The sequence below is a fragment of the Streptomyces sp. NPDC031064 genome (genome assembly GCF_055570965.1).
The window spans coordinates 1,316,290-1,546,975 of the sequence record NZ_JBVIGF010000001.1; the positions used below are offsets into that span (position 1 = coordinate 1,316,290).

At 71.5% G+C, this 230,686-nt stretch carries 166 protein-coding genes, 3 pseudogenes and 1 riboswitch; of the genes and pseudogenes, 69 read left to right on the forward strand and 100 right to left on the reverse strand.

The window, feature by feature from the left end; genetic code table 11:
- Nucleotides 1–209: 209 nt before the first annotated feature.
- Nucleotides 210–1,175 (forward strand): ACP S-malonyltransferase, encoded by a 966-nt coding sequence (gene fabD, locus ACZ46W_RS05595; RefSeq protein ID WP_468331733.1) that lies wholly within the window; start codon nucleotides 210–212, stop codon nucleotides 1,173–1,175.
- A gap of 130 nt (nucleotides 1,176–1,305) precedes the next feature.
- Nucleotides 1,306–1,497 (forward strand): hypothetical protein, encoded by a 192-nt coding sequence (locus ACZ46W_RS05600; RefSeq protein ID WP_468331736.1) that lies wholly within the window; start codon nucleotides 1,306–1,308, stop codon nucleotides 1,495–1,497.
- A gap of 217 nt (nucleotides 1,498–1,714) precedes the next feature.
- Here the strand turns inward: ACZ46W_RS05600 and ACZ46W_RS05605 are convergent, their stop codons facing one another.
- The 9 genes from ACZ46W_RS05605 to ACZ46W_RS05645 all read right to left on the reverse strand — a co-directional run bounded on the left by ACZ46W_RS05605 (nucleotide 1,715) and on the right by ACZ46W_RS05645 (nucleotide 11,500).
- Nucleotides 1,715–2,353, reverse strand: a complete 639-nt coding sequence (locus ACZ46W_RS05605; RefSeq protein WP_366129782.1) for an RNA polymerase sigma factor — start codon at nucleotides 2,351–2,353, stop codon at nucleotides 1,715–1,717.
- A gap of 280 nt (nucleotides 2,354–2,633) precedes the next feature.
- Nucleotides 2,634–4,136: a cytochrome P450 gene (locus ACZ46W_RS05610; RefSeq protein WP_468331741.1), complete on the reverse strand. Its 1,503-nt coding sequence runs from the start codon at nucleotides 4,134–4,136 to the stop codon at nucleotides 2,634–2,636.
- The gene (locus tag ACZ46W_RS05615) at nucleotides 4,136–5,530 is read right to left on the reverse strand and encodes a cytochrome P450 (RefSeq protein WP_468331744.1); all 1,395 of its coding nucleotides are present in this window, start codon (nucleotides 5,528–5,530) and stop codon (nucleotides 4,136–4,138) included. Before ACZ46W_RS05615 ends, ACZ46W_RS05610 begins: the two co-directional genes overlap by 1 nt.
- Nucleotides 5,531–5,561: 31 nt before the next feature.
- Nucleotides 5,562–6,110, reverse strand: coding sequence for an ester cyclase (locus ACZ46W_RS05620; protein WP_468331747.1), 549 nt, complete (start codon nucleotides 6,108–6,110; stop codon nucleotides 5,562–5,564).
- Nucleotides 6,111–6,156: 46 nt separating this feature from the next.
- A complete protein-coding gene (locus tag ACZ46W_RS05625) occupies nucleotides 6,157–7,854 on the reverse strand; it encodes a phytoene desaturase family protein (RefSeq protein WP_468331750.1) in 1,698 nt (565 codons plus the stop codon).
- Between the two features lie 82 nt (nucleotides 7,855–7,936).
- Nucleotides 7,937–8,467, reverse strand: a complete 531-nt coding sequence (locus tag ACZ46W_RS05630; RefSeq protein WP_468331753.1) for an ester cyclase — start codon at nucleotides 8,465–8,467, stop codon at nucleotides 7,937–7,939.
- Nucleotides 8,464–9,000 carry an ester cyclase gene (locus ACZ46W_RS05635; RefSeq protein ID WP_366129776.1) on the reverse strand — a complete coding sequence of 179 codons (537 nt, stop codon included), beginning with the start codon at nucleotides 8,998–9,000 and terminating at the stop codon, nucleotides 8,464–8,466. Before ACZ46W_RS05635 ends, ACZ46W_RS05630 begins: the two co-directional genes overlap by 4 nt.
- 38 nt (nucleotides 9,001–9,038) lie before the next feature.
- Nucleotides 9,039–10,613 carry an MFS transporter gene (locus ACZ46W_RS05640; RefSeq protein WP_468331757.1) on the reverse strand — a complete coding sequence of 525 codons (1,575 nt, stop codon included), beginning with the start codon at nucleotides 10,611–10,613 and terminating at the stop codon, nucleotides 9,039–9,041.
- Nucleotides 10,614–10,894: 281 nt separating this feature from the next.
- Complete coding sequence (locus ACZ46W_RS05645; protein WP_468331760.1) at nucleotides 10,895–11,500, reverse strand: hypothetical protein; 606 nt, start codon at nucleotides 11,498–11,500, stop codon at nucleotides 10,895–10,897.
- A gap of 192 nt (nucleotides 11,501–11,692) precedes the next feature.
- On the opposite strand from ACZ46W_RS05645, the gene ACZ46W_RS05650 reads away from it, so the two are divergent.
- Nucleotides 11,693–12,325, forward strand: coding sequence for a TetR/AcrR family transcriptional regulator (locus ACZ46W_RS05650; RefSeq protein WP_468331763.1), 633 nt, complete (start codon nucleotides 11,693–11,695; stop codon nucleotides 12,323–12,325).
- 88 nt (nucleotides 12,326–12,413) lie between these two features.
- Complete coding sequence (locus ACZ46W_RS05655; protein WP_468331766.1) at nucleotides 12,414–13,181, forward strand: TetR/AcrR family transcriptional regulator; 768 nt, start codon at nucleotides 12,414–12,416, stop codon at nucleotides 13,179–13,181.
- A gap of 16 nt (nucleotides 13,182–13,197) precedes the next feature.
- Here the strand turns inward: ACZ46W_RS05655 and ACZ46W_RS05660 are convergent, their stop codons facing one another.
- Both ACZ46W_RS05660 and ACZ46W_RS05665 read right to left on the reverse strand, forming a co-directional pair.
- Nucleotides 13,198–13,998 carry an aminotransferase class IV family protein gene (locus tag ACZ46W_RS05660; RefSeq protein ID WP_468331768.1) on the reverse strand — a complete coding sequence of 267 codons (801 nt, stop codon included), beginning with the start codon at nucleotides 13,996–13,998 and terminating at the stop codon, nucleotides 13,198–13,200.
- 33 nt (nucleotides 13,999–14,031) lie between these two features.
- Nucleotides 14,032–15,468, reverse strand: coding sequence for an aminotransferase-like domain-containing protein (locus ACZ46W_RS05665; RefSeq protein WP_468331771.1), 1,437 nt, complete (start codon nucleotides 15,466–15,468; stop codon nucleotides 14,032–14,034).
- Between ACZ46W_RS05665 and ACZ46W_RS05670 the strand changes: the two genes are divergently transcribed.
- Complete coding sequence (locus ACZ46W_RS05670) at nucleotides 15,467–16,369, forward strand: DMT family transporter (RefSeq protein ID WP_468331774.1); 903 nt, start codon at nucleotides 15,467–15,469, stop codon at nucleotides 16,367–16,369. The genes ACZ46W_RS05665 and ACZ46W_RS05670 overlap by 2 nt on opposite strands.
- A gap of 48 nt (nucleotides 16,370–16,417) precedes the next feature.
- Here ACZ46W_RS05670 and ACZ46W_RS05675 read toward each other — a convergent pair whose 3' ends face one another.
- Nucleotides 16,418–17,362: an EamA family transporter gene (locus ACZ46W_RS05675; RefSeq protein WP_468331777.1), complete on the reverse strand. Its 945-nt coding sequence runs from the start codon at nucleotides 17,360–17,362 to the stop codon at nucleotides 16,418–16,420.
- A 79-nt stretch (nucleotides 17,363–17,441) separates the two neighbouring features.
- Between ACZ46W_RS05675 and ACZ46W_RS05680 the strand changes: the two genes are divergently transcribed.
- On the forward strand, nucleotides 17,442–18,362 hold the full coding sequence (locus ACZ46W_RS05680; RefSeq protein WP_468332470.1) for a LysR family transcriptional regulator: 921 nt from the start codon (nucleotides 17,442–17,444) through the stop codon (nucleotides 18,360–18,362).
- A gap of 325 nt (nucleotides 18,363–18,687) precedes the next feature.
- Here ACZ46W_RS05680 and ACZ46W_RS05685 read toward each other — a convergent pair whose 3' ends face one another.
- Both ACZ46W_RS05685 and ACZ46W_RS05690 read right to left on the reverse strand, forming a co-directional pair.
- The gene (locus ACZ46W_RS05685) at nucleotides 18,688–19,116 is read right to left on the reverse strand and encodes a DUF6223 family protein (RefSeq protein WP_468331780.1); all 429 of its coding nucleotides are present in this window, start codon (nucleotides 19,114–19,116) and stop codon (nucleotides 18,688–18,690) included.
- A 65-nt stretch (nucleotides 19,117–19,181) separates the two neighbouring features.
- Nucleotides 19,182–19,586, reverse strand: coding sequence for a hypothetical protein (locus tag ACZ46W_RS05690; protein ID WP_468331783.1), 405 nt, complete (start codon nucleotides 19,584–19,586; stop codon nucleotides 19,182–19,184).
- Nucleotides 19,587–20,216: 630 nt separating this feature from the next.
- On the opposite strand from ACZ46W_RS05690, the gene ACZ46W_RS05695 reads away from it, so the two are divergent.
- The 21 genes from ACZ46W_RS05695 to ACZ46W_RS05795 all read left to right on the forward strand — a co-directional run bounded on the left by ACZ46W_RS05695 (nucleotide 20,217) and on the right by ACZ46W_RS05795 (nucleotide 47,834).
- Nucleotides 20,217–21,695: a sugar transferase gene (locus tag ACZ46W_RS05695; protein ID WP_468331786.1), complete on the forward strand. Its 1,479-nt coding sequence runs from the start codon at nucleotides 20,217–20,219 to the stop codon at nucleotides 21,693–21,695.
- A 73-nt stretch (nucleotides 21,696–21,768) separates the two neighbouring features.
- Nucleotides 21,769–23,094 carry a nucleotide sugar dehydrogenase gene (locus ACZ46W_RS05700; RefSeq protein ID WP_468331789.1) on the forward strand — a complete coding sequence of 442 codons (1,326 nt, stop codon included), beginning with the start codon at nucleotides 21,769–21,771 and terminating at the stop codon, nucleotides 23,092–23,094.
- Nucleotides 23,084–24,352, forward strand: a complete 1,269-nt coding sequence (locus ACZ46W_RS05705) for a glycosyltransferase family 4 protein (protein WP_468331792.1) — start codon at nucleotides 23,084–23,086, stop codon at nucleotides 24,350–24,352. The genes ACZ46W_RS05700 and ACZ46W_RS05705 overlap by 11 nt, the downstream gene beginning before the upstream one ends.
- Nucleotides 24,349–25,743, forward strand: coding sequence for a Wzz/FepE/Etk N-terminal domain-containing protein (locus ACZ46W_RS05710; RefSeq protein WP_468331795.1), 1,395 nt, complete (start codon nucleotides 24,349–24,351; stop codon nucleotides 25,741–25,743). Before ACZ46W_RS05705 ends, ACZ46W_RS05710 begins: the two co-directional genes overlap by 4 nt.
- Nucleotides 25,740–27,329 (forward strand): Wzz/FepE/Etk N-terminal domain-containing protein, encoded by a 1,590-nt coding sequence (locus ACZ46W_RS05715; protein WP_468331798.1) that lies wholly within the window; start codon nucleotides 25,740–25,742, stop codon nucleotides 27,327–27,329. Before ACZ46W_RS05710 ends, ACZ46W_RS05715 begins: the two co-directional genes overlap by 4 nt.
- A gap of 3 nt (nucleotides 27,330–27,332) precedes the next feature.
- Complete coding sequence (gene asnB / locus ACZ46W_RS05720) at nucleotides 27,333–29,267, forward strand: asparagine synthase (glutamine-hydrolyzing) (protein WP_468331800.1); 1,935 nt, start codon at nucleotides 27,333–27,335, stop codon at nucleotides 29,265–29,267.
- Between the two features lie 17 nt (nucleotides 29,268–29,284).
- Nucleotides 29,285–31,486 (forward strand): bi-domain-containing oxidoreductase, encoded by a 2,202-nt coding sequence (locus ACZ46W_RS05725; protein ID WP_468331803.1) that lies wholly within the window; start codon nucleotides 29,285–29,287, stop codon nucleotides 31,484–31,486.
- Complete coding sequence (locus ACZ46W_RS05730; protein ID WP_468331806.1) at nucleotides 31,483–33,435, forward strand: heparinase II/III family protein; 1,953 nt, start codon at nucleotides 31,483–31,485, stop codon at nucleotides 33,433–33,435. Before ACZ46W_RS05725 ends, ACZ46W_RS05730 begins: the two co-directional genes overlap by 4 nt.
- An 8-nt stretch (nucleotides 33,436–33,443) precedes the next feature.
- Nucleotides 33,444–34,964, forward strand: a complete 1,521-nt coding sequence (locus ACZ46W_RS05735) for a right-handed parallel beta-helix repeat-containing protein (RefSeq protein WP_468331809.1) — start codon at nucleotides 33,444–33,446, stop codon at nucleotides 34,962–34,964.
- Between the two features lies 1 nt (nucleotide 34,965).
- On the forward strand, nucleotides 34,966–36,222 hold the full coding sequence (locus ACZ46W_RS05740; RefSeq protein WP_468331812.1) for an O-antigen ligase domain-containing protein: 1,257 nt from the start codon (nucleotides 34,966–34,968) through the stop codon (nucleotides 36,220–36,222).
- Between the two features lie 2 nt (nucleotides 36,223–36,224).
- Nucleotides 36,225–37,448, forward strand: a complete 1,224-nt coding sequence (locus ACZ46W_RS05745; protein WP_468331815.1) for a glycosyltransferase — start codon at nucleotides 36,225–36,227, stop codon at nucleotides 37,446–37,448.
- Entirely contained in the window at nucleotides 37,449–38,729 is a 1,281-nt protein-coding gene (locus tag ACZ46W_RS05750) for a class I SAM-dependent methyltransferase (protein ID WP_468331818.1), read from the forward strand.
- Nucleotides 38,730–38,740: 11 nt separating this feature from the next.
- The gene (locus tag ACZ46W_RS05755; RefSeq protein WP_468331821.1) at nucleotides 38,741–39,535 is read left to right on the forward strand and encodes a glycosyltransferase family protein; all 795 of its coding nucleotides are present in this window, start codon (nucleotides 38,741–38,743) and stop codon (nucleotides 39,533–39,535) included.
- Nucleotides 39,532–40,182, forward strand: a complete 651-nt coding sequence (locus ACZ46W_RS05760) for a PIG-L deacetylase family protein (RefSeq protein ID WP_468331824.1) — start codon at nucleotides 39,532–39,534, stop codon at nucleotides 40,180–40,182. Before ACZ46W_RS05755 ends, ACZ46W_RS05760 begins: the two co-directional genes overlap by 4 nt.
- Before the next feature lie 3 nt (nucleotides 40,183–40,185).
- Nucleotides 40,186–41,211 carry an NAD-dependent epimerase/dehydratase family protein gene (locus tag ACZ46W_RS05765; protein ID WP_468331827.1) on the forward strand — a complete coding sequence of 342 codons (1,026 nt, stop codon included), beginning with the start codon at nucleotides 40,186–40,188 and terminating at the stop codon, nucleotides 41,209–41,211.
- A 20-nt stretch (nucleotides 41,212–41,231) separates the two neighbouring features.
- The gene (locus ACZ46W_RS05770) at nucleotides 41,232–42,506 is read left to right on the forward strand and encodes a DUF4910 domain-containing protein (RefSeq protein ID WP_468332473.1); all 1,275 of its coding nucleotides are present in this window, start codon (nucleotides 41,232–41,234) and stop codon (nucleotides 42,504–42,506) included.
- 5 nt (nucleotides 42,507–42,511) lie between these two features.
- The gene (locus ACZ46W_RS05775) at nucleotides 42,512–43,801 is read left to right on the forward strand and encodes a hypothetical protein (RefSeq protein WP_468331830.1); all 1,290 of its coding nucleotides are present in this window, start codon (nucleotides 42,512–42,514) and stop codon (nucleotides 43,799–43,801) included.
- Nucleotides 43,798–44,745 (forward strand): glycosyltransferase family 2 protein, encoded by a 948-nt coding sequence (locus ACZ46W_RS05780; protein WP_468331833.1) that lies wholly within the window; start codon nucleotides 43,798–43,800, stop codon nucleotides 44,743–44,745. The genes ACZ46W_RS05775 and ACZ46W_RS05780 overlap by 4 nt, the downstream gene beginning before the upstream one ends.
- A complete protein-coding gene (locus ACZ46W_RS05785; RefSeq protein WP_468331836.1) occupies nucleotides 44,742–45,947 on the forward strand; it encodes a polysaccharide pyruvyl transferase family protein in 1,206 nt (401 codons plus the stop codon). The genes ACZ46W_RS05780 and ACZ46W_RS05785 overlap by 4 nt, the downstream gene beginning before the upstream one ends.
- Nucleotides 45,944–46,495, forward strand: a complete 552-nt coding sequence (gene rfbC, locus ACZ46W_RS05790) for a dTDP-4-dehydrorhamnose 3,5-epimerase (protein ID WP_468331839.1) — start codon at nucleotides 45,944–45,946, stop codon at nucleotides 46,493–46,495. The genes ACZ46W_RS05785 and rfbC overlap by 4 nt, the downstream gene beginning before the upstream one ends.
- Before the next feature lie 7 nt (nucleotides 46,496–46,502).
- Nucleotides 46,503–47,834, forward strand: a complete 1,332-nt coding sequence (locus tag ACZ46W_RS05795) for a glutamate-1-semialdehyde 2,1-aminomutase (protein WP_468331842.1) — start codon at nucleotides 46,503–46,505, stop codon at nucleotides 47,832–47,834.
- Nucleotides 47,835–47,841: 7 nt separating this feature from the next.
- Here ACZ46W_RS05795 and ACZ46W_RS05800 read toward each other — a convergent pair whose 3' ends face one another.
- The 4 genes from ACZ46W_RS05800 to ACZ46W_RS05815 all read right to left on the reverse strand — a co-directional run bounded on the left by ACZ46W_RS05800 (nucleotide 47,842) and on the right by ACZ46W_RS05815 (nucleotide 50,862).
- Nucleotides 47,842–48,498: a phosphatase PAP2 family protein gene (locus ACZ46W_RS05800; RefSeq protein WP_468331845.1), complete on the reverse strand. Its 657-nt coding sequence runs from the start codon at nucleotides 48,496–48,498 to the stop codon at nucleotides 47,842–47,844.
- 359 nt (nucleotides 48,499–48,857) lie between these two features.
- Complete coding sequence (locus ACZ46W_RS05805) at nucleotides 48,858–49,022, reverse strand: hypothetical protein (protein ID WP_468331848.1); 165 nt, start codon at nucleotides 49,020–49,022, stop codon at nucleotides 48,858–48,860.
- A gap of 95 nt (nucleotides 49,023–49,117) precedes the next feature.
- Nucleotides 49,118–50,239, reverse strand: a complete 1,122-nt coding sequence (locus ACZ46W_RS05810) for a sensor histidine kinase (protein WP_468331851.1) — start codon at nucleotides 50,237–50,239, stop codon at nucleotides 49,118–49,120.
- Nucleotides 50,236–50,862 carry a response regulator gene (locus ACZ46W_RS05815; RefSeq protein WP_468332476.1) on the reverse strand — a complete coding sequence of 209 codons (627 nt, stop codon included), beginning with the start codon at nucleotides 50,860–50,862 and terminating at the stop codon, nucleotides 50,236–50,238. The genes ACZ46W_RS05810 and ACZ46W_RS05815 overlap by 4 nt, the downstream gene beginning before the upstream one ends.
- Before the next feature lie 376 nt (nucleotides 50,863–51,238).
- On the opposite strand from ACZ46W_RS05815, the gene ACZ46W_RS05820 reads away from it, so the two are divergent.
- The 3 genes and pseudogenes from ACZ46W_RS05820 (at nucleotide 51,239) to ACZ46W_RS05830 (ending at nucleotide 53,369) form a co-directional block, all read left to right on the forward strand.
- Nucleotides 51,239–51,766 (forward strand): hypothetical protein, encoded by a 528-nt coding sequence (locus tag ACZ46W_RS05820; protein WP_468331854.1) that lies wholly within the window; start codon nucleotides 51,239–51,241, stop codon nucleotides 51,764–51,766.
- Between the two features lie 139 nt (nucleotides 51,767–51,905).
- Nucleotides 51,906–52,001: pseudogene (locus ACZ46W_RS05825) on the forward strand (TerD family protein); the annotation flags it as partial.
- A gap of 111 nt (nucleotides 52,002–52,112) precedes the next feature.
- The gene (locus ACZ46W_RS05830; protein WP_468331857.1) at nucleotides 52,113–53,369 is read left to right on the forward strand and encodes a DUF418 domain-containing protein; all 1,257 of its coding nucleotides are present in this window, start codon (nucleotides 52,113–52,115) and stop codon (nucleotides 53,367–53,369) included.
- Nucleotides 53,370–54,078: 709 nt separating this feature from the next.
- Here the strand turns inward: ACZ46W_RS05830 and ACZ46W_RS05835 are convergent.
- From ACZ46W_RS05835 to ACZ46W_RS05860, 6 genes are all read right to left on the reverse strand, one after another.
- Nucleotides 54,079–55,866, reverse strand: a complete 1,788-nt coding sequence (locus ACZ46W_RS05835) for an ABC transporter ATP-binding protein (protein WP_468331860.1) — start codon at nucleotides 55,864–55,866, stop codon at nucleotides 54,079–54,081.
- A 492-nt stretch (nucleotides 55,867–56,358) separates the two neighbouring features.
- Nucleotides 56,359–58,983 carry an RICIN domain-containing protein gene (locus ACZ46W_RS05840; RefSeq protein ID WP_468331863.1) on the reverse strand — a complete coding sequence of 875 codons (2,625 nt, stop codon included), beginning with the start codon at nucleotides 58,981–58,983 and terminating at the stop codon, nucleotides 56,359–56,361.
- A 41-nt stretch (nucleotides 58,984–59,024) separates the two neighbouring features.
- On the reverse strand, nucleotides 59,025–61,388 hold the full coding sequence (locus ACZ46W_RS05845; protein WP_468331866.1) for a non-reducing end alpha-L-arabinofuranosidase family hydrolase: 2,364 nt from the start codon (nucleotides 61,386–61,388) through the stop codon (nucleotides 59,025–59,027).
- Nucleotides 61,389–61,924: 536 nt separating this feature from the next.
- A complete protein-coding gene (locus tag ACZ46W_RS05850) occupies nucleotides 61,925–63,490 on the reverse strand; it encodes a sigma-70 family RNA polymerase sigma factor (RefSeq protein WP_468331869.1) in 1,566 nt (521 codons plus the stop codon).
- A gap of 509 nt (nucleotides 63,491–63,999) precedes the next feature.
- Nucleotides 64,000–64,689 carry a DsbA family protein gene (locus tag ACZ46W_RS05855; RefSeq protein WP_468331872.1) on the reverse strand — a complete coding sequence of 230 codons (690 nt, stop codon included), beginning with the start codon at nucleotides 64,687–64,689 and terminating at the stop codon, nucleotides 64,000–64,002.
- A 197-nt stretch (nucleotides 64,690–64,886) separates the two neighbouring features.
- Nucleotides 64,887–69,344, reverse strand: a complete 4,458-nt coding sequence (locus ACZ46W_RS05860) for an FG-GAP-like repeat-containing protein (protein WP_468331875.1) — start codon at nucleotides 69,342–69,344, stop codon at nucleotides 64,887–64,889.
- 349 nt (nucleotides 69,345–69,693) lie between these two features.
- Between ACZ46W_RS05860 and ACZ46W_RS05865 the strand changes: the two genes are divergently transcribed.
- Together ACZ46W_RS05865 and ACZ46W_RS05870 are read left to right on the forward strand one after the other, a co-directional pair.
- The gene (locus ACZ46W_RS05865; RefSeq protein WP_468331878.1) at nucleotides 69,694–76,416 is read left to right on the forward strand and encodes a polymorphic toxin-type HINT domain-containing protein; all 6,723 of its coding nucleotides are present in this window, start codon (nucleotides 69,694–69,696) and stop codon (nucleotides 76,414–76,416) included.
- A complete protein-coding gene (locus ACZ46W_RS05870; RefSeq protein WP_468331881.1) occupies nucleotides 76,413–76,700 on the forward strand; it encodes a hypothetical protein in 288 nt (95 codons plus the stop codon). Before ACZ46W_RS05865 ends, ACZ46W_RS05870 begins: the two co-directional genes overlap by 4 nt.
- 206 nt (nucleotides 76,701–76,906) lie before the next feature.
- Here ACZ46W_RS05870 and ACZ46W_RS05875 read toward each other — a convergent pair.
- The 3 genes and pseudogenes from ACZ46W_RS05875 to ACZ46W_RS05885 form a co-directional block, all read right to left on the reverse strand.
- Nucleotides 76,907–77,510 (reverse strand): annotated as a pseudogene (locus ACZ46W_RS05875) (site-specific integrase); the annotation flags it as partial.
- A gap of 754 nt (nucleotides 77,511–78,264) precedes the next feature.
- Nucleotides 78,265–79,590 (reverse strand): class I SAM-dependent RNA methyltransferase, encoded by a 1,326-nt coding sequence (locus ACZ46W_RS05880; protein ID WP_468331884.1) that lies wholly within the window; start codon nucleotides 79,588–79,590, stop codon nucleotides 78,265–78,267.
- 80 nt (nucleotides 79,591–79,670) lie between these two features.
- Nucleotides 79,671–81,719, reverse strand: coding sequence for an APC family permease (locus tag ACZ46W_RS05885; RefSeq protein WP_468331887.1), 2,049 nt, complete (start codon nucleotides 81,717–81,719; stop codon nucleotides 79,671–79,673).
- Nucleotides 81,720–82,110: 391 nt separating this feature from the next.
- Between ACZ46W_RS05885 and ACZ46W_RS05890 the strand changes: the two genes are divergently transcribed.
- On the forward strand, nucleotides 82,111–82,779 hold the full coding sequence (locus ACZ46W_RS05890; protein ID WP_064071475.1) for a potassium channel family protein: 669 nt from the start codon (nucleotides 82,111–82,113) through the stop codon (nucleotides 82,777–82,779).
- Nucleotides 82,779–83,456 carry a potassium channel family protein gene (locus ACZ46W_RS05895; protein WP_468331891.1) on the forward strand — a complete coding sequence of 226 codons (678 nt, stop codon included), beginning with the start codon at nucleotides 82,779–82,781 and terminating at the stop codon, nucleotides 83,454–83,456. Before ACZ46W_RS05890 ends, ACZ46W_RS05895 begins: the two co-directional genes overlap by 1 nt.
- 200 nt (nucleotides 83,457–83,656) lie before the next feature.
- Here the strand turns inward: ACZ46W_RS05895 and ACZ46W_RS05900 are convergent, their stop codons facing one another.
- From ACZ46W_RS05900 to ACZ46W_RS05935, 8 genes are all read right to left on the reverse strand, one after another.
- On the reverse strand, nucleotides 83,657–84,433 hold the full coding sequence (locus ACZ46W_RS05900; protein ID WP_468331894.1) for a DUF3159 domain-containing protein: 777 nt from the start codon (nucleotides 84,431–84,433) through the stop codon (nucleotides 83,657–83,659).
- 3 nt (nucleotides 84,434–84,436) lie between these two features.
- A complete protein-coding gene (locus tag ACZ46W_RS05905) occupies nucleotides 84,437–84,835 on the reverse strand; it encodes an OB-fold nucleic acid binding domain-containing protein (protein WP_468331897.1) in 399 nt (132 codons plus the stop codon).
- Nucleotides 84,836–84,869: 34 nt separating this feature from the next.
- The gene (locus ACZ46W_RS05910; protein ID WP_468331900.1) at nucleotides 84,870–85,553 is read right to left on the reverse strand and encodes a response regulator; all 684 of its coding nucleotides are present in this window, start codon (nucleotides 85,551–85,553) and stop codon (nucleotides 84,870–84,872) included.
- Nucleotides 85,550–88,105 (reverse strand): DUF4118 domain-containing protein, encoded by a 2,556-nt coding sequence (locus ACZ46W_RS05915; protein ID WP_468331903.1) that lies wholly within the window; start codon nucleotides 88,103–88,105, stop codon nucleotides 85,550–85,552. Before ACZ46W_RS05915 ends, ACZ46W_RS05910 begins: the two co-directional genes overlap by 4 nt.
- 141 nt (nucleotides 88,106–88,246) lie before the next feature.
- Entirely contained in the window at nucleotides 88,247–88,975 is a 729-nt protein-coding gene (locus tag ACZ46W_RS05920; RefSeq protein ID WP_468331906.1) for an ABC transporter ATP-binding protein, read from the reverse strand.
- Between the two features lie 144 nt (nucleotides 88,976–89,119).
- Nucleotides 89,120–89,884, reverse strand: a complete 765-nt coding sequence (locus ACZ46W_RS05925) for a DUF3710 domain-containing protein (protein WP_468331909.1) — start codon at nucleotides 89,882–89,884, stop codon at nucleotides 89,120–89,122.
- Between the two features lies 1 nt (nucleotide 89,885).
- Entirely contained in the window at nucleotides 89,886–90,398 is a 513-nt protein-coding gene (gene dut / locus ACZ46W_RS05930; RefSeq protein WP_366129740.1) for a dUTP diphosphatase, read from the reverse strand.
- Nucleotides 90,398–90,973: a PaaI family thioesterase gene (locus ACZ46W_RS05935; RefSeq protein ID WP_366129739.1), complete on the reverse strand. Its 576-nt coding sequence runs from the start codon at nucleotides 90,971–90,973 to the stop codon at nucleotides 90,398–90,400. Before ACZ46W_RS05935 ends, dut begins: the two co-directional genes overlap by 1 nt.
- A 58-nt stretch (nucleotides 90,974–91,031) precedes the next feature.
- Between ACZ46W_RS05935 and ACZ46W_RS05940 the strand changes: the two genes are divergently transcribed.
- On the forward strand, nucleotides 91,032–91,538 hold the full coding sequence (locus tag ACZ46W_RS05940; protein ID WP_468331914.1) for a DUF3093 domain-containing protein: 507 nt from the start codon (nucleotides 91,032–91,034) through the stop codon (nucleotides 91,536–91,538).
- On the opposite strand, the gene ACZ46W_RS05945 is transcribed toward ACZ46W_RS05940, so the two are convergent.
- The 4 genes from ACZ46W_RS05945 to ACZ46W_RS05960 all read right to left on the reverse strand — a co-directional run bounded on the left by ACZ46W_RS05945 (nucleotide 91,535) and on the right by ACZ46W_RS05960 (nucleotide 95,061).
- Nucleotides 91,535–92,476, reverse strand: coding sequence for a hypothetical protein (locus ACZ46W_RS05945; protein ID WP_468331917.1), 942 nt, complete (start codon nucleotides 92,474–92,476; stop codon nucleotides 91,535–91,537). The genes ACZ46W_RS05940 and ACZ46W_RS05945 overlap by 4 nt on opposite strands.
- Before the next feature lie 12 nt (nucleotides 92,477–92,488).
- The gene (locus ACZ46W_RS05950; protein WP_003955561.1) at nucleotides 92,489–92,785 is read right to left on the reverse strand and encodes a DUF4193 domain-containing protein; all 297 of its coding nucleotides are present in this window, start codon (nucleotides 92,783–92,785) and stop codon (nucleotides 92,489–92,491) included.
- Between the two features lie 394 nt (nucleotides 92,786–93,179).
- Entirely contained in the window at nucleotides 93,180–94,403 is a 1,224-nt protein-coding gene (locus ACZ46W_RS05955; RefSeq protein ID WP_468331920.1) for a sensor histidine kinase, read from the reverse strand.
- Between the two features lie 4 nt (nucleotides 94,404–94,407).
- Nucleotides 94,408–95,061: a response regulator transcription factor gene (locus ACZ46W_RS05960; protein WP_073755389.1), complete on the reverse strand. Its 654-nt coding sequence runs from the start codon at nucleotides 95,059–95,061 to the stop codon at nucleotides 94,408–94,410.
- Nucleotides 95,062–95,387: 326 nt separating this feature from the next.
- Here ACZ46W_RS05960 and ACZ46W_RS05965 point away from each other — a divergent pair, with 326 nt between their 5' ends.
- Nucleotides 95,388–95,561, forward strand: a complete 174-nt coding sequence (locus tag ACZ46W_RS05965; protein WP_366129735.1) for a hypothetical protein — start codon at nucleotides 95,388–95,390, stop codon at nucleotides 95,559–95,561.
- A 135-nt stretch (nucleotides 95,562–95,696) separates the two neighbouring features.
- Here the strand turns inward: ACZ46W_RS05965 and ACZ46W_RS05970 are convergent, their stop codons facing one another.
- A complete protein-coding gene (locus tag ACZ46W_RS05970) occupies nucleotides 95,697–96,506 on the reverse strand; it encodes an inositol monophosphatase family protein (RefSeq protein WP_468331925.1) in 810 nt (269 codons plus the stop codon).
- A 63-nt stretch (nucleotides 96,507–96,569) separates the two neighbouring features.
- Nucleotides 96,570–97,697: a ferrochelatase gene (locus ACZ46W_RS05975; protein WP_468332479.1), complete on the reverse strand. Its 1,128-nt coding sequence runs from the start codon at nucleotides 97,695–97,697 to the stop codon at nucleotides 96,570–96,572.
- A gap of 161 nt (nucleotides 97,698–97,858) precedes the next feature.
- Between ACZ46W_RS05975 and ACZ46W_RS05980 the strand changes: the two genes are divergently transcribed.
- Entirely contained in the window at nucleotides 97,859–99,118 is a 1,260-nt protein-coding gene (locus ACZ46W_RS05980) for an MFS transporter (protein ID WP_468331928.1), read from the forward strand.
- Nucleotides 99,066–100,397 (forward strand): D-arabinono-1,4-lactone oxidase, encoded by a 1,332-nt coding sequence (locus tag ACZ46W_RS05985; protein WP_468331931.1) that lies wholly within the window; start codon nucleotides 99,066–99,068, stop codon nucleotides 100,395–100,397. The genes ACZ46W_RS05980 and ACZ46W_RS05985 overlap by 53 nt, the downstream gene beginning before the upstream one ends.
- Before the next feature lie 22 nt (nucleotides 100,398–100,419).
- Here the strand turns inward: ACZ46W_RS05985 and ACZ46W_RS05990 are convergent, their stop codons facing one another.
- Nucleotides 100,420–101,193 carry a hypothetical protein gene (locus ACZ46W_RS05990; protein WP_468331934.1) on the reverse strand — a complete coding sequence of 258 codons (774 nt, stop codon included), beginning with the start codon at nucleotides 101,191–101,193 and terminating at the stop codon, nucleotides 100,420–100,422.
- A gap of 466 nt (nucleotides 101,194–101,659) precedes the next feature.
- Here ACZ46W_RS05990 and sepH point away from each other — a divergent pair, with 466 nt between their 5' ends.
- Nucleotides 101,660–102,712, forward strand: a complete 1,053-nt coding sequence (gene sepH / locus ACZ46W_RS05995) for a septation protein SepH (RefSeq protein WP_468331937.1) — start codon at nucleotides 101,660–101,662, stop codon at nucleotides 102,710–102,712.
- 395 nt (nucleotides 102,713–103,107) lie between these two features.
- On the opposite strand, the gene ACZ46W_RS06000 is transcribed toward sepH, so the two are convergent.
- Nucleotides 103,108–103,935, reverse strand: a complete 828-nt coding sequence (locus ACZ46W_RS06000; protein ID WP_468331940.1) for a sulfurtransferase — start codon at nucleotides 103,933–103,935, stop codon at nucleotides 103,108–103,110.
- Nucleotides 103,936–104,204: 269 nt separating this feature from the next.
- On the opposite strand from ACZ46W_RS06000, the gene ACZ46W_RS06005 reads away from it, so the two are divergent.
- Nucleotides 104,205–104,981 carry a VOC family protein gene (locus ACZ46W_RS06005; protein ID WP_468331942.1) on the forward strand — a complete coding sequence of 259 codons (777 nt, stop codon included), beginning with the start codon at nucleotides 104,205–104,207 and terminating at the stop codon, nucleotides 104,979–104,981.
- Nucleotides 104,982–105,021: 40 nt separating this feature from the next.
- Here the strand turns inward: ACZ46W_RS06005 and ACZ46W_RS06010 are convergent, their stop codons facing one another.
- The 4 genes from ACZ46W_RS06010 to ACZ46W_RS06025 all read right to left on the reverse strand — a co-directional run bounded on the left by ACZ46W_RS06010 (nucleotide 105,022) and on the right by ACZ46W_RS06025 (nucleotide 110,529).
- Nucleotides 105,022–105,678 carry a thymidine kinase gene (locus ACZ46W_RS06010; RefSeq protein ID WP_468331945.1) on the reverse strand — a complete coding sequence of 219 codons (657 nt, stop codon included), beginning with the start codon at nucleotides 105,676–105,678 and terminating at the stop codon, nucleotides 105,022–105,024.
- Between the two features lie 76 nt (nucleotides 105,679–105,754).
- A complete protein-coding gene (locus ACZ46W_RS06015) occupies nucleotides 105,755–106,960 on the reverse strand; it encodes an alkaline phosphatase family protein (RefSeq protein WP_468331948.1) in 1,206 nt (401 codons plus the stop codon).
- Nucleotides 106,960–107,544: a DUF5998 family protein gene (locus ACZ46W_RS06020; RefSeq protein ID WP_468331951.1), complete on the reverse strand. Its 585-nt coding sequence runs from the start codon at nucleotides 107,542–107,544 to the stop codon at nucleotides 106,960–106,962. Before ACZ46W_RS06020 ends, ACZ46W_RS06015 begins: the two co-directional genes overlap by 1 nt.
- A 108-nt stretch (nucleotides 107,545–107,652) precedes the next feature.
- On the reverse strand, nucleotides 107,653–110,529 hold the full coding sequence (locus ACZ46W_RS06025) for a bifunctional acetate--CoA ligase family protein/GNAT family N-acetyltransferase (RefSeq protein ID WP_468331954.1): 2,877 nt from the start codon (nucleotides 110,527–110,529) through the stop codon (nucleotides 107,653–107,655).
- A 236-nt stretch (nucleotides 110,530–110,765) separates the two neighbouring features.
- Here ACZ46W_RS06025 and ACZ46W_RS06030 point away from each other — a divergent pair, with 236 nt between their 5' ends.
- Nucleotides 110,766–111,047: an HPr family phosphocarrier protein gene (locus tag ACZ46W_RS06030; protein ID WP_003993478.1), complete on the forward strand. Its 282-nt coding sequence runs from the start codon at nucleotides 110,766–110,768 to the stop codon at nucleotides 111,045–111,047.
- A 284-nt stretch (nucleotides 111,048–111,331) separates the two neighbouring features.
- Here the strand turns inward: ACZ46W_RS06030 and ACZ46W_RS06035 are convergent, their stop codons facing one another.
- The 4 genes from ACZ46W_RS06035 to ACZ46W_RS06050 all read right to left on the reverse strand — a co-directional run bounded on the left by ACZ46W_RS06035 (nucleotide 111,332) and on the right by ACZ46W_RS06050 (nucleotide 116,189).
- Nucleotides 111,332–112,030, reverse strand: coding sequence for a GntR family transcriptional regulator (locus ACZ46W_RS06035; RefSeq protein WP_468331958.1), 699 nt, complete (start codon nucleotides 112,028–112,030; stop codon nucleotides 111,332–111,334).
- 215 nt (nucleotides 112,031–112,245) lie between these two features.
- Nucleotides 112,246–113,034 carry a M23 family metallopeptidase gene (locus tag ACZ46W_RS06040; RefSeq protein ID WP_468331961.1) on the reverse strand — a complete coding sequence of 263 codons (789 nt, stop codon included), beginning with the start codon at nucleotides 113,032–113,034 and terminating at the stop codon, nucleotides 112,246–112,248.
- Between the two features lie 13 nt (nucleotides 113,035–113,047).
- Nucleotides 113,048–113,211, reverse strand: a riboswitch (cyclic di-AMP (ydaO/yuaA leader).
- Nucleotides 113,212–113,457: 246 nt separating this feature from the next.
- Nucleotides 113,458–114,825: a M16 family metallopeptidase gene (locus tag ACZ46W_RS06045; protein ID WP_468332482.1), complete on the reverse strand. Its 1,368-nt coding sequence runs from the start codon at nucleotides 114,823–114,825 to the stop codon at nucleotides 113,458–113,460.
- 26 nt (nucleotides 114,826–114,851) lie between these two features.
- A complete protein-coding gene (locus ACZ46W_RS06050) occupies nucleotides 114,852–116,189 on the reverse strand; it encodes a M16 family metallopeptidase (protein WP_468332485.1) in 1,338 nt (445 codons plus the stop codon).
- A gap of 260 nt (nucleotides 116,190–116,449) precedes the next feature.
- Here ACZ46W_RS06050 and ACZ46W_RS06055 point away from each other — a divergent pair, with 260 nt between their 5' ends.
- Complete coding sequence (locus ACZ46W_RS06055) at nucleotides 116,450–118,903, forward strand: DNA gyrase/topoisomerase IV subunit A (RefSeq protein WP_468331964.1); 2,454 nt, start codon at nucleotides 116,450–116,452, stop codon at nucleotides 118,901–118,903.
- A 297-nt stretch (nucleotides 118,904–119,200) separates the two neighbouring features.
- On the opposite strand, the gene ACZ46W_RS06060 is transcribed toward ACZ46W_RS06055, so the two are convergent.
- Nucleotides 119,201–120,265, reverse strand: coding sequence for a CobW family GTP-binding protein (locus tag ACZ46W_RS06060; protein WP_468331967.1), 1,065 nt, complete (start codon nucleotides 120,263–120,265; stop codon nucleotides 119,201–119,203).
- 239 nt (nucleotides 120,266–120,504) lie between these two features.
- Here ACZ46W_RS06060 and ACZ46W_RS06065 point away from each other — a divergent pair, with 239 nt between their 5' ends.
- Both ACZ46W_RS06065 and ACZ46W_RS06070 read left to right on the forward strand, forming a co-directional pair.
- Nucleotides 120,505–122,439, forward strand: a complete 1,935-nt coding sequence (locus tag ACZ46W_RS06065; protein WP_468331970.1) for a sensor histidine kinase — start codon at nucleotides 120,505–120,507, stop codon at nucleotides 122,437–122,439.
- Nucleotides 122,436–123,113 carry a response regulator gene (locus ACZ46W_RS06070; RefSeq protein WP_468331973.1) on the forward strand — a complete coding sequence of 226 codons (678 nt, stop codon included), beginning with the start codon at nucleotides 122,436–122,438 and terminating at the stop codon, nucleotides 123,111–123,113. Before ACZ46W_RS06065 ends, ACZ46W_RS06070 begins: the two co-directional genes overlap by 4 nt.
- Before the next feature lie 40 nt (nucleotides 123,114–123,153).
- Here ACZ46W_RS06070 and ACZ46W_RS06075 read toward each other — a convergent pair whose 3' ends face one another.
- The 3 genes from ACZ46W_RS06075 to ACZ46W_RS06085 all read right to left on the reverse strand — a co-directional run bounded on the left by ACZ46W_RS06075 (nucleotide 123,154) and on the right by ACZ46W_RS06085 (nucleotide 127,711).
- Nucleotides 123,154–124,929 carry a solute symporter family protein gene (locus ACZ46W_RS06075; RefSeq protein WP_468331976.1) on the reverse strand — a complete coding sequence of 592 codons (1,776 nt, stop codon included), beginning with the start codon at nucleotides 124,927–124,929 and terminating at the stop codon, nucleotides 123,154–123,156.
- Complete coding sequence (locus ACZ46W_RS06080) at nucleotides 124,926–125,426, reverse strand: DUF485 domain-containing protein (protein ID WP_468331979.1); 501 nt, start codon at nucleotides 125,424–125,426, stop codon at nucleotides 124,926–124,928. The genes ACZ46W_RS06075 and ACZ46W_RS06080 overlap by 4 nt, the downstream gene beginning before the upstream one ends.
- 167 nt (nucleotides 125,427–125,593) lie before the next feature.
- On the reverse strand, nucleotides 125,594–127,711 hold the full coding sequence (locus ACZ46W_RS06085) for a DNA gyrase/topoisomerase IV subunit B (RefSeq protein ID WP_468331982.1): 2,118 nt from the start codon (nucleotides 127,709–127,711) through the stop codon (nucleotides 125,594–125,596).
- 441 nt (nucleotides 127,712–128,152) lie between these two features.
- On the opposite strand from ACZ46W_RS06085, the gene ACZ46W_RS06090 reads away from it, so the two are divergent.
- On the forward strand, nucleotides 128,153–128,380 hold the full coding sequence (locus ACZ46W_RS06090) for a DUF7455 domain-containing protein (protein WP_073755413.1): 228 nt from the start codon (nucleotides 128,153–128,155) through the stop codon (nucleotides 128,378–128,380).
- Between the two features lie 363 nt (nucleotides 128,381–128,743).
- On the opposite strand, the gene ACZ46W_RS06095 is transcribed toward ACZ46W_RS06090, so the two are convergent.
- Entirely contained in the window at nucleotides 128,744–129,562 is an 819-nt protein-coding gene (locus ACZ46W_RS06095; RefSeq protein ID WP_468331987.1) for a serine protease, read from the reverse strand.
- Between the two features lie 752 nt (nucleotides 129,563–130,314).
- Here ACZ46W_RS06095 and ACZ46W_RS06100 point away from each other — a divergent pair.
- From ACZ46W_RS06100 to ACZ46W_RS06120, 5 genes are all read left to right on the forward strand, one after another.
- Complete coding sequence (locus tag ACZ46W_RS06100; RefSeq protein ID WP_468331990.1) at nucleotides 130,315–133,755, forward strand: helicase-related protein; 3,441 nt, start codon at nucleotides 130,315–130,317, stop codon at nucleotides 133,753–133,755.
- On the forward strand, nucleotides 133,752–136,535 hold the full coding sequence (locus ACZ46W_RS06105; protein ID WP_468331993.1) for a DUF1156 domain-containing protein: 2,784 nt from the start codon (nucleotides 133,752–133,754) through the stop codon (nucleotides 136,533–136,535). The genes ACZ46W_RS06100 and ACZ46W_RS06105 overlap by 4 nt, the downstream gene beginning before the upstream one ends.
- A 79-nt stretch (nucleotides 136,536–136,614) precedes the next feature.
- Nucleotides 136,615–139,965: a DUF499 domain-containing protein gene (locus tag ACZ46W_RS06110; RefSeq protein ID WP_468331996.1), complete on the forward strand. Its 3,351-nt coding sequence runs from the start codon at nucleotides 136,615–136,617 to the stop codon at nucleotides 139,963–139,965.
- A gap of 120 nt (nucleotides 139,966–140,085) precedes the next feature.
- Complete coding sequence (locus tag ACZ46W_RS06115) at nucleotides 140,086–141,057, forward strand: hypothetical protein (RefSeq protein ID WP_468331999.1); 972 nt, start codon at nucleotides 140,086–140,088, stop codon at nucleotides 141,055–141,057.
- 55 nt (nucleotides 141,058–141,112) lie between these two features.
- Nucleotides 141,113–141,646 (forward strand): hypothetical protein, encoded by a 534-nt coding sequence (locus tag ACZ46W_RS06120; protein ID WP_468332002.1) that lies wholly within the window; start codon nucleotides 141,113–141,115, stop codon nucleotides 141,644–141,646.
- Between the two features lie 52 nt (nucleotides 141,647–141,698).
- On the opposite strand, the pseudogene ACZ46W_RS06125 reads toward ACZ46W_RS06120, so the two are convergent.
- Together ACZ46W_RS06125 and ACZ46W_RS06130 are read right to left on the reverse strand one after the other, a co-directional pair.
- A pseudogene (locus ACZ46W_RS06125) lies at nucleotides 141,699–141,848 on the reverse strand (RNA polymerase subunit sigma-24); the annotation flags it as partial.
- Between the two features lie 796 nt (nucleotides 141,849–142,644).
- Nucleotides 142,645–144,192, reverse strand: coding sequence for an RNA polymerase sigma factor (locus tag ACZ46W_RS06130; protein ID WP_468332005.1), 1,548 nt, complete (start codon nucleotides 144,190–144,192; stop codon nucleotides 142,645–142,647).
- Here ACZ46W_RS06130 and ACZ46W_RS06135 point away from each other — a divergent pair.
- Nucleotides 144,125–144,292, forward strand: a complete 168-nt coding sequence (locus ACZ46W_RS06135; protein ID WP_179166852.1) for a hypothetical protein — start codon at nucleotides 144,125–144,127, stop codon at nucleotides 144,290–144,292. The two genes, ACZ46W_RS06130 and ACZ46W_RS06135, sit on opposite strands and share 68 nt — an antisense overlap.
- Before the next feature lie 429 nt (nucleotides 144,293–144,721).
- Here ACZ46W_RS06135 and ACZ46W_RS06140 read toward each other — a convergent pair whose 3' ends face one another.
- From ACZ46W_RS06140 to ACZ46W_RS06160, 5 genes are all read right to left on the reverse strand, one after another.
- Entirely contained in the window at nucleotides 144,722–145,609 is an 888-nt protein-coding gene (locus ACZ46W_RS06140) for a FadR/GntR family transcriptional regulator (protein WP_468332008.1), read from the reverse strand.
- Nucleotides 145,610–145,769: 160 nt separating this feature from the next.
- The gene (locus ACZ46W_RS06145) at nucleotides 145,770–147,629 is read right to left on the reverse strand and encodes an ATP-binding cassette domain-containing protein (RefSeq protein ID WP_468332011.1); all 1,860 of its coding nucleotides are present in this window, start codon (nucleotides 147,627–147,629) and stop codon (nucleotides 145,770–145,772) included.
- A 108-nt stretch (nucleotides 147,630–147,737) separates the two neighbouring features.
- A complete protein-coding gene (locus ACZ46W_RS06150; protein ID WP_366129708.1) occupies nucleotides 147,738–148,508 on the reverse strand; it encodes an NUDIX hydrolase in 771 nt (256 codons plus the stop codon).
- A 151-nt stretch (nucleotides 148,509–148,659) separates the two neighbouring features.
- Nucleotides 148,660–150,591, reverse strand: a complete 1,932-nt coding sequence (locus tag ACZ46W_RS06155) for a glycogen debranching N-terminal domain-containing protein (protein WP_468332015.1) — start codon at nucleotides 150,589–150,591, stop codon at nucleotides 148,660–148,662.
- Nucleotides 150,592–150,811: 220 nt separating this feature from the next.
- On the reverse strand, nucleotides 150,812–152,275 hold the full coding sequence (locus tag ACZ46W_RS06160; RefSeq protein WP_468332018.1) for a DUF4192 domain-containing protein: 1,464 nt from the start codon (nucleotides 152,273–152,275) through the stop codon (nucleotides 150,812–150,814).
- A 212-nt stretch (nucleotides 152,276–152,487) separates the two neighbouring features.
- Here ACZ46W_RS06160 and ACZ46W_RS06165 point away from each other — a divergent pair, with 212 nt between their 5' ends.
- Both ACZ46W_RS06165 and ACZ46W_RS06170 read left to right on the forward strand, forming a co-directional pair.
- The gene (locus tag ACZ46W_RS06165) at nucleotides 152,488–154,668 is read left to right on the forward strand and encodes a RecQ family ATP-dependent DNA helicase (RefSeq protein WP_468332021.1); all 2,181 of its coding nucleotides are present in this window, start codon (nucleotides 152,488–152,490) and stop codon (nucleotides 154,666–154,668) included.
- A gap of 217 nt (nucleotides 154,669–154,885) precedes the next feature.
- Nucleotides 154,886–155,515: a hypothetical protein gene (locus tag ACZ46W_RS06170; RefSeq protein ID WP_468332023.1), complete on the forward strand. Its 630-nt coding sequence runs from the start codon at nucleotides 154,886–154,888 to the stop codon at nucleotides 155,513–155,515.
- A 492-nt stretch (nucleotides 155,516–156,007) separates the two neighbouring features.
- Here ACZ46W_RS06170 and ACZ46W_RS06175 read toward each other — a convergent pair whose 3' ends face one another.
- The 3 genes from ACZ46W_RS06175 to ACZ46W_RS06185 all read right to left on the reverse strand — a co-directional run bounded on the left by ACZ46W_RS06175 (nucleotide 156,008) and on the right by ACZ46W_RS06185 (nucleotide 158,342).
- Nucleotides 156,008–156,655: a hypothetical protein gene (locus tag ACZ46W_RS06175; protein WP_468332026.1), complete on the reverse strand. Its 648-nt coding sequence runs from the start codon at nucleotides 156,653–156,655 to the stop codon at nucleotides 156,008–156,010.
- A gap of 128 nt (nucleotides 156,656–156,783) precedes the next feature.
- Complete coding sequence (locus tag ACZ46W_RS06180) at nucleotides 156,784–157,494, reverse strand: ribonuclease HII (RefSeq protein WP_366129702.1); 711 nt, start codon at nucleotides 157,492–157,494, stop codon at nucleotides 156,784–156,786.
- A 221-nt stretch (nucleotides 157,495–157,715) separates the two neighbouring features.
- Nucleotides 157,716–158,342: a TetR/AcrR family transcriptional regulator gene (locus ACZ46W_RS06185; RefSeq protein WP_468332030.1), complete on the reverse strand. Its 627-nt coding sequence runs from the start codon at nucleotides 158,340–158,342 to the stop codon at nucleotides 157,716–157,718.
- Between the two features lie 137 nt (nucleotides 158,343–158,479).
- On the opposite strand from ACZ46W_RS06185, the gene ACZ46W_RS06190 reads away from it, so the two are divergent.
- Nucleotides 158,480–160,054 carry an MFS transporter gene (locus ACZ46W_RS06190; RefSeq protein ID WP_468332033.1) on the forward strand — a complete coding sequence of 525 codons (1,575 nt, stop codon included), beginning with the start codon at nucleotides 158,480–158,482 and terminating at the stop codon, nucleotides 160,052–160,054.
- Between the two features lie 34 nt (nucleotides 160,055–160,088).
- Here the strand turns inward: ACZ46W_RS06190 and ACZ46W_RS06195 are convergent, their stop codons facing one another.
- From ACZ46W_RS06195 to ACZ46W_RS06210, 4 genes are all read right to left on the reverse strand, one after another.
- Nucleotides 160,089–161,708, reverse strand: coding sequence for a DUF4153 domain-containing protein (locus ACZ46W_RS06195; protein WP_468332036.1), 1,620 nt, complete (start codon nucleotides 161,706–161,708; stop codon nucleotides 160,089–160,091).
- Nucleotides 161,709–162,314: 606 nt separating this feature from the next.
- The gene (locus ACZ46W_RS06200) at nucleotides 162,315–163,229 is read right to left on the reverse strand and encodes an ADP-ribosylglycohydrolase family protein (protein ID WP_366129700.1); all 915 of its coding nucleotides are present in this window, start codon (nucleotides 163,227–163,229) and stop codon (nucleotides 162,315–162,317) included.
- A 12-nt stretch (nucleotides 163,230–163,241) separates the two neighbouring features.
- On the reverse strand, nucleotides 163,242–163,901 hold the full coding sequence (locus tag ACZ46W_RS06205) for a histidine phosphatase family protein (RefSeq protein ID WP_468332039.1): 660 nt from the start codon (nucleotides 163,899–163,901) through the stop codon (nucleotides 163,242–163,244).
- 138 nt (nucleotides 163,902–164,039) lie between these two features.
- On the reverse strand, nucleotides 164,040–164,645 hold the full coding sequence (locus tag ACZ46W_RS06210; RefSeq protein WP_468332042.1) for a YdbC family protein: 606 nt from the start codon (nucleotides 164,643–164,645) through the stop codon (nucleotides 164,040–164,042).
- Between the two features lie 119 nt (nucleotides 164,646–164,764).
- Between ACZ46W_RS06210 and ACZ46W_RS06215 the strand changes: the two genes are divergently transcribed.
- Nucleotides 164,765–165,724, forward strand: a complete 960-nt coding sequence (locus ACZ46W_RS06215; protein WP_468332045.1) for a DUF1152 domain-containing protein — start codon at nucleotides 164,765–164,767, stop codon at nucleotides 165,722–165,724.
- Nucleotides 165,725–165,795: 71 nt separating this feature from the next.
- Nucleotides 165,796–166,326 carry a TerD family protein gene (locus tag ACZ46W_RS06220; RefSeq protein ID WP_468332048.1) on the forward strand — a complete coding sequence of 177 codons (531 nt, stop codon included), beginning with the start codon at nucleotides 165,796–165,798 and terminating at the stop codon, nucleotides 166,324–166,326.
- Between the two features lie 69 nt (nucleotides 166,327–166,395).
- On the opposite strand, the gene ACZ46W_RS06225 is transcribed toward ACZ46W_RS06220, so the two are convergent.
- Complete coding sequence (locus ACZ46W_RS06225; protein WP_468332051.1) at nucleotides 166,396–169,287, reverse strand: vitamin B12-dependent ribonucleotide reductase; 2,892 nt, start codon at nucleotides 169,285–169,287, stop codon at nucleotides 166,396–166,398.
- A gap of 154 nt (nucleotides 169,288–169,441) precedes the next feature.
- On the reverse strand, nucleotides 169,442–169,954 hold the full coding sequence (gene nrdR, locus ACZ46W_RS06230) for a transcriptional regulator NrdR (protein ID WP_468332054.1): 513 nt from the start codon (nucleotides 169,952–169,954) through the stop codon (nucleotides 169,442–169,444).
- A 623-nt stretch (nucleotides 169,955–170,577) separates the two neighbouring features.
- Here nrdR and lexA point away from each other — a divergent pair.
- Complete coding sequence (lexA, locus tag ACZ46W_RS06235; RefSeq protein ID WP_433113354.1) at nucleotides 170,578–171,363, forward strand: transcriptional repressor LexA; 786 nt, start codon at nucleotides 170,578–170,580, stop codon at nucleotides 171,361–171,363.
- Nucleotides 171,364–171,934: 571 nt separating this feature from the next.
- Here lexA and ACZ46W_RS06240 read toward each other — a convergent pair.
- The 5 genes from ACZ46W_RS06240 to ACZ46W_RS06260 all read right to left on the reverse strand — a co-directional run bounded on the left by ACZ46W_RS06240 (nucleotide 171,935) and on the right by ACZ46W_RS06260 (nucleotide 180,339).
- Complete coding sequence (locus ACZ46W_RS06240) at nucleotides 171,935–173,914, reverse strand: ATP-dependent DNA helicase (protein WP_468332059.1); 1,980 nt, start codon at nucleotides 173,912–173,914, stop codon at nucleotides 171,935–171,937.
- A 46-nt stretch (nucleotides 173,915–173,960) separates the two neighbouring features.
- A complete protein-coding gene (locus tag ACZ46W_RS06245; protein ID WP_468332062.1) occupies nucleotides 173,961–175,988 on the reverse strand; it encodes an IucA/IucC family protein in 2,028 nt (675 codons plus the stop codon).
- Between the two features lie 74 nt (nucleotides 175,989–176,062).
- Nucleotides 176,063–176,863 (reverse strand): GNAT family N-acetyltransferase, encoded by an 801-nt coding sequence (locus tag ACZ46W_RS06250; RefSeq protein ID WP_468332065.1) that lies wholly within the window; start codon nucleotides 176,861–176,863, stop codon nucleotides 176,063–176,065.
- Between the two features lie 40 nt (nucleotides 176,864–176,903).
- Entirely contained in the window at nucleotides 176,904–178,865 is a 1,962-nt protein-coding gene (locus ACZ46W_RS06255; protein WP_468332068.1) for an IucA/IucC family protein, read from the reverse strand.
- 31 nt (nucleotides 178,866–178,896) lie between these two features.
- Complete coding sequence (locus tag ACZ46W_RS06260; protein ID WP_468332071.1) at nucleotides 178,897–180,339, reverse strand: diaminobutyrate--2-oxoglutarate transaminase family protein; 1,443 nt, start codon at nucleotides 180,337–180,339, stop codon at nucleotides 178,897–178,899.
- Between the two features lie 255 nt (nucleotides 180,340–180,594).
- Here ACZ46W_RS06260 and ACZ46W_RS06265 point away from each other — a divergent pair, with 255 nt between their 5' ends.
- Together ACZ46W_RS06265 and ACZ46W_RS06270 are read left to right on the forward strand one after the other, a co-directional pair.
- Nucleotides 180,595–181,770: a trypsin-like serine peptidase gene (locus tag ACZ46W_RS06265; protein WP_468332074.1), complete on the forward strand. Its 1,176-nt coding sequence runs from the start codon at nucleotides 180,595–180,597 to the stop codon at nucleotides 181,768–181,770.
- A 282-nt stretch (nucleotides 181,771–182,052) separates the two neighbouring features.
- A complete protein-coding gene (locus tag ACZ46W_RS06270; protein WP_468332077.1) occupies nucleotides 182,053–183,246 on the forward strand; it encodes a trypsin-like serine peptidase in 1,194 nt (397 codons plus the stop codon).
- Between the two features lie 118 nt (nucleotides 183,247–183,364).
- Here the strand turns inward: ACZ46W_RS06270 and hflX are convergent, their stop codons facing one another.
- The 6 genes from hflX to miaA all read right to left on the reverse strand — a co-directional run bounded on the left by hflX (nucleotide 183,365) and on the right by miaA (nucleotide 191,688).
- Nucleotides 183,365–184,870 (reverse strand): GTPase HflX, encoded by a 1,506-nt coding sequence (gene hflX / locus ACZ46W_RS06275; protein WP_468332080.1) that lies wholly within the window; start codon nucleotides 184,868–184,870, stop codon nucleotides 183,365–183,367.
- A 199-nt stretch (nucleotides 184,871–185,069) separates the two neighbouring features.
- On the reverse strand, nucleotides 185,070–186,584 hold the full coding sequence (locus ACZ46W_RS06280; RefSeq protein ID WP_468332083.1) for a M1 family metallopeptidase: 1,515 nt from the start codon (nucleotides 186,582–186,584) through the stop codon (nucleotides 185,070–185,072).
- 144 nt (nucleotides 186,585–186,728) lie between these two features.
- Entirely contained in the window at nucleotides 186,729–189,020 is a 2,292-nt protein-coding gene (locus tag ACZ46W_RS06285) for a RelA/SpoT family protein (RefSeq protein WP_468332489.1), read from the reverse strand.
- A gap of 198 nt (nucleotides 189,021–189,218) precedes the next feature.
- On the reverse strand, nucleotides 189,219–190,091 hold the full coding sequence (dapF, locus tag ACZ46W_RS06290; protein WP_468332492.1) for a diaminopimelate epimerase: 873 nt from the start codon (nucleotides 190,089–190,091) through the stop codon (nucleotides 189,219–189,221).
- A gap of 83 nt (nucleotides 190,092–190,174) precedes the next feature.
- Nucleotides 190,175–190,642: a hypothetical protein gene (locus tag ACZ46W_RS06295; protein ID WP_366129910.1), complete on the reverse strand. Its 468-nt coding sequence runs from the start codon at nucleotides 190,640–190,642 to the stop codon at nucleotides 190,175–190,177.
- A gap of 107 nt (nucleotides 190,643–190,749) precedes the next feature.
- Complete coding sequence (miaA, locus tag ACZ46W_RS06300) at nucleotides 190,750–191,688, reverse strand: tRNA (adenosine(37)-N6)-dimethylallyltransferase MiaA (RefSeq protein ID WP_468332086.1); 939 nt, start codon at nucleotides 191,686–191,688, stop codon at nucleotides 190,750–190,752.
- Between the two features lie 182 nt (nucleotides 191,689–191,870).
- Between miaA and ACZ46W_RS06305 the strand changes: the two genes are divergently transcribed.
- Both ACZ46W_RS06305 and ACZ46W_RS06310 read left to right on the forward strand, forming a co-directional pair.
- Nucleotides 191,871–192,116, forward strand: a complete 246-nt coding sequence (locus ACZ46W_RS06305; RefSeq protein WP_468332089.1) for a hypothetical protein — start codon at nucleotides 191,871–191,873, stop codon at nucleotides 192,114–192,116.
- Nucleotides 192,117–192,152: 36 nt separating this feature from the next.
- Complete coding sequence (locus tag ACZ46W_RS06310) at nucleotides 192,153–192,407, forward strand: antitoxin (protein ID WP_468332092.1); 255 nt, start codon at nucleotides 192,153–192,155, stop codon at nucleotides 192,405–192,407.
- Nucleotides 192,408–192,546: 139 nt separating this feature from the next.
- Here the strand turns inward: ACZ46W_RS06310 and ACZ46W_RS06315 are convergent, their stop codons facing one another.
- Nucleotides 192,547–193,257 (reverse strand): class III extradiol dioxygenase subunit B-like domain-containing protein, encoded by a 711-nt coding sequence (locus ACZ46W_RS06315; RefSeq protein ID WP_468332095.1) that lies wholly within the window; start codon nucleotides 193,255–193,257, stop codon nucleotides 192,547–192,549.
- A 216-nt stretch (nucleotides 193,258–193,473) separates the two neighbouring features.
- Entirely contained in the window at nucleotides 193,474–195,000 is a 1,527-nt protein-coding gene (gene miaB, locus ACZ46W_RS06320; RefSeq protein WP_468332098.1) for a tRNA (N6-isopentenyl adenosine(37)-C2)-methylthiotransferase MiaB, read from the reverse strand.
- 192 nt (nucleotides 195,001–195,192) lie between these two features.
- Between miaB and ACZ46W_RS06325 the strand changes: the two genes are divergently transcribed.
- Complete coding sequence (locus ACZ46W_RS06325) at nucleotides 195,193–196,770, forward strand: carbohydrate-binding protein (protein ID WP_468332101.1); 1,578 nt, start codon at nucleotides 195,193–195,195, stop codon at nucleotides 196,768–196,770.
- 73 nt (nucleotides 196,771–196,843) lie between these two features.
- Here the strand turns inward: ACZ46W_RS06325 and ACZ46W_RS06330 are convergent, their stop codons facing one another.
- Nucleotides 196,844–197,473, reverse strand: a complete 630-nt coding sequence (locus tag ACZ46W_RS06330) for a TetR/AcrR family transcriptional regulator (protein ID WP_468332104.1) — start codon at nucleotides 197,471–197,473, stop codon at nucleotides 196,844–196,846.
- Between the two features lie 128 nt (nucleotides 197,474–197,601).
- On the opposite strand from ACZ46W_RS06330, the gene ACZ46W_RS06335 reads away from it, so the two are divergent.
- Nucleotides 197,602–199,146 (forward strand): APC family permease, encoded by a 1,545-nt coding sequence (locus ACZ46W_RS06335; protein ID WP_468332107.1) that lies wholly within the window; start codon nucleotides 197,602–197,604, stop codon nucleotides 199,144–199,146.
- A gap of 51 nt (nucleotides 199,147–199,197) precedes the next feature.
- Nucleotides 199,198–200,328 carry an agmatine deiminase family protein gene (locus ACZ46W_RS06340; RefSeq protein ID WP_468332110.1) on the forward strand — a complete coding sequence of 377 codons (1,131 nt, stop codon included), beginning with the start codon at nucleotides 199,198–199,200 and terminating at the stop codon, nucleotides 200,326–200,328.
- Nucleotide 200,329: 1 nt separating this feature from the next.
- Here the strand turns inward: ACZ46W_RS06340 and ACZ46W_RS06345 are convergent, their stop codons facing one another.
- Complete coding sequence (locus ACZ46W_RS06345; protein WP_468332114.1) at nucleotides 200,330–201,691, reverse strand: cytochrome P450; 1,362 nt, start codon at nucleotides 201,689–201,691, stop codon at nucleotides 200,330–200,332.
- A 147-nt stretch (nucleotides 201,692–201,838) separates the two neighbouring features.
- Between ACZ46W_RS06345 and ACZ46W_RS06350 the strand changes: the two genes are divergently transcribed.
- Complete coding sequence (locus ACZ46W_RS06350) at nucleotides 201,839–202,564, forward strand: thioesterase II family protein (RefSeq protein ID WP_468332117.1); 726 nt, start codon at nucleotides 201,839–201,841, stop codon at nucleotides 202,562–202,564.
- On the opposite strand, the gene ACZ46W_RS06355 is transcribed toward ACZ46W_RS06350, so the two are convergent.
- Entirely contained in the window at nucleotides 202,536–203,906 is a 1,371-nt protein-coding gene (locus tag ACZ46W_RS06355; protein ID WP_468332120.1) for a class II 3-deoxy-7-phosphoheptulonate synthase, read from the reverse strand. The two genes, ACZ46W_RS06350 and ACZ46W_RS06355, sit on opposite strands and share 29 nt — an antisense overlap.
- A 191-nt stretch (nucleotides 203,907–204,097) precedes the next feature.
- Here ACZ46W_RS06355 and ACZ46W_RS06360 point away from each other — a divergent pair, with 191 nt between their 5' ends.
- Entirely contained in the window at nucleotides 204,098–205,648 is a 1,551-nt protein-coding gene (locus ACZ46W_RS06360; protein WP_468332123.1) for an anthranilate synthase component I family protein, read from the forward strand.
- Nucleotides 205,645–206,307, forward strand: a complete 663-nt coding sequence (locus tag ACZ46W_RS06365; RefSeq protein ID WP_468332126.1) for an anthranilate synthase component II — start codon at nucleotides 205,645–205,647, stop codon at nucleotides 206,305–206,307. Before ACZ46W_RS06360 ends, ACZ46W_RS06365 begins: the two co-directional genes overlap by 4 nt.
- Here the strand turns inward: ACZ46W_RS06365 and pdxR are convergent.
- Nucleotides 206,282–207,676 carry a MocR-like pyridoxine biosynthesis transcription factor PdxR gene (pdxR, locus tag ACZ46W_RS06370; protein WP_468332129.1) on the reverse strand — a complete coding sequence of 465 codons (1,395 nt, stop codon included), beginning with the start codon at nucleotides 207,674–207,676 and terminating at the stop codon, nucleotides 206,282–206,284. The two genes, ACZ46W_RS06365 and pdxR, sit on opposite strands and share 26 nt — an antisense overlap.
- A 120-nt stretch (nucleotides 207,677–207,796) precedes the next feature.
- Here pdxR and trpD point away from each other — a divergent pair, with 120 nt between their 5' ends.
- Nucleotides 207,797–208,870, forward strand: a complete 1,074-nt coding sequence (gene trpD, locus ACZ46W_RS06375; RefSeq protein ID WP_468332132.1) for an anthranilate phosphoribosyltransferase — start codon at nucleotides 207,797–207,799, stop codon at nucleotides 208,868–208,870.
- Nucleotides 208,871–208,970: 100 nt separating this feature from the next.
- On the opposite strand, the gene trpC is transcribed toward trpD, so the two are convergent.
- Nucleotides 208,971–209,774, reverse strand: a complete 804-nt coding sequence (gene trpC / locus ACZ46W_RS06380; RefSeq protein WP_468332135.1) for an indole-3-glycerol phosphate synthase TrpC — start codon at nucleotides 209,772–209,774, stop codon at nucleotides 208,971–208,973.
- A 179-nt stretch (nucleotides 209,775–209,953) separates the two neighbouring features.
- Here trpC and ACZ46W_RS06385 point away from each other — a divergent pair, with 179 nt between their 5' ends.
- Nucleotides 209,954–210,745: an FkbM family methyltransferase gene (locus tag ACZ46W_RS06385; protein WP_468332138.1), complete on the forward strand. Its 792-nt coding sequence runs from the start codon at nucleotides 209,954–209,956 to the stop codon at nucleotides 210,743–210,745.
- 51 nt (nucleotides 210,746–210,796) lie between these two features.
- Here the strand turns inward: ACZ46W_RS06385 and ACZ46W_RS06390 are convergent, their stop codons facing one another.
- From ACZ46W_RS06390 to ACZ46W_RS06435, 10 genes are all read right to left on the reverse strand, one after another.
- A complete protein-coding gene (locus ACZ46W_RS06390; RefSeq protein WP_468332141.1) occupies nucleotides 210,797–211,762 on the reverse strand; it encodes a TauD/TfdA family dioxygenase in 966 nt (321 codons plus the stop codon).
- Between the two features lies 1 nt (nucleotide 211,763).
- Nucleotides 211,764–213,059 (reverse strand): cytochrome P450, encoded by a 1,296-nt coding sequence (locus ACZ46W_RS06395; protein WP_468332144.1) that lies wholly within the window; start codon nucleotides 213,057–213,059, stop codon nucleotides 211,764–211,766.
- A gap of 26 nt (nucleotides 213,060–213,085) precedes the next feature.
- On the reverse strand, nucleotides 213,086–213,913 hold the full coding sequence (locus ACZ46W_RS06400; protein WP_468332147.1) for an ABC transporter permease: 828 nt from the start codon (nucleotides 213,911–213,913) through the stop codon (nucleotides 213,086–213,088).
- Nucleotides 213,910–225,234: an amino acid adenylation domain-containing protein gene (locus tag ACZ46W_RS06405; protein ID WP_468332150.1), complete on the reverse strand. Its 11,325-nt coding sequence runs from the start codon at nucleotides 225,232–225,234 to the stop codon at nucleotides 213,910–213,912. The genes ACZ46W_RS06400 and ACZ46W_RS06405 overlap by 4 nt, the downstream gene beginning before the upstream one ends.
- Nucleotides 225,235–225,337: 103 nt before the next feature.
- The gene (locus tag ACZ46W_RS06410) at nucleotides 225,338–226,045 is read right to left on the reverse strand and encodes a DsbA family protein (RefSeq protein WP_468332153.1); all 708 of its coding nucleotides are present in this window, start codon (nucleotides 226,043–226,045) and stop codon (nucleotides 225,338–225,340) included.
- Between the two features lie 35 nt (nucleotides 226,046–226,080).
- Entirely contained in the window at nucleotides 226,081–226,827 is a 747-nt protein-coding gene (gene fabG / locus ACZ46W_RS06415; protein WP_468332156.1) for a 3-oxoacyl-[acyl-carrier-protein] reductase, read from the reverse strand.
- Nucleotides 226,828–226,951: 124 nt separating this feature from the next.
- Nucleotides 226,952–228,037: a beta-ketoacyl synthase N-terminal-like domain-containing protein gene (locus ACZ46W_RS06420; protein ID WP_468332159.1), complete on the reverse strand. Its 1,086-nt coding sequence runs from the start codon at nucleotides 228,035–228,037 to the stop codon at nucleotides 226,952–226,954.
- Nucleotides 228,037–229,272 carry a beta-ketoacyl-[acyl-carrier-protein] synthase family protein gene (locus tag ACZ46W_RS06425; protein WP_468332162.1) on the reverse strand — a complete coding sequence of 412 codons (1,236 nt, stop codon included), beginning with the start codon at nucleotides 229,270–229,272 and terminating at the stop codon, nucleotides 228,037–228,039. The genes ACZ46W_RS06420 and ACZ46W_RS06425 overlap by 1 nt, the downstream gene beginning before the upstream one ends.
- Before the next feature lie 29 nt (nucleotides 229,273–229,301).
- The gene (locus tag ACZ46W_RS06430; RefSeq protein ID WP_366129657.1) at nucleotides 229,302–229,577 is read right to left on the reverse strand and encodes an acyl carrier protein; all 276 of its coding nucleotides are present in this window, start codon (nucleotides 229,575–229,577) and stop codon (nucleotides 229,302–229,304) included.
- A 55-nt stretch (nucleotides 229,578–229,632) separates the two neighbouring features.
- Entirely contained in the window at nucleotides 229,633–230,598 is a 966-nt protein-coding gene (locus ACZ46W_RS06435) for a LysR family transcriptional regulator (protein ID WP_468332166.1), read from the reverse strand.
- Nucleotides 230,599–230,686: the final 88 nt, after the last annotated feature.

Genomic DNA, 230,686 nt, shown 5'->3' on the forward strand with positions numbered 1-230,686 from the left:
AAATTCTCCCCTACCCACTGATCCTCGCAATTGCCGCCCCCTCCCCCCCCCCTCCCCCCCCCCTCCCCCCCCCCCCCCCCCCCCCCCCCCCCCCCCCCCCCCCCCCCCCCCCCCCCCCCCCCCCCCCCCCCCCCCCCCCCGCCGCCTCCGGAACCTGCCACCCGACGAGACCGCGGGACGAGACCGCGACGACATCCAGGGAAGTGACCATGAACGACATCGCCTTTCTCTTTCCCGGCCAAGGCTCCCAGCGGCCCGGCATGGGCCGGGACCTGGTGGCGCGCCACCCGGAACTGCTCGACAGGTACTACCGGCCCGCCGACGACCTGCTGGGCTTCGAGCTGTCGAAGCTCTGCTTCGAGGGCTCGGCCGAGGAGCTGCTGCCGACCGAGATCACCCAGCCCGCGGTGTTCCTCACCAGCCTCGCCGTCCTTGACGTGCTGCGCGGCCACGGCGTCACCCCGTCGGTCGCGGCGGGCCACAGCCTGGGCGAGTACACCGCGCTGGTCTGCGCCGGGGTGCTGGAGTGGACGGACGCCCTGCGGCTGGTACGCAGGCGGGGCGAGCTGATGGCGCGGGTCAACGAGCGTACGCCCGGTGCCATGGCCGCCGTGATCGGCCTGTCGGCCGCCCAGGTGGAGGACCTCTGCGCACGGACGCGGGAGCGCACCGGCGCCGTGGTGGAGATCGCCAACTACAACGATCCGGCGCAGCAGGTGGTCTCCGGGGAGCGGGACGCGGTACGCGAGGTCGCCTCGGCCGCCAAACCGCTCGGTGCCGAGCGGACCGTCACGCTGAACGTGGGGGCGCCCTTCCACTGCCGTCTGATGGCCGGGCTGGAGGAGGCGTTCACCGCCGAGCTGGACGCGGTCGACTTCCGGGACCCGAGGCTTCCGGTGGTGGCCAACGTGACGGCGTCCGCTGTGCGTACCGGCGCGGAGGCCCGGGACTGCCTGCGCCGTCAGCTCGCCGGGGCGGTCCGCTGGGAGGAGACGCTGCGCACCATCGCGGGCCTCGGTGTGACCACCTTCGTCGAGGCCGGCCCCGGGCGCGTACTGGGCGGCTTCTGCCGCAACACGCTTCCCGACGCGTCGTGTCACCCCGCCGGTGAGGCGCGGCGCATCGACCGGTTCCTCAATTCCCGGCGGGAGACGGTCGGTACGCCGGCCGAATGACAATCTCCGCAGTCGCAGAAGAAAGTCGCGTCCCGCGAACGGGCCTACTCATCGGTATTGCCGTTCGCGGGACTTTCACTTACGCTGCGTCTAGTTAAGCGGCGAACTATGTGATGGGGGTGCGGAAAAAGTGGAAGAGATCGACATGGAAGCCCTGACCAAGCTTGCCGATGCCGTCGGACAGCCTTCCCCCGCAGCGGTCGAGAAGGCCAAGGCACTCTTTCCGTTTATCGCCCAGGAATCCGAGCTGCGGGAAGCCGGGACGGACGACCGGGAACCGGTCGCGGTTTCGGAGTGCGGAAAGCCGGAATCACACGGCTGACCGGATGACACGCCGACCGGTCAACCGATCACATCGGCTGACCGGTTCGCACGGCTGCCCGGTCCCATGGACCGACCGGATCCCACGGACTGGCCGATTACACGGACTGCCCCATCACATGGACTGGCCGGATCCCACGGACCACCCGATGACACGGACTGCCCGACCCCACGGACTGCCCCATCACACGGACTGCCCGATTACACGGACTGGCCGATCACACGGCTGAGGAGCGCAGTCCGGCGCTGCTCTCCAGGGCGTAGGCCCGCAGTCCCATTTTCTTGATGGCCTCGAACAGCACCCTCGCCTGTTCCGAGCGGTCCGCCTCACGCTCCAGGGCCCGCTCCAGGTGCTTGAGGCAGCGGGCGCGGATCGGCCCGATGGAGCCGCGCGCCATTCCCAGCGTGGCGCTCACCTCGTCGTACGACATCGGCGGGTCGGCCACCAGCAGGCCCAGCAGCGCCTGGCACTTGGGCGACAGCGAGCAGAAGGCGTGCAGCACCTCGTCACGCCGCTCCTTCGCGAGCGCCGACTCCTCCGGCTGGTTCGCCGACGGCTCGGGCCGGTCGAACACCTCGGGGTCCTCGATCGGCGTGCTGCGGCCGCCCTTCTGGATGTGCTTGAGGCTCTCGCGGCGGGCCGCCACGGAGATCCAGTGGGCGAGCTTCTCCGGGTCCCGCAGTTGCCCCAGGTGCTGGATGACCCTGAGCCAGGTGACCTGGCTGACGTCCTCACAGTCCGCCGGGCCGAGCCGGTGGCCGCGCGCTATCGCCCATATCAGCGGGGTATAGCGGTCGACGATCCTGTTCCAGCTCTCCTGATTGCCGGCCAGGCACTCGTCGACAAGCCTATGCAAAGGTACAGCTTCCACGTACATCCCCCGATAGTTATGTGGAACGTGTGCTTCCTTGTTCTTCTCGCCTGCGGTGACTTCCCCGTTCTGTCACCTTTGATCGCAAGGCCCCCTGAGAAGCGCTTGACGGTGGCTCAATAACCACTGTCCTGACTGCTACAGGTGTTAACTATACGGTGCTGCTCCGGCGTTGTGTCAACGGCCGAAATGGCTCCTTACAACTACCTATGCCGGAAGCCCGGTTGCGCCGTCGCGCAACCGGGCCTCCGGCGGTTTCCCATTTCTAGAAGGCGGCCGCGCCTCCGGATTCCGCCGTGGCTCGGCTGTAGGGACACCCGGCGGCCGGTTCCGGTTCCACCGCGGGCACCGGGGGCGCCGGCGGTGGCGGAACCTCGCCACGGGCCGTCACCGGCCGCAGCGTCATCCTCATGCCGTACTTGGCCCGGAGGGAGATGTCCGGCTGCATCACCACCGGGTGACCGGGGACCATGTCGAGGTGGAAGCGCTGGAGGATCGACGCCACCACGATCGTCAGCTCCATGGTGGCGAAGGCCAGCCCCACGCAGTTGCGCGGCCCGGCGACGTACGGCACATAGGCGTACCGGGGCCGTCCGGCCGAGCGCTCGCGCGTGAACCGCTCCGGATCGAAGCCCTCCGGGTTGTCCCAGAAGGCCGGGTTGCGGTGGGTGATGTAGGTGCTCAGCAACAGGAAGGAGCCGGCCGGGATGTCGTAACCGCCGAGTACGTCGTCCTCCAGCGGCATGCGCGCCACCTGCCAGAGCGGCGGGTAGAGCCGCAGCGCCTCCTGGATGAACATCTTGAGGTACTTGAGCTGCGGCAGGTCCTCCTTGGCCGGTGGCCGGTCCCCCAGCACGGCGAGGACCTCCGCGCGGGCGCGTTCCGTCTCGGCGGGGTGGGTGGACAGCAGGTGGCAGATCCACGACAGGGTGGCCGCCACCGTCTCGTGCCCGGCGATGAACAGCGTCATCACCTGGTCGCGGAGCTGCTCGTCCGTCATCAGGTGACCGGTCTCCGGGTCCGGGGTACGCATCAGCGTGGACAGCAGGTCCTCGTCGTCCACCGCCTCCGCGCCCTCCGCCGGCCGCCGGCGGCGTTCGGCGATCAGCCGGTACACCGTGTCGTCCAGCAGCTCGCGCGCCTGCCGGAAGCGGCGGTTGCGCGGGGTCGGCACCCGTTCCGGGATGTCGGCGACGGCGATGAGCTTGCTGTTGAGGTGTTCGAGCTGGGCCCCCACCGCACGGCCCAGTTCGAGCGCGTCCCGGGACCAGTCGGCCCGGAACAGGCAGCGGGCCAGGATCTCCAGGGTGAGGCTCTGCATCTCGGTCCGGGCGTCGATCACCTCCCCGTACCGCGCGACCCGCTCCCACCGGTCCAGCATCCGCGCCGCGCTGTCCACCATGACGCCGGCGAACCGCTCCAGCGGCTCCTTGCGGAAGGTGGGCGCGACGGTGCGCCGCTGCGCCTGCCACACCTCGCCCTCCGTGGTGACCAGCCCCTGGCCGACCGAGACGCTCACCTTGCGGTTGAAGTCGTCGGGGTGGGGATAGTTGGCGAAGTTGTCCACCAGGATGTGCTTGAGGTGGTCGGGGTGGGTGACCAGGACCACCGGCACCGGGCCGCGGAACCGCACCAGGTCGCCGTGGTCCCGCCACGCCTCGACGAACGTCCGCAGCGGGTCGCGGCGGAAGTCGAGCGCCGAGCCCAGCAGGGGCAGCCCGCGCGGCCCCGGCGGCTGCCGCCTCGCGGCGGCGGGACGGCCCCGCATCACCGGGCTCCTTCCGCCGCGCCCCGGACGTGCTCCAGGCGCATCGGCATGCCCCCGCGCGGGTAGAGGAAGACGTTCGAGGTCGGCTCGCACACGTGCCCGCCGGCCAGCGTCAGCCGGTACGCCTGGAGGATCCTGGCGATCACCAGGGGGGCCTCCAGGACGGCCACCGAGGAGCCGGGGCACAGCCGGGGACCGCGCGAGAAGGGGACGTACGCGTAGAGCGGCGCGCCACCGGTGGCGCTCTTCTCGAACCGTTCGGGCCTGAAGCCCTCCGGGTTCTCCCAGAACTTCGGGTGACGGTGCATCAGGTAGGGGCTGATGAAGACCTGCGAGCCGGCCGGGATGTGGTAGCCGCCGATCTCGTCGTCCTCCAGCGGGCTGCGCGACATCGTCCACACGGACGGGTAGAGGCGCAGCACCTCGGAGTAGAAGGCCTTGAGGTAGCGCAGCTTGGGCAGGTCCGCCGCGGTCGGCTCCCGGTCCCCGCACACCTCGGCGATCTCCGCCCGGGCCCGGCGCTCGGACTCCGGGTGCCGGGACATCAGGGAGAACGCCCACACCAGGGACAGCGCGGTCGTCTCGTAGCCGCCGAGGAACATGGTGACGACCTCGTCCCGCAACTGCTTGTCGGACATCCGCTCGCCGGTCTGCTCGTCCTGGGCGTGCAGGAAGCGGGTCAGCAGGTCGTCGGGGGCGTCCTTGTCCCGGCGCCGCTCCTCGATGAGCCCGTACACGAAGGAGTCCAGGGTGTCCCGGGCCTTGAGGAAGCGGGTGCGGGCCCGGCTGGGCAGCGACTGCGGCAGCTCGACGAACCGCTGGAGGCGCACATTGGTGTACGCGTTGCAGATCCGCACGGCACGGGCCAGCTCACCCGCCCGGTCGCTCACGTCGGTGCTGAACAGCGTCCGCATCACGATGGTGAGCGCGAGCCGGAACATCTCGGGGGTGATGTCGAAGGTCTCCTCGCGGGTGGCCCTCGGGCGCCAGTCCCGTACGAGGTCGTTGGTCGCGTCGACCATCGCGGGTGCGAAGCCGGAGATCCGCGACCCCTTGAAGGCGGGCTGGGCGAGCCGGCGCTGGCGGAAGTGGAAGTCGCCGTTGCTGGTGAACAGACCCTGGCCGACCCAGGGTTCGAACTTGCCGACCGACAGCGGGTCCTTCGGGTAGTTGGACTGCCGGACGTCGAGGACGTGCTTGATGTGGTCGGGGTGGACGATCAGGAACAGGGTGCGCTTGCCGGGCAGGCGGAAGCGGACGATGTCGCCGTACTCGCGCCAGGCCCGGGTGAAGGTGCCGACCAGGTCGCGGACGAGGTCGGGGCCGCAGCCGACCACCGGATAGCCCTGTGGGCCCGGGGCCTGGCGGACGCGGCCGCTCATGGTGAGACTCATGGTGGTGCCTCGCTCTGCTGGTGGCCGGCCGTCAGCGGTTGCGGACTTTGTGCCTGGCGACGTGGAGGATGTTGCCGAAGGTGAGCTTGAGGATGGTGCCGGGCCCGCTGCCGGGCTCGGGCGCCATGCCGACCTGCTCGACCATGGAGGCGGTGCTCTCCTCGTGCCACAGCTCGGCGAACTTGCCGTCGCGTACGAGGTGGAAGTCCAGGCCCGTCATCGTCATCCGGCGGCCGGTGCCGGGAAAGCCGTACAGCTCCCCGCGGAAGGTGCCCGTGGCGGTCCACCGGTCGATCACCTTGTCTCCCATGACGACCACGTCGTCCAGGAAGAACCGCAGGTCGGGGAAGGCGTCGTGCATGAGCTGCACGGCGGCGCGGTGACCCGCCGGGCCCTGCGGGCAGCCCGGCAGCGGCATGTGGTCCACCCAGTCGGCGGCCAGCAGCTCGCGCTCGGTGGCGGCGTCGTTCTTGTCCCAGACGTCCTCGATGTAGCGGCGGGCCATCTCGTGGTACGTCTTGTCGAGCGAGCCGTCGACGTTGGCGTGTGCCCGGGTGTCGATGTGTGCGGGGCGCGACATCATCGGTCCTTTCGGTTGCGGTGTGGGTATCGGCGTGCGTGGTCGGTCACAGCTCCGGGCCCACGTCGGTGACCCCGGCGGCGCGCAGGATCTCCTGGGCGGTGTGGCTGCCGGAGACGATCACTCGGAGGGCGCTGGCCGCCTGCGCCCAGTGGCCGGACAGGTAGAGCCCCTCGATGGGGGTGCGGTAGGTCAGGCGCTTGCTGCCGGCCTGCGCGGGGGTGTTCTCCCAGCCGTACGCCGCGCCCCGGTGGTTGCCCGTGTAGCGCTCCAGCGTCAGGGGGGTCGCGCTGGAGACGAAGGTGAGCCCGTCCCTGAAGCCGGGGTAGAGCCGTTCGATCAGGTCGAGGTACTTCTCCTCCAGCTTGGGCTTCAGCTCCGCCCACGGCTCGGGCCCCTCGTAGGGAGCCAGTGCCGTGGAGGTGACCAGGTGCTCCCCGGGCGGGCCCAGGCTCGGGTCGAGGAGCGTCGGCACGACCACCACGGTGGCCGGGGCCTCGCCGCCGGAGAAGCCGGCGAAGGTCCGGTCGTGGTCGTGGCTGTCGTAGATGAAGGTCTCGTGCGCCCCGCCCGCCGCGGCGATGTCGAGGGTCGTCGCGGCGTACACCACGAACATCGACATGGAGCCCTTGAGCGAGCGGAGCCTGCGGTTGTACGCCTTCGGAAGGTGCTCCAGGCCCACCAGCTCCTGGAAGGTGTGCGTGGCGTCCGCGTTGGAGATGACGACCGGCGCCCGCAGTTCCTGGCCGCCGGCCAGCACCACGCCCTCGGTGCGGCCGTCGCGGACCAGGATGCGCTCCACCGGGGAGTTGGTGACGATCTTGCCGCCGTTGCGTTCGATCGCCGTGGTGAAGGCCGCGACCAGGTGCTGGAAGCCGCCCTTGCAGTGGTACAGCCCGTGCATCTGGGTGAACAGGAAGCGGGCGAACAGCTCGAAGGACAACTGCGAGGGCGGCAGCCCCATGTACGGCCACCCGGCGGTGCAGAACGCCTTGCAGCGCGGGTCCTTGATGTACCGGTCGAGCACCTCACCGAGGGTGGACATCCGGTGCCCGAACAGGGTGGGGAACCGTTCCACCGCTTCGCCGAGCTCCTTCGGCGAGAGCTGCACCGGCACCTGGTGGGCCTCGGCCAGGAACCGCTCGCACAGCCCGAAGAAGCCCCGGATGCCCTCCGCCTCGTGCGGGAAGAGCCGGACGTGCGACTCGATGAACGCCTCCGCGCCGAAGGGCGCGTCCAGGACGTCGTCGTCGATGACCACCCGGTACAGGGCGTCGGACTCGACGAAGTCGCACATCTCCCGGACGCCGAGGTAGCGCAGCAGGACGTCGATGGTGCCGCCCTCGGCCGCGCCCGGTACGACGTGGATGGCCGGGTCGTAGTAGCGGTCGCCGGCCCGGAAGGCGTGGGCGTACCCGCCGATCCCGGCGGCGCGCTCCGCGACGAGGACCCGCCGGCCGAACTTCGCCAGGTAGGCGGCCGCCGCCAGACCGCCGAGGCCGCTGCCGACGACGATGACGTCGAGGTCGGCGCCGGTGCCGGCGGGGACGTCGGTGGCGGTGTCGGCGGCGGTCGCGGTGCCGACGGCGGGGGCGTCGGTCGCGGTGTCGGCGGCGGTCGCGGTGCCGACGGCGGGGGCGTCGGTCGCGGTCGGGGTCGCGGTCGCGGTCGCCGGAGCTTCCGTCAGCGGTGCTTCCGTCGGCGCTTCCGTCGGCGGCTCTTCCGTCGGCTGGTGCGTCGGCATGGGCTCTCCAAGGGATCGAGGTGCGGTGGCTTCACTCTCAGAGATCCGCGGCCGGGGCTCCCGGATACAACTCGCCGCCGTTTCAGCGGAGTTGTTGCGCCTTCCGGTGGTTGCGGTCCAGCCAGGAGAGCCGGATCGCCGTCCGGATGGAGTGGGCGATCTGGCCGAGCGGTCCGGTGCCGGGCGGCGGCACGATGCCCATCTGCATGAGCATCCCGGCGTAGTCGCCCTCCTGCCGGTACTCGACCATCCGGCCCTGGTCGTCGTACGTCTCGACCATGATCTCCTCGATCCTCAGGTACCGCCCGGTGGGCGGGATGCCGAAGAGCGGGCCCACCTGATGTCCGTGGAAGGTCAGGCGGAGGACGGCACGGTTGCCCTCGATCAGGACGTCGTGCCATTCGACGTCGAGGTCGGGCTTGGCCGCCCGGACGAGGTTGATCGTGTCCATGAACGCCTGCCCGCCCTCGATGACCGGACGGCTGGGAAGGTGGGCCGTGAACCCCGGTGCGTACCACCGCAGGGCCCGGGAGTTGTCCTTGGACCAGGTCAGGTCGGCGACCATGCGGACGTGCTCTTCGGTCAGTTGGAACGTGGTTTCGTGGGTCGTCATCGGGCGTCCGCCTTCCTGCGCTGCTGGATCTTGGCCTTGGCCGCCAGTACGCCGAGCCGGCCGACGGTCTTGAAGGTGTGGGCCACCGAGCCGAGCGGCCCGGCGTCCTCGGGAGGGGCGATGCCCAACTGGCTGAACACGCCCAGGTAGTCCGCCTGCTGCCACAGCTCGGCGACCTTGTTCCCCTCGAACCGCAGGATGATCATTTCGGTGAGCCGGGTGGGGCGGCCGGTGGGCGGTATGCCCATCAGGTCGCCGAGGTGGGTGCCGGTGAGCTCGGCCCGCATGAACACCCGGTCGCCGTCCCGCACCTGGAGCAGGATGCGTTCCGCGAGGTCGGGCAGCGCCGTGCGGAGGCCGGCCGCCATCTCCTTGAAGTCGGCCGGGCCGTGCACGTCGGGCAGGCCGGGGAAGTGACCGACGAAGTGCGGTACGAAGTACTCGTCGATCGCGCCGAGGTCGGCCTGGTTCCAGACCCGGTCCGCGATGTGCGCGGCCAGGTCCTTCAGGTCGGTCGGGTCGTCGTGTGGCATGAGGTGGTTCCTCCACTGGATGGTTGGGTGGGGAGGGGTCAGTGCCCGCGGGCCGTCTCCACCGGACGCTTGTCACCGGCGGGGCCGGTCACCGCCGTACCGCCCGGGCCGGGCTGGGCCTTCGGGGTCCGCCGGGGCAGCACCAGGACCGCGGCGAGCGCGCCCAGCGCGGTGGCGCCGGCCGCGATGAGCATCGAGTCCGAGAGCCCCGCCATGAACGCGTCGTTGGCCGCGTCCAGCAGCCGTCGGCCGGGTTCGCCGCCGAGTCCGGCGGCCACGCCTCCGGCCGCGCCGACGGAGTCGCCCACGGCCGTCGCGGCCTCGGGGGGCAGGTGGCCCAGCGCGGGCAGCGCGTCGCGGTAGGAGTTGGCGAGGGCGCTGCCGATGACGGCGATGCCCAGCGCGCCGCCGACCTGCATGGCGGCGTCGGTCACCGAGGCGCCGGCACCGGCCTGTCCGGAGGGCGCGGCGGCGAGCATGGCGTCCGCGCTGGCCGGCATGGTCAGGCCCATGCCGATGCCGAACAGGGCGAGGCTCCATACGACCTGGGTGTCGGAGCCCGCGTCGGCACCGGCCGTGAGGGCGAGGGCGACGGTGAGCAGTACGAGCCCGGACGTCACGACGGCCTTCAGGCCCAGTCGTTCCACCAGTTTCGGGCTGAGCGGCGCGGCGATCATCATCGTGGCCGCGGCCAGCAGCCGTATGCCCGCGCTCAACGGTTCGTAGTCCAGGACGAACTGGAGGTACTGGGTGAGGACGAACAGCGATCCGAACATGCCGAAGGAGACGGCGGCGACGGCCATGGCGGAGCCGCTGAACCCGGCGTCGCCGAAGAGGGCCGGCGACAGCATGGGGTGCGGGGTGCGGCGCTCCCAGAGGACGAACCCGAGCATCAGCAGCGCGCCGACGCCGAGCGAGACGAGGGTGATCCGGTCGGTCCAGCCGTTGCGGGAGGCCTCGACCAGGCCGTAGACCAGCACGCCGAGGCCGGCGGCCGACAGCAGGGCGCCGAGCAGGTCCAGGCCCGGGTGGTTGCGGTTGCGCGACTCGGGGATCAGGAGGGCGGCGGCGACGAGGGCGACGACGACCACGGGGGCGTTGACCAGGAAGACCGATCCCCACCAGAAGTTGTCCAGCAGGAAGCCGCCGACGACCGGGCCGAGCGGCACGCCCAGCGCGGCGCTTCCGGCCCAGATGCCGATCGCCTTGGCCTGCTCCTCGGCCGGGAAGACGTCCTTGATGATGGCGAGCGTGGCGGGCATGATCATCGCCGCCCCGGCCCCCATCGCGGTGCGCATGGCGATGAGCATCGTGGAGTCGGTGGAGAAGGCGGCCGCCACCGAGAACACCAGGAACACCAGCATGCCCAGCACCAGCAGGAGCCGCCGTCCGAACCGGTCGGCCAGGCTGCCGCAGAGCAGGAGCAGACCGCCGAAGGTCAGGGTGTAGGAATCGACGATCCACTGCATCTGGGTGCCGGTCGACGCGAAGTCCTTCTGGATCATGGGCAGTGCCATGTTGAGGATCAGGTGGTCGAGACCGATCAAGAGCAGGCTCAGGCAGAGCGCGGCCAGGATCTGCCAGCGACGCGGATGGACGGTGTGTCGGTCCACGGTCTTCTCCTTGGGGTGGGTGGGGCACCGCTCCCGGAGGAGCGACAGGCCTGTCGTTCGTGCGGATCCGTCTGTCAGATCCGCGGGGAGGGGAGCTGGATACAGCGGCGCCTGTCCAGCGCGGCTCAGCGGCGCTTCCCGGCCGGCTGCCGGTCCGGCTCCGCTCAGCGGCGCTTCCCGGTCGGCCGCCTGTCCGGCGCGGTTCAGCGGCGCTTCCCGGCCGGCCGCCGGTCCGGCTCCGCTCAGCGGCGCTTCCCGGCCGGCTGCCGGTCCGGCTCCGCTCAGCGACGCTTCCCGGCCCGGCCGCCTGCCGGGGCCGCGCGTTCGGCGCGGCGGGCGACGGCGGCCAGCAGGTCGCGGCGCATCAGACTGCTGAAGGGTTCGATGACGCGCCAGTACGGCTTGAAGCGGCGCGCGGCGTACGGGTCGGTGGCGTACACCCGGGTCTCCGTGTGGAGCCGGCTGCCGGTGCCCTCGGGTTCGGCCCACACGGCGGAGACGCCCTTGACGTACCCGGGCCGGTCGAAGGCCAGGTACTCCTCGGGGCTCAGGCCCGGGATGACCGCCTTGACGAGGCTCAGCTTCCACGGCTGTCCGACGAAGCCCAGGACGAGTTCGCCGCCCGGCACGTTGTCCAGCACGATGAAGCCCAGCTTCGTCATGCCCCGGATCGTGTCGCTGTCCTTCTCGACGACCTCACGGCCGGTGTGGCCCAGCAGCAGGGACGGGAGGGTGCGCACCGCCATGAGCGGCCGCATCACCCAGGTGTCCCGGAACGTCACCTGCCGGGCGGCCGTGGCCACTTCGGCGACCGGTGCGGCCACCGCGCGCTGGTGATGGGTGCTCCAGTGGGCCTCCGGCAGCCAGTGGTCCAGCCGTGCCGTCATGAGCCGCCGCCCCTCGCGAGGCGCGCGGCGCGCGCCACCTGGTCCCTGTCCAGCATGGGTTTCCTCCTCCAACAGCGGGCTCATCGCTTACAGATCACTCGGCCGCCGGCCCGGATACAGCCGGGCCCACGGAAGGTCGTCCAGTTTTACGAGACTGGAGTTCCGGAACTACAGGCTCGTATACTGCCACCCATGCCGGACTCTGGACAACCACTGGGCCGCCCCAGGGACAGCCACATCGACCACGCGGTGCTCACCGCCGCCCGCGAGCTCCTCGCCGAGGTCGGGTACGCCCGTGTGACCATGGACGCGACCGCCGCCCGCGCGGGAGTGGGCAAGGCGGCCATCTACCGCCGGTTCGGCTCCAAGGCGGAGCTGCTGTTCGCCGCCGCGGTGCACGACATGGGCATCGAGCCGCCCCCGGACACCGGCTCCCTGCGCGGCGACCTGCACGCGCTGGCGCGCCTCATCCACGAGCGGCTGGGCAACCCCCTGGCGCGCCAGGTGACCCCGGCCCTGATGGCGGAAATGGTGCGCTCGCCCGAGCTGACCGCCCGGCTCCAGCAGACCTTCGTCGCCCAGCAGCGCGCCGACTTCGCGGCGCTCCTGGACCGGGCGGAGAAGCGGGGCGAGCTGCCCCGGCCCCTGGACCCCTCGCTGGCGCACCTGCTGCTGAGCGGCCCGGTGTTCATGGCGCTGTTCGCCTTCCACCACCCGGTGGACGACGTACTGCTGGACGACATCGCCTCGGTGATCGCGGCCGGGCTCATCGCCCGGGCCACCGCCCCGACGGGCGGTTCCGGTCCCCTCCCCCGCCCGATGTGACACCTGTTAAGTTCATCGGAGATACATAACGGAGCTGTGCGCACACCGTCCGGAACGGGACACGGAGCTACGAAGGACGCACCTAGGCATGGGCGAAAGGAAGGGAACCGCACCGGGGCTCTCACGGCGGGAGCAGCAGCGTCGCGCGACCATCGACGAGATCAAGCAGGTGGCGCGCGGACTGCTGGTCGACGAAGGCATCGGCAGCGTCACCATCCGCGCGATCTCGCGGCGGATGGGGATGACCGCTCCGGCGGTCTACCGCTACTTCACCAGCCACGAGGAACTGCTGCGCACGCTCAGGGCCGACATCTTCATCGAGGTGGCCGGGTACCTGGAGGCGTCCTGCGACACCCTGCCCGAGGACGACGCGCCGGGCCGCCTGATCGCCGCCGCACGGGCGCTTCGCCGCTGGGGCCTGGAGCACAAACGGGAGTTCGGGCTCCTCCTCGGCCCCAGCGCCCCGGGGGCCATCATGGGCGGGGAGTCGGACCTGGAGCAGGACGCCGGCTGGGTGTTCGGCGTGCTCTTCGCGGACCTGATGGCGAAGCTCTGGCGCTCCCGCCCCTTCCCCGTCTCGCCGCCCGGCTCCCTGCATCCCCGCCTGGCCGACCAGCTCGACCGCCTCCGCGCCCACCGGGACATGGACCTCCCGATCGAGGCCATCGCCGTGATGCTGCGGTGCTGGGTACGGCTGTACGGGCTGGTCTGCATGGAGGTGCTGGGCCACCTCGACTTCGCGCTGGACGACGGCGGCCCCTTCTTCGAACGCGAACTCGCCGACACGTGCGAGACGCTGGGCGTCGGCCACTACTACACGGCGGTGGCCGAGGGCCCCGCCCGGTGCGGGAAGTAGCCGACGGGGCCCGCCTTCACACGGTCTCGCCGGGCACGGACAGGTACGTCTCGCGCAGCGCGCCCAGCGCCGGGTGCTCGGCCGGCAGGTCCGTGTCGTCGATGGCGGCCAGGGCGCGGACGCCGATGCCGGTGTTCGTGGCGAAGGCGGCCGCCATGCCCTTCGCCTGGGCCAGGGTGACGGTCGCGGTCCGGTGCGCGGCGCCCGCGTGCTGCCGGCCGTGCTGTTGGAGCAGCGCCATCGTCACGCCGGGCAGCACGGGAGCCCGCGGCCACACCACGGTCCCGTCACCGTCGATGAAGCCCACGTTCCAGGTGGTGCCCTCGCTCACGAGACCGTCACGGCCGACGAACAACGCGTCGTCGAATCCGGCGAGCTGGGCTGTACGGCGGGCGTGCACGGCGCCGAAGAGGCCGACGTGCTTGACGTGGGGCAGATCGCGTTCGTACGGCACGCTCCGGGCGCGCAGCGGCGGCGGAGGCATCGCGCCGGCCTCCCGCACGGTGACCAGGACGCCGGGATGCCCGCCACCGGCAGGCCGGCCGAGCTCGAAGGCGGGGTCGTAGACCGTCACGCGGACGACGCATGGCCCGGCGCGCCCGTCCAGGGCCGCGCGGACGTGCTCGCGGACGCGGCCGGTGTCCAGCTCCGCGCCCCACACGATCGCGCAGTCCCGTACGAGGCGCTCCAGGTGCAGCGTGAGGCCGCGAACCGTGCCGTCCGCCTCGACGCGCATGGACGTGAAGTGCCCCAGGTTGGTCAGCGCCAAGGGGAGCAGGTCGTCGGCGGTCACGGGCCTCTTCTCGAACGTGGCCATGCCGCCCAGCATGTCAGGCGGGGGGCGGTTCCCTCAGGTTCCCACGACGAGCGGGGCGAGGCGGCGGACGGCGTCGTCGACGTCCGCCGCCGAGGGCGCCGCCACATAGCTGATCCGGATGTGCGGCGTACTGCTGTCACTGACGTAGTAGTTGCCACCCGGCGTGAGAGCGACCCCGTTCGCCAGTGCGGCGGCGGCGAGTTCCGCCTCCCCCAGGTGGTGCGGCAGCGATACCCAGAGGTGGTAGCCGCCGCGCGGCCGGACGGCCAGGGCGTGCGGGCCGAACGTCGCGGACACCGCGTCGATCGCGACCTTCCTGCGGTGCTCCAGGGCGGAGCCGAGGGCGGCGAGGGCACGCTTCCACCCCGGCGCGGTCAGCACCTCCAGCGCCGTGTGCTGCAACGGCGCGGGGACGAACATGGTGTCGATGAGGTGCGCCGAGCGCAGTCTCGCCATGACCGGACCGTGCGCCGCCAGTGCGCCGACCCGGAGGTTCGACGATGTCACCTTGGTGAGCGACCGGATGTGGATCACGGTGCCGTCCGGGTCGTCCGCGATCATCGGCGGCGGCGTAGGTCCGGCGTCCGCGTGCCCCATGTGCCGGGCGAAGTCGTCCTCGACGACGAAGGCCCCGTGCTGCCGGGCGATGGTGACGATCTCGTGCTGCCGGGCCGCCGAAAGGCTCGCTCCGGTGGGGTTCTGGAACAGCGGCTGCACGATGACGACGCGCGCGCCGGTGCGCGTGAGCGCCTCGTCCAGGTGGTCGGTGCGGAGGCCCTCGGCGTCGAGCGGTACCGGGATGGGCCGCAGCCCCGCGGCGTGAGCGGCCGCGATCGTCCCCGGGTACGTCGGCGACTCGACGACCACGGGGGCGCCCGGCTGGCCGAGGGCGCGCAGCACGGTCGCCAGGGCGCTCTGGCCCGCACCGCAGACGAGGATGTCGTCCCTGCTGAGGCCGCCCCCGATGTCGGCCGCGAACCAGTCGCGCAGCTCCGGCACTCCGCCGACCGGAGGACGGTCCCACGTCGCCGGGCGCCGGGCGGCGCGGGACAGGGCGGTCCCGAGCATGGTGAGGGGTTGCAGAGTGGGGTGGAGGTAGCCGCCGTTGAGGTCGACGACGTCCGGTCCCAGCGTCGAGAGCGTTCCGAGGAGCCCGGACGCCTTGAAGCCACGCTGAGCGCCGGGCGGCGATCCGATGCCGTTCGCCGGCTGGAGGGCAGCCTCCTGCCACGACGTGTCGCCGGAGCGGGGCACGGTGCGCGTCTCGGCGCGGTAGGTGCCGGAGCCGGGCCGGGAGGTGACCACTCCCCACTGGGTGAGGAGGGCCAGCGCCTGGGAGACGGTGGTGGCGCTCACGCCGAAGCGGCGCACGAGTTCGCGGTGCGTCGCCAGCCGCGTCCCGGCGGGCACGTGCTCCAGCTCACGTGCCAGTGTGCTGGCCACCTTGTGCGAACTGCTACTGTGGTTCATGAGTATAGATCGTAGCGCTATCGTCCCCGAGCGAGTATCGCCACTGCAGAACGGCACGGTGCTCGCCGCCCTCGGTGTCGTGTGTTTCTCCTTCAGCTTCCCGGGCACCGTATGGGCACTTGACGGCTTCGGCCCCTGGAGCGCCACGGGCGTCCGCGGCGTCCTGGCCGCCGTCATCGCGCTCTCCGCGCTCGTCTCGACCCGCGCACCGCTCCCGGCTCGTGCCGACTGGCCGGCCCTCGCGGTCGTCGCGGGCGGCTGCGGGCTCGGCTTCCCGCTGCTCAGCACCCTCGCGCTCCAGACGTCGTCCACGGCGCACTCGGCGGTCGTCATCGGCTTGTTGCCGGTGGCCACGGCGACGGTCTCCGCGCTCCTCACCCGCCGCCGCCCCTCGAAGGTGTTCTGGGCCGCGGCCGGGGCGGGCGCGGCCACCATCGTCGCGTTCACCCTCATGCAGAGCCACGGGCGGCCGACGGCCGGGGATCTCTACCTCTTCGCCGCGCTGCTGGTGTGCTCGGCCGGCTATGCCGTGGGCGGGCGGCTCTCGGCCCACATGCCGGGCTGGCGCGTCATCGCCTGGGGTGTCGTGCTCGCCGCTCCCGTGAACCTCGTGGTCTGCGCGATTGCGCTACCCCAGGAGCCGGTGCACCTGACGGTGAAGGCCGTCGTCGGCATGGCGTACATCGCCGGCGTCTCGCAGTTCGGCGGGTTCGTCGTCTGGTACCAGGGAATGAGCCTGATCGGTGTGCCGAAGGCAAGCCAACTCCAGCTCGCGCAGCCCCTTCTGACGCTGATGTGGGCGGTGCTCCTGCTCGGTGAGCACCTCACTGCCGCCGCTCCTGTCGCCGCCGTCATCGTGCTCGCGTGCATCGTCGTCACACAGCGGGCCAGGGCCTCGTGACCCGGACGCGCCACGCCCTCGGGCACCTCCCCGCACCACCGCCCGCCCTCACGGCCTCCCGCCGGGCGACCCTCCCGTCTTGCGGCGACCGGCCGATCCCGGGGCGTTGAACTGCGCGGCGAGCAGGGCGGCCAGGGCGAGGACGAACCCGAGGGTCTGCACCAGGCTCAGCGACTCGCCCAGCCCGATGCCGACGACGGTCGCGACCAGGGGGGACAGCAGCACCAGTGGTGCGGACGCGCCCACCGGCAGCCTTCCGATCCCCCGGAACCAGAGCGTGTACGCGATGAGCCCGCCCATGCTGCCGAGCCACAGGTAGCCGCCGACGGCCCCGGCGTCGATCCGCTGCGGTATCCCCTCGACCACGAGCGTGATCGGGAGCAGCAGCAGGCCGCCGACCGCCAGTTGCCAGCCGGCCAGGGTCAGCGGACCGACGCCCTCGGGACGCCCCCATCGCTTGGTGAGGACGACCCCGGTGGCCATGGCGGCCGTACCGCCGAGCCCGGCGAGCACGCCGACGAGGTCCAGCCGGGCCTCGGGCCCGAGCACGACGAGTCCGACACCGGCCACGCCGACCACGCTCCACACCCATCGCCAGGCCGTCGGCCGGTCGTTGACCACCGCGATCGCCAACCCCGCGACGAGCAGCGGCTGCGCGGCGCCGAGGGTGGCGGCGACCCCGCCGGGGAGCCGTTCGGCCGCCACGAACAACAGCGGGAAGAACGCTGCGATGTTCAGCACGCCGAGGAGCGCGGCCTTCCACCACCAGTCCCCGCGCGGAAGTACGCGGGTGATCGCCAGCGCGAGCAGCCCGGCGGGTAAGGCGCGCATCAGCCCGGCGAACAACGGATGCCCGGGCGGCAGGAGTTCCGTGGTCACGGCGTACGTGGTGCCCCAGGACGCGGGGGCGAGCGCGGTCAGTGCGACGGTGGCCGCCTGCCGCGCGTGCGGGGTGCGCAGCGGGCTCGGGGACGGTTCGGTCAGGGTCTGCATGGGAGGAAGTCTCGGCCGGGACCCACCATGTATCCAAAGCATGCTTGTCATCCCAGCCATGAACCAGAACGATGATGCTGTGGATCTCCAGCAGATGCGGTACGTCGTCGCCCTCGCCGAAACCCGCAACTTCACGCGCGCGGCGGAGCGCTGCTCCGTGGTGCAGTCCTCACTCAGCCACCGGATCGCCGGCCTGGAACGGGAGCTCGGGGTCAAGCTGTTCGCCCGTTCCAGCCGCCGGGTCGAACTGACCAGCGCGGGCGAGGCGTTCCTGGCCGGAGCCCGCGACTGCCTGGCCGCCGCCGACCGCGCGGCCGCCGACGCCGCCGCCGCGGCCGGCGTGGTGCGCGGCCGGCTCGCCGTCGGCGTGATCGTGACCACGGCGGCCGTCGACGTACCCGAACTGCTTCAGCGGTACCGCGCCCTGCACCCGGACGTCCGCGTCCTCCTCCGTGCCGCGGGCAGCGACGAACTGGCGGCCGCGATCCGCGACGGCGAACTGGACGTCGCCTTCCTCGGCCTCCCCGAGGGCGAACGCCCGTCCGGTGTGGAAACCCTCGTCCTCGATCGCGACGAGCACGTACTGGTCGTCCCCGCCGGCCACCGCCTCGCGGGCGCCTCCCGTGTCACGCTGGAGCAGGTCGCCGACGAGACGTTCGTCGACTTCGTGAGCGGCACCCCCGCCCGCGCCCAGTCCGACCGGGCGTTCACCGCCGCCGGCCTGACCCGCGACGTCGCCTACGAAGCCGGCGTCGCGGAGCTGATCACCCGTCTGATCGCCCGCGGACTCGGCATCGCCCTGCTGCCCTCGGCCTTCATCGTCCCGCTGGCCGGGAACCACCCGGAACTGTCCCTGGTCCCCGTGGCCAACGGACCGCGCCGCATCGAGTACCTGGCCTGGAGCCGCTTCAACCCGAGCCCGGCCGCCCGGGCACTGCTCACGGTCCTGGGGGTCAGGCCGCCGTCCGCCAACGGGAACCTCAGCGACCCGCCCATGTGACCTCGCGGGCCGGCCGACGCCGAGGCACCGCACCAGCCGCGTCATGGAGTGCGACATCTTCGAGGGCACCGAGTCCGGCTCCGGGATGGTGACCGGCCGCTGACGGCCGTTCTGGATCGCCGCTATCCGCCGGCCCGCCGGCGTACGGATGAGCAGGAGTGACGACTCCTGGTCGGCGGGTCCCCGGGCGCCGGAGGAAACCTGCCCGTCGCCGGCGCCCGCCTCGCGCGCACGGCCATGGCCTGCCCGCGAGGCTCCGTCGAGGCCTCGCGGGCGATGACCAGCCGGTCAGCGGCTTCGGTGGGCCCGGGAGCGGGCCGGCCGGTCAGTGGCTTCGGTGGGCCCGGGAGCGGGCCAGTCGGCCGAGGGTGAGGGCGATCAGGCCCAGGACCATGGCGAAGTAGGCGCCGCCGAGCCCGTTGCCGGTGCCCAGACCGCCGTCCGCGGTGGCCGCGACCGCCCCGCCGACGAGCACGGCGACCAGACCCGCCGCGAGAGCCGTGACGGCCCCGTTCCGCCGGGCCCAGGTGCCGATGCGCCCCTGACCGGTGGAGCGGGCCAGGGCCAGGCCGCCGGTCACCGCGCCGAGGAGACCGACCAGTGCCGACAGGGAGGCTCCGACCCGGCCGACGCTCACGGTGTAGACGCTCACGGCGGCCTGCTGGACCGAGGGGTCGGCGGCGGCCGGTGCGGCGAGCACGAGACCGCCGACGAGGACGGCTGCGGATACGGCGAGCACGGATCGAACGGACATGAGGTGTCCTGCCTTTCGGATGAGGGTCTGAACTGGTCGTGCCTGAGACCGGCGGCCGCGGGCGCCTACGACCCGGCAGCGGAGCGCGGCAGCAGGCGCGGGGACAGCGCCCGGACCAGGGCCAGGGTGCTGAGGGTGAACATCACCACGCCCAGGGGGACATGGAGCGAGGCCACATGGGCGACGCCCAGCGCGACCTGCGCCGAGGCGAGGAGCAGAAAGCCGGTGGCGTACAGGACGGGACGGGGAGAACCGCCACCCGGGCGCCAGGCCAGGACCGCGGCGACCAGATACAACATGGCGGCGGCGTACATCACCTTCGAGCCGACGTCGTGCAGCAGGTACCCCTGAGACGACGTCAGGAGCGCTCCGGCCGTGGCGGCCTGGAAGAACAGACTCAGGGTCTGCAGCGCTATCGCGACCTTGAGGAACGCGAGGGTGCGCGTGGTGTTCGTCGTCCGTCTGCTCATGGTGTGCTCTCCTCCGTCGTCCCAGCGGGTCGGCATCAAGACACCGGACCGCCGGCGGTTGTGACACTTCGTGACGCGCGTCACATCACGAGCAACCGGTGAACGACCGGGGACCGGATCGACCCAGGGCGCCGTCTTCCGTGACCGGCACGAGCAAGGCCCTCCTCGCCCTGGCCCCCGCCCCGCCCTCGACGGGATCGAGGGGCAGGACCTGGGGCGATGGCCGGAAAACATCCGTAGGCGATCACCGATCCGTGGATCCACCCTCAAAGCGTGAACACGAATTACACACATCCTCTCTACACACTGGCCCCGATGGTCTAGATTGACCGTGCTTCAGCTGATCGGACACGAGGCGACCAATAAATGATCTAGAAGTCCGGCGCTACGGAAAGCCAGCAGTCGCGTGCCCCGCGCCGGACGTGGGGGTGATCAATTCTTGGAGCCCGACAGGGTCCTTGGGTGCGGGGAGCACCCGATCACGTAGCGCTGAAATGGCCGAGGTGTCATGTGCGGGGGGCGGGGGCCTCCCGAGGGGGGAACGGCGCGGCGCGGGGGGCGGGGGGCGCCCCCCGGGGGAGTAACAGTGTCAGGCCAGTACGTCGAACCACTGGTGACCTGGGGGGTCCTGTGCAGCAGGGGGGATTAGTCGACCCGTTTCCGTCGGCGCGCGGGCGTCCGGCGAACGGGGCAATCAGCCGGCCCGCGATCGACTGGGAGCAGCGGTACCGCCGTACCGTGATCACCAGCGATACCGTGACCACCGCTTTCGTGGTGGCGTCCATCGGCAATTTCTTCGGGGCCCGGGACGCGGCCAACTGGCACGAGAAATGGGGAATTCTCGCATTCGGCACCGAGGTGCTGGTATTGGGAGCGCTGGCGGTGAGCCGGTCCTGGGCTCCGGCCGTGCTCGGCCAGGGCGCCGAGGAATTCCGCCGGCTCGGACGGTCGCTGTTCACGGCGACCGTCGTGCTGGCCCTCGGCGGGATCGCCCTCACCTCGCGCAACATCAAACTCTGGATCTTCGTCGCGATCCCCGCGATCGCACTCGTCACCATGACCGCGCGCTATCTGCTCCGCCTCTGGCTGCACAAACAGCGGAACGAAGGACGGTGCCTGAGACCGGTGCTCGCTGCCGGGAGCCCGGACACCGTGCGCGACCTGATCGCCCGTACCCGCAAGTTCCCGCACCTCGGCTGGCGGGTGGAGGCGGTGTGCACCACGGACGGTCGCGGCCTCGACGGTGACCACCTGGACGGCGTGCCGGTCGTCGGACAACTGACGGACGTCGCCAAGCACGTCCGCCACGACGGCTACCGTGTCGTCGCGGTCACACCGGACCCGCACTGGTCACCGGACCGGCTTCAGCGGCTGGCCTGGAACCTCGAAGGCAGCGACACCGAGATGGTCGTGGCCCCCGTGCTGATGGAGGTGGCCGGCCCGCGGCTGCACGTCGACGCGGTGCTCGGGATCCCGCTGCTGCGGGTCAGCATGCCGATCTTCACCGGGGGCCGCCGGGCGGTCAAAGGGGTCGTCGATCGCGTGGGCTCGGCGATCCTGCTGATGCTGTTCGCGCCGCTGATGGTGCTCGTCGCGCTGCTCGTGGTGGTGGACAGCCGGGGCGGGGCGTTCTACCGCCAGCGCAGGGTCGGCAAGGACGGCCGCGAGTTCACCATTCTGAAGTTCCGCACCATGGTCGCCGGGGCCCACGGGGCACGTGCGGAGCTGGCCGACCGCAACGAGGGCGCGGGTCTGCTGTTCAAGCTCCGCCGGGATCCGCGGGTGACCCGGGTGGGAGCGGTGCTGCGCCGGTACTCGATCGACGAGCTCCCGCAACTTTTCAACGTACTCACCGGATCGATGTCGCTCGTCGGACCGCGGCCTCCGTTACCGGAGGAGTCCGCCGCGTACGGCCCGGACATCCGGCGGCGGCTGCTGGTCAAGCCCGGGCTCACCGGCCTGTGGCAGATCAGCGGACGCAGCGACCTGCCGTGGGAGGAGGCGGTCCGCCTCGACCTGCGGTACGTGGAGGACTGGTCGCTCGCCCTGGATGCGGTGATCTTGTGGAAGACGCTGCGTGCGGTGCTCCACGGCCAGGGCGCCTACTGATGCGCGGGGGCCGTCGTCAGGCCGGTGCGCGAACCGCAGGCCACAAGGGCCTGCCTGGGGGGAGGGACGGGTCATGAGAGTCAGCGTTTTCGGGCTCGGCTACGTGGGCTGCGTGTCAGCCGCGTGCCTGGCCGACATGGGGCACGAGGTCATCGGGGTGGACGTGAACCAGGTGAAGGTCGACCTGGTGAACGACGGCAGGGCCCCGGTGGTCGAGGAGCGGATCGGCGAGCTGATCGCCGAGGTCGTGCGGACAGGAGCGTTACGCGCCACCGGCGACGTCCGCGAGGCGATCGCGGGCAGTGAGGTGTCGCTGGTCTGCGTGGGCACGCCGTCGGAGCCCAACGGCAGCCTGTGCACCACGTACTTGGAGCGGGTCACCGAGCAGATCGGTGCCGCGCTGGCCGAGGAGGCCGAGCAGGGGGGCCGGCACACCGTCGTGTTCCGCAGCACCATGCTCCCGGGCACCTGCCTGAACCTGCTGGTACCGATTCTGGAGAAGAACGTCGGCGGCACGGCCGGAGTGGACTTCGGAGTCGCGGTCAACCCGGAGTTCCTGCGCGAGGGCACGAGTGTGCGGGACTTCTTCGATCCGCCCAAGACGGTCATCGGCGAGCTCGACGCGGCAAGCGGCGACGCGGTGGCGGCGCTGTACGACGGCTTGTCCGGCGAGGTGTTCCGGGTGCCGGTTCCGACGGCCGAGGCGATCAAGTACGCGGACAACGCGTTCCACGGCCTCAAGATCGGCTTCGCGAACGAGCTGGGCGCGGTGTGCCAGGCCCTCGGGGTGGACTCGCACCAGGTGATGGACGTGTTCCTGGCCGACCGCAAGCTGAACATCAGCCCCGCCTACCTGCGGCCGGGCTTCGCCTTCGGTGGGTCCTGCCTCCCCAAGGACCTGCGCAGCCTGGTCCACGCGGCGCAGCGGGCCGACGTCTCCGTGCCCATCCTCGGCCACGTGCTCGCCTCCAACTCCGCACATCTGCAGCGCGCGGTGGAGCTGGTCGAGCGCACCGGCAAGCGCCGGGTGGGCCTGTTCGGACTGTCCTTCAAACCCGGCACCGACGACCTCCGCGAGAGCCCGCTCGTCGAGCTGGCGGAAAGGCTCCACGGCAAGGGCTACGACCTGCGGATCCACGACGCCAACGTGAGCCTGTCCCGGCTGATCGGCGCGAACCGCGAGTACATCGAGACCCGGCTGCCGCACCTCGCGCAGTTGCTCGCGGACTCCGTCGACGAGGTGCTCGACCACGCCGAGGTGTGCCTGGTCGGGACCAGCGACCCGGCCGTGCTGTCGGCGCTGCCCCATGGGGACGGCCCGGTGATCGTCGACCTCATCCGCCTTCCCGACGCCGAGGCGCGCCGGGCCGAACCGGGGTACATGGGCCTTGCTTGGTGACGCGACAACCAGCGGCGACGGGGCGAACCGGCGCGCGCTGATCCTGGTGGAGAACCTGTCGGTGCCGTTCGACCGGCGGGTGTGGCAGGAGTGCACGACACTGCGCGACGCGGGCTGGGAAGTGCACGTCATCTGTCCCCGCGGGGAGAAGCGGGACACCGAGCCGGAGGCGGTGATCGACGGGGTGCGGATCCACCGCTACCCGTTGCGCCCGGCCACCGGAGGACCGGCGGGTTACCTGCGGGAGTACGGATCGGCGCTGTGGCACACGGCCCGGCTGGCCCGCAAGGTCGGCCCGGTGGACGTGGTCCACGCCTGCAACCCGCCCGACCTGCTGTTCCTGCCCGCGCTGTGGCTGAAGCGGCGCGGCGCGCGGTTCGTCTTCGACCAGCACGACCTGGTACCCGAGCTGTACCTCTCCCGGTTCGACCGCGGCGAAGACCTGCTCTACCGCGCCGTGTGCGCGCTGGAACGGCGCACCTACCGGGCCGCGGACATCGTGCTCGCCACGAACGAGAGCTACCGGGACGTCGCGGTACGCCGTGGTGGCCGGCGCCCGGAGGACGTGTTCGTGGTGCGCAGCGCTCCCCAGGTCGACCGGTTCCAACCGGTGCCGCCCGAGCCGGAGTTGAAGCGCGGCAAGCCTCATCTGCTGTGCTACCTCGGCGTCATGGGCCCTCAGGACGGCGTCGACTACGCCTTGCGGGCCCTGGCGCGACTGCGCGACGAGTTCGGGCGGACCGACTGGCACGCGGTGTTCGTCGGCGCCGGCGACGCCTTCGACGCGATGGTGGCGCTGTCCCGGCGGCTGGGCCTCTCCGACCAGGTGCGGTTCACCGGACGCATACCGGACGCCGACCTGGTGCGCTACCTGTCCACCGCGGACGTGTGCCTCTCCCCCGACCCGCGCAATCCGCTCAACGACGTGTCGACCATGAACAAGGTTCTGGAGTACATGGCGATGGGCCGGCCGATCGTCTCGTTCGACCTGAAGGAGGCGCGCGTCTCCGCCGGTGACGCCGCCGTCTACGCGCCCGCCGACGACGAGACCGAATTCGCCGGGCTCATCGCGCTGTTGCTGGACGATCCGGAGAAGCGGGCCAGGATGGGCGAGATCGGCCAGGAGCGGATCAGCGGGCCGCTTTCCTGGCGGAACTCGCAAGCGTCGCTGCTCGCCGCCTACGCCGCTGCCTGCCGTGACCACGCTCCGGTGTCGGCGGGTGGCCCCGTCCGCACAGGGAAGAGGCCGCGGCGTTGAGCGATGACACGATCCGTCTGGTCACGGTCGGGCGGATTCTCCGTCGGCGGTGGCGGCTTCTCGCCATCGCCGCCGTGGTGGGCGCGCTGGTCGGCTACGGCGCCTCGGTGCTGTTTCCACCGCGGTACACGGCGTCGGCATCGGTACTGCTGCCGGGGCAGTGGGAGGAGCGCGAGCTGCTGACCCAGGTGGACATCGCGACCAGTTCGACGGTGGTCGACCGCGCGGCCGCCAGCCTCGGCTGGACCGACGTCAGCGGCGCCGAGCTGCGGGACCGAGTGACCGCCAAGGCCGCCGACGGGAACATCATCAGCATCTCGGGCACGGCCGACACCCCGGAGCGCGCGCAGCAGCTCTCGGACCGGGTGACCCAGCAATTCGTGAGCTTCGCCGCGCGGATCGCGGGCGGCGGCACCGACCCCACGGCCACCGGGCCCGAGGCGCTGCGGCAGAAGGTGGAGGAGACCAACCGCCGCATCACCGACCTGGCCAACGCGGCCGATCCGGGGCGGACCGTGGAGAGCGTGCAGGCCCGCACCACGCTGGAGAAGCTCCGCACCTCGCTGGAGGAGGCCATGACGAGGCTGGACCAGGCCGACCCGGCGGCCGACAAGGCCGGCATGGTCGTCATGGGCCCGGCGCACCGGCCGACCGGCGAGGCGCCGCCGACGAGGACGCAGCTCATCGCCGGCGGGGCGCTGCTGTTCTTCCTGCTCGCGGTCATCGGCCATCTCGTCGCCGCACGGGTGAACCGCCGGCCGCGCACCGAATCGGAGATCGCCGCGGCGCTGGGCGCGGCGCTCCTCGGCACCGTCGACGTGCCCGATGAAGGGCGCGCGCACCGGCCGGAGGACGGTGGCCCTCGGGCCTGGATCCGCCGACTCCTCGGCATCGACACCCGGTGGGACATGCCGGCCCCGCCGAGGTCCGGCGACGAGGCCGGCAGGCGGATCCGCTACCGGCGGGTGTGCGCTCGCCTCCGGAGCCGGACGCCGGCCCCCCGGCGGGTGCTGGTGGTCGTACCGGACGGCGACGAGATCGCCCGCCGGGCCGCCGGTCAGCTCGTCACCGAGGCCAACAGCGAACCCTCCGCGAGCTCTGCGGGCGCGGGACACACCATGCTGCGGGTGGTGGAGGTGTCGGTGGACCTGCCGACGGTGCCGGACCGCGACACCGAGTCGGGTGCCCTGGTCGTCCTCAGCCCGGGCATCTGGACCACGGAGGAGCTCGCCGGCATCGCCGGGGCGTGTGCGGACGGCGGGCACGAGGTCGTGGGCGTCGTCGTCGCCGGCACGGTCCGGCCCCGTCCGACGGGCCCTGCCGGCCATCCTCCGGACAACGCCACTCCGGCGCTCGCGGTCCGCGGCCACGCGACGGGAGGTTCGGCGTGACGACGAGCGCGACGTCGGACTCGTCGGCCGCCGCGCCGCTTTTCGACCTCCAGGCGCTGGTGGTGGCGGTGCGCAGGCGCCGCCGCGTCCGGTACGCCATGGCGCTGCTGGGACTGCTGGCCGGCGCGGCGGTGGCGGTCCTCATGCCGCCACCGCCGACGGCGGTGACCAAGGTGCTGGTCGCGCACAAGGAGGACCAGCCGAACGACACCGGAACGCTGATCCGCACCGACGTCGAACTGCTGGGGACCACACGGATCGCCGAACAGGCCCTGCGGTCCCTCAACTCCTCGGAGAGGCCCGAGGACCTCATGCGGGACTACCGGGGAACCGGCCTGACCAACAACCTGCTGCGGATCGAGGTGACCGGTGACACCGACGCGGAAGCGGTGGCCCGGGCCAGGGCACTGGCCGACGCGTTCGTCGCGGACCATGTGAGGCGGATGCGGGAAACCGCGAACGCCGAGGCCAAGGCCCTGCTCGACCAGCGTGACCGCATGCGGGAGGAGCTGGCCCAGGTCAACAAGGCGATCGGTGACCGATCGCCGGACAGCGACCCGAAGGCGTCGGCGAGCATCGAGTCGCTCTTCGCCCGCCGGGCCGAACTCACCTCGCGGATCGCCGATTACGACCAGCGCGCAGCGGAGGCGCGCACCGGCGCGCCCAAGGTCGTCGCCGGCACTCAGATCGTGGACGCCCCGCGCGCGGTGCGGCACTCCCTGCCCAGGGCCACGGTCACCAACGCCGCGATCGGGCTGGTCCTCGGGCTCGTCGTCGGGCTCGCGCTGGCCGCGGTCGGCACGGTGGTGGCGGACCGCCCCGTGCTGCGCCGGGACATCGCGGCGAACCTGGGCGCCTCGGTCATCGCGGAGCTGCGCGGCGCGTCCTTGCGGTCGGGCAGGTCGTGGCAGCGCCGACGGACCCGGGCGGCACGGACGAGGCTCATCACGACCCTGGCCCGCGCTGTGCGCGGCTCGGCGGAACCGGTGTCGCTGCTGGAACTGGGCTGTGCCCGCGGCACGAGCGTGATCGCCATGGACCTCGCCGCGGCACTGGCGCCGGAGGGGCCGGTGGTCGTCGTGGACGATCTGCCCGGCCCGCGGCTCACCGGCCGCCGCCCGAAGCCGGAAGACCCCACCGTGGTCAGCGGCGAGCGTGCCGCGGCTGTGCCTCCTGAAGGCCGCCGACTGGGCGTCGGCTCGGTGGCGCCCGGCACGGCGTGGACCGACCTCCAGTACCTCGGCACTCGGGCCGTGCTCGTCGTACGCGCCGGGCACGGCAGCGCCGCATGGCTGCACACCGTGGCGCGGCAACTCGCGGACCAGCGCATTCGGGTGATCGGTGTGGTGCTGATCGACCCCGATCCGCGTGACCGGACCGACGGCACGCTGTGGGACGGGCCGCACACCGCGCTGCGCGGCCGCGGCGATTGGCCGGCCCGGCAGAACGGTGGGGGTACTCCCCCAGCCACCGCTGGGGGCACCCCCGCCCACGCCGTTGAGGCAGCGGGGGAAGGCCGGCGGCGGACGCAGCATCAGCCGATGTGGGCCACACGGGTCCCGCACAACGAGCAGGAGGCGCGGTAGGACATGTGTGGCATCGCGGGCACGTACCGATGGCCGGACGGGAAGGTGGTGACCGACCGGCTCACCGATACCCTCGCCCATCGCGGTCCGGACGGGGCGGGCCGGTACGGCCACCCCATCGGTGACGGCGAAGTGCACCTCGGGCACCGCCGACTGGCCATCATCGACCCGTCCGAGACCGGCGCCCAGCCGATGGTCGCGGACGGCCTCGCCCTGACGTACAACGGCGAGCTGTACAACGCACCCGAGTTGCGTGCCGAGCTGGCAGCCGCCGGGGTGCGCTTCCGCGGTACCTCCGACACCGAGGTGCTGCTGGAGGCCTGGCGGCGCTGGGGCACGGACTGCCTGCCCCGGCTGCGCGGCATGTTCGCGTTCGGGATCTTCGACGAGCGAACCGGTGACCTGGTGCTCGCCCGCGACCAGCTCGGCATCAAGCCGCTGTTCCTGCTCCGGCGCGGCGAGGGTCTGGTCTTCGCCTCCGAACTCAAGGCGCTCGCCGCCGCGACCGGCGGGGCACTGCGGGTGGACCATACGGCGCTGGTGGCCTCACTGCTGTACTACTGGGTGCCGGACTCACGGTGCGCGTTCCGCGAGGCGGAGAAGCTGCCGCCGGGGAGCTGGCTGAGGTGCCGGCCCGACGGCCGGGTGGAGCGCGGCCGGTTCTGGCACCTGAAGGACGTCGCCGCCGAGGGCCGGGAGCGGGCCCGGGCCGGCGAGCGGCCGGACGTGGCCGCCATTGTCGAGGAGTCGACTCGGCGCCACCTCCTCTCCGACGTCCCCGTGGCGACCTTCCTCTCCGGCGGCCTCGACTCCAGCTACCTGACCGCGCTCGCGGCCCGCCACCGGCCCGGCATCTCCGCGTACACGATCGGATTCCGCGCCGAGGACGCCAAGTTCGAGGCGATGCCGGACGACCTGCGCTACGCCCGGCGGGTGGCCGAGCGGTTCGGCGTCGACCTGCATGAGATCGAGATCGCTCCGAATGTGCTCGACCTGCTGCCGCGGATGACGTACCACCTGGACGAGCCGATCGGCGATCCCGCCGCCATCAACACGTACCTGATCTGCTCGGCCGCCCGGGAGGCCGGGGTCAAGGTGATGCTCTCGGGGATGGGCGCCGACGAGTTGTTCGCCGGGTACCGCAAGCACCTGGCCAACCTGCTCGCGCTGCGCTACCAGCGAGTCCCGCGACCTTTGCGGCACGGCCTGTCCAGGGCCGTGGACAGGCTGCCGGTGGCCACCGCCCGCCGGGGGTACCGGTCGGTGCGCTTCGCGAAGCGGTTCCTCTCCTTCGCCGACCTGCCGGAGGAGACCGCGTTCCGGCGCAGCTACACCATGTACGACCGGGGCGAGCTGCTCGCCCTGATCGATCCGGACCTGGCCCAGGCGGTCGAGGACGTACTGACCGAACACGCGGACACCTACCAGGACAACGACCTCGACGACTTCGTCAACCGTATGTGCCTGGGCGACGCCCGGATGTTCCTGCCGGGTCTGAACCTGGCGTACACGGACCGCTCCAGCATGGCCGCGTCGACCGAGGTGCGGGTGCCGTACGTGGACGTCGAGGTGGTCAGGGCGGCGTTCGCCGTGCCCGGTGATCGCAAGATCGTCGGACGTCAGGGCAAGGCCGTCCTCAAGGAGGCGGCCGCCTCGGTCCTGCCCCGGGAGATCGTGTACCGGCCCAAGGGCCTGTTCAGCGCCCCGCTGCGGGCCTGGATGAGCCGGGATCTGGCACCGCTGGTGCGCGAGGTGGTCAACGACGGCGAGCTCGTGCGTTCCGGGTTCCTGCGCCGCGACGCGCTGGCGCGGATGGTCGCCGAGGACGCCGCCGGGCAGCGGGACTTCTCCAAGCATCTGTGGCACGTGCTGACCCTCGAGTACTGGTATCGCGACGCGTCCTCCGGGTCCGGCCAGAGCGCTCGGTCAATGGCGTAGGAATCAGAGGAGTTCGGGTGAAACAGGTTGTACAGAACTACAAGAGCGGTGAGCTGGCGGTGCTGGACGTGCCGGTGCCGGGGTGCAAGCCGGGCGGTGTGCTGGTCCGCAGCGCCTACTCGCTGATCTCCACCGGGACCGAGCTCATGAAGGTGTCCGAGGCCGGCATGTCGATGCTGGGCAAGGCCCGCTCCCGGCCGGACCAGGTGGCCAAGGTCATGCAGAGCGTGGCCACCAACGGGCTGCCCGCCACCTACCGCAAGGTGATGGGCCAACTGGACTCCTACACGCCGCTGGGCTACTCGCTGTGCGGGGTGGTCGAGCAGGTCGGCGCCGGGATCGACGATGTGAAGGTCGGCGACCTCGTGGCCTGCGCCGGTAATGAGCACGCGCTGCACGCCGAGCTGAACTGGGTGCCCAAGAACCTGTACGCCCGGGTCCCGGACGGCCTCGCGCCGCGGCACGCGGCCTTCGGCACCGTCGGGTCGATCGCGTTGCAGGGCGTCCGCCGGGGTGAGCCGCAGCTCGGCGACGTGGCGCTGGTCATCGGCCTCGGGCTGATCGGGCAGTTGGTGGTGCAGCTTCTCACCGCCTCCGGAGTGCGCGTCGTCGGGGCCGACCCCGACCCGGTGCGCTGCGAGCTGGCGGAGCGCCTGGGCGCCGCGGCCTGCGGTGACCCCGCGTCGGCGGCCGTGGAGGCTTCCGTCGCCGAACTCACGGGCGGCCTGGGCGTGGACCAGGTGTACCTGGCCGCAGGTGGCGGCAGCAACCAGCCCGTGGAGCTGGCCGCCCGGCTGAGCCGGGACCGTGGCCGGGTCGTCGACATCGGCAAGTGCCGCCTGGACCTGCCGTGGAACGCGTACTACGAGAAGGAGCTCGACGTCCGGTTCTCCCGCAGTTACGGCCCCGGGCGCTACGACCCGGAGTACGAGCTGGAGGGCCGCGATTACCCGATCGGCTACGTGCGCTGGACCGAGCGCCGCAACCTGGCGTGCTTCCTCGATCTCCTCGCCCGCGGCAGCGTCGACGTGGAGCCGCTGGTTTCCCACATCGCCGACTTCGATGACGCCGTCGAGACGTACCGGAGCCTGAAGGACGGCGACCTCAAGGCCGTCGCCGTGCTGTTCCGGTACGCCGAACAGGCGGGGGAGGCGGAGGAAGCGGCGGCCCCGGCGGTGGCCGTGCCCGCGGTGGCTGTGTCCACCAAAGGCATGAAGCGGGGTCCGGTCCGGGCCGCCACGGCGCCGGTGCGGCTCGCGTTCGTCGGCGCGGGAAACTACGCGACGTCGATGCTGCTGCCGCACCTGGCACAGCGCGACGGCGTCGAATTGTCGACCGTCGTCACCACGACGGCGCTGTCCGCGGCCAACGCCCAGCGGAAGTTCGGCTTCGACGGGGCGACCACCGACGTCGACGCCGTGCTCGGCGACAAGTCCATCGACGCGGTGTTCATCGTCACCCGGCACAGCTCGCACGCCGAGCTGACCCGAAGGGCGCTCCTCGCGGGCAAGACGGTATTCGTGGAGAAGCCCCTGGCCCTCACCGAGGACGAGCTGGCCGGCGTGCTCGCGGCGGTGGAGGAGTCCGGCAACGACCGGCTCCAGGTGGGCTTCAACCGCCGGTTCGCACCGCTGCTGCGGGAGGCCAGGCAGCGGTTCGGCGCCCGCACCGGCCCGGCGAGCCTCCGCTACCTGGTCAACGCGGGCCGATTGCAGCACGGAAGCTGGTACCTCCGACAAGGCACCGAGGGCTCGCGGTTCACCGGCGAGGGCGGGCACTTCATCGACACGGCGAGCTGGCTGCTCGGGGCCGACCCGGTCTCGGTGTACGCGGTCGCCGCGTCCGGCAACGAGGACGTACAGGCCGTGCTGCGCTACCCGGACGGGTCCACCGCCACCATCAGTTACGTCACCACCGGCGCGCCCGGCTTCCCCAAGGAGACGCTGGACCTGGTCGCGGACGGCAAGGTGCTGCGGCTCGACGACTTCGTCCGTGCCACTGTTCACGATGGCCGCCGCAAGCGGTGGGCCAGTTCGCGGCTGCCCAAGGCCCGGGACAAGGGCCAGAACGCCGAGCTGGCCGCGTTCATCAAGGCCGTGCGGACCGGCGGTCCGATGCCGGTGCCGCTGGAGTCGCTGGTCGCCACCACGGCGGCCACCCTCGCCGTGCAGGCCGGCCTGGCGGGCGGCGCGCCGGTGGCGTTGGCGAGGACGCGATGACGGTGAGCTCGGTAAGTCCGGGCTGGTACCTGCGGCGGCTGTCCCGGATGGGGCCGCGGGAGGTCGGCGGCCGGGTGGGCGACGCGGTGCGCAGGCGGTGGTGGCGGTCGGCGCCGCCGGACTGCCCGGGCGTGACCGGCGCCCGGTTCACCGCCGTACTGCCCGCCGGGACGATCGCCGCGGTGCCACCGGACGCCGCGAAGCGGCTCATCGCCGAGGCGGACCGGCTGATGTACGGGCACGCCGAGTATTTCGGCGTGGTCCGCGACGACCTGGCCGACCCGGACTGGTGGTACGACCCGAAGACCGGGCGCCGGGCCCCGTCGGGGTACGCCTTCGACCTGCCGTACCGGAACGAGGGCGCGGTCGGGGACATCAAGCAGATCTGGGAGCCGTCCCGGCACCAGTACCTCACCGTGCTCGCCGCCGCCTACGCGATCACCGGGAACGAGCGGTACGCGGAGCGCGTGGCCGAGCACCTGCGGTCGTGGTGGGCGGTCAACCCACCGCTGCGCGGGGTGCACTGGATCAGCGGCATCGAGCTGGGCATCCGGCTGCTGTCCTGGGTGTGGATCCGTCGGCTGCTCGACGGCTGGCCGGGCGCGGCCGGGCTGTTCGAGGGCAACCCGGTGGCGCTGAACCAGATCTGGCACCACCAGCGCTGGCTGGCCGCCTTCCCCAGCCGGGCGTCGTCGGCGAACAACCACGTCGTCGCCGAGGCCGCCGGGCAGTTCGCCGCTGCCTGCGCGTTCGGGTGGTTCCCCTCCTCGGGGCGTTGGCGGGCCGACGCACTGCGGTCGCTGGAGCGGCACTTACGCGGCAACACCTTCGCCTCCGGCCTCAACCGCGAGCTGGCCACCGAGTATCACGGCCTGGTGCTGGAGCTCGGTCTGGCCGCGGTGGCCGAGGCGGACGCCGCCGGCGTGCCGGTCCCCGCGTCGATCCGGCTGGTGCTGCTGCGGATGACCGACGCGCTCGCGGCCATCGTGGACGGCCACCTGCGGCCGCCGCGCCAGGGGGACGCGGACGACGGGCACGGTCTGGTCGTGGACGGCGCGGGCACCGACCGCTGGGCCTCGCTGCTGGCCACCGGAGACGCGGTGTTCGGCCGGCTCGCCTGGTGGCCGGCGGTGACCGCCACCGATGTGCGCACCCCGCTGCTGGCCGCGCTCATCAAGCCCACCGAACCGTCCGTGTCCCGCCCGGCGAGCCGCCCCGCTCATTTCGCCGACGCGGGGCTCACCATCCTGCGCGGCCCGGGAGGGATCTGGTGCCGCTGCGACGGAGGTCCGCACGGCTTCCTGTCCATCGCCGCGCACGCCCACGCGGACGCGCTGTCGGTGGAGGTCCGGCACGACGGGGTCGACGTGCTCGCCGACCCGGGGACGTACTGCTACCACGGGCAGGCCGAGTGGCGGCAGTACTTCCGGTCGACCCTCGGCCACAACACCCTGCAACTGGACGGCGGTGACCAGTCCGTCTCCGGCGGCCCGTTCCTGTGGACCCGGCACGCCCGCAGCCGCGTCCTGGCCGTGGACACGTCCGACGAGGGTGTGGCCCGCTGGTGTGCCGAGCACGACGGTTACCAGCCCTCCGTGCACCGCCGCCGGGTGGAGCTGACGGCCGCGAGCCGGGAGCTGAGGGTCGTCGACGAGGTGCGCGGCCCGCGCCGGGACGTGACGCTGGCCTTCCACCTCGGCCCGGCGATCGCCGCGGACCTGGTGGGGAGCCGGGCAGTGCTCACCTGGACCCGGGACGCTGAGGAGCGTTCCGCGGTGCTCGACCTGCCCGGGCGACTGTCCTGGCGGGCGCATCGCGGCGAGAGCGACCCGCCGCTGGGCTGGTACTCCGCGGGGTTCGGGCGCAAGGAGCCCACCACCACGCTGCTCGGCACCGGTTTCACCGACGGCGCGGAGGGCTTCACCACTGTGCTCAGGTTCGGCGGCTAGGGGGGCGCGTGGGGATCAAGAGGCGGCACTGGGCGTGGGCGGCGGCACCGCTGGCGCTGGCCCTGGCGGCGACCGGCTGCGAGAGCACGCCGGGCGCCCGGGCCAAGCCGACCGCCGCGCCGCCGTCCACGCCCGTGGCCCGGGTGTGCGCCAAGCCCGCGGCCGGGCCGGCGAAGGCGCCGGCGGGCGCGGTGACCGTCGACCCCGCGGTGGTCGGTGACCTGGCGGAGAAGACCAGGAGCAGCCCCGCGAACACCACGTTCTGGCTTCGTCCCGGCACGCACCGGCTCGACCCGGACCGCTACGCCCAGGTCATCCCCAAGGAGGGGAACCGCTACCTCGGTGCGCCGGGCGCGGTGCTCGACGGCGCGAAGAAGAACCAGTACGCGTTCGGCGGCAGTGCCCGCGACGTCGCCATCCGCCACCTCACCGTGCAGGGTTTCGTCGCGCCGCACGACGAGGGTGTGGTCAACCATGACTCGGCCGACGGGTGGCTGATCGAGCACACGACGATCCAGCACAACTCCGGCGCCGGGCTGATGGCCGGCGCCCGCCAGCGGGTCCGCGCCAACTGCCTGCGCGGCAACGGTCAGTACGGCATGAACGCGTACAAGGCCACCGGCCGTATCACCGGGCTGGTGGTCGAGGGCAACGAGATCGTGGGCAACAACACCGGTGACTGGGAGCGACGGCGGAAGGGCTGCGGCTGCACCGGAGGTGTGAAGTTCTGGGCCGTCGACGGCGCCGACGTACGCGGCAACTGGGTGCACGGCAACCACGGAACGGGGTTGTGGGCGGACACCAACAACAACGACTTCCGCATCGAGAACAACGTGCTCGAAGCCAACGACGGTGCCGCGCTGATCTACGAGACCAGCTACAACGCGGTCATCCGGGAGAACACCATCCGGCGGAACAACTGGGTCGAGGGCCGCAGGTACGCCGACCGCGGCGACAACTTCCCGTTCGCGACCGTCTACCTGTCCGAATCCGGTGGCGAACCACGGATCCGGGCCCGCACGGACAAGATCGAGATCTACCGGAACGTGCTGGAGGACAACTGGTCCGGGATCACCCTGTGGGAGAACGCCGACCGGTTCTGCAACAGCCCGGCCAACACCTCGTCCGGTGACTGCACCTTGCTGGTGCGGGACACCGACCGCTGCGCGAAGCCGGCGATCGCCAGGCCACCGCTCTACGCCGACTGCCGGTGGAAGACCCAGCGGGTGGACATCCACGACAACCGCTTCCTGCTGGACAAGTCCGTCGTGAGGTGCACGGTGAAGTGCGACCGCATGGCGGTGCTGGCCAACTACGGCACCTATCCGGACTGGTCGCCGTACCGGGGCGAGCGGGTGTCCGAGGCGATCACCCACGCGCAGGACAACCGCTGGCGCGACAACGTCTACCTGGGGCCGTGGAAGTTCGTCGCCCACGACCCGAGCCGGGTGATCGACTTCGGGCAGTGGCAGGGCAAGCGCTACCGGCAGGACGCGGGCAGCACCCTCGACCCACGGGCCGGTGGTTGAGATGGGCACGCGGCACGGCGCCGAGCCGCGCCCGGCCGGCACACCGAAGATCGTCGGGATCGTCTGGGGGTTGCTGGTCCTCAACACGCTCGGCTCCGCCGGGGCGAGGACCATCATCCCGCTGCCCCGCTCCCTCATCCAGATGGTCACCATGGGCGCCCTGGTCGCCGCGTTCGCGCTGGCGCTCGCCGTCAATCTCCGGCTGCGCGTCCGGGCCAGCGCCTACCTGCTCATGCTCACCCTCCTGCTGGTGCCGAGCGTGCTCTCCAGCGCGAACCTGGAGTCCGGGTTCGGCGCGCTGTTCCGCTGCGCCCGGCTGGCTCTCTTCGTCGGCACGCTGTGGCTGCTCAGTCGCTGGTGGGACGGCGGCCCGACGTTCGTCCGGCACCACATCCGGATGTACTTCGCGGTGCTCGGGTCGGTGGCCGCCGGCCTGGTCATCTCACCGGGCGCGGCCATGCCCGAGCTCTACGGCGGGCGCCTCGTCGGCGCGTTGTGGCCGCTCACCCCGCCGCAGATCGGACAGTACGCCGCGGTGATCACCGGGCTCACCGTGCTGCTCGTTCTGGGCCGCCGGACGGACAGGGCCGGCGCGGCGGTGGTCATCGTGCCGTCACTCGTCCTGCTCGCCTTGACCCATACCCGAACGGCCACGCTCGGCCTGTTCATCGGGCTGGCGCTGGCGATCGGCTCGCTCCTCCTGACCAGCGCCCCGGCCCGCCGGTTCTTCACCGGGGCGGTGCTGTGCGCCGTGGTGGCCGCCGTGGGGTTCGCCCCCGCGCTTCAGGCGTGGTTCTTACGTGGGCAGAGCAAGGAGAACTTCTCCAACCTCACCGGCCGGGCCAAGGTCTGGGACGCCCTGCTGGCAGCGCCCCGGACCACCGCGGAGAAGGTGTTCGGCATGGGCCTGGGCGACAAGTCGTTCGGCGGGCTGCCGATCGACAACAGTTGGCTGGCCGTCTACCACGAGCAGGGTCTGATCGGCGTCACCCTCATCGCGGCGGTCGTCATCGTGCTGGGCGGCGTCGCGTTGCTGCGACCACCGTCGCTGTCGAGGGCCTGCGCGATCTTCCTGATCAGCTACTGCGCGATCGCGTCGTACACCGAGGCCGGCCTTGGCGACGCCTCGCCGTACCTGCTGCATCTGGCCGTGGCCGCCTCGCTGCTGGCGGCACCTGCCGCGACCGCTCCCCTGCCGCCGCCCGCGGCCCCGCGACGACGTGTCCCGCGCTGGGCGCGGACTTCGGAGGTGACCTGACCATGCACGTCCTCGTGGTGCACAACCGCTACGCCTCGGCCCAGCCGAGCGGGGAGAACAAGGTCGTCGACCAGGAGGTGGCGCTGCTGCGCGGGGCCGGCCACCGGGTCGGGGTGTTCGAGCGGCGCAGCGACGACATCGCGACCCGGTCCCTGCTGGGCAAGGCCGCGGTGCCGCTCCTGGTGCCGTGGAACCCGGCGGTCCGCGCGGAGCTCGCCGCCCGGCTGCGCGCCGAACGGCCGGACGTGGTCCACGTCCACAACGTCTTCCCGCTCCTGTCGCCCGCGGTCCTCGCCGCCTGCGCCGACGCCGGCGTGCCCACCGTCGCCACGCTGCACAACTACACCCAGGTCTGCCCGCCCGGCACGCTGCAACGGGACGGCCGGCCGTGCACCGAGTGCGTCGGGTCGGCGGCCCCGCTGCCCGCCGTCCGGCACGGCTGCTACCGGAACTCCCGCCTTGCGACGGTGCCGCTCGCGGTCAGCCTGTCGGTCAACCGGCGGCGGTGGTGGTCCGGCGTGGAGCGGTTCCTGTGCATCTCCGCGGCGCAGCGCGACGTCCTGGTGCGGGCGGGCATGCCCGCCGGGCGGCTGGCGGTGAAGCACAACTTCGTGCCCGACCCGGACGACCGCCGGGCGGGCGCCGGCGAGCATGTGCTCTATCTCGGCCGGCTCGCGGAGGCCAAGGGCGTGCGGCTGCTCATGTCCGCGTGGGACGAGATCGCCGCGAGCGGCGGTGTGGGCGTGCCGCTCGTGATCGCCGGCGCGGGGCCACTGGAGCGGGAGGTGACCGCCTGGGCGGCGGGCCGGGGCGACGTGCGCCACGTCGGCCTGTACGACGCGGCGGAGTGCCGGAAGGCCATCGCGCGGTCGGTCGCCGTGGTGGCTCCCTCGACGTGGCTGGAGGCGTTCGGCCTGGTGGTCGTGGAGGCGATGGCGGCGGGGGTCCCGGCCGTCGCGGCCGGCCACGGCGCCTTCGTCGAACTGGTCGAGGACGGCGTGACCGGGCTGCTGCACCGGCCGGGCGAGCCGGCCTCGCTCGCGTCCTGCATACGCCGGATCGTGGCCGAGCCGGACCTGGGCAGGGCGATGGGCCAGGCGGCCCGGCGCCGTTACGAGAAGGGTTTCAGCCCGGCCGTCGGGCTGGAGCGCCTGCTGGAGGAGTACCGCACCGCGATCGCGGGACGGACGACATCAATGGGGGACCGAATCAATGGGGGGCAGTAGATGACACGATGCCGACTCTGCGGGTCGGAAGCGATGGCGAGCGTCGTCGACCTAGGGGCGACGCCACCGTGTGAGAGCTTCCTCGCCGCCGACCAACTGGATCAACCGGAGCCCGCGTACCCGCTGCACCTGCGGGTCTGCACCGACTGCTGGCTGGCGCAGATCCCACCGCTGATCACGCCGGAGGAGACGTTCAAGGAGTACGCGTACTTCTCCTCGTACTCGACCTCCTGGGTCGAGCATGCGCGGTCGTTCGTCGCCGACGCCGTGCAGCGGCTCGCTCTCGGCCCCGAGGGCCCCGAGGGCTCCGGAAGCTCCGAGGGCTCCGGGCGCTCCGGCGCCTTCGTGGTCGAGGTCGCGAGCAACGACGGGTACCTGCTGAGGCACGTGGTGGACCGCGGGATCCGCTGCCTCGGCATCGAGCCGTCGGTGAACGTCGGCGCCGCGGCGCGGGACGCGGGTGTGCCCACGCTCACGGAGTTCCTGGACCCGGCCACCGGCGCCGCCGTCCGCACCGAGCACGGCCCGGCGGACCTGGTCGTGGCCAACAACGTGTACGCGCACATCCCCGACGTGATCGGGTTCACCCGGGGGCTGCGCGCCCTGGTCGCCGACGACGGCTGGGTCTCCATCGAGGTGCAGCACCTGCTGACCCTGATCGAGGAGAACCAGTACGACACGATCTACCACGAGCACTTCCAGTACTACACGGTCGCGTCCGCGATCCGCGCCCTCGCGAGCGGCGGACTCGCGCTCGTGGACGTGGAGTTGCTGCCCACGCACGGCGGCTCCCTCCGGCTGTGGGCCCGGCCGGCCGAGGTGGCAGGTGAGCCGACCCGGCAGGTGGCCGACGTACTGGCCCGGGAGAAGGCCGCCGGACTCCAGGAGCTGTCCGGGTACACCGAGTTCTCCGCCCGGGTGGCCAAGGTGCGCCGGGACCTGCTGCGGTTCCTCATCGAGGCGGCCGAGCGCGGCGAGACGGTCGTCGGCTACGGCGCCCCGGGCAAGGGCAACACCCTGCTCAACCACTGCGGCATCCGGCCTGACCTGCTGCCGTACACGGTCGACCGCAACCCCTACAAGCACGGCAGGTTCACCCCGGGCACCCGCATCCCGATCCTGCCGCCCGAGCGGATAGCCGCCGACAGACCGGACTACGTCCTCGTCCTGCCGTGGAACCTGCGGGCCGAGCTGGTCGAGCAACTGTCCTTCGTGCACGACTGGGGCGGCCGGCTGGTCTTTCCCATCCCGGAACTGAGCGTTGTCGAGGCCGCGTCGTGAAAGGTCACAGCATGAAGGTCGTCCTGTTCTGCGGCGGTTACGGGATGCGGATGCGGAGCGGTGCCGCGGACGACGTGCCCAAGCCGATGGCGATGGTCGGCCCCAGGCCGCTGATCTGGCACGTGATGCGCTACTACGCGCACTTCGGGCACACGGAGTTCATCCTGTGTCTCGGGTACGGGGCTCACCACATCAAGGACTTCTTCCTCAACTACGAGGAGACGACGTCCAACGACTTCGTGCTGAGAGCCGGGCGGACCGAGCTGCTGTCGACCGACATCTCGGACTGGACGATCACGTTCGCGCAGACCGGCATCGAGTCACCGATCGGGGAGCGGCTGCGCCGGGTGCGGCACCACCTGGACGGCGACGAGATGTTCCTCGCCAACTACGCCGACGTGCTCACCGACGCCCCGCTGCCGGAGATGATCGACCGGTTCGCCCGGCGCGACGCCGGTGCGTCGATGATGGTGGTGCCGCCGCAGTCGTCGTTCCACTGCGTGGAGCTCGGCGAGGACGGCCTGGTGGGGGGCATCACCGCGGTGAGCGATCTGCCGCTGTGGGAGAACGGCGGCTACTTCGTGCTCCGCCAGGAGGTCTTCGACCACATCCCGGAGAACGGGGACCTCGTCGCCGACGGATGCGCCCAACTGGCCAAGCGCGGGCGGCTGGTGGCGCACCGGCACCGCGGCTTCTGGAAGCCCACCGACACCGTGAAGGAGCGGGCCGCGCTCGACGACGCCTACGCCCGGGGCGACCGCCCGTGGGCCGTGTGGGAACGGGACAGCGCGGGGGTGGGCGCGTGATCCGGCTCGCGGCCGGGCGCCGCCCGGACGGGATCGTCGCGGTGGGCGCGCACTGCGACGACATCGCCATCGGTGCCGGCGGCACGCTGCTGACGCTGTGCCTCGCGCGGCCCGGCGTCCGTGTCGACGCGCTGGTGCTCTCCGGCGGTGGCGGCGAGCGGGAGCAGGAGGAGCACGCCGCGCTCGCCGCCTTCTGCCCGGGCGCCGACCTGCGGCTGACCGTCCTCAAGCTGCCGGACGGCCGGCTGCCCGCGCACTGGGACGAGGCCAAGGCCGCGGTCGAGGAGTTGCGCGAGCGGACCGATCCGGATCTGGTCCTGGCCCCGCGCACCGACGACGCGCACCAGGATCACCGCGGCCTGGCGAAGCTGATACCCACCGCGTTCCGTGACCACCTGGTCCTCGGCTACGAGATCGTCAAGTGGGACGGCGATCTCGGCCGTCCGACCGCCTACCAGCCGCTCTCGCCGGAGATCGCCGAACGGAAGGTGCGGCTGCTGCAGGAGCACTACCCCTCGCAGCGGCACCGGCCCTGGTACGACCGGGAGGCCTTCCTCGGGCTGGCCCGGATCCGCGGCATCGAATGCCACGCGCGCTACGCCGAGGCGTTCGCCGTCACCAAACTCACGCTCAACCTGGGGGGTTGAACCTTGCGCGTACTGCTGACCGGACACCAGGGCTACCTGGGCACCGTCATGGCCCCGGTCCTGACGGCCGCCGGACACGAGGTCGTCGGCCTTGACGCCGGCCTGTTCGCCGACTGCGTCCTCGGCCCGCCGCCCGCGGACCCGCCGGGGCACCGGGTGGACCTGCGCGACGTCACGGCCGACCACGTGGCCGGGGTGGACGCCGTGATCCACCTGGCCGCGCTGTCCAACGACCCGCTCGGATCGCTGGCGCCGCAGCTCACCTACGACATCAACCACCACGCGTCCGTACGCCTTGCCCGGCTGGCCCGCGACGCCGGAGTGCGGCGCTTCCTGTACGCGTCGACCTGCTCGGTCTACGGCGCCGCCGGCGGCGACGACCTGGTGGGCGAGGACGCCCCGCTGCGCCCGGTGACGCCGTACGCGGAGTCCAAGGTGCGCGTGGAGGACGACCTGCACGCCCTGGCCGACGGCGACTTCACCCCGGTGTTCATGCGCAACGCCACCGCCTTCGGCCACTCGCCCCGGCTGCGCGCCGACATCGTGCTGAACAACCTGGTGAGCCACGCGCTGCTGTCCGGCGAGGTCCTGGTGCTCTCCGACGGCACCCCCTGGCGCCCGCTGGTGCACGCCGCCGACATCGCCCGGGCCTTCGCCGCCGCGCTGGTCGCGCCGCGCGAAACGGTGCACGACCGGGCGTTCAACATCGGCAGCGAGACCAACAACGTCACGGTCGCCGAGATCGCCGAGCAGGTCGCCGAGGCGGTGGACGGCGCGAAGGTGGTGATCACCGGGGAGACCGGGGCCGATCCGCGGTCGTACCGCGTGGACTTCTCCCGGTTCCGCGCCGCGGTGCCCGGCTTCGACTGCGAGTGGACGGTGAAGCAGGGCGCGCTCGAACTCGCCGACGCGTACCGGAACTTCGGCCTGACGCGCGAGGACTTCGAGCGGCGCTTCACGCGCCTTGCCGTGCTGCGCGCGGCCTCCGACGCCGGCACCGTGGACGACACCCTGCGGTGGCGCCGGTGACCGCGGCCGGCGACCAGCCCATGACGGCGGTCGGCGAGGAGATGTACGCGCTGGTGGAGCGGCTGTACCCGCTGTGCCGGAGCATCACCGGCGACGGTGTGCGCGCCACCCTGGACATCGTCGGGGAGTACGTCCCGCTCCAGGTGCACGAGGTGCCGACCGGGACTCACGTGCTCGACTGGACGGTGCCGCGGGAGTGGAACATCCGGGACGCGTACATCGCCGACGCCGCCGGCAACCGGGTCGTCGACTTCGCCGCGTCCAATCTGCACGTGCTCGGCTACAGCGTGCCGGTGTCGGCGACCATGCCCCTGTCGGAGCTGCGCGCACACCTGCACACCCTGCCGGACCACCCGTCCTGGGTGCCGTACCGCACCAGCTACTACAAGCCGGACTGGGGGTTCTGCCTGGCCCAGGAGACCCTGGACGCACTGCCGGACGGCGACTACGAGGTGCGCGTCGACTCCACACTCGCGGACGGCCACCTCACCTACGCCGAGCACGTGATCCCCGGGCAGGTCCCCGACGAGGTGATCGTCTCCTGCCACGTCTGCCACCCGTCGCTGGCCAACGACAACCTGGCCGGCATCGCGGTGGCGACGTTCCTGGCCCGGGCGCTGGCGGAGCGGACGCCGTACTACACCCACCGGTTCCTGTTCGCGCCCGGCACCATCGGGGCGATCACCTGGCTGGCCCGCAACGCGGAGCGAATCGATCGGGTCAAGCACGGGCTGGTGCTGGCGTGCGCGGGCGACCCAGGTCGGCTGACGTACAAGCAGAGCAGGCGCGGCGACGCGGAGATCGACCGGGTGATGCGGCACGTGCTGGCCGCCTCCGAACGCCCGCACGAGATCGAAGAGTTCACTCCGTACGGCTACGACGAGCGGCAGTTCTGCTCGCCGGGATTCGATCTCGGCGTGGGCTCGCTCACCCGCACCCCGTACGCGGGCTACCCCGAGTACCACACCTCGGCGGACAACCTGGACCTCGTCTCCCCTCAGGCGATGGCGGACACCCTTGCCGTCTGCCGCGAGGCGTTCGCCGTCCTCGACCGCAACCGGCGGTACCTCAACCTCAGCCCCTACGGCGAACCGCAGTTGGGCCGGCGCGGCCTGTACGACGCGCTCGGCGGCCGCAGCGACACCAAGCAGGCCCAGATGGCCATGCTCTGGGTGCTCAACCTCTCCGACGGCGAGCACAGTCTGCTGGACGTCGCCGAGCGGTCCGGGCTGCCGTTCGACACCGTCGCCGACGCGGCCGGCGCCCTGCACGACGCCGGGCTGATCAAGGCATGACACCGATGACCACCGAGGGGGAGAAGCCGAGGCCGAAGGCGGCGACCGCCAGGCGGGCCATCGTCGGCCGGCTGTCCTGGGGACTGGCCGACCAGGCGGCCTCCAGCATGACCAACTTCGCGGTGGGGATCTACGTGGCACGCTCGCTCGGGCTGACCGCCTTCGGCGTGTTCAGCCTGGCCTGGGTGACCTACGGCGTGGTGCTCAGCGTCTCCCGCGGGCTGGCCACCGACCCGCTGGTGGTGCGCTTCAGCGGTGTGCCGGACGCGTCCTGGCGCGGGGCGGCGGCCCGCTCGTCGGGTACCGCGCTCGGCGTCGGTGCCGCCGTCGGCGCGGTGTGTCTGGTGGTGGGACTGGGGCTCGGCGGCCGCGTGGGGCCCGCGTTCGCCTGCCTCGGCGTCATGCTGCCGGGGCTGCTGTTGCAGGACGCCTGGCGGTACGCGTTCTTCGCCGCCGGCACCGGGCGGAAGGCGTTCGTCAACGACCTCGTGTGGGGCGTCGCGCTCGTCCCGGCCATGGTGGTGGCGGCCCGGGTCGGCAGCGTGGCCGCGTATCTGCTCGCCTGGGGCGGGTCCGCCGCGGTGGCCGCCGTGTACGGCTGCGTCCAGTCCGGAGTCCGGCCCCGGTTGGCCGGAGCGCGCGAGTGGCTTCGCGAGCACCGCGACATCGGCTACCGCTACCTGGTCGAGAACACATCCGTCAGCGGCGCGAGCCAGGTACGGGCGTACGGGCTCGGCGTCATCGTCGGGGTCGGCGCGGTGGGTGTGGTCCGGGGCGCCGAGCTGCTGCTCGGCCCGTTCCTCGCCGTGCTGATGGGGTTGTCGCTGGTCACCGTCGCGGAGGCGGCACGGGTGCTGCGGCGCGCCCCGCACCGCCTCGGCTCGTTCTGCCTCCTGCTGGGCGGTGGGCAGGCCGCCGCCGCGCTGCTCTGGGGCGCCGCGCTGCTCCTGGTGCCGGACCGGGGCGGCGAGCTCGTGCTCGGCGGTGTCTGGCACGCCGCCTCCGAGCTCATCGTGCCGGCCACGCTCGGCGTCGCGGGCGCCGGCCTCGGCACCGGCGCGGCGGCCGGACTGCGCGCGCTCGGCGCGGCCCGGCGCAGCCTGCGCGCCCAACTGATCGCCTCCACCTGCTACGTCGGCGGCGGGCTCGGCGGGGCGGCCGTGGCCGGCACGGTCGGCTCGGCCTGGGGCGTCGCCGCCGCGACCGCCGGCGGCTCGGCCGTGTGGTGGCTGCACCTGCGGTCCGCCCTGCGCGAGCGCCACCACAACCCCATCCGCGAAGTGAGGACGTCATGACCGCCCTTCCCCGGCTGAGCATCGGCCTGCCCGTCTACAACGGCGAGGAGTACCTGGCCGAGTCGCTCGACGCCCTGCTCGGCCAGACCTACGAGGACTTCGAGCTGGTCATCTCCGACAACGCCTCGACCGACGGGACCGAGGACATCTGCCGCGAGTACGCGGCTCGGGACTCGCGCATCCGGTACCTCCGTCTGCCCCGGAACATCGGCGCCGCACCGAACCACAACCACGTCTTCACCCAGTGCCGCGGCGAGCTGTTCAAGTGGGCCTCGCACGACGACCTGTACGCCCGCGACCTGCTGCGGCGCTGCGTGGAGGCGCTGGACGAGCGGCCGGACGTGATCCTCGCGCATTCCGACCAGGCGGTCATCGACGGCGACGGCCGGGTGAAGGTCCCGTACGAGTACGGGCTCGCCACCGCCTCGCCGCACGCGCCGGAGCGCTTCCGCAGCCTGCTGTTCGAACCCGGTGGCGACGACTTCTACGGGGTGATGCGGGCCGACGTGCTGCGCCGGGTGAAGCCGCACGACAGCTACCACCACGCGGATCGCACGTTCGTCGCCGAGATCGCCCTGCACGGGCCCTTCCACCAGGTGCCGGAGCTGCTGTACTTCCGCCGCGACCATCCCACCCGCGCCGAGCGGGCGAACCCGTCCAAGCGCTCGCGCTGCGTCAACCTGGACCCGCGCCGGGCGGGCCCGCTGCACCCGACGCCCCGGCTGCTCGCCGAATACGTCTGGGGCTTCGTTTCGGCGATCCGGCGGGCACCGTTGTCCCCGGCCGACCGGCGCGCGTGCTACCGCCACCTGGCCGTGTGGATGACCAGCCGGGTCCGGCCGGGCGCCGGCGAGCGGGTCGAGGACCGCGCCCCGGTCGACCCGGCGCGGCTCACCGTCTCGGTCGACGCCCTCGTCGCCGGACGTGAGGGGCGGCGGGCATGAGGGCCGCGACACGCGTCGGGGTGTTCGGCCTGCTCGGCTCCGGCAACCTCGGCAACGACGGATCACTGGAAGCCTTACTGGGCTACCTCCGCGCCGACCACCCGGAGGCGGTCGTGGACGCGCTGTGCGGCGGACCCGACGTCGTCGCGGCCCGCTACGGGATCCCCGCGACGCGGCTGCACTGGTACCGCGGGGAGTACCGGACCGCGTCGCGTGCGGGCGCGATCGCGGCGAAGGGTCTGGGCAAACTCGTCGACGCCGTCCGCACCGCCGCCTGGGTGCGCCGGCACGACGTGGTGATCGTGCCCGGCATGGGCGTCCTGGAGGCCACGCTCCCGCTGCGGCCGTGGGGCTTCCCGTACGCGCTGTTCCTGCTCTGCGCGAGTGGCCGGCTGTTCGGCACCCGGGTCGCGCTGGTCGGCGTCGGCGCGGGTGAGATTCACAACCGCCCGACGCGGGCCCTGGTCCGCTGGTCGGCCAGGCTCGCCGCGTATCGCTCGTACCGCGACGACCTGTCCCGCGACGCGCTGCGCGCGATGGGCGTGAACACCGCGCGCGACAAGGTCTACCCCGACCTCGCCTTCGCGCTGCCGACACCCCGCGCGAGCGCGCCTTCGGGCTCGGTCTGCGTGGGCGTCATGGACTTCCACGGCAGCAACGACGACCGCGCCCGGGCCGAGGAGATCCACCGGCGCTACCTGGACGGGACGACACGGTTCATCCGCGCACTGGTCGAGGACGGCAGGCGGGTACAGCTGCTCACCGGCGATGCCTGCGACTCGCCGGTCGTGGCCGCGATCCTCGACGCGGTGGACTCCCCTCTGGTCACCGCACCCGAAGTCGCATCACTCGCCGACCTGATGACGGAGATGGCGGCCGCGGACACAGTGGTGGCGACCCGCTACCACAACCTGGTCTGCGCGCTGAAGGTCGGCGCCCCCACTCTCGCGCTCAGCTACGCGGCGAAGAGCGACGCGCTCATGGACCGGATGGGCCTCGCCGCCTACTGCCACCCGGCCCGCGAGGTCGATGCCGGCCGGCTGCTCGAACAGTTCCGGGAACTGGAGAAGCGATCGGCGGAGCTGCGACAGACCCTGACCGAACGAAACCTGTCCGCGAACCGCCAACTCGACGAGCAGTTCAGCGAGTTGACGGCAGCCCTGCTGCCCGGGAACAACCGACCCCGCCAGGAGGCCGCATGAAAGTGACCGAAGTCCCGGCGATAGCGGGCGCGTTCCTCTTCGAACCGACGCCGTACGCCGACGAGCGCGGCTTCTTCTGCCGCACTTTCGACGCCGACGTGGTCCGCTCGGTGGGCCTCGACCCGGGCGCCTTCGTCCAGGACAGCGTGTCCCGCTCGGCCCGGGGCGTGCTGCGCGGCCTCCACCTGCGCTCCGGTGCCGGCGAGGCCAAGCTCGTGCGCTGCTCGTACGGGAAGATCTTCGACGTCGTCGTGGACCTGCGGCCGGACTCGCCCACGTATCTGGGCCAGGCCTCCTTCGAGCTGTCCGGCGACACACAGACGACCCTGTACATCCCGGCGGGGTGCGCGCACGGCTTCCAGGCGCTCACCGACACCGCTGACACCTCGTACCGGATCGACCGCCCGCACGATCCGTCCGAGGACGTGACGATCGCCTTCGACGACCCGGAGCTCGCCATTCCCTGGCCGCTGCCGGTCACATCGTTGTCCCAGCGGGACCGGGAGGCGCCGAGCCTCGCCGAGGTCCTGAAGCAACAGGAAGGGTGAAGTCGGCATGGACGACTCAGGCGACGAGTTCCGCCTCCCCCGCTCGCGGACGGCGAACGAGCGGCTGCACGCCCTCATCCCCGGCGGCGCGCACACCTACGCCAAGGGCGACGACCAGTACCCCGAGCACCTGGCCCCGGTCATCAGCCACGGCCGCGGTGCCCATGTGTGGGACGTCGACGGCAACCGCTACATCGAGTACGGCTCCGGCCTGCGGTCGGTCAGCCTCGGCCACGCCCACCCGCGCGTGACCGAGGCGGTACGGCGCGAACTCGACCGCGGCAGCAACTTCGTGCGCCCGTCCATCGTGGAGGTCGAGGCCGCGGAACGCTTCCTGGCCACGGTGCCGACCGCCGAGATGGTGAAGTTCGCGAAGAACGGCTCCGACGCCACCACGGCCGCGGTGCGCCTCGCCCGCGCCGCCACCGGGCGTCCGCGGGTGGCCATCTGCGCCGACCATCCGTTCTTCTCCACCGACGACTGGTTCATCGGCACCACGCCGATGTCCGCGGGCATTCCGGCGGCGACCACCGACCTCACCGTGGCGTTCCCGTACGGGGACCTGGCGGCCACGGAGGAGCTGCTGAACCGGTACGAGGACAAGGTCGCCTGCCTGATCCTGGAACCCGCCACCCACACCGAGCCGCCGCCCGGATATCTCACCGGCCTGCGCGAGCTGGCCGACCGGCACGGCTGCGTACTGATCTTCGATGAGATGATCACCGGCTTCCGCTGGTCCGAGGCGGGCGCCCAGGGCCTGTACGGCGTCGTCCCCGACCTCTCCACGTTCGGCAAGGCGCTGGGCAACGGATTCGCCGTCTCCGCGCTGGCCGGGCGCCGCGACCTGATGGAGCGGGGCGGGCTGCGCGACTCCCGCGACCGGGTGTTCCTGCTGTCCACCACGCACGGTGCGGAAACGCACTCGCTGGCAGCCGCGATGGCCGTGCAGACCACCTACGCCGAGGAGGGCGTCACCGCCCGGCTGCACACCCTCGGCGAGCGGTTGGCCGCCGGTGTCCGCGACGCCGCGGCGAGCATGGGCGTCGGCGACCACGTCGTCGTCCGGGGCCGGGCCAGCAACCTGGTCTTCGCCACCCTCGACGACAACCGGCAACCGTCGCAGGAGTACCGCACCCTCTTCCTGCGCCGGCTCCTGGCGGGCGGGGTGCTGGCCCCGTCGTTCGTGGTGAGCAGCGCGCTCGACGACGCCGACATCGACCGGACCGTCGACGTGGTGGCCCAGGCATGCGCGGTGTACCGGAAGGCACTGGACGCCGCCGATCCCGCCCCCTGGCTGGGCGGGCGACCGGTGAAGCCCGTGTTCCGCTGCTTGGTTTGAGGCGACGTCAGTGGTGCCCGCGCCGACCGGCGTCGGCCACGCGGTCGACCAGCCACGCGGTCGCCGGTACCACCGCCAGCGCGGTGCACCAGCCGCCGATGACGTCGGTCGGGTAGTGCGCGCCCAGGGCGACCTGCGCCCAGCCCATGGCGGCGCCGGCGACCAGCGCCGCGGCGAGCACGACTGACGTGCCGGCCGTCCTGCCGAGTCCGAACCGACCGGTCGCGACGAGCGCCACCACGAGGGCGAACGCGGTGAGGAAGGCGGTGTGCCCGCTCGGGTAGGACAGGTGCCCGTCGTGGATGGTGCGGCCCACCAGGGGCTTGAGCAGCTTCGTCGCCCCCACGGTCAGGCCGGCGCCGGCAACGACGAGCACCGCCGCGCGAGGACGCCGAAGCAGCAGGCAGCCCATCACGGCGGCCCCGACCAGCGTCGCCGCTCCCACCGGCTCCCCCAGGAAGTCCGTGGCCAGAGCAACGCTCCGCCACGGCGGCCGCACCCCCTCCACCACCGACTGGACCCACCCGTCCACCCTGCCGGGCTCACCGTGGCCGGCGTGCAACACCCCGAGCACGACGACCACCAGCCCGGCAAGGCCCGCGATCACCCCGAGCCACACCCGCAGCGACAAAGGCAACACCGCAGGCGCCGACCGGCCGGTCACCCGCCCACCGCGTCGGGGGGTCGACCCGCGGTACTTCGCCGTGATCTCCCGCCAATCCGGCGTCTCACACCAAGGACCGCTCCGGCCGAGCAATCCAACCCACTGACGCCGGTCGACATGGCCTTCGACCTCTGCCGACGCCAACTCCGCACAACGGTCCCCCCCCCGTCGAGTCCGACTTGGCCCGCGCGGGAGCCATCACCCTGCGCATCACGCTGACCAACGGCATCGGAATCAGTCTCCGCCAGCCACCCTAACCACCATGCGGTCGCGGCAAACCGCCGTCGGAGTCCGCGTGTCAACACTATGCGTCAGACGACCGTTCCTAACGAGTGCGGGTCCGAGTGGAGCAAGCCAACTCAGCGGGTCCCCACCATGTGGCCGAACCACGACGGGTCGTCCACCCCGCCCTCGTCCTCCTGCCACTGCGGCGGCGCGGAGACGACGAAACCGGAGGACACATCGTCGGCGAGGGCGAAGACGTACCGACCTTCCTCCGACTCGATCCCGTGGTCGCGGGCCACCCTACGGCTCTCCTCTTCCGTGGCGCGCCTCACGGCTGGGCCCGTGTCCCCGTCCGGGCTTGAGGCTCGTTGCGAGAACTCGCGCCGGCTGATGTTCAATCGGACCGGACGGGGGCTCGTAGTTCGATCTTGTAACCGCCTTCTGGGGTCGGCTCGGTGGTGAGGGTGCCTTCGAGGAGTTCGGCGCGTTCTTTCAGGCCGATGAGGCCGTGGCGTGCGCTGGGGAGGGCGACGGTGGGGCGGGTGGGGGCGGTGTTGGTAACGGTGACGCCGAAGTGGTGTGCGTCGCGCCACAGGTGCACGTCGGCGCGGGCTCCGGGGGCGTGTTTGCGCACGTTGGTGAGGGCTTCCTGGACCGTGCGGTAGATGGTGCGCTGGGCGGTGGTGCTGATGCCGGGAGGAAGCTCTCCGGTCAGGGTGGTCTCGATGCCGCTGTTGGCGATGAGCTGCTGGAGGTCGGCGAGGGTGGGCTGGGGGGTGAGTTCGGTCGTCTTGCCGCCGGAGGCGCGGAGCAGGGTGACCATGTGGCGGAGTTCGTCGAGGGTGTCCGCACTGAGGGTGCGGATGGTGCGGGCGGCGTCGCGGGCGTCGGGGTCCTTGGCTGCGACCTGGAGGGCTCCGGCCTGGACGGCGATGAGGCTGACCTGGTGGGAGACCACGTCGTGCATCTCGCGTGCGAGTTGGGCGCGTTCGCGGGCGAGGACGGTCTGGGCGTACAGGGCGCGTTCGTGTTCCCGTGCCTCCTTGACCTCGACGAGCCGGCGGGCCACGTCGTGCCTGGCCTGGACGAGCTGGCCGAACAGGACGGGGGCGATGGCGGTGGCGAGCGTGTAGACGAACTGGACGAGCGTCCAGGTCCGGTCGCCGTCGAACGCGTCGGACAACGGCCACAGGAGGGTGGCCGCAGTGGCGTTCAGCAGGGCACAGCCGGCGAGCAGCGGGCGATTGCGGGTGGAGGCGGCGAGTGTGTACAGGGCGGCGATCGGCGCGACCGCCACGTCCATGAACAGGGCCATGGGCAGGGTCAGCAGGAAGACGGCCAGCGGGAAGCGCCTGCGCAGGAGCAGGCCGGTGGAGCCTGCGGCGGCGCAGGCCCACATCACAGGGGTGCCCTCGCCCAAGAGGTTGATCCAGGCGTCGAGCGCGGCCAGTACCACGAGCCCCGTGTCGACGGCCCAGGGCGGTACGCGCCGCCACAGTGCCCGGCCCGTGCTCATCGTCCGTTGTCCCGCGCCGTGTTGCCGTCGTTGTGAGTGAGCAGTCCGGCCCGCTCGGCGAGGAGGGCGGCCTGGACGCGGCTGGAGACCCGCAGCTTGGTCAGGATCGAGCTGACGTGGTCCTTGACGGTGCCCGCGCTCAGGTGGATGCGGGTGCCGATGTCGGCGTTGGAGAGTCCTTCGGCGACCAGGACGAGGACGTCGCGTTCCCGGTCGCTGAGGAGCCCGACGCGCGCGACGTCCGCGTCCTGGGGTGCTCCGGCCCCCGGGTGGCTGCGGAGCAGCGCGCGTGATGCCTTGGGCGACATCACGACACCGCCCGCGGCCAGGGTGCGGACCAGATGGGCGAGCTGTTCGGGCTCGGTGTCCTTGAGGAGGAAGCCGGAGGCTCCTGAGCGCAGGGCGGTGAGGATGTACTCGTCCGTGTCGAAGGTGGTCAGCATGGCCACGTGCGGTGGTTCGGGCAGCGTCTGGATCTGGCGCAGCACGGTCAGACCGTCCACGTCCGGCATGCGGATGTCGAGGAGCACGACGTCCGGCAACTCGCGCCGGACCACGTCGGCAGCCTGGGCGCCCTCGGCGGTCGCTACGACCTCGATGCCGTCGGACGCGTTCAGGATCATCCGGAAACCGGACCGCACCAGGGCCTCGTCGTCCACCACCACTACCCGGATCACCGGCGTCCCGCCTCACACTCTCGTCTGCGCTGTCCCGCTGCTCGGCAACCCGTGCCTCCGGGGTCCCGCGTGCTCGTACGGTGTCGCCTGACGTCGACCGTACGTCGGGCAGGGTACGTGGTGGCGTGATCACCCAAGGACTGTGGACACCCGGCGGGTCCGCTCCAGCCGCTCGGGGGGGGCGCTCCGGCCGGTCGGCAGGCCGGCGGGCGAGGCCCGGCGGATGGCGCCGGACGTGCTCATACCGTGGGATCGGTCCGTGGCCCCGCACCGAGTCCGAGGGCCGCAGCCGATGTCCGTACCGTTCGAGGACCGTCCCGCGATGCCCGGCTCATACCTGCGTCAGTCCGTCCGTGCCCTGCGCCGCCTTGCCGCGCGTCCCCATGTGCTGTTCGGGGGTGTGTACGGGGCGGTGCTGGCCAGTTCGATGGTGGCCGCCCTGTCGGAGCAGGGGGAGACGGCGGCGGCCGACCGGTTCACCAGCGCCCAGTGGCTCCTGGTCACGGCCGTCGCCTCGGCCCTGGCCCACGGCTACGCCCATCTGATCGCCCTGCGCGGCGACCGGACCCACCACGGCGTGCGCGCCGGGGTACGGCTGCTGCTGTCCGAGTGGCCGCTGGTGGCGGCGACGGTACCGACGCTGCTCCTGCTGCTCGGCGCGGCCCGGGGATGGTGGCCCTCGGAGGGCGTCGAGTACGTGGCCTTCGCCGTGAACGTGGTCCTGCTGTTCGCCTGGGGCCTGCTCGCGGCCCGGGCCGCCGGCCGCACCTGGGCCTCCGCCCTGCGGATCGGCATGGTGGACGCGCTGCTCGGACTCGTGGTCGTGGTGGCCAACGCCATCATCAAGTAGAGCCGGTCCGTCCCGCGCGGTCTCACCTTGCGTCGTGAAGTTGTGGCCGCCGCTGTCGACGATGATGGACGAGACGCGAGCGGGCGCCTTGACCTTCTCGATGAACTTCCGTGTGTCCTTGGGATTCTCCTGGCCCTCCCGCATCAACGGGGCGTGGCAACTGACCGCCATCGGCGAACCCGCCTCCGGGGCCACCTTCCAAGACCTCCTGCCCGCCATCGACCGCCACCTCTGAGCCCGTCCGCCCCGGCCCGCCGGTCGGCGGGGTGGTTCCGGCCGGTCGGCGGGGGTGCCACCGAAGCCTGCCGGATGGTCCGCCTCCCTACCCCACCGGGAGATTCTTCGTATGACACAGATACAGCCGCCGCAGGCGACGTCAGCTCCTCGGGAGAACGCACCTCCCGTGCCCGCAGCCTCGCCCGACTCCGCCGGGAATCCCTCGGGCGGCCCCTCGATGGGACGCCTGGTCGGCGTGGACCTGGCCCGCGCGCTGGCGGTGTTCGGCATGTACATCGTCCACATCGGCCCGGTGCTCTCGTCCACGCACGGCGTCGGCACCTGGGTCCGGTATCTGGCCGACGGGCACTCGTCGGTCCTCTTCGCCACCCTCGCCGGGTTCTCGCTGATGCTGATCGCCGGCCGCCGTGAGCCGAAGACCGGCCTGGCGGGCCGCCGGGCGAAGGCCCGAATCGCGATCCGTGCCGTGGTCCTGCTGGCCCTGGGCACGGTGCTGGCGATGGAGTACGGGGGAGTGATCATCCTCGGCTTCTACGGCGTGTACTTCCTCCTCGCCCTGCCCCTGCTGCGGCTGTCCGCCAAGGCACTGGCGATCACCGCCGCGGGGCTCGCGCTCGTCACACCGCAGATGGCGTTCGTCCTGAACTCGCGGCTCAGCGAGTCCGTCCAGCAGACCATCAACACCTACGACCCGCTCAAGAAGGTCAGCGAGGTCGGCGTCCTCGACCTGCTGCTCACCGGCTTCTACCCGACGATCACCTGGATGTCGTTCGTCGTCGCCGGCATGGCGCTGGCCCGCCTGGACCTGTCGGCCGTCTCCGTCCAGCGTCGCCTGGCCGCGCTCGGCGCCGCCCTGACCGCCGGCGCGTACGGCCTGTCCCTGCTGCTGGCGGGCCCGAACGCGCTGCGCAGCATGGCGGAGGACGGGAAGTCGTCCGCCGGGTTCGAGAAGGCGTCGTCGTTCGGCAGCGGATCCTTCGAGGCTCCCCAGCGGGCGGCCTCGGAACTGCTGTCCGCCGGGCCGCACAGCGGCACCACCTTCGACATCATCGGCAGCGTCGGCGTCGCCATCCTCGTGATCGTCGGTGCGACGGTGCTCATGGACCGACTGCCGCGCCTGCGCAGCCTCGCGAAACCCGTCATCGCCGTGGGCACCATGTCCCTGACGGCGTACGTCGGCCACTTCCTCGCCCAGTCCATGCTCGGCGTATCGGCCGGCGAAAGCACCCAGACGTCCTGGATCCCCGTGCTCACGTTCATCCTCGGGGCGATCGCGTTCGCCGCGGTCTGGTCCCGCTTCTTCCGTCGCGGACCGCTGGAGGCTCTGCTCAACGCCGCCACCAAGCCGGCGAAGTACGTCCGTTGACCCGGGGCCGGGGCGGGCGGCCTTTCATGGCCCGCCCCGGCTCCGGCGGCCCTCGCGGCCCGCTCGCCTCGACCCGTCCGGTCCGGCGCCCCGCCGAAGCTGTTTCGTCGACGCCACGGAACTGCCGGGTGGCCGACTGTTCGGCAATGATCCCGGCGCGGCCGTCCGCACCCTGCTGGTGGCGTACGTCCGGCAGGCCCCGGCCCGGCGCCACGAATCCCATGTCCCCGACGCCTCGGACTTCCGCCTCGTCGAGGACACCAGGTGGTTCTTCTTCGGCAACGCCACCGTGCTCCACGCTCCCCGACGGTCCCCCCGCGGACACCGCCTTGTGCGCCATGACCACCACCGTGCTCGGCAGCGTCCTGCTCCACGGCCTCGGCTCGACGCCCCTCGCCCGCCTGCTCACCGCCTCCGTCCCCGCCTCCCCGGTCAGCCCGGAGAAGGTCCGCTGAGCACGTGGGCCGAGCGGGTCACGCCCCGGCTGCCTTGAGGAGGTCGGCGAAGGTGGTGCACGCCACCGGCTCACCGAGGGCCGTCATGGTCCAGGCGCCGTCGGCGCGGGTCACCCGAACCGCCTGGTGACGCGGGGCTGACCTCAGCCTCACGCTTCGTATATCCGCCGGTATCCGACGGCTGTCCGGTGCCACTCCGCCACCCAGCAGCGCTGCCCCTCCATGCGGCGGGGGCAGCGCTTGGGCCACTCCTCTCACCCGGCGGGGCGCCCCGCCGGGGTCAGGAGCTGGGTCGTGGCGAGCTGTGCGTACAGCTCGTCCCGGTGCACCAGCTCCTCGTGGGTGCCGATCACGCGGACCCGGCCGGCGTCCATGACGACGATGCGGTCCGCGTCCGTCACCGTCGACAGGCGGTGCGCCACGACCAGGACGGTGGTCTCGCGTGCCGTCTCGGCGATGACGTCCCGCAGCGCCAGCTCGTTGACCGCGTCGAGCTGCGAGGTCGCCTCGTCCAGGAGCAGCAGCCGGGGCTTGCGCAGCAGGGCGCGGGCGATCGCGACGCGCTGGCGCTCACCGCCGGACAGCTTCGAGCCGCGGTGCCCGACCAGCGTGTCCAGGCCGTGCGGGAGACGCTCCACGAGCGTGTCGAGCCTGGTCCGGGCGAGGACGACGCGGATGTCGTCGTCCGTCGCGCCGGGCGCGCTGAAGACCAGGTTCTCCCGCAGCGTGCCGGCAAGCACCGGCGCGTCCTGCTCGACGTACCCGATGACGGACCGCAGCTCGGACAGCGACCACTGCCGTATGTCCCGGCCGTCGATGAGGATCCGGCCGCCGGTCGTCTCGTAGAACCGCTCGATGAGCGAGAAGACCGTCGACTTGCCCGCACCCGAAGGCCCGACGAAGGCCGTCATCCCGGCGCCCTGCACCTCGAAGTCCACCCGCTGGTGGATGTACGGCAGCCCGGGCCCGTAGCGGAAGGACACGTCCTCGAAACGGACCGACGCCGGACGCACCTCGGTACGCACCGGCTTGTACGCGGCCGGCGGCTCAGCCGCCAGGCGGTCCACCTCCTTGATCCGGGAGATCGCGGCCGCGCCCTCCTGGTACGCGGACGCGGCCTCCACCAGCTTGTACACCGGCTCCATCAGGTAGAACAGGTACAGCAGGAAGGCGATGAGCGTGGAAACAGGGATGTCCCCGGACGCCACCCGTGCCCCGCCGACCGCGAGCACCGCGAGGAACGCCAGCTCGACGGCGAGGTTGTCCGCCGTTCCCAGCACGGCCTCCCACTTCGCGCCGCGCACGCCGTGGCGCCATGCCCGCCGGGCCGACGCCTCGACGCGGGCGGTCTCCCGCTCCTCGGCACCGGACGCCTTCACGGTGCGGAACGCGCCGAAGACCCGCTCCAGGCCGGTGGACATCTCCCCGACCGCGGCCTGGGAACGCTCGGCGGCCTGCCCGATCCTCGGCATCACCAGGGCGGCGCCCGCGCCGACGACCGCGACCACACCGAGCGTGACGCCGAGCAGGACGACATCGAGGAAAGCCATCACCACGACCGCCGCGACCAGCGTCAGCGATCCTGTCGCGGCGTTGACCACCGCCTGGGTGCTGACGGCCCGCAGCAGCGTGGTGTCGGAGGTCACCCGCGACATCAGATCGCCCGGCTGCATCCGGTCCACATCTGTGAGCCGCAGTCGCAGCAGCCGGCCGATCAGACTGCGGCGGGCGGCCAGGACCACCGACTCGGCCGTCCGCTCCAGCACATAGGCGCCGAACGCCTCGGCCACCGTGCTCAGCAGCACCATCACGGTCAGGGCCAGCAGGATGGCGGTGAGCGTGCCGCCGGACGAGAGCCGGTCGACCAACGCCTTCGTGGCCAGCGGCTGGAGCAGCCCGCCGGCCGCCCCCACCAGCGCCAACAGCAGACCGAGTGCGACGGTCCACCGGTGCGGTCGGACGTACCCGTACAGCGCCTTGAGCGTCTCGCGGACGCGCAGGGACTCGGCACCCGTCGCCTCCGGGGCGGATGCGGTGTTCACAAAATTCCTTTCCTACGTGGTCTGCCCCGCACATGGTCAGTGGTGGGGCGGCATCGGCCCGCGGAAGGGCCTCGGCTCAGCGAGCCAGTTCGGGGGCCGTCGCGGCAAGCAGGCGCACGACGGCATCGCGGAGATCACGGCGTACGGCTACGAGAACGATGCGTCACTGTGTGGACCGGGGACCGAGGGGCGGTAGCGGGCACTTTCTCCTGCGTACGACGGGTCATGCCCCCAGCCTGGAAGCTCGGGCGCTCCGCCGGCCATCCGGCGATCGGCGGGTGGACCCCCGCCAAGTGGCTGGAGCCGCCCGCATGAGGGGACGGGACGGTGGAGCCGGAGCCAGGCCCTGCGGCTTCATTGCGATCAAGGACGGCACCACCGCCTGCGAACCCCGGCCGCTCTACAGCAGAAAGCCGCCCTCCAACCGAGATGTCGCACCGGTCAGGGGGCGGCTTTCTGTTTACTGATAGCGCGTCAGCTCATGCGTCGGAGTCAGGACGGGTCGCCGTACTGGAGGCCGCGTCCGTTGGTGCCGACGTACACGCGGCCGAAGGTGTCGGGGGCGCCGGTGATGACGCCGACGCCACCGATGCTGCCCCACTGGTGGGCGTCATCGTTGACGCGGAGCCAGGTGGCGCCCTTGTCCGTCGAGCGGAACACTCCGGTGACGTCCTTGACGGTGCCGATCAGGTACAGGGCCTGATAGGAGGCGCCGGGTGCGGCCTTGCCGAAGCCGAGGGCGGAGGCGGACTGCACCGTGGTGAGCGTGGTGAAGGTGCGGCCGCCGTCGGTGGAGTGCAGCAACCCCTTGGCGCTGCCGGCGATCCACAGGTCTCCGGCGACGCCGGGGACGGCCGTGAGCCGGCCGGTGGGCAGGTTGGTGGCGCGGGCGGTGAAGGTGGCGCCGCCGTCGGTGCTGGCGTGGAGCGTGCCGCCGGCCAGTGAGTAGAAGGTCTTGGCCGAGGAGCGGTCGGCAACGACCACGGCGTCGGTGCCCAGGCCGCTGACCTTCGACCAGCTCGCCCCCTTGTCGGTCGAGCGGTACGGGGCCTGACCGGCCTGGGTCCAGACGATCGTGGAGCCGTCCGCCGCGAGCGCGACACGGCCGTCCTGGGCGCCGGACACCGGCTCCGCCTTGAAGCCGTTCCAGTTGCTGCCACCGTCGGTGGAGTAGGCGCCGTCCTGCGCGCCGCCACGGCCGACACGGACCATCATCGAGGGGTTGGCCTGAGCGAAGTCGATGTCGGTGCTGTTGGTCATCATCGGGTTGTTCAGCCGTCCGGCGGGCACCTTGGTCAGGTCGTCGTGGCGGAAGCCGCCTTGGTCGCCCATGGCCGTGATGACGGTGGCACCGCCGGGCGGGGTGATCGCGTCCATCAGCGCGGTCTCCTCAAGGCCCCGCGCTCCGACGGTCCAGTGGCTGGTGCCGCCGCTGTCGGTGGCGTCGGCGTCCTTGCTGCGCCAGATGCCGTTGCCGGTGCCGTACAGCACGTGCCCGGAGTCGAAGGGGTCGATGGCCAGGGCGGTCATCCAGTGCCCGGTGTGGGTGCCGATGTACGGAGCGGCCGAGGCGTTCCGCACCGATTTCCCGGCCAGCGCCTTCCATGTCGTGCCGCCGTCGGTGCTGCGGTAGATCTCGTCCTCGGGCCACCAGCGGCCGAGAGTGGTGACCATGACCGTGGAGGGCTTGCGCGGGTCGACGGCCAGACCGGAGAACCCATAGCCGCCCCGGGACGGGGAGACGTCGCGCCACTTCCCGCCGGCCGGTGTGTACTTCCACACCGAGCCCGCCGTCACGCCGTTGGGTCCGAGGTTGTCGGTGTACGTCAGGTACAGCGAGCCGTCACCGGAGAGCACGCCGTGCTGCGGCATCTGGCCGGTGGGCTGCCCGGAGACGGTCTGCCAGGTCTCGCCACCGTCGGTGGAGCGGTACAGGGAGGCGGACCTGTCGGCGACGCCGACGTAGATCGTCTTGCTGCCGGCCGGGCCGTACGTCACGAAGGAGATGCCCGCGCCGCTGCTCGCCCCGTCCCTGACGGGGAACGAGGAGACCTGCCTCCATGTCGCGCCGTGGTCGGTGCTGCGCCACAGGCCGTTCTTGCGGGTACCCAGGAGCAAGGTGCCGTGGTCCGCGGGGTTGATCGCCAGCCGTTCGCCCGCCCCGCGGCCGTCCTCGTTGCCACCCAGCTTGAACGGCAGATCGGTGCGCTGGAAGGTGCGGCCCCGGTCGGTGGAGCGCAGCAGCGCGCCGTTGCCGGCCCACTCGTTGGTATAGGTACCCGTGGCGAGGTAGAGCCGGTTGGGGTCGACCGGGTCGGTGGCCAGCGCATCGATGCCCAGCAGGTTCCAGTCCTTCTCACCGAGCCAGTCGGTCAGCGGGATCCACTGCTCGGCCGCGGTGTCCCAGCGGTAGGCGCCGCCCATGTCGGTACGCGCGTACAGCAGACCCCTCTCCCGAGGGTTGAACACCAGCCCGGTGACGTAACCGCCGCCGACCACCTGGGCGTTCCGCCACGTGTACGGGCCGGCGGCAGCCGTCTGGGCGTCGGTCACCTTCACCAGCTTCCACTGCTGGTTGGTACTGCCCCTGCCGGGATACTGGATGATCGCCGCGCCCTGGGCTGTGGAGGCGCCGGAGACGTCCAGGACCTGGCCGCTCCTGCGGGAGGTGAAGGTGACGGCGTCGGAACCGCTCACGGCGTCGATCCGCCACTCCTGGGAGGCGGAGGAGCTGTCGGTCTGCTGCTCGGCGGCGGCCGACCGGGCCGTCGAGCCGCCCGCTATGCCCAGCACTTTGCCGCTGTTGCGGTTCACCAGCTCGTAGTAGCCGTTTCCGGTGGGCCTCAGCCTCCACTGCTGGTTGGCGGTGTTCTGGTCGGTCCACTGCTGGATGCGGGTGCCGTCGGCGGTGGAGAAGGCGTTGACGTCCAGCACCTTGCCGCTGCGTACGGAAACCAGCCGGTAGTAGGCACTGCCGTCGATCGTCGCGGCCTGGGAGTCCTCCTGGGTGAACAGGAGGTACGGCACAACGGCGGCGGGCACACCGAGCAGCAGGGCGGTGGCGCTCCAGCGACGGCGGTGACGTCCGCGGCGCCCGCCGTTCGTGGGGTTCTTCATAGGGGGGTGTTCTCCTTGCATATCACCGTGGATCGGGCAGCTCAGCGCTGCAGGGTGAGGACGCCCGGCCGGTACGGGAGTTGGTCGTAGGGGCCGCCCGTGCGAGGGGACTTGCCCTGGTAGAGGAACTGCAGGTTGCAGGGGTCGATGGTCATGGTCTGGTCAGGGTTGGTGCGGACCAGGTCGCCGTGGCTGATGTCGTCGGTCCAGGTGGCACCGCTGTTGGCCTTGCCCGCGAAGGGGTTGCTCTCAGTGGCGGCCTGCGGGGTCCACGCGCCGCTCAGGCTGGAGGCCGTGAACGAGCGGAAGTAGCGCCGCTCGTTCGCACCCCGAGCCTCGACGATCATGAGGTACTGGTTCTGGCCCTGGACCTTGTAGACCTGCGGCGCCTCGAAGAGGTTCTTCGCCGTGTCGCTCATGACGGTCGTGTACGCCGAGCCGAAGTTGCCCGGGAAGTTCCCGATCGGCATGCTCGCCCGGTAGATCTTGCCGTTGTCACCGGCGAAGAACAGGTACATGTTCTTCTTGTCGGCGATCAGGGTCTGGTCGATCGGGCCGGTGGGGGAGTCGGTGCGGGGGATGCTGCCGGTGAACAGCGGCTGCGGCGCGGACCAGCCGTTGGGGTTGGTGGGGTCGCTCGACGTGCGGTAGCTGAAGGGCGATGCCCCCCACTGGTACGCCAGCACCCAGATCTTCTTGGGCGCGAAGTAGAACAGCGTGGGCGCCACCGCGTTCTGGTTCATCCTGGTCTGGCCGGCCGACGCCATGTCCGACCAGTTCGTGAAGGGGCTGAACGCCATCGATCCGTACGAGGTTCCCGACGCGCTCGACGCGTAGACCAGGTGCTTGCCGCCCAGCACCACGTTGGTGAAGTCCTTCACCGCGGCCCACCCGTGCGAAGGCTGTGCGAGGGCACCCGTCGAACTCCACTTGTACGTCGACGGAAGAGCACACGTGCCGCCGCCCGTCCCGGACGAGGTGGTCCACTTCTGGTTGTTGACGGACGCGCAGGCGTGCAACTGGATCTTGGTGCCGTTCGCGGTGGCCGCGCCGACGGCGTCGAGGCACAGCCCGGACTGGACGCCGGTGATCGTGCCGTTGGTGTTGATGTTCCACTGCTGGTTGGCGCCGCCGTTGCAGTCCCAGATGACCACCGCGGTGCCGTTGGTGGTTCCCTTGCTCTTGGCGTCCAGGCACTTGTTGTCGTAGACCTTCAGTTGCTTGGCGGCGGTGTAGGTCCAGCGCTGGTTGGCCTGTCCGTTGCAGTCCCACAGTTGCGCCTGGGTGCCGTTGGCGGTGGTGGAGGCGGGGATGTCGATACAGCGGCCGGAGGCCACGCCCTTGATCTCCCCGGTACCGTCGGTCGGCTTGACCGGGGTGGTACCCGAGCCGGAATTGAGAGCGTTCATGACGGCGGTGTACGCGGGTTTGGGCTTGCCGTTGTTGTCGAACAGCAGGGGGCTTTCGCGGCTGCGCCAGGAGTCGCTGTCACGGACGCCCCACACCGTGATGCCGGTGCACCGAGCCACGGACAGGCAGGTCCTGACCGTGTTCGCGTAGTGGGTGGGTGATGCCTGGGCGATGTCCAGCTCGGTGATCTGGACATCGACGCCGAGGGCGGCGAAGGCGGCCAAGGTGGTCCTGAAGCTCGCCGGGGGGCCGCCCGCCCCGAAGTGGCTCTGGAACCCGACGCAATCGATGGGCACGCCGCGGGACCTGAAGTCCTTGACCATGCGGTAGACGCCCTGGGTCTTGGCGTCCGACCAGTTCTCGATGTTGTAGTCGTTGTAGCAGAGCTTGGCGGAGGAGTCGGCCGCACGGGCGGTGCGGAACGCTTCCTCGATGAAGCCGTTGCCGAGCACCTTCTGGAAGACCGAGTCGCGGAGCCGGCCGCTGCCGCCGTCGGCGAACGCCTCGTTGACGACGTCCCAGGCGTAGATCTTGCCTCTGTAGTGGGTCATCTGGGTGGTGATGTGGTGGTTCATCACACTGCGCAGTGTTTTCGCGTCGCGGATCGAGCTGACCCAGGAGGGGAGCTGCGAGTGCCAGACCGTGGTGTGGCCGCGCAGGCGCTGGCCGCGTGCCAGGGCACGGTCGACGATCCGGTCCGCGGGGCCGAAGTTGAAGTTGCCGCGGGACGGTTCGATGGCGTCCCACTTCATCTCGTTCTCCGGGGTGATCATGTTGAATTCCCGGTCCGCGATCGCGGTGTACGTCGGGTCGCCGAGCCTGCCGGCGGCTACAGCCGTGCCGAAGTACCTGCCCGAGGGGGCGGCCTGGGTACCCAGGCCGGCAGCACCGGCGGAGCTGGGCAGGAGCGTCACGACACCGGCCACCAGCGCCGTGGCCGACAGTCCTATCGTCAGTGTCCGGCGACGCCGGCGGAGTCGGTGCAGGCCTTTCATGATTCTCCTCGGGGGTCGCGGGTCATCCCATGTGCCGTGTTCGAGAGCGCATCGGCCGCCCCGGGCTCGTTGGTGTGTCGTCTCATGTGCGGCCTTTCTTCAGGGGACAGGTCAACGGGAGACGTCGGGAAACCCGTCGCGCCGGCACGTCGTGGCGAGCGGCAGGAAGGACACCCCCTGAAGGGGAGGCTTTCGAACTCGCAGTCCCGTAACGGAAAAGTCGCGCCGCCCGGACGATCGCTCGGTGATGCATCTCGCAGGCAGAAAGGGTTATGCCAAGCCCCGTGGTCCGGTCGTGGCCTTGAAAAGGGGCACGCGGCACCGATCGACGGAATCAGGAGTGGTGCTGGCGCGGCTGCGGTGAACCGCCTGCAGACCGGTCACGGCGAGGCAGCCGTCGATGCGTGCGGTTCGAAGCCGGATTCGGCGCAGCACTCGACTCACTGGCGGGCTGAGGAAGGTGTGGCGCAGGATCGTGGTGCGGGATCACCAGCCATTACTGCACGACTCGGTCCACAACGCTCAAGGAGCGGTTCTCAAGACCGGGCCTTGCGCACGATGAAGGAAGCCTGGCCGGCGAACGCCCGGGTGCCGTCGGAGCCGTCGAGCCAGATGCCACCGTCGCGGTGGCGGAGGACCGATCCGGGATAGTTGTGCGCGTGCAGGGTCACCGACCCGGCGACCGCCCCGGGGCGCGGACAGAAGGTGGCGTCTTCCCGGAAGAGTTGGCTGCCGTCGTTGGTGCTCAGCCGTAGCCGCAGGTAATGGTGGCGAAGATACCGGCCGTCCGCGGCGCGGAAGGTGACGCACCGTGTGTCGGCCAGCCCCCCGATCACCGTGAAGGTGACCCGTTGCCGTGTCTGCGCGCTGCTGGAAGCGGAGACTCGGCCGAGCGTCGCGAAGTCACCGGCATACGTGACGAACAGGCCGGGTTGGTTCACGGACTCCAGCGACTGTGCGCCCAGCGGAACAGCGCCGGTGACGGCGGACGGACTCACCGGGGACGGTTGGGCCGACGTGAGGGTGGGCGACGGGGTCGGCGTGGGGGTGCGCGACAGGGTCGGCGTGGGGGTGCCGGCCGTGGGAGCGGCGATGACGCCGGGCACCCGAGGCGCCGGTTCGGGCCAGGTGGCGTAGGTGGCGGTCCCGGCAATGAGCACCGCCCCGGTGGCGAGGCTCACCATCGGATGAGCTGTCACCGCGTGGAGTTTGCCGATCAGCGCGCTGTGCAGACTGCCTCCCCCCGTCGCCGTGCCGACGGCGACAGGTGCCGCGGCCAGCCCGGCGGCGCTCGCGGCCGCACCCGACAGCAGGCCCTTGGCGGCCAGCGCGGCGATGAGTGTGGCCGGAACGGCCAGTGGCGCGAGGTTGAGGAGCAGCAGTTCGGCCGGAACCCGTTCCGTCGTCGTCGCCGTGCAGTTTGTGCAGTCCCGGGTGTGCCGCGCGATCCGCTTGCGCCACACAGAGGTTTTGTCACCGTCCCAGCCGGCGACGGCGTCGCTCAGCTGCTGACAGCGCGGGTCCGCCTCCAGCGCGGCGACGATCGTCCGGCTCACTTCCAGTTGCTCGCGCATGCGTTGGACGCGTACTCCGACGTGGGCGACGCTGAGCCCCATCGCGTCGGCGATGTCGTGACGGTTCAGCCGGCCGGCGCATTCCTGCCACCACAGCGACAGCAGCACCCGATGGTCCGGGTCGAGCCAGCGGCCGGCTTCGACCGCCTGACGGCGCTCGTCCGACATGTGCAGACGCAGGATCGTCACGTCCTCGAGCGCGGCGCCGACGTCCGGTATCCGGAGTGCCTCGTCAATGACCGTGGTCCGGTCGGCGAGAGTGCGTTGCCGGTGCCAGTGGGTGTTGATCTGACGGAGCGTGATCGACACCAGCCAGGACCGGAAGCTTTCCGGGGCACGCAGGGCGGGCAGGTCTCGCACCACGCGCAGCAGGGTTTCCTGGACGACGTCGTCGACGTCGGCACGTCCGTTCAGCGCTCGCCCGACGATGTTGTAGAGCAACGGCAGGTACGCGGCGATCAGCTCCTCGCGAGCCCGATCGTCACCGGCCTGCGCCGCGACAACCAACTGCGCGTGGTCCGCGTCCATGAGCCCCATTCCCACCTTCTTCACGGGAGCGATCCGCCGAATACGGCGGCATACCTTGGCGTCGGCAAAGATATGCGGCCAAACACCGCGCCCTGGGGGCGGGCCGACCCATGCCGACTCCAAGGGCCCCGTACCGCAGGTGCGTTCGGGCGGCAGGCGGGTCAACTCGCGGACAGCCCGTGCAAGTTTAGACCCCACCCACTGAGCACCTGCTACGCCGGACGTCCGGCCCACCGAAGTACGTCGGCAGGGCGCGTGTCGCCGCAGTCAAGCGGCACCGGAACCCGGCCGAATTACCGTACACGGAAAACCGCAGGTCAGGAGCCCTTTGTGGCCGGCTCCAGAATCGCCACGCACTCCACACGGTGCGTCATCGGAAAAATGTGAGGGCAAGCCAGCACGACAGAACGTGCAGGTGAAAGGCACTTTTCCTGAGTGGATGGGGTGCGGTTGCGGGCGAGGAGCATCAAACGAGCGTCAGCAGCGTCCTCGCCGGCAACCACTGCGGCTCAGCCCACGTAGCTGCGCATGATGCCGGCGAAGTCGTCCTTGTCGTACATGGCATCGGCCATGGCGACAGGGAGCGGTTGACCGTTCACCAGGATGGTGGGTGTGGCAGGGGATCCCGCCCTGGTGTGAGCCTCGTCGGCACCGGTGACGAAGTCGTTGTCGCTCGCGTTTCTGACGGCCTGGTCGAAGGCGGCGCTGCGCAGCCCGGGAACCTTGCTCGCGATGCTCAGCAGCTTCTCGTCGGTGAACCCGTCCACGGCCTCCGACGGGGGCTGATTCGTGTACAGCAGTCCGTGGAGTTCGGTGAACTTCCCCGCATCCAGCGCCGCCCCAAGTGCGGCCACCGCCTTCTTGGAGCCCGTGCCACCCTGCTTGTCGTCGATGAAGGTCGCGAACCTGTACTCAATGGTGATCTTGCGTTGCTGCGCGAGCTCCACCAGATGAGCGCCGCTGCCCGAGGTCTCGAACTCGCGCGACATGGCGCAGCGCGGATCCTCGAACACCGTGACCGTCGTACGCGCGGACGGGTCGCCGACGACGACGGCCATCGTCTGCTTGTCCAGCCGTTCGGGCAGTTCCCCCATGAGTGGCTTCGGCTCGTCCTTCCACCACGGGCCGTACACCCCGATCCCCACCGCCACGGCGGCACAGGCCACGACGGCACACCCCAGATTACGCATCTCACCCATAAGGCTCCCTCCCCAGCCCTGCCAGACGCGACAGGATCGGGGAGCAGGGTACGCCCAGGCCCAACGGCCATTGCGAGAGGGCTAGGCATGGGCTCATTCCGGCCTTCCCGAATACGCGACATCGCCCTGGCCACCTACGATTCTGTGGGCAGGGCGACGTGATCACGCTCGCGTAAGGCTCGCTCTACATCTGCACGCTAGTTGTAGGGCTTGAAGAGCCGAGTCCATTCGTATTTCCATTGGTCCGATGTGTAAATCCAAGCACTCGGCTTTGCGCCGTTGAACTTGCCGTCCGGCTTCGCGGCCCATGTCCACATTTTCACCGCACCATCCGGCTGGTGGTACATGGTTCCGATGTCGTCGTACCCGTCGCTGTTGTAGTCGCCGATCACCATCTGACTCTTGTCTACTTGCCAGCTGGGATCAGCGACGAGCGAGACGTAGGCAGAGCCGAACTTGTTGTCCTCTTGGGACTCGGCGATGATCGTCGATACGTTGTCACTGGTGGCGGCTCTATCGTCCCAAAGGATGGCGTCATCGCGGCCATCACGGTTGAAGTCGCCGGCGTGGGGAATGACGAGGTCCCAGTCCAGGTAACTGCTGTACCACCATGAGGTGGGCTTGGCGAACCCTCCCGCTTCCGTGGCGAGGAAGGTGTGGTTGCGCACGGTGTCGTCTCCTTGACCGTAGAAGACGCCAAGGTCGTCGCGCCCGTCTCCGTTGAAGTCACCGGTGACAAACTTGCAACGTTCCCTGAGCCAGGTGCCCTCAGGTGCGGTCCAGGATTCGAAGGGCTTGTTGAATCCTCCCTTGATGCCGGCCGTGTAGGTGATCAACTTGCTGGTTCCATCAGGATATGCGTACCAGACGGCGATGTCGTCACGTCCATCTCCGTTGAAATCGCCAGCTTGCGGTGTCATGTAGCTGCCGTGCATGAAACCAGGCGGCACGCTCCACGACGAGAAGGGAGCGGCGAAGCCTCCATCCGCCTTTCCGAGCGACGTCCACAATTTCAGACTGGTGTCGCTGGACGGCTGAAGGGCTGCCATGTCGCCACGTCCGTCGCCGTTGAAGTCTCCGGTGACGAACTTCATGTACTTCGCTTCCCAGACACCCGCTGCGGCTGCGTATGACTTCGTCGGCAGATCGAAGGTGCCATCTGTTTTGGCCAGCAGCGTATACGTGGCATCCGTACCCGCATCGAAGTCGTACCAGAGCCCGATGTCGCTACGCGCGTCGCCGTTGTGGTCGTGGCGGGGACCGGCGCCATTAGTCCAGAGCGTTTGCCCCTTGGCGTTGTAGGAAACCAGGTTTCCGCGGTCCTGGAGAACGGCATAGCCTGCGCCCGGATTGGTCACGTCGGCAGTCCATAGCTTGGTGCTGCCATCACTACTGTAGACGGCCAGGTTCCCGTTCGCCTCCACTCGAGCGGTGGCACCCTTGTGGCCTCGAGTGTCCGTGGACCAGAGGACTTGAGACGGAGCCGTATTAGAGGTGACTACCAGGTCGCCCCCCGGATCCTGTTCGTTCACATAAGCGCGCATAGTGAGCGTGACCTTCTTACCGACCACTGACTGGCCTGACTTGAGCTCCGTTCCCCCTGCTATGAGAGCACCGCCAGTGGGACCGTCGATGGTGAAGTAGGCACCGATGCCGGTGTACTCACTTCCGGTCTTTCGGCCGGGCCAGCCCAGGAGTGTGTTGTCACTCTTTCGTGCCCACAAGTCGGGAATGCCATCGCCGTCGGAAACCCCGTCACCATTGCCGTCACCGTCCAGGTCTCCGGTTACGCCGAGGGCAGGGAAGAGGCTCTTGGGGTGTGTGCCACTCGTAAGTTTGACGCGGTTGGACGGGGTGCCCCACGTGGCCAGGTTCAGTGTGCCATCGACGTCAGGTTTGCCATAGGAGCGGTAGAGGTCTCCAGAGGCGTCCTCGCGAAGAAGCAGGTCAGGAAGCTTGTCGCCGTTGAGGTCACCCGCGACGATCACGGTGAACCGGTCCCAGTCGGTTGCGCCGACGAGGATGGCGTGCGGGCGCGTCACGTCAAGTCTGGCGTTGCGGCTGCCGTAGTAGGCCCACAGGTGCTTGCCCTGCTTCACCAGGAGATCAGCCATGCCGTCGGCGTTGATATCACCGCCTGTCGTGATCTGCTCGGCGTTGTACCAGTGGTCGTCTCCGTTCCAGGTTTCGGTTGCCATGCAGCGACCGGAGGGCCTGGCTACCGGGCAGCTGACCTTCAGCTCCAGCCTGCTGTCCGGGTTGATGTTTCCGTCGCCGTTGTTGCTGTAGAGAACGAGGTCCTTCTTCAGGTCGTTCTGGTTGTATTCGAGGGCGATGAGGTCGTTACGACCATCCTGGTGCCAGTCACCGCTGTACGTAACCTGCTGGTCGGGGAAGCTCGCGCCCGCATTGGTCGCGGAGGAGAAGTCCCGATTCCCTTGCCCCACGTAGGTCAGCAGAGTCCCGTTGGTGTCGGGGCTCCAGATGTCCATGAATCCGTCACCGGTGAGGTCGCCCGGCTTGTCCCGCGCCTGGGCCCGATTGGCGTAATACAGGTAGGTGGCTTGGTCGGATCGGTTGCCGGCCTTGTCGACGCTGTACGCGTGCACCAGGTGCGGACCGTAGGAGGGAGGTGTGACAAGAGCGGAGGCGACGCCCGCGGGGGTCATCTGCACTTCGGGGTTCGTGTCGGTCCACCAGTGGTAGGCGACGACGTCCTTGACTCCGTTGTTGGCGAAGAGGAACTTGCCCTCGCTCCGAGCCATGCCGGTCTGCGCAGGCCAGCCGTTTTCCCCGTTGGGGAATTTGCCGCCCTCGGATGTGATGAGCGGCGGCTGGCTGGGGCGAGTGCGGTCGAGGCTGAACTTGCACGTGGTGCTCCACGCGGACAGCGCACCGTCAGGGTCCTTTGCGCGCGCCTTCCACGTGTAGTCGCCGGAAGGGGTCTTGTCCGCGGGCAGGACCAGGGTGGTGACGCGTCCCTTCAGGGCCGGCAGGCTGGTGTCGACAACGGGGACAGTCGGGGTCGATGAGCCGGTCCTGAACAGCTGGAACTGTGCTGTGAGGTTGCCGCCGTCCGGGTCGTCGATCTTCGCGTACAGGCTGACCGCGTTGTTGCCGATGACTCCACCGGCCGTGCAACTGGTGCGCGGGTTCGTGCCCAGACCCGTGGGCGTCTTGGGCGGGTGGTTGTACTTGATTTCGAGGGTGGCGGTCTTCGGGTCGAACTTCTTCCAGCCGAAGGTGTCAGCCTCGTTGCTGGCGTACAGGCCGAGGGTGACGCTGGCGTCCTTGTTGGCGGCCGCCTTGCGCACGACAGGCGTGGCGTTGAACTCGAGGTTGCCTGCGGCGCAGTCCTTGCTCCAGCCCTTCGCATCGTCCACGGTCGAAAGAACCTCACCGACCTTGCCTGGCTGGTTCGCCCAGGTTGTCTTGCGGGAGATGTCGCCCGTCTCCCACAGCTCGATCGGCCGAGGTTGACAGGACCAGGACCAAGTGTTACGGATTCGGAAGGTAGCTTCCTTGACCTGAGCTCCCGCGACGTCGCTGGTGTCCAGCTGGAAGAACGAGCGCGAAACGCGGTCGCTGCCGCCGGTCTCGGCTTCGTATCCGACGCGTACGACTTCCTTGACGTCGTAGAAGGACGTATTGGGGTACGCCTTGTAGACACGGGCCCAGTGCTGCCACTCACCCCAGGCCCAGCTCGGGTCGATGTAGACGGGGTAGGTGGTCTCGGCTCCGGTCAGCAACTCCTGGTCCGGCGTGATGGTCAGCGAGTCACCGGTGACGGTGGTTCCCATCTGAGCTTCTTCAGCGCCGGCGCCGGGCTCGAAGGCATCCGCGGGCGCTTCGGCGGCCAAGGTCCGCATCGCAGGGCTCGTCGGCTGGCTGGAGTCCCACATCAGAGGCGTTGGGCTCGTGAACACCGTTTGCCCAGCCGGGTCCTGGGCTTCAAGGGCGCCCGTGTCCGCGTCCTTCGAGACCGTCAGACCCACGGTGCTCATCGGGAACTGAAGCTTGGCCAGTTCAGGGTTCTTGGCGGCTTCGGCAGTCTTGACGACGAGCAGTTGGGAGAAGCCCTCGGTCTCCGCCTTTAGCTGCAGGTCCACCCCGGCCAGCACCTCTGGGTACGTGGCCACGTTGCCGCTCAGTGTCGGCTTGGGCAGCGGCTTGGGCCAGGTCAGCGACAGGGAACGCCCGTCCTTGACTCCGGTCAGCATGGGCCCGCTGCCGCCACCGGAGAACCGCACCGAGACCGAGGACGCTCTGGGCGCGACGGAACCATCAGCCGTGAAGACGAGCGACGGATCTGCGGGAACCCAGGCGCCGTTGCGCCAGACGCGTACCGCTGTCCCGTGACGTTTGACCGAGAAAGAACCATCTGGTTGTGCCCAGGTGTCACTCGCCTCCGTCCGCGCGGACACCAACTCCACGGGTTTTCCGGAGGCTGCAGCGTCCTGCAGCGCCTTGCCCTCCTCGCTGAGCGAGCCAGCAGCCACCGGATCGTCGGCCGTCTGCGCCGGCGTCTGATCCGGCGGACTGGCGTAGGCCGCTTCGGACGACACCCCCGGAGCGAGCAGACTGCCTGCCAGCGCGAACGCCAGCAGGCCGGCCTGCCGCCTCCGGAAGCCCCCTCCCTTGTTGCGTATGGACACGCAGGTCTCCCCTTTTTCGTTGTGTCCGGATTTCGCGCCGAACTATATCTGCCCCCCTTGAAAAACATCCGGATTGAGCGATCCAGAGAAGAACACCACTCGTGATGAAACCGTGCACATCTGGTAAAGCTGGACAGTGTTGATATGGCCAAGTCCATCTTGACTCTGCTGGCTGAACCCACAGTTCGGCACTTCACCGAACCCTCACAAGAGGGGAGGATGAGGCCGGAATCAGACATCATTAAGAAACGTCCCTTTGCCCGCTCACTGGCCACAGCACCTATTTGCAGATGACCTCTGCGCTGTTATGGTCGGCTCAATTTTGTCAGTGTGCATGAGGGGTGGGGGCGTGAGCCGTTTCGGCGCGCGTAAATGGGTTGGGGTCCTCGCGGCCGCCGTCGTCGCGAGCTTGCTGCCTGCGCAGGCAACAGCGGTTGCCGCAGCAGCCGGGAGGGGTCCGGACCTTCCACAACTGAGACAGCCGCCCACGGTGCCGGTCACGAAGGTGTCCTTTGGAGGCACCAAGGCCCGAGGCACCAAAGCCGCCAAGTGGACCTCGCCCAAGGTTGTCTGGCCGACCGCCGGCTCCGAGACGGTTCTCCTGCAGGCGGTCACCGGGGCGGGGCGCACCCCGCGGCGGGCCGGCAACCTGCCTGTCTTCCTTGGCGCCGCTCAATCGAAGGCTCGTATCGGCGCTCAGGCCGTCGGCATGGTGAAGGTCACCGTCGCCTCGCAGGCCGCAGCGCGCAAGGCCGGCGTTGAAGGATTGGTGCTGTCGCTCGCCCGCGCGGACGCCACCACCGCGAGCAAGGTCGACGTCCGTGTTGACTATGCCTCCTTCAAGGGAGCCTACGGTGGCGACTGGGCAGCTCGCCTGCGCCTGGTCCAGCTTCCCGCCTGCGCGCTGACTACTCCGAACAAGCCGGCATGCCGTACGGGCAAACCTCTCCCGACTGCAAACGACACGAAGTCGAGCACGCTGTACGCGACCGCGCCGCTTCCTGGCACCGCCGCGCCGGGAGCGAGAGCCGCATCAGCGGGATCGGGGATGACGGTCCTCGCAGCCACGGCGGGTCCGTCCGGTCCCACCGGTGACTACAAGGCGACCTCCCTCACGGGCTCGGGCTCGTGGACCGCCGATGACGCCACGGGCGGCTTCAACTGGTCCTACCCGGTTGGCGTTCCCTCCGTGCCTGGTGGTCTTCAGCCCTCCATTTCTCTCAACTACAGCTCACAGTCCATTGACGGTCGTACGGCGGTCACCAACAACCAGGCAGACTGGATCGGCGACGGCTGGGGATGGCAGCCGGGCTACATCGAGCGCCGATACAAGGCGTGCAACGACGACAAGACCGGTGGTACGAACACCACCAGGGTCGGTGACCTGTGCTGGTACAACGACAACGCCACCCTCTCCCTGGGCGGCAAGAGCACCGAGCTCGTCTATGACAGTGTTAAGGGCTGGCACCCGGCATCGGACTCGGGTGAGAAGGTCGAGAAGCTGACCGGCGCCTCCAACCCGGACAAGGGCACGGCTGGTGTCGATGGCGCTGGAGAGCACTGGAAGGTCACTACGACCGACGGCACCCAGTACTTCTTCGGACTGAACAAGCTGCCCGGTTGGCGCGACAACGGCACGGCCGCTGACGACCCGGTGACCAACTCCACTTGGACTGCGCCTGTATTCGGCAACCAGTCCGGGGAGCCGTGCTACAACGCCTCCTTCGCCGCAGCGTGGTGCCAGCAAGCCTGGCGGTGGCAGCTCGACTACGTGGTCGATCCGCGCGGCAACGCGATGGCGTACTACTGGAAGACAGAGGCCAACAACTACGGCCGCAATGTCTCGGAGACCACCGGTGCCGCCACCGTCACCCCCTACATTCGCGGTGGCTGGCTCGACCACATCGACTATGGGCTGCGCTCCAACGCCGTGTACACCGGCAAGCCCATGGGCAAGGTGCTCTTCGGCGTCAGCGAGCGCTGCCTGGCCTCCTGTACGACCTTCGACGAGACCAACGCGAAGAACTGGCCTGACGTCCCCTTTGATCTCTACTGCAAGGACGGGTCGACGGAGTGCAAGGACAAGTACTCCCCCAGCTTCTGGTCCCGTAAGCGACTCACCTCCATCACCACCCAGGTGCTCACCGGCGGCGCCTACAAGGACGTCGACTTCTGGGCCCTGAAGCAGAACTTCCCGCCCTCCGGTGACGGCATCTCCACTCCCATGTGGCTGGAGTCCATCACCCGCACCGGCAGGGCGGGCGGCACTGCCGCGCTGCCTGCGGTGACCTTCACCGGCGTGCAGAAGCCGAACCGCGTGGACAAACTCGGTGATGGCCTTGCACCGTTCATCCGCTTGCGGATGGCTCAGATCACCACCGAGTCGGGCGGCACCATTGGCGTCGACTACCACGACCCGGATTGCACGGCTGCATCCCTGCCACCGACCGACGCCACGAACACCACCCGCTGCTATCCGGTCAAGTGGGCCTACGAGGGCGAGACGGCCAAGCAGGACTGGTTCAACTCCTACGCTGTCCAGCGGGTCACCGAAGGGGACAACCTCGTCGAATCCCCGGACGTCGTCACCGAGTACACGTACACCGGTGGTGCCGAGTGGGCCAAGAGCACCGACGAGTTCACCAAGCCCGTGGACCGGACATACTCCGTCGCCCGCGGCTACCACACCGTCCAAACACGCAAGGGTGCCGGTCTCGACCGCAAGACACTGACCGAGACACGCTACTTCCGCGGCATGGACGGCGCCGCGGTGAAGGATTCCGCCGGAGTGTCGGTCACGGACCGCGAGCAGTTCGCCGGCATGGTCAGGGAGAAGGCCACCTACGACGGTGACGGCGGTGCTCTTGTCTCCGCCACCTCCTACACTCCCTGGCGTTCCGCTGTGACCGCCACCAGGTCCCGCACCGCAGCCGATCTGCCCGCTCTCGAGGCCTACCAGACAGGCACGGAAGCGGAAGAGGCCCGCACCACCATCACCGGCGGCACCCGTACTACCAAGACCATCCGCACATTCGACGCCTACGGCATGGTCGCCACCCAGTCAGACCTCGGCGACATCGCCAAGTCGGGCGACGAGCAGTGCATCACCACCAGCTACGCCCGCAGCACCACGAGCCCGATACTCAACGCCGTGTCCCGTACCGACACCGTGGCTGCCGCGTGCGGGGCCACGGTGAGCCGGCCGGCAGACGTCATCGACGACGTACGGAACTACTACGACGACAGCGCCTTCGGGACCGCCCCCACCAAGGGCCTGGTGACCAAGACCGACCGTATAAACGGCGCGGGCACCGGATACGACGTCACCACCTCCACTCCCACCACTTGTGGAGCTGCCAAGGACCAGCTCTGCTTCGACCAGTACGGGCGGGCGCTGGCGACCACTGATGTGTATGGCAAGACGACGACCACTGCCTACACACCGGCGGCCGGGGAAGTACCGACGTCCACCGTGGTCACCAATCCGCTTGGCCACACGGTCACCACAGTGCTGGACCCGTTCCGCGGGCAGCCCACCAAGGTCACCGACCCCAACGGCAAGGTGACCTCGACCGCGTACGACTCCCTCGGGCGTGTCTCCAAGGTGTGGATCCCGACGCGACCTCAGGCCACGTACCCCAACGCGCCGAACCATACGTTCGACTACTTCGTACGCAATGACGGACCAGTCGTCGTCACCAGCAAGTCGCTCGACCACAACAGCCAGTACCAGACCAGCTACGCCTTCTTCGACGGGCTCCTGCGCGCCCGCCAGATTCAGGAGACCTCACCCGACCGTGCAGGTCGCCTGATAACCGAGTCGTTCTACAACACCCGTGGGGAAGCCTGGCTGTCGTCGGGGACCTACTTCGCCACGGGAGCCGCCGAGCCGGTACTCGTGACGGGCCAGGAGACCAACTACCCCTCCTCCACCGAAACCGTCTTCGACGGCTCCGGACGCCCGACCGCGGTCATTGCCAAGCGGTTCGGTGACGAGACCAAGCGCACTACCACCAGCTACACCGGAGACACCTCGACGGTCGTCCCGCCCAAGGGCGGCACGGCCACAACCACGGTCGTTGACGCCCTCGGCCGGACCGTCGAACTCAAGCAGTACACGAACGCCGACCGCACCGCGTCGCAGTCCACCCTCTACGTCTACAACAAGCATGGCCGTCTCGAACAGGTCACCGACGCCTCCGGTGCGAAGTGGACCTACGGTTACGACACTCGAGGCCGCCAGACCACGGTCAGCGACCCCGACAAGGGCGCCACGACCACCTTCTACGACAAGGGTGACCGCGTCACCGACGTCACCGACGCCCGCAGCATCACCCTGCACACCGATTACGACGTCCTCGGCCGCCGCACCGCGCTGAAGAAGGGCACCACCACCCTCGCTTCCTGGACGTACGACACCCTCGCCAAGGGCCAGCCCACTGCCGCCACCCGCTACAGCGCCGGCAACGCCTACGTCAGCGAAGTCACCGAGTACAACGACCTGTACCAGCCCGTCGGCACCAAGGTCACCATCCCTGCGGCAGAAGGCCAGCTGGCCGGTACGTACGAGTGGTTCAACTTCTACAACGACAACACTGGCCATCTTGAGGAGACCGAGCACCCGGGCACTGGTGGCCTGCCCGCCGAATCCGTCGTCACGAACTACAACACCGGTGGCTTGCTGGTCTCCGCCTACGCCGGCCAAGACCCTCTCATCTCCGACGCGAGCTATGACCACTACGGTCGGCCGCAGCGCCTGGAGTACGGCGAGTTCGGCCGCCATCTGTGGACCACCAACGAGTACGACGACCACACTGGTGCGCTGACCCGCTCCTACGCGGACCGCGAGGTGGCACCCCAGCGCATCGAGGACTCCCGCTACTCGTACGACCCGGCCGGGAATATCACCTCGATAGCCACCGCCTACGGTCAGGACACCACTCGCACCACCGACACCCAGTGCTTCGCCATGGACGCCCTGCGCCGGATCACCGAAGCCTGGACCAGCACCGGGGAACAGTGCGCCACCGCCCCTTCCGCCACCGCGGTGGGAGGACCCGATGCCTACTGGACCAGCTACACCTACGACGCCGTCGGCAACCGCAAGACCGAAACCCAGCACAAGACCCCAAGCGGCCCCGCCACCGACACCGTCCGCACCTACGCCGCCCCGGCCGCCGGCAACCACCGGCTACCTTCGGTGACCCAGACCGGCACCAACCCCCACAACACCACCTACACCTACGACGCGAGCGGCAACACCGAGACCCGCAAGTCCACCAACCCCGGTGCCCCTCTCGACCAGACCCTGGCCTGGGACGACGAAGGCCACCTGGCCAAGGTCACCGACGCCACCAAGACGTCCACGTACCTGTACGACACGGACGGCCAGCGCCTCATCGGCCGCGACTCGGCCGGCACCACCACGCTCTACCTGCCCAACGGCAACGAGCTGGAAATGGACAAGGTCGGCCTGGTCACCGGCACCCGCTACTACAGCGCCGGCGGCAAGACCGTCGCCATGCGCACCAACAACAAGCTCACCTACATCCTCACCGACCACCAGAACACCAGCACCACCCAGGTCACAAACGACGCAAGCCAAGCTGTAACTCGCCGCAAGTCCACCATCTTCGGCGCCCCCCGAGGCACCCAGCCGGCCAATTGGACCGGTAAGAAGGGCTTCGTCGGCGGCACCAACGACACCGACACCAGCCTCACCCACCTCGGAGCCCGCGAATACGACCCCACGATCGGCCGCTTCATCAGCGTCGACCCGATCATGGACCTGACCGACTCGCAGCAACTCCACGGCTACACCTACGCCAACAACAACCCGGTCACGTACTCCGACCCGACCGGGTTGATGCCGGACCACGGTGGTGGAACGAGTTCGTGCACGTACCCGTGCAAGTCCGAGGCCGCTGCTGCCGTGGCGGCCGGTCCGACGAGCCCGCCCAATCAGCCGAATCAGGGAGGCGGTAAGTCACACGACAACGGCAAGAAAGGCGTAATGAGCCAAGCCGACTCCGCATTCACGGATGCGGGCGGCAACACATGGACCTTCGCTGACAACAATCCCAAACTCCGCCGCGCTTACCTCGACCGTTACGAGTACAAGCTCAAGACCCTTGACTACCGGGACGCACAGCAGCGTGAAATGGCGCAACTCAGCGCTGCGCTCTCTGCCTGCCAGAGCGTCTACGGCGACGAACGATGCTGGTCCTACCTTGAGGCTTATCACGCCCCGATGCACGCGAGGGGCGAGCTCCTTGGATGGGACGCCCGCATCGGCGCACTACCAGCAGGGGCACGCTACGCCAAGGCCGTCAAGGGCAACCCGTGCACCAAGTGCTTTCTAGCCGGCACCGACGTCCTCCTAGCCGACGGCAGCACAAAGGATATTGAGGACATCAAAGCCGGGGACGCCGTTCTCGCCACCAATCCTCTAACCGGAGAAACAGAAGCACGTAAGGTCACCAAGCTGATCGTCACCGACGACGACAAGCGCTTCAACACACTCACGCTCCAAACCGGCACGGGCACTGAAAAGCTCACCGCAACGTATGAGCACCCCTTCTGGTCCCCATCCGAACGACGCTGGATCGAGGCCCAGCACCTCACCGCCGGCACGACCCTCCTCACGGACACCGGCGCCACCGTCACCGTGGAGGCGAACCACCTCTTCACCAGGAATGCCCGCACGTACAACCTCACGGTCGATGACCTACACACGTACTATGTGCTGGCGGGCGATACTCCGGTACTCGTTCACAACAGCAACTGCCCGACAACCCCGGTTGGCGGGAGGGGTACGAACTTCCGCAATCTTTCGCCAAATGAGCCGGCAACAATCGCAGGTCGCGATTACACCGGACATGCGATTGACCGGATGCAGGAGCGCGGCCTCATGCCGTCTGTGGTGGAAAACACGATTCGTGTCGGCGAAAAGATGCGAGGTAAGCAGGCCGGGACGACGGCGTACTATGAAGCGGAGAATAATGTGACGGTGATTACGGATGCCGCAACAGGGCGGGTTGTCACCGTTAGTTCCGGAAGGATCAAGCAGTGAGTGAGGGTTCTGATGCGCAGCAGTGGTTGCGCGAAGGCGCACGTCAGTCGATCCGGAAGTACCGCTCCGGAGATATCTCGCTCCGGAGTCTGATCGACGATCTCGACTCGGTTTCGTCAAATCTCGCGGCATCTCCATTGAGCGAGGAAATTCGCTCACAATGGTGGGTTCTTGAGGAGATCTATGCTGTTGCTCTTGATCGGGGTGATCTGCATGAATTGCCTCGCGAGGACGCGCTGGCTATCCAGGAAGCCCTCGATGTGTTGGAGCGACTGTTCGGGTAGACGTGCGGCCGCGATTGGAGGTATCACGACCGGCGCCTTCTCATGAGCCGGTCACACCTTCTGACTGCGACCCCTCTGATTCGCTTGAGCGAATCAGAGGGGTCGCCGGCTGTCCGGAATCTGGCATTACGCCTCCACCTGACGGCAGTAGTTGACGGCAACGGCGGCGAACACCACGGGTGTTCGCCGCCGTTGCCGCGTGGATGTCAGGGACGGTCGAGAGCGTTGCCGAGTGCGGTCATGGCTTCGCGTTGGAGGCGGAGGCGTACGTGGGCGTAGACGGTGACGATGACGCCGATGTGGGCGTGGCCGAGGAGTTCCTTGATCACGACGAGTTCGCCGCCCTGTTCCAGGAGCAGGGTCGCAGTCGAGTGCCTGAGGTCGTGGGGGAGGATGCGGCGGAGGCCGGCCTTGCCGAGGAGCGTGGTGAAGGCGCGGGTGAGGTTGGTCGGGTCGATCGATCCGCCTTGCGCAGTGGTGAAGACGTGCCCCTTGGGCTGCCACGGTGCCTGCTGCCTCGCGCTCACGCTGCTGCTGTTCGTGGTGGCGCTTCAACTACTGGATGCAGCGGGCGGGGAGAGCGATGCGGCGTTCGGAGGCCCGGGTCTTGGTGGGCAGCGTGGTGAGCCCGCCTCCGCTGGTGCGCTGGAGGGTGCGGCGGATGGAGGCGGTGCCCGAGCCGAGGTCGAGGTCTTCCCAGCGCAGGCCGAGGAGTTCGCCCTTGCGGAGTCCGGTGTGGAGAGCGAGTTCGAACAGCGCGTGCAGCCGATGCCCCTGGGCCGTGGTGAGGAGTCGGCGGGCTACGGGTGCAGAGGGCGGGTCGTCAGGGTCGACCGGCCTTGATTACGCAGATCGGCGGCCAGGGACCAGAACCGCGGATGTGTCCCCGTCGAAGACCTTGCGGATCGCGCATGAGAGCGATCAAGGGGTTCATCTGTCGTGGTGGCCACGAGTGGATGGCGTCGCGCCTACGGCCACACAGTTCCCGGCCGCCGGCCAAGACTGCCGACCTTCTCCCCGTCAGATGAATGGCGACGGGCCGCCGCCGTAGGGGCGGCCGGTGGATCGCGCCCCTGCACTGCAACGGGGAAGCTGGCCGGACGAGGGAGAAAGCTGGCTGACCGCGGGACAGAGGACGGATGCTCCTCGGTGACGTAGGTGGCGGTCTCACCGTGGCATCGGCGCTCGGCCCGCTGGCAATTGCTCGGCAGGCATCACCCTGGCTCCACGACTGCGGCAGGCCGAACCAGCGCCGACCGGCGCCGTATCGACCGGCCTCACCCTCGTAACCGTTGACGACGCTCTGATACGGCCCCTCGTCCCCACGCACCGCTGGACCAGCGTCACCCACCTGACGCTCCGTCGGAACCAGCGTCAAATGAGCGGGAGGCGGTTACCCATAAGCTGTCCGGACCGAGGAGAGTGCGTCGATCATCTCGCGAGACGCCCACGAAGCCCCAGGTCAAGCCCACTCCTCGGTACCAGGACACGTTCCACGTCGTGCATTTCGGGAAACACGTCGAGCGTACCAGGACGCGCCTGAGCGGCCTACGAAAACCTCAGGTCAGGAGCCCTTCGCAGCCGGCTCCAGAATCGCCACGCACTCCACGTGGTGCGTCATCGGGAACAGGTCGAACGCCCGCAGCGTGCGCACCCGGTAGCCGGCCTCCGCGAAGTAGGCCAGGTCGCGGGCGAGGGCGGCCGGGTCGCAGGCGACGTAGGCGATGCGGCGGGCGGCGAGGCCGGCGAGGTGGCGGACCGTTTGCTTGCCGGCGCCCGCGCGGGGCGGGTCGAGGACGATGAGGTCGACCTCGGTGATGCCGGTGCGCGGGAGGGCCTGCTCGACCTTGCCCTGCTCGATGCGGACCCGGTCGAAGTGCTGGAGGTTGTGGCGGGCGTCCTCCACCGCGCGCTTGCCCGACTCGATGCCGAGCACGGCGCCCTTGTCGCCCACGCGGTCGGCGAGGGCGCCGGCGAAGAGGCCGACGCCGCAGTAGAGGTCCAGGGCCGTGTCGCCCTTGCGGGGCAGGAGGCCCTGCATGACGGCGCGGACCAGGGTGTCGGCGGCCTTGGGGTGGACCTGCCAGAAGCCGCCGTTGCCCACGCGGTACGTGCGGTCGTCGGCGCGCTCGCGCACGAAGGGGCGCCCGTGGACGCGGTGCACTCCCCCGTCCTCGGCGACGCGGAGGACCGAGACCGGCTTGTCGAGTTCGACGATCGGGAGGCGGGCGCCCGGGCGGGGGGTGAGGACGACCTGGCGGTCCTGCGAGCCGGTGGCGGCGACGGCGTCGATCGAGGCCATCCCGGACCAGTTGCGCTTCTCGATGCCCAGCTCGGTGACGCCGGGCGCCGCGATCAGGCAGCGGTCGATCGGCTGGACCTCGTGCGAGCGGTGCTTGCGCAGCCCCGCGTGGCCCTCGGCGTCCACGGCGTACTGGACGCGCGTGCGCCAGGCCGGTACCTCCCCGGCCGGGACCTTGTCGCCCTCGGCCGGCATGACCGTGCCGTCCCAGCCGGCCTCCTCGGGCGTCAGGCCGGCGAGCCGCTTGAGCTGCTCGGCGATGACCTCGCCCTTCAGGCGGCGCTGGGCGCCGGGCTTGGCGTGCTGCCAGTCGCAGCCGCCGCACTTGCCGGGTCCGGCGTACGGGCAGGGCGCCTCGACCCGGTCCTTGGAGGCGTCCAGGACGCGGACGGCGTCGGCGCGCAGGAAGCGGGAGTCCGCGGACCCCTCCGTGACGCGGACGACGACCTTCTCGCCGGGCAGCGCGTGCCGGACGAACAGCACGCGGCCCTCGTCGGTCCGGGCGATGCAGTGGCCGCCATGCGCGACGGGGCCGACCTCGACCTCGTACTCCTCCCCGACGAGGGAGGACTCGGGTGCGTTTGGCATGACGGGGTGACTCCAGGGAGTGAGACGGGGGCTGCCAGGCGGCAGCCCACCAGTCTACGTGCCCACAAGCGTGCCGAAGGTCAGCTCTTGGCCGTCGGTTCCTTGGGGCGCTCGACGGCCGGGCCGCGGCGCACCGAACCGGGCGCGTTCCACTCCTGGCGCTTCTTCTCCCGCTTCTTCGCCACCTCGGAGGACTGGAGCTGGTACGGGACCGAGGTCACCATCACGCCCGGGGTGAACAGCAGCCGGCCCTTGAGGCGCAGCGCGCTCTGGTTGTGCAGCAGGTGCTCGTACCAGTGGCCCACCACGTACTCGGGGATGATCACGCTGACCACGTCGCGCGGGCTCTCGCGGCGGATGCCCTTGACGTACTCGACAACCGGCCGGGTGATCTCACGGTACGGCGAGTCGAGGATCTTCAGCGGCACGTTGATGCCGCGCCGCTCCCACTCCGCCTTGAGCGCCTTGGTCTCGGCCGGGTCGACGTTGATGCTGAGCGCCTCCAGCTTGTGGGAGCGCATGAGCTGGGCGTACGCGACGGCCCGCAGCGTCGGCCGGTGGACCTTGGAGACCAGGACGATGGAGTGGACGCGCGACGGCCGGACGGTGTCGTCGCTCGGCTCGTCGGGGGCGGAGATCTCGTCGGCGACCCGGTCGTAGTGCTTCCGGATCGCGGTCATCGTCCCGTAGAAGATGACCATGCCGAGCAGCGCGACCCAGGCGCCGTGCGTGAACTTGGTGGCCAGCACGACGACCAGGACCAGGCCGGTGAAGAAGGCGCCGAAGGTGTTGATCGCGCGGGAGCGGATCATGCGGCGGCGGACGGCGGGGTCGCGCTCGGTCTTCAGGTGGCGGTTCCAGTGCCGCACCATGCCGGTCTGGCTGAGCGTGAAGGAGACGAAGACGCCGACGATGTAGAGCTGGATCAGCTTGGTGGAGTCCGCCCCGTACATCCACACCAGCAGCATGGCGGCCCCGGCCAGGAGCACGATGCCGTTGGAGAACGCCAGCCGGTCGCCGCGCGTGTGCAACTGGCGCGGCAGGTAGCGGTCCTGGGCGAGGATCGAGCCGAGGAGCGGGAAGCCGTTGTACGCGGTGTTCGCGGCGAGGAACAGCACGAGCGCGGTGGCGGCGGCGAGCACGACGAAGAAGAAGGTGCCCTCGCCGAAGACGGCGGCCGCGACCTGGGAGATCACGGGGTTCTGGACGTAGCCCTCGCCGACCGGGACGCCGTTGCGCAGCAGGTCGTGGGCCGGCGTCTCGGCCATCTTCACGTCCGTGGCCATGGCCAGGCCGATGATGCCGCAGAACATGGTGACGGCGAAGGCACCCATGAGGGCGAGGGTGGTCGCGGCGTTCCTGCTCTTGGGCTTGCGGAAGGCCGGGACGCCGTTGCTGATCGCCTCGACGCCGGTGAGCGCGGCGCAGCCGGAGGAGAAGGCGCGCAGGAGCAGGAAGACCAGGGCCAGACCGGCGAGGCCCTCGTGCTCGGGCCGGATCTCGAAGTCGGCGGTCGGGGCCCTCATGGTCTCGTCGAGGACGAGTCCCTTGAACGCGCCCCACGCGATCATGCTGAAGACGCCGACGACGAACACATAGGTGGGAATCGCGAAGAGCTTCCCCGATTCCTTCACACCCCGGAGGTTCATGAGGGTGAGGAGCAGGATTATCGCTATGGCGGAGAAGACCTTGTGCTCGACGACGAACGGAATGGCCGAACCGAGGTTCTCCACTCCGGAGGAGATGGAGACGGCCACGGTGAGCACGTAGTCGACGAGGAGCGCGCTGGCGACGGTGAGGCCGGCTTTGGGACCGAGGTTGGTATTGGCGACCTCGTAGTCCCCGCCGCCGCTGGGGTAGGCGTGGACGTTCTGCCGGTAGGAGGCGACCACCGTGAACATCAGGACCACGACGGCGGCCGCGATCCAGGGGCTGAACTGGTAGGCCGACACACCCGCGATGGAGAGGACCAGCAGCACTTCTCCCGGCGCGTACGCCACCGAGGAAAGCGGGTCGGACGCGAAGACGGGGAGTGCGATGCGTTTGGGGAGAAGGGTCTCGCCAAGCCTGTCGCTGCGCAGCGCCCGGCCGATCAGAATCCGTTTGGGCACGTCGGTCAGTTTGGACACGCACAGGATCGTATGCGTTCGAAATTGGCCCCGCCCACCAACCACCCGCCGTTGCGCCGGAAACTTGCGTTCCCTTAACGCGGACGGCACGGGAAACCGTGAAAACTGTGACGTATGCCACCGACTCGCCGGTTTGTACGCTGGTTCGCTGCCGTCCGGGGCGGCCCGCCACGTGGCCGGTTCGCCGGAGCGCGGAGCCGCGGCCCGAGAGACGCGTCGGCGGAGCGCGGAGCCGCGGCCCGACGGACGCGTCGGCCGCCTCGGATGAGGGCAACACGGTGGTGGCGGCATAAGCTCGTCTCGGGCAACACCGCACGCAGGCTGAGAGAGAAGAGTGAGCAGGGTGTTTTCGCAGGTCAGCAAGATGACCAGGAGTGCGGGGTAAGCGGACGTGCACATCGTCATCATGGGCTGCGGGCGAGTGGGAGCCGCACTCGCGCAGACCCTGGAACAGCAGGGACACACGGTCGCCGTCGTCGACCAGGACCCGACGGCATTCCGGCGCCTGGGCTCCGGCTTCGGCGGACGTCGCGTCACGGGTGTCGGGTTCGACCAGGACACCCTGCGTGAGGCCGGGATCGAGGAAGCTGGGGCGTTCGCCGCGGTGAGCAGCGGCGACAACTCCAACATCATCGCGGCGCGGGTGGCCCGCGAGATGTTCGGCATCGAGAACGTCGCCGCCCGGATCTACGACCCGCGGCGCGCCGAGGTGTACCAGCGCCTGGGCATTCCGACGGTCGCCACCGTGCGCTGGACCGCCGACCAGATGCTGCGGCGGCTGCTGCCGTCCGGCGCCGAGCCGCTGTGGCGGGACCCGAGCGGCGGTGTCCAGCTCGCCGAGGTGCACACGTCCCCGTCGTGGATCGGGCACAAGGTCAGCCGGCTCCAGGAGGAGACGGGCGTACGCGTCGCCTTCCTCACCCGGCTGGGCGAGGCGGTTCTGCCGACATCGCAGACGGTGCTGCAGGAGGGCGACCTGGTGCACGTGATGATGCGTACGGACGAGATCGAGAAGGTCGAGGCGGCGTTCGCCGAGGGCCCTGAGGAGGGCGGTCACTGATGCGGGTCGCTATTGCGGGCGCCGGCGCGGTGGGCCGTTCCATCGCGGGTGAGCTGCTGGAGAACGGGCACGAGGTGCTCCTCATCGACAAGGCGCCGACCGCGATCTCGGTGGAGCGGGTGCCGCAGGCCGAGTGGCTGCTGGCGGACGCGTGCGAGATCACCTCACTGGACGAGGCCGCGCTTCAGCGCTGCAACGTGGTCATCGCGGCGACCGGCGACGACAAGGTGAACCTCGTCGTCTCGCTGCTCGCGAAGACCGAGTACGGGGTCCCCCGGGTGGTGGCCCGGGTGAACAACCCGAAGAACGAGTGGCTCTTCAACGAGGCCTGGGGCGTCGACGTCGCGGTTTCCACGCCGCGCCTGATGTCGGCGCTGGTGGAGGAGGCGGTGAGCGTCGGCGACCTGGTCCGGCTGCTGCGCTTCAGCCACGGCGACGCGAACCTCGTGGAGCTCACGCTCCCGCCGGAGTCGGCGGTGGCCGGTACGTCGGTGGGCGACGTGGCCTGGCCGCAGGACACCTCGCTGGTCACGATCATCCGCGGCTCGCGCGTCCTGACGCCGAGCGCGGAGGAGACCCTGGAGGCCGGCGACGAGCTGCTCTTCGTCGCGGCCCAGGCCCGCGAGGAGCAGTTGGAGGACCTCCTCTCGGTACGCCGCGAGGACGCCGCCGGCTGATCCGGTACGTGAACGATCGAGGGGCTCGGGACCACTGTCTGGTCCCGAGCCCCTCTTCGTACGCCGTGAGCCCTGAAGGGCTCACCGATTCCGCCGCCGGTTCGGTCGGTCCGGTCGGTTCCGTCGGGCCAGGACCCCTTGAGCGGTACGGGCACGGGGGCGCCGCTCCGGGCACGCCCCCGCCCGGGGCGGCGGGGGCGTCAGGCCTCGCCGCGGTGGGGCTGGGGCTGGGCCGCTTGCGCGGCGGCAGCGGCCTTGCGTTCCTTTTCGGCGCGCTCCTCCGCCTCCATCTCCGCGAAGACGTCGATCGGCGGCGGCGCCTTGGCCAGGAAGACCCACGTCAGGTAGACCGCGAGCAGGAAGGGCGGGATCTTCAGGGTCACCAGCACCCAGCCGAGCTGGGTGGTGTCCGCCCACCAGTACAGCGGGAAGAGGATCGCGCACTTGCCGAGCAGAATCAGGCCCCAGGCCCAGCTCGCCTTGGCGTACGCCTTCTTGCGGCCGGGGTTACGGGTGCGCCAGGAGAGGTTCTCCTTGAAGACCGGGCCGAGGATCAGGCCGATCAGCGGGACGCCCGCCAGCGTGGTGGCGATGTACGCGATGCCCAGGCCCAGCGTGTAGAGCATGCCCGGCAGGTAGAAGTCCTTGGCGTTGCCGGTCATCATCGCGAAGACCACGCCGAAGGCGACGCCGAAGACGCCGCTGAAGGCATGCTTCACGGTGTCGCGGCGGATCAGGCGGACCGCGACCAGCAGCAGGGACACGCCCAGCGCCGCGATGGCCGAGAGGTGCAGGTCCTTGTTGATCGTGTAGATCGTGACGAAGAGCAGGCCGGGGAGCACTGTCTCCACCAGGCCTCGTACTCCGCCGAAGGCTTCGAACAGGGCCGCTTCCGTCACGGCCTTCGAGTCGTGGGCGCCCTGGGGGCCGTCAGTGGCGTCCTGGTCGCTGGTGGTCGGCTTGTCGAGTGACGTCACCGGCTACTCCTGTCCGAGCGGTCGGAGCTCGTATTTGGGATTGAAGAGCACCCTGCGGCCGTGACTCATGCAGATGCGGCCGGAGGCGATGAGCTTGCGGCCCGGCTCTATGCCCACGATGGAGCGCCGGCCCAGCCACACCACGTCCAGCGGCGCGGTGCCGTCGAACAGCTCCGCCTCCAGTGCGGGAACGCCGGCCCGCGGGCGCAGGGTGACCGTCCGCAAGGTACCAGTCACCTTGACGATCTGCCGGTCGCCGCAGTCCGAGATACGGATGCACCCCGAAGCCTGCGTGTCCTCCCGCAGCTCCTCCGATTCCAGCTCGCCCTGGGAGCTGGACAGCCGGTCGAGCATCCGGCGGAAGCGGCCGGTCTGCTTCTCGGTACGTGGTGCAGCACTCATACAGAAAGCGTACCGGCCGCCACCGACAGGGGAATCAGCGCTCGAAGCGGTATCCCATGCCGGGCTCGGTGATGAAGTGCTCGGGGTGCGAGGGGTCCGCCTCCAGCTTCCGGCGCAGTTGGGCCATGTAGACCCGGAGGTAGTTGGTCTCCGTGCCGTACGACGGCCCCCACACCTCCTGGAGCAACTGCTTCTGGCTGACGAGCCGGCCGCCGTTGCGTACGAGCACCTCCAGCAGGTGCCACTCCGTGGGCGTCAGCCGGACGTCCCGCCCGTCGCGCTGGACCTTCTTCGCCGCGAGGTCCACCGTGAACCCCCGCGTCTCGACGACGATCGTGCCGTCGTCGCCGCCCACGGGCTCGGCCCGGCGCACGGCGGCGCGCAGCCGCGCGAGCAGCTCGTCCATGCCGAAGGGCTTGGTGACGTAGTCGTCGGCGCCGGCGTCCAGGGCCTCGACCTTCTCGTCGGAGGTCTGGCGCGCGGAGAGCACCAGGATGGGTACGCGGGTCCAGCCACGCAGCCCCTTGATCACCTCGACGCCGTCCATGTCGGGCAGACCGAGGTCGAGGATGACGACGTCGGGGTGGCGGCCGGCGGCCAGTTCGAGCGCCGTGGCGCCGTCGGTCGCCGCGTCGACCTCGTACTTCCGTGCCTTCAGGTTGATCACGAGGGCGCGTACGATCTGCGGCTCGTCGTCGACCACGAGCACCCGCGTCATGAGGGGCCTGCTTTCTCCAGGGAGGGGGCTTCGGGAACTTCGGAGGCGGCGGCCGGGGTGGCCGCCTTGAGGGTGAGGACCATCGTCAGGCCGCCGCCGGGTGTGTCCTCGGCCGTGATCGTGCCGCCCATCGCCTCCACGAACCCGCGCGCGACGGCGAGGCCGAGGCCCACACCGGCCCCGCGCGGGGCGTCGCCGTGGCGCTGGAAGGGGGCGAAGATGCGGTCCTTGGCCTCGTCGGGCACGCCGGTGCCCCGGTCCACCACGCGCAGCTCGACCCGGTCGGCCATGGCGCTGGCGGACACCAGGACCGGCGTGGCGTCGGGGCTGTACTTGACGGCGTTCTCGACGACGTTGGCCACGGCCCGCTCCAGCAGCCCCTTGTCGACCTCGACCATGGGCAGGCTCTCGGGGATGTCCAGCTCGGCGCTGCCGTCCGGTACGCCGCCGAGCGCCATGGGGACGACCTCGTCGAGGTCGATCGCCCGGATCAGCGGGGTGACCGTGCCGGTCTGGAGGCGGGACATGTCGAGGAGGTTGCCGACCAGGTGATCGAGGCGGTCGGCGCCCGCCTCGATGCCCTCCAGCAGCTCGGCGCGGTCCTCCTCGGACCATTCCACGTCGTCCGAGCGCAGGGAGCTGACGGCGGCCTTGATCCCGGCGAGCGGGGTACGGAGGTCATGGCTGACGGCCGCCAGCAGTGACGTGCGGATCTTGTTGCCCTCGGCGAGCTTGCGGGCCTCCTCGGCCTCGCCGACGAGCCGCTGCCGGTCCAGGACCACGGCGGCCTGGGCGGCGAAGGCGCCCAGCACCCGGCGGTCCTCGGCGGGCAGGACCCGGCCGGAGAGCGCGAGCGCCATGTGGTCGCCGACCGGCATGTCGACGTCCGCGTCCTCGGGGCGCGCCACGGGCCGGCGCCCGACGCTGCCCGCCCGGGTCCACGGCTCGATGTCGCTCTCGCGCTCCAGCAGCGCGACGGACTCCATGGAGAACGTCTCGCGGACCCGCTCCAGCAGGGCGTCCAGCGCGGTCTCCCCGCGCAGCACGCTGCCGGCCAGGAACGACAGCACCTCGGACTCGGCGCGCAGCCGGGCGGCCTGGTGGGTGCGGCGCGCGGCCAGGTCGACGACGGAGGCGACCGCGACGGCGACTCCGAAGAAGACGGCGATCGCGACGATGTTCCTCGGGTCGTGGATGGTGAACCGGTACAGGGGCGGGGCGAAGAACCAGTTCAGCAGGAGGGAGCCGAAGGCTGCGGAGGCCAGGGACGGGACCAGGCCGCCGAGCAGCGCGGACGTCACGGTCAGCGACAGGAACAACAGCATGTTGTTGGCGATGCCGAGGTCCGCGTCGACGTGGGTGAGCAGCAGGGTGAGCAGGGCGGGGCCGGCGACGCCGGTGAGCCAGCCCCAGATGATCCGGGAGCGGCCGAGGCGGGCGCCGCGCGCGACGGGCAGGCCCCGGCCCCGGGCGACCTCCTCGTGGGTGACGATGTGGACGTCCAGGTCGGGTCCGGACTCACGGGCGACGGTGGCGCCGACGCCCGGCCCGAACACGTACTGCCACGCCTTGCGGCGGCTGGAGCCGAGCACGATCTGGGTGGCGTTGACCCCGCGCGCGAACTCCAGCAGCGCGGACGGTATGTCGTCGCCTATGACGTGGTGGAAGGAGCCGCCGAGGTCCTCGACCAGGGTGCGCTGGACGGCCAGCTCCTTGGGGGACGCGGACGTCAGGCCGTCGCTGCGGGCGATGTAGACGGCGAGGATCTCGCTGCCGGAGCCCTTGGCGGCCATCCGGGCGGCGCGGCGGATGAGGGTGCGTCCCTCGGGGCCGCCGGTGAGGCCGACGACGATGCGCTCGCGGGCCTGCCAGGTGGTGCGGATGTTGTGCTCGCCCCGGTACTGCTGGAGGTATTCGTCGACCCGGTCGGCGGTCCACAGCAGGGCCAGCTCGCGCAGTGCGGTGAGGTTGCCGGGGCGGAAGTAGTTGGAGAGGGCCGCGTCGACCTTGTCGGGCTTGTAGATGTTGCCGTGCGCCATACGGCGGCGCAGCGCCTGCGGCGACATGTCGACGAGCTCGATCTGGTCGGCCCGGCGGACCACCTCGTCGGGGACCGTCTCCTGCTGCCGTACGCCGGTTATGGACTCGACGACGTCGCCGAGCGACTCCAGGTGCTGGATGTTGACGGTGGAGATGACGTCGATGCCGGCGGCGAGCAGCTCCTCCACGTCCTGCCAGCGCTTGGCGTTGCGCGAGCCCGGGACGTTGGTGTGGGCGAGCTCGTCGACGAGCGCCACGGCGGGCCGGCGCTCCAGGACGGCGTCGATGTCCATCTCGGTGAAGGTGGCGCCGCGGTAGGCCAGCTCCTTGAGCGGTATCTGTTCGAGGCCGTGCAGCATCACCTCCGTACGGGGGCGGTCGTAGTGCTCGACGAAGGCGATGGCGCAGTCGGTGCCGCGCTCGACGCGGCGGTGTGCCTCGGAGAGCATCGCGTACGTCTTGCCGACGCCCGGTGCCGCACCGAGGTAGATCCGAAGCTTGCCGCGTCCCATGGCCTCATTGTCGTGTTTGTTCGTTCGATTGCCTGTGCGTAGACCTTACGACCAGGGGCATGGGCAAACCGGACGCGGAGGTCGGTTCCCGGGCGTCTTGACGGGATTCTGATGCGCCCAGGGCCCGCCCGGGCCGGTGGTTCAGTGCTCGGTCAGCTCGCCGTCGCTCAGCTCCAGGACCCGGTCCGCGAGGCCCAGGAGCTGGGCGTCGTGCGTGGCCACGAGGGCGGTGACGCCCTCGCTGCGTACGACCGCGCGCAGCAGCTCCATCACCGCGAGGCCGGTCTCGGCGTCGAGCTGACCGGTCGGCTCGTCGGCTATCAGCAGCGCCGGCCTGTTGGCCAGGGCGCGGGCTATCGCGACGCGCTGCTGCTGGCCGCCGGACAGCTCGCCGGGGCGCTGTGCCGCGTGGTCGGCGAGGCCGACGAGGGCGAGCAGCAGCTCGACGCGCTCCTCGCGCTCGCGCGGATCGGCCTTGCGCAGCCGCAGCGGTACGCCGACGTTCTCGGCGGCCGTCAGGATCGGGATCAGCCCGAACGCCTGGAAGATGAACCCGATCCGGTCGCGGCGCAGCTCCAGCAGCCCGTTCTCACCGAGGCCGGCGAGGTCGGTGCCGTCGACGGTGATCCTCCCCCGGTCGGGCGTGTCCAGGCCGCCGACCAGGTTGAGCAGCGTGGTCTTGCCGGAGCCGGAGCGGCCCTTGAGGGCGACGAGCTCGCCGTGCGGTATCTCGAAGGAGACGCCCCGCAGCGCGTGGACGGCGGCGGCTCCCGTCCCGTACGACCGGTGCACGTTCTCCACGCGCACCATGGGCGCGCGGTCCTCGGCGACGGCCGTGGCGGCGCCTTCCCCGCTGTGCTGCTCGGACATCGGTTCTCCCCCCGTCACTGTGCGCGTTCAGTATGTGCGGGGCCGAATGCGACCCGCAACGCCTGTGGAAAACCGCCCGTGGAATGCGCGGTGGGCCGCACCCCGTCGTACGGGATACGGCCCACGAACTGCGAAAAGTCCGCGTCAGCGCACCTCGGTGATCTCCGGGCCCCGCTGGAGCTGGCCCATGCCGCCCGAGAAGCGCGACGTCTCCTGGTCCTCCTGCTGAACGCCCTCGGGCACCATCTGCGCGTCGTTCGGCAGCTTCAGGACGATCGGGTCGCGCGGCGCCATCGGCCCCTCGCCCCGTACGACGACGGTGTCCCGGAAGATCTGCTCCAGCAGGCCCGCGGCCTCCGGCTGCACCGCGCCCTGCCCGGAGATGACCCCGCGCAGGAACCAGCGGGGGCCGTCCACGCCGACGAACCGCACGAGCTGCACACCGCCGGTGCCGTCCGGCAGCTTGACCGGGACCTGGGCGCGCAGCTCCCAGCCGAGGGGGCCCTCGACCTCGTCGATGACACCGCCCTGCTGGGTGATGCCCGAGGCGATCTCCTCGCGGACCTCGCCCCAGATGCCCTCCTTCTTGGGGGCGGCGAAGGCCTGCAACTGGATGGCGCTGTCGCGCAGCACCACGGTCGCCGCGACGATCGCGTCGCCCGCGACCTCCACGCGCAGCTCCATGCCCTCGACCCCGGGCACGAACATGCCGCCCAGGTCGACCCGGCCCTCTTCCGGCCTGGAGACCTCCGAGATGTCCCAGGGGCCGTCGGGCCGGGGCGCCGGCGGAAGGTTCACCCGGCGCGGCTCGCTGTCCGCCGCGTCCTCAGTGCCGACCTCGTCGACGACCTGCTCGGCCTCGCCCGCTGCGTCCGCAGCGGCACCGCTCTTCTTGCGACGTCCGAACACGTCACTGTCCTTCCCGGTCGGATACGACCGAAGCGTATCGATTCCCACCCGTCCAGCCCTCCGTGGCGGCATGGCCGCCGGTGGACCCGAAGCCCCCCTCGGCCCGCGCCGAGCCGGGAAGCTCCGCCACCTCGTGGAAGCGGACCTTCTCGACTTGCTGAACGACCAGTTGGGCGATCCGGTCGAACCGTTCGAACCGCACGCTCTCGCGCGGGTCGAGGTTGACCACGATCACCTTGATCTCCCCACGGTACCCGGCATCCACCGTCCCTGGGGCATTCACGAGGGCTACTCCGCACCGGGCCGCCAGCCCCGAGCGGGGGTGCACGAAGGCCGCGTACCCGTCCGGCAAGGCGATCGACACCCCGGTGGGCAGGATCGCGCGCTCGCCGGGGGCCAGCACGGCGGCCTCGGTGGTGACGAGATCGGCGCCCGCGTCGCCCGGGTGCCCGTACGACGGGATCGGCACCTCCGGGTCCACGCGGCGGATCAGGACGTCGACAGGGTTACGCATCAGGGGTTCACCTCGAAGGCGCGTGCGCGCCGGACCTGGTCGGGGTCGGCCATCGCCGCCTGGATCTCCTCCGGGCGGCCGTTGTCGATGAAGTGATCGACCTTGACTTCGATGAAGAGGGCGTCGGCGCGGACCGCGACGGGCCCCTCGGGCCCGCCGATCCTGCCCGTCGCCGTGCAGTAGATCTTCCGGCCGTGTACGGCGGTGACCTCGGCCTGGAGGTGCAGCACCGTGCCGACCGGCACCGGGCGCACGAAGTCGGTCTCCAGCCGGCCGGTCACCGCGATGACCCGCAGCAGCCAGTTCAGCGAGCCGAGGGTCTCGTCGAGCGCGGTGGCGAGGATGCCGCCGTGGGCGAGGCCGGGGGCGCCCTGGTGGTCGGTCGTGACGGTGAACTCGGCCGTGACGCTCACGCCTTCGCCTGCCCTGGCCTCCACGTGCAGCCCGTGGGGCTGGCCGCCGCCGCAGCCGAAGCAGTGCTCGTAGTGGGCCCCCAGCAGCTCACCCGGGGCGGGCGCGTCGGGGTGCCGTACCGGCGGTATGGCCTCGGCGGGGGGCGTCAGTGCAGTGCTCACAGCGGGAGACCTTACCCGCGCGGCGGACCACCGGTCGCGCCGTGCCAAGCTTGGGTGTATGCAGCCTTCCGCATCTGCTTCCGTCCCGGCCTCCGCGCCCCGGTACGACGAACGTCTCACCGCTCCCCGCTCCTGGTGGCTGCTGGCCGCCCTGACGGCCGTATCGGGCGGGCTGATCATGCTGCCGCTGGGCACGCTGCCCATGCTGGGCGGGCTGATCCTCGCGGGTGCGCTGGCGTCGATGGCGGTCAGTTCGTACGGCTCGGCCCGCGTCCGGGTGGTGGCGGGCTCGCTGGTCGCCGGGGACGCCCGCATTCCGGTGTCGGCGCTGGGTGAGCCGGAGGTGCTGGACGCCGAGGAGGCGCGCGCCTGGCGGACGTACAAGGCGGACACGCGCGCGTACATGCTGATGCGGGGCTACATCCCGGGGGCGGTGCGGGTCGAGGTCACCGACCCGGCGGACCCGACGCCGTACGTGTACCTCTCCAGCCGCGACCCGGAGGCCCTGGCGGCGGCGCTGACCGACGTGCGGGCGGCGCGGCCCGAGGGCCCCGGAAAGGCCTAGAAGCCGATCTCCTTGGGGTTCTCCGGCTGGTCCAGCGGGGGCAACTGGGGAAGGGCGTCCCAGGGCACCTGGCGGCTGCGGAGGTCCTCGCGGATGCGTTCGGCGAGCTTCTTGGTGTCGCGCCGGTTCATGACGGCGCCCACGGCCGCTCCGACCATGAACGGCATGAGGTTCGGCAGGTTGCGCACCATGCGTTTCATGATCTGCTGGCGCAGTTCGCGCTTCATCCGGCCGCCGAGGGCGGCGTTGATGGTGGTGGGCTTGGTGACGTCGATGCCGCGCTCCTCCGTCCAGGAGGTCAGGTACGCGGTGGCGCGCTCTTTGAGGTTGCCCGGGGGCCGCTGGCCGTAGACCTCGTGGAGCTCGGCGATGAGCTTGAGCTCGATCGCCGCGACGCCCGTGATCTCGGCGGCCAGTTCGGCCGGCATCGCGGGTGGTACGGGGAGCATGGCGGCCGCGCCGACGCCGGCGCCCACGGTGGAGGTGGCGTTGGCCGCGCCCGCGATCAGCTTGTCCGCGAGCTGCTCGGGGGTGAGTCCCGGGAACTGCGCGCGCAGCGTGGCCAGGTCCCGGACGGGAACGCGTGGGGCGTTCTCGATGAGCCGGTCGGCGAGGTGGGCGATGCCCGCCCTGGCGCCCTCCCGGCCCTTGCGTACGCCACGCCTGACGGCGTCCAGGCGCCGTCCCTTGGGTGTGGGCGTATCGGCCTGTGTACCGGCTGTCCCGGCCTGCTCGGCCGGCGTCCCCGCCCTTGCGGCTGCCGCGAGCGAGGCCGAGGGGCCTCGCTCGTCGTCACGCGTGCCGGGGGAGGGCAGGAGGGCGGAGTGCTCGGCGGGCGCGTCGTGGGCGCCTGGTGCCGGGCCTGTGCCGCCCTGGTACGCCTCCGGCTTCCTGTGGAGCCGGAAGCGTCGCTTCCGAGACGGGGTGTCGCCTGCCACGGCCGACGGACCTCAGTCGCAGTCTCGGCAGATCGGCTGGCCGTTCTTCTCGCGGGCGAGCTGACTGCGGTGGTGGACCAGGAAGCAGCTCATGCAGGTGAACTCGTCCGCCTGCTTGGGCAGCACCCGGACGGCCAGCTCCTCGTTCGAGAGGTCCGCGCCGGGCAGCTCCAGGCCCTCGGCCGCCTCGAACTCGTCGACGTCGACGGTCGAGGTCGACTTGTCGTTGCGCCGGGCCTTCAGCTCTTCAAGGCTGTCCGAGTCGACGTCGTCGTCGGTCTTGCGTGGGGTGTCGTAATCCGTTGCCATGTCGCTCTCCCCCTCTGGGTGGTTGCGGTGTCTCCAGCGCACGTAACGCGTGAGAGGCCGGACTTGTGCCCGACCTGAGGCGGAGATTTTGCCTCACATCAAGGTCTGTTACTCAATCGACACCCAACCGGACCCCTCGAGAGTGATCGGGTTTGGATGGCGAACGGGACCGTACACGGTCCGGAAGCCGCGCCTCGAAGGCGCCACCCCGTGTACTTCCCGTGATCCGACCCCCTGGAAACCCGGACTTTTCCTGGTTTTCCGGGGGAATTCTTGATCACGGAGAGTAGATGGCCGGAAACGTTCCCTTGTGATCGATCACACACGGAACTCCCGGGAACAGGTCACGAAAATTCCGCGCAAAGCGAACACGATGACGGTCTCGACCGGCGTGTCACAACGGAAGTGTGACGCGCATGACGAGGCCGCCGCCCTCGCGGGGCTCCGCGATGATACGGCCCCCGTGGGCCCTCGCGACGGACCGGGCGATCGAAAGACCAAGTCCGACCCCCTTGTCACTGCCCGTGCGCTCCTGTCGCAGGCGCCTGAACGGCTCGAAGAGGTTGTCGATCTCGTAAGCGGGAACCACGGGTCCCGTGTTCGAAACCACCAGCACCGCCTGCCCCGCCTGCGTCTCGGTGGTGACCTCCACCCAGCCGTCGTCCACGTTGTAGCGGACGGCGTTCTGCACCAGGTTCAGGGCGATCCGCTCCAGCAGGACGCCATTGCCCTGGACGACGGCCGGGGCCCGCTCGCCACGGATCTCCACGCCCTTCGCCTCGGCCTCGGCCCGGGTCTGGTCGATGGCCCGCGAGGCGACCTCCGCGAGGTCCACGGGCTTGCGCTCGACGATCTCGTTGTCGCTGCGGGCCAGCAGCAGCAGGCCCTCCACGAGCTGCTCGCTGCGCTCGTTGGTGGCCAGCAGCGTCTTGCCGAGCTGCTGGAGCTCGACGGGCGCCCCGGGGTCGGAGAGGTGGACCTCCAGCAGGGTGCGGTTGATCGCCAGCGGCGTGCGCAGCTCGTGCGAGGCGTTGGCGACGAACCGCTGCTGCGCGGTGAACGCCCGCTCCAGCCGGTCCAGCATGTCGTCGAAGGTGTCCGCCAGCTCCTTGAGCTCGTCGTCCGGGCCGTCCAGCTCGATCCGGCGGGACAGGTCCGTGCCGGCCACGTTGCGGGCGGTACGGGTGATCCGGCCCAGCGGGGACAGGACGCGGCCCGCCATCGCGTACCCGAAGGCGAAGGCGATGACGCTCAGGCCCAGCAGGGCGAAGAGCGAACGGCGCAGCAGGTCGTCCAGGGCGTGCTGGCGCTGTTCGTTGACGCAGGCGTTCATCGCCCGGTTGAACTCGTCGGGTCCGGCCTCGACGGGGAAGTTGCAGACGTTGCTGGTCACCTGACCGTTTACGATCTTGAACGGCAGCTCGCTGCCGATGTGGAGGGCCTGGGCGGCCAGCAGGTAGATGATCGACAGCAGCAGGATGCCGGCGATCAGGAACATCCCGCCGTACAGCAGCGTGAGCCGTATCCGGATCGTCGGACGCAGCCAGGGGCGGACGGGCTCCCTGGGGTCCCAGGTGGGCTTCGGGGGCGCCTGCGGTGGCGCGGGGGTCGCGGCCACGGGGTCAGATCCGGTAGCCGGAACCCGGCACCGTGACGATCACCGGAGGCTCGCCGAGCTTGCGGCGGAGGGTCATCACGGTGACGCGCACGACGTTGGTGAACGGGTCGGTGTTCTCGTCCCAGGCCTTCTCCAGCAACTGCTCCGCCGAGACGACCGCGCCCTCGCTGCGCATCAGGACCTCCAGGACCGCGAACTCCTTCGGCGCCAACTGGATCTCCTTGCCGTCCCGGAACACTTCGCGCCGGTTGGGGTCGAGCTTGATCCCGGCCCGCTCCAGGACGGGCGGCAGCGGGACCGTCGTACGCCGGCCCAGTGCCCGTACGCGGGCGGTGAGCTCGCTGAACGCGAACGGCTTGGGAAGGTAGTCGTCGGCGCCGATCTCCAGGCCCTCCACGCGGTCGCTGACGTCACCCGAGGCGGTCAGCATCAGGACGCGGGTGGGCATGCCCAGATCGACGATCTTGCGGCAGACGTCGTCCCCGTGGACCAGGGGCAGGTCTCGGTCGAGGACGACCACGTCGTAGTCGTTGACGCCGATGCGTTCCAGGGCGGCCGCCCCGTCGTACACGACGTCGACGGCCATGGCCTCCCGGCGCAGACCGGTGGCCACCGCATCGGCGAGCAGTTGCTCGTCCTCGACGACGAGTACGCGCACGGCGTTGTTCCTTCCTCCGAGCCCGGTTCCGGGCGGGTCTGTCGCACTGACTGTGCGTATCCATCCTGCCCCTTACGCGCGTAAACCGGCTGTAAGGCGGCCTGCGGCCGCCCGGGGGCCCGGTGCGGTGCTCCGGGAATCAACGGAATTCACGGACGAGTTGAGGTTTCCGTGAGGAAGCCTCTGGGGAGGACGACTGCACACCCGAGATCACGCCCCGTATGTGGCGCGCCACAAACCGCTCTGTCCCCAGAGGTGCAGCGCGTGATCGACCGACAACCCTCGGCACACCCCCGTGCCACCGACCCATGACGAGGGGGCGCACGATGGACGCTTTCACCGCAGGACTGCTGCAGCGCATAAGGGCCACGGAGACCGACCTCACTCGGGCTCGCGAGACGGGAGACGACTTCCTGGCCGACGTCGAGCAGGCTGAGCTCGACGACCTGCACCGCCTGGCGGCGGAACACGGCGTGGAGATCACCACCGCGAACGCCTGACCTGAACGGGGCACGGGCCCCGGTGTCCCGCGGAACATCCGCCGCGGAACACCGGGGTCTTTCGTTTGCCGTACGGGATGTGCCGGTACGGGTGCCCAGCCCGCTGGCCCTGGCCCCGGAGGGCCTGGCCCGCGCCTAGTCGTGCCAGGCGCCGAAGTCCTCCAGGAGCACCTGGAGCGGCTCGAAGACCCCCGGCGTCGCCGCCACCGTCAGCTCGCCCGACGGCGGCGCGCCCGGCCGGCCGCCGGTCAGGGCGCCGGCCTCGCGGGCGATCAGGGCCCCGGCCGCCAGGTCCCAGGGGCTGAGCCCGCGCTCGTAGTACCCGTCCAGGCGGCCGGCGGCGACGTCGCAGAGGTCGATCGCGGCGGAGCCGCTGCGGCGGATGTCCCGCAGCAGGGGGATCAGGCGGTGGGCCACGTCGGCCTGGTGGGCGCGGACCGCGGCCACGTAGTTGAAGCCCGTCGAGACCAGGGCCTGGTCCAGCGGCGGAGCGGGCCGGCAGCGGACGGGGCGGTCGTTCAGGAACGCGCCGCCGCCCAGCACCGCGCGGAACGTCTCGCCGCGCATCGGGGCCTCGACGACCCCGACGAGGGTCTCGCCGTCCCGCTCGGCGGCGATGGACACGGCCCACGTCGGCAGGCCGTACAGGTAGTTCACCGTGCCGTCCAGCGGGTCCACGACCCAGCGGACGCCGCTGCTGCCCTCCGTGGCGGCGCCCTCCTCGCCGAGGAGCCCGTCGTCGGGGCGGTGCTCGGCGAGGAAGGCGGTGATCAGCTTCTCGGCGGCGATGTCCATCTCGGTGACCACGTCGATGGGGCTCGACTTGGTCGCCGCGACGCCCAGGTCGGCCGGGCGGCCGTCGCGCAGCAGCGCACCGGCCCGGCGCCCGGCCTCCAGGGCCAGTTCCAGCAGCTCGGTCAGGAGCGGGTCACGCGGGTCGGTCACTGGGTCTCCTCACGCGTACGGGTCACTGCTGTCTCCTCACGCGCACGGGTCACTGCTCGTCCCTCACGCGTACGGGCTGTCGGCGCCGGCCGCCGCGGGCCGCTCGGTGCGGGCCGGGCAGCAGCCGATCGGGCACAGGTCGTGCGACGCGCCCAGGGCACCCAGCGCGCACCGCTCCACCACCTTGCCCCGCTCGGCCGCCGCGCGCTCCAGGACCAGGTCCCGGACGGCGGCCGCGAACCGGGGGTCGTCGCCCACCGTCGCCGACCGGCGCACCGGGAGGCCCAGCTCGGCGGCCTTGGCGGTGGCCTCGGTGTCCAGGTCGTACAGGACCTCCATGTGGTCCGAGACGAACCCGATCGGGACCATGACGACCGCCGGTGCCCCGGCGCCGTGCAGCGCCTCCAGGTGGTCGCAGATGTCGGGCTCCAGCCACGGGATGTGCGGCGCCCCGCTGCGCGACTGGTAGACCAGCTCCCAGGGGTGCTCGACGCCCGTCTCGTCCCGTACCGCGTCGGCGATGAGCCGGGCGACATCCAGGTGCTGCCTGACGTACGCGCCGCCCTCGCCGTGCTCCTCGACCGGCCCGGAGGTGTCGGCGGCGGAGGTGGGGATCGAGTGCGTGGTGAACGCGAGGTGCGCGCCCGCGCGGATGGACTCGTCGAGCTCGGCGAGCGACTTCAGGACGCCGTCGACCATGGGCCGGACGAAGCCGGGGTGGTTGAAGTAGTGCCGCAGCTTGTCGACCCGGGGCAGCGGCATGCCCTCCGCTTCCAGCGTGGCCAGGGCGTCCGCCAGGTTCTCCCGGTACTGGCGGCAGCCGGAGTACGAGGCGTACGCGCTGGTGGCGAGGACGGCGATGTGGCGGCGGCCATCGGTCACCATTTCGCGCAGCGTGTCGGTGAGGTACGGCGCCCAGTTCCGGTTTCCCCAGTACACGGGCAGGTCGAGGCCCGCGTCCGCGAAGTCCTTGCGCAGTGCGGCGAGCAGCGCGCGGTTCTGGTCGTTGATCGGGCTGACCCCGCCGAAGAGGAAGTAGTGCCGGCCCACTTCCTTGAGGCGTTCCTTGGGGATGCCCCGGCCCCGCGTCACGTTCTCCAGGAACGGGACCACGTCGTCGGGACCCTCGGGCCCGCCGAAGGAGAGCAGGAGCAGGGCGTCGTACGGGGCTGGATCGCGCTGATCGGCCATGGCATCGGACATGGGATCGATCCTGCCACCAGGGTCTGACAGCCGGAAAACCGCCGTGCACAGTCACCCGTTCGGACGTAACCTGTGAAGACTGCCCGTACGCCTTACGCCACGCGCCCCAGCGTCATGCGCGCCTACGCCTCACCGGCCGGAGTACCCCCTTGCCCAGTCCCTACCGCGCGATCTTCTCCGCCCCCGGCACCGTGGGCTTCTCCGCGGCCGGCTTCCTCGGCCGGATGCCGCTCGCCATGATGGGCATCGGCATCGTCACGATGATCTCCCAGCTCACCGGCCGCTACGGGCTGGCCGGCGCGCTGTCCGCGACGCTCGCCGTCTCCGCCGCCGTGCTCGGCCCGCAGGTGTCCCGCCTCGTCGACCGCTACGGCCAGCGCCGGGTGCTGCGTCCGGCCACCCTGATCACGGTCACTGCCGTGGCGGGGCTGCTCATCTGCGCGCAGCAGGGGCTGCCCGAGTGGACGCTGTTCTTCTTCTCGGCGGCCGCCGGCTGCGTACCGAGCATCGGTGCGATGACCCGGGCCCGCTGGGCGACGATCTACCGGGGTTCGGCGCGCGAGCTGCACACCGCGTACTCCTTCGAGTCGATCATCGACGAGGTGTGCTTCATCTTCGGCCCGATCGTCTCCATTGGGCTGTCGACCGTCTGGTTCCCGGAGGCGGGACCGCTGCTGGCGGCGGTCTTCCTGGCGGTCGGTGTGTGGTGGCTGACCGCCCAGCGGGGCACCGAGCCGGTGCCCCACCCGGTCGAGCAGCACACCGGTGGCTCGGCACTGCGCTCCCCCGGCCTCCAGGTGCTGGTGGCCGCGTTCGTCGCCACGGGGACGATCTTCGGCGCGGTGGACGTGGTGACGGTGGCGTTCGCCGAGGAGGAGGGTCACAAGGCCGCGGCCAGCCTGGTGCTCGCGGTGTACGCGCTGGGCTCGTGCGTGGCGGGTGCCGTCTTCGGGCTGCTGCACCTGAAGGGCGAGCCGTCCCGCAGGTGGGTCGTGGGTGTCTGCGCGATGGCCGTGAGTATGATCCCCCTCCAACTGGCCGGGAACCTGCCTTTCCTGGCTGTGGCGCTCTTTGTCGCGGGCCTTGCCATCGCGCCGACGATGGTGACGACCATGGCCCTCGTCGAGGCCCACGTACCGCGCACCAAACTGACCGAGGGCATGTCCTGGACGAGTACGGGGCTCGCGGTCGGCGTGGCGCTCGGCTCCTCGGCCGCCGGCTGGGTGGTCGACGCGCACGGGGCGGCCGCGGGGTACGCGGTGCCCGGCATCGCGGGAGTGCTCGCGGCCGTGGTGGCGTTCCTGGGGTACCGCCGGCTGCGCAGGCCGGTGCCGACGCGGGAGGGGCAGGGGCAGCGTGAGCAGCGCGAGCAGGACCCGGAACAGCCGGAGCAGCAGCACGTGGCGTAACTGGGCGGGGAACGTGGCCGCCAGGCCCGTACGGGAGGCCCGTCCGGCTTCGGTGCGGGAGCTTGCGGACACGGTGCGGCGCGCCGCCGGGGAGGGCCTGCGGGTCAAGACGGTCGGCACGGGTCACTCGTTCACGTCCATCGCCGCCACCGACGGTGTGCTGATCCGCCCGGACCTGCTGACCGGCATCCGGCGGATCGACCGGCGCGAGATGACCGTGACGGTGGAGTCCGGCACGCCCCTGAAGCGGTTGAACGCGGCTCTCGCGCGTGAGGGCCTGTCGCTCACCAATATGGGCGACATCATGGAGCAGACGGTGGCGGGCGCCACCAGCACGGGTACGCACGGCACGGGCCGTGACTCGGCGTCGATCGCCGCGCAGATCAGGGAGCTGGAGCTGGTCACGGCGGACGGCCGGGTGCTGACCTGCTCCGAGAAGGAGAACCCGGACGTCTTCGCGGCCGCCCGGATCGGTCTCGGCGCGCTGGGCGTCGTCTCCGCCATCACCTTCGCCGTGGAGCCCATCTTCCTGCTCACCGCGCGCGAGGAGCCGATGACCTTCGACCGGGTCACCTCGGAGTTCGAGGCGCTGCACGCGGAGAACGAGCACTTCGAGTTCTACTGGTTCCCGCACACCGGTAACTGCAACACCAAGCGCAACAACCGCAGCGCGGGTCCGGCGGCTCCGCCCGGGCGGATCAGCGGCTGGATCGAGGACGAGTTCCTCTCCAACGGCCTGTTCCAGGTGGTCAACTCGATCGGCCGGGCGGTGCCGCCGGTCGTCCCCGCGATCGCCAAGGTCTCCAGCCGCGCGCTGTCGGCGCGTACGTACACGGACATTCCCTACAAGGTCTTCACAAGTCCGCGCCGAGTGCGGTTCGTGGAAATGGAGTACGCGCTTCCGAGAGAGGCCGCGGTCGGCGCGCTGCGCGAGCTGAAGGCGATGGTGGACCGCTCGCCGTTGCGCGTCAGCTTCCCCGTGGAGGTCCGGACGGCGCCCGCGGACGACATCACGCTCTCGACGGCGTCGGGCCGGGACAGCGCGTACATCGCGGTCCACATGTACAAGGGCACGCCGTACCGGTCGTACTTCACGGCGGCGGAACGGATCATGACGGCGCACGGGGGACGCCCGCACTGGGGCAAGCTCCACACCCGGGACGCCGCGTACTTCGCGGACGTGTACCCGCGGTTCGGCGAGTTCACCGCGCTGCGTGACCACCTGGACCCGGAGCGGGTGTTCGGCAACGACTACCTGCGGCGGGTTCTGGGCGACTGACCGCCTTGCCCCGCCGGTCGGTTCACTCGTCCGAACCGTCCGGGGACGGTGTCGGCGTCGGGGTGGGTGTGGGCGTCGGGGTGGGTGTCGGAGTGGGCGTGGGAGTCGGAGTGGGCGTCGGTTTCGGTTTCGGGGTTGGCGTGGGGGTCGGGGTGCCGGTGCCGTCCCGCCCGGTGTCCTGGCCGGGCGTCCGCTCCGGCCGCCGATGATCGTGCCGGTCCTGCTCCGGGGCGGACGGGGCGGGCGGCGTGGTGGACGGACCGGCCGGCGGGGAGTCACCGCCACCGCGCACGACACCACTGATGGTCGTCCCCTTGCCGCCACTGAAGTCCTGACCGGATATCAGCTCGTACGCGGTGATGCCCGCCATGGCCACGCCGAAGACGAGCGCCGCGGCGATCACCGAGCGTTTCCAGCCACGCACGCGCGTGCCGTACGTGGTGGCCGCGCCGAACTCCCCGTCGGCACCGGCTGGCCGGTGAACGGGGGCGCTCCGGCGGCTCTTTGGCCGGGCAGCCTGGAGCGTGACTCCGCGGACGCGCTCTCCGGTGCTCCTGAAGAGGTGCTGGAAAACCGAACCGCCGCAGGTGGCGATGACGCTGATCACGCCCGCGCCGAGCACCGTGCCGTACACGCCCATCTTGGAGGCCAGTTTGGCGGCCACCACGGCCGCGACCGCGCTGCCCGCGACCTGGGCGGCGTTCAGGTCGAGCCGCTTCCTCTTCTCCCTTACCCCTTCTGTCCAGTTATTCCGCGTGTACACCTTCTCGTCCACCTTCAGTCTCACTTCACCCATCTGTCCCAGCATGCAGGGAGAGGAGACCTTTGGGCGAAGCGAATAGTTCCATTTCTGCGGATTCTGTGAAGGACACCACGTGTGACAACCGGTCAGGGGGACCCAACTGCCGTACGCGGGGAGAACTTCGGCGGCGCGCCGGTCCACCCAGGTGGCCCGAATGGAGTACTGTGGCGAGCCCTGGGCCCCGATCCCTTTCGGGTGCCCGGGACCACGGGAGGGGGCCGAAAGCGGCACTCGTTCCGGCGGCGCCGCAGCACCGCACGGCCGCCTGCTGCACAGAGTGACCACACCGGTCACGCTGAGTGGCGAACAGGTAACCGTGCCATAACGGCGTTCCAGGGCCCATGCCCGACACGCCGGGCAACTCGGCAAGGTTGTGGCAGGCTGCACCCGGGCAGGCCACACTCGACTAGCGGAAGCAGCGACGCAGGTGACGTCGGCAGGCACCACCCGGGAGGTCCCCATGCCCGAACTGCGTGTCGTGGCCGTCTCCAACGACGGCACACGACTGGTGCTGAAGGCTGCTGACAACACGGAGTACACGCTTCCGATCGACGAGCGGCTGCGCGCCGCCGTGCGCAACGACCGTGCCCGCCTCGGCCAGATCGAGATCGAGGTCGAGAGCCACCTCCGGCCGCGCGACATCCAGGCGCGTATACGCGCCGGTGCCTCCGCCGAGGAGGTCGCCCAGCTCGCCGGCATCCCCGTGGAGCGCGTGCGCCGCTTCGAGGGCCCCGTCCTCGCGGAACGCGCCTTCATGGCCGAGCGGGCCCGCAAGACCCCCGTACGCCGGCCCGGCGAGAACACCGGCCCGCAGCTCGGCGAGGCGGTGCAGGAGCGGCTGCTGCTGCGCGGCGCCGACAAGGACACGGTGGTCTGGGACTCCTGGCGCCGCGACGACGGCACGTGGGAAGTGCTGCTGGTCTACCGCGTCGCTGGCGAGGTGCACTCGGCGAGCTGGACGTACGACCCGCCCCGCCGGCTGGTCCAGGCCGTGGACGACGAGGCCCGTGCGCTGATCGGCGAGACCGACGACGCGGTGGCCGTCCAGGAGCCGAGCTTCCCGTTCGTCCCGCGCATCGCGCGCCTCCCGCGCGACCGGCCGCTGGACCGCGCCCTGGACCGGCAGATCGAACGGCCCACCGCACCCGCTCCGGCGCCCGAGCCGGAGGAGGAGCCCGAGCGCGACTCGCTGACCAGCCTGCTGGAGGCGGTGCCGAGCTTCCGGGGCGACATGGTCGTACCCGAGCGCCCGGCGGCCGAACCCCCGGCGGCCGAGCCCGTCCAGGAACCGGACGCGGAAGAGCCCCCGGCCGCTGCCCCCGCCGCCTCGGCGGGCGCCGGCTCGGCCTACGCGGACGTACTGATGCCCCGCGCGGTGAGCGGTCACCGCGACCGCCTCACCGGCACGACCGACCGCCAGGCCGAAGCCGACGGCGTCCGCCCCGGCCGCCGGGCAGCGGTCCCGAGCTGGGACGAGATCGTCTTCGGCACGCGCCGCAAGAAGCAGGAGTAGCCGGCGGTCCGGCCCGGCGTGGCCCAGACCGGGCCGGTCCGGCCCGGGGCGGGTCCGGGGCGGGGTACGCCGGTACGCCGGGCCGGGGCGGCTCATGGCCGGGACGGGTTACGCGGGTACGCCGGGCCTGGGCGGTTACGCCGGGCCGGGGCGGGCCGGTTACGCCGGTCCATGTCCGGTCCGGGCCGGGGCGGATTACGCCGGTCCGGTCGGGAGCGGACAGAACCGGGCGCCGGTCCGGCGTCCGGCCGGGGGCGGCCGGTCCGTGTCCGGTCCGGCGCCTGGTCCGTGTCCAGTCCGGTGACCGGGCCATGTCCGATCCGTGCGGCTGGTCCGGGGCCGAGCTGCTCGGGCCCCCGGCCGGTCCGCGTCGCGGTGGGGGCCCGGTCCGGGGGTCAGCCGCGGGCGGCGCCCTTGGCGACGGGGCGGGAGGGGTCGGAGGACCAGTCGGACCACGAGCCCGCGTACAACGCCGCCTGGATGCCCGCGATTTCCAGCGCCAGGACCTCGTGGGCGCCCGACACGCCCGAGCCGCAGTAGACGCCGACCTCCGGGGCGTCGGTCGCGCCCAGGGCCTTGAAGCGGGCCGCCAGGGCCTCGGCGGGCAGGAAGCGGCCGCTCTCGTCGACGTTCTCCGTCGTCGGGGCCGAGGCGGCGCCCGGGATGTGCCCGCCGACGGGGTCGATGGGCTCCACCTCGCCCCGGTACCGCTCCCCCGCCCGCGCGTCCAGCAACAGGCCCGTCCGGGCCAGCGCCGCCGCCCCGTCCGCGTCCAGCAGCGGCAGGGCGCCCGGCTCGGGCGTGAAGTCCCCGGCCACGGGAGTGGGCGTCGCTGTCGACAACTCGCCCCGCCAGGCCGCCAGGCCGCCGTCCAGGACCCGTACGTCCGTGTGCCCCGCCCAGCGCAGCAGCCACCACGCCCGCGCGGCCGCCCAGCCCTGGCCGCCGTCGTAGGTCACGACCCGCGAGTCGGCGCGGACGCCCGCCCGGCGCATCGCCGCGCCGAAGTCCGCCACGTCCGGCAGGGGGTGCCGGCCCCCGGCGCCGGGCGGCCCGGCGAGCTCGGTGTCGAGGTCGACGTACACGGCGCCCGGGATGTGGCCCGCCTCGTAGGCCGGTCGCCCGGGCGGGCCGCCGAGCTGCCAGCGGACGTCCAGGAGGACCGGAGGGCGGGCGCCGGACAGCTCGTCGGCGAGTTCGGTTGCCGAGATGATGGGGTTCATGACGCCATCCTCGCGCAGACGGCGGCACGCGGGCGTGCCAGGACGGGCGGCGGGACGGCCGGGCCGAGGATGGGCAACGAAAATTCGGGCATCCTCCTGCGGGATCGCGCCAATTCACGGCGCGGCCGGGGCGCACCGCGCGGCCGGTGGTGCAAGCATCTGACGGGGCGTACAGCCGGGCCTACAGTCGGTGGCCGACACCGGAGCACGGCACGGCACTCGCCCGGTCCCCCGCACGGCCACGACGATGGTCCGAGGAGAGAGTGACGATGACCGAGGCGACTCGGCGCAAACCCGGTGCACCCTGTTGGGTGAGTTTGATGGTGCACCGCCTTGACGCGACGCAGGAGTTCTACGGGGCGCTGTTCGGCTGGCAGTTCCAGCCGGGCCCGCAACAGCTCGGGCCGTACGTGCGAGGGCTGATCGACGGCAAGGAAGTGGCGGGTATCGGCCAGTTGCCGGCCGACCGGGACTTGCCGATCGCCTGGACGACGTACCTGGCGTCCGACGACGCCGACGAGACCGCCGAATCGATCCGGTGCAGCGGCGGCACCGTCGCCGTCGGCCCGCTCGACGCCGCCGACGCGGGACGGCTGGTGATCTGCTCCGACCCGACGGGCGCCGTCTTCGGGGTCTGGCAGGCCGCCGCGCACCTCGGCACGGCGGTGGTCGGCGCGCCCGGCACCCCGGCCTGGAACGAACTGCTGACGCAGGAGACGGAGTCGGTCAGCAAGTTCTACAAGACGGTTTTCGGGTACGAGATCGATCCCGTCGCCCCGGCCGGCCCGGACCTGGTGACGCTGAAGGTCGACGACCGTCCCGTCGCCTCGCTGCGCGGGGTCGGGGGCGCGCTGCCGCGCGACCGGGGCGCCCACTGGATGACCTGGTTCGAGGTCGCGGACACGGATGCCGCCGCCGAGCGGGTGGCCGAGCTGGGTGGCCGGGTGCTCCAGGCCCCACGCGACGACCCGGCCGGGCGGCTGGCGACCGTCGCCGACCCCGAGGGCGCGGTCTTCACGATCGTACGGTCGGCCGGCCGGGCCTGAGCCACTGTGCTCGTCGTCGCCGGTGCCGGCCGGGCCTGAGCTACTCGGCCGGGACCGGCAGGACGTCCGGGGAGAGGGCGGCCGCGCGGGCGGTGGCGGCCGTCATACGGCGCCGGTGGTGGCGGCGGCAGAGCACCTCGTAACCGACCTCGCCGGCGTCGTCACCAGCGTTGACGTCGCCGACGACGACCTGGGCACCCTCGACGACCATCCGGCCGCCGACGGTGCGCGCGTTGTGGGTGGCGCGTGCGCCGCACCAGCACAGGGCCTCGACCTGGAGCACCTCGACCCGGTCGGCGAGTTCGACGAGGCGCTGGGAGCCGGGGAAGAGCTTGGAGCGGAAGTCGGTGGTGATGCCGAAGGCGAAGACGTCCAGTTCGAGGTCGTCGACGACACGGGCGAGCTGGTCGATCTGCTCGGGCGCGAGGAACTGCGCCTCGTCCGCGATCACGTAGTCGCAGCGCCCTCCCTTGGAGAGGTGGGCGACGAGGTAGGCGTAGAAGTCGAAGCCCTCGGCGGCCTCGACGGCGTCGGTGACGAGGCCGAGCCGGGAGGAGAGCTTGCCCTCGCCGGCCCGGTCGTCACGGGTGAAGATCATGCCCTGGAGGCCGCGTGCGGAGCGGTTGTGCTCGATCTGGAGAGCGAGGGTGCTCTTTCCGCAGTCCATGGTTCCGGAGAAGAACACGAGCTCGGGCATGGGGAGGTGACGACCTTTCGGGTCAGGGTCGGGGCGCTGGAGGCGGCTGCTGACGAACGTGCCTTGCAAACGTCTCTTACGAACGTACTTCGAGTAGCGGAACGAGCTGCTCCACGGGCGTCATCGACCCGTGGACGCCGACCATCGCCGATTCGTTCGGCTCGTTGACGGACGCCGTGATGACGACGTCGTCGTGGGCGGCGGCGACAACGTCGCCGATCCGGCCGTGGACGCGCTCGTCGATCACCGGGCCGAACCAGCCGGCCGCGATGGCCTCGTCGCGGCTCGCCACCCAGAACTGTTCACCGAGCACCTCGCGCCAGCACGCCAGTACGTCCGCCTCGGCGCCGGGCACCGCGTAGACGTGGCGGGCGCGGCCCTCGCCGCCGAGCAGGGCCACTCCGGCGCGCAGCTCCCAGTCCTCGTCGAAGTCGATGCGGGACTGCTCGTCGAACGGGATGTCGATCATGCCGTGGTCGGCCGTGACGTACAGCGCGGTGCGGGGCGGGAGCTGCTCGGCGAGGCGCTGGACGAGCCGGTCGACGCACATGAGCTGGCCGCGCCAGGCGTCGGAGTCCACGCCGAAGCGGTGGCCGCTGCCGTCGACCTCGCTGTAGTACGTGTAGACGAGGGAGCGGTCCCCGGCGGCCAGTTGCTCGGCGGCGAGGTCCATGCGCTCCTCGCCGGTGAGCCGCCCATGAAACGTTCCGCCACTGAGGGCGACCTTGGTGAGCGGGGTGTCCTTGAAGGTCGGCGAGGAGACCTGCGCGGTGTGGACGCCGGCCGCGTCGGCGAGCTGGAAGACGGTCGGGTACGGCTGCCAGACGTGCGGCGGCGTCCAGGGCTTCCAGCGGAGCTGGTTCATCAGCTCGCCGATCGCGGGGTCGCGCACGGTGTAGCCGGGCAGGCCGTGCTCGCCGGGCGGCCGTCCCGTACCGACCGAGGCGAGCGAGGTCGCGGTGGTGGCGGGGAACCCGGCGGTGATGGGCCGGCCCGTGCCGCCCCGGGAGCTGCCGAGGAGGGACGCGAGGTAGGGCGCCTCGTCCGGGTGGGCCTTGATCTGTTCCCAGCCGAGGCCGTCGATCAGGAACACGCAGTTCCGGTCGGCGGGGGTCAGCTCGGCGATACGGTGCTCGAACCCGGGCACGCCCAGGCCGGCGGCGAGCGTCGGCAGGAGGTCGGCGAGGGAGCCGGAGCCGTACTCGGGTACGGGCGCGGTGTCGAGGACGAGCGGCATCGGCTCGTCGGGCCAGGCGGACGCCATGTGTGCGGGCTGGGCCATCAGCGGGTGGCCGCGGTGGCTTCGGACAGCGCCTGGGCGAAGGCGAGGGCCTGGCGGACCGTCTCGGGTCCGTCGCCGGCCTCGCTGACGCGCAGGCTCAGGTCGTCGGCCGTGGAGTTGCCGGTGTAGCCGTGGTCCGCGTCGCAGTTCGGATCGCCGCAGGCGGCGGGCTCCAGGTCGATCCGGGAGACGGCGCCCCAGCCGATGGTGAGGACCACTTCACGCGGCAGGGTGCCGGGCGAGTACGACTCGGGGTTGGCGACGACGCGACTGAGGACGACGGAGGAGATCCGGCCGAGCTTGACCGACTCGGTGGAGGTGGTGGCGTACGGCGTCGGCGAGCTGGTGTCGGCGTTCTGCTCGTCGGTGTGGCTGACGATGAAGCGGTTGGCCGTCAGGACGAGGACCGTGACGTGGCGGCGCACCTCGTTGGCGTCGAAGGTGGTCTCCTGGTGGACCAGGTACGACGCGATCGGCTCCCCGCCGACGGCGGCCTCCACCGCCTCGGCCACAAGGGCCGGGTAGTAGCCGCTGCGCTCGATCGCCGCGCGCAGCCCCTGGGTGGTCGTACCGGTCTTCGCCATGGACTCCATCCTACGGGGGCGCGGTGACTGCACGGGACGCACGGGAACCGGGTCGTCGGCGGGTCGGTGGCGGCCTGGCCGGGGGCGGGGGGGCATGGGGCAGGGGCGTCAGTAGCTGGGGAGGCGGCGGGGGCCGAGGTCGGTGCGGGCGGGGGGCGGGGCGAGCCGGACGGTCGCGCCGAGGACGGAGAGTCCGTGCGTGGCGACGACCACCGGTTCCAGGCCGACGGCGACGATTTCCGGGTGGTCGTCGACCAGCCGTGACACCCGGAGCAACAGCTCTTCGAGGGCGGCGGTGTCGACGGGCGCGGAGCCGCGCCAGCCGAACAGGAGCGGGGCGGTGCGGATGGAGCGGATCTGCTCGGCGACGTCCCGGTCGGTGGCGGGGACCAGGCGGTGCGCGGTGTCGCCCAGCAGCTCCGAGGGGGCGCCCGCGAGCCCGAAGGACAGGACGGCGCCGACGGCGGGGTCGATGGCGGCGCGTACGACGGTGTCGACGCCGCGCGGGACCATGGCCTGGACGACCGGCTGGAGCTCCTCGGGCTTGCCCAGGGTCTCGGTCAACTCGGCGTAGGCGGCCCGCAACTGCTCCTCGGTGGCCAGGTCGAGGCGGACGCCGCCGAGGTCGGGGCGGTGGCGGAGGTGCGGGGCGGTGGTCTTGAGCGCCACGGGGTAGCCGAGGCCGGCGGCGGCGCGGACGGCGGCGTCGGCGGTGGGGGCGGGCAGCGCGGGGCGTACGGCGATGCCGTAGCGCCCGAGCAGCTCGCGGGCTGCGTCGGGGGCGAGGGTGACGCCCTGCTCGTCCACGTCGTCCCCGAGTGCCCGCTCGATCTGCGCGGCGGCTCCCGCCTCGTCGATGCCCTCGTACTCGGGGACGCGCCCCGGGTCGGTGATCTGGCGTCGCCACTGCCCGTACCTGACGGCCTCGGCCAGGGCCCGGACGGCCCGCTCGGCCGCGGGGTACGCGGGGATGCGGTACTCACCGGCGGGGGCGGGGGCCACCGGGGGTGCCGGGGGTGCCGGGGCAGGTGGAGCCGGCGGGGTGGCCGGGGCGGGCGTCTCCGGGCCGGGAGCCGTGCGCGGGGTCCCGGTCGGCGGGGGCGGGGCGGTCGGTGCCGTGCTGGTGGCGGCCGCCAGGGCGTCGGCGAGGGCGCCCATCTCCACGTGGACGACCAGCACCGGCTTCGCCGGTGCCTCGGCGGAGGCGGCCCGCAGCGCCTCGGCCAGGACCTCGCCGTCGCCGGACTCGGTCGCCCCGTTCTCCCCGACCCAGGGGATCGCGGTGACCACGACCGCGTCGCACGCGTCGTCCCGGAGGGCTTCGGACAGGGCGGTACGGAAGTCCTCCGGCGTGGCCGCCGTCGTCAGGTCGCGCGGCCGCTGGGGCCTGAGCCCCTCGGTCAGGCAGGCGTCGTACGTCAACAGCCCCAGCGACTCGGAGTTGCCGAGGATCGCCACGCGCGGGCCCGCCGGGAGCGGCTGCCCGGCGAGGAGCAGGCCGGCGTCGACCAGCTCGGTGACCGTGTCGACGCGGATCACGCCCGCCTGCCGGAGCAGGGCCGAGACCGTGGTGTGCGGGATGCGGGTGACCGGCACCGCGTGGCCTGGGGGCGCACTGCCGCTGTGCCGGCCGCCCTTGACGACGACGACCGGTTTCACCGCCGCCGTACGCCGGGCGAGCCGGGTGAACTTGCGCGGGTTGCCGATCGATTCGAGGTAGAGCAGCACGACGTCGGTGTCGGGGTCGTCGTACCAGTACTGAAGGATGTCGTTGCCCGACACGTCCGCGCGGTTGCCCGCCGAGACGAAGGACGACAGGCCGGCGCCGCGCCGGTGCAGTCCGGACAGCAGCGCGATGCCGATGGCGCCGGACTGGGTGAACAGCCCAATCCGTCCCGGCACCGGCGGGTGCGGGGCGAGCGAGGCGTTGAGCCGCACACCGGGTGCGGTGTTGATGATCCCGAACGCGTTGGGCCCGATGATGCGCATCCCGTACGAGCGTGCCTGCCGCACCAGTTCCCGCTGGCGCCCGCGACCCTCGGCGCCCTGTTCGGCGTAACCGGCGGTCAGGACCACCAGACCCTGCACGCCGTGTTCCCCGCAGTCGGCGACGACCTCGGGGACCCGCTCGGCCGGTACGGCGACGACGGCGAGGTCGACCGGCTCCCCGATGTCGGCGACGGAGCGGAAGGCGGGCACCCCCTCCAGGGACGTCGTCGTCTCGGGGAGGGCGCGATTGACCGCGTACGTACGGCCGGTGTACCCGGCGCCGAGGAGGTTGCGCAGGACGGTGCGGCCGACGCCGCCGGGGGCGCGGCCGGTGCCGATGACGGCGACGGAGCCGGGTGCCAGGAGCCGCTGGACGGACCGCGCCTCGGCGCGCTGTTCGCGGGCGCGCTGCACGGCGAGGGCCCGGTCGGTGGGCTCCAGGTCGAGGTGGAGGCGGACGGCTCCGTCCTCGAAGCTGCGCTTCTGCGTGTACCCGGCGTCCGTGAAGACCTTGATCATCTTGGTGTTGGCGGGCAGGACCTCGGCCGCGAACCGCCGGATTCCCCGCTCGCGCGCGACCGCCGCGATGTGTTCGAGCAGCGCGGATGCGACGCCCCGCCCCTGGTGGGCGTCCTGGACGAGGAAAGCGACCTCGGCCTCGTCGGCGGGGGCGCTCGCGGGCAGGCCCTGCGCGTTGATCCGGTCGTAACGGACGGTCGCGATGAACTCGCCGCCGACCGTGGCCGCGAGCCCCACGCGGTCCACGTAGTCGTGGTGGGTGAAGCGGTGCACGTCCTTGGCGGAGAGCCGGGGGTAGGGTGCGAAGAACCGGTAGTACTTCGACTCGTCCGAGACCTGCTCGTAGAAGCTGACCAGGCGCTCGGCGTCATCCGTGGTGATCGGCCTGATCCGCGCGGTGCCGCCGTCCCGCAGCACGACGTCGGCCTCCCAGTGGTCGGGGTACACGTGTTCCGGCTGATCCGACGGGGTCCGCATGGGCCCAGAGTACGGGGCGGACGGCCGGTCGCGGAGGTGCTGTGGACAACGCAGGGTGAGGGTGAACCGGTCGGCCGCCCGGCCCGTGGGAACCGGTGCGCCGACTGGGTCGTGGACCGGTCGGCGAAGGCGGGTCCTGAAGCCGGTCATGAGGCCGGTTCGAGCACCCTGCCGGACATGAGAGACTGGGTTCCACAACTGGTCTAGACAACCGCCGAGACTCGAAGGGCAACACCATGGCTGAGCGCCGCGTCAACGTCGGCTGGGCCGAGGGCCTGCACGCCCGCCCCGCCTCCATCTTCGTCCGTGCCGCCACGGCCGCCGGCGTCCCCGTGACGATCGCCAAGGCAGATGGCAACCCCGTCAACGCCGCGTCGATGCTCGCGGTGCTGGGCCTGGGCGCGCAGGGCGGCGAGGAGATCGTGCTCGCTTCGGACGCCGAGGGCGCGGACGCCGCCCTGGACCGCCTGGCGAAGCTGGTCTCCGAGGGCCTCGAGGAACTCCCCGAGACCGTCTGACCCGCCCCGTCGCATCACACGGAGCCGTACCCCCGGAAAACGGGTGGTACGGCTCCGCTTTTATGACCGTGAGGTTCGCCGGTACAGGTTTCTCCCTTGGCGTTTCGCCCACGGCGTTTCGCCCGCGGCGTTCGACCCCGTGACGTTTTCGCCCGCGCAGTCCCACCCCGCGCTTTCAGGAGCCCTCCCGGTTTTCGGCACGGGGCACCCTTTCACCGCGCGCGGCTTTTCGGGCATGCGAATTCAGGGGCGCAATTCCCCCGCCTTTGTATACGGTGCCGCTGTTAATTGCGGGCGCTCGCGGTGTTTACGGGGTGTTGCGAAGTCCTCACACGGCCGACGGGCCGCTCGGGCCGCTCGGGGCGGCGCAGCCGGTGGGAGGGCAGCGAGCGTTCGACGTGGAGGGCCGTGAGCGCGCGGGCGCGGTCGGCGTCGCCGCGCGCGACGGCGTCGACGATCGCGCCGTGCTCGGCCCACGCCTCCGCCGGCCGGGCCGGCTGGTCGACCGCGTACATCCAGGCGATCTTGTGCCGGAGCTGGGTGAGCAGCGCCGTCAGCGCCGGGCTGCCGGACGCCTGGGCGAGCGTCTCGTGGAACCAGCCGTCCAGCGAGCGCAGGTCCTCCCGCTGGCCCCGGCGCGCCCGCTCCTGGCCCAGCCTGACCAGCCCCCGCAGCACCTTCAGGTGCGCCTCCGTGCGGCGCTGGGCGGCCCGCGCGGCGCCCAGCGGCTCCAGCAGCGTACGCATCTCCAGCAGGTCGGCCGCCTCCTGCTCGGTGGGCTCGGCGACGCACGCGCCGACGTGGCGGCGAGTGGTCACGAAGCCCTCCGACTCCAGCGTCCGCAGCGCCTCACGGACCGGGACGCGCGAGACTCCGTAGCGTCGGGCGAGCTGCTCCTCGGTGAGCCGGCTGCCCCGCTCGAACACACCGGTGACGATGTCGTCGCGGATCGCCGTGCATACCGAGTGCGCTGGAATGCGCATACCGAACCCCCAACTTAATCCGCGCGAAACTCACCCGCTCGACGTCTGTTCCGTGACTCTATTGCAGGGGGCCGCAATTTCCGATAGCCACCCTGAATCCATGGAGTTCTTTTTGGCCAGGAGGCCCTGGCCAGGAGTACCCGGCCAGGGGCCCCGGGATGGCGAAGGCCCCGGTTCGCATCCGAACCGGGGCCTTGCCTGACGAACAGAGAGGGTCAGACGTTGACGCCGTGCGAGCGGAGGTAGGCGACCGGGTCGATGTCCGAGCCGTACTCGGCGCTCGTCCGGGCCTCGAAGTGGAGGTGCGGGCCGGAGGAGTTGCCGGTCGAGCCCGACAGGCCTATCTGCTGGCCCGGCATGACGGTCTGGCCGGCCGAGACGCTGATGGAGGACAGGTGGCCGTACTGGGTGTACGTACCGTCGTTCATCCGGATCACGACGTTGTTGCCGTACGCGCCGCCCCAGCCCGCCTCGACGACGGTGCCCGCGCCCACGGAGACCACGCGGGAGCCGGAGGCGGCGTGGAAGTCGATGCCGGTGTGGCTGCCGGAGGACCACATGGCGCCGCCGGTCTGGTAACCGGTGCTGACGTACGTGCCGGCGACCGGGAGCTGGAAGGCGTTGAGCCGCTTGCGCTCGGCCTCGCGGTCGGCGCGCTCCTTGGCCTCGCGGGCGGCCTGCACCCGGATCTCGGCCTTGCGCTTCGCCTCCGCCTCGGCCTTCGCCTGGGCGGCGGCCTTGGCGGCGGCCTCCTGGGCCTCCAGCTCCTGGGCCTCGGCCTGGGCGTCGACCTGCTCGGCGAGCGTGTCGGTGATGACGGCCTGGTTGAGGCCGGTGTCCTCGAGCGAGAGGGGCACAGCCTCCGGGTTCGCGGCGAGCGCCGGGGAAGCGAGGGATCCGATGACGCCGGTGGTGGCGAGGGCCGCGACTCCGGCGACGTGTGCGCTCTTACGGCTCAGGCGGCTCGGGGCACGGTGCTTCCCGGTGGCACGGGTGAACGCCATGAAGTGGCTGGTCCTTTCCTTCCTTCTCGCCTACCGGGTTAGCTGACGGGTTCGGAGCAGGAAGGTCTCCTACGGACCCCTCCGCACGGGTGCGAAGGCGTCCGATTCACCCCAGGGACTGCGTGGGTCCCCGGCTCCCCAGGCTCGCGCCTGATGGGGACTCGGCGATGGCTGTCCGGTGCCGCGGGTGCGGCGGGTACCGGTCGGACAGCGCATCAGACGCTAAGCGGCCGATCTTTCAATCACCAAACAGACACGGTTTTTTGTAGCGCACGCCACAGGGCAGACACCGAATCTCCGCAACAAAGCGGACATACGGGCGGACCCCGGCATCGGGCGATGCCGGGGTCCCGGTGAGCGGCCGCTCGCGAGGAGGACGCGAGGCGGAGCCGCGTCACCTCGGGTGAGCGGAAACCGCGTCAATCAGCCGCTTACGACGGTCACTTCACCGATTCCGAGTGCCTCTACGGGCTCCTTGATCTGTGCCGCGTCGCCGACGAGGACCGTGACCAGACGGTCCGTCGGGAACGCGCTGACGACCGCCGCGGTGGCCTCCACGGTGCCCGTCTCCGCCAGCCGGGCGTACATCTGGGCCTGGTAGTCGTCCGGGAGGTGCTGCTCGACCTGGTCGGCGAGGGTGCCCGCGACGGCGGCGGCCGTCTCGTACTTGAGCGGGGCGACGCCCACCAGGTTCTGCACGGCCGTCTCCCGCTCGGCGTCGGTCAGGCCCTCGGCGGCGAGGGTGCGCAGCACCTTCCACAGGTCGTCGAGCGCCGGGCCCGTGTGGGGCGTGTCGACGGAGCCGCTGATGGCGAGCATGGCCGCGCCGTTGCCCTCGGGCCCGGAGCGCAGCACCTGGCCGAAGGCCCGTACGCCGTAGGTGTAGCCCTTCTCCTCGCGCAGGACCCGGTCCAGGCGGGAGGTGAGGGTACCGCCCAGGCAGTAGGTGCCGAGCACCTGGGCCGGCCAGACCCGGTCGTGCCGGTCCGGGCCGATGCGGCCGATGAGGAGCTGCGTCTGTACGGCGCCGGGACGGTCGACGATGACGACGCGGCCCGTGTCGTCGGCCGTCACGGGCGGTACGGGACGGGGCTCGGCCATGTCGCCGGTCCAGGCGCCCAGGGTGTCGGCGAGCACCGCGTCGAGGTCCACGCCGGTGAGGTCACCGACCACGACCGCGGTGGCGGTGGCGGGGCGGACGTGCGCCTCGTAGAAGGCGCGTACGGCCGAGGCGTCGATCCGGGCGACGGTCTCCTCGGTGCCCTGGCGGGGGCGTGACATGCGGGAGGTGGCCGGGAACAGCTCCTTGGAGAGCTGCATGGCGGCGCGGCGCGAGGGGTTGGCGATCTCGTGCGGGATCTCGTCGAGCCGGTTGCGGACGAGGCGCTCGACCTCGCTGTCGGCGAACGCGGGCGCGCGCAGGGCCTCGGCGACCAGGCCGAGGGCCTTGGCGAGCCGGGAGACCGGGACTTCGAGGGAGATTCGTACGCCGGGGTGGTCGGCGTGCGCGTCGAGGGTGGCGCCGCAGCGCTCCAGCTCGGCGGCGAACTCCTCCGCCGAGTGCTTGTCGGTGCCCTCGGACAGGGCGCGCGCCATGATCGTGGCGACGCCGTCGAGGCCCTCCGGCTCGGCCTCCAGCGGGGCGACGAGGAAGATCTCGACGGCCACGACCTGCTGGCCGGGGCGGTGGCAGCGCAGCACGGTCAGGCCGTTGTCCAGCGCGCCCCGGTCGGGGGCGGGGAAGGCCCACGGCTTGGCGGTCCCGGGGCGGGGCTGCGGGTGGAACTCCATGGACGTCAAGGACGTGGCGGCGTCGCTCACTGGCCGGCCCCCTCTTCTTCCTGCTCGCTGTGGTCGGTGCTGACGGGTTCGTAGACCAGCACCGCCCTGTTGTCGGGGCGGAGGCGGGCCTTGGCGACCGCCTGGACCTCCTCGGCGGTGACGTCCAGGACGCGCTGGACGGCGGTCAGGGCGAGCTGCGGGTCGCCGAACAGCACGGCGTACCGGCACAGTTCGTCCGCGCGGCCCGCGACCGTGCCGAGCCGGTCCAGCCACTCGCGTTCGAGCTGGGCCTGGGCGCGCTCCATCTCCTCGGGCGTCGGGCCCTCGGCGGCGAACCGGGCCAGCTCGTCGTCGACGGCGGCCTCGATGTCGGGCACCTCCACCCCGCCGGACGTCTTGACGTCCAGCCAGCCGAGCGAGGGGGCCCCGGCCAGGCGCAGCAGGCCGAAGCCGGCCGCCACGGCCGTGCGGTCGCGGCGCACCAGGCGGTTGTGCAGCCGCGACGACTCGCCGCCGCCCAGGATGGTGAGGGCGATGTCGACGGCGTCGCACTCGCGCGTGCCGTCGTGCGGGAGCCGGTAGGCGGCCATCAGGGCGCGGGCCGGGACCTCCTCCTCGACGACCTCGCGCAACTGCTCGCCGATGATCTCGGGCAGCGTCCCGTCCCGGGGCGGCTGCTTGCCGTCGTGGGCGGGGATGGAGCCGAAGTACTTCTCGATCCAGGCGAGCGTCTGCGCCGGGTCGATGTCGCCGACGACCGACAGGACGGCGTTGTTCGGCGCGTAGTACGTACGGAAGAAGTTCCGCGCGTCCTCGAGGGTGGCGGCGTCCAGGTCGGCCATGGAGCCGATCGGGGTGTGGTGGTAGGGGTGGCCCTCCGGGTAGGCGAGCGCGGTGAGCTTCTCGAAGGCCGTGCCGTAGGGAACGTTGTCGTATCGCTGGCGGCGCTCGTTCTTGACGACGTCCCGCTGGTTCTCCATGGACTCCTCGTCGAGCGCGGCGAGGAGGGAGCCCATCCGGTCGGCTTCCAGCCAGAGGGCCAGCTCGAGCTGGTGGGCGGGCATGGTCTCGAAGTAGTTGGTGCGCTCGAAGCTGGTGGTGCCGTTGAGGGAGCCGCCGGCGCCCTGCACCAGCTCGAAGTGGCCATTGCCCTGGACCTGCTTCGAGCCCTGGAACATCAGGTGCTCGAAGAGGTGGGCGAGGCCGGTACGGCCCTTGACCTCGTGGCGCGAGCCGACGTCGTACCAGAGGCAGACCGCGGCGACCGGGGTCAGGTGGTCCTCGGAGAGCACCACGCGCAGGCCGTTGGCCAAGCGGTGCTCGGTCGCTGTCAGGCCGCCGGAGCCGGCCTGGGCTGTGGCCGTGTGACCCATGGGCATGTACGTCCCTTCGATCGCTGTGTGAAAAGTCCAGCCGCGGACCGCCGCGGTGGTCCTGCCACTGTATGCACCTGCTGCGACCTGCCGCGGACCGCTGTGAAAGTCCTGCCACTGTATGCAAGCGGACTGACACCCGGCGAAGTTCCCGGATCCCGCTTGCGTCCCTCTTCCGGGTCGCGGTCGGCGTTGTCAGTGGGACGGTCCACAATGGTCGGCGTCAGATCAACCTTGTTGGTGAAGGAGCCGCAGCCGCGATGGCCCGCCGCAGCACGAAGACCACGCAGCCCGACGACTTCGAGGAGAAGATCCTCGACATCGACGTCGTCGACGAAATGCAGGGCTCCTTCCTCGAGTACGCGTACTCGGTGATCTACTCCCGGGCCCTGCCGGACGCGCGCGACGGCATGAAGCCGGTGCACCGTCGCATCGTCTACCAGATGAACGAGATGGGCCTGCGGCCCGAGCGCGGCTTCGTGAAGTGCGCCCGGGTCGTCGGCGAGGTGATGGGCAAGCTCCACCCGCACGGTGACGCGTCGATCTACGACGCCCTGGTGCGCATGGCGCAGCCGTTCTCGATGCGCCTGCCGCTGGTGGACGGCCACGGGAACTTCGGCTCGCTGGGCAATGACGACCCGCCGGCCGCCATGCGGTACACCGAGTGCCGGATGGCCGACGCGACGTCCCTGATGACGGAGTCGATCGACGAGGACACCGTCGATTTCACGCCGAACTACGACGGGCAGGAGCAGGAGCCGGTCGCGCTGCCCGCCGCCTTCCCGAACCTGCTGGTCAACGGTGCGTCCGGGATCGCGGTCGGCATGGCGACCAACATGCCGCCGCACAATCTGGGCGAGGTCATCGCCGCGGCCCGGCACTTGATCAAGCACCCGGGCGCCGACCTGGAGACCCTGATGCGGTACGTGCCGGGTCCGGACCTGCCGACCGGTGGCCGGATCGTGGGCCTGTCGGGGATCAAGGACGCGTACGAATCGGGCCGCGGCTCCTTCAAGATCCGCGCGACGGCGACCGTGGAGAACGTGACGGCGCGCCGCAAGGGCCTGGTCGTCACCGAACTGCCCTTCGCGGTCGGCCCCGAGAAGGTGATCGCCAAGATCAAGGACCTGGTGGCGTCGAAGAAGCTCCAGGGCATCGCGGACGTCAAGGACCTCACGGACCGCGAGCACGGGCTGCGGCTGGTCATCGAGGTCAAGAACGGCTTCATCCCCGAGGCCGTCCTGGAGCAGCTCTACAAGCTGACGCCGATGGAGGAGTCCTTCGGCATCAACAATGTGGCGCTGGTCGACGGTCAGCCGCTGACGCTGGGCCTGAAGGAGCTGCTGGAGGTCTACCTGGACCACCGCTTCGAGGTGGTCCGGCGCCGCAGCGAGTTCCGGCGCGGCAAGAAGCGCGACCGGCTGCACCTGGTCGAGGGCCTGCTCGTGGCGCTGCTCGACATCGACGAGGTCATCCGTGTCATCCGGTCGAGCGACAACTCGGCGCAGGCCAAGGAGCGGCTGATCGAGCGCTTCTCGCTGAGCGAGATCCAGACGCAGTACATCCTCGACACGCCGCTGCGCCGGCTGACCAAGTTCGACCGGATCGAGCTGGAGGGCGAGCGCGACCGGCTGACCCAGGAGATCGAGGAGCTGACCCGGATCCTGGAGTCGGACGCCGAGCTGCGCAAGCTGGTCTCGTCGGAACTGGCGGCAGTGGCCAAGAAGTTCGGTACGGAGCGGCGCACCGTGCTGCTGGAGTCGGCGGGCGCGCCCGTCGCGGCCGCGTCCCTGGAGGTCGCGGACGACCCGTGCCGGGTGCTGCTGTCGTCGACGGGGCTGCTGGCGCGTACGGCGAGCGGGGAGCCGCTGCCGGACAGCGGCGGCAAGCGCACCAAGCACGACGTGATCGTCTCGGCGGTGCCGGCGACGCAGCGCGGCGAGGTCGGCGTGGTGACGTCCGCCGGGCGGCTGCTGCGGCTGTCGGTGATCGACCTGCCGCAGTTGCCGGACACGGCGTCCGCGCCGAACCTGTCGGGCGGGGCGCAGGTGTCGGAGTTCCTGACGCTGGAGAAGGACGAGTCGGTCATGTGCCTGACGACGCTCGACGAGTCGTCGCCCGGCCTGGCGATCGGCACGGTGCAGGGCGTGGTCAAGCGGGTGGTGCCGGACTATCCGGCGAACAAGGACGAGCTGGAGGTCATCTCCCTCAAGGAGGGTGACCGGATCGTCGGCGCGGCGGAACTGCGCACGGGCGAGGAGGACCTGGTCTTCATCACGTCGGACGCCCAGTTGCTGCGGTTCCAGGCCTCCCAGGTGCGGCCGCAGGGCCGGCCGGCGGGCGGTATGGCCGGCATCAAGCTGGCGGCGGGCGCCGAGGTGATCTCGTTCACGGCGGTCGACCCGGCGGACGACGCGGTGGTGTTCACAGCCGCCGGTTCGTCCGGTGCGCTGGACCCGACGGCGGCCACGTCGGCGAAGCTGACGCCGTTCGACCAGTACCCGCGCAAGGGCCGCGCGACGGGCGGTGTGCGCTGCCAGCGGTTCCTGAAGGGTGAGGACGTCCTGGTGCTCGCCTGGGCGGGCGCGGCTCCGGCCCGTGCGGCGCAGAAGACCGGCACCCCGGTGGACCTCCCCGAGATCGACCCCCGCCGGGACGGCTCGGGCACCCCGCTCGCCAAGCCGGTTGCGGTGCTGGCGGGTCCGGCGTCGTAACGGGCCCCCAGGCCCCCACACACGGCGCGCCCACCAAGGGGCGGGCGCGCCGGTGGCCGTCAGGGCCGGTCGCTGTCAGGCCCGGTGGCCGCCAGGGCCGGTGGCAGTCAGCGCCAGGGGATGTTGCGCAAGGGGCTGCCCTCGTCGCCGGTGGGCAGCCCCCGCCTCGTTACTGCCGCTCGACGTGCGCGGTCGGTATCCAGGTCATGCCCACGGCACGCCCGGGTCCCGGCACGCCCGGGTCCCGGCTCGCGCCGGTCTCGGTCGGCGGTGCCACATGCGTCGTCCCGGCTTGTCTTATGGACGTTCTTCGTCGGCGGGTTCGGCAGGCTCCGGTACGTAGCGAAGGACTCCCCACATGGTGTGCTCCTCCGGGGCGTCCTCCGGGCCGGTGACGCGGCAGTCGCCGAGCGCCTTGAGCAGGGCGTCGCCGTCCGTACCGGAGCCGATGAGGACGAGCTGGGTGAGGCGCTGTTCGCCGCGTGGCCAGGGCTCGGGGTAGAAGCGGAGGAAGCGGCCGACCGCGTGCACGGAGTAGCGGTTGGCCGGGTCGGCGGCGCCGAAGTCGATGAAGCCCTTGATCCGGTAGAGGCCCTCGGGGCGGGAGTCGAGGAAGTCCAGCAGCTTGCGGGGGTGCATCGGCTCACCGGCGGTGAAGGAGACCGTCTCGTACGAGGCGTGCGGGTGAGCGTCCTCGACGACGTACAGATCGTCCAGGTCCTCGAAGGTGAGCTGGCGTGAGCCGCCGTCGTCGGTGCGGGCGGCGCGGTCGAAGAGCAGTTCGGGGTCGACCCTGCCGTAGGCGGCGTCGATCACCGCGGCACGGTCGGCGAGTTCGGTGACCGCCGCGTGGACACGCCGTAGCTCGTCCGGGTTGACGCGGTCGGCCTTGTTGACGACGACGAGGTCGGCGATGGCGAGGTGGCGGTCGGTCTCCGGGTGCCGTTCGCGGGTGGCGTCGAACTCGGCCGCGTCGACGACCTCGACCAGGCCGCCGTACACCACGCGCTCGTTGTCGCTGGCGAGGATCATCCGCACCAGCTCCTGCGGCTCGGCGAGGCCGCTCGCCTCGATGACGATGACGTCGAGGCGGGAGGAGGGCCGGGTGAGGGTCTCCAGGTAGGTGTCCAGCTCGCTCGCGTCAACGGCACAGCACAGGCAGCCGTTGCCGAGGGAGACGGTGGAGCCGACCTGTCCGGCGACGGTCATGGCGTCGATCTCGATGGAGCCGAAGTCGTTGACCATGACCCCGATGCGGGTGCCTCTGGCGCTGCGGAGCAGATGGTTCAGCAGGGTCGTCTTGCCCGACCCCAGGAAACCCGCGAGGACGACGACGGGGATCTGCTGCGGCACGCTGCTCAAGGGGCACCCTTCTCGGTCGGCTCCGCGTTCGGCGGCTTGCGGCCCTCAGGATAGGCGGGGCCGGAGCCGGTCCGGGGCGGACCTTCCCGCACGGGCGTGGCTGGGGTGCCGCCTTTCCGCGTGGGCGGGGCTGGGGTGCCGCCTTCCCGCACGGGCGGGGCTGGGGTGCGGCCTTTCGCGTGGGCGGGCGTGACGCCGGACATTTCGTAAAGGGGGAGGCTGCCTTTACGGTTCCTGGCATGAGCCCCGCAACGACCTCGTCGCCCGCCACCGCCGCGCCGCCCGCGCGCCGGCCGGCGGTGCGACGCCGACGGTTCGGCTGGCCGCAGCGGGTGTTCTCGCAGGTCCTGCTGATGCAGTTGGCCATCGTGGTCGGCGTGACGGTGCTGGCCACCGGCCTGTTCCTGGCCCCGCTCAGCGCCCAGCTCGACGACCAGGCCATGCGCCGCGCCCTGGCGATCGCCGAGGCGACCGCGTCCAGCGACGTCGCCGATGAGCTGGTGCGTACGCCGCCGAGCGCCACCGGCCCCGTACAGGCGGAGGCCGAGCGGATCAGGCGGGCCACCGGCGCCGAGTACGTGGTGATCATGGACCGGCGCGGGGTGCGGTGGTCCCACACCGACCCGGCCAAGATCGGCGAGGTCGTCTCCACCGACCCCAGCGACGCGCTCGCGGGCAAGGACGTGATGGAGATCGACAGCGGCACGCTCGGCCGCTCGGCCCGCGGAAAGGTTCCGCTGAGGAACGGGGCGGGCGAGATCGTCGGCGCGGTGTCCGTCGGCATCGAGTACGACAGCGTGCGGGCCAGGCTGCTCGCGGCGATCCCGGGCCTGTTCGCGTACGCGGGCGGCGCCCTGGCGGTCGGGGCGCTGGCCGCCTATCTGATCTCGCGCCGCCTTCAGCGCCGTACGCACGACCTGGCCTTCTCCGACATCTCGGCGCTGCTCGCCGAACGCGAGGCGATGCTGCACGGCATCCGCGAGGGCGTCGTCGCGCTGGACGGGGCCGGGCGGATCCGGCTGGTGAACGACGAGGCGCAGCGACTGCTGGGCGTGGGCCCCGAGGCGACCGGCCGGCCGCTGGAGGAGGTGCTCGGCGAGGGCCGTACGACGGACGTGCTGGCCGGGCGGGTCACCGGCGAGGACCTGGTCACCGTACGCGGGCACCGGGTGCTGATCGCCAACCGGATGCCGACGGACGACGGGGGCGCCGTCGCCACGCTGCGCGACCGGACTGAGCTGGAGCGGCTCGGGCGCGAGCTGGACTCCACGCGCGGCCTGATCGACGCGCTGCGAGCCCAGGATCATGAGCACGCCAACCGGATGCACACAGTGCTGGGGCTGCTGGAGCTGGAGATGCACGAGGAGGCGGTGGAGTTCGTCACCGAGGTGGTGGGCGTCCACCGGGCGACGGCCGAGCAGGTCACCGAGAAGGTGCACGACCCGCTGCTCGCCGCGCTGCTCGTCGGCAAGGCCACGGTGGCGGCGGAGCGCGGCGTCTCGCTGCGCCTGACGCCCGGGACGCTGCTGCCCGACCGGCTGGTCGAGCCGCGGGAGCTCGTGACGGTCGTGGGCAACCTCGTGGACAACGCGGTCGACGCGGCGGCCGGGTCGGCGGAACCGCTCGTGGAGGTCGAGCTCCGCGCGGAGGGCCGTACGGCGGTCCTCAGGGTCACCGACAGCGGGCCCGGCGTCCCGCCCGAGCGGCGGGAGCTGGTCTTCACGGAGGGCTGGTCCACCAAGGACCGCCCCGCGCACGGCGGTCGCCGCGGGCTCGGCCTGGCCATGGTGCGCCGCCTGGCAGAACGCCAGGGCGGCCACGCCCGCGTGTCCGAGGCGGCCGGTGGCGGGGCCGAGTTCACCGTCGTCCTCCCGGAAGCCCTGACGGATGCGGAAGCAGGAGCGGGGCCTGGGCCGAGGCCGGGGGCGGGGCCGGAACTGGGGTTGAGGCCTGGACTGGGGTTGGGGCCGGAAGCGGAACCGGGACCGGGGCCCGCACCGGCAAGAGGCCCGCAGCGGGGCGAGGCGGACGCACTGGCGGGGCAGCCCGCCGAGGTCCCCCCGGCGGAGGCGGCCGAGGCGCCCCAGGGCGCCCAGGCGGCCTCCGGGGAGCCTCAGCCGCCGCGGTCGCGCCCCTCCGGGACGGAGACGGCCGCACCGGGAGGGTCGCGGTGATCGGCGTCCTGGTCGTGGACGACGACGTCCGGGTGGCGGAGATCAACGCCGCGTACGTGGCCAAGGTGCCCGGCTTCGAGGTCGTCGCGCTCGCTCACACGGCGGCGGAGGCACTCGCCCGGGTCGAGGAGGTGCCGGTCGACCTCATCCTGCTCGACCACTACCTGCCGGACGAGAACGGCCTCGCGGTCGTACGGGAGCTGCGCCGGCGCGGGCACCAGACCGACGTGATCATGGTGACGGCGGCCCGTGACGTGGCCACCGTGCAGGCGGCTCAGCGCCATGGCGCACTCCAGTACCTGGTGAAGCCGTTCAACTTCGCGGGCCTGCGGCCCAAGCTGGAGGCGTACGCGGCGCTACGGCGCACGCTCGACGGGGGCGGCGAGGCCGAGCAGGCGGAGGTGGACCGTATCTTCGGCGCCCTGTCGGTGAGTTCGGGCGCGCCCGACCTGCCCAAGGGCCACTCCCCCACCACGGCCGAGCTCGTGCGCCAGGTGCTGCTGGCCGCCGAGGGACCGCTGTCCGCGCAGGAGATCGCGGAACTGGCCGGGGTGAGCCGGCAGACGGCCCAGCGGTACCTGAAGCTCCTGGAGCGGGCGGGCCGGGTGCGCCTGTCGCTGAAGTACGGCGAGACGGGCCGCCCTGAGCACCGCTACACCTGGGCCACCTCGTAGGCCACCGGGCGGCCACGTAGGGCGCTTCCACCAGGGACTCCTACACCGCGCCCGCGCCCGTCAGCGCCCGTACCTCTGTCTCCGCGTGCCTGGCCTCGTCCGGGGCCTCCGCGGAGGTGACGGTGCCGAGCCAGCCGGCGAGGAAGCCCAGCGGGATGGAGACCAGGCCGGGGTTCTGGAGCGGGAAGACCTGGAAGTCCAGGCCGGGGAAGAGCGCGTCGGGGCTCCCGGAGACGACCGGCGAGAACGCCACCAGCAGCACGGCAGGGACGAGCCCTCCGTACACCGACCAGACCGCGCCGCGCGTGGTGAAGTTCCGCCAGAACAGCGAGTACAGCAGCACAGGCAGGTTCGCGGAGGCGGCGACCGCGAAGGCGAGGCCGACCAGGAAGGCGACGTTCAGGTCCCGGGCCAGCAGGCCCAGACCGATCGCGACCGCACCGATCCCGACGGCCGCCACGCGCGCCACCGCCACTTCGCCGTACCGCCGCTCGCCGTGCGGCCCCTCCCCGTGCGGCCCCTTCCCGTGCGGCCCCTCCCCGTGCGGCTGCTCCGCGTGCGGCTGGTCCGCCTGCGGCCGCGCGCCGTGAGACCGCTTCCCGTACCGCCCCTCCCCGGACCGTCGCCTCCCGTACCGCCCCTTCCCGTACCGCCGCTGCCCCTGTGGCCGCTCCCCGTGCCGACGCCTCAGGGAGGCGTACAGGTCGTGCGCGACCGACGCCGACGAGGCCAGGGTGATGCCCGCGACGACGGCCAGGATCGTCGCGAAGGCCACCGCCGCGACCACCGCGAACAGCACCGCTCCTCCGGTCGAACCCGCTCCCCCGCCCAGGTCGAGGGCGAGCAGCGGCACAGCCGTGTTGCCCGCGGCGTTCGACGCCCGCACCTCCTCGGTGCCGACGATCGCGGCGGCGCCGAAGCCCAGGACGATCGTCATCAGGTAGAAGCCGCCGATGAGGCCGATGGCCCAGACGACCGAGCGGCGGGCGGCCCGCGCGGTCGGCACGGTGTAGAAGCGGGACAGGATGTGCGGCAGCCCGGCGGTGCCCAGGACCAGCGCCAGGCCGAGGCTGATGAAGTCCAGCCGCGAGGTCCAGTCCCCGCCGTACTTGAGGCCGGGCGAGAGGAACTCCCGGCCGTGGCCGCTGCGTTCCGCCGCGGTGGTGAGCAGTTGGTTGACGTCGCCGTGGAAGCGCAGCAGGACGAGCACGGTGAGCGCGATCGCGCCCGCCATCAGCAGCACGGCCTTGACGATCTGGATCCAGGTGGTGGCTCGCATCCCTCCCAATGACACATAGATCACCATCAGTGCGCCCACGCCGATCACGGTCCACGAACGCGCGGCCTCGCTCGTACCGCCCAGCAGCAGCGCGACGAGGCTGCCCGCCCCCACCATCTGCGCCACCAGATAGAGAACGGACACGGTGACCGAGGAAGTTCCCGACGCGATACGGACCGGCCGCTCCCGCATGCGCGCCGCGATCACGTCGGCGAGTGTGAACCGGCCGCAGTTGCGGACGAGTTCGGCGACCAGGAGCAGCACGACGAGCCACGCCACCAGGAAGCCGACCGAGTACAGCATCCCGTCGTAGCCGAAGAGCGCGATCAGGCCGGAGATGCCCAGGAAGGACGCGGCGGACATGTAGTCACCGGCGATGGCGAAACCGTTCTCCATGGGGGAGAACAGCCGCCCTCCGGCGTAGAACTCCTCCGCCGAACCGCGCCGGTTGCGGCTCACCCAGGTCGTGATCGCGAGGGTACCCGCGACGAACGCGCTGAACAGCAGGAGGGCCAGTACCTGGTGGTCTCCGGTCAACGCTCGACCGCCCCTCGCGTCAGCTCCTGCTCCCTCTCCCGGTCGAAGACGGCCCACCGCAGGTCGAGCGCGGCACGGTCGCGGTGCAGCCGGGCATGGCGGACGTACGCCCAGGTCAGCAGGAAGGTGGTGAGGAACTGCCCGAGTCCCGCGACCATCGCCACGTTCACCGCCCCGGCCACCGGGCGCGACATCAGCCCGGGGGCCGTGGTCGCCGCCACGACGTAGACCAGGTACCAGGCGAGGAAGGCCAGGACGGCCGGCCCGACGAAGCGCCGGTAGCGGCCGCGCACCTCCTGGAAGGCGGCGCTGCGCTGCACCTCGAGGTAGATGTCGGCCGCACCGCGCCGCTGCTCCTGCCGTGCCCGGCCCGGGCCGGGCACGGCTGCGGCCGGCGCCCCCGTACCGTCCGCCTCGCCCCAGCCGGAGGCGAGCGCGTCGTACCACGGGTCATCGATCCGTGCCGTGGCGGGATCGAGCGCTTCCCTGTTCTCCACCGGTCAACTCTCCTTGTCGGCGAACCGTTTCAGCCGCGTGCACAAGGATGGGCAGACCGGGAAGATCCCGGACTCTTCTCTCCGCGCTCTTCACCCCATCAGGTGACCTTGACGACCGATGCCCCGGCTCCGCCCACCAGGGGGAGCCGGGGCATCGGGGAGGCGGATCAGGCGTCGATCCGGGACCGGTCGAGGGTCGCGGCGGAGCTGGTGATGAACTCCTTGCGCGGCGCCACGTCGTTGCCCATCAGCAGGTCGAAGACCTGCTCCGCCGACTCCAGGTCGCCGATGTTGATCCGGCGCAGGGTGCGGTGGCGCGGGTCCATCGTGGTCTCCGCGAGCTGGTCGGCGTCCATCTCACCGAGGCCCTTGTAGCGCTGGATGGAGTCCTTGTACCGGATGCCCTTGCGCTGGAACTCCAGCAGCGTCTGCCGCAGCTCGTTGTCCGAGTACGTGTACACGTACTTGTCCTGGCCCTTCTTGGGCTGGATCAGCTCGATGCGGTGCAGCGGCGGTACGGCGGCGAAGACGCGGCCCGCCTCGACCATCGGCCGCATGTAGCGCTGGAACAGCGTCAGCAGCAGGCAGCGGATGTGGGCGCCGTCGACATCGGCGTCCACGAGCAGGACGATCTTGCCGTACCGGGCGGCGTCGATGTCGAAGGTCCGGCCGGAACCCGCCCCTATGACCTGGATGATCGCGCCGCACTCGGCGTTCTTGAGCATGTCCGAGACGGACGACTTCTGGACGTTGAGGATCTTTCCACGGATCGGCAGCAGCGCCTGGAACTCGCTGTTCCGGGCGAGCTTGGCCGTGCCGAGCGCGGAGTCGCCCTCGACGATGAAGAGCTCGCTGCGCTCCACGTCGTCGCTGCGGCAGTCGGCCAGCTTGGCCGGCAGCGAGGAGGACTCCAGCGCGGTCTTGCGGCGCTGCGCCTCCTTGTGCTGACGGGCGGCGATCCGCGTACGGGCGGCGGCGACGGCCTTCTCCAGCACCGCGCGGGCCTGGGCCTTGGCGTCGCGCTTGGTGGAGGTCAGGAAGGCCTTCAGCTCCTTGGCGACCACATTGGCGACGATGCGGTTGGCCGCCGACGTACCGAGGACCTCCTTGGTCTGGCCCTCGAACTGCGGCTCGGCGAGCCGGACCGTCACCACGGCGGTGAGGCCCTCCAGGGCGTCGTCCTTGACGATGTCGTCCTCGGCCACGCGCAGCAGCTTCGTGGAGCGCAGGACCTCGTTCACCGTCTTGGTGACCGCGCGCTCGAAGCCGGTGACGTGGGTGCCGCCCTTGGGGGTGGCGATGATGTTCACGAACGACTTGATCGTGGCGTCGTACCCGGTCCCCCAGCGCAGTGCCACGTCCACACCGAGCTCACGGGTGACCTCGGTGGGCGTCATGTGCCCGCGCTCGTCGAGGACGGGCACGGTCTCCTTGAACGTGCCCTGGCCGGTCAGCCGCAGCACGTCGCAGACGGCCTTGTCCTGCGCCAGGTACTCGCAGAACTCGCTGATGCCCCCGTCGAACCGGAACGTCTCCTCGCTCTTGCCCACCCCCTCCAGGTCGCGCTCGTCCCGGACGACGATGGTCAGGCCGGGCACCAGGAAGGCGGTCTGGCGGGCGCGCTGGTGCAGGTTCTCCAGGGAGAGCTTGGCGTCCTTGAGGAAGATCTGGCGGTCCGCCCAGTACCGCACGCGGGTGCCGGTGCGGGTCTTCGGGACGCGCTTGATCTTGCGCAGCCCGTTGGCGGGGTCGAACGGGGCGTCGGGGCCCGACTCGGTGAAGATCCCGGGAACGCCGCGGCGGAAGCTGATCGCGTGCGTGGAGCTGTTGCGGTCGACCTCGACGTCGAGCCGGGCCGACAGCGCGTTCACCACGGAGGCGCCCACACCGTGCAGACCGCCGGAGGCGGCGTACGAGCCGCCGCCGAACTTGCCGCCGGCGTGCAGCTTGGTCATGACGACCTCGACACCGGAGAGGCCGGTCTTCGGCTCGACGTCGACGGGGATGCCGCGGCCGTTGTCGCGCACCTCCACCGAGCTGTCGTCGTGGAGGATGACCTCGATGTGGTCGCAGTAACCACCGAGGGCCTCGTCGACCGAGTTGTCGATGATCTCCCACAGGCAGTGCATCAGGCCCCGGCTGTCGGTGGAGCCGATGTACATGCCAGGTCGCTTACGAACCGCCTCGAGCCCCTCAAGGACGAGCAGGTGCCGCGCGGTGTAGTTGGAACCGTCACGGTCTGCGGTCAGCAGCGCACTGGACGGCACGGACGTCTCGGCGGTCACGCGGTTCGCTCCTCGCTGAATTTGGAAAGTGGCCTGTGGGGGTAAGGCCCGGCTTCTGTCACCGGGTCAGAGGGTACAGAGGCCTGGTAGAGCCGTTGTAACGCCACCCACGTGAAAACTCATGCTAGTCCAGAGTCGCAAGGGTGTTCGATCCCTCGATGGAGTGACGTGGACATCACGTTCCCTTCCAGGCATGAACCATTTAGGCTCCGGGCACGTCCTCATGAACAACCGGCAACCAGCCGGGAGGGCTGAACGAGACTGAACGAGACAAGCAACGCGAAACCCGTAGAGCACAGCAATACGGCTCATTCGCCGCCAACCGGCAGCAGACAGCCTCCTTGGAAAAACTTTCAGGGAAAAGCCACGAGCGGGAACGTTTTCGGCCTGGTTGGATGTTGACCCTGGTACGACAGCTCGTCGAGCTAGAGAAGAGGCGACGTGACTACTGTTCTGACCCCCGCGAGCCCGCTGACGGCCGCCGACCGCTGCGACCGCTGTGGCGCCCAGGCATATCTGCGCGTCGTGCTGACCAGCGGTGGTGAACTGCTCTTCTGTGCCCACCACGGGCGCAAGTTCGAGCCGGAACTCAAGAAGATCGCCGCGGAAATACAGGATGAGACGGACCGGCTCACCACCGTGCCGAACGCAGTCGAAGAGGACCGCTGACACTCGCATCCACGACGAGCCAGGGACCGGTCCAGGACCGGCCGACGGGCGACCGCCCCCCACCGAGGGGGCGGTCGCCCGTTCTCATGCCTTGCCCCGGGCCCGCGGCCTCAGCCTCGCCCCGGCCCGCAGCCCCTGCCTCGGCCCCGGCGGCCCTGGCACGGCCCCGGCCCGCAGGCCCGGCGCTCAGCCCCCGCCTTGACTCGGGCCCCGGCCCGCCTGCAGCCGGGCCCGGCCCGCGACCCAGGCCTCAGCCCATGCAGCCCCAGCGCTCAGCCGGCTCCGGCCCAGACCCCGGCCTCGGCGCACGCCCCGGCCCGCCAGGCCCGGCCCCGCTGGCCCGGCTTACAGCGGTGGTCGTCCCTACAGCGGAGGCAGGACGGCTGAGACGCGCGTGTAGACCCCCGGGCTGCCCGGCTCACCGCAGCCGCTGCCCCAGGACACCAGCCCGATGAGGCGCCCACGCGCCACCAGCGGTCCCCCGCTGTCGCCCTGGCACGCGTCGCGGCCCCCCTCCGGGTCCCCCGCGCACAGCATCGTGGCCGGCAGGTACCCCCCGCCGCCCTGGGCCGGGTACGCCCGCGCACACACCTCGTCCGGCAGCACGCGTACGTCCGCCGATCGCAGCGTGTACGCGTACGAGCCGCCGCCGGTCGTGTCGCCCCAGCCGTACACCGTGGCGGTCGTGCCCGGCCGGTAGGCCGGATCGCCACGCCGGGCGGCCTTGATGACGTACGTACGCGGCAGCGCGCTCGCCAGCGTGAGCACGGCGAGGTCGCCGGACTGCGTATCGGCGTCGTACGCGGGGCTGGTCCACACCTTGGTCACCGGAATCTCCCGCCCTCCGGCCTCCCGCAGCTCCGTGCGGCCCGCGATGACCTTGAGGTCGCTCAGCTCCCTCGCCTCCGTACCGAGCACCGTCGGCCCCAGGCAGTGCGCGGCGGTCACCACCTTGGTGGGCGCGACGACCACACCGCCGCAGAACTGCCCCGCGCGCGTACCCCCGAACCGGTCACGGCTGGAGAGGGCCACGGCCCAGGGACTGTCGGAGGCGCGTACCGGCTGTCCTCCGACGACGACGCTGTCGGCGGACGCGGGCGCGGGCGTACTGAGTGGCAGGACCGCCGTGGCCACGATGGCGGCAACGGCCGCGGTCCGCTTCCGGCTGATGGGACGACGCATGCGGTCTCCTGACTCTCCGGTGAACCAGCTTCACCCAGAGTCGGCCAGCGTGGCGCGGCCCGCACCCCAGCGGCGCGGACACGCCAGAGGGCCCGGCTCCCCTCGGGGAACCGGGCCCTCCGCGTCGTACGACCGCCTGACCTCAGTCGAGGTAGTTGCGCAGTATGGACGGGTGAGCGCTGTGCTTGGCCTGCATGGATGCAGGTGGGTGGGGAGCACAGTCCGTGAAATATCCCGGATTGAGATGACTCACCATGACCCTCCGCACGATCGCCCACCACCTTGGTCTACCCATCCGGCGCGACCCGCAGGATGTCGCAAAGATCGTCGACGGACTCCGCCCCACCCTGGACGAGCTTCCTGACGACCGGCGGAAACGGCTCGCCGCCGAGTGGACCAGGGTCCTCAGCGAACGTCACTGGCACCGGCCCTACCTTCGAGACTAAGCGCCTGCCACTGCGATGGCCGTTCTCGGGCTCATTGTTGTCGCCGCTGGAGCCTGGCTTCAGCGAGGTGGCGAACGAGGCGACCAAGGACCTCCGGGGTCGCCTCAGTCACCGAGGGAAGGCGAGTCATAGACGAGACATCTGTATCTCGGAACTCAGGAGCTCCCAGCTGAGGCATCATTGGACTTCACTATACGCATGACCACGGGGTTTCAGTCGGCAGGAGGCTGAGGATTGTCTGGACCAAGCCCCCTCCGGCTTGAAGATCTCACCTCTGGCCGGGTGGTGGCAGGCATCGCCCCCGGCGTGGACGTCGCAATCGTCGCGCTGCAGATGTTCGGAGCAGCCGCTGCCCAGGTGACGTACCGCCGCCCCGACGGCACCGTGGAGGAGACGATCCTCTACGAGGAGGACGCGTACCGGCTGGCCGAGGTGACCCCAGGAGCACAGGGCAGTGGCTTCGACGCGGATCCCGGACTGTTCCGGTTGGCGGCCGAGGCGCTACGGATCCGGATGGCGGCGCGCGGTGACGCCATGCTCGCCGTGTCCACCAGCCTCCTCGACCCACTGCCCCACCAGATCCAGGCTGTCTACAACGAGCTGCTGCCGCGCACCCCGCTGCGTTTTCTCCTCGCCGACGACCCCGGCGCAGGCAAGACGATCATGGCCGGGCTCTATATCAAGGAGCTGGCACTGCGCGGCGACCTGGAGCGCTGCCTGATCGTCGCGCCGGGCGGGTTGGTCGAGCAGTGGCAGGACGAGCTGCTGGAGAAGTTCGGCCTTGACTTCACCCTGCTCACCCGGCAGCTGATCGACACGACGATCGACGGCAACGTCTTCGACCGGCACCCGCGGCTCATCGCGCGTATGGACGGCCTGGCCCGCTCCGACGACCTGAAGCGGCTACTCGGGGAGAGCGGCTGGGACCTGGTCGTCGTCGACGAGGCGCACCGGATGAGCGCCAGCTACTTCGGTACGGAGCTGAAGACCACCAAGCGCTACGAGCTGGGCCGCCTCCTCGGCCGGCTCACCCGGCACCTACTGCTGATGACCGCCACCCCGCACGCGGGCAAGGAGGAGGACTTCCAGCTGTTCATGACTCTGCTGGACAGCGACCGCTTCAGCGGCCGGTACCGGGCGGGCATCCACCGGCATGACGTGTCCGGGCTGATGCGTCGCATGATCAAGGAAGACCTGCTCACCTTCGACGGCCGCAGGCTCTTCCCCGAGCGTCGCGCCTACACCGTGCCCTATGACCTCTCGCCCGCCGAGCAGGAACTGTACGAGCAGGTCACGGAGTACGTCCGCCGGGAGATGAACCGGGCAGAGCGGCTGGACGGGCGGCGCGGCAACCAGATCGGTTTCGCGCTCACCATCCTCCAGCGCCGCCTCGCCTCCAGTCCGGCGGCGATCCACCGTTCCCTGGAGCGCAGGCGGCAGCGGCTGGAGGCCAGGCGCCAGGAGATGCTGTCGGGTCAGCCCCTGGTCGCGCCTGTCCCGGCCCTCCCGTCCGTCCCGGCCGAGTACGAGCTGGACGACCTGACCGGCGGTGAGCTGGAGGAGTTGGAGGAGCAGGTCGTCGACGCCGCGACTGCCGCCCGCACCCTCCAGGAGCTGGAGCTGGAGATCGCCGCGTTGCGCGAGCTGGAGGGTCTTGCGGGGCGGGTCCTGGCTTCCGGCGACGACCGCAAGTGGCGGGAGCTGTCCGGGCTGATTGAGGACGAACCGCTGATGCGGGACGAGCAGGGCGTGCCGCGCAAGCTGATCGTCTTCACCGAGCACCGCGACACCCTGGACTACCTGTGCCGCCGTATCAGGAACCTGATAGGCCGCCCGGAGGCGGTGGTCGCCATCCACGGCGGTACCCCGCGTCCGCACCGCCGCGACATCCGTGACGCCTTCAACCAGGACCCCGACGTCCGCGTCCTCATCGCCACCGACGCCGCCGGCGAGGGCCTGAACCTCCAGCGTGCCCATCTCATGGTCAACTACGACCTGCCGTGGAACCCCAACCGCATCGAGCAGCGCTTCGGCCGCATCCACCGCATCGGCCAGACCGAGGTCTGTCACCTGTGGAACCTGGTCGCCGCCGACACCCGCGAGGGCCAGGTCTTCCAACGGCTCCTCGACAAGATCGAACAGCAGTCGAAGGCGTACGAGGGCAAGGTCTACAACGTCCTGGGGGAGCTTTTCGAGGGCGAACCGCTCCGCGGCCTCCTCCTCCAGGCCATCCGCTACGGCGACCAGCCCGAGACCAAGAGCAGGCTCGACCAGGTCATCGACGCTCGGGTCGGTGAGCGCGCCGTCGAGCTGATCAAGGGTCTGGCACTCGACGCCCATGTGATGGGCCTGGAGAACGTCCAAGCGGTACGGCTGCGGATGGAGGAGGCCCAAGCCAAGCGGCTGCACCCGCACTACGTACGGGCCTTCTTCCGTGACGCCTTCGACCGCCTCGGCGGCCACCTGAGGGCCCGGGAAAGCGGCCGCTACGAGATCACCCACATACCCGCCGTCCTGCGTGACACGGGGCGCTTCGGGCAGGGCCTCGGTGGGGTCGTGCAGCGGCGCTATGAGCGCGTCTGCTTCGACCGCGATCGCGTCACCGTGCCGGGCGCCGCCCGCGCCGACCTGATCGCCCCCGGCCATCCGCTCTTCGAGGCCGTATTGGAGGAGACGGTCCACCGCCACGGCGACCTGCTCACCCGGGGCACGGTCCTCGTCGATGCCTCCGACGCAGGCACCCGCCCTCGGCTGCTGACCGCGCTGGTCCAGGACATCGTCGACGGCCACCGCCGCTCGGTCGACCGCTCCTTCGCCTTCGTGGAACTCCACCCCGACGGCACTGCGCACGACGCCGGCCCTGCCCCCTACCTTGATTACCGTCCGCCCACGCCCAGAGAAGCCGAGGCGGCGGCGGTCCTGCTCAAGGAGGACTGGCTGCGCGACGGTGGCCCCGCCCGCGCGATGGACTGGGCTGTGCGAGAGGCGGTACCCCAGCACCTCGCCCGGTCCCGGGAACGCCTGCTGCCGGTCATCGACCGCACCCGCGCCCAGGTCGAGCAGCGCCTCCGCCAGGAGATCAGCTTCTGGTACGCCCAGGCCGGGAAACTCGAACTCGAACTCGCCGAGGGCAAGAAGGTCCGCCACCGCCCCGAGACCGCCCGCGCCTGGGCCGAGGACCTCGAACGGCGCCGCGAGCAGCGCCTCGCCACCCTCGACAAGGACCAGGCCCTCCAGGCCCGGCCGCCCGTCGTCGCCGGCTGCGCGCTCGTCGTCCCCGTCGGTTGGCTCGCCCGTCACCTCGGTCCCGCCGAGACCTCGGCGGAGAGGGCCGTATTGGACGCCCTGCGCGCCGCCGACGGCTACGAGACCGACCGCCGCGCGGTCGCCGCGGTGTTGGGTGCCGAGCGCGGCCTGGGCCGCGTCCCAGAGGAGATGGCCCACAACAATCCCGGCTACGACATCCGCTCCCTTACTCTTGACGGTCACCTCGTGCACATCGAGGTCAAGGGCCGCAGGGAGGGCGCGGAACACTTCTACGTCAGCCGCAACGAGGTCCTCGTCGCCAAGAACAGGGGCGAACACCACCGTCTCGCCTTGGTCTCCGTCAGCCCGCACGGTCCGGAACACGACGAGATTCGCTACCTCACCAACGCCTTCGCCGACACCGACTTCGGCGATCTGAAGACCGAGGGCCTCCTGCTGTCGTGGCAGGACGCCTGGAACAAGGGAGGAAACCCGCAGTGAGCGGTGCAACGGAAGAGACGGCCCCGGAGCGCCGCACGAAGCTCATCGAGGTCTCCCTCCCGCTGGAGGCGATCAACCGGGAGTCCGCGCGGGAGAAGTCCATCCGCCACGGACATCCATCCACGCTCCACCTGTGGTGGGCCCGGCGTCCCTTGGCCGCAGCCCGCGCGATGCTGTTCGCCCAGCTCGTCGACGACCCGTCCGCTCGGCCCGATCTGTACCCCGGTGAGGAGGAGCAGAAGGCCGCGCGGCAGGAGCTGTTCGACCTGATCGAGGAGATGGTCCCCTGGGAGGCCACCCGCGACGAGCGGATCATGCGCAAGGTTCGCGAGAAGATCGCCGAGTCCAACGGCGGCTCGGCCCCGCCTGTGCTCGATCCCTTCGCGGGCGGCGGCACGATTCCGTTGGAGGCGCATCGGCTCGGCCTTGAAGCGCACGCCAGTGACCTAAATCCCGTGCCGGTCGTCATCAACAAGGCGCTGATCGAGATTCCGCCGAGGTGGGCTGGGCGGCGGCCCGTCTCCCCAAACGCCGAGCTGCGTACCGACGACTGGCCTGGGGCGAGCGGGCTGGCCGAGGATGTACGTCAGTACGGGAGGTGGATGCGAGAGCAGGCGTACGCCCGCATCGGCACCCACTATCCGAAGGCCAAGCTGGAGGACGGCAGCGAGGCGGCGGTTATTGCGTGGTTGTGGGCGCGGACCGTGGCTTGCCCTAACCCAGCTTGTGGGGTGGAGATGCCGTTGGTGCGGTCGTTCTGGCTTAGCAAGAAGAAGGACCGGCCCGCGTACGTCGTCCCTGAGACAGAGGGCGGGACGGTGACCTTCATGATCGGCGGTCCCGAGGGTGAGCCGCGCGGTGGGACCGTGGACGGCAAGGGTGCCGAGTGCCTGGTGTGCGGTGACCGGGCCACGCTTAAGTACGTACGGGCCGAGGGCGTGGCCGGGCGCATGGGCGCGGTGATGATGGCCGTGGTCGCAGAGGGGAAGCGGCGTCGGGTGTATCTGCCGCCTACAGCGGAGCATGTGGGGGCGGCGAATGTGGGGCGGCCGGTTGACGTGCCCGAGTCCGAGTTGCCTGAGCAGGCGTTGGGGTTCAGGGTTCAGGGGTACGGGATGCGGAAGCATGCGGACCTGTTCACCAACCGGCAGCTGCTTGCGCTGACCACGTTCAGTGACCTCGTCGGCGAGGCCCGCGAGAGGGTTGAGCGGAACGCGCGGAATGCGGGTATGGGGGAGGCGGAGGCGGCAGAGTATGCGAAGGCGGTGGCGCTATATCTGGCGCTGGCGTTCAGTAGAACTGCAGACTTGAACAACTCCATCGTTACTTGGTCCAACAGTCGCGACCAGGCCCGGAATCTCTTCGCACGCCAAGCCATTCCCATGGCATGGGACTTCGTGGAAGTAAGCCCCTTCGCCGACGCTGCTGGTGACCTGCAGGTGTCCGTTGCAACTGCTGGACGAGTACTGGACACACTGCCAGCGATCGATGTTCCAGGACATGTCACTCAAGCCGACGCCACCACCCGCACCTACGACCACTACGTCGTCAACACCGACCCTCCCTACTACGACAACATCGGCTATGCCGACCTCGCCGACTTCTTCTACGTCTGGCTCCGCCGTTCCCTCGGCTCTGTCTATCCCGAGGTCATGAGCACGATCCTCACCCCGAAGGAGCCTGAGCTCATCGCCACCCCCTTCCGCCACAACGGAAACTGGGAGGCCGCTGAGCGGCACTTCGAGCGCGGGTTCGTCGAGACGTTCTCGCACATGCGCGCGGGGCATCACCCGGACTACCCGCTTGCCGTGTACTACGCGTTTAAGCAGTCGGAGACCGATGCCGTCGATGGCACCGCGTCCACCGGTTGGGAGACGCTGCTGAGCGGCCTCATTGAGGCCGGCTGGTCGGTCACCGGAACCTGGCCGGTCCGCACGGAGCGCACCGGCCGTTCCCGCGACATCGGTTCCAACGCCCTCGCTTCCTCCGTAGTCCTCGCCTGCCGCCCCCGCCATATCACCGCTGGCACCACCGACCGTCGCGGCTTCCTCCGCGCCCTGCGCGATGAACTTCCGGACAAGCTGAGGAAGTTGCAGGAGGGCAACCTGGCCCCCGTCGACCTTCCCCAGTCCGCGATCGGCCCCGGTATCGCCGTGTTCTCCCGGTATGCCAAGGTCACCGAACCCGACGGCTCTCCGATGCGCGTACGCACCGCGCTCGGGCTCATCAACGATGTGCTGGCCGACGTACTGAACGAGCAGGAGGGCGAGTTCGACCAGGACACCCGGTGGGCGATCCGCTGGTTCGAGCAGTTCCAGTGGGGGAAGGGCGCCTTCGGGGACGCGGAGACGTTGGCGAAGGCGTACAACGTGTCGGTGAAGGGGCTCCAGGACGCCCACATCACCAAGTCCGGGGACAGCAAGGTGTGGCTCGTCGCCCCGGCCGATCTGCCGGAGTCGTACGACCCAGAGACCGACACTCGGATCTCCGTATGGGAGGCGGCCATGCATCTGTCCCGGCTGCTCGAGGGCAAGGGCTCCGGGTCTGGCCTGGGGCCAGCCGGTGAGCTGCTCGCCGGGATCCGACGGCGCGGGGAGTTCGACGAGGACGCCATCCGCGACCTGGCCCACCTGCTGTACAGCATCTGCGATCGGCGCCGCTGGTCGGAGAGCGGGCAGCGATTCAACAACCTGGCCAGCGCGTGGTCCGATCTCCAGACGGAGGCGCGCGCAGCCGAGAAGCGCGGCCCGAGCAAGCCCACGCACCAGCCTCTCTTCTGAACGCCCGCACAAGATTCAACGGCCGGAAAGGCAGGACACCCGCACCATGGCGGTGAGCAACCGAGACCGCGTTCAGCGCATGATCGAAACTCTCGCGGAAGGACTTCTGCCCTTCATAGAATGGGAGATGGTCAAGCGGCAGGGCGACACCTGGTTCGAGGACGCGGAGAGCGAGGCCAGGAGCCAGGGCAGGCAGATCGGCAAGCAGGATCCGCAGTTCCTGCTGAATCTTCTTCAGCGGTACTGGAGCAGCTACTTCCGGCACCTGTTGCCGGGGAGCGCTCGCGGGTTCGCCAGCGAGCTGAACGACGTTCACAACCGGTGGGCGCACAGCGCGTCGTTCTCCGCCGACGACACGTTGCGGGCGCTGGACACGGGGGAACGGCTGCTGCAGGCCGTGCACGCGGACGCCAAGCTCGTCGACGAGATCCGGCAGTCTCGGCAGACGCTGCAACGTCAGGTGACCGAGGAGGAGACCAAGAAGGCGGCCCGCCGTGCGCGTGCCGTGCCGAGCGTGGCCGCCGAGGGGCTACGGCCCTGGCGCGATGTGCTCACCCCTCACCCGGACGTGGCACGCGGCGACTTCAACGCCTCCGAGTTCGCAGCTGACCTGTGGCGGGTAGCGCGTGGCGAGGGCGCCACCGAGTACACCGAACCCGAGGAGTTCTTCCAGCGGACGTATCTCACTGAAGGACTCGAAGAACTGCTCACCAAGTCGCTGCGCCGGATCAGCGGCGACTCGAACGCCGCGCCCGTCATCAACCTTCAGACGAACTTCGGCGGCGGCAAGACCCACTCGATGATGGCGCTGTACCACCTGTATGCGCCGGGCCTCAAGGTGAGCCGGCTGCCGCAGGACCTGCAGGAGCTGATCGCCGCCGCGCCCGGCGGCGGACTGCCCGGCGGGCCGGTGCACCGGGCAGTACTGGTCGGCACGGAACTGGGCCTCGCCCAGACCAAACCCAAGCCAGACGGCACCAGGGTCAACACCATGTGGGGCGAGCTCGCCTGGGGGCTCGGCGGGAGGCAGGCATACGACATCATTGCCGAGGCCGACCGCACGAGCACGAGCCCCGGCACCGCTCTGCTCCAGGATCTGATCGCCGCGTATGCGCCCTGTGTCATCCTCATCGATGAATGGGTGCAGTACGCGGGTCCCCTCCTCGGCAACGACAATCTGCCCGCCGGTTCCTTCGAGACGCACTTCGCCTTCGCGCAGTCCCTGACCGAGGCCGTGGCCTCCGTCGACGGGGCCCAGCTGCTGGTCTCCATCCCGGCCTCTGTGACCGGTGAGATCAGTGCCGCCGACCAGTACGACATCGGCGGCGAGAACAACCGCGTGGCGCTGGAGCGTCTGCAGAACGTCGTCCACCGCAAGGCTGAAGACTGGCGGCCGGCCAGCCCCGACGAGTCCTTCGAGATTGTGCGCCGTCGGCTCTTCCAGACCGCCACCAGCGAGGTCCAGGCCGAGATCAACAAGGTGGCGCGGCTCTACACGCAGTTTTACGGCACCGAGAAGCGCGAGTTCCCGGCCGGCTGCGACACCATGGACTACGAGCGGCGCATTAAGTCGACGTACCCGATCCACCCGGAGCTGTTCGCCCGGCTGTACGAGGACTGGTCAACGCTTCCCAAGTTCCAGCGCACCCGCGGCGTGCTTCGGCTGATGAGCACTGTCATCCACGCCCTGTGGCGGGACCAGAACCGGAGCCCCATGATCATGCCCGGTGACGTGCCCATACACGACACCCGCGTCAACCAGGAGCTGACGTACTACCTGGAGGACCGCTGGAAGCCGATCATCGACGCCGACGTCGACGGGCCCGATTCCACCCCTGCCGCCGTCGACGCCGAGAAGACGGTCCTCGGCCAGCGCGGCATGAGCCGCCGTGTCGCCCGTACCGTCTTCATGGGCTCCGCGCCCCGCGTGCACGCCGCACGCAAGGGCCTGTCCGAGGCACACATCCGGCTCGGCATGGCCATCCCGGGCGAGCCGCTGGGCAACTTCCGCACCGCTCTCAACGCCCTCGCCGACCGCTCCACCTACCTCTACGGCGACGGCGAACGCCACTGGTACGACACCCACGCCAACATCACCCGCACCGCCAAGGACGAGGCCGAGAAGCTCCTCGACGACCCCGACAAGGTGTGGGCGGACGTGGTGCGCCGGCTCAGCCCCCTGCAGAGCGTGCGGGGCAATTTCAACGGTGTCCACGTCGCCCCCCTGCCCGCCAGTGAGATCGCGGACAACGACACCGCCCGCCTGGTCCTGCTGCACCCCCGCTTCACCCACCGCAGCGCCAAGGGAGTACCCGACACCGACGCCCTGCATTTCGCGCAGGAGGCCCTCGACCAATACCGCTCGGGGACCCGCCAGCACCGCAACGCACTCGTCTTCCTCGCACCCGACCGCAAGGAGATCGAGGAGGTCGCCGAGGCCGTCCGCGAGTACCTGGGCTGGAAGGAGGTCCTCCAGCAGCACGTCCAGCTCGACCTGACGGACAGCCAGAAGACGCAGGCCAGGACCCGTATGGAGAGGGCCGACGAAACGGTGGGCCTCCGCCTCGCCAAGGCCTACCGGTGGGTCCTCATCCCCGAGCAGACACCCGGAGCCAAAATCGAGTGGGTTGACATCAAGGTCGACCTGTCCACCATCGACGATGCCGCCCCCCACGTCGGTGACCGCCTCAGGCGCGAGGGCATGCTCTACCTTCAACAGGCCCCCGCCGTACTCCACCAGCGCATCACGGACGCGCTGGCCCAGGACTGGAACCGCGACGGCCACATCTCCGTCGGCCGCCTGTGGGAACTGCACACCAAGTACCCCTACATGAACCGGCTGCGCGACCGCAGCGTCCTCGACCAGGGCATCGAGGACGTCTTGAACCACATCACCTGGGAGAACGACGGCTTCGCCCTCGCCACCGGCCACGACCCCGCCGCCGGCCGCTATCAGGGCCTCGTCCTGCCTTGCCGAGGCGTCTCCTTCGGCCAGATCACCGACGGCACCCTCCTGGTGCGGGCCGACCTTGCCCTTGCCCAGGAGACGGCCGACATCGCCGCGGCCGCCGCCCGGCGGCCGGAACCGGCCGATCCGCAGGAGACCGACGACGGCGGCAGCGGCAGCGGCAGCGGCACAGCGACTCAGACGCGCCCTGTGCCGGGTGCCCCGGCTACGGCACCGACCCCGCTGCCCCGGATTCCGACCCGCTTCTACGCCCATGCCCGTCTCGATACCGAGCAGTACAGCAAGCAGGCCACCAAGTACGCCTTCGAGATCCTCCAGCACCTCGAAGCCATCGGCGCCGACGTCGAGATCACGGTCGAGATCCATGCGACAGCGCCGGAGGGCTTCCCCGCAGACAAGGTGCGTACCCTCACCGAGAATGCCAACACCCTGAAATTGCAAGCCCACTTTGAGGAGGAGTAGGGCCGACAGGCCGGGCGAGGCGGTCCTCGCCCGGCCCGACCTAATCGATTCGGGACCCACGGGTGCTCTCGGTAGGCTGGTGGGCCAATGTCGTTCGAAACCGTACGGGGGAGTTCAGGCATGGCCGCGCGCAACCGAGACAGAATCGTCCACTTCTACGAGATTGCCGACGCCGACGCCCCGGCGCACTCCCGCCTCCCGCACCGCGACTGGGCTCAGCGGATCCGCGCGCTGTGCAGCCAGCCGCCCCCGCAGCGCACCGCACGCTCGGGGGACGACATCCTGATCGGCGCCGTGGACCCCCACCAGACCGCCCCGCACCTGCTCCTCGCCAAGGGTCGCCAGGACGTGCCGCAGCTCATCGACCACGTCGACGGCACGATCAGCCGTCTCCAACTCGCTGCCGACAAGGAGCTGGTGGACGTCACGACGGTGTACTTCCTGCCCTTCGGCAACGTCATCGCCACCATGGCCGGCGGAATCTCGGCACCCCGAGCCCAAGCCATCAGGCGTTGGCTCAACGATGTGCGTGTCGTCCCCGACGTGCGCAACATCGAGCTGCGACCGGTGGTCAACGCCCGCTCCCGGGAGAAGCTCCAGCACGCCGTGGCCATCGAGAGGCTCAACGTACGGATCGCTCCTGAGCCGTACGACAGTCCCACCGCCCTGCGCGCCAGCTCCGACCTCGGCACCGCCCTCAGCCGTCTACACGAGGACAACCCGGATATGGTGATCACCCTGACCCTGGAAGTGCCGAAGAAGTCCCGCGCCCTCACGCCTCGCCGCCGCGCCCGCGGGCACAACCGGCTCCTCGACTCCACCCGTGTGTTCGCCAACGACGTCGAGGACTGGCTGGACAACTCGGACATCGTCGACGCCGCCGCCGCCCGCGCCCGCATGGAGGCGTGGCACAGCGAGGCCGATGACGAGAAGATCGACTTCGTCAGCGAGCGCATCACCGCGAAATGTGTCGTGCCGTTCTCCTCCAGCGACGGCCACGCCATCGACCTCCAAGTGGCCCTGAACAAGCTGGAGCGGGTCTCCCATGAGCACGAAAGAGTACTGCGGGCCGCTGTCAGTGCCGACATCTAGCCTGGAAGACAGCTAGGGCGAAAGCCCTGTGGGGGCGGCACGGGGAGGGGCGGGAATGCCTAGTCTGGTGGAGACAACACGTGGAGTGCTGCACCGATGGCGATCACGGCCAGCAGCGGACTGGGGGCTCACCGCGCTCATCCTGGGTGCGCATGGTCTGCTGGTTGCACTGACCGGACGCGGCGACATCCTCGGCGCGCCCGACCGTGCACAGCGCCTGCAGATCTACACGACGGGCGCCACCGTCGTAGCCTTGGTCGGCAGCTTCGTCACAGCGGCAATTTCGCAGTACGCAGCTTCTACGGGGAGGCGTATGCGGACGCTGCGCACTGCCGCGCCATTGGCATCCCAATTCCGGCGGAACTGGGTCAGTATTCTCTCGGCGACCCTCTTGGTCTCGGGTGTCTGCCTATTGGCTACAGCGTTGGACACCACGGCGGCCGATCCCGGCGGCGTCCACTGGATGGTGGAGGCAGCGCTTCTGCTTGGGGTAACTCGGTCGTATCGGCTGCTCTGGCTTTTCAACGCGGTGATCAAGGCCACGGACCGGGATCTGGCAGATAGGCCGGAGCCTCAACAACGGACGTGACGCGCAGGAAGCAGCCGCACAGCCACTGATCGATGACCCGCCAGTGACGCCAGCGAGTGTTGAGCAGGGCGGCCTGGCTCGTCAGGTAATTACGCTTGGCGATGTTGAATGCCTTCCGGGCCGGCTCGGCGTAGAGCCGTGCCGCCGTCACGAAGACGCCGTCTCGCTCCTGGAGGTAGGCCGCCGCCGCGGCGTGACGGGGGTGGTGAGGTCGTCCAGCCCCGACGATGGGCAAAACTCTGTGGCGTCGCTGCTGGACGCAGTGCGATGGGCCTGGTCGGCTTCCTGGATGTGATCAGCCTGCACCATGTGGGAATTTCACATCGGGGAGAGAAACGGTCGACGGGTCGGGGGTCGACCGCTGGCCCGGAGATGCGTCGTGACCCCACCCCCCACCCTTGGGCAGTTCGTCGCTGCGTGTGCTGGCGGCGAAGAGGACCGGCAAGTGGTCGCTGCGGCTCTCTTTGCCTGGGGCCTCGTCGCGACGGTCACGGAAATCACACCCAGCGCATGCCTTGATCAGCAGCCGGCACTGGTCATCGTCGAGCTCCTCCACGACCCTGTGGTCAAGCTGCGGCGGCTTGAGACTCACGAGCTGATCGACAGCGATCTCGCCCTCCTCGGCGGGCCACACGGAGAGCGGCGCACGGCCAGCTGCCGCGACCGCGCCGTGGAAGCCTCTGCTCTTCCGTCCAGCAAGGCCGAGACGAAGGCGTTCACGGTCGGCCGGTCGAGGACCGGAGGGCGATCCGCCTCACCGCGCCATTGCAGGAACGCCCGGACTCCGTCGCCATAGGTCTTCCGCCCCTGCACGCTCTTCCGCTCGGCGGTGAGATGAAGCAGCCAAGAGTCAAGAAGCGACGCTATGTCCAGACTTGCACTTATGTCACTAGCATATGACTTCACGCGCGAAATATGGGGTAGGAGCGCTGCGCTCCGACGAAAAAGGCCCTGACCTGCGCATGAGTACAGGCCAGGGCCTTGATCGCGATCGACTTCTAGTCGAGGTAGTCGCGCAGCACCTGCGAGCGCGACGGGTGGCGCAGCTTCGACATGGTCTTGGACTCGATCTGACGGATCCGCTCACGGGTCACGCCGTAGACCTTGCCGATCTCGTCGAGCGTCTTCGGCTGGCCGTCGGTCAGGCCGAAGCGCATGGAGACCACGCCGGCCTCACGCTCGGAGAGCGTGTCGAGCACCGAGTGGAGCTGCTCCTGGAGGAGCGTGAAGCTGACCGCGTCGGCCGGAACGACCGCCTCGGAGTCCTCGATGAGGTCACCGAACTCGCTGTCGCCGTCCTCGCCCAGCGGGGTGTGCAGCGAGATGGGCTCGCGGCCGTACTTCTGGACCTCGATGACCTTCTCGGGGGTCATGTCGAGCTCCTTGGCCAGCTCCTCCGGGGTGGGCTCGCGGCCCAGGTCCTGGAGCATCTGGCGCTGCACGCGCGCGAGCTTGTTGATGACCTCGACCATGTGCACCGGGATACGGATGGTGCGGGCCTGGTCGGCCATGGCGCGGGTGATCGCCTGACGGATCCACCAGGTGGCGTACGTGGAGAACTTGTAGCCCTTGGTGTAGTCGAACTTCTCGACCGCGCGGATCAGACCCAGGTTGCCCTCCTGGATCAGGTCCAGGAAGAGCATGCCGCGGCCGGTGTAGCGCTTGGCCAGGGAGACCACGAGGCGGAGGTTGGCCTCCAGCAGGTGGTTCTTGGCGCGGCGGCCGTCCTCGGCGATGATCTCCAGCTCGCGCTTGAGCTTCGGGGCCAGCTTGTCGGAGTTCGCCAGCTTGTCCTCGGCGAACAGACCGGCCTCGATGCGCTTGGCGAGCTCGACCTCCTGCTCGGCGTTGAGGAGGGGGACCTTGCCGATCTGCTTCAGGTAGTCCTTGACCGGGTCGGCCGTGGCACCGGCGACGGCGACCTGCTGCGCGGGCGCGTCGTCCTCGTCCTCGTCCGAGAGCACGAAGCCCTTGTTCTCGCCCTCGGCCTCCTCGTCCTCACCCTTGCCGGGCGCGACGTCCTCAAGCAGCTCCTCGCCCTCGAGGACCTCGTCGGCGTCCTTCTTTGCCGTGGTCTTCTTGGCGGTGGTCTTCTTCGCGGCGGTCTTCTTCACCGCCGTCTTCTTGGCGGCGGTCTTCTTGGCTGCCGCCTTCTTGGCAGGGGTACCGGCCTCGTCGGCCGGCGCGTCCGCGCTCTGGGCCGCCGGAGCCGCGGCGGCCGCGACGGACTTCGTCACGGTCGTCTTGGCGGTGACGGTCTTGGTGGCGGTGCGCTTTGCCGGGCTCTTCGCTGCGACGCTCTTGCGGGTGCGCTTCGGCGACTCCGCTGCACTGACCATCAGCGTCACACCCTCTTCCTCGAGGATCTGATTGAGGCTGCGCAGAACATTCTTCCACTGGGTTGGCGGAATCTGGTCAGCCTCGAAGGCCCGACGCACGTCATCGCCGGCGATCTGCCCATCAGCCTTTCCCCGCTCGATGAGCGCCATCACAGACTCGGACTCGGCGATCTCCGGCGGGAGCGTACGGGATGTGCTGGCCGACACGAACAACCTCTCGGAACGATGGAAACGGCTTCCGGCCCCGCCCATGATCGGGCCGGAGCCGACGACCGTCGGCTGGGGATGTGCCGACGACGCGGGCTGAACCTCGGAGGTGCACAGCGCCATGAACGGCGGCTGTATTCCCTCCTCGGCTGTCACCTCTTAGGTCATCGCAGGGCGTCGAGGAGCGTTACGCCCAATCCGCGTGGCCCGAGTCACACCCCGTATGCATCCAAATACCCCCAGAACCGGAGGTCACCCCCTATCGTGCCGCCGAATCCCTCTCTTCCCTCGGGTGTACGGGCTCGGCCGTGCCGCGGTTCAGGCGCGCCGGGCCCCTCGGGTGGTCCCTGGGGCCCGGCGACACACGCCGCGTACGCGAAGGCGGACACACCGTGTGACCCACGGCGCCGGACGGCCTGCCGCTGTGGCCGGCTCAGTACTGGAGCGGCTCAGTGCTGGAGCAACTCAGCGTGCGAGCGGCTCAGCGTGCGAGCGGCTCAGTGCTCGGGCCGCTCAATGCTGGAGCGGCTCAGTGCTCGCGGGGGGCGGGGACGACCCGCTCCACCTCAGGGTGCACCGTCAGCAGTTGGCGCATGGCTGCCTCGGCGGCCGGGCCGTCACCCGTGGCCAGGGCGTCGACGATGCGCGCGTGGTGGGCGAGGCAGGGCTCGCTGGGGCGGTCACAGCTGATGGCGGGGGCGCCGGAGACCTGGAGGGCGGCGGAGACGATGCCGGAGAGGTGCTCCAGCATCCGGTTGCCGGCGAGCTGGATCAGCAGGCTGTGGAACTCCGCGTCCGCGCGCGAGAAGGTGATCGCGTCACCCTGGGCGAAGGCGTGGCCCATGATCTCGACCATGTCGCCGAGCCGCTGCTGGACGTCCTCGCGGCCGTGACCGGCGGCGAGGCGGGCCGCGAGGGGCTCGATCGTCCACCGCAGCTCGCTGAGCTCCCGGCGCTGGTCCTCACGCTGGGGGCCGAAGGCGCGCCACTCGATGATGTCCGGATCGAGGAGGTTCCAGTCGCTCACCGGACGGACGCGGGTGCCGACGTTGGGGCGGGCGCTGACCAGCCCCTTGGCCTCGAGGACGCGCAGCGACTCGCGCACGACGGTACGGGAGACCTCGAAGCGCTGGCCGATCTCCTCGGGTACGAGCGGCCGGTCGGCGCCCAGGTCGCCGGAGACGATCATCTGGCCGAGCTGCTGGACGAGTTGGCCGTGCAGTCCACGGCCGCGGCTGCCGGCCGTCCGCCGGCCCACCCGGCCCAACTCCGTGTCGGCGCCCTCCCAGGCGGGAGGCCCGACGCGGTCGGCGACGGGGGCCTCCGTGTAGGGGTAGCGGTCCAGTCCGCCCGGGGCCGTGAGGCCGGTCTCCACGGGGCGGGCGGCGGTCATCATGGTGTGCGCAAGGGTACTCACGCATCCTTTGTCGGCGCGGCTTCCACGACCCTTGAGGTCTTTGGTGAAAAGCACACGAAAGGGTGATCGGCGCTCGCTCTTCAATTGACGCCTTATCGGAAGGAACCGGGCAATTTCCAAGGGAGTTGTGACCGTTTGGAGCGCTTTGGTCACCGCTCGGTCACCAACGAGCTCTCCGCCGCAGCCCGGTGAACAGATAAGCGCACGCCAGAGCCGTGAGTGACAACACCAGTGCCGCGCCCACCGGTTGGGCGACCAGTCGCGCCGCCGCCAGCAGCAGGCGGTCGATCTCGTACGGCCACTGCGTCCAGGCCAGTTCGCGCAACCTGGCGGGGAGACCCGCGATCGAACGGACGGACGGGCCCACCAGCGTCTTCTGCACGAGCTGTACGAGCGGGGCGATGAGGACCGGCACGGCGAGCACGGCGGCGATTCCGGCGGCGGTCGCCCGGAAGAGCCCGGCCGCGAGCAGCCCGGCCCAGGCGCAGCCCACCGAGAGCCCGGCCCAACCGGCACAGAGCGCCGGCCAGTTTTCCGGTACGGGGATCACGTCGCCGCCGTACACGAGGCGCAGCGCCCCGAGGTCGGCGAAGGCGACGAGGAGGGCGAGCAGCAGGGCGGTGACGGCGGTGACGGTGAGCTTGGCGAGGAGCAGCCCGAGGCGGCGCGGGACGGTGCCACGGCCGGAGGAGAGGACGGGGTGGCGGTACTCGTCTCCGAAGGACAGCGCGCCCAGCAGACCGGCGCCCAGGGCGGCGGGCGGCAGCGGCAGGAGCCCCGGCCAGGCGGCCAGGGCGGTGGGGAGGGGGGTGCCGCCGGAACGGGCGAGGAATACGGCGAGGACGGTGGACGCGACGAGGACCGCGACGGCGGTCATGGGCGTGACGGGCACCCCGAGGAGTCGGCGCACCTCGTACCGGAACGGGCGGAGCGGGCTGCGTACGGGCTTGGGCGCGAGCGGGGGCGCCGGCTGGGGCGACGGGCCGCCGGTGTTCGGCCCGGGGCGGGGCGCCGGTTCGGGGGGTGCGTCGGCGTGGGCGGGGGCCGGGGTGGGGGGTGCGGTGGGTTCGGGGATTGCGACGGGTGCGGGGGCGGGGGCCGGGGTGGGGGCGGAGGGGTCTGCCGCCGGGGACGGGGCGGGGGCGGGGCCAGTGTCGCCGGTTTCGTCGGCGAGTTGGTGGAGGAGGACGCCGTGGCGGAAGGCGGTCTCGCCGATCTCGGCGCAGTCACTGCCGTACACGCACAGCCGGTTGCCTTCCTCGGCGACCACTTCGACGGAGCGCTGAGCGGCGCGCGCCTCGCGGCTGACGACGGCGGCGAGTCGGGCGGCGTGTGGCGTGCGGACGGCGACACGGGGGCGCAGCCGGGTGCGGGCGAAGGCGGCGGCGTCCTGGTCGGCGACCAGCCGCCCTTGGTGGATGGTGACGACGTGGTCGGCCGTGCGGGCGGCTTCCTTGGGGTCGGCGGTGGTGTAGAGCACGGTGCCGCCGTGGGCGGCGTGGGCGCGCAGCAGGCCGAACAGCCAACTGTGCTCGCGGGGTGACAGTCCGGCGGCGGGTTCGTCGAGCAGGAGGGTGTGCGGGTCGCCCAACAGGGCGGCGGCGAGGGCCAGTCGGCGTTCCATGCCGAGGGAGAGGGCACCGAGCCGCTGGTCGCGCAGACCGGCGAGGCCGACGATGTCGAGCATGTCGTCGGCCCGGGAGGCGGGCACCCCGGCGGCCGCGCAGAGCATCCGGAGTTGGCCTCGGCAGGTCCGCCCGGGGTGGCCGGGTACGTCGCCGAGGAGTACGCCGACCTCGCGGGCGGGGTGGGCGATGCGGTGCAGGGGGCGGCCACGGAAGTAGGTGACTCCTCGGCCCGCTTCGAGCTCGAGCATCATGCGCAGGGCGGTGGTCTTGCCCGCGCCGGTGGCGCCGAGCAGTGCGGTGACACCGCCGGGCCGGGCCTCGAAGGTCAGATCGTCCACGGCGGGCGGACGGTCTCGGCGGGGGGTGCTGGTCAGTCCGATTGCCTGGAGCATCGCTTCTCCCGCGGTAGAGGAAACCGCTCGGCGGCAGGGCGGGTACCGCAGCAAGATAACGCGATATTTCGGACTTTTTGCGCAGGGTTGAGGGTGGCGCCCGTGGTGTCAGACCTCGGGGCGCAGCATCGGGGGGTTGAGCAGGGTCGCGCCGCCGGCTCTGAAGAGCTGGGCGGGACGGCCGCCCTGACGGGTCGTCGTGCCGCCGGAGGGCACCAGGAATCCCGGCGTACCGGTCACTTTGCGGTGGAAGTTGCGCGGGTCGAGGGCGACTCCCCACACCGCCTCGTAGACCCGGCGCAGCTCACCGACCGTGAACTCGGGCGGGCAGAAGGCAGTGGCCAGCGACGAGTACTCGATCTTGGAACGGGCACGCTCCACTCCGTCGGCCAGGATCCGCGCGTGGTCGAAGGCGAGCGGCGCCGGCTGCTCGCCCTCCCTGCCGAAACCGCCCTCCTGGTCGAGCAGCTCGTCCACGGGCGCCCAGCGGGCGCTGTTGGCGTCGCCGCCCGCCCGTGGTGCGGGCAGGTCGGGCGCGAGTACCAGGTAGGCGACGCTGACGACGCGCATACGGGGGTCCCGCTTGGGATCTCCGTACGTGGCGAGCTGTTCGAGGTGGGCGCCATTGCCGGCTTCGGGGAGCGGGGTGCCCGGATCGTGCGCGCACAGGCCCGTCTCCTCGCCCAGCTCGCGTGCCGCGGCGGCGCCCAGGTCCTCGTCGGGCCGCACGAACCCGCCCGGCAGGGCCCAGCGTCCCTGGAACGGCGGCTCTCCGCGCCGTACCACCAGTGCGCACAGCGCATGGCGGCGAACCGTGAGCACCACCAGGTCGACAGTCACGGCGAAGGGCGGAAAGGCCGACGGGTCGTAGGGCGACATGCGGCGATCATAGTCGTCTTCCTGACGATAAACACGTCCCCCGGCGTCCCCGGCAGTCACTTCTTCCTCTCCCATGACGGCCCGTTCCTCCCCGATGACGGCCGGCGCGCCGCCCTGTCCGCCTTCGTGATCGAATCGGACGCGCACCGGGTCACACCCCGAGCTGAAGACCGGGGGCGGCCTCCTCGACCATGCCCAGCCCCAGCCTGCTGACCCGTACGGCGAACGGCTCACCCGCGACGCACAGCCCGGAAAGCCGGATCGCGCCCAGAGGGGCACCGCGCATGGGGTGCAGGGAGACCGTGCCCGCCGGTACGTCGGGGCGGATCCCGGCCACGGTGGTGAGCAGGTGGACGCCGGCGGCCGACGCGATGGCGGCGGGGCGGCACGCTGCGGGGTGCGGCACGGGGAGGCTGTCGGTGGTGCGCTGGTCGCCCGCGTACATCTCGGGGAGCCGGTACGCGAAGGCCTCGGCCGCGTCGAGCAGGCCGCGCAGCAGGGAGGTCGCCTCCTTGTCGTACCCCGCGGCGGCCAGCCCGGATACCGCGACGGCCGTCTCATGGACCCGGACCGCGCCGGAGCGGTGGCCGAAGGGGTTGTGCCCCGGCTCCTTGGCACCCAGGCCCCGCAGGCCCCAGCCGGTGTCCATGGCCGGGCTCCCGAGCAGCCGGGCCAACTGCTCGGTCTGCACCTTGTCGAGCAGGCCCTCGGCGAAGGCGCCGCCACCGAGGAGTCCGGTGTCGAGGAGGTGCGCGGCGCAGCCTCCCAGGTGCGGCAGCGGGCGGCCCCCGGGTGTGCGCGCGGCGGCGGGGCGGCCTCCCGTGCGGTCGTCGAGCCAGAACTCCTCCCGGAACCGGTGGCGCAGGGCATGGGCCCAGTCGCGCCAGTGGTCCGCGCCGGGACGGCCGCAGGCCTCCAGGAGGTCGGCCCCGAGGAGGGCGGCCCGGTGGGCGTGGGCCTGCGTCTCGGCGCGCTGGAGCCCGACGGGCCCCGGCTCGCACAGCAGGCCGCTCTCGTCGGCGGCGGTGCGCAGCCAGTGCAGGCACCGCTCGGCGGCCGGGAGCAGTTGTGCCAGGTCCTGCTCGGGCAGCCCCCAGCGCCGGGCCTCTGCCAGGACGACCGGGAAGGCGAGGGTCGCCTCGGTGCCGGTGCAGCTCGGCGGCAGGTGCGGGCCACTGTCGCGGAGCGGCCCGGGGATGCGTCCGGCACCGGGGCCGGTGAGCTGGGCGCGGGCGAGGGTGCGCAGCGTGGTGGCGGCGAGCTGGGTGCCGAGCGGCAGGGCCATGCGGGCGGCCCACAGCGCCTCCGCCGGGGCGGGGCCGCAGCGCCAGGGCACGCCCGCGGCGGGGTGGAGGTCGGCCGGGTGGGCCGGGTCGCGCACCAGGAGGGCCCGTAGATCGCCGAGGCCCGCCCGGAGCAGCTTCTCCACGCGCGGATCGTCACCCTCGGCGCGGGCGTCGGGAAGGCTGTGGCGTGCCGTCCGGCCGCCCCCGGGCCGTGCGGTGCGCGCGGATCCTGACCGCACGTCGATGGTGATGGTGCGAGCCGCGCCCGGCCCGAGCTCCAGCTCCCAGCGCAGCAGCCCGGCGGAGGCGAGGGTGTCCTTGGGTGGCGGGTCGACGGTGACGGTCGCACAGCCACCGTCGGGCGCCGACCAGCGCAGCCCCGAGCCGTGGACGGTCGGGCGCGGTTCGGGACAGGGCCGGCCGGAGGCGATGGCGCCCAGGTCCGCGAGGTCGGTGCCCAGGGCGATCTCGACGGGGAGCCGGAGGGGGCGGCCCACCGAGCTGCGGAAGGTGATTCGCTCGGTGCCGTCCGCCTCCCTGGACCGTTCCACCACGATGCCGGGATCGGGTCCGGGGTCCGCGGCGGTGCGCACCACCGCGACGAACCGGGCGCGGTCGGCGGAGAGCATCCGGCCCTGCACGGTGACCGGCTCCCGGCCGGCCACGCGGAGGTGGCAGCGGGAGAGGACCCGGCGGCCCGAGTGGTAGACGCCTTCGAGGCCCTGGCCGGTGAGCTGACCGTGCTGCGCCGAGACGGCGAAGGAGGGCAGGGCGACGCAGATGAGGGCATCGTGCACGGGCGGCAGCTCACCGGGCGGCCGCCCCGGACCCGGGAGTGCGAGTCCGGCGGACGGCTGTCGGGACGGCGGGCTGGGGTGCCGGGACGGAACAGTGAGGTCCATGGGTGGTGTGCTGAGCCTTCTGTGCGCTCCGGACAGTCGCTGGAGGTACGACGGAACGGGTCGGGCGACTCCGCCACAGAGGGGAACGGCGCCACCCCGGTCCCGGTCACGGCCGTCATCGCCCGCTCCTGCTCCCGCGCCCTCCGCTGCGACGCGCCACCCGGCCACGGGCACGGGCCGCGGCCCCGTGCGGCCCGTCCGCTTCGGGACGCGGACCGGAGCCGCCCTTCCCGGCGGCCGGCAGCCGCACCGGCCGCGGCCTCATACGCCGGCCGGCCGTACGCGCGCCCGACACCGCCCGGACACCGGACCGGGAGCCCGCGCCGGAACCGGCCCGGGCACCGGCTTCGGGCCGTCCACCGGATGCCGCCCGGGCACCGGACCCGGACTCTCCGCCGGACGCCGCCGGGGCACCGGCATCGGCCCGTGTGTCGGCGGCGGCGCGCGCGTCGCGCTCCTGGCGGAGGCACCGGCGCAGCGACTCGGGGTCGAGGCCTTCGTTGCAGGCCTGGTGCAGGAGCCTGGCGAAGACGTACTCGGGGTCGACCTCCAGCGCGAGCCCCAGCGCCACCCGGGCGGCGGGCTCGTCTCCGGTCGACCAGGCGACCCAGCCGGCGAGGGTCAGTGGCGCGGCGGAGTGCTCGACGTAGGCCCCCACGCAGCGGCGGGACAGTGCCCGCCAGAGCCGCAGGGCCGGGGCCGCCTCCTCCCCCTCCATCCACTCCGCCACCCTGTCCCTGGTCTCCCGGTCCTGGAGCCCGAGAATGACCGCGGCCGCCTCGTCATGACCGATCAGCGCGTCGTCCTGGGCGTCGGCCGCCGCCGAGTCCATGATCCGCGGGCCGTCCGCAAGGCGCTTCGCAAGCTGTTCCGCCAGCCGGACGGTCTCCTCGCGCACCGCGTCACGGCCGTCCTGGTCGAGGATTCTGGGCACCAGGGCGGCGCCGGTGGAGTCGAGCGCCTGAAGCTGCTCGGCGGCCGCCGCCTTCTCGTACCGCCACGGCCGCAGCCGCGCCTCCATGTCCCGCAGCGAACCGCGTACCTGGATGCCGGCGTAGGCCGCGGCGGCCGCCATCACCGACGTACCGGGCAGGGCCAGCGGATTGCCCTCGGGCGGGCAGCAGCGGGTGTCGGGGCAGCAGTAGGACCAGAAGCGGCCGTCGGAGATGCAGAGCGCCTCGTACACCGGGACGTCGAGGGTGCCGCAGGCGGTGCGCAGGCGCTGGGCGAGCGGACGCAGGCGCTCCATGACGCGGCGGCCGGTCTCGCCCTCGGCCGGGTCCTGGCACAGGAACACCACGATGCCGTCGGGCCGGGAGCCGCGCCGCTCGCATCCCTCGATGAGACATTCGGCGAGCTGCTCGGCGACGGGCGGCCACTCCCGGGGTGAGCGCGGGATGCCGAGCCTGAGTCGGCCGCCGAACCGGCCCCGGTCGCCGTGGAGCGCGACCATCACGATCGAGTCGGTGGGGTGATAGCCCATCATGTACGGCAGCGCGTCGGCCAGTTCGGCCGGGCCGCGCAGGGTGATCTGCTGCTGGTCGTCGGCGGGTCCGGTGGTGTCGTGATGCTTGTTCATGGTCACGACGGTCCCGCGATCGACGTCGGCCGTCGACCCCTGTGGATAACCGTGGGTCACTGAGCAACGCCGCTGTCCACAGGCCCGACGGTTCGCTCGCGCGGCGGGGTGCCGGGCTGGTATAGGCGCGCGGCGCGACGCGTCGTGCGCGGCTCGGCCGACGCTCGGCCGCTGGTTCGCCAGTTGTCAGACCCGTGCTGTTGCATGGGGGCATGGAGCACACGAGCAACGCAGGACCCAGCACTCTTCGCGCAGCCGCCGATGCCGTGCTCGCCCGGCTCGTCGGGGACGGCAGCGGTGCCGCACGGCTGCGGGAGGACCAGTGGCGTGCGATCGAGGCGCTGGTCGCCGACAAGCGGCGGGCGCTCGTGGTGCAGCGCACCGGCTGGGGCAAGTCGGCCGTGTACTTCGTCGCGACCTCACTGCTGCGGGAGCGGGGAAGCGGTCCGACCGTGATCGTCTCGCCGTTGCTGGCGCTCATGCGTAACCAGGTGGAGGCGGCGGCCCGGGCCGGTATCCACGCCCGGACGATCAATTCCTCCAACACCGAGGAATGGGAGACGATCCAGCAGGAGGTGGCCGCGGGCACGGTGGACGTGCTGCTCGTCAGCCCCGAACGGCTCAACAACCCCGACTTCCGGGATCAGGTCCTGCCACGGCTCGCCGCCGCCACCGGGCTGCTGGTGGTCGACGAGGCGCACTGCATCTCCGACTGGGGCCATGACTTCCGGCCCGACTACCGGCGGCTGCGCACCATGCTCGCCGAGCTGCCGCCCGGCGTTCCCGTCCTGGCCACGACCGCGACGGCCAACGCGCGGGTGACGGCGGACGTCGCGGAGCAGCTCGGCACCGGGGCGGGCACCGACGCGCTCGTCCTGCGCGGCCCGCTGGACCGGGAGAGCCTGAGCCTGGGGGTGCTCCAGTTGCCGGACGCGGCACACCGCCTGGCCTGGCTGGCCGACCACCTCGGGGAGCTGCCGGGCTCGGGGATCATCTACACGCTCACGGTCGCGGCGGCCGAGGAGGTGACCGCCCACCTCCGCCAGTGCGGCCACACCGTGGCCTCGTACACGGGCCGCACGGAGAACGCGGACCGCCAGCAGGCAGAGGAGGACCTGCTGGCCAACCGGGTCAAGGCGCTGGTGGCCACGTCGGCCCTCGGCATGGGGTTCGACAAGCCGGACCTGGGTTTCGTCGTGCATCTCGGTTCGCCCTCCTCCCCCATCGCGTACTACCAGCAGGTGGGCCGGGCCGGGCGCGGTGTGGACCACGCGGAGGTGCTGCTGCTGCCCGGCAAGGAGGACGAGGCGATCTGGCAGTACTTCGCCTCGGTCGCCTTCCCGCCGGAGGAGCAGGTGCGCCGGACGCTCGACGTGCTGGCGCACGCGGACCGGCCGCTGTCGCTGCCGGCCCTGGAGCCACTGGTCGAGCTGCGCCGCACCCGCCTGGAGACGATGCTCAAGGTGCTCGACGTCGACGGCGCGGTACGCCGGGTGAAGGGCGGCTGGACCGCCACGGGGCAGCCCTGGTCGTACGACTCCGAGCGGTACGCGTGGGTGGCGCGGCAGCGGGAGGCCGAGCAGCGGGCGATGCGTGACTACGCGTCGGCGACCGGCTGCCGGATGGAGTTCCTGCGGCGGCAGCTCGACGACGAGGAGGCCGCTCCGTGCGGGCGCTGCGACAACTGCGCGGGGCCCCGGTTCGACGCCAAGGTGTCGGCGGCGGCGCTGGACGCGGCGCGCGGCGAACTGGGGCGCCCCGGTGTGGAGGTCGAGCCGCGCAAGATGTGGCCGACCGGGCTGCCGGCGGCCGGGGTCGACCTCAAGGGCCGTATCCCCGCCGGTGAGCAGTCCTTCCCCGGGCGGGCGCTCGGGCGGCTCTCCGACATCGGCTGGGGCAACCGGCTGCGCCCGATGCTGGCGCCCTCGGCGGCCGACGGGCCCGTACCGGACGACGTGGTGAGCGCCGTGGTCCACGTCCTGGCCGACTGGGCGAAGGGCCCGGGCGGTTGGGCGTCCGGGGCGCCGGACGCCCCGCCCCGGCCGGTCGGGGTCGTCACGGTCGCCTCGCGCACCAGGCCGCTGCTGGTGGGCTCGCTGGGCCGGCGTATCGCCGAGGTGGGCAGGATGCCGCTGCTCGGCACCGTCGAGTACGTACCGGAGGCCGCGGACGCCCGGATCTCCCGGACCAACAGTGCCCAGCGGGTACTGGGGCTGCACCGGGCGCTGACCGTTCCGCCCGCGCTGGCCGAGGAGTTGGCCGCGGCCGGTGGCCCCGTGCTGCTGGTTGACGACCTGTCGGACAGCGGCTGGACACTCGCGGTGGCGGCGCGGCTGCTGCGCCGGGCAGGAGCAGAGGGGGTGTTTCCGCTGGTCCTCGCCGTTCAGGGCTGACGCCACGCGTCAGCCCGGGATTGACTGGGAAGGATATGAGTGCCATACCAGCCCATTCCAGGCAGCAGCCCCAATTGCTCGTTGCCGCTTGCCCGTTCCGCCAGCAAGAATTGGAATCCGCTCCCCGCACGGCCCGTTCGCGGTCCAGAAGGGCTGTGCCGGTGCGTCCCTCACTCGACCCTGCCCGCTCTGTGGGCGCGTATGCGAAGGGAGGACCGTGACCTTCGGATTCGCTTCGTCCGCAGCCACCTCGATCAGCACGCCCGCCGACTCCGCCAGCCGCCTGGCCCGGATGCTCGAACCCGCCGAGTGGGCTGCGGCCGGCATCCCGCTGCTGCGCAACCCGCGCGAGGTCGTCAGCGGCCTGCACGCCCGCCACCGGCCGACGCCCTCCACCGCTGTCGTCGCCGTCCTCGACCACGAGGAGCGGCTGACCGCCAGCGCCTCCTTCGCGCGCCGCGCCGTGCCCACTGACGGCTGGGAGTTCCGCAACGCCCTGCTCGCGCACCTCCGCAGGGTCATACCGCACGACCTGCGGCGCCGGACTCCGGTGCGCACCGCCGTCCTGCTCTACTGCCGTGACGGCGACGAGCGGTGGACGGAGGAGGACGGCGCCTGGATGTGGGGCCTGCGGGACGCCTGCACGCTGCACGGGCTGCGCTGCGGGGCGTACATCACGCTGACCCGTAGCGGCTGGCAGGTACTCGGCGAGGGCCGCGGCGGCCGTCGCCCGCACTCGGGCTCGACGCCCGGCGACCTGGCGGACGCCTCGGCGGACGAACCCCTGCCGGCGCCGCGTACCGCGAGCGGTGCGGCGGAGCCACTGCGTCGTACGGCGGCCCGCTGACGCGGACGCAGGCCGTCGCCGCACAGGCGACGTCCCACACTGAACGGCTGCTGTCGAGACCGACGGCCATGGACACGACCCGGTGCCACGGCAGGCCACAGCGGCTGCCGGGCCCCGTCGGCGGCCGGTCACCACGACCGGCGGTCCGCCAACCCAGCGCGCCACGGAACGCCCGCCCCGACCGCTCACGGGGCGCCTGTGGTCGGTCACCGCCTGGCCGGGCGCACCCGTGATCCATCACCGCCGGCCGGGCACCCGGACCGGCCCTCCATGGGCAGTCACCGCCGACAAGGCGCTGGGACCGGTCAGGCCACGGGACCGCGCCGGGTTCGTGGCCCGGCACCAGCCCGGCACGTCCCGGTGCACGGCACACCGCCGTGCCCAGCCGTCGGCGCGACCGAGCAGCCCGGCGTCCGCCCGGCCACGCGCCCGACCAGGCGGCGCCGGCGCTCGGGGCGCCGTGCCGGGCCTGGCTGGGTGGGGCGGGACGGATCAGACGCCCGCGCCGAGCACGGAGTTGATCCGCTGCGGGTCGCCGCAGACGATCAGCAGGGCGCTCGCCCGGGACATCGCCGCCGGGAGGGCGCGGGCAGCCGCGTCGTCGCCGCCGCCGTTGACCGCGACGACGACCACGGGGCGGGCCGAGGCGCGCTCGACGGCGGCCGCGTCCGCGAAGAACACGTCGTCGCGGGCGTCGTGCTGGGCCCAGTAGGCGGCGTCGCCGAAGGACAGCTCGTGGGTCGCCCACGGGTGCTGGTCACCGGTGGTCAGGACGAGGATGTCGCCCGGCGCTCGGCCGGTTTCGAGCAGCAGGTCGACCGCCTCTTCGGCGGCGTCGAGGGCGCCGTCCGTGGGAGCGGGGATCAACTGGATCTGCGGTTGGGTCTGCGACGGCGACCGCGGCGCGGAACGATTCTCCGGCCGGGACGTCGGCGACTGCGCCGCGCCGGTGTGCTGGCGGGGCGTCGCCGGAGGGGTCGGCCGGGCCGGGCCGGGGCCCGGGCGGCCGGGACGCGGCGAGGCCGCGGAACGCGGACCGGGTACGGGTCGGGGGGTCGACGCGGGGCGGCCGGCGGCCGGAGTGGCGCGGGGACCCTGGGCACTCTCGTGAATCTGAGGCTCCTCGGGGATGAGAGGCATAACTGGATGTCTATCAAACGCCGGTGCGAGTGGCACCGGCGGGTGGCGCATACATGCGACGTGTACCGGTGAGGCGTACACGCGCTGCTTACATGCGGCCTGCTGTTGGGCGGGGCGCTGCCAGGCGTTCAGAAATCGAAGCCGAGTTGGCCCCCGCTTTCCAGTTCGGCCGCCTCCGCGGAGACGCGGACCTTCTTGAGGTGCCGCCACTGGGGCAGCGCGTCGAGGTACGCCCAGCTCAGCCGGTGGTACGGCGTGGGGCCCCACTCCCGGAGCGCCGCCTTGTGCACCGGCGACGGATAACCGGCGTTGTCCCCGAACCCGAAGAGGGCGTACTGGGCGGACTCCGCCGCCAGCTCGGCCATCATCGCGTCCCGCCGCACCTTGGCGATCACCGAGGCGGCCGCGACCGCGATACAGGACTGGTCGCCCTTGATCACCGTACGGACCTGCCAGGGTTGCCCCAGGTAGTCGTGCTTGCCGTCCAGGATGATCGCGTCCGGGCGCACCGGGAGGGCGTCCAGGGCGCGGATGGCGGCCAGCCGCAGTGCCGCGGTCATCCCGAGCTCGTCGATCTCCTCCGGAGAGGCATGCCCGAGGGCGTGCGAGGTGACCCACTTCTCCAGTTCCTCGGCCAGTTCGGCACGGCGCTTGGGGCTGATGAGCTTGGAATCGGTCAGTCCGGCGGGTGGCCGGCGCAGTCCGGTGACGGCGGCACAGACCGTGACGGGACCGGCCCACGCTCCGCGTCCGACCTCATCGACTCCGGCGATGATCTTGGCGCCGGTGGTCGCTCTGATCGAGCGCTCGACGGTGTGGGTGGGTGGTTCGTACGGCATGGCGCCAGACAGGTTACGCCGCCCGCCCCCGCCCGCGATACCCGGATTGCGATCCGGCCCCTGGAGCCCCGCCGCGCCTCCGGCCGCGCCAACCACCGCCCCCTGACGGCGGCGGCCGTGGCACCGATGTGCCCCGCCACTCCCCCACCGCCGACCCACCGCCGACCCACCGCCGACCTACTGCCGCCCTACTGCCGCCGCACCGCGACCTCACCGCTCCTTCACCCGGCCGGAGGCCGGAGGAGCGGAATCATGACCCGATCGATCATCTCCGCCACATCGGCATCGGTCCATTCGCTGCCGCACATCTTGGACCGGTACATCATCAGGGCCGGCACCACGTCGACGACCATGTCGTCGGACGCGTCGGCCCGGACGTCGCCGCGCTGGATTCCACGGCGCACGGCGTCCCAGATGAGACGGGTGGAGGGGTCGATCACTCCGTCGCGGATCAACCCACGGAACCGCTCGGCCGTCACGCTGTCGCATTCGTGAATCACCGAGCGGAGGGCGGAGCCGGGCTTGGAGTACATCGCGTCACGCAACCGGAGGCAGAGCCGGTACAGGTCCTCGCGGACGCTGCCATGGTCGGCCGCCTCGTCGAACGTCGGCAGCCCGGCCTGGAGCGCGTCGGCGACCAGGTCCTCCTTCGAGGGCCAGCGACGGTAGACGGCGGCCTTGCCGGTCTGGGCCCTGGCCGCGACACCTTCCATGGTCAGCCCGTTCCAGCCGACCGTACTCAACTGCTCCAGGGCGGCGTCGAGGATCGCCCGCTCCAGTACGGCACCCCGGCGCCGCAAGGACACCGGTCGCGGCCGAGCGGCGGCCGACGAGTCCGTAGTAACCATCAGCAACTCTCCATAGGTGCAGCGCCATTGGGGACCGGCAGCGGACAGTGAACGGTTGCGTTCACTGACGGGGACTCACTACCGTTGACGAGACAGTGAACGGATACGTTCACTAACTCACTCATGGGGGATCCATAGTGACAACCTCTCCTTCCGAGACTTCGGAGGCTTCGGGGACACCGAGCAAGCCGGGCGCCGCCCGCCGGGCGGGGCGGCCCGGCATCGCACTCACCGTCATCGCCGCCTGTCAGTTGATGGTCGTGCTGGACGCGACGATCGTGAACATCGCGCTTCCCCACATCCAGGACGCGCTCTCCTTCTCGACCACCGACCTCTCCTGGGTGCTCAGCGCGTACACCCTCACGTTCGGTGGTCTACTGCTGCTCGGCGGCCGGGCGGGCGACATCCTGGGGCGCCGCCGGGTCTTCCTGACCGGCATCCTCGTCTTCACCTTCGCCTCCCTCCTGGGCGGATTCGCCCAGGAGCCGTGGCAGTTGCTCGCCGCACGCGCGCTTCAGGGTGTGGGCGGGGCGATAGCCTCGCCGACCTCGCTCGCCCTCATCACCACGACGTTCCCCGAAGGGCCCGAGCGGAACCGGGCGTTCGGGGTGTTCGCCGCCGTGTCGGCGGGAGGCGGCGCGATCGGGCTGCTGGCCGGCGGGATGCTCACCGAGTGGCTCGACTGGCGCTGGGTGCTCTTCGTCAACGTACCCATCGGTGTGCTGATCGCCGTCCTCACGCCCCTCTACATCAACGAGTCGGAACGCCACCCCGGCCGCTTCGACGTCGCGGGCGCGCTCACCTCGACGCTCGGCATGGCGTCCCTCGTGTACGGGTTCATCCGCGCGTCCGAGGAGGGCTGGCGCGACTCGCTCACCATCGGGGCCTTCGGCGCGGCCCTCGTACTGCTCGCGGCCTTCGGGGTCGTCGAGTCGAGGGCGCGCGAGCCCATCACGCCGCTCAGGATGTTCGCCGACCGGAACCGGTCGGGTACGTACCTGATCATGCTGAGCCTGGCGGCCGCCATGTTCGGCATGTTCTTCTTCATCGTGCTGTTCGTGCAGAACGTGCTCGGCTACACCCCGATCGAGTCCGGGCTCGCCTTCCTCCCCGTGACGGTGGCGATCATCACGGGAGCGGGGCTCTCGCAACGACTCCTTCCTGTGCTGGGGCCGAAGCCCTTCATGGTGACCGGTTCGGCGATCACCGGCGTGGGGCTCCTCTGGCAGACGTTCATCTCGCCGGACAGCTCGTACGTGGGCGGGGTCCTCGGTCCAATGCTGCTGTTCGGCTTCGGCATGGGGCTGAACTTCGTGACGTTGACGCTGACGGCCGTCTCCGGTGTCGCGCCGCACGAGGCGGGCGCGGCCTCCGGTCTGCTCAACGCGACACAGCAGGTCGGTGGTTCCCTCGGGCTGTCCATCCTGGTGACGGTTTTCGGCACGGCGAGCCGGGAAGAGGCCGAGAGGCAGGTCCCGGCCTTCCTCGCTCAGGCCACTCCCCAGCAGCGGGAACAGTTCGCCACAACACACGAACTGCCCCCGCCGTGGGGTCATGACGTGCTGACGGCAGGGATCTCGTCGGCCTTCACGGCCGCCGTGAGCATGGTCGTCGTATCCCTGCTGACCGCGTTGATCGTGATCCGGGTCCGCAAGAGCGACCTGGAGGCGCTCAACGGCACATCGGACGCGCCCGGACCGGTCGTCCACTGACCGGGCGTCCAGTAGTCGTACTCGACCAGCCCGCCTAGTAGTCGTAGCCGTCGTACTCGTCGAACTCGTCGAACTCGTCGCCGATGTCGTTGCGCTGCGGCGTGCACGTGTAGCCATCGACCGAGATACCGCGCTCGTCGAGAATGCCCCGGGCGCGGGTCTCGCCCCGGCTGACCGCGTACCAGGGCGTCTCGTCGTCCTCCAGGTTGCTCGCGATCTCCCTCAGCGCGCACGAACGCAGGGGCTCGGGCAGCCTGTCGAGCGCGGGCACGGCGTCCGCCGAGAGGCCGTCCAGATAACCGACGTCGATCTTGCCGGTCCTCTCGTAGCGCTGGACGTTCCGTTCCGCGATGAGCCCGTCCGGCGACACCAGCCCGAAGACCAGGACGCCGGCCGCCGCGCTCACCGCGATGGCGCGCGGCAGGCGCAGTCGGTGTGCGCCGACGATTCCGGCTGCCATGATCAGGACGAGTACGAGACCGAGCCAGAGTTCCATGGCGGCGACCGACACCCTCAGCCGGGTGAGGCCGTAGGCGTCGACGTACAGGTCCATCCGGCGCAGCGCGGAGGCCACTACCACCAGGGTGAGCAGGCAGAGCGTACCGAGGACGGACCGGACCAGGGTGCGGTCGCGGGCGCCGTCGCGGGGAGCCCAGCGAAGGGCCAGGCCGATGACGACGAGCGTGAGCAGGGTGGCCCAGAGGAGCTGCCAGAAGCCCTGGCGCGCGTACTCGGCGTAGGTGAGGCCCGTCTGGCTCAGCACCTTCTCGTACCCGCCGAAGAGCACGGTGAGCTGGACGGCGTTGAAGGCGGCGAAGAGCAGGTTGAGCACGATGAGCGGAAGCGCCCATTCCAGGCGGGCTCGCGGTCGGCCCGGGCGGACCTTGAGGCTGTCCCACCGCAGCGGCGCGGCGGCCGTGCGGGCGGCGGCGAGCGCACCCACCAGGCCCAGGGCGAACAGCACGAAGCGCCAGGGCCCGTCGGTGACCGACACGTCCGGCGCGAGCGAGCCGATCAGGTCGGCGAAGGCCGCGTCGGCGCCCGCGAACAGCGCGCCGAACACGATCAGCAGGCCCACGGCCACCGCGATCGTACGCAGCACCGGCGCCACCCGGCCCTGTGCGCCGCCCGCCCGATCACGCAGTCCGCGCCAGGCCCAGACCAGGCCCGGGCCGATCGAGTCGAACAGGCCGAAGGGGCCGAAGAGGATGCCGGGCCAGGTACGGCTGCCGTGCAGGGCGAGCGACGCGAGGCCCATGGCGGAGACGACGGCGAGGAAGGTGGGCCAGCCCGCGTCGCGCAGTGCGGGCACCGCCAGCAGGGCGAGGCCGCCCACACCCCAGACCACGGTCCAGGGCCGGATGCGGCGTCCGGCCGCCACGGCCGCGAAGTAGGCGGTGAGGGTGGCCGGTACGGCGACGATCAGGAGGTTCAGGCCGAGTCCGTCGCCGAGCAGGAGCGCGCTGAGGACGGCGGTGGCCAGGGCGGACCAGAGGGCGGCCGCCGGTATCGGGGCGGGCGGGCGCGGGCGTATCCGCGTCAGCCAGCTCTCGGCCGGCGGCAGCGGTCGCAGTCCGGGCTGTGCCATGGCCGGCGCCCAGGGCACCGCTCCCGCGCGGGCCCGGGCACCGGCGTCGATGGGGGCCTTGTGCATGGAGGGCGGGATCGGCGCGGGTGAGCCCGGGGGCGGTGAGTCCTGCGGGACCGGTGAGGCGGCCTGTGGGGCTTGCGCGGCCTGTGGGGCCTGGGCGACCTGCGGGGCCTCCACGGCCTGTGGGGCTTGCGCGGCCTGTGGGGCCTGGGCGACCTGCGGGGCCTCCACGGCCTGTGGGGCTTGCGCGGCCTGTGGGGCCTGGGCGGTCGGCGAGCCCTCCGAGCCGTGCGGCGACGAGGGTGACGACTGCGCTCCCGGCGACGGCTGCGGTGCCGCCGCCGACGGCGATGCCTCCGCTCCCGGCGACGGCTCCGAGGCCCGCGACGGGTGCGGCGACGCCTCCGATGCAGGCGACTGCGACCGCGCAGGTGACTGCGGCGACGGCTCCGGTGAGGCCGACGGTGATGGTGATGCGGACGGCGTGTCTGGCACGGGACCCCCTCCCGACCGGGGCCCGCCCACGTCGCGGCGGCAGTGGCGTACGGTCCCGGTGTCTGGTCAGCGCGCCTGTCATGATCAAGGCGGCGGCGTGGCCGAAAGGGTATGCCCGGAACCGGGCGTGATCCCGTTCGGCCCCCGCTCTGTGTCAGGACCGTGACACGTGCGTCAGCGGCCGGCCGGCCCGGCGGGCACCCAGTCGGGCAGCGCCTCGGTACGGTCCAGCCACTCGGCCGGCGGCGCCCCGGCGGCCGTGGCGGCCACCACTCCCCCGGCGATGGCGCACGTCGTGTCGACGTCCCCGCCGACCTGGGCGGTGGTCCAGAAGGCCCGCTCGAAGTCGCCCAGGGCGCGGGCGGCCGACCAGAGCGCGAACGGCACCGTGTCGTGCGCGCTCGTACGCCGGCCGCTGCCGAGCACCGCCGCGACCGTCGCCGCGTCGCCGTAGTCGAGCATGTCCCGGGCACGGCGCAGCCCCGCGCCCACCGCGCTGCGCGGCACGAGCGCGACGACCCCGTCGAGGAGCTCCTCCGGCTTGGGCGGCCCCGCCGGATCGGCGGCGAGGGCGGCGGCGGCCGCGACGGCCATGCAGCCCACGACGGCTTCCCGGTGCTGGTGGGTGGTGTACGAGGAGATCTCGGCCTGGTGCGTCGCCTGCTCGGGGTCGTCGGCGTACCAGGCGCCCAGCGGGGCGATGCGCATGGCGGCGCCGTTGCCCCAGGAGCCCTGGCCCTTGAAGAGTCCGGCGGCCAGTTCGCGCCAGTCGCCGCCCTCCCGGATCAGCCGGAGCATCCGGTTGACGGCCGGTCCGTAGCCCCGGTCGAAGTCGTGGTGCTCGGCGAAGGAGCGGGCGAGCGCGTCCTGGTCGATACGGCCGTGCTCGGCGAGGACGGCCAGCACGGAACAGGCCATCTCGGTGTCGTCGGTCCACTGCCAGGTGCCGGGCGGCAGCTCGCGCCGCTTGAGCAGTGGATAGTTGGCGGGTACGAAGAACTGGGAGCCCAGGGCGTCTCCCACGGACAGCCCGCGCAGGCTGGCCAGGGCGCGTTCGAAGCGCCGGTCGGAAGAGGAGTCAGCGGTCATCGCACTGCCACTCTATCCGGTGGTGCCGTACGACTCGGGGGTTCGCCAGCGCTCGAAAGGGCGGTCCAGTGTGTACCGCCCGTCCTCGCCGAGCAGCAGCATGCGGGTTTCGCCGTTGGGCGGGTTGGACAGCGACTCGAAGTCCGCGACGGTCCAGTGGAACCAGCGCATGCAGAACAGCCGCATGGTCAGGCCGTGGGTGACCAGCAGGACGTTCGGCGGGTGGTCGGGCGCCTCGAAGCTGCGGTGGAGGCTCTCCAGGAACGCCCCGACCCGGTCGTACACGTCGGCCCCGGACTCACCCTGCGCGAAGCGGTAGAAGAAGTGCCCGTACGCGTCCCGGTACGCCTTCTGGAGCCGGACGTCGTCCCTGTCCTGCCAGTTCCCCCAGTCCTGCTCGCGCAGCCGCGGCTCCTCCCTGACCCGTACCAGCGCGGGGTCCAGCCGGAAGGCCTGGAAGGTCTCGTGGGTGCGGCGGTACGGGGAGATGTAGACGCTCACCCGCTCGTCACCGAACAGTGCCCGCAGCCGCTCGCCCGTCTCCTCCGCCTGCCGCCGCCCCCGCTCGGTCAGCCCCAGCGCGTGGTCGGGCTCGCGTTCGTACACGGTGTCATCGGCGTTCCCCTCCGATTCGCCGTGCCGTACGAGAACGATGCGCTGCGGTCGTGCCATGCCACGACCCTAGATCGGGCGTTCCGGCGGGGCCCGGCCGGCCGGGAGCCCGGGCTCCATCCGGCGTACCCGCCGCCGCGAGCACGGCGCACGGGGCGCACGGGCCCGGGCACGCGTGCGTGCCCCCCGCCCGACAGCTCACACCGTCCAGGCCGACTCCAGGTCCACGACGTCACCCGCCAAGGCCGCGACGTCCGCCTCGATCTGCGCGCGCAGCGCGAGCCGCTCCACGCGTTCCGTGCGGTACTTGCCGTGCTCGGCCGCCGACTGCCACATGGACAGGACCAGGAACTCGTGGCCCGGGGCCTCCCCGAACATCCCCCGCAGCATCCCCGGCGAGCCGGCCATCGCCGGGTTCCAGACCTTCTCCTGCATCAGCGCGTAGTGCTCGACGCGCTCCGCGTGGATCCTGCTGTGCGCGACGCGGACGACATCGGCGTCGGTGAAGCGCGGCTCGAACCCGGTCTTCACGTCGAAGCGGTGATCGAACAGCTTGACCTGCATGTCCTTGTACGTGCCCGACTGCGCGGCCGCCAGTCGATCGTGCGAGCGGGCCATGAAGGAGTCGTAGAAGGGCCGGCTCTCCCAGAAGGCGAAAACGTGCGCGACACCGGGTCGGCTCCGGCTCCAACCGCCGCCCTGCCCACGGAATCCCGGCTCACCCAGCAGCCCCGCCCACTTCCGCTGCCCCCGCTCGAACCCCCGACGGTCGACCACGGTGCAGCGAATCCACTTGACCAGCACCGCGCCATCGTACGGCGCCCGACGTGGCGCCGGTCCCGGTCTCGCGCACTGCGCCCCCATCGGCTACCGGCCCTGGCACACACGTCCGGCCGCGATCGAACACCCCGCACAATGACCGGATGACCTCGCTGCACCTCAACCCGCTCTTCGCCCGCCTCGAATCTGCCGAACGCGTTCTCGTCGCGGGCGCCGGCGGCGGGTTCGACATCTACGCGGGACTGCCCCTGGCACTGTCGCTGCGCCACCAGGGCAAGGAGGTCCATCTCGCCAACCTGGCCTTCAGCGCCGTCGAGGGCCTGCCCCTCGACTCCTGGCTCGCTCCCGACGTCGCCGTCGTCACTCCTGAATCGGCGCCGCATCAGACGTACTTCCCCGAGCGCACCCTCGCCCAATGGCTCGCGCTGCACCACTACCCCAGCACCGTCCACGCCTTCGCCCGCGTCGGCGTCCAGCCGCTGCGCGCGGCGTACCAGGCGCTGATCGAGCACTACGGCATCGACGCGGTCGTGCTGGTCGACGGCGGGACCGACATCCTCATGCGGGGCGACGAGTCCGGGCTGGGCACCCCGGAGGAGGACCTGACCAGCGTCGCCGCCCTCGCCGGCCTGGACGTCCCCGAACGCCTCATCGCCTCGATCGGCTTCGGCGTCGACGCGTACCACGGCGTCAGCCATGGCCTGGTCCTGGAGAACATCGCCGCCCTGGAACGGGACGGGGCCTATCTGGGGGCGTTCTCCGTCTCGCGTGCGACACGCGAGGGTGCCCTTTTCGTGGACGCCGTCGCGCACGCGCAGAGCCGTACGCCGGACTTCCCCAGCATCGTGAACGGCTCCATAGCGGCTGCCGTCCAGGGCTCCTTCGGGGACGTCCGGTTCACCTCACGCACGCGTGGCAGTGAACTGTTCATCAACCCCCTGATGTCGGTCTACTTCGCCTTCGAGCTGGAGGGGGTGGCCCGCCGCTGCCTGTACCTGGACCGGATCGAGGACACGCACCTCATCCGTCAGGTCAGCAGCCGTATAGAGGCCTTCCGGGACGAGGTCCCCCGGCAGCGTCCGCCGCGCCGGATCCCGCACTGAGCGTGACACCATGGGCAAGGAGCTTCGGGTCGCGGGCAGTTGACCCTGCCCGTACGAGAGAGGGGAAACCCGTGAACAGTGTCAACAAGGGGGTCGGCAAGGTCGAGGTGACGCTCAAATGGGATCCGAGCCCCGCGGGCGCCCCCGACCATGATCTCGACATCATCGCGGCCGTCTACCGGACCGAGGACCCCCATGGTGCGCCCGCCTATCTGGTGCACTTCGGCAGCCGTTCGCCGGACGGGACCATCACCCTCCACCGGGACAGCCGCACCGGCCAGGGCTTCGGCTTCGACGAGGCGATGACCCTGGAACTGAACCGCCTGGCACCGGCCTACGCGCGCGTGGTGGTGGGCGTGGCCATACAGCAGGGTGGCGGCCGGACGACGTTCTCCGACATCACCAATGCCCAAGTCCTCATCAAGGAGGGCTACAAGGAGCTGGACAGCTACGACTTCGCCGGCCTCGGGGGCGCCACGGCCGTGACCGTCGTGGAGTTCCTCCGCGACGACACGGGCGGATGGGGCTGGCGCCGTGCCGTCCGTGGCTTCGACGCGGACCCGCAGTCCTTCACCGAGCTGATGGGCGCCGAACGGTCCTGAGGCGGCACAAACGCAGGGGGCGGGAGAACCGGAACATCCGGTTCTCCCGCCCCTGCTCAGTCAGTCGGCTCAGCTACAACCGCTGGTCGAGCCGCAGCCCTCGCAGATGTAGCAGGAACCGGCCCGCTGCATCTTCGTACCGCACGAGAAGCACAGCGGCGCGTCCGCGCTGATGCCGAGCTGCATCTCGACGAGCTCCGCCGAGGTGTGCGCCTGCTTCGGGGCCGGGACCTCGGCCTTCGCCGGGGCGGCGGCCACGGCCTTCGGGGCCTCCTGCTGGCGCGGGGCGGACTGGGCCAGGCCCTCGACGTCCACCTCGTCGTCGGCCGGCTCGTACGAACCGGTCTCCAGGTGGCGCTGGCGCTCCTCGGCCGAGTGGATGCCGAGCGCCGAGCGGGTCTCGAAGGGCAGGAAGTCCAGCGCCAGGCGGCGGAAGATGTAGTCGACGATCGACTGCGCCATCCGCACGTCCGGGTCGTCCGTCATACCGGCCGGCTCGAAGCGCATGTTGGTGAACTTCGAGACGTACGTCTCCAGCGGCACGCCGTACTGGAGGCCGACGGAGACCGCGATGGAGAAGGCGTCCATCATGCCCGCGAGCGTCGAACCCTGCTTCGACATCTTCAGGAAGACCTCGCCGAGACCGTCGTCCGGGTAGGAGTTGGCGGTCATGTAGCCCTCGGCGCCGCCCACCGTGAAGGAGGTGGTGATGCCGGGACGGCCCTTGGGGAGGCGCTTGCGGACGGGACGGTACTCGACGACCTTCTCGACCGCCGCGCGGATCGTCTCCTCGGCCTTCTCGGTGACCTCGGCCTTCTCCTGCTCCTTCTTCTTGGCGGAGAGGGGCTGGCCGACCTTGCAGTTGTCGCGGTAGATGGCGAGCGCCTTGACGCCCATCTTCCAGGCCTCGAAGTAGATCTCCTCGACCTCCTCGACGGTCGCCGTCTCCGGCATGTTGACCGTCTTGGACAGCGCGCCGGAGATCCACGGCTGGATCGCGGCCATCATGCGGACGTGGCCCATCGCGGAGATGGCACGCTCGCCCATGGCGCAGTCGAAGACCTCGTAGTGCTCCTGCTTGAGGCCGGGGGCGTCGATCACATTGCCGTGCTCGGCGATGTGGGCGACGATCGCCTCGATCTGCTCCGGCTGGTAGCCGAGGCGGCGAAGCGCCTGCGGGACGGTGCCGTTGACGATCTGCATCGAGCCGCCGCCGACCAGCTTCTTGAACTTGACCAGGGCGAGGTCGGGCTCCAGGCCGGTGGTGTCGCAGGACATCGCCAGACCGATGGTGCCGGTCGGGGCGATGACGGACGCCTGGGAGTTGCGGAAGCCGTTCTTCTCGCCGAGGCGGATCACGTCCTGCCAGGCCTCCGTGGCGGCGGCCCAGATCGGGGTGTCCAGGTCGTCCATGCGGACGGCCTTGGCGTTGGCGTCGGCGTGCTGCTTCATCACGCGCTTGTGCGGCTCGGCGTTGCGGGCGTAGCCGTCGTACGGGCCGACGACCGCGGCCAGCTCGGCGGAGCGCTTGTAGGAGGTGCCGGTCATCAGGGAGGTGATGGCACCGGCGAGGGCGCGGCCGCCGTCGGAGTCGTACGCGTGGCCCGTGGCCATCAGCAGGGCGCCGAGGTTGGCGTAACCGATGCCGAGCTGACGGAAGGCGCGGGTGTTCTCGCCGATCTTCTGGGTCGGGAAGTCCGCGAAGCAGATCGAGATGTCCATCGCGGTGATGACCAGCTCGACGACCTTGGCGAAGCGCTCGCAGTCGAACGACTGGTTGCCCTCGCCGTCGTCCTTGAGGAACTTCATCAGGTTCAGCGAGGCGAGGTTGCACGAGGTGTTGTCCAGGTGCATGTACTCGCTGCACGGGTTCGAGCCGTTGATGCGGCCGGACTCCGGGCACGTGTGCCAGTGGTTGATCGTGTCGTCGTACTGGATGCCCGGGTCGGCGCAGGCCCACGCGGCCTCGGCCATCTTGCGGAACAGCGCCTTGGCGTCGACCTCCTCGATGACCTCACCGGTCATCCGGGCGCGCAGGCCGAACTTCCCGCCGGACTCCACGGCCTTCATGAACTCGTCGTTCACGCGGACGGAGTTGTTGGCGTTCTGGTACTGGACGGACGTGATGTCGTCGCCGCCCAGGTCCATGTCGAAGCCCGCGTCGCGCAGGGCGCGGATCTTCTCCTCCTCCTTGACCTTGGTCTCGATGAAGTCCTCGATGTCGGGGTGGTCGACGTCCAGGATGACCATCTTGGCGGCACGGCGGGTGGCGCCACCGGACTTGATCGTTCCGGCGGAGGCGTCGGCGCCGCGCATGAAGGAGACGGGACCGGAGGCGTTGCCGCCGGAGGAGAGCAGCTCCTTGGAGGAGCGGATGCGGGAGAGATTCAGGCCGGCGCCGGAGCCGCCCTTGAAGATCATGCCCTCTTCCTTGTACCAGTCGAGGATCGACTCCATGGAGTCGTCGACGGACAGGATGAAGCAGGCGGAGACCTGCTGGGGCTGCGGCGTGCCGACGTTGAACCACACCGGCGAGTTGAAGCTGAAGATCTGGTGCAGGAGGGCGTAGGCCAGTTCGTGCTCGAAGATCTCGGCGTCGGCGGGCGAGGCGAAGTAGTTGTACTCCTCACCGGCCTTCCGGTACGTCTTCACGATCCGGTCGATCAACTGCTTCAGGCCGGTCTCGCGCTGCGGGGTGCCGACGGCCCCGCGGAAGTACTTGCTGGTGACGATGTTGACCGCGTTCACCGACCAGAAGTCGGGGAACTCGACGCCACGCTGCTCGAAGTTCACCGAGCCGTCGCGCCAGTTGGTCATGACGACGTCACGACGCTCCCACACGACCTCGTCGTACGGATGCACGCCGGGGGTGGTGTGGATGCGCTCGATACGCAGACCCTTGTTCACCTTGGACCCCTTGGTACGGGACCCACGTGCCGGGCCGCTCGCCGTCTCTGTCATGCCGCCTCCCATATACGGGCAAAAACACCCTGAAGTGCCCAGATCTTCCCAAGGCACGGTTTCTGTCTGTTGTCCCGGGCACCACGCACAGCACCCGTGACACGTCATGTGCCGCTCAGCGGCCGATCGCCGGTCGAACGCCGGACCGGAACGATCAGTCGGCGGCGCCCGCGGGAACCGGGACCTCTGGGGTCGCACCGGTCCCGCGGTCCTCCGCGGGGGGCCGGCCGTCGCGGAGCTCCGCGATGGCGGCCTCGAAGTCTTCGAGTGAGTCGAACGCCCGGTACACGGACGCGAAGCGCAGGTACGCGACGAGGTCGAGTTCCCGCAACGGGCCGAGTATGGCGAGTCCGACGTCGTGAGTGGTCAGCTCCGCGCTGCCGGTGGCGCGCACCGCCTCCTCGACCCGCTGGCCGAGCTGGGCGAGAGCGTCCTCGGTGACCGGCCGCCCCTGGCACGCCTTGCGCACTCCGGAGATGACCTTGGTGCGGCTGAAGGGCTCGGTGACCCCGCTGCGCTTGATCACCATGAGTGACGCGGTCTCCACCGTGGTGAAACGGCGGGAGCAGTCGGGGCACTGGCGGCGGCGGCGGATGGCCGTCCCGTCGTCGGTGGTGCGACTGTCGACGACACGGCTGTCGGGGTGCCTGCAGAAGGGGCAGTGCATCTCCCAACCCTCCTTCACAGCACGACTGAATAGCCTCGTCAAGGCCCGCCAGAGCCCCCCGAAGCAGCCACAAGCATAGGCGATCGCCACGCCCCCGTAAGACCCGGGACCACAACTTGTGGGTGGCCGGTGCAATCCAACCACTAGATCTGGGGTCCGGCCGTCTTTTCAGCCCTTGGCGCGTGTCGCGCGCCGCGGCATCGGAACGGGATCGGCGCAGCGTCGGCGACCGGCCCAGAGCCTACGCGAGGGGCGCGGCGCCACGGATCGCGGGGGCCGGGATGACAGACTGGAGACGTACCGGAGCGCGCCGGAGGCCGCCCGATCACATGACCCGCCGTGGCGGTCACGCTCCGGATTCGTCCGGGTGACCGGCCGGTCCGGTCGGCGACGCGCCGGCTGCCGCCCCCGCCTTACCCGGCTTCGGCGGCGGACGTTACGGTGATGGCCTGAAATCGCCACCGCGGCACGGGCCGGGAGCCGGCAAGCGATCGCACATACACCTAGTCACACGCACATGTAAGCCAATCTGCGATTTTTCACTCGAACGTGTGTTTGGCGCAACCTTTCGAAAGCAACTACCGTTGTCCAGCTAGGGAGACCATTCGAGAGGGGCCGACGACGTGACCACCACCGCAGACAGTGCCACCATCACTGCCCAGGACCGCTCCCAGAGCCGACTCGAGCCGGTGCATGCCATGAATGAAGCGACCACGAACGCGGAGGGGCCCAAGCCCACGCGCTCTCTGCCCGGGCGACCTCCAGGCATCCGGGCGGACAGCTCGGGGCTCACGGACCGGCAGCGGCGGGTCATCGAAGTCATCCGGGACTCGGTGCAGCGGCGCGGTTACCCGCCGTCGATGCGGGAAATCGGCCAGGCGGTGGGGCTGTCCAGCACCTCGTCGGTCGCCCACCAGTTGATGGCCCTGGAGCGCAAGGGGTTCCTGCGCAGGGACCCGCACCGGCCCCGCGCCTACGAGGTCCGCGGATCCGACCAGCCCAGCACCCAGCCCACCGACACCACGGGCAAGCCCGCCGCGTCGTACGTCCCGCTGGTCGGCCGTATCGCGGCCGGTGGCCCGATCCTCGCCGAGGAGTCGGTCGAGGACGTGTTCCCCCTCCCCCGCCAGTTGGTCGGTGACGGCGAGCTGTTCGTGCTGAAGGTCGTCGGCGATTCGATGATCGAGGCCGCCATCTGTGACGGCGACTGGGTGACCGTGCGCCGCCAGCCGGTCGCCGAGAACGGCGACATCGTCGCGGCCATGCTGGACGGCGAGGCCACCGTCAAGCGCTTCAAGCGCGAGGACGGCCATGTCTGGCTGCTCCCGCACAACGCGGCGTACCAGCCGATTCCGGGCGACGAGGCGACGATCCTCGGCAAGGTGGTCGCGGTACTGCGGCGGGTGTGACCCACCACGCCGGCTCCGACCGGGCCCCGGGACCCCTGCGCCGGTCCCGGGGCCCTGCGTATGCCTGAACCGGTGTGGGGTCCGGATGCCGCCGGTGGGCGTGCACGCGGGCGGGACGGGGCGACGCCGGGGGGTGCGCCCGTTCGGGCTGCGGCGTGCGGGCCGGGTGCCGGGCATGCCTGGGCGCTGCGTGCGCGCCCCACGCCGCCGGATGTGCGCCGGGGTGGGACTGTGCGGCGGTCGGCCGGGCCTGTGTATGCGCGGGTCCGGTCGCTGCGTCTGTGGCGGTCCCCAGGCGCGAGGCACGCGCCGGGGCCCGCGCGCAAGGCGTGCACGCACCGACGGGCCACCGCCCCGCGGTTCGCCGCTGCCGTGGCCCCTGCCGGGGCTGGGGTCGCGTGGCCCCTGCCGGGGCGGGGGGAACAGGCCGTGGCCGGGCCGGGGTCCGCCGCGGGCTCATGCCGTGGCCGGGGCGCGCCCTGGCCGGGCCGGGCGGAGCCATGGCCGGGGCCGGGGCCGCTCCCGTGTCCAGGCCGGGCGGGGCGCGGGGTGGAACCCCGGCCAGGGTCGGCTAGGCGGGGGCGGTTCTGGCGGCGGCGTCGATGGCGGCGAGTGAGCGGCGGACCTGGTTGCGGTCCGTGGTGTACCAGAAGTCGGGCAGCGAGGCGCGGAGGTAGCTGCCGTAACGGGCATTGGCCAGGCGCGGGTCCAGGACGGCCACGACCCCACGGTCGCCCGTGGCGCGGACCAGCCGGCCGGCGCCCTGGGCCATGAGCAGCGCGGCGTGCGTCGCCGCGACCGCCATGAAGCCGTTTCCGCCCGCTTCCTCCACGGCCTTCTGGCGGGCGCTCATCAGAGGGTCGTCCGGGCGGGGGAACGGGATGCGGTCCATGACGACGAGCTGGCAGTTCGGCCCCGGGACGTCGACGCCCTGCCACAGCGAGAGGGTGCCGAACAGGCAGGTCTCGGCGTCGTTCGCGAAGTTCTTGATCAGCTCGCCCAGGGTGTCCTCGCCCTGGAGCAGGATCGGCTTGTCGAGCCGGCCGCGGAGCTCCTCGGCCGCGGCCTGCGCGGCCCGCATGGAGGAGAAGAGGCCGAGGGTACGGCCGCCCGCGGCTTCGACCAGCTCGGCGAGCTCGTCCATCATGTCGCCGCGGCTGCCCTCCCTGCCCGGGGTGGCCAGGTGCCTGGCGACGTACAGGATTCCCTGCTTGGGGTAGTCGAAGGGCGAGCCGACGTCGATGCCCTTCCACACCGGCACGTCCTCGTCCTCCGTGCCGACGGTGCCCTCCGGGGGGAGGCCGAGGGAGGCGCCGACCCCGTTGAAGTCGCCGCCGAGCTTGAGCGTCGCGGAGGTGAGGACGACCGACCTCTCGGCGAAGAGCTTCTCGCGCAGCAGCCCGGAGACGGACAGCGGCGCCACCCGCAGGGACGCCCCGAAACGGTCGTGGCGCTCGTACCAGACGACGTCGTACTCGGAGCCCTGGGTGATGCGCTCCGCGACATCGTGGACGGTCTCCACGGAGGCCATGGCCTGCTTGCGCACCGCGTCCCCGTCCTGGACGGACTTGTCGCGCGTCGAGCCGAGCGAGGAGATGACCGCCCGCGCCGCGTCACGCAGGGCCATCAGCGCGTACGCCAGGTCCTCGGGGATCTCCTCCAGGCGGCCGGGGAGCGCCAGCTCCATCAGCCGCTCGAAGCCCTCGGCCGCCGTCTGGAGCTGGTCGGCGACCTTCTCGTCGACCAGCTTGGCCGCACGGCGGACCGCGCGGTTGACCTGCCCGGGCGTGAGCTCGCCGGTGGCGACGCCGGTGACGCGGGAGACCAGCTCATGGGCCTCGTCGACGATCAGGACCTCGTGCTGCGGGAGCACCGGGGCGCCCTCGATCGCGTCGATCGCGAGCAGGGCGTGGTTGGTGACCACGACGTCGGCCAGCTTGGCGCGCTCCCGCGCGGCCTCGGCAAAGCACTCCGCCCCGTAGGCGCACTTCGAGGCGCCCAGGCACTCGCGGGAGGTGACGGAGACCTGCGACCAGGCGCGGTCGGAGACGCCGGGCGTCAGGTCGTCCCGGTCGCCGGTCTCGGTCTCGTCCGACCAGTCGCGCAGGCGCAGCAGGTCCTGGCCGAGCTTGCTGGTGGGCGCGGCCGCCTCGAACGGGTCGAAGAGCCCCTCCTCCTCGTCCTGCGGGACGCCCTCGTGGAGCCGGTGCAGGCACAGGTAGTTCGACCGCCCCTTGAGCATCGCGAACTCCGGGCGGCGCCGGAGCTGCGGGTGGAGCGCGTCCACCGTGCGGGGCAGGTCGCGCTCGACGAGCTGCCGCTGGAGGGCCAGCGTCGCGGTCGCGACCACGACCCGGTCCCCGTGCGCCAGCGCGGGCACCAGGTACCCCAGGGACTTTCCGGTACCCGTGCCGGCCTGGACCAGGAGGTGGGAGCCGTCGTCGATGGCCTGTGCGACGGCCTCGGCCATGGTGACCTGGCCTGGCCGTTCCACGCCTCCGACGGCGGCGACGGCGGCGTGGAGGAGCTCGGGGAGGGATGGCTTCGTCATAGCCAGTCCACCCTACGGCGCGCCACTGACAATCGGATCACACGCGTCACGCGAGCGGATTGGGGACGGTGCCGTGAATGGCGGCGTGCGGCCGTTCGGCGCGGTCGCGGTAGCCGTCCAGGTGCAGCCGGTTGCGGTTCAGACACAGCCGCTCGATACGCGGCGTGAGCAGGTCGAACAGCTCGTAACGCTCCTTGAGGTCCGGGAAGCGTGCCTGGTGCCGCAGGATCTCTGCCCGGACGAGTGACCAGAACTCCCCCTCCGGTACTCCCAGTTGCTCCTCGCACAGCGGTGCCAGGTAGCGGAAGACTCCGACGAAGAGCCCGGAGTGGATGAACTGGGTCAGGAACCCGGGCTCCTCGGTCAGGAGCACGGCCCGCACCTCCGCGGGCATCGTGTCGTGCTCGGGCAGCGGACGGGCGCTGACGTTGATGTCGTCGACGAAGTCCTTGATCGCCAGCCGTACGGGGACGTCCTGGTCGTTGAAGACGACGATGGCGTTCTCGCCGTGCGGGGAGAAGACGGTGCCGTAGCGGTACAGGAAGTGCAGCAGGGGCGGCAGCAGGGCGGCGAAGAGGTGGCGGAGCCAGGTCTCGGGGCGGAGCCCCGACCTTGTCACCAGTTCGGCGGTGAAGGCGCGGCCCTGCGGGTCGGTGTGGAGGAGGGAGGCGAGGGTGCGGCCGCGTTCACCGGGCGGGAGGCGCAGCGGTTCGCGCCAGATCGCGCCGAGCAGCTCCTTGTACTGGTACGGGGCCTCGGGGAGGTGGTCGTACAGAGGGTGCTCGACCGTGACGGAGGCGACCTCGCCGAGCAGGATCACCCCGCATTCGTCGCGCAGAAACGCATCGCCGTCGCGCAGTGCGTGGACCCACGAGGTGACGGCGGGAGCGGCGAGGGTGCGTTCGGTGGGCAGTCCGCGCCAGACCAGGGTGTTGAGGACGGACAGCGGGAGCTTGACGCTGAACCGGTCGGGCCGGCTGGCGTTGAGGAACGTACGGATGGACTGCTGCGGCAGCCGGAGGTCGCCGTCGGTGGGGAGCGGCACGATCGCGCCCTCGGCGATGGCGGGCGCGTAGAGCGGCAGCAGGACCTCGTCCCACTGCCAGGGGTGCACCGGCAGGTAGAGGTATGTCGCGGGGTCGAGGCCCCGGGTCCGGAGCGCGGCGGCGAAGGTGTCGCGCACGGCCGGGGCCAGCTCACGGTCGTAGAGGTGCGCGGCGGTGTCGAGCGCGGGCACGCCCCGGTAGGCGGCGAGGGCGGTGCTGACCGCGATCCAGGGCAGCGGGGCGGCCCGGCGGGCTTCGGGTGCCCAGCGGCCGGCGTCGGCGGCGGAGAAGCCGATGCGGCCCTTGTTGAAGACGATCCACGGGTGGCCGGTCTGGTGGCCTTCGAGTTCGGCGTAACCGAGGTCGGCGAGGCGGGCGGCCGGGAGTGCGGTGTGGTCCAGCCGGGCGTCGGCGGCGAGCGTGATGGTCAGCTCGCGGAGGAGGTGGCCGAGCGTGGCGCCGTCCAGGCGGAGCAGGTGGCGGGCCCGGACCAGGAAGTCCAGTGGGTCGGCGAAGGGGCGGCCGTCACGGGTGATCGAGTCCGGGTCGACACGCCAACTGCCGTAGGCGGTCCGGCGCGCTGCGAAGGTGAGTACGGAGCCGTCGTCGAGCGTCAGTCCGTACGGATCGGTCGGCGGCCGGTCGTTCGAGTCGGCCGTCGGCGGGCTGTCCCGGTCTACCGGCGGCGGGTTGTACGGGTCGGCCGACGGGTCCGGGCTGCCGGGCCGGGCGGGCTGGGGGGCGGCCGGGTCGGCGGTGTGGCGGGCCTGGGAGGCGGTGGCGGCGGTGGAGGCGTCGGCCGGCGCGGCGGGCAGCGGGGTCGGCTCGATGAGCGCTTCGTAGGCGAATTCGCCCAGCATCTTCGCGAGCAGGTGCCGGGAGGCCCGGGCCCACGCCCGCGGGTTCAGCTCGGGCGGCGCGGTCGGGGTGGCCGGAGCGGCCGGAGCGGCTGGAGTCGGTTGTGGGGTGGCGGCTGTCGGCGGGGCGGGCGGCTCCGCGGAGTCATGGGTGGCAGGGGATTTCGGCACGGGGCCTCCTCCGGGTGGAACCGATGCGGGTCGAGCGGTGTATGCGCGGCAGGGGGCTGGTCACAGTGGGGGGCTCACAGCAGGTGTCGCAGGATGCGGTCGCGGACCATGAGGGCGGCTCGCTTGTCCGGAAGGTCGAGTTCGGCGGAGAAGCGGAAGCCGGCGCTCAGGAAGGCCGAGACGGAAGGGGTGTTGCGGATGTCCGGCTCGGCGATGACACGCGCGCACTGGGGGCGGTTGTCGAGGACGAGGTCGGAGACGGCTCTGAGCAGGGTGGTACCGACGCCCCGGCCACGGTGGGCGACGCCTCCGATCAGTAGGTGGACACCGGTGTCGTGGGGGCGGGCCGGGTAGTGGCGGGCCAGCGGGTCGAGGTCGGCGCGGTAGATCTCGAAATAGCTCATGGGCGTGCCATCGAGCACACCCAGGCACGGCACGCTGCGTCCGTCGCCGTCGAGTTGGGCGCGCAGGTGGGCCTCCGTGACGGATTCGGGCCCGCCCAGTTCCCAGAACGCGGCGACCGCGGGGTCGTTCATCCACCGGCTGATCAGCGTGAGGTCCCGCTCGACGCGTACGGGGACGAGCCGGAACCGGCCGAGTGCGGTGAGGGCGGGGCCCCAGCCGGCGACGGTGTCGAGCAGGTCATCGGCGAGGCCGGCCAGGTCCACCAGGCCGTTGGGCCCGTCGGCGCGGTGGGCGCGGTCGGCCGGCGCCTGGTGGCCGGTGGCCGCGTCGTCCGCGTCGTCCGCGTCGTCCGCGTCGAACAGCGTGATCAGCTCGTCCGGCAGCCGTAGCTCCAGGGTGTCCTCCGTGCCCACGCCGGCCGGCGCGTGGGAACGGGGACCGGTGTCGGAGCTCGCATCGGTGGGAGGCACGGGGCGCTGTCCTCTCGACGGTTCGGGTGGGGGTGTTCCGTCAGCGACGAAGGGGGTTGGCGATGGTGACGTAGACGGACTGGGTGTCGACGGGGCCGACGAGCTCGTCGAGGCCGTGGAGCCGCGTCAGGAGGTTGGCCTTGCAGCGCAGGGTCGGGCTCTCCAGGAGGCGGGCCGGCAGGGGGGAGCCGAGCCCGGCGGCGGTGGTGAGGAACTGGCGGAAGGCGGCCAGGAGGAGCCGTTCGTCGGCGAGGCGCTGCGCGCCGAAGGCGCCGATCAGGCCCAGGACGTTGTTGATGCCGAGGTAGTAGGCGAAGCGTTCGTCGGTGACGTCGTCGGAGACGAAGGTGTCGCTGTGGGTGCCGATGCCGGGGAGCCGGGCTTCCAGGGCGGCGCGGTGGGACTCACGGAAGTAGTAGCCCTGGTTGTCGCGGTAGCGGCCGCCACGGGGCCAGCCGTCGGGGTCGAGGATCACCAGGGTGTTCTGCTGGTGGGCCTCCAGGGCGACGCCGGCCGTGCCGTCGAGCCAGAGCACGGGACGGACGACCTGGTCGAGGTAGCGCAGGAACCACTCGGCGGCGACGGCTCCGGTGGGCCGGCCGGTGCGGGCGGCGAGCCCGGAGACGGTGACGGCCAGGCGCGACCGCATCCGGGTGCTGCCGGGCCAGGGCCGTGGCGCGGTGAGGCTCGCGATGCAGACGGCGTCGTCGCCGAGGCCGAAGGGGTTGTGCCGGAGCATGACGTCCAGCCCGGGGACGGGTTCGCCGGACGGGGTGTTGACGGCCAGCCACGCCGGGTCGCGCACGATGTCGAAGCCGGGGTGGGCGGCCTGCCACTCCTTGGCGAGGCCGGTGCGCAGCAGCCGGTGCACCTCGACGCCCCGGTGGAGTTCCTTGCGGAGGTTCTCGCGGCGGGAGTTGGTGATCCGTACGCCGAGGGACAGCTTGAGCATGGCCGGGGCGCCGGGCCGGTGGACGGTGCGGACGGAGGAGGTGGGGTGCCAGGGGTCGCCGTGCGGGCCGAGGTCGTGGAGCAGGCCGGCGGCGAGGAGCTCGGTGACGGCGGGGCGGTGGAGCAGGTCGCGGGCCTGCCAGGGGTGCAGGGGCAGGGCCGCGGTGTCGCCGGGGAGGGTGAGGCCGTCGGCGAGGCGGGCGGTGAGGTACTCGGCGGTGCGGGGGCGGCCCTGTTCGGTCCAGGCCGAGTCGGTGGCGAGTACGGACCGGTCGACGGCCATCCAGTGGAGGGGGAAGGAGCCGTGCAACTCGGGCGAGTAGAGCCTGGCTTCGGCGTCGGAGAGCCCTTCGCGGCTCTTGGCCGTGGGGTGGAGGGGGTGACCCAGCAGCAGGGACTGTTCGGCGGTGAGGAAGAGGTCCGCGTCGGCGGTGGGGCCGGGGTGGCCGCGCCGGTGGGCGATGAAGTCGGCGGTGCGGCGTACGGAGTCGGCGACGCGGCCGACCAGATCGGCGCCGTCCCGGTGCCCCTGCCGGCCCAGGTGGCCCTGCTGGTCCCGGTGGCCCCCTTGGCCCCGGTGGGCCCGGGCGTCACCGGCGGGCGCGGCCTCGCGGCCGATGAGGGCGGCGACGGTCACCGCGTCGGCGGGCGGGGCGGTGTGCGGGGCGCCTTCGAGGGTGGGCGGGCCGAAGCGGTGCCAGCCGGTGGGCGACCAGTAGTGGACGGGGATGAGGAGGGCGGTTCCGCTGGCGTCGAGGGGGATCCGCAGGGTGTGCCCGGCCGGCTGGGCCAGGTTCTTCTCCCGTACCCAGCAGCGGAGGAGGTTCTCGATGGTCGCGGCGTCGGCGGCGTGGTGCGGGTCCGGGTCGTCGAGGTGATCGGCCCGGTCGAGGTGATCGCGGGTGCCGGCCGCCGTGGGGCGGCCGGGCAGGTCTTCGTACCCTCCCGAGTGCTGTCGCGGCACTGTCGTCGACTCGCCCGGGCGGGGACCGCCGGGGGCGGGGGGAGGGCCGTCGGCGCCGGGCGCTTGGGGTACGGGAGTGGGGTTCACGGAGGGGTCTTTCTGGTGAGGAGGTTCGGGTTCAGCAGGACGGTCCTGGGTCGTTCGGAGGGGAGGACGACGTGCGCTCGACGGCGGCCTTCGGACAGGAGGACGACGTGCGCTCGGCGGCGGCCTTCGGACCGGAGGACGACGTGCGCTCGGCGGCGGCCAGGGCGTCGGCGAAGCGGTCGAGGACGGCCACCGCCTGTTCGTCGGTGAGCGTCAGCGGGGGCAGGAGGCGTACGACGGCGTTGTGCCGGCCGCCGAGTTCGACGATGAGGCCGCGCCGGAGGCACGCGCGCTGGACGGCCGCCGCGAGTCCGGCGTCCGGGGGCGGGACGTCGGCGGTGGTGTCGGGATCGATGAGTTCGACGCCGATCATGAGGCCCCGGCCCCGTACGTCGCCGATGCGGGGGTCGGCGGCGGCCAGGCCCTGGAGCTGTCCCAGCATGCGCCCGCCGAGGGTCGCCGCGCGCTCGGCGAGACGGTTCTCGCGTACGTAGGCGAGGGTGGCCGCCCCGGCCGCCATGGCGAGCTGGTTGCCCCGGAAGGTGCCCGCGTGGGCGCCGGGCTGCCAGACGTCGAGCCCCGAGCGGTAGACGATGACGGCCAGCGGGAGGGAGCCGCCGATCGCCTTGGACATGACCATCACGTCGGGGACGACGCCGCTGTGCTCGACCGCCCAGAACGCTCCGGTGCGGCCGACGCCGGTCTGCACCTCGTCGGCGATGAGCGGGATGGAGCGGTCGGCGGTGATCCGGCGCATCCGGCGCAGCCAGGTGTCGGGGGCCGGGATCACACCGCCCTCGCCCTGCACGGGTTCGAGGATCATCCCGGCCGGGGTGGGCACACCGGACTTGGGGTCGTCGAGCAGGCTCTCGGTCCAGCGGGCGGCGATGTCGGCGCCGCGTTCACCTCCGACGCCGAAGGGGCAGCGGTAGTCCTGTGGGAAGGGCAGGCGGGTGACCCGTACGTCGGTGGCGCCGCCGGAGGCGGCCAGGGCGCCGGCCGTCATGCCGTGGTACGCGCCGGTGAAGGCGAGCAGGCCGCGGCGGCCGGTTGCGTTGTGCACGAGCTTGAGCGCCGCCTCGACCGCGTCCGTGCCGGCCGGGCCGCAGAACTGGATCCGTGCGTCGTCGGCGAGTTGGCGGGGCAGGGTGGCGAACAGCTCGGTGGTGAAGGCGTCCTTGACCGGTGTGGCCAGGTCGAGGACGTGCAGCGGGGCGCCGGAGTCGATGACCTTCTTGATGGCCTCCAGGACGACCGGGTGGTTGTGTCCCAGGGCCAGTGTCCCGGCGCCGGAGAGGCAGTCGAGGTAGCGCCGCCCGTCGGCCCCTTCGATCGTCAGCCCGCGGGCCCGCACGGGGACGATGGGCAGCGAGCGCGCGTAGGTGCGGGCGGCCGATTCGCGCAGCGACTGGCGCCGGAGGATTCCCTCCTGCGCGGACGTCGGTGCCACCGGGGCTGATCGGGTCACGGCCACGGTTTCGGGTCCTCCCGGTAACAGTTGTGTCGCTCATCGGTATGTAGCTCGTCCGCCGCGGGGCGGCGTCGGGCGCCGACCTTGTGTCCCCCGTACGTACCAACGACGACATGTGTTCCGGATCACGGTCACCGCGAAGATCCTTGTGGCGGGGGAACCGTGGCCCTGCCGCACGCCGTCCCCATCGGCACCGGCATAGTGGGGGCCGCACTCCGGTGCCTTGAAGTTCAGCCAAGTTCCCAGGGGGATCACGACATGCGACCCATTCGTCCGCTGCTCGCCGCAGCCTCCGTCGCCGCGGCGCTGGCGCTGACGGCCACCGCCTGTGGCCCGAGCGAGGACAACGCGGGCGGTGAGCCGACCGCCTCCGCGAGCCAGACGTCCGACGGCAAGATCACGATTCCGGACGACTTGAAGGACCGGCTCAAGGAGCACGGGATCGACCTGGACAAGTGGCGGAACGGCGAGTGGAAGAACTGGGACAAGGACAAGTGGCTGCGTGAGGCCAAGGACTACGTCAACCCGATCATCGAGGACCTGTGGGACCCGGACCGCATGCGGGACGCGGAGGAGCCCGAACGGCCGGTCGAGGACGGGGACATCGGCGGTGACGAGGGCGTGACGGACCCGACGCCCGAGCCGGTGGAGGCGCAGGCCGTGAAGGCGCCGTACCACTCCAGCGTCCCGGAGGCCGGGAAGGTCCTCTTCGACGGGCCCGAGGGCTCGATGGTCTGCTCGGCGACCGTGGTGAAGGACCCCGCGAACCCGGGCAAGTCCAACCTCGTGTGGACCGCGGGCCACTGCGTGCACGCGGGCAAGGAGGGCGGCTGGTACCGCAACATCGCCTTCGTCCCCTCGTACAACGACAGCGGCCGGACGGGGGCCGCGCTGGAGAACGCGACCCGCGAGGACATGGCTCCCTACGGCGTGTGGTGGGCCGACTGGGCGCAGACCTCCGAGCAGTGGATCTCCCAGGGTGCCGCCACGGGCGGCCAGGGCGCTCCGTACGACTACGCGGTCATCCACGTGACGCCGGAGAAGGGCGGTAACGGCAAGTCGCTGGAGGAGACGGTCGGTTCGGCGCTTCCGGTCGAGTTCGGCGCCCCGGCCGCGCCGGAGATCGCGAGGATGGAGGCGACCGGTTACCCGGCGGCGCCGCCGTTCGACGGCCAGCAGATGTTCCAGTGCGCGGACAAGCCGGGCCGGCTGTCCCTCGACACGGCCCAGCCGACGATGTACCGCATCGGCTGCACGATGACGGGCGGTTCCTCCGGCGGCGGCTGGGTCGCGAAGGGCCGGGACGGCAAGCCCGCGCTGGTGTCCAACACCTCGATCGGCCCGGTCACGGCCGGCTGGCTCGCCGGCCCGCGCCTGGGTGACGAGGCGAAGGGCATCTACGAAGCGGTCAGCGAGAAGTTCGCGGGCCGGTAGGAACGGCAGCCGGCAGGAACGGCAGGGGCCGGTAGGAACGGCAGGGCCGGCAGGGCCGGTAAGTCCGGTGGGCCGGGCCGGCTCGCCGGTGGAGGGTGACCTCGTACGGTGGAGACTCCGTGCAGGTCACCCTGGCCGGCAACTGCCCCTGCCGGGACCGGCATAGAGTAGGGGCGCATTCTCACGCGGGCGGTCCCGGAGGACCGCCCGCTTGCATGACATCTTCATGACAGGTTCATGGCATTTCGCACGGCACATGCACTAACAGGGGGAATCGTTCTCATGCGATCCATACGTCCGCTCCTGGCCGTCACCGGCCTGGCCGCGGCGCTCACGCTGACGGCCACCGCCTGTGGCCCCACCGAGGACAAGGCGGCCGACAAGCCCGCCGCGGCGACGCCCGCCGACGGGCAGGGCGGCGGCCAGGGCGGCGGCCAGGGCGGCGCCGAGCTTCCCGCCGACCTCGCCGACAAGCTCAAGGAGCACGGCGTCGACCCGGAGAAGTGGAAGAACGGCGAGTGGAAGAACTGGGACAAGGACAAGTGGCTGCGTGAGGCCAAGGACTTCGTCAACCCGGTGATCGAGGGGCTGTGGAAGCCCGAGCGGATGCAGTCCGCCAAGTCCCCGCAGAAGACGATGGCCGCCGGTGCCGCCACGGGTGACCAGGGCGCCACCGACCCCGAGCCGCGGCCGGTCCAGGCCGTGGCGGAGGAGAAGCCGTACCACAAGAACGCCGCCCCGGTCGGCAAGGTGTTCTTCGACGCCCCCGAGGGCTCGATGGTCTGCTCCGCGACCGTCGTCAAGGACCCGAAGAACCCGGGCAAGTCCAACCTCGTCTGGACCGCGGGCCACTGCGTGCACGCCGGCAAGGCGGGCGGCTGGTTCCGCAACATCGCCTTCGTCCCCGCGTACAACGACCTCGGCAAGTCCCCGGCCGCGCTGGAGAAGGCCCCGCCGCAGGAGGTGGCCCCCTACGGCGTCTACTGGGCGGACTGGGTGGCGACCTCCGGCGAGTGGATCTCGGAGGGCGGTCCGACCGGTGGTGAGGGCGCCCCGTACGACTACGCCGTGATGCACGTGAAGCCCGAGAGCGGCACGAAGTCGCTGGAGGAGACGGTCGGCGTCGCGCTCGACATCGACTTCAGCGCCCCCGAGGCCGCGGGCATCCCCGCGATGGGCGCCTGGGGCTACCCGGCCGCCCCGCCGTACGACGGTGCGCTGATGCACAAGTGCGTCGACCGGCCCGGTCGCCTCACCCTGGCGCCCGGGACGCCGACCATGTGGCGCATCGGCTGCACCATGACCGGCGGTTCCTCCGGTGGCGGCTGGTTCATCGAGAAGCCGGGCGAGAAGCTGGCCCTGGTGTCCAACACCTCCATCGGCCCGGTCACGGCCGGCTGGCTGGCCGGCCCGCGCCTCGACCGGGGCGCGGAGCAGATCTACACGATGATGAGTGACAAGTTCGCCGGCCAGTAGGGCCGGACACGCCGAAGGCCCGCCCCCTCACCAGGAGGGGGTGGGCCTTCGGTCGTTCAGGCCGTCGTGGCCGACGCGGCCGTCGTGGCCGACGCGGCCGTCATGGCCGACGCGGCCGTCAGTGCGCCGCGGGCACGTACGGCGCCAGCGCGGCGGCCAGCTCCTCGTGCACCCGCGCCTTGAGGTGCGTGCCCTCCGGCGTGTGCTCCTCGGAGAGCACCTCGCCCTCGGCGTGCGCACGCGACACCAGCGCGCCCTGCGTGTACGGCAGGAGCACCTCGACCTCGACCTGCGGCCGCGGCAGCTCGGCGTCGATGAGCGCGAGCAGCTCGTCGATGCCCTCGCCGGTACGGGCCGACACCGCGATCGAGTGCCGCTCGATGCGCAGCAGCCGCTGGAGTACGAGCGGGTCGGCGGCGTCCGCCTTGTTGATCACCACGATCTCGGGCACGTCCACCGCGCCGACGTCGCGGATCACCTCACGCACGGCGGCGAGCTGCTCCTCCGGCGCCGGGTGCGCGCCGTCCACCACGTGCAGGATCAGGTCGGAGTCGCCGACCTCCTCCATGGTGGAGCGGAACGCCTCGACGAGGTGGTGCGGCAGGTGTCGTACGAAGCCGACGGTGTCCGCCAGCGTGTACAGCCGGCCGCTCGGCGTCTCGGCCCGGCGCACGGTCGGGTCGAGGGTGGCGAACAGCGCGTTCTCCACGAGGACGCCCGCGCCCGTCAACCGGTTCAGCAGGGACGACTTGCCGGCGTTGGTGTAGCCGGCGATCGCGACCGACGGCACCTTGTTGCGCCGCCGCTCCTGCCGCTTGATCTCGCGGCCGGTCTTCATCTCCGCGATCTCCCGGCGCATCTTCGCCATCTTCTCGCGGATCCGCCGACGGTCCGTCTCGATCTTGGTCTCACCGGGACCACGGGTGGCCATACCGCCGCCCGAGGAACCGGAGCCACCGCCACCCATCTGACGGGACAGGGACTGACCCCAGCCTCGCAGCCTCGGCAGCATGTACTGCATCTGGGCCAGCGAGACCTGCGCCTTGCCCTCTCGGGACTTGGCGTGCTGGGCGAAGATGTCGAGGATCAGGGCGGTCCGGTCGACCACCTTGACCTTGACGACGTCCTCCAGGTGGATCAACTGGCCGGGGCTGAGCTCACCGTCGCAGACGACGGTGTCGGCCCCGGTTTCGAGCACGATGTCGCGCAGCTCGTCCGCCTTGCCCGAGCCGATGTAGGTGGCCGGGTCGGGCTTGTCGCGGCGCTGGATCACTCCGTCGAGCACCAGCGCACCCGCCGTCTCGGCGAGCGCCGCCAGCTCCGCGAGGGAGTTCTCCGCGTCCTCGACGGTCCCCGAGGTCCATACGCCGACCAGCACCACACGCTCCAGGCGCAACTGCCGGTACTCGACCTCGGTGACGTCCTCGAGCTCGGTGGAGAGGCCCGCGACGCGGCGCAGCGCGGCGCGCTCGGAGCGGTCGAACTGGTCGCCGTCCCGCTCTCCGTCGATCTCGTAGCTCCAGGCGACGTCCTCTTCCATCAGGGCATCGGCCCGAAGGCTCTCGGTGCGGTTCGTGTCCGCGAAGCTCTGCGCGTCCTGGGAAGGGGAAGAAGAGGAGGTCATTTGATCCTTACGTAGTGGGATTGCCCGGCCGGCTCACGCCGGTCGAACGGCTCATCAGTCACAACGCGTGACTCCCCCGGATCATTCCCGGGGCGGGGCACCGTCATTCCAGGGGCCCGGCAGCGCCGCCGACCCGTTGATGGTCGCATGGTACGGCCGGGCCCGTCACCCCGGTTTTCCGGGGCCTGGGCGCCCCCGGTCAGCGCTTGGCGGCGGGGGCCGCCGGGGCCTTGGTGGCGCCCTTCGCCGGTGCCTTGCTGCGCCAGTCCGGGTGGCCCGGCATCTTCGGGGTGCGCTCGCCGTACAGCCAGCCCCGCATGAACTCGGTCAGGTCCCGTCCCGCCTCCGCCGAGGCGAGGCGTACGAAGTCGGCGGTGCTCGCCGTCCCGTGCGCGTACTCCGTCACCCAGCGCCGCTCCAGCCGCTCGAAGGCGTCCTCGCCGATCTCCTGCCGCAGCGCGTACAGGACCAGCGCGCTGCCGTCGTAGACGACCGGCCGGAACAGGCTGATCTTCTGCCCCGCCGCGGGCGGCCTGGGCGCGGCCGGCGGGCCGCCCGCGGCGCGCCAGCGGTCGGAGTCGAGGTACGCCTGGCGCATGCGCCGCTCCAGGGGCTGCTTGGCGGTCTCCTCCGCGTACAGCGCCTCGTACCAGGTGGCGTGTCCCTCGTTGAGCCACAGGTCCGCCCACCGGCGCGGCGAGACGCTGTTGCCGAACCAGTGGTGGGCCAGTTCGTGCACCATGATCGATTCGACGAACCACTTCGGCAGGGTGCTCCGGGTGAACAGCGAGCGCTCGAAGAGGGAGAGCGTCTGGGTCTCCAGCTCGAAGCCCGTGTCGGCGTCGGCGACGAGCACGCCGTAGGTCTCGAAGGGGTAGCGGCCGACCTTGCGCTCCATCCACTCCAGGTGGGCGGGGGTCTTCTTCAGCCAGGGTTCCATCCGGTCGACGTCGGCGGCCGGTACGACGTCGCGTACGGGCAGGCCGTTCGGGCCGGTGCGGTTGAGCACGGTGGAGCGGCCGATGGACACCTGGGCCAGCTCGGTGGCCATGGGCCGGTCTCCCCGGTACAGCCAGGTCTGGGTGTCGCCGGCGAGCGCCCGGGCGACCTTGCGGCCGTTGGCCACCACCGTCAGGCCCTTGGGGGCGGTGACGCGGAAGGTGAAGTACGCCTTGTCGGCGGGGTGGTCGTTGCCGGGGAAGACGCGGTGGGCGGCGTCGGCCTGGTTGGCCATCGCCAGGCCGTCGGCGGTACGGACCCAGCCGCCCGCGTTCCTGGGACCGCTGGGGTCGCTGGTGTGGGTGACGGCGATCTGTACCCGCTCACCGGCGCCGACCGCCTGCGACGGCTCGATGACCAGGTCCTCGCCGCTCATCGCGAACTCGGCGGGCCGGCCGTCGACCTCGACCGTGCGCACGGTGCCGTGCGTGAAGTCCAGGTTGATGCGGTCGAGCCGATCGGTGGCCCGCGCGTCGATCTTGGTGACGGCGTCCAGCGGCTTGCTGTTGTCGCCCCCGTAGGTGAAGGCGATGTCGTACGCGAGGACGTCGTACCCGGGATTGCCGAGCTGCGGGAAGAGCGGGTCGCCGATGCCGAGGGGCTGGGGCGAGGGCAGCGCCGCGCCGAGGAGGCCGGCCGAGGCCGCCGCGACCAGGGCCACGCGGAGGCGTCGCGCGGTGCGGGCTGTGCGGGGTGCACGCGATGTGAGGGGCATGGAGCAACCGCTACCAGCGCGCCGCGCCGGGACCGCGACGGCGCGCGCCCGGCGCACCCGAACGTACTCGGACGGACTCCGCCGGACTCCGGACTCGGGCCCGCGCCCTGGCCGGGCCGGGGCGGGGCGGGGCGGGGAGGTGGCTCAGCCGGTGGTGGTGGCCGGCTGCTGGGCGCGGCTCACGTCGTACACCCCCGGTACGTCGCGCATGGCGCGCATCAGGCCGGGCAGCTCGGCGGCGTCGGCGAGCTGGAGCGTGTAGGTGTGCCGGACGCGCTGCTCGCTGGGCGGTTCGACGGTGGCCGAGACGATCGCCGCGCCCGCCGTGGCGATGGCCTCCGTGAGGTCGGCGAGCAGCCGGGGCCGTCCGAAGGATTCGGCGACCAGGGTGACCCGGCACTCGGCCGTACCGCCCCACCGCACTTCCACCGGCACCCGCCCGGCCGCCTCCATGCGCCGCACGGCGGGGCAGCCGACGCGGTGGACGGTGACGTTGCCGCCGCGTACCGGGAAGCCGGTGACCGCGTCGGGCGGGACGGGCGTGCAGCAGCGGGCCAGCCGCACGTGGGCGTCCGGCAGGTCGGTCACGACGGCGTTCGCCGCGTTTCCGGTGTCCCGGGCCGGGGGGTCGGCACTCAGGGGGCTGGAGGGCGGGCGGGGGGCGGCCGCCGGGACCTTCGCGCCCTCGGGGTGCGCGGCGAGCCAGCCGGTGATGGCGATCCGTGCGGCCGGGGTACGGGCGTGCTTCAGCCAGTCGGGCGAGGGCCCGGCGGCGGGGTCGTCGGCGGCCGGTCCGCCGGGGGCGTGGTCGTCGCGGGCACGGTCGTCGGCGGCGGGGTCGTCGGCGGTCCGGGCGGGGCCGGGGGCGGAATGGGCGAGGTCTCCCGGGGTCCCGGCGGTGCGGCCCGCCGGGCGGCCCTGCGCGCGCCCCGCGGGAGCGGCCTCCGAAGGAGCGGCCCCCTCGCCCCGGGCGAGCAGGAGCTGCACGGTGTCACCGTCGTTCAGAACGGTCCCCAGCGCCGCCAGACGGCCGTTGACGCGGGCGCCGACGCAGGTGTGCGCGGCCTCGCCGTACTGCGCGTACGCGGCGTCCACGCATGTCGCTCCGGCCGGCAGCGCGAGGGTGCCGCCGTCCGGGCGGAAGACGGTGATCTCGCCGTCCTGGGCCAGGTCGGCGCGGAGCGAGGTCCAGAAGGTGTCGGGGTCGGGCGTGGCCTGCTGCCAGGCGAGCAGCCGGGACAGCCAGCCGGGCCGGGTGGGGTCGGTGCGCTCACCGTCCTCCGCGTGGTCGGCGCCTTCCGCCGGAGTGGCGTACGGGTTGCCGAGGGCGACGACGCCCGCTTCGGCGACCTTGTGCATCTGGTGCGTACGGATGAGCACTTCGGCGACGGCTCCGTCGGGCGCGGCGACGGCCGTGTGCAGCGACTGGTACAGGTTGAACTTGGGGGCGGCGATGAAGTCCTTGAACTCGGAGATCACCGGCGTGAAGCAGGTGTGCAGCTCGCCGAGCACGCCGTAGCAGTCGGCGTCCTCCCCCACCAGGACCAGCAGCCGCCCGAAGTCGGTCCCGCGCAGTTCGCCGCGCTTGAGCCGGACGCGGTGCACGGAGACGAAGTGGCGTGGCCGCACCAGCACTTCGGCCGGGATGCGGGCCTCCCTCAGCACCGTCCTGACGTCGTCGGCGATGGCGGCGAGCGCGTCCCCGGCGGTGGCGTTGTCGGCGATGAGCGCGCGGGTGTTCTCGTACTCGGCGGGGTGGAGGATGGCGAAGACCAGGTCTTCCAGCTCCGTCTTGAGGGCCTGTACGCCGAGCCGTTCGGCGAGCGGGATGAGGACGTCGCGGGTGACCTTGGCGATCCGGGCCTGTTTCTCGGGGCGCATCACGCCGAGGGTGCGCATGTTGTGCAGCCGGTCGGCGAGTTTGATGGACATGACGCGGACGTCGTTGCCGGTGGCGACGAGCATCTTGCGGAAGGTCTCGGGCTCGGCGGCGGCCCCGTAGTCGACCTTCTCCAGTTTGGTGACGCCGTCGACGAGGTAGCAGACCTCCTCGCCGAACTCCTCCCTGACCTGATCGAGGGTCAGGTCCGTGTCCTCGACGGTGTCGTGGAGGAGGGAGGCGGTCAAGGTGGTGGTCTCGGCGCCCAGTTCGGCGAGGATCAGGGTGACGGCGAGCGGGTGGGTGATGTACGGCTCGCCGCTCTTGCGGAACTGGCCCCGGTGCGAGGACTCGGCGAGCAGGTACGCCCGGTGCAGGACGGTCAGGTCGGCGTCCGGGTGGTGGGCGCGGTGGGCCTCGGCGACGTGGCTGATGGCGTCGGGCAGCTTGTCGCGGGTGCCGGGGCCGAGCAGGGCGGCGCGGCCGAGCCTCCGGAGGTCGATCCTCGGGCGGCCGCGCCGACGACTGGGCGCGGGGTTCGTGGCCTCGGCACTCAGGTTGGTGGCCTCTGCGCTCATGGGCACCTCCGACGGCGTCGACCGGCGGTGGGGCGGGCAAGGCATGCCCGCCGGGCCGGTGCTTGATGCTACCGAGCCCACCACGTAGCGCTGACCCGCTCTCGCTCAGCGTGAACGGGATCACCCATTCGAGCGAAGGGTGCGCAAAGGTTCAGCAGGGCCCTCAGACGAGCGCCTTCAGGCGTCCACGGAGGCGAACCAGGCCGGGTCGATGTGGCCTTCGGCGACGATGACGGCGGGCCCGGTCATCTCGATCCGGCCGTCGGGGTGCTCGGTGATCACGAGCGTGCCGCCGAGGACGTCCACGGTGTACGTCACCGGGGTGCCCGTCCCGGCCGGGTCGGCGCCGTCCCGGCGGGCCGTCGCCACGGCGACCGCGCACGCGCCCGTGCCGCACGAGCGGGTCTCGGCGGCGCCGCGCTCGTGGACGCGCATCGCCACGTGGCGGGGGCCCCGGTCGACGACGAACTCGATGTTGACGCCGTCGGGGTAGACCGCGGCCGGCTCGTACGGCGGCTCGGTGAACAGGTCACCGGCGTGGTCGAGGTCCTCGACGAAGGCCACCGCGTGCGGGTTGCCCATGTTCACGTTCCGAGCGGGCCAGCTCCGGCCGCCGACGGTGACGGTGACGCCGTCCTCGGGGAGCAGGGCGCGGCCCATGGAGACGGTGACGTCGCCGTTCTTGGCGAGGTGGACCGGCTTGACGCCGCCACGGGTGGCGATGGCGATGTCACCGGCGGTGACGTACCCGGCGTGCTGGAGGTACCGGGCGAAGACCCGGACGCCGTTGCCGCACATCTCGGCGACGGAGCCGTCGGCGTTGCGGTAGTCCATGAACCACTCGGCCTCCTCGGCCATGTCCCGCGCCTCGGGGTGGGCGGCGGACCGGACGACGTGCAGCAGTCCGTCGCCGCCGAGGCCCGCCCGGCGGTCGCAGACCCGGGCCACGACGCCGGCGGGCAGGTCGATGGCGTTGTCCGGGTCGGGCACGATCACGAAGTCGTTCTCGGTGCCGTGGCCCTTGAGGAAGGCGATGGGCTCGGTGGTCACGGGATCGGTGGTCACGGGGTCAATCGTACGGGTGGGGTCCGACACCCGGCCGGTCAGCCCGCCCGCCGGGCCGCCGGGGCTGCTCAGCGCAGCCGGGCCACGCGCCAGACGGCCAGGGCCACCGGGACGGCGACGCCGACGGCGTACAGGGCGATCACGCGCCAGTCGGGGCGCTCGCCGGAGCCCCGGGCGGGCAGACCGGGCCAGGTGTACCCGACGCGGCGGGCGGCCATCATGCCCCAGCCGGCGGCGCAGCCGCACAGCAGCAGGCCGAGCATGGCGAGGACGGCGCCGCCGTCGCCCGAGCCGAAGGCGAGGGGGAAGCCGAACATCAGCGAACCGATCACGGCGAGACCCACGATGGGGGCGAGCTGCCAGATGCGCAGCTTGCGCTGCGGGCGCAGCTCGACCTCGACCTCGTCGGGGGTGATCTCGGGTGTCCCGTCCTCGTTGAGGTCGGGACCGTCCGGGCTCAGGCCCGGTGCGTTGCTGGCCACCTGGGGTTCGTCCGGTGCTTCCTGGTGTTCTCTGTCGCGAGGGCCGGCCTCCATCGCCACGCGCCCTCCCAACTCGGGTTCCACTGGTCGATCGATGCTCGATGATGGCACGGCCCCGACCGTCGGAATGACGGGCAGGGCGTCCCGATGCCATCACGTGATCAGGCTGTAACCGCTCGTTCGACCAACGCCAGCGCCTGATCGGCAAGTTCCCCGCGATCGTCGGCGGCGCCGCCCAGCCAGTGGACGCGCGGGTCGCGGCGGAACCAGGAGTCCTGGCGGCGTGCGAAGCGCTTGGTGGCGCGTACCGTCTCGGCGCGCGCCTCCTCCTCGGTGCACTCCCCGGCGAGCGCGGCAAGTACCTGCTGGTAGCCGAGGGCGCGGGAGGCGGTGCGGCCCTCGCGCAGCCCGCGGGCCTCCAGGGCGCGGACCTCGTCGACGAGCCCCGCCTCCCACATCCGGTCCACGCGCGCGGTGATCCGGTCGTCGAGCTCCGGGCGTGCGACGTCGACGCCGATCTGGACGGTGTCGTACACCGAGTCGTGCCCCGGCAGGTTCGCCGTGAAGGGCCTGCCGGTGATCTCGATCACTTCCAGGGCGCGCACGATCCGGCGGCCGTTGCTGGGCAGGATGGCGCGCGCGGCCTCCGGGTCGGCGGCGGCGAGGCGGGCGTGCAGGACGCCCGAGCCGCGCTCCTCCAGCTCGGCTTCGAGGCGGGCGCGGACGGCGGGGTCGGTGCCGGGGAAGTCCAGGGCGTCGATGGCGCCGCGCACGTACAGCCCGGAGCCGCCGACGAGGACGGGGGTGCGGCCGGCGGCGAGCAGCCGGTCGATCTCCGCACGGGCCAGCCGCTGGTACTCGGCGACGCTGGCCGCCTCCGTGACGTCCCAGATGTCGAGGAGGTGGTGGGGGATGCCCCCGCGCTCCTCGGGCGTCAGTTTGGCGGTGCCGATGTCCATCCCCCGGTAGAGCTGCATGGAGTCGGCGTTGACGACTTCTCCGCCCAGCTCCTGGGCGAGGTGGACGCCCAGATCGGACTTTCCGGCTGCCGTGGGGCCGACGACGGCGATGACCCGCGGGGCGGGAGCTGCGCTTCTCACCGTCCCAGTCTCGCAAACCTTGCGACCCGTCCCCGAACGAGTTACGTGACGGCATGACATCGGCGTCGTTGCCTGTTGCGAGGTTCCGACCGCCGGTTTACGGACCGGCTGCACCGGGCGACGCAATGGGACGCTCCGGACGAGGCGGAATTTCGCCCACACGAGTACGCTTTGGAGTAGATATGGGCGTGTTTTCACGGTTTCGTAGGAGGAAGTCCGAGGCCTCTTCCGAGGAGGCGGCAGCGGCGACCGTCGTTGCGGAGGCCGAGTCGGAGGGCACGGAGCCGGAGGCGTCGGACATCGCCGAGGCGGCGGGGAAGCCGGACGAGGCCGCGGCCGAAGGTGCCTCCGAGAGCGTGGAGATTCCCAAGCAGCAGTCGGCCGAGGAGGCGGCGGACAACGAGGCCGGCGAGAGCGCCCGCAAGTAGGATCCTTACGACGGTTACTCCGAGGGAAGGTGCCCCATGGGCTTCCTGGATTCGTTGAAGGCCAAGCTCGCCCCTGCCAAGGAGAAGGTCTCCGACCTCGCGCAGCAGCACGAGAGCAAGATCGACCATGGGCTGGAAAAGGCCGCCAGGATGGTCGACCAGAAGACCAAGGGCAAGTACAGCGACAAGATCGAATCGGGGACGGGGAAGGCCAAGGACGCCTTGGGCCGGATCGCCCACAAGGACGAAGGCGGTACGCCGCCGACGCCGCCGGCCCCACCGGCCTCCTGACCTCGTTCAGCCGGCCACGGCACCACGACGGACGGCCGCGGAGCACACGCCGTGCTTCGCGGCCGTCCGTCGTCCGTCCGACCGTCCGTCTGCCCGTCCGTCTGCCCGTCGGGCTGTCCGTCCGGGGGCTGGGCGGACGCTATGACCAGGCGGCCACGAAGTAGCCGACGCCGTACGGGGCGTCCTCGTGGAGCAGCCGGCCCTCCAGGCCCGCGCCCTCGGCGGCGCCCGCGAGGACCTGCCAGGGCGCCCGGCCGGCCACCTTCAGCTCGTAGGACAGGCGCTCGTCCAGCGCCGCGAGGGCGCCGGTGTCGGCGGAGCCCAGCGCCCGGGCGGCCCGCTCGTCGAAGGCGGCGGCGCGGTCGTCGAGGTAGCCCGGCGCCTTGAGGCTGCGGCACGCGCTGCCGTCCCCCAGCACCAGGAGGGCGACCCGCCCGGACTGCGCGGCGATCTCCCGGCCCGCCTCGGCGCACCGCGCGGGCGCGAGCCGCTCGCTCACGGCGAGGCCCTCGACCGGGGCGTCGGCCCAGCGCACGCGCTCCAGCAGCCAGGCGCCCACGGCGAGCGGGGCCGGCAGCGGCCGGTCGCCGACGGGGGCGCCGGCACCGAGCCGTACCCGGACGTCGACCCCGAAGCCCCGGAAGTCCCCCACCGTCCCGGCCGGGTACCGCTCCAGCCCCTCCTCCGCGCCGGGCCCGACCACGACCAGCCGGTCCGGGCGCGACGCGGCGAGCACGGCGAGCGCGTCCGCACACGCCGTGCGCGCACCATCGAGCTCGGGCGCGGCCCCGGCGGCGAGGTCGGGCACGAGGAGCGGCGGGCAGGGGCAGACGGCGGCGGCGACAAGCATGATCCGCAGCGTAGCCGCTGCACCACGAGGTGGGCCGCCAGGCCGTACCCCACCCGCCAGGCCGTGCCCCACCCGCCAGGCCGTACCCCACCCGCCGGGCCGGTACGGCGCGACCCGTGGCGTCCCCGGCCGCCGCGGCCGAGGCCGGGGGCACGCCCCGGTCCCGTGACGGAGTCGCCGGGACCGGGCGACGCCAGGAGCGCGCCCAGCCGTGGGTCAGGTGAGGGCGCAGCCGCCCGTGACCGGCGGGAGCGGGGCCGGGGCGCCGATGGTGGGCAGGCCCAGCAGGACGCCCGCGGGCTTGGCCGCCTCCGCGGCGTTGCGCTTCTGCCAGGCGTCGCCCGCGCGGGTGCGGCGTACGTGGGCCGTGGGGCCCTCGGCGAGGAGGTGGTGCGGGGCCGCGTAGGTGATCTCGACGGTCACCACGTCGCCCGGGCGCACCTCCTGCTCCGGCTTGGTGAAGTGGACCAGGCGGTTGTCGGGCGCGCGGCCGGAGAGGCGGTGCGTGGCGCCGTCCTTGCGGCCCTCGCCTTCCGCGACCATGACCTCCAGGGTGCGGCCGACCTGCTTCTTGTTCTCCTCCCAGGAGATCTCCTCCTGGAGGGCGACCAGGCGCATGTAGCGGTCCTGGACGACCTCCTTGGGGATCTGCCCGTCCATGGTCGCCGCCGGGGTGCCGGGGCGCTTGGAGTACTGGAAGGTGAAGGCGTTCGCGAACCGCGCCTCGCGCACCACGTGCATGGTCTGCTGGAAGTCCTCCTCCGTCTCACCGGGGAAGCCCACGATGATGTCGGTGGAGATCGCGGCGTGCGGGATCGCGGCGCGGACCTTCTCGATGATGCCGAGGAAGCGCTCCTGCCGGTACGAGCGGCGCATCGCCTTCAGGATCGGGTCGGAGCCGGACTGGAGCGGCATGTGGAGCTGCGGCATCACGTTCGGGGTCTCGGCCATCGCCGCGATCACGTCGTCCGTGAAGTCGCGCGGGTGCGGGGAGGTGAAACGGACCCGCTCCAGGCCCTCGATCTCGCCGCAGGCGCGCAGCAGCTTGCTGAAGGCCTCGCGGTCGCCCAGGTCGGAGCCGTACGCGTTCACGTTCTGGCCGAGCAGGGTGATCTCGGAGACGCCCTCGGCGACCAGGGCCTCCACCTCGGCGAGGATGTCGCCGGGACGGCGGTCCTCCTCCTTGCCCCGCAGCGCCGGGACGATGCAGAAGGTGCAGGTGTTGTTGCAGCCGACGGAGATGGACACCCACGCGGCGTAGGCGGACTCCCGCCGGGTCGGCAGCGTGGAGGGGAAGGCCTCCAGCGACTCGGCGATCTCGACCTGCGCCTCCTCCTGGATGCGGGCGCGCTCCAGGAGCACCGGCAGTTTGCCGATGTTGTGCGTACCGAAGACGACGTCGACCCACGGCGCCTTCTTCACGATGGTGTCGCGGTCCTTCTGGGCGAGGCAGCCGCCGACGGCGATCTGCATGCCCGGCCGCTGGGTCTTCTTGGGGGCGAGCCGGCCGAGGTTGCCGTACAGCTTGTTGTCGGCGTTCTCGCGGACCGCGCAGGTGTTGAAGACGACGACGTCGGCGTCACCGTCGGAGCCCTCGGGAGCGCGGACGTACCCGGCCTCCTCCAACAGCCCGGAGAGCCGCTCGGAGTCGTGAACGTTCATCTGGCACCCGTAGGTGCGGATTTCGTAGCTCTTTGGTCCCTGAACGTCCACTGCGAGGCTCCGGTCGCTGCTGCTGGTCATTGTCCAAGGGTAAGCGGTCCCGGGAGGCTCCCCGCCGGCCCGGGCGCTCCGGCGGCTGTGTTCATCTGCATGAACAGAAAATGGATACGCGAATATTGACGCGTACGCGACGCCATTTTAGCGTCACAGAAAGCGCTTGCTCCGCTTTCGATCGTTCATGTCGTTGAACAATCCAGCCACTGGAGACGAACGATGCACCTGAGACCCCTCATCGCGTGCGCCGGACTGCTGGCCGGGACGCTCGTCGCACTGTCCGACGGCCCGGCCGAGGCCGTGTCCACCCGTTACGAGGCCGAGACCTCCCCGGCCGTCTGCACCGGCACCCTCGACTCCGACTGGGCCGGTTACACCGGCAGCGGCTTCTGCAACGGCACCAACGCGATCGGCGCCCACGCGCAGTTCACCGTGGACGCCCCCGCCGCCGGCACGGCGACGCTGACCGTCCGCTTCGCCAACGGGTCCACCACCGCACGGCCCGCGGACGTCGTGGTGAACGGTTCGACGGCCGCGTCCGCGTCGTTCCAGAGCACCGGCGCCTGGGGCGCGTGGGCCACGAAGACGCTCACGGTGCCGGTGAGATCGGGCAGCAACACCGTGCGGCTCACCCCCACCGCCCCGGCGGGCCTGCCCAACGTCGATCACCTCGACGTCGAGACGGGCGGCACCACGACCCCGCCGCCGACGGGTCCGGCGCTGTACGTGGCGCCGAACGGCACCGACGGCGCGGCCGGAACGGAGTCGGCCCCGACGACGCTCACCTCGGCGATCTCCCGCGTCACCCCCGGCGGGACGATCCTGCTGCGCGGCGGCACCTACCGCTTCGCGCAGACGGTCACCATCCCCGCGGGCAGGAACGGCACCTCCGCCGACCGTACGGAACTGGCCGCCTACCCGGGCGAGAGGCCGATCCTGAACTTCTCGGCCCAGACCGAGGACCCCGCCAACCGCGGCCTCGCCCTGAACGCGTCGTACTGGCACGTCAGGGGGCTCGTCGTCGAGCGGGCCGGGGACAACGGCATCTTCGTCGGCGGCAGCCACAACGTCATCGAGCGCACGGTCACGCGCTTCAACCGGGACACCGGGCTCCAGCTCTCGCGGATGGCCTCCAGCACGCCCCGCGACCAGTGGCCGTCGCACAACCTCATCCTGAGCGCGGAGTCGCACGACAACGCCGACTCCGACGGCGAGGACGCCGACGGCTTCGCCGCCAAGCTCACCTCCGGGCCCGGGAACGTCTTCCGTTACGCCGTCGCCCACAACAACATCGACGACGGCTGGGACCTGTACACCAAGCCCGACACGGGCCCCATCGGCCCGGTGACCATCGAGGACTCCCTCGCCTACGCCAACGGCACCCTCTCCGACGGCACCGTCAACTCCAACGGCGACCGCAACGGCTACAAGCTCGGCGGCGAGGACATCGCGGTCGACCACGTCGTCCGCCGCAGCATCGCCCACAACAACGGCAAGCACGGGTTCACCTACAACCGGAACCCCGGCAGGATGACGGTGTCGGACAACATCAGCGTCGACAACGCCCAGCGCAACTACTCGTTCGACGCCGGCACGTCGGTGTTCCGCAACAACGTCTCCTGCCGCGGCGGCAGCGGGTCCACCGACCGGATCGTCGGTGACGCCGACGGCTCGAACCAGTTCTGGTCCGGCACGAACGGCTCCCGGTGCTCCTCCTACAGCGGGGCCCTGGGCTGGTCCTTCACGGCTGACGGGCGCCTCGTCGTGACCTTCACGGGCGCCTCGGCGACGCGCTGACCGACCCCGCCACCCCACCGCGCCCACCGGGCCGGGGCGAGTACACGCCGTACTCGCCCCGGCCCGTCGCGCGTTACGCCACGGTGGCGGCGAGGCCGTCGAGGAGGAGTGCGAGGCCCGCCTCGAAGCCCCGCTCGTCGAGGCCGGCCAGGCCCGAGGCGTCGGCGGCGGCGCCGTCGAGGGCGTCGGCCAGGGACGGGTAGGCCGGGCGGTAGCCGTCCGGGGGGCGGGTGAAGCCCGCGGTGAAGGTCTCCAGCGCGGAGCCGAGGACCAGGTAGTCGAGGGCGGCGGCGACCTCGGCCGCCCTGGCGGGCGTGCAGCCGATCCGGACCAGGGCGGCGATGAGCGTGTCGTAACCCCGCAGGGCCTTGTCCGCCTCCACCCGCCGCCGGGCCACCAGGGCGATCATGTGCGGGTAGCGGAGGTACACGCGGCGGTAGCCGCGGGCGTACGCGGCGATGCCCTCGCGCCAGCGCGGGTCGTCGAGCGGGGCGAGGTCGATCTCCTCGTTGATCCGCTCCAGCGCGGCGTCCAGCAGGTCGTCCTTGGACGCCACGTGGTGGTAGAGCGACGCCCCGCTCACGCCCATGCGCTGGGCGAGGGCCCGCATCGTCAGGGCCTGGGGGCCCAGCTCCTCGAGCAGTTCGAGCGCGGTGCGCGCGATGCTCTCGCGGCTCAGCAGTGGCTGGCTCGGTCGGCCCATCGCGGTGCTCCCCCTCTTTTCCGCCGACAGGTTACCGGCCCGAAGGGGTTCACATTCAGCCAGTGGCGCGTTAAGTTCCCCGCACCCCGATACCTAACAACGTTAGATTTAGTCAGCACGAGGTGACCATGACGCCCACGCCCTCCCCGCCCCAGCCGCACGACAGCGACGCCGACGCCGCCCGCCTGGGCGACCTCGGCTACCGGCAGGAGCTGCGCCGCAGCCTCGGCATCCTGGGGAACATCTCCATGGGCTTCGCCGTGGTCTCCCCCGTGGTGGCCCTCTACGCGGTGGCCATGGTCGGCACCACCGTCGCGGGCCCCGCCTGGATCTGGGCGCTGCCGGTGGTGCTGATCGGCCAGTGCCTGGTGGTGAACGTCTACTCCGAGCTCGCGTCCCAGTGGCCGCTCGCGGGCGGCCCCTACCAGTGGAGCCGCCGCCTGCTCGGGCCGGCCTTCGGGTGGATGGGCGGCTGGGTGTGGCAGTTCGCCGTGATGTTCGGCAACACCACCGTGGCCTACCTCGCCGCGCCCTGGGTCTTCGCCCTCTTCGGGATCACGCCCACGCCGGGGGCGATGGTGGCGGTGGCCGTGGGCATCCTGCTCGGCTGCATGCTGATCAACGCGTACGGCATCAGGGTCCTGAGCTTCATCGTGTCGCTGGGCATCGGCGCCGAGGCGGTGGCCTCCGTCCTGGTCGGCTTCTCCCTGCTGCTGTTCTTCCGTGAGCACGACTTCGTCCTGTTCACCGACACCATGGGCGCCGAGGCCCTGTCCGGCGGCTCCACCGCGCTGGCCTTCCTCGCAGCCGTCGCCGTGGCCGGCTGGGCCTTCATCGGCTTCGACGCCTGCGTCTCCACCTCCGAGGAGACCAAGGACGCGGGCCGCCAGGTGCCGCGCGCCATGTGGTGGGCGCTGCTCAGCGTCGGCGCGGTCGTGATCCTCAACGCCATGGCCGTCGCCCTCTCCCACCCCGCGCCCGAGAAGGTCGTCCTGGGCGAGGACATCGACCCGGTGACCACGGCGGTGGTGCACTCCTTCGGCTCCTGGTCCGACAAGCCCTTCGTGGCCGTCGTCCTGGTCGGCTTCCTCGCCTGCGCCATGGCGTCGCAGGGCGGCGCGGCGCGCGGCCTGTACTCACTGGCCCGGGACGGCGTCTTCCCCTTCTCCCGGCAGGTGCGGAAGGTCAACAAGCGCCAGGCGCCGATCGGCGGCCTCGTCGCGTCCACCCTGGCCAGCGGTACGGCGCTGCTGCTCGGCCTCGACGCGACCGCCATCGGCAGCCTGATCGCGTTCGGTACGGCGGCGACGTTCCTGCCGTTCTTCCTCACCTCGCTGGCCGCCCTGGTCGCCCGCCTGCGCGGCACGTGGGTGCCGTCCGGGCACATCCGGCAGGGGCGCAAGGGCACGGTCCTGAACGTGCTGGCCGTGCTGTGGACCGGCTTCGAGGTGGTCAACGTCTGCTGGCCGCGCGCCATCCTCGCCCCGCCGGGCGCGCCCTGGTACCAGGTCTGGGCCGGGCTGCTGGGCACCGCCGTGATCATCCTCGCCGGGCTGGTCTACCTGGTGGTCCGCCGCCCTCAGGACAAGATCCGCGACGACCGGTCCCCGGCCGCCGCTCCCGCCGCGCCGGACGCCGACGAGTCCGCCGCGCTCGCGGCCGACGCCTCCTGACGCCACCCCTCGCACGTGCACATCCACCGTTTCCCTGCAAGGAGATACGCGATGAGTCTGCCCCGCATGCCGCACCTGAGCAGAAGGGTCTTCGGGGGCGCAGCCCTGACGGCCGCCGCGGCCGCCCTGATCGGCTCCGGCCGGGCCATGGGCGCGATGACCAAGGAGGTCACCACCGTGTTCCACGCCCCCGCCGAGTGGGAGGCGCACTCCGGCTGTGTGATGGCCTGGCCCTGGGACCCGGCCGTCGGCTGGGGCGGGCTGCTGCGCGACGTCCAGGACGAGATAGCGGGCATCGCCCGGCAGATCGCCCGCTTCGAGTCCGTCCTCATGGTCGCCGAGCCGGGCCACGGCGCCGCGGCCCGCGCCCGGTGCGGCAGCACGGTCACGGTGATCGAGCACCCGATCAACGACTGCTGGACGCGCGACACGGGCCCCGTCTTCGCCGTCGACGCGGGCAAGACGCAGAAGATCGGGCTCGACTTCCGGTTCAACGGCTGGGGCGAGAAGTACCCGTACGACAAGGACGACTTGCTACCGGTCGGCGTCTGCGGCCACCTGGGCGTGGAGCGGCGGCCCGTCGACATGGTGCTGGAGGGCGGGGCGGTCATCACGGACGGGCAGGGCACCCTCATCACCACCGAGGAGTGCCTGCTCCACCCCAACCGCAACCCGTCCATGAGCCGCGCCCAGATCGAGGCCACGCTGCTGCGGGCGTACGGGGCGAGCAAGGTCGTCTGGCTGCCGTACGGCCTGAACAACGACGACATCACCAACGGACACGTCGACCTCGTCGCCGCCTACCTCGGCCCGGCGAAGGTCCTCCTGCACACCCAGCCCGACCCCTCCAGCCCCAACCACGCCCGGATGGCGGCCAACCAGGCCGTGCTGCGCAACGCCACGGACGCGCGCGGGCGCCGGTTCGAGATCGTGGAGCTCCACCACCAGCCCCACTACCGCCTCAACGGGCTGCTCGTGGAGACGTTCAGCTACACCAACTACTACGAGACCAGCGGCAGCGTCGTCGTACCGCTGTCCGGCGAACCCGCGGACTCCCTGGCGCTCGCCCAGTTCCGCACCCTGTTCCCCACCCGGGAGGTCGTGGGCGCCCCGGCCCGCATCCTCGGCTGGGGCGGCGGCGGGGTCCACTGCGTCACCCAGCACATCCCGAAGACCCTGTAGGTCAGGGCCTGGCGCGGAGGGTGGCGACCAGGGGGGTGGCCGGCTGGAGCAGCAGGCCGACCCGGGGCGCCACCTCCGTGGCCGGCAGGTCCAGGTGGAAGCGCTGCGCGAGCGTGGCGAGCAGCAGGACGGCTTCCACCTGGGCGAACCGGGCCCCCAGGCAGGTGCGCTGGCCGCCGCCGAAGGGGTACCAGGTGTGGTCGGGCACGGCGTCCGGGCCGTCGGCGTCCCAGCGTTCGGGGCGGAAGGCCGCCGGGTGGGGGAACCAGCGCGGGTCGCGGTGGGTGGTCCACTGGCTGCACCAGACGATGGTCCGGGCCGGGACGCGGGTGCCGCCGAGGACGGCGCCGTCGCGGGCGACGGCCGCGAGGAGCCAGGCGGGCGGGTAGAGCCGCAGGCTCTCCTTGACGACCTGCTGGGTCCAAGTGAGCCGGTCGTAGTCGTCGATGGTGGGCGGGCGGCCGCCCAGTACGCGGTCGAGTTCGACTTCGAGCCGGTCCCGCACCGAGGGGTGCGCCGACAGCAGGTGCCACATCCAGGTCAGGGCGGTCGACGTCGTCTCGTGTCCGGCCGCCCACAGGGTGACCGCCTCGTCGCGCACCTCCCGGGGCGACAGGGGCCGGCCGTCCTCGTCGCGGGCGGCGAGCAGCCGGCCGAGCAGGTCGTCGCGGTCCTCCTCCGCGTCGGCGGTGCCCCGCAGCCGGGCCCGGATGAGCCGGTGCACCTCGCCGTCGATCGTGGCCACCGCCGCCCGCAGCCGCTGCCGCGCCGGGGTGGTGACCCAGCCGGGCATGAACAGGGTCATGCTCCGCAGCTCCGCGCCGATCACGTGCTCCGCCACGTTCATCGCCTCGGCCAGCGCCCGGGTCCCGTCACCGAGGTCGTTGCCGAACAGGCAGCGCAGCACGACCCGTTGAGTGATGAGCGCCATCTCGCGGTGGACGTCGACGCGTTCGCCGTCCCGCCACCGGTCGGCCGCCCAGCGGGCGCAGTCGACCATGGTGGTGGCGTAGGCCTTGACCTGGCGCGGCCGGACCGTCGGCTGCACGAGCGAGCGCTTGCGGCGCCAGTCGTCGCCCTTGCTCATGATCACGCTTTGGCCGACGACCCGCTTGAACGCCCAGCCGATCTCCAGGATGTCGTACATGTGCTCGCGGGCGGCCAGCAGCTCGTTGATGTGCTCGGGGTGGGACAGGAACAGGCTCTGCCGGGGCCCCAGCGACCAGCGCACGGCGTCCCCGAACTCGTCGCGCAGTTGCGTCAGGAACGCCAGCGGATCCCTGCCGAACTCCGGCAGGTTGCCCAGCAGGGGCAGGCCACGGGGCCCGGGTACGGGGTTCAGGGGAACGCTGCACGTGGTCACGGGGGCTCCAGCGGTCGGGCGCACGGCTCGGTGGTCGACACCCTTAACGCGGCGGGCCCGGCCGAGGTGGCGGCGTCAGCGGCGTGTCAGTCCCGGTCAGGATCGTGGAGGCGACACAGACAACGCGGGGGCCTTGGGGGCAGGAAGATGTGGACACAGTGCGTCGAGCCGCGGCCGTTCGCTGACCGGCGGCTGGTCTGTTTTCCCCACGCCGGCGGCTCGCCCTATTTCTTCCGGGGCTGGGGCAAGGCGCTCACGGGGTTCGAGGTGCACGCCGTGTGCTATCCGGGCCGGGCCGAACGCATCGCGGAGCCGCCCGCCACGGAGCTCGCCGCGATGGCGGGTGACATCGCCGCGGCGCTGCGGCCGTGGATGGACGGCCGGCCCACCGTGTTCTTCGGCCACAGCATGGGGGCGATCGTCGAGTACGAGGTGGTGGGGGCGCTGGAGGACGCGGGGGTCGAGGTGTCGCACTTCATCGCCTCGGGCGCCCGGGCGCCGCACCTGCTGCGGCCGGACCCCGACGTGGCCACCACCTGGGACGACGAGTCGATCGCGAGGACGCTCGTGGAACTGGGCGGCACGGACGCCGAACTGCTGCGCAACCCGGCCTTCGTGGAGCTGGTCATGCCCTACATCGGCGCCGACTTCCGGATGCTCGCCTCGTACGGCCCGGGCCGGAGCGCGCCGCTGCGGTGTCCCGTCACCGCGCTCGTCGGGGACCGTGATCCCCGGGTCCCGGCCGCCGACGCCGCCGCGTGGCGGGACCGGACGCGGAGCGCCTTCCGGTTCCGGACGCTCCCCGGCGACCACTTCTACCTCGCCGGGGAGCCGCCCTTCGCGGTCATCGACGGGGAGCCGGCCGGGAGCTGAGCGCACCGGGGCGGTCCCGGTACATCTCGGCGAGCAGGAAGGCGAGGTCCAGCGACTGGGTGTGGTTCAGGCGCGGGTCGCAGGCCGTCTCGTAGCGGTGGTGGAGGTTCTCGGCCAGCACCGCGTTGCCGCCTCCGACGCACTCGGTGACGTCGTCGCCGGTGAGCTCGACGTGCACGCCACCGGGGTGGGTGCCCAGCTCCCGGTGGACCTCCACGAAGCCGCGCACCTCGTCGAGGATCGTGTCGAAGCTGCGCGTCTTGTGGCCGCTGGGGGCCGTGATGGTGTTGCCGTGCATCGGGTCGCTGACCCAGCAGACCAGGGCGCCCTCGGCGGTGACCTTCTCGATCAGGTCGGGCAGCACGTCACGGACCCGGTCGGCGCCGGCGCGGACCACGAAGGTCAGCCGGCCGGGTTCGCGCCGGGGGTCGAGCCGGTCGATGAGACCGAGCACGGTGTCGGGGGTCGTGGTGGGGCCGAGCTTGACGGCGATGGAATTGTGCACCCGGGAGAAGTACTCGACGTGGGCGCCGTCGAGGTCGCGGGTCCGCTCGCCGATCCACAGCAGGTGGCCGCTGGTGGCGTAGGTGCGGTCGGTGTCCGGTTCGGCGCGGGTGAGGGCCGACTCGTAGTCGAGCAGCAGGCCCTCATGGCCGACGAAGAACTCGGCCGTGTCCAGTTCACCGGTGTCGACGCCGCACGCCTGCATGAAGGCGAGGCTGCGGTCGATCTCGTCCGCGAGCTGCTCGTAGCGCTCACCGGCCCGGGAGTCCGCGACGAAGCCCTGGTTCCAGGCGTGCACCTGGCGCAGGTCGGCGAAGCCGCCGGTGGTGAGGGCCCGTACGAGGTTGAGGGTCATGGCGGAGCTCTCGTACATGCGCCGCATGCGCCACGGGTCGGGGCGCCGCGCCTCGGGCGTGAACTCCAGACCGTTGACGGCGTCGCCCCGGTAGGAGGGCAGTTCGGTGCCGTCCCGTCTCTCGACCGGTGACGAGCGGGGCTTGGCGTACTGGCCGGCCATCCGGCCGATCTTGACGACGGGCAGGGCGGTGGCGTGGGTGAGCACCACGGCCATCTGGAGCAGGGTCTGGAGCTTGCCGCGTATCGCGTCGGCGGTGACCCGGTCGAAGGTCTCGGCGCAGTCGCCGCCCTGGAGGAGGACCGCCTCGCCACGGGCCACCGCGGCCATGCGGCGGCGCAGCAGGTCGCACTCGGCGGCGAAGACCAGCGGGGGCGCGGCGGACAGCCACCGGGTCACGGCGCCCAGTTCCGCCTGGTCCGGCCAGTGCGGCTGCTGGGCCGCGGGGAATTCCCGCCAGGATTCGGTGGGTGAATGCGTCATCCTCGGTTCCCTTCGCTGTTACCTGTGGCCGTCTCACCTGTGCCGAGTGGAAACACGGATCAGCTCAGTGCACCCGGCGTACGGGGTCAAGGGATTGGCCAAGTGGTCCGCATGAACGGCAATTGATTGGTCTGGCACGGCCGCCGCGCCCGCTGTTTTGCTGATCGCAGTGCTGTCGACGGGAGTTCACCATGCGAATAGCGGAACGGATCGCGGTGCGGGTCACCGCGACCGCATTGCCACACCACGATTCCCTTGATGTGTACGAGCGGCTGCTCGCCGTTCGCGGGGCGGAGGACGTCTTCCTCTTCGAGAGCGAGGACGGCGCCGAACCCGACCGCCGGTGGGCCGTCGTCGGGTTCGGGCGCCTGGCGGAGATCCGGGTGTTCGACGGGTACGTCGAGATCGACGGCGCCCCCGGGGTGGTGGGAGCCCTCGTGCCGGCCGCCGAGGAGGCGGGCCTGCGGCCGGAGCCGGCGGGGCCGGGAGGGTCGGCGCGCCGGTTGGGGCTGCCGGGTGACGGCGGCGGGGTGTGGGAGCTGCTGGCGCGGGCGCAGGGGTTGTTCGACGTCGACACGGACGTCCCCGCCACGTCGTACGCCTTCGGGTTCCTGACCTCGTTCGCGTACGAGTCGGTCTGGCACATGGAGACGCTGCCCGCGCGCACCAAGGCCCCGAACGGGCCCGACATCACGCTCACGCTGTTCCGGGACACCGTCTGGTACGACCTGACGACGGGCGAGGTGCGGCTGCTGCGCGCCGAGAGCGCCGCGTTCCCGGAGCGGACGGCCGGCGGCACGGACACGGCCGGCGGCACGGACACGGACACGGTCGTGGCGATGGCCCGCGAGGCCGCCCGGGAGCGGGCCGGCGGGCGTCCGGCGGCCGTTCCGGAGGCGCCCGTCCCGCTGTCGGTGAGCGACAGCGTCAGCCGTGACACGTTCCTGAAGTGGGCCGATGTCTGCCTGGAGCACATCAGGGTCGGTGACATCTACCAGATCCAGATCGGCCACCGCATCGACGTGACGACGACGCTGACGCCCGTCGACGTCTACCGGCGGCTGCGCGCCCGCAACCCCTCCCCGTACATGTACCTGATGCCCCGGGCGGGCAACACGCTGATCGGCGCGAGCCCTGAGCTGTTCTTCCGGATCGAGGGCGACGAGATCGTGATGCGCCCGATCGCGGGGACCGCGCGGCGCGGCGCGGACGAGGAGGAGAACCAGCGGCGGGTCAAGGAGATGCGCGAGAGCACCAAGGAGCAGGCCGAGCACATCATGCTGGTCGACCTGTGCCGCAACGACATCGGCCGGGTCAGCCGGCCCAGCACCCAGCCGGTGGACCGGCTGATGGCGGTGGAGAGCTACTCGCACGTCTTCCACCTGGTCTCGACGGTGTCGGGCCGGCTGGAGGAGGGCGTCGACACCTGGCAGGCGGTGCGCGCGACGTTCCCGGCGGGGACGATGACGGGCGCGCCGAAGGTACGGGCCATGGAGATCATCGACGGCCTGGAGCGGGAGCGGCGCGGCAGTTACGCGGGCGCGGTCGGGCTGGCCGACGTGCGCGGCTGGAGCGAGTTCGCGCTGTGCATCCGCACGGTCGAGTACGACGGGACGACGTACTCCACCCAGAGCTCGGCGGGCATGGTGGCCCAGTCGGAGCCGGAGGCGGAGTGGCGGGAGACGCTGGCGAAGATGGGGGCCGCCCACTGGGCGCTGACCGGTGAGGAGTTGCTGCCGTGAGCGAGCCGAGGGTTCTCGGACCGAGGGTTCTGCTGATCGACGCGTACGACAGTTTCGTGCACATCATCGACCAGTACCTGCGCACGCTGGGCGCCCGGACCGAGGTGGTGCGGTCACTGACCCGCTCCCCGGAGGAGCTGGCCGCCTCCCGGCCGGACGCGGTGGTGCTCGGACCGGGGCCCGGTCACCCCGCCGAGTCGGGCCACGTCGAGCTGGTGCACGCGTTCGCCGGGCGGGTGCCGCTGCTCGGGGTGTGCCTGGGCCACCAGGCGATCGCGCTGGCCCACGGCGGGCGGATCGAGGTGGCGGACCAGGTGATGCACGGGCGGACCAGCACGGTGCGGCACGACGGGGCGGGCGTGTTCGCGGGGCTCGGCCACACGCTGGAGGCCACCCGGTACCACTCGCTGGTGGTCGCCGAGCCGCTGCCGGACGACCTGGTGACCACGGCCGTCGCCGTCGACCACGGCTATGTGATGGGCCTGCGGCACCGCACGCTGCCCATCGAGGGCGTGCAGTTCCACCCCGAGAGCATCATGACGACCGGGGGGCTGACGATGATGGAGAACTTCCTGGCGACGGCCCGCGCCACGGAGGCGGGGACAGCCCGGGACACGGGCGCGGCGGCGGCCCTCACCGGAGGCGGCGTGCCTCGCTGATGGCCCGGACGGCCTCCGCCACGCCGGAGCGCGGCAGGTGCGCGTGCCCGACCACCAGGGCGGGCGCGTCCCACCGGGGGCGGACGTGGAAGGCGGCGCCGCCGCGCACCACCACCGAGCGGCGCAGCGCGGCGGCCACGAGCGCCGCCTCGTCGGTGTGGCGGGGCAGCGTGACGTAGGCGTGCAGGCCCGCCGCCCGGCCGATGACCGAGGCGCCCGGCAGGTAGCGGCGGACCGCCTCCTCAAGGGTGTCGCGGCGGTCGCGGCAGTGGGCGTTGAGGCGGCGCAGGTGGCGGTCGAACAGTCCGCTGCGCAGCAGTTCGGCGAAGGCGAGCTGGGTGAGGCTCTCGGTGCCGAGGTCGTGGCGGGCGCGGGCGCGCAGCAGTCGGGCCAGCAGGTCCGGGGGCGCGGCCAGCCAGCCGAGGCGGAGGCCGGGGGCGAGTGACTTGCTGGCCGTGCCCGCGTAGACGACGTGGTCGGGGGCCAGGCGCTGGAGGGCGAGGGGGCGCGGGCCGCGCTCGTACCAGAGGCCGCCGTCGTAGTCGTCCTCGATGACCAGCCCGTCGACGTCGCGCGCCCAGCGGACGAGGGCCTCGCGGCGGCGCGCCGAGAGGGCGGCGCCGGTGGGGAACTGGTGCGCGGGGGTGACAAGAACGGCGCTCACCCCGGTCGCGGCGAGCGCGTCGACGTCGATGCCCTCCTCGTCGACGGGCACGGGTACGGGGCGCAGTCCGGTCTCCTGGACGAACTGCCGCTGGCCGGGGTGGCCCGGGTCCTCGATGCCGATGGCGTCGACGCCGTCCTGGCGCAGCACGGTGCACAGCAGGCCCAGGGCCTGCGCGAACCCGGCGACGACCATGACCTGGTCGGCGGCCGCGCGCACGCCGCGTACCCGGCCCAGGTAGTGGGCGAGTTCGACGCGCAGGCCGGGCTCGCCGGCGAGCGGCGGGTAGTCGTGGTCGGCGGGGGCCGCCGACTGGAGGACGCGCTGGTAGCAGCCGAGCCACTCGCGGCGCGGGAAGGCGGGCAGGTTGCGGCCGCCGGTGCGCAGGTCCCAGCGGACGGCGGGCACGTGCCCCTCGTCCAGCAGGGTCGGTACGACGGGCGGCGCGGCGTCGATGTGGGCGACGACCCGGGTGCCGGCGCCCTGGGTGGCCTCCAGGTAGCCCTCGGCGACGAGTTGGCCGTACGCCTCCACGACGACGCTGCGGGAGACGTCCAGGTCGTGGGCGAGCCTGCGGCTGGACGGCAGGCGGGTGCCGGGGTGGAGAATTCCTTCGGAAATCTCTCTTTTGATGAAGCTCTGGATCTGGGCGGTCAGGGACGTCTCGGAATCCCTGACGACCTCGACGGCCATGTGCAGGGCCATGGGCCCTTCCCCCTTCGAATTGGTCCGTATATCTCAACGGGCAGTGGTCTGGTGGGCGCTCGTCGTCATTCGGAGACTGGACGCAGACATATCCCCAGGTGCCGTCCAAGGAGAATTCCCGTGACCACCGAACCGCAGGTTTCCCCGAGCTGGCCGGAATTGCTGAACGCGCTGCTGGAGCGCAGGAGTCTGTCCGCCGACGAGACGGACTGGGCGATGGACCAGGTGATGTCGGGCACCGCCGGGCCAGTGCGGCTGGCCGGGCTGATGGTGGCGCTGCGTGCCAAGGGCGAGACGGTGGAGGAGATCGAGGGCCTGGTACGGGCCATGGGACGGCATGCCGTGCCGCTGGACGTGCCCGGGCCGGCGGTCGACATCGTGGGGACCGGCGGGGACGGTTCGAACAGCGTCAACATCTCCACGATGTCGGCCGTCGTGGCGGCCGGGGCCGGGGCGCGGGTGGTGAAGCACGGCAACCGGTCGGCGTCGTCGGCGTGCGGATCGGCCGATGTGCTGGAGGAGCTGGGCGTGGCGCTGAGCCTGCCGCCGGCCGATGTCGCGGAGGTGGCGGAGGAGACGGGCATCACGTTCTGCTTCGCGCCGGAGTTCCACCCGGCGATGCGGCACGCGGCCGGGCCGCGCCGGGAGCTGGGCGTGCGCACGGTCTTCAACGCGCTGGGGCCGCTGGTCAACCCGGCGTCCCCGACCGCCCTCGCGCTGGGCGTGGCGGACGCGCGCCTGGCGCCCCTGCTGGCGGGCGTGCTGGCGCGGCGCGGGGTGTCGGCGCTGGTGTTCCGGGGCGACGACGGGATGGACGAGCTGACGGTCACCACTGCCTCCACGGTGTGGTCGGTGGGCGGTTCGGCGGTGCGTACGGAGGTGTTCGACCCGCGTGACCTGGGCATCGCGCTCGCACGTCCGGAGGCGTTGCGGGGCGGCGACCCGGCGCACAACGCCCGGATCGCGCGGGAGGTGCTGGCCGGGGCGCCCGGCCCGGCGCGGGACGCGGTCCTGCTGAACGCCGCGGCGGGGCTCGCGGCGCTGGAGCCGTCGGACGGGCGGGACTCGGTCACCGAGCGGCTGGCGGCCGGTGTCGAACGGGCCGCCGAATCCATCGACTCGGGCGCGGCGGCGGCGGTCCTGGAGCGCTGGGCCGCCGTCACGACGAAACGGTCGGAGGCGGTGAGGGTGTGAGGGTTGGAGGGTGAGGTGGGTGCGGGGTGGTGGGTGGGTGGCGCGGGGGCCGGTGCGTGAGCGGCGTGGCCCCTCCGGGCTCATCTCCTCGCCCGTGGTCTCACCCGGTCACCGGGGCACGGCGCGTGGCCGTGCGGAAGGAGGCGAGCGTGGCGCGGGGGTCGGGGCCGGTGACGAGGGCCTCGCCGACCAGGACCGCGTCGGCGCCGGCGGTCGCGTAGCCGGCGACGTCGACCGGGCCGCGTACCCCCGACTCGGCGACCTTGACCACGTCGTCCGGGAGGTACGGCGCCACCCGCGCGAACGTCCCGCGGTCGACGTCCAGGGTGCGCAGGTCGCGTGCGTTGACGCCGACCACCCAGGCCCCGGCGGCGACGGCCCGCTCCGCCTCCGTCTCGTCGTGCGCCTCCACCAGCGGCGTCAGACCGATCTCCGTGGCCAGCGCCACGAGGTCGGCCAGCCGGGGCTGGTCCAGCGCCGCGACGATCAGCAGCGCCAGGTCGGCACCGTGCGCCCGCGCCTCCCAGAGCTGGTAGGCGCCGACGATGAAGTCCTTGCGCAGCACCGGGACGGATACCCGCGCCCGTACCGCGTCCAGGTCGTCCAGGGAGCCGCCGAAGCGGCGCTGTTCCGTCAGGACGCTGATCGCGGCGGCGCCCCCGGCGGCGTACTCGGCCGCGAGGGCCGCCGGGTCGGCGATCTCGGCGAGCGGGCCCTTGGAGGGGCTGGCCCGCTTCACCTCGGCGATGACCGACGGCCCCTCCCCCGCGCGCAGCAGCGCGGCGCAGTCCACCGGGGGCCCGGCGGCGGCCGCCCGCTCGCGCAGTGCCGCCTCGGGCACCTTGTTGCGGCGTACCGCCAGATCGGCACGCACCCCTTCGACGATCTCGTCGAGAACGCTCATCGTGACTCTCCGACAGGTTGGTTGAAAATCGACACTAGGGAGGCGGACAGGTCTCAACCACCTTCTTAAGGGTCCGGCGAAAGTCCCTGGTGGCGGCGGCGACCGGGCATCAGCCCGCCGTCAGCGCGGTTCGGCACGCTGGCAATCGCCGTATGCCCGCGACCAGTCAGGAGAGCGCCATGGGGATCGATCCGAGCCGGATCGCCGGCGTCAACGCACACGAGACCGCGTTCCTCTACGAGGAGATCTTCGTCCGCCGCGCCTACCTCCCCGACGGGGTGACCCTGCCGCCGGACGCCGTGGTCTTCGACGTGGGGGCGAACATCGGGCTCTACTCCCTGTTCGTGCGCACGGTGTGCCCGGACGCCAGGATCCACGCCTTCGAGCCGCTGCCGCCGGTCTTCGAGAAGCTGGAGCGGAACATGACCGCGTACGGCGTGCCGGCGAAGCTCTTCCGGTGCGCGCTGTCCGACACCGACGGCGAGGTGGACTTCACCTTCTACCCCGGCTACACGACGATGTCGGCCCGCTCCTCGCACGCGGCGACCGAGGCGGACCGGGAGTTCATCAAGCGCCAGGTGCTGGACAAGCCGGCCGCCGCGGAACTGGGCGAGGACGTCGGCCTGCTGGACGAGATGCTCGCGTACCAGTTCCGGGAGGTGCCCTACGTGTGCCCGACCCGGCGGCTGTCGGACGTGATCGCGGAGGAGGGCGTGGACCGTGTCGACATGCTCAAGGTGGACGTCCAGCGGGCCGAGGCCGATGTGCTGCGCGGGGTGGACGAGGCGCACTGGCCGCTGATCCACCGGATCGCGCTGGAGGTGCACGACGAACCGGGCACCGCCACGGAGGGCCGGCTCGACGTGCTCTGCGCCGAGCTGCGCGGCCGGGGGTTCACGGTCGCCCCGCTCGGGGACGACGGTCTGGTGGAGTCGGGCCGTTACTCGGTCTTCGCGTCGCGTCCCGCGTGACTCGCACGGAGGCCCGGTCGCGGTGACCGGGCCTCCGTGCGCGAGGGGGTGTCAGGTCATCGAGACGACGACCTTGCGCGGTCCCGTGTACGCCTCCCGCCCGTGCAGCACCGACATATTGGCGACGATCATGATGTCGCCGCGCTGCCACGGCTCGACGAGCCTGTTGCGCCGCGCGGCCGCGCGGACCTCGGCGAGGTCCTCCTCCGGGATGGGCGTGCCGTCGCCGTAGGTCACCCAGTGCGGCAGGTCGTCGACGTCGTCGATCAGTGACAGCAGCGTCTCGCCCTCGTCGCCGGGCAGGTTCGACGGGTGCCACTGGTCGGCCTGGTTGAACCAGACGTCCCGGCCGGTGAGCGGGTTGGTGCGGACACCCGGGCGGTGCTGGCTGACGCGCAGGCCGCCCTCGGCGGTCCACCGGTACTCGGCCTCCGAGGCGTCCAGGAACTCCTCGACCACGCCGCGGTCGTCGGTCTCGAAGGTGTCCTGCCAGGACTTGCCCAGCCCCAGCCCGCCGTGCAGGTGCTGCCGGTAGACGACTCCCGACTCGAAGCGCTCCCGCACCCCCGGGTCGAGGTCCTCCAGCAGGGCGTGACCGTCGCAGACCGGGGTGGCCCCGCCGGTCTCCGGCGCCACCAGGCAGCAGAAGAACAGCCGGCTGGGCCAGCGGTGGGCGTACGACAGCTCGTTGTGCAGCGAGATGTCGAAGCGCGCCGGGTACTCGGTCGACGTGAACACCCCGTCGGAGACCGTCATGCGCGGGGTGTTCCCGCCCCGGTAGCTGTCGATCAGCGGGTCGCCGAAGGCGGTGACGGCCCGGTGGAACTCGTCGGCGTCGGCCACGCCGAGCCCGCGCAGCATCACCGCGCCGCACTCGGCGAGCAGCTCCTCCACCCGGTGGCGCACCTCGCCCAGTGTGCCGGTGTCCCACGACTCGACGCGCCCCTCGATGTGCAGGACGGCCAGGGTGGTACCGCCCGTCGTCCGCCTCTCCTCCCGCATGTCGGCGTCCCCCATGTCAGCCCGTCACCTTCCCCGCCGCGCCCGCCGCGGCCGGCGTCGCCGGTTCGGCGGTCAGGGCGACGGGCAGTCCGCTGTACCCGTGCACGAAGTTGGAGTAGAGGCGCTGCGGCGGGCCCTGGAGCCGGATGCCGGAGACCATGGTGCGCAGCGCGTCGACCATGGCGTTCACATGGACCCGGCCGAGGAAGGCCCCGAGGCAGAAGTGCGGTCCGTGTCCGAACGCCACGTGCTTGTTGGGCGTGCGGCCGATGTCGAAGCGGTACGGGTCGTCGAAGACGTCCTCGTCGAAGTTGGCCGAGCTGTTCCACAGGGTGACGACGTCCCCGGCGCGGATCACCTGGTCGCGGACGGGTACGTCGACGAGGGCGCGGCGCCCGAAGTGCATGGCGGGGGTGGTCCAGCGCAGCACCTCCTCGGTGGCGCTGTCGACGGAGACCTCGCCGTCCTTGAGCTTGCGCCACTCCTCGGGGTTCTCACAGAACGCGATGAGGCCGCCGATGGAGGACATGCGGCTGGACTCGTCACCGCCGAGGATCAGGCTGTAGCAGTTGAAGACGATCTCCTCCTCCGACAGCGGCTTGCCGTCGACGGTGGCGGTGGCGAGGGCGCTGATGACGTCGTCGCCGGGGTTGCGGCGGCGCTCGGCGGCCAGCTCGGAGAAGTAGAGCAGGATCTCGTTGCGGGCCATCACCTCGTCCAGCATGCTGTCCTCGGAGCTGTGCCGGGACAGGGTCTGGGTGTTCCACTCGACGAGCCGTTCCCGGTCGGCGGCGGGGACGTCCATGAGGTCGCCGATCGTGTTGATCGGGATGTGGTCGGCGACGTCGGTGACGAAGTCGAGTTCGCCGCGTTCCAGGGCCTGGGCGACGAGTTCGCGGGTGCGGCGGTGGACGCCGGCGACGACCGGTTCGAGGACGCGGGGCGAGAACGACTTGAGCATCAGGTTGCGGATCTCGCGGTGGCGCGGCCCGTCGGTGACGGCGAGCATCTTTCGGGAGGCGGAGTCGCCGCCCTGGAGCAGGGTCGCGAGGACATTGCCCTGTTCGGAGGTGAACTGCTTGTTGTCCCGGTAGATGGTGACGACGTCGGCGTACGTGGAGACGACCCAGAAGCCGGGGACCGGGGTGTCGGTCGCGTGCCAGTGGACGGGGCTCTCGGTGCGGAACCGGCGCCACAGGGCGTGCGGGTCGACGTCGAGGAACGTCTGCGGGTCGGTGAGGTCGTACGCGCCGAGCGGGGGTGGCGGCGTGGTTCCGGTCGGGCCCGCGGGCGCGGGCTGCTGCGTGGTCATGGCTGGTTTTCCTCCAGGCGGCGGGTTCAGGAGCCCGCGGTGCGGTAGCGGCGAAGGCTCACGGCGGAGCAGACGGCGAACAGCACGCCGAGCGTCACGGCGGCCACGGCCACCGGGTGTTCGGCGGGGAAGCTGCCCCCCGACGTCGCCGGGTTGCCCCACAGGTCGCGGCAGGCCGCGATGACGGCGCTGACCGGGTTCCACTCCGCGATGGGGCGGATCGGCGCGGGCATGGACTGCGGGGCGAGGAAGGCGTTGGACAGGAACGGCAGGACCACGACGATGAACGGGGTGACGACGCTGATGGTCTCCACGTTGCGCAGGGTCATCGCCAGCAGGACGCCGAGCCACAGCATCACGTACACGAAGAGCGCGATGAGCCCGAACGCGGCGAGCGTCGGCAGGACCCCGGTGCGCGTCCGCCAGCCGAGCAGCAGCCCGGCGCCGGTGACGACGGCCAGTCCGAGGAGCCCCACCAGCAGGTCCGCGAGGGTGTGCCCGAAGAGCACCGCGGACCGGCTGATGGGCAGCGACCGGAACCGGTCGACCAGGCCGCCCTTGAAGTCCATGGCGACCGAGATCGCGGTCGGCCCGACGCAGGCGAGGGCGACCTGGACGGCGCCGCCGGCGAAGACGTACTCGCCGTACTCGCCGCCCGCCGGGAGCCGGATGGCGTCCCGGAAGAGGTAGCCGAGCATCACCATCGACACGAGCGGGCTGAGCGCCACGCCGACCACGCGTCCCGGCGCGCGGCCCAGGTGGTGCAGCCGGCGGCCGGTGACCGCGAGGACCTCGGTGAGCAGGGCGCCCAGGGCGCCGGGGCGACCGGTTGTGCTGTACGTCGCCGTCGTCATGACCCGTCACGTCCGTCCCGCGCCTGGTGGAACCGGTCCAGCTCGGCGGCGACGACCGGGCCCAGTTCGGCGAGCGGGCCGGGGTTGAGGATGTCGTCGTGGGTGCAGGCGAGCCGGTGGACGCGCAGGTCGCCGCTGAAGTACGGCTTCCAGAGCCGGTCCTTGTCGGGTCCCTTCTCCACCTGGCCGGTGCCGGCCTCGCCCCATTCCGACCGCTCGGCGAGGAAGAGCTGCATCGTGCCGTCGAAGTCGCGGGGCCGGTAGCGGGTGTTGAGCGACTGGTGGTGGATCATCAGATCCACCATGCGGGTCATGCGCTGCTCCCCCATGCGTGCCATCGGGCTGTTGTCGCGCCGCAGCGCGTCGAGGACGTCCCCGGCGACGAGGTCGCGGTCGCCGAACTCGGACCGGTGGTGCCCGATGCCCTCCAGGAGCCAGGCGAGCAGGCTCTGTTCGTCCCGCTCGTCGGTGACGCCGGTGCGCGGGTAGGAGTCGAGGTTGGCGACCAGGCCGACCTCGTCCCCGGCCAGCCGGAGCTGGACGGCGATCTCGTAGGCGAGCAGGCCGCCGAGGGACCAGCCGAGCAGGTGGTACGGGCCCTCGGGCCGCACCTCCTTGATCATGCGGATGTAGTCGGCCGCGATCTCCTCGATGCTGCCGGGCAGCGGCGCGTCGGCGACGACGCAGGGGGCCTGGATGCCGTACAGCGGGTACTCCTCGCCGAGGTGGCGGGCGAGCGGCAGGTACGACAGGGCGAACCCGACGCCGCTGTGCAGGCAGAAGACGGGCGGGCGGCTGCCGGTCGGCTTGATGCACAGCACCGGGGCGAACGGATCGGCGTGCTCGAGGCGGTCGGTCTCGTCGATGGCGTCCGCCATGATGCGCGTGCTGTGGCGGGGGGTCGGCGCGGACGCGGTCGCCGGGGCGGGGGCGGGTTCGGGTGCCGGGTCCGCCGGCGGCTTCGCCGCGAGGGTGGCCGCGAGGGCACGGACCGTCTGGTGGACGAACACGTCCGCGATGCTGACCTCCAGCCCCGCCTTGCGCGCCAAACTCACCAGCCGCAGCGACTTCATGCTGTCCATGCTCGCCCCCGACGCCTCGAAGAAGTTCTCCTCGACACCGAACGACTCCACACCCAGCACGTCCGCCACGATCCCGCACAACACCTCCTCCGCCGGGCTCAGCCGCGTCCCGGCCGTCTCGGTGGCCGGGTCCGGCAGGGGCGCGGGCGCGGTGGACGCGTCGGGGGCCAGCAGGTTCCCCTCCGTGTCCCACTTCACGCGCACCCCGGTCCGGTGGAGCCGTGAGCCCGCCGGGCCGAACGGGTCGGCCACGAACCGCTCGGCGGTGGCGCCCGGGCGGTTCGCGTAGCCGCGGGCCAGACCCGAGCCGCCGACGTACAACTCGCCGGTCACGCCGGGCGGTACCGGGGTGAGCCACTCGTCCAGGACGTACACCCGGGTGTTCCAGGCGCCCCGGCCGGGCGCGAACGTCGGCGGCGTCGCCCAGTCCAGCGGCAGCGGCTCCCCGGCCGGTACGCCGGTGCCGGCGAGCAGCGGGGCGAACAGGCCGCTCGCCGTCGCCGCCCCGCCGTTCTCCAGGACCCAGGCGAGGTGGCCGGCGGCCGCCCGGTGCTCCACGACGGTGCCGCGGGGGCGGCCCGCCGCGTCCTCGGTGCGGATGAGGTAGGCGGCGTGCTCGGGGCGCAGCGGGCTCGTGCGGTCGGCGTCGGTGACCGGTTCGGCCGAGCCGGCGCGCACCTCGGGCCCGTCGAGGACCACGGTGGGCACGCCGGTGCTGCGGAGCCGGCCGGCGAGGCCCGCCGTGGTCAGGACGCACACCGGGCGGGTGTCGGCGAACAGGGCCTTGATCCGGCCGGCCGGCTCGTCCGCCGCCAGCGGCACGTACGCCGAACCCGCCTTGAGCACCGCCAGGACGGCGACCGCCCGGTCGGCGGGCCGGGGCACCGCGACGGCGACGACCTGCTCGGGCCCGGCGCCCGTCGCGATCAGGTGGCGGGCCAGCCGGTGGGAGCGGGCGTCGAGGTCGGCGTACGTCAGGGCGTGGGCGCCCGTCCCGACGGCGGGCGCGTCCGGGGTGCGGGCGGCCCGCTCGGCGAACAGGTCGGGCAGCGTCACCGGCGGCAGCTCCCGCGCGGTGTCGTTCCAGGTGTGCAGCACCCGCTCCCGCTCCTCGCCGGTGAGCAGCTCCAGGCCGCTGAGCCGGACGTCGGGGTCGGCCGCCACCGTGCGCAGCACCTGCTGGAACTGCGCGACCATGCGCTCGGCGGTCGCCCGGGTGAACAGGTCGGTGCTGAAGTTGAACAGGCCGCGCATGCCGCCCTCGCCGGGCCACGGCAGCAGTTCCATGACCAGGTCGAGCTTGGCCCGGTCGGAGCCGACGTACTCGGGCTTCACGGTGAGGCCGGGCAGGGTCAGCGGCTGGTCGCCGTGGCTCTGCACGCTCAGCACCACCTGGAACAGCGGGTGCCTGGACAGCGAGCGGGCCGGCCTGAGCGCGTCGACGACCTGGTCGAACGGCACGTCCTGGTGGGAGTAGGCCGCGAGGTCGGTCTCCCGGAGCCGGTCGAGCAGCTCGCGGAAGGTGGGGTCGCCGCTGGTGTCGCCGCGCAGCACCAGGGAGTTGATGAACATGCCGACGAGGTCGTTGAGCGCTTCGTCGGTGCGTCCGGCGACCGAGACCCCCAGCGGGATGTCGGTGCCGGCGCCCAGCCGGGTCAGCAGCGCGCAGAGGGCCGCCTGGAAGACGATGAACTCGGTCGTCCCGGTCTGCCGGGCGATCTCCACCAGGGCGCCGTGCAGTTCGGGCTCCAGGTCGAACATCACCACGTCACCGGACGAGCCGGCCACCTCGGGGCGCGGGAAGTCCGTGGGCAGGGCCAGCTCCTCCGGCAGTCCCGCGAGGGCGTCCCGCCAGAAGGCGAGCTGACCGGACACGACGCTGTCCGGGTCGTCCTCGGAACCGAGCAGCTCGCGCTGCCAGACCGCGAAGTCCGCGTACTGCACCGGAAGCGGCACCCACTGCGGGGCGCGCCCGGCGCAGCGGGCCCGGTAGGCGGTGGACACGTCGGTGAGCAGCGGCACGATCGACCAGCCGTCGAACGCGATGTGGTGGAAGACCAGCAGCAGTACGCACTCGTCGGGGCCGGTGGACAGCAGCCGTACCCGTAGCGGCGGTTCGGCGGTGAGGTCGAAGCCCTGGTCGGCCTCGGCGGCCAGCGCCTCGGCCAGCCCTTCCTCGGTGACCGTGCGGGCCTTGAGCACCGGCCCGCCGGTGCGCGCGTCGAGCACCCGCAGCGACGGCACGCCGTCGTTGTCGGGGATCACGGTCCGCAGGACCTCGTGCCGCTCGGCCACGTCGGTCAGCGCGGCCTGGAGGGCGGCGGCGTCGAGCCGGCCCGTCAGGCGGAAGGCCATCGGCGTGTTGTACGTGCCGTCGGCGCGTTCCTGGCGGCGGTTGAGGAACCACTGCCGCTGCTGGGTGAACGACAGCGGGCGTTCGGTGTCCTTCGGCGCGGGCCGCAGCGGCGGCCGGGCGTGGCCGGCGGCCTCGACGACGGCGGCGAGGGCGCTGACGGTCCGCGCCTCGAACAGGGCGCGGATCGGCAGTTCGACACCGAGGGCGGTGCGGGCGCGGCTGATCAGCCGGGTCGCCAGCAGCGAGTGCCCGCCGATCTCGAAGAAGTCGTCGTCGATCGAGACGTGCGGTACGGAGAGGATGTCGGCGAACAGGCCGCAGAGGATCTCCTCGACGGGGGTGCGCGGGCCCCGGCCGCGTGCCGCTCCGGCTATGTCGGGCGCGGGCAGCGCCTTGCGGTCGAGCTTGCCCTGCGGGGTGAGCGGCATGGATTCCAGGGCGACGACCGCCGAGGGCACCATGTAGTCGGGCAGGGACTGGGCGAGCCGTTCGCGCAGGGTGCCGCTGAGCGAGGAGTCGGAGAGCGCGGCGGGGTCGGCGGCCACGACGTACGCCACCAGGCGGCGGTCGCCGGCCTCGTCCTCGCGGACGATCACGGTGGCCTGGTCGATGCCGGTCTGGGCGAGCAGGGCGGAGGTGATCTCGCCGAGCTCGATGCGGAAGCCGCGGAGCTGGACCTGGTCGTCGGCGCGGCCGACGTAGTCCAGTTCGCCGTCGGGCAGCCAGCGCACCAGGTCGCCGGTGCGGTACATGCGCTCCCCGGCGGGGCCGAACGGGTCGGCCACGAACCGCTGCGCGGTCAGCTCGGGACGGGCGAGGTAGCCGCGGGCGAGGCCGCCGCCGACGTACAGCTCGCCGACGACGCCGACGGGCGCGGGCGCCAGGTGCCGGTCGAGGACGTAGACGCGGTGGGCGGTGGTGGGCCGCCCGATCGGCGGGCGTCCGGTGCCCGTGAGGGGGCCGCTGACGGTGGAGCTGACGACGGCTTCGGTGGGGCCGTAGCCGTTGTAGAGCCGGACGTGGGCGGACCAGCGTTCGACGATCTCGGCGGGGACGGCCTCGCCGGCCACGGCCAGGCGCAGGTCGGCGGGGAGGGTGCTGCCCTCGGGCAGGCCGCCGACGACGACGGGCGGCAGTCCGGCGAGGTTGATCCGGGCCCGGTTGATCAGGTCGACGAGCGGCGCGCCGGGGGTGCGGCACTCCTCGTCGGCGATCACCAGGGTGCCGCCGGTCAGCAGCGCCAGCATGAACTCCCAGACGGAGGCGTCGAAGCTGAACGACGCGAACTGGAGGACTCGGGTGTCGGTGTCGAGCCCGAAGCGCTCGACGAGGCTCGCGACCATGGCGAGCAGCCCGGTGTGGGCCACGACGACGCCCTTGGGCCGGCCGGTGGAGCCGGAGGTGTAGATGATGTACGCCGGGTGCTCGGGCCGCAGCGGGCTCACCCGGTCGGTGTCGGTGAGGTCCGTGCCGGGGAGGGCGGCGAGCCGTTCGGCCGTCTCCGTCTCGTCGAGGACGAGGGTGTCGACGCCCAGTTCGGCCGTGCGTCCGGCGGTCGCCGTGTCGGTGAGCAGGGCGACCGGGTGGGCGTCGTCGAGCATGTAGGCGATGCGGTCGACGGGGTAGGCCGCGTCGACGGGCAGGTACGCGGCGCCCGCCTTGAGCACCGCGAGGGCGGCCACGACCATCTCGGGGGTGCGCGGCAGCATCACGGCGACGACCTGCTCGGGGCCGACGCCCCGGTCGGCGAGGAGTCGGGCGAGGCGGTTGGCGCGGGCGTTGAGCTCCGCGTACCCGACCTGGTCGGCGCCGAGGACGACGGCCTCCTTGTGGGGTGCGGCGGCCGCTCGGGCCTCGAAGACGTCGGTGGCCCGCGTGGTGGCCGGGGCCGCCGTGGCGGCCGCGCCGGACCAGTCGTCGAGCAGCAGGCGGCGCTCGTCGGCGCCGAGCGCGTCGAGGGTGCCGAGCCGGGTGCCGGGTGCGTCGGCGAGGGCCTCCAGGACGCGGGTGAACCGCCGGAGGATCGCGTCGACCTGGTCGGCGCCGAAGATGTCGGGCCGGTACTGGGCCTCCAGGCGCATCGGCTCACCGGCCCGCGAGCCGGGGAACACCCCGAGGGCGAGCGGGTATTCGGCGATGACCCGTGCCTCCCAGGCGCGCATGCTCAGGCCCGGGATGCGCTCGCCGATGCGGTCGAGCACGCCGGAGGGGTAGTTGTGGAAGCTGACGACGGTGTCGAACAGCTCGCCGATCCCGGCGCCCTGCTGGACGTCGGCGAGGCCGAGGTGCTGGTGCCGCTCCAGGCGGAGCTGGCGGCCTTGGAGGTCGGCCAGCATCGCTTCGAGCGTCAGCGACGGGTCCAGCTTCACCCGCACCGGGAGGGTGTGCATGAAGGCGCCGACCATCTGCTCGACGTCGGGGAGTTCCTCGGGGCGCCCGGAGGCGACGGCACCGAACGTGACGTCCTGCCGGCCGGTGAGCCGCCCGAGGGCGACGGCCCAGCAGCCCTGGGCGACGGTGTTCATGGTCAGGCCGTGGGCGTGGGCCCAGGCGGTCACGGCGTCGGTCAGCGCCTTCGGTAGTTCGGTGGCGAGGGTCTCGGGCAGGACGGAGACGCGGCCGCGGTCGGCGGGGCCGAGCCGGGTCGGCTCGTCGATGCCGGCGAGTTCCTTCTGCCAGGCCTCCCGCGCGGCCTCCTTGTCCTGGGCGGCGGACCACTCCAGGTACGCCCGCACGGGGGCGACGGGCGGCAGCGCGGACGGGTCGGCGCCGTTGGACCAGAGGGTGACCAGCTCTTCGGCGAGGACGGCGGACAGCGACCAGCCGTCGACCAGGATGTGGTGCGCGGTCCACACCACGCGGTGCCGGTCGTCGGCGAGCCGGTAGACCGTGAAGCGGGTCAGCGGGGCGCGGGTGACGTCGAAGCGGTGCAGCCACTCCTCGTCGGTGCGCCGCTTCACCTCGGTGTCGACGTCCGCCGCCGGGACGCCGGTCAGGTCGACCTCGGTCCAGGGCAGTTCGACGGCGGCCGGGACGAGCTGGACCGGGTCGCCGGTGTCCCGCTCCCGGAACGCGGCCCGCAGGCCCGGGTTGCGGTCGAGGAGGGCGGCGACGGCGGCGCGCAGCGCGGACCGGTCGAGCGGGCCGTCGACGTCCATGACGACCTGGAGGGTGTAGGCGTCCATGCCGTGCCGGTCGAACTGGGCCTGGAAGAGCAGGCCGCGCTGGAGCGGGGAGAGCGGCAGGATGTCCTGGAGCCCGTCGGTGTCGTTCTCGTACGCCTCGATCTCCGCCTGGGAGACGGTGACGAGCGGGAACTCGGAGGGGGTGCGGCCGCCCGCGCCGGGCCGGCCGGCGTGGGTGGCGAGGGCGTCGAGGGCGCGGAAGAAGTCGTCGGCGATGCGCCGGACGTCGTCCTCGGCGAGGATGCCGTCCGCCCAGGTCCATTCGGCGACGAGCACCGGGCCTTCGGGGCGGTCCTCGGTCATCGAGACGACTTCCAGGACGTGCCGCAGCGGGGTGTCGGGCGCGGCGGTGAGGCCGGAGGCACCGGCCCGCATGGACCAGTCGCCGCCCGCGTCCGTGCTGAAGCGGCCCAGGTAGTTGAAGCCGATGCGGGGGGTGGTGCGGCGGGCGAGGGCGCCGGCGGTCTGGGGGTTGAGGTGGCGCAGCAGCCCGTGGCCGAAGCCGTGGTCGGGCAGGGCGCGCAGGGTCTCCTTGACCCGCTTGAGCGCGGCTCCGCAGGCGTCGCCGCCGTCCCACACGGACGCCCGGTCGAGTTCGCCGACGTCGAGGCCGACGGGGAAGACGCTGGTGAACCAGCCGACCGTACGGGACAGGTCGGTGTCGTCCCCGAGGTGTTCGCGTCCGTGGCCCTCCAGTTCGACCAGGGCGCGGGTCGCGGACCGGCCGGTGCGGCGGTCGTGGTCGGTGAGGGCGAGGGCGAGGCCGGTGAGCAGCACCTCGTTGACCTCGGCGTGGAAGGTGGCGGGTACACGGGTGAGGACGGCCGCCGTGCGGTCGGCGGGCAGTTCGATCCGCAGCCTGCCGGCGGTGCCGTGGACGTGGTGGGCGGGGTCGAGGGGACGCTCGCCGAGTTCGACGGCGTCACCTTCGTACTGGGCGTTCCACAGGGGCAGTTCGGCGACGCGTGTGGCGGCGCGCGCGTGGTCGGTGAGGGTGCGTGCCCAGCGCCGGTAGGAGGTGGGGACCGGGTCGAGACGGACGTCCCGCCCCGCGGTGACGGCGTGCCAGGCGGTTTCCAGGTCGCCGAGCAGGATGCGCCAGGACACCCCGTCGACGGCCAGGTGGTGGACGACGAGCAGGAGTCTGCGGGGCTCGGCGGGGCCGGCGTCGAGGAGCACGGCCCGCACCAGCCTGGCGTCCTCGGGGCTCAGCTCGGCACGGGCGGCCTCGACCTGCTCGGCGAGGACCGCGTCCGGGTCGGCGCCGGCCGGTACCCGGACCGTGCCGAACACGTCGGAGGCGGCCACGGCGCCCGGCGGGAGCGCCTCCAGGTTCCACAGGCCGGGTACGGGCGCGGTGAGCCGCATGCGCAGCGCGTCGTGCCGGTCGAGGAGGGCGCCGATGACGGTCTCCAGGCGGGCGGGGTCGGCGCCGTCGGGAACGGAGACGGTCACGTACTGGGCGTACTGGCGGGTGGCGGCGGGGAGGTGGGAGACCTCCTCGCGGAACTGGTCGATGACGGGCGTCAGCGGGATCTCGCCGACTCCGTCCTCGACGGCCACCTCCGCCCGCCGGCCCGTCAGGTGGGCGACGGCCGCGATGGCGGCGGGGGTGCGGTGCTGGAAGACGTCGCGGGAGGTGACGGTCAGCCCCGCCTTGCGGGCGCGGCTGACGACCTGGATGGCGCTGATGCTGTCGCCGCCGAGGGCGAAGAAGCTGTCGTCCACGCCGATCCGGGGCAGCCCGAGGACCTCGGCGAGCACCTCGCACAGGATGCGCTCCGCGTCGGTGCGCGGCGCGCCGCCGGTGTGGGTGGTGGCGAAGTCGGGGGCGGGCAGCGCCTTGCGGTCGACCTTGCCGTGCGGGGTCAGCGGCAGTTCGGGCAGGGCGAGCAGCAGCGACGGCACCATGTGCTCGGGCAGCACCTCGGCGAGCCGCTCGCGGACGACCGCCGTGTCGGCGTCGGTCACGACGTAGCCGACCAGCCGCTGGTGCCCCGCCGGGTCGGCGACGGCGGCGGCCACGGCGTCGGAGACCGTCGGCAGCGCGCGCAGCGCGGACTCGACCTCGCCCAGCTCGATGCGCTGGCCCCGGATCTTGACCTGGTGGTCGCGGCGCCCGGTGAACAGCAGTTGCCCGTCGGCGAGCAGCACCACCTGGTCGCCGGTGCGGTACATGCGGGTGCCGTCGGCGGCGAACGGGTCGGGTACGAAGGTGGTGGCCGTGCGGCCGGGGTCGCCGAGGTAGCCGCGGCCGACGCCCGCGCCCGCGATGAACAGTTCGCCCGGCACGCCCTGCGGGACGGGCCGCAGGTCGTCGCCGAGGACGTACAGCCGGGTGTTGCGCAGTGGGCGGCCGATGGGCATGAAGGCGTCGTCGGCCCGTACGTCGGCGGCGGTGCGCGCGTAGGCGTGGGTGACGTCGTCGGAGCACTCGGTGGGGCCGTAGACGTTGGCCAGCGCGATGTGCGGGTGGCGGGCGAACCAGCGGGTGCACAGGTCGGCGGGGAGGGCCTCGCCGTTGGAGATCATCCAGCGCAGGGCGGGCAGTTCGGGCGCGGTCCCGGTGGTGTCCCAGGCGTCCAGGGTGGCGCGCAGCAGGGACGGCACGACCTCCAGGACGGTGAGGTGCTCGGCGGCGATGATGCCGAACAGGGCGTCCGGGTCGGCGGCGGCGTCGCGGGGCACGGCACGGACGCGGCCGCCGACGAGCAGGGTCGTCAGCGTCTGCCAGACGGTGACGTCGAAGGTGACGGGCGCGTTGTGGACGAGCGCGTCGGTGTGGTCCAGGCCCAGTTCCTCGACCTTGGCGAGCAGGTGGTTGACCATGCCGCCGCGCTGCACCATGGCGCCCTTGGGCTTGCCCGTGGAGCCGGAGGTGTAGATGACGTACGCGAGGTCCAGCGGCCCGCCCACGACGGGGGCGAGGCCGTCGGCGGGGTCCTCGGCGCCGTCGAGGAGGAGGACGGGGAGGTCGCCGGCCACCTGCCGGGCGAGGGCGTGGTGGGTGGTGTCGGCCAGCAGGCAGGTGGCGCCGCTGTCGGTGAGCAGGCCGGTGAGGCGGGCCAGCGGGGCGCGCGGGTCGAGCGGCAGGAAGGCGCGGCCGGAGCCGAGCACGCCGAGCTCGGCGGTGATGAAGTCGCGTCCGGGTTCGGTGAGCAGGGCCACCGGTCCGGTGCCGTCGGTGAGGCGGCGGGACAGGGCACTGGCCCGGCCGGCGAGCTGTGCGTAGGTGAGGGTGCCGCCGTCGTCGGTGACGGCCGGTGCGTCGGGGCGGGCGGCGGCGTGGTCCCGTACGCGCTCGACGACGCCTCGGTAGGGCTCGGCGCGTACGGGACCGGTCAGGGCGGCGTCCAGCCGTTCGGCTTCGCCGGGGGCGAGCAGGTCGAGGGTGTCGAGCGGCGCGTCGGCGGCCGCGGTGACGAAGCGGTCGAGGAAGTCGGTGAAGCGGCGCAGGTGGGCGCGTACCTCGTCCTGCTCGTACCGGGCCTCGTTGCCGCTGAGGTCGACGCCGATGCCGTCGGCGCCCTTGTCGGCGACGGTGAACTCCAGGTCGTCGACGAGGCCGGTGGAGGGGCTGTAGAGGGTGGCGTCGCAGGGGCCGATGGCGAGCTTCTCGATCTGCGGCATCATGTTGATGAACGGCCCGAACGGCCGCCGGTCGTCGCTGGCCAGGCCCATCGCGCGGCGGATGCGGCTGACCCGGTGGCGCTGGTGCTTGAGCGCCTGCGAGAAGGCCTGGTACGTCGCGGTGAGCAGGTCGCCGCGGGTCATGCCGGGCGTCACGGGGAGCCGCAGCGGCACGTAGTTGACGACCATGCCGGGTATCCCCTGCATGGTGCCGCCGACCCGGGCGGTGACGGGCAGGGAGAGGATGACGTCGTCGGTGCCGGCCATCCGCCGCGTGTACGCGCCGAGGGCGGCGACCAGCACGGTCTGCCAGGTGACGCGGGCGTCCCAGGCGACGGCGCGGAGCCGTTCGGCGGTGCCCTCCGGCAGGACGGTCTCCTCGCGCCGGAAGGCCTGGGCGGGCTCGGCGTCGCGGGTGGCGAGGCTGACGGGCTCGGGGCGGTCGGCGAACCGCTCCTCCCAGTAGGCCCGGTCGCGTTCGGCGCGCGGCGAGTCCCCGTAGGCGGCCTCGGCGTCGATCAGGGTGCTCAGCGGCGGGAAGCGGCCCTCGTCGAGTGAGGTGCCGGCGAGCATCGCCTCGTAGATGGCGGACAGCCGCTGCCAGTAGATGACGTAGCTGAACCCGTCGGAGACCAGGTGGTGGTTGAGGAGGCAGAAGAACGTGCGGTCCTCGGCGAGGGTGAACACGCTCAGCCGGAACAGCGGCACGTACGGGTCGGCCGTCGGCACGAGCGGGACGCGCAGGTCGGCGCGGATCGCCTGGCGGGCGGCCTCGGCGGGGTCGTCGGCGCCGCTGACGTCGGTGACGGTCAGCGGCAGCTCGTCGAGTTCCTCGATGAACTGCCGGGGCTCGCCGTCCACGTCGGTGAAGCGGGCGCGCAGGCACTCGGACTCGTCCACCAGCCGTTCCAGGGCGGCGCGGAAGAGCGCCTGGTCGAGGGGGCCGCGGATGTCCCAGTAGATGGCGGTGTTGTAGGTGGCACCGCCGCCGGACAGCTTCTCGTCGAACCAGATGTCCTTCTGCCCGGCGGTGAGCGGCAGGCCGGCCGTGTGGCGTTGAGTCGTCATACCAATCCCCTAGCGAAGGTCATCGAGTTCACTCCGTCGATCGTCGACGAGCGCGCTGACAGCGGGCTGACCGTGAGCTGACGCCCGGGCCCGCCCGGGCGGGTCAGCCGCAGCCGCCCGCGTGCCCGTCGTCGGCCGACCGGCCGAGGCCCACCGCGCCGACGAGCGGCTCGGGTACGGAGGTGGCGGGCAGGGCCTTGGTGCGGAGGTGCTCGACGAAGGCGTCGAACCGGTCCAGGCCCCAGAAGCGGGTGAAGCCGTGCACGAAGAACGGAACCCCGAAGACGCCGTCGCGGCACACGTCGAGCAGGGCGCGGACGCCCTCGGCGCGCAGCTCGGGGTCGTCGCTCGCGTCGGCGAGCCGCCGCTGGTCGAGGCCGAGTCCGGCGCCGATGGCGGCGATGGTGGCGCGGTCGCAGATGTCGCGGCCCTCGCCGAAGCGGGCCCGGTAACAGGCGGCGATGTAGTCGTGGCCGCGCCCCTCGCGGGCGGCGACCAGGTAGCCGAGGTGGGGCACCTCCCACACCGGCTTGCGGTCGACGGGCCAGGTCACGGTGATGCCGCGGGCCTTGGTGAGCCGGCCGACGTCCTGGAGGACGTAGCGGTTCTTCTCACGGGACATCTCCGAGTACGGGAAGGTGCCGCCCTGTTCGGCGAGGAGGCGGGCGCTCTCGGGGTCGGGCTCGAAGAACGGCACCCACTCGAGCCGGTCGACCAGATCGGGGTGACGGGTGGTCAGCTCCTGGTAGGCCAGCCAGGAGTAGGGGCTGCGCAGCGAGAAGTAGAAGCGTGGCGTCTTGTTCTTGGGCATGGTGGTGTCCCGCTTTCCGGTGTGGGGTGGTGGCTTCAGACGACCAGGCCGCCGTCGACGCCGAAGACCTGGCCGGTGATGTAGGAGGCGCGGTCCGAGGCCAGGAAGGCGACCAGGTCGGCGACCTCCTCGGGCCTGCCGAACCGGCCGAGCGGGATGCGTTCGGTCATCTTGGCGACGTGGTCGTCGGCGAGCCCGGAGAGCATGTCGGTCTCGATGAAGCCGGGGGCGACGGCGTTGGCGCGGATGCCGTAGCGGCCGGACTCCTTGGCCAGCGCCTTGGTGAAGCCGATGATCCCGGCCTTGGTGGCCGAGTAGTTCGTCTGTGTGGCGTTGCCGTACACGCCGGCGACGGAGGAGAGCGTGATCACCGACCCGGTGCGGCGCTTCATCATGGCGAAGACGGCCGCCTTGCAGACGTTGTACGTGCCGTCGAGGTTGACCCGCAGCACCGCGTCCCAGTCGGCCTCGGCCAGCATCACCAGCGGGTTGTCGCGGACGATGCCCGCGCAGGAGACGACGGTGCTCAGCGGGCCGAGCGCCTTCTCGCTGTCGCGGACGAACCCGCGTACGGCGTCGTGCCCGGCCACGTCGACCTGTGCCGTGTACACCCGCGCCCCGGCCGCGCCGGCCTCCTCGGCCACCGCGTCGGCGGCTTCCTTGTTGGACTGGTAGCAGAACGCCACGTCGTACCCGTCCCGGGCGAGCCGGGTCACCACGTGACGGCCGATCCCCCGGGAGCCTCCGGTCACCAGGGCGACGGGGCGGTCGTTCGCTGACATGCTGATGTCTCCTCGTTGGCTGTGACGTGGTGGCCTCCGCGCGCGGGCAGGCCGCCGCCCCGGCCCACCGGGGCGGCGTGCCCCGGCCGACCGGGGCCGTGGGGGGTGGCGGTCGTGGTGCCGGTCAGGCGCCCGTGAGCAGGGCGCAGCCGACGGTGCCGTCGCGTTCGATGCCGGTGACCAGGGCCGCTTCGCCGGGCGCGAGCCCGGACTCGCCGGCGGCGGCGAGGACGGCGGCCAGTTGCAGGCTGGTGGAGGCGGCGGAGGTGTCGCCGAGCAGCGGGCGGCAGCGAATCCAGCGGAAGGCCGTCGCGGCGAGCGCGTCGGTGACCCCGGCCTCCTCCAGGGCGGCCAGTTCACCGCCCGCGCCGAGCGGGGCCACCAGGCGGACGTCCCCGGCGGACACGCCGGTCGTCTCCAGGGCGTCGCGTACGCAGGCGGCGAGGGCCGCCCGGGCCTCGCCCTGCTCCCCGTACGCCCTGAAGCGGGTCGTGCGGATCCTGGCCAGCGGAGTCCGTCCGGCGGCCGCCGCGTCCTCGGGCGTCTCCAGCAGGAACACCGCGCTGCCCTCGCCGAGCGGTGCGGACCGCTCCTCGGCGGTGCGGCCGTGCCATTCGAGCCAGGCCCGCTGGGTGGAGTACTCCTCGGCGGCGCCGCACAGCACCCGCTCGCAGTGCCCGCCGCGGTGCAGCCGTACCGCGTAGCTGAGGGCGAGCAGCCCGGTGAGCCAGCCTCCCGCGACCGTGGTGTTGGGGCCCTTGATGCCGTGCCAGATGGCGCTCTGCCCGGCCGCCCGGTTCATCACGGTGTTCGGGAAGCGGGCCGGGTCGACGTGGTAGGGCCGCTCGCCGGCGAGGGAGTCGCGGGTGAAGTCCATGATGCTCTGGACGCTGCCGGAGCCGGTGCCCAGGACGAGGGCGGTCTGCTCGGGCCGCGGGGTGGGTTCGGTGTCGCAGGACGCCAGCAGCCGGCCGACCGCGGTGACGGCGATGGCGGTCACCCGGTCCATCGTCCGGGTGCCCTTCCTGCCGACGTACTCGGCGGCGGTGAAGTCGGGGACGACCCCGCCCCGGTCGAAGGGGCCGGGGAACGCGGTGCGGTCCAGCGTCCCGACGGCGCTGCGCCCGGCGTTGATCCCGTCGCTGAAGGGCACGCTGCCGACCCCGTAAGGGGAGACCGCCGACCAGGCGGAGAGGACCAGTGGGGACATCACTCCGCCTCCCGGTAGCGGCCGAGGATCAGCACGGCGTTGTTGCCCGCGAACGCGAGCGCGTTGTTCTGGACGACGTTCAGTTCGGCGGGCCGCGCCTCGTTCGGTACGCAGTCCAGGCCGCACTCCGGGTCGGTCTCCCGGTGGTTGATGGTGGGCGGGATGAAGCCCTCGGTGATGGCCAGCGCGCAGGCGGCCGAGGCGAGGGCGCTGGCCGCGCCCATGGAGTGCCCGATCATCGACTTGATGGAGATCGTGGGCGGGGGTGTGGCGAAGACCTGCCGGATGGCCCCGGCCTCCGTCACGTCGTTGGCCCGGGTGCCGGTGCCGTGCGCCGAGATGAAGTCGATGTCCTCGGGCTTCACCCCGGCGTTGCGGTGCGCGACCTCCATGCAGCGGGCGAGGCTGCCCTGGTCGGGGGCGACCGGGTGGTGGGCGTCGCAGTTGAGCCCGTACCCGAGCACCTCGGCGTAGATCCGGGCGCCGCGCGCCCGCGCCGACTCCAGGCTCTCCATCAGCAGGATGCCGGCGCCCTCGCCGGTCAGGATGCCCTTGCGGTCCTTGTCGAACGGCTGGCACACCTCCGGCGCGATGGTGCCGAGCCGGTAGAAGCCGGCGAACGTCTTGCGGCACACCGCGTCGGCGCCGCCGCACAGCGCGACCTCGACCTCGCCGCCGCGGATGGCGTCGAACCCGCTGCCGATGGCGTAGTTGCCGGCCGCGCAGGCGGTGGGGATGGTGAGGGCCTCGACGTCGGTGAGGCCCAGCTCCCGCACGATGCCGGTGGACAGCCGGCCCGCCTGCGCCCGGCGCACCACGCCGGGCGGCAGGTGTTCGGGGCCGTCCTTGAGCTGTACGTCCACGAGGGCGTCGAGGTCGCGGGACTCCGCGTCGGTGGTACCGACGGAGACCAGCGCCCGCCGCTGTCGGAGTTCCTCCAGGGACAGGCCCGCGTCCGCCACCGCCATGTGGGCCGCGGCGACCGAGAACTGGGTGGCGCGCCCCAGCTCGTCGGGGTCGACCCGGCGGATCCAGTCGGCCGGGTCGAAGTCGTCCACCTCGCACCCGTTGGCGTGGGCGAAGCCCGTCGTGTCGAAGGCGGTGATCGGCTTGACCCCGCTGCGTCCGGACCGCAGTCCGTCCAGGAAGGCCGCGACGCCGAGCCCGATGCTGCTGACCGTGCCGAGCCCGGTGATCACCACTCGGCGCGGCGGCCGCTGATCGTTGTCGTACACCTTGCGCTCCCGTCGTCCGGTGCCGATGCCTAGTGGGAGGCCGCCTTGGCCGCCACGGCTTCGTCGACGACGGTGACGACGCCTTCGAGGTTGACCATCCGGGCCAGTTCGGCCTGGTCGATGTCGATCCCGAAGGCACGCTCGAGCTGGGAGAGGATCTCGATGGCACCCATCGAGTCCGCCTCGTGGTCCTCCTTGAAGCGGCTGGTGTCGGTCATCTCGTCCGCGTCGATCTCGAGGATGTCGCAGATGATTTCCTTGATCGTGGCACGGCCGTCGGCGTCCACGCGGTTCGCTGTCGTCATGCCGACGATGCTGGCGAACGACCCTGACAGCGGGCTGATGGCCGACTGACAGCCCTCAGGCGGTCCTGAGGTAGCGCAGCAACTCGGGGAAGTCGGCCGGGTGTTCCTTCATCCAGGCCCAGTAGCGCGGGATCGTCCGGGCGTAGGCGCAGTAGTAGCCGCGGACCGTCTCCACGAGCCTGGCCAGGGTGTTGCGGGAGACCGAGCCGCTGCGCCAGACCATCACCATCTCGGTGCTCTCCGTCCCGGAGATGGGCACCAGCGACACGTCGCTGGTGGCGCCGGTGGGGGTGGTCAGGGCGGCCGCGTTGGCGTCCCGCACCCAGCTCATCGCCTCGTGGTGGCCGTCCACGTAGTGCAGCACCTCGGGTTCGGTGCGCGGGAACCTGGTGAACAGTTGCTTCTCTATGGGGTGGAACCAGTGGTCGCGGGCGTAGCAGACCCAGTTGAGGGAGGCGAGGTGGCGGGTCTCCACGGCCGGCTCCTCGGAGAGCGGATGGCCCCGGGGCACGGCGAGCCAGACCGGTTCGCGCACGATGACGGCGGTGTCCAGGGCCAGTTCGGCGCCGTCGGCCGGCTCGACGAGGGACATGCAGGGCACCAGCGCGGCGCTGAGCCAGCCGCGGCGCACCGCGTCCACGGCGGCGGCGGGGCTGAGCGTCTCGGTCTGCACCTCCGTGGCGGGCAGGGAGGACTGGAGGGCGCTGTGCAGGGACGGTGGCGTCCATTCCGAATTCCCGAACCGGAACACTTTCGAGGCGTGGGCCGCCGCCTCGACAATGACCATGTCGGCGCGCTGGACGAGTTCGGTGAGCATGGGGATGAGCCGTTCACCCAGCGAGGTGGGAACGACACCGGCGGAGGAACGCACGAAAAGTCTGCCACCCACCGCATTTTCAATGCGTCTCAACTGCGCGGTCAGGCTGGATTGCGGGACGCTCAACTCGGCCGCCGCCTTGGATATACTCCCGACCCGGTCTATGACCGTCACTATTCTGGCATGCCGTAACTCTATGTTCACAGAACCCCCGTGGCACCCGAATGCTCAACGTGCGATACCCCGGCATATAAATGCCGAGGTGATTCACACGCTAACAGGAGCCCCACAC

Bases quoted from the DNA above. Each gene is read 5' to 3' on its own strand.
- fabD (WP_468331733.1), top strand. From the start codon at position 210: ATGAACGACATCGCCTTTCTCTTTCCCGGCCAAGGCTCCCAGCGGCCC.
- ACZ46W_RS05610 (WP_468331741.1), bottom strand. From the start codon at position 4,136: ATGCGGGGCCGTCCCGCCGCCGCGAGGCGGCAGCCGCCGGGGCCGCGC.
- ACZ46W_RS05615 (WP_468331744.1), bottom strand. From the start codon at position 5,530: ATGAGTCTCACCATGAGCGGCCGCGTCCGCCAGGCCCCGGGCCCACAG.
- ACZ46W_RS05620 (WP_468331747.1), bottom strand. From the start codon at position 6,110: ATGTCGCGCCCCGCACACATCGACACCCGGGCACACGCCAACGTCGAC.
- ACZ46W_RS05625 (WP_468331750.1), bottom strand. From the start codon at position 7,854: ATGCCGACGCACCAGCCGACGGAAGAGCCGCCGACGGAAGCGCCGACG.
- ACZ46W_RS05630 (WP_468331753.1), bottom strand. From the start codon at position 8,467: ATGACGACCCACGAAACCACGTTCCAACTGACCGAAGAGCACGTCCGC.
- ACZ46W_RS05635 (WP_366129776.1), bottom strand. From the start codon at position 9,000: ATGCCACACGACGACCCGACCGACCTGAAGGACCTGGCCGCGCACATC.
- ACZ46W_RS05645 (WP_468331760.1), bottom strand. From the start codon at position 11,500: ATGACGGCACGGCTGGACCACTGGCTGCCGGAGGCCCACTGGAGCACC.
- ACZ46W_RS05650 (WP_468331763.1), top strand. From the start codon at position 11,693: ATGCCGGACTCTGGACAACCACTGGGCCGCCCCAGGGACAGCCACATC.
- ACZ46W_RS05655 (WP_468331766.1), top strand. From the start codon at position 12,414: ATGGGCGAAAGGAAGGGAACCGCACCGGGGCTCTCACGGCGGGAGCAG.
- ACZ46W_RS05660 (WP_468331768.1), bottom strand. From the start codon at position 13,998: ATGGCCACGTTCGAGAAGAGGCCCGTGACCGCCGACGACCTGCTCCCC.
- ACZ46W_RS05670 (WP_468331774.1), top strand. From the start codon at position 15,467: ATGAGTATAGATCGTAGCGCTATCGTCCCCGAGCGAGTATCGCCACTG.
- ACZ46W_RS05665 (WP_468331771.1), bottom strand. From the start codon at position 15,468: ATGAACCACAGTAGCAGTTCGCACAAGGTGGCCAGCACACTGGCACGT.
- ACZ46W_RS05675 (WP_468331777.1), bottom strand. From the start codon at position 17,362: ATGCAGACCCTGACCGAACCGTCCCCGAGCCCGCTGCGCACCCCGCAC.
- ACZ46W_RS05685 (WP_468331780.1), bottom strand. From the start codon at position 19,116: ATGTCCGTTCGATCCGTGCTCGCCGTATCCGCAGCCGTCCTCGTCGGC.
- ACZ46W_RS05690 (WP_468331783.1), bottom strand. From the start codon at position 19,586: ATGAGCAGACGGACGACGAACACCACGCGCACCCTCGCGTTCCTCAAG.
- ACZ46W_RS05700 (WP_468331789.1), top strand. From the start codon at position 21,769: ATGAGAGTCAGCGTTTTCGGGCTCGGCTACGTGGGCTGCGTGTCAGCC.
- asnB (WP_468331800.1), top strand. From the start codon at position 27,333: ATGTGTGGCATCGCGGGCACGTACCGATGGCCGGACGGGAAGGTGGTG.
- ACZ46W_RS05730 (WP_468331806.1), top strand. From the start codon at position 31,483: ATGACGGTGAGCTCGGTAAGTCCGGGCTGGTACCTGCGGCGGCTGTCC.
- ACZ46W_RS05740 (WP_468331812.1), top strand. From the start codon at position 34,966: ATGGGCACGCGGCACGGCGCCGAGCCGCGCCCGGCCGGCACACCGAAG.
- ACZ46W_RS05745 (WP_468331815.1), top strand. From the start codon at position 36,225: ATGCACGTCCTCGTGGTGCACAACCGCTACGCCTCGGCCCAGCCGAGC.
- ACZ46W_RS05750 (WP_468331818.1), top strand. From the start codon at position 37,449: ATGACACGATGCCGACTCTGCGGGTCGGAAGCGATGGCGAGCGTCGTC.
- ACZ46W_RS05755 (WP_468331821.1), top strand. From the start codon at position 38,741: ATGAAGGTCGTCCTGTTCTGCGGCGGTTACGGGATGCGGATGCGGAGC.
- ACZ46W_RS05770 (WP_468332473.1), top strand. From the start codon at position 41,232: ATGACGGCGGTCGGCGAGGAGATGTACGCGCTGGTGGAGCGGCTGTAC.
- ACZ46W_RS05775 (WP_468331830.1), top strand. From the start codon at position 42,512: ATGACCACCGAGGGGGAGAAGCCGAGGCCGAAGGCGGCGACCGCCAGG.
- ACZ46W_RS05780 (WP_468331833.1), top strand. From the start codon at position 43,798: ATGACCGCCCTTCCCCGGCTGAGCATCGGCCTGCCCGTCTACAACGGC.
- ACZ46W_RS05785 (WP_468331836.1), top strand. From the start codon at position 44,742: ATGAGGGCCGCGACACGCGTCGGGGTGTTCGGCCTGCTCGGCTCCGGC.
- rfbC (WP_468331839.1), top strand. From the start codon at position 45,944: ATGAAAGTGACCGAAGTCCCGGCGATAGCGGGCGCGTTCCTCTTCGAA.
- ACZ46W_RS05795 (WP_468331842.1), top strand. From the start codon at position 46,503: ATGGACGACTCAGGCGACGAGTTCCGCCTCCCCCGCTCGCGGACGGCG.
- ACZ46W_RS05810 (WP_468331851.1), bottom strand. From the start codon at position 50,239: ATGAGCACGGGCCGGGCACTGTGGCGGCGCGTACCGCCCTGGGCCGTC.
- ACZ46W_RS05815 (WP_468332476.1), bottom strand. From the start codon at position 50,862: ATGATCCTGAACGCGTCCGACGGCATCGAGGTCGTAGCGACCGCCGAG.
- ACZ46W_RS05820 (WP_468331854.1), top strand. From the start codon at position 51,239: ATGCCCGGCTCATACCTGCGTCAGTCCGTCCGTGCCCTGCGCCGCCTT.
- ACZ46W_RS05830 (WP_468331857.1), top strand. From the start codon at position 52,113: ATGACACAGATACAGCCGCCGCAGGCGACGTCAGCTCCTCGGGAGAAC.
- ACZ46W_RS05840 (WP_468331863.1), bottom strand. From the start codon at position 58,983: ATGAAGAACCCCACGAACGGCGGGCGCCGCGGACGTCACCGCCGTCGC.
- ACZ46W_RS05845 (WP_468331866.1), bottom strand. From the start codon at position 61,388: ATGAAAGGCCTGCACCGACTCCGCCGGCGTCGCCGGACACTGACGATA.
- ACZ46W_RS05850 (WP_468331869.1), bottom strand. From the start codon at position 63,490: ATGGACGCGGACCACGCGCAGTTGGTTGTCGCGGCGCAGGCCGGTGAC.
- ACZ46W_RS05855 (WP_468331872.1), bottom strand. From the start codon at position 64,689: ATGGGTGAGATGCGTAATCTGGGGTGTGCCGTCGTGGCCTGTGCCGCC.
- ACZ46W_RS05880 (WP_468331884.1), bottom strand. From the start codon at position 79,590: ATGCCAAACGCACCCGAGTCCTCCCTCGTCGGGGAGGAGTACGAGGTC.
- ACZ46W_RS05895 (WP_468331891.1), top strand. From the start codon at position 82,779: ATGCGGGTCGCTATTGCGGGCGCCGGCGCGGTGGGCCGTTCCATCGCG.
- ACZ46W_RS05905 (WP_468331897.1), bottom strand. From the start codon at position 84,835: ATGAGTGCTGCACCACGTACCGAGAAGCAGACCGGCCGCTTCCGCCGG.
- ACZ46W_RS05910 (WP_468331900.1), bottom strand. From the start codon at position 85,553: ATGACGCGGGTGCTCGTGGTCGACGACGAGCCGCAGATCGTACGCGCC.
- ACZ46W_RS05915 (WP_468331903.1), bottom strand. From the start codon at position 88,105: ATGGGACGCGGCAAGCTTCGGATCTACCTCGGTGCGGCACCGGGCGTC.
- ACZ46W_RS05920 (WP_468331906.1), bottom strand. From the start codon at position 88,975: ATGTCCGAGCAGCACAGCGGGGAAGGCGCCGCCACGGCCGTCGCCGAG.
- dut (WP_366129740.1), bottom strand. From the start codon at position 90,398: ATGCGTAACCCTGTCGACGTCCTGATCCGCCGCGTGGACCCGGAGGTG.
- ACZ46W_RS05940 (WP_468331914.1), top strand. From the start codon at position 91,032: ATGCAGCCTTCCGCATCTGCTTCCGTCCCGGCCTCCGCGCCCCGGTAC.
- ACZ46W_RS05950 (WP_003955561.1), bottom strand. From the start codon at position 92,785: ATGGCAACGGATTACGACACCCCACGCAAGACCGACGACGACGTCGAC.
- ACZ46W_RS05965 (WP_366129735.1), top strand. From the start codon at position 95,388: ATGGACGCTTTCACCGCAGGACTGCTGCAGCGCATAAGGGCCACGGAG.
- ACZ46W_RS05975 (WP_468332479.1), bottom strand. From the start codon at position 97,697: ATGGCCGATCAGCGCGATCCAGCCCCGTACGACGCCCTGCTCCTGCTC.
- ACZ46W_RS05990 (WP_468331934.1), bottom strand. From the start codon at position 101,193: ATGGGTGAAGTGAGACTGAAGGTGGACGAGAAGGTGTACACGCGGAAT.
- sepH (WP_468331937.1), top strand. From the start codon at position 101,660: ATGCCCGAACTGCGTGTCGTGGCCGTCTCCAACGACGGCACACGACTG.
- ACZ46W_RS06000 (WP_468331940.1), bottom strand. From the start codon at position 103,935: ATGAACCCCATCATCTCGGCAACCGAACTCGCCGACGAGCTGTCCGGC.
- ACZ46W_RS06005 (WP_468331942.1), top strand. From the start codon at position 104,205: ATGACCGAGGCGACTCGGCGCAAACCCGGTGCACCCTGTTGGGTGAGT.
- ACZ46W_RS06010 (WP_468331945.1), bottom strand. From the start codon at position 105,678: ATGCCCGAGCTCGTGTTCTTCTCCGGAACCATGGACTGCGGAAAGAGC.
- ACZ46W_RS06015 (WP_468331948.1), bottom strand. From the start codon at position 106,960: ATGGCCCAGCCCGCACACATGGCGTCCGCCTGGCCCGACGAGCCGATG.
- ACZ46W_RS06020 (WP_468331951.1), bottom strand. From the start codon at position 107,544: ATGGCGAAGACCGGTACGACCACCCAGGGGCTGCGCGCGGCGATCGAG.
- ACZ46W_RS06025 (WP_468331954.1), bottom strand. From the start codon at position 110,529: ATGCGGACCCCGTCGGATCAGCCGGAACACGTGTACCCCGACCACTGG.
- ACZ46W_RS06030 (WP_003993478.1), top strand. From the start codon at position 110,766: ATGGCTGAGCGCCGCGTCAACGTCGGCTGGGCCGAGGGCCTGCACGCC.
- ACZ46W_RS06035 (WP_468331958.1), bottom strand. From the start codon at position 112,030: ATGCGCATTCCAGCGCACTCGGTATGCACGGCGATCCGCGACGACATC.
- ACZ46W_RS06040 (WP_468331961.1), bottom strand. From the start codon at position 113,034: ATGGCGTTCACCCGTGCCACCGGGAAGCACCGTGCCCCGAGCCGCCTG.
- ACZ46W_RS06045 (WP_468332482.1), bottom strand. From the start codon at position 114,825: ATGGAGTTCCACCCGCAGCCCCGCCCCGGGACCGCCAAGCCGTGGGCC.
- ACZ46W_RS06050 (WP_468332485.1), bottom strand. From the start codon at position 116,189: ATGGGTCACACGGCCACAGCCCAGGCCGGCTCCGGCGGCCTGACAGCG.
- ACZ46W_RS06055 (WP_468331964.1), top strand. From the start codon at position 116,450: ATGGCCCGCCGCAGCACGAAGACCACGCAGCCCGACGACTTCGAGGAG.
- ACZ46W_RS06065 (WP_468331970.1), top strand. From the start codon at position 120,505: ATGAGCCCCGCAACGACCTCGTCGCCCGCCACCGCCGCGCCGCCCGCG.
- ACZ46W_RS06095 (WP_468331987.1), bottom strand. From the start codon at position 129,562: ATGCGTCGTCCCATCAGCCGGAAGCGGACCGCGGCCGTTGCCGCCATC.
- ACZ46W_RS06110 (WP_468331996.1), top strand. From the start codon at position 136,615: ATGATCGAAACTCTCGCGGAAGGACTTCTGCCCTTCATAGAATGGGAG.
- ACZ46W_RS06115 (WP_468331999.1), top strand. From the start codon at position 140,086: ATGGCCGCGCGCAACCGAGACAGAATCGTCCACTTCTACGAGATTGCC.
- ACZ46W_RS06120 (WP_468332002.1), top strand. From the start codon at position 141,113: ATGCCTAGTCTGGTGGAGACAACACGTGGAGTGCTGCACCGATGGCGA.
- ACZ46W_RS06135 (WP_179166852.1), top strand. From the start codon at position 144,125: ATGAGCGCCATCACAGACTCGGACTCGGCGATCTCCGGCGGGAGCGTA.
- ACZ46W_RS06145 (WP_468332011.1), bottom strand. From the start codon at position 147,629: ATGCTCCAGGCAATCGGACTGACCAGCACCCCCCGCCGAGACCGTCCG.
- ACZ46W_RS06150 (WP_366129708.1), bottom strand. From the start codon at position 148,508: ATGTCGCCCTACGACCCGTCGGCCTTTCCGCCCTTCGCCGTGACTGTC.
- ACZ46W_RS06160 (WP_468332018.1), bottom strand. From the start codon at position 152,275: ATGAACAAGCATCACGACACCACCGGACCCGCCGACGACCAGCAGCAG.
- ACZ46W_RS06165 (WP_468332021.1), top strand. From the start codon at position 152,488: ATGGAGCACACGAGCAACGCAGGACCCAGCACTCTTCGCGCAGCCGCC.
- ACZ46W_RS06175 (WP_468332026.1), bottom strand. From the start codon at position 156,655: ATGCCTCTCATCCCCGAGGAGCCTCAGATTCACGAGAGTGCCCAGGGT.
- ACZ46W_RS06180 (WP_366129702.1), bottom strand. From the start codon at position 157,494: ATGCCGTACGAACCACCCACCCACACCGTCGAGCGCTCGATCAGAGCG.
- ACZ46W_RS06185 (WP_468332030.1), bottom strand. From the start codon at position 158,342: ATGGTTACTACGGACTCGTCGGCCGCCGCTCGGCCGCGACCGGTGTCC.
- ACZ46W_RS06195 (WP_468332036.1), bottom strand. From the start codon at position 161,708: ATGCACAAGGCCCCCATCGACGCCGGTGCCCGGGCCCGCGCGGGAGCG.
- ACZ46W_RS06200 (WP_366129700.1), bottom strand. From the start codon at position 163,229: ATGACCGCTGACTCCTCTTCCGACCGGCGCTTCGAACGCGCCCTGGCC.
- ACZ46W_RS06205 (WP_468332039.1), bottom strand. From the start codon at position 163,901: ATGGCACGACCGCAGCGCATCGTTCTCGTACGGCACGGCGAATCGGAG.
- ACZ46W_RS06215 (WP_468332045.1), top strand. From the start codon at position 164,765: ATGACCTCGCTGCACCTCAACCCGCTCTTCGCCCGCCTCGAATCTGCC.
- ACZ46W_RS06225 (WP_468332051.1), bottom strand. From the start codon at position 169,287: ATGACAGAGACGGCGAGCGGCCCGGCACGTGGGTCCCGTACCAAGGGG.
- nrdR (WP_468332054.1), bottom strand. From the start codon at position 169,954: ATGCACTGCCCCTTCTGCAGGCACCCCGACAGCCGTGTCGTCGACAGT.
- ACZ46W_RS06240 (WP_468332059.1), bottom strand. From the start codon at position 173,914: ATGACGAAGCCATCCCTCCCCGAGCTCCTCCACGCCGCCGTCGCCGCC.
- ACZ46W_RS06265 (WP_468332074.1), top strand. From the start codon at position 180,595: ATGCGACCCATTCGTCCGCTGCTCGCCGCAGCCTCCGTCGCCGCGGCG.
- ACZ46W_RS06270 (WP_468332077.1), top strand. From the start codon at position 182,053: ATGCGATCCATACGTCCGCTCCTGGCCGTCACCGGCCTGGCCGCGGCG.
- hflX (WP_468332080.1), bottom strand. From the start codon at position 184,870: ATGACCTCCTCTTCTTCCCCTTCCCAGGACGCGCAGAGCTTCGCGGAC.
- ACZ46W_RS06280 (WP_468332083.1), bottom strand. From the start codon at position 186,584: ATGCCCCTCACATCGCGTGCACCCCGCACAGCCCGCACCGCGCGACGC.
- ACZ46W_RS06295 (WP_366129910.1), bottom strand. From the start codon at position 190,642: ATGGAGGCCGGCCCTCGCGACAGAGAACACCAGGAAGCACCGGACGAA.
- ACZ46W_RS06305 (WP_468332089.1), top strand. From the start codon at position 191,871: ATGGGCGTGTTTTCACGGTTTCGTAGGAGGAAGTCCGAGGCCTCTTCC.
- ACZ46W_RS06310 (WP_468332092.1), top strand. From the start codon at position 192,153: ATGGGCTTCCTGGATTCGTTGAAGGCCAAGCTCGCCCCTGCCAAGGAG.
- ACZ46W_RS06315 (WP_468332095.1), bottom strand. From the start codon at position 193,257: ATGCTTGTCGCCGCCGCCGTCTGCCCCTGCCCGCCGCTCCTCGTGCCC.
- miaB (WP_468332098.1), bottom strand. From the start codon at position 195,000: ATGACCAGCAGCAGCGACCGGAGCCTCGCAGTGGACGTTCAGGGACCA.
- ACZ46W_RS06325 (WP_468332101.1), top strand. From the start codon at position 195,193: ATGCACCTGAGACCCCTCATCGCGTGCGCCGGACTGCTGGCCGGGACG.
- ACZ46W_RS06330 (WP_468332104.1), bottom strand. From the start codon at position 197,473: ATGGGCCGACCGAGCCAGCCACTGCTGAGCCGCGAGAGCATCGCGCGC.
- ACZ46W_RS06335 (WP_468332107.1), top strand. From the start codon at position 197,602: ATGACGCCCACGCCCTCCCCGCCCCAGCCGCACGACAGCGACGCCGAC.
- ACZ46W_RS06340 (WP_468332110.1), top strand. From the start codon at position 199,198: ATGAGTCTGCCCCGCATGCCGCACCTGAGCAGAAGGGTCTTCGGGGGC.
- ACZ46W_RS06350 (WP_468332117.1), top strand. From the start codon at position 201,839: ATGTGGACACAGTGCGTCGAGCCGCGGCCGTTCGCTGACCGGCGGCTG.
- ACZ46W_RS06355 (WP_468332120.1), bottom strand. From the start codon at position 203,906: ATGACGCATTCACCCACCGAATCCTGGCGGGAATTCCCCGCGGCCCAG.
- ACZ46W_RS06360 (WP_468332123.1), top strand. From the start codon at position 204,098: ATGCGAATAGCGGAACGGATCGCGGTGCGGGTCACCGCGACCGCATTG.
- pdxR (WP_468332129.1), bottom strand. From the start codon at position 207,676: ATGGCCCTGCACATGGCCGTCGAGGTCGTCAGGGATTCCGAGACGTCC.
- trpC (WP_468332135.1), bottom strand. From the start codon at position 209,774: ATGAGCGTTCTCGACGAGATCGTCGAAGGGGTGCGTGCCGATCTGGCG.
- ACZ46W_RS06385 (WP_468332138.1), top strand. From the start codon at position 209,954: ATGGGGATCGATCCGAGCCGGATCGCCGGCGTCAACGCACACGAGACC.
- ACZ46W_RS06390 (WP_468332141.1), bottom strand. From the start codon at position 211,762: ATGGGGGACGCCGACATGCGGGAGGAGAGGCGGACGACGGGCGGTACC.
- ACZ46W_RS06395 (WP_468332144.1), bottom strand. From the start codon at position 213,059: ATGACCACGCAGCAGCCCGCGCCCGCGGGCCCGACCGGAACCACGCCG.
- ACZ46W_RS06400 (WP_468332147.1), bottom strand. From the start codon at position 213,913: ATGACGACGGCGACGTACAGCACAACCGGTCGCCCCGGCGCCCTGGGC.
- ACZ46W_RS06405 (WP_468332150.1), bottom strand. From the start codon at position 225,234: ATGACGACTCAACGCCACACGGCCGGCCTGCCGCTCACCGCCGGGCAG.
- ACZ46W_RS06410 (WP_468332153.1), bottom strand. From the start codon at position 226,045: ATGCCCAAGAACAAGACGCCACGCTTCTACTTCTCGCTGCGCAGCCCC.
- fabG (WP_468332156.1), bottom strand. From the start codon at position 226,827: ATGTCAGCGAACGACCGCCCCGTCGCCCTGGTGACCGGAGGCTCCCGG.
- ACZ46W_RS06420 (WP_468332159.1), bottom strand. From the start codon at position 228,037: ATGTCCCCACTGGTCCTCTCCGCCTGGTCGGCGGTCTCCCCTTACGGG.
- ACZ46W_RS06430 (WP_366129657.1), bottom strand. From the start codon at position 229,577: ATGACGACAGCGAACCGCGTGGACGCCGACGGCCGTGCCACGATCAAG.